156 protein-coding genes and 6 pseudogenes (2 of these 162 only partly in view) are annotated in these 230,686 nt (G+C 72.1%); 100 read left to right on the plus strand and 62 right to left on the minus strand.

The features are described 5' to 3' along the window. The 7 genes from ACGFZQ_RS13155 to ACGFZQ_RS13185 all read left to right on the plus strand — a co-directional run. A protein-coding gene (locus ACGFZQ_RS13155) for a WXG100 family type VII secretion target (RefSeq protein ID WP_393840426.1) crosses the window boundary here: on the plus strand, positions 1-1,169 show its final stretch. The gene continues 1,510 nt to the left of window position 1, outside the view; 1,169 of the gene's 2,679 nt are visible here — the last part of the coding sequence; the start codon falls outside the window, past its left edge; the stop codon is at positions 1,167-1,169. 14 nt (positions 1,170-1,183) lie between these two features. Continuing rightward, positions 1,184-1,714 carry a WXG100 family type VII secretion target gene (locus ACGFZQ_RS13160; RefSeq protein ID WP_393840427.1) on the plus strand — a complete coding sequence of 177 codons (531 nt, stop codon included), beginning with the start codon at positions 1,184-1,186 and terminating at the stop codon, positions 1,712-1,714. A 13-nt stretch (positions 1,715-1,727) separates the two neighbouring features. Then, positions 1,728-39,137: a lonely Cys domain-containing protein gene (locus ACGFZQ_RS13165; RefSeq protein ID WP_393840428.1), complete on the plus strand. Its 37,410-nt coding sequence runs from the start codon at positions 1,728-1,730 to the stop codon at positions 39,135-39,137. Positions 39,138-39,495: 358 nt separating this feature from the next. Continuing rightward, complete coding sequence (locus ACGFZQ_RS13170; protein ID WP_393840429.1) at positions 39,496-40,782, plus strand: hypothetical protein; 1,287 nt, start codon at positions 39,496-39,498, stop codon at positions 40,780-40,782. 169 nt (positions 40,783-40,951) lie between these two features. Then, the gene (locus ACGFZQ_RS13175; protein WP_393840430.1) at positions 40,952-41,350 is read left to right on the plus strand and encodes a YbaB/EbfC family nucleoid-associated protein; all 399 of its coding nucleotides are present in this window, start codon (positions 40,952-40,954) and stop codon (positions 41,348-41,350) included. Positions 41,351-41,390: 40 nt separating this feature from the next. Continuing rightward, on the plus strand, positions 41,391-45,404 hold the full coding sequence (gene eccCb / locus ACGFZQ_RS13180; protein WP_393840431.1) for a type VII secretion protein EccCb: 4,014 nt from the start codon (positions 41,391-41,393) through the stop codon (positions 45,402-45,404). 97 nt (positions 45,405-45,501) lie between these two features. Next, a complete protein-coding gene (locus ACGFZQ_RS13185) occupies positions 45,502-48,234 on the plus strand; it encodes an ATP-binding protein (RefSeq protein WP_393840432.1) in 2,733 nt (910 codons plus the stop codon). Positions 48,235-48,262: 28 nt separating this feature from the next. On the opposite strand, the gene ACGFZQ_RS13190 is transcribed toward ACGFZQ_RS13185, so the two are convergent. Further along, positions 48,263-48,907: a sigma-70 family RNA polymerase sigma factor gene (locus tag ACGFZQ_RS13190; RefSeq protein WP_393840433.1), complete on the minus strand. Its 645-nt coding sequence runs from the start codon at positions 48,905-48,907 to the stop codon at positions 48,263-48,265. 204 nt (positions 48,908-49,111) lie between these two features. On the opposite strand from ACGFZQ_RS13190, the gene ACGFZQ_RS13195 reads away from it, so the two are divergent. Further along, on the plus strand, positions 49,112-52,075 hold the full coding sequence (locus ACGFZQ_RS13195; protein WP_393840434.1) for an ATP-binding protein: 2,964 nt from the start codon (positions 49,112-49,114) through the stop codon (positions 52,073-52,075). A gap of 52 nt (positions 52,076-52,127) precedes the next feature. Here ACGFZQ_RS13195 and ACGFZQ_RS13200 read toward each other — a convergent pair whose 3' ends face one another. Continuing rightward, positions 52,128-53,210, minus strand: a complete 1,083-nt coding sequence (locus tag ACGFZQ_RS13200; RefSeq protein WP_393840435.1) for a hypothetical protein — start codon at positions 53,208-53,210, stop codon at positions 52,128-52,130. A 428-nt stretch (positions 53,211-53,638) separates the two neighbouring features. Between ACGFZQ_RS13200 and ACGFZQ_RS13205 the strand changes: the two genes are divergently transcribed. After that, entirely contained in the window at positions 53,639-54,925 is a 1,287-nt protein-coding gene (locus ACGFZQ_RS13205; RefSeq protein WP_393840436.1) for a cytochrome P450, read from the plus strand. Between the two features lie 141 nt (positions 54,926-55,066). On the opposite strand, the gene ACGFZQ_RS13210 is transcribed toward ACGFZQ_RS13205, so the two are convergent. Beyond that, positions 55,067-56,053 carry a methyltransferase gene (locus ACGFZQ_RS13210; protein ID WP_393840437.1) on the minus strand — a complete coding sequence of 329 codons (987 nt, stop codon included), beginning with the start codon at positions 56,051-56,053 and terminating at the stop codon, positions 55,067-55,069. 372 nt (positions 56,054-56,425) lie between these two features. Between ACGFZQ_RS13210 and ACGFZQ_RS13215 the strand changes: the two genes are divergently transcribed. From ACGFZQ_RS13215 to ACGFZQ_RS13250, 8 genes are all read left to right on the plus strand, one after another. Continuing rightward, positions 56,426-56,641 carry a hypothetical protein gene (locus ACGFZQ_RS13215; protein ID WP_393840438.1) on the plus strand — a complete coding sequence of 72 codons (216 nt, stop codon included), beginning with the start codon at positions 56,426-56,428 and terminating at the stop codon, positions 56,639-56,641. Then, positions 56,626-56,937 (plus strand): hypothetical protein, encoded by a 312-nt coding sequence (locus tag ACGFZQ_RS13220; protein WP_393840439.1) that lies wholly within the window; start codon positions 56,626-56,628, stop codon positions 56,935-56,937. The genes ACGFZQ_RS13215 and ACGFZQ_RS13220 overlap by 16 nt, the downstream gene beginning before the upstream one ends. Before the next feature lie 103 nt (positions 56,938-57,040). Next, the gene (locus ACGFZQ_RS13225) at positions 57,041-58,219 is read left to right on the plus strand and encodes an acyl-CoA dehydrogenase family protein (protein WP_351737901.1); all 1,179 of its coding nucleotides are present in this window, start codon (positions 57,041-57,043) and stop codon (positions 58,217-58,219) included. Between the two features lie 9 nt (positions 58,220-58,228). Continuing rightward, positions 58,229-59,074, plus strand: coding sequence for an oxygenase MpaB family protein (locus ACGFZQ_RS13230; RefSeq protein ID WP_393840440.1), 846 nt, complete (start codon positions 58,229-58,231; stop codon positions 59,072-59,074). Between the two features lie 117 nt (positions 59,075-59,191). Further along, positions 59,192-61,420, plus strand: a complete 2,229-nt coding sequence (locus ACGFZQ_RS13235; RefSeq protein WP_393840441.1) for a tetratricopeptide repeat protein — start codon at positions 59,192-59,194, stop codon at positions 61,418-61,420. A gap of 157 nt (positions 61,421-61,577) precedes the next feature. Beyond that, a complete protein-coding gene (locus tag ACGFZQ_RS13240; protein ID WP_393840442.1) occupies positions 61,578-63,143 on the plus strand; it encodes a phytoene desaturase family protein in 1,566 nt (521 codons plus the stop codon). Positions 63,144-63,253: 110 nt separating this feature from the next. Next, entirely contained in the window at positions 63,254-64,363 is a 1,110-nt protein-coding gene (locus ACGFZQ_RS13245; protein ID WP_351737890.1) for a nitronate monooxygenase family protein, read from the plus strand. Further along, positions 64,360-65,913, plus strand: coding sequence for an acyl-CoA synthetase (locus ACGFZQ_RS13250; RefSeq protein WP_393840443.1), 1,554 nt, complete (start codon positions 64,360-64,362; stop codon positions 65,911-65,913). Before ACGFZQ_RS13245 ends, ACGFZQ_RS13250 begins: the two co-directional genes overlap by 4 nt. A gap of 17 nt (positions 65,914-65,930) precedes the next feature. On the opposite strand, the gene ACGFZQ_RS13255 is transcribed toward ACGFZQ_RS13250, so the two are convergent. The 4 genes and pseudogenes from ACGFZQ_RS13255 to ACGFZQ_RS13270 all read right to left on the minus strand — a co-directional run. After that, a complete protein-coding gene (locus tag ACGFZQ_RS13255) occupies positions 65,931-68,840 on the minus strand; it encodes an ATP-binding protein (protein ID WP_393840444.1) in 2,910 nt (969 codons plus the stop codon). A gap of 187 nt (positions 68,841-69,027) precedes the next feature. Continuing rightward, a complete protein-coding gene (locus ACGFZQ_RS13260; protein WP_393840445.1) occupies positions 69,028-70,044 on the minus strand; it encodes a (-)-alpha-amorphene synthase in 1,017 nt (338 codons plus the stop codon). Then, positions 70,019-71,497: a cytochrome P450 gene (locus ACGFZQ_RS13265; protein ID WP_393840446.1), complete on the minus strand. Its 1,479-nt coding sequence runs from the start codon at positions 71,495-71,497 to the stop codon at positions 70,019-70,021. The genes ACGFZQ_RS13260 and ACGFZQ_RS13265 overlap by 26 nt, the downstream gene beginning before the upstream one ends. A gap of 297 nt (positions 71,498-71,794) precedes the next feature. Continuing rightward, a pseudogene (locus tag ACGFZQ_RS13270) lies at positions 71,795-72,412 on the minus strand (penicillin acylase family protein); the annotation flags it as partial. Between the two features lie 108 nt (positions 72,413-72,520). On the opposite strand from ACGFZQ_RS13270, the gene ACGFZQ_RS13275 reads away from it, so the two are divergent. The 5 genes and pseudogenes from ACGFZQ_RS13275 to ACGFZQ_RS13295 all read left to right on the plus strand — a co-directional run bounded on the left by ACGFZQ_RS13275 (position 72,521) and on the right by ACGFZQ_RS13295 (position 76,374). Continuing rightward, positions 72,521-74,023: an acyl-CoA synthetase gene (locus ACGFZQ_RS13275; protein WP_393840447.1), complete on the plus strand. Its 1,503-nt coding sequence runs from the start codon at positions 72,521-72,523 to the stop codon at positions 74,021-74,023. Between the two features lie 142 nt (positions 74,024-74,165). Further along, positions 74,166-74,489, plus strand: a pseudogene (locus ACGFZQ_RS13280) (fibronectin type III domain-containing protein); the annotation flags it as partial. After that, complete coding sequence (locus ACGFZQ_RS13285; protein WP_393840448.1) at positions 74,440-75,180, plus strand: metallophosphoesterase family protein; 741 nt, start codon at positions 74,440-74,442, stop codon at positions 75,178-75,180. The pseudogene ACGFZQ_RS13280 and the gene ACGFZQ_RS13285, both read left to right, overlap by 50 nt. After that, positions 75,129-75,626, plus strand: a complete 498-nt coding sequence (locus ACGFZQ_RS13290; RefSeq protein WP_393840449.1) for a hypothetical protein — start codon at positions 75,129-75,131, stop codon at positions 75,624-75,626. Before ACGFZQ_RS13285 ends, ACGFZQ_RS13290 begins: the two co-directional genes overlap by 52 nt. 28 nt (positions 75,627-75,654) lie before the next feature. Further along, positions 75,655-76,374 carry a class I SAM-dependent methyltransferase gene (locus ACGFZQ_RS13295; protein WP_393840450.1) on the plus strand — a complete coding sequence of 240 codons (720 nt, stop codon included), beginning with the start codon at positions 75,655-75,657 and terminating at the stop codon, positions 76,372-76,374. Positions 76,375-76,424: 50 nt separating this feature from the next. Here the strand turns inward: ACGFZQ_RS13295 and ACGFZQ_RS13300 are convergent, their stop codons facing one another. Together ACGFZQ_RS13300 and ACGFZQ_RS13305 are read right to left on the minus strand one after the other, a co-directional pair. After that, complete coding sequence (locus ACGFZQ_RS13300; RefSeq protein WP_393840451.1) at positions 76,425-78,020, minus strand: sulfatase; 1,596 nt, start codon at positions 78,018-78,020, stop codon at positions 76,425-76,427. A gap of 238 nt (positions 78,021-78,258) precedes the next feature. Continuing rightward, positions 78,259-79,869: an acyl-CoA synthetase gene (locus tag ACGFZQ_RS13305; protein ID WP_351737780.1), complete on the minus strand. Its 1,611-nt coding sequence runs from the start codon at positions 79,867-79,869 to the stop codon at positions 78,259-78,261. Between the two features lie 186 nt (positions 79,870-80,055). Between ACGFZQ_RS13305 and ACGFZQ_RS13310 the strand changes: the two genes are divergently transcribed. From ACGFZQ_RS13310 to ACGFZQ_RS13345, 8 genes are all read left to right on the plus strand, one after another. After that, positions 80,056-80,856: a crotonase/enoyl-CoA hydratase family protein gene (locus tag ACGFZQ_RS13310; protein ID WP_393840452.1), complete on the plus strand. Its 801-nt coding sequence runs from the start codon at positions 80,056-80,058 to the stop codon at positions 80,854-80,856. A gap of 129 nt (positions 80,857-80,985) precedes the next feature. After that, positions 80,986-81,927, plus strand: a complete 942-nt coding sequence (locus tag ACGFZQ_RS13315; protein WP_393840453.1) for a Zn-ribbon domain-containing OB-fold protein — start codon at positions 80,986-80,988, stop codon at positions 81,925-81,927. Further along, complete coding sequence (locus ACGFZQ_RS13320; protein WP_393840454.1) at positions 81,924-83,012, plus strand: thiolase domain-containing protein; 1,089 nt, start codon at positions 81,924-81,926, stop codon at positions 83,010-83,012. The genes ACGFZQ_RS13315 and ACGFZQ_RS13320 overlap by 4 nt, the downstream gene beginning before the upstream one ends. Beyond that, positions 83,009-84,175, plus strand: coding sequence for a thiolase domain-containing protein (locus tag ACGFZQ_RS13325; protein WP_393840455.1), 1,167 nt, complete (start codon positions 83,009-83,011; stop codon positions 84,173-84,175). The genes ACGFZQ_RS13320 and ACGFZQ_RS13325 overlap by 4 nt, the downstream gene beginning before the upstream one ends. Positions 84,176-84,258: 83 nt before the next feature. Then, positions 84,259-84,501 carry a DUF397 domain-containing protein gene (locus tag ACGFZQ_RS13330; RefSeq protein WP_351707479.1) on the plus strand — a complete coding sequence of 81 codons (243 nt, stop codon included), beginning with the start codon at positions 84,259-84,261 and terminating at the stop codon, positions 84,499-84,501. A gap of 149 nt (positions 84,502-84,650) precedes the next feature. Beyond that, a complete protein-coding gene (locus ACGFZQ_RS13335) occupies positions 84,651-85,553 on the plus strand; it encodes a universal stress protein (RefSeq protein ID WP_393840456.1) in 903 nt (300 codons plus the stop codon). A gap of 138 nt (positions 85,554-85,691) precedes the next feature. After that, a complete protein-coding gene (locus tag ACGFZQ_RS13340) occupies positions 85,692-88,355 on the plus strand; it encodes an ATP-binding protein (protein ID WP_393840457.1) in 2,664 nt (887 codons plus the stop codon). 163 nt (positions 88,356-88,518) lie between these two features. Beyond that, positions 88,519-89,016, plus strand: a complete 498-nt coding sequence (locus ACGFZQ_RS13345) for a hypothetical protein (RefSeq protein WP_351737765.1) — start codon at positions 88,519-88,521, stop codon at positions 89,014-89,016. Between the two features lie 6 nt (positions 89,017-89,022). On the opposite strand, the gene ACGFZQ_RS13350 is transcribed toward ACGFZQ_RS13345, so the two are convergent. After that, the gene (locus ACGFZQ_RS13350) at positions 89,023-91,011 is read right to left on the minus strand and encodes an N-acetylmuramoyl-L-alanine amidase (RefSeq protein WP_393840458.1); all 1,989 of its coding nucleotides are present in this window, start codon (positions 91,009-91,011) and stop codon (positions 89,023-89,025) included. Positions 91,012-91,267: 256 nt separating this feature from the next. Then, positions 91,268-92,407, minus strand: a complete 1,140-nt coding sequence (locus ACGFZQ_RS13355) for an aminoglycoside phosphotransferase family protein (RefSeq protein ID WP_351737761.1) — start codon at positions 92,405-92,407, stop codon at positions 91,268-91,270. A gap of 266 nt (positions 92,408-92,673) precedes the next feature. Here ACGFZQ_RS13355 and ACGFZQ_RS13360 point away from each other — a divergent pair, with 266 nt between their 5' ends. Beyond that, complete coding sequence (locus tag ACGFZQ_RS13360) at positions 92,674-94,173, plus strand: hypothetical protein (protein ID WP_393840459.1); 1,500 nt, start codon at positions 92,674-92,676, stop codon at positions 94,171-94,173. Positions 94,174-94,225: 52 nt separating this feature from the next. Here ACGFZQ_RS13360 and ACGFZQ_RS13365 read toward each other — a convergent pair whose 3' ends face one another. Next, positions 94,226-95,656: a PP2C family protein-serine/threonine phosphatase gene (locus ACGFZQ_RS13365; RefSeq protein WP_393840460.1), complete on the minus strand. Its 1,431-nt coding sequence runs from the start codon at positions 95,654-95,656 to the stop codon at positions 94,226-94,228. 348 nt (positions 95,657-96,004) lie between these two features. Here ACGFZQ_RS13365 and ACGFZQ_RS13370 point away from each other — a divergent pair, with 348 nt between their 5' ends. After that, a complete protein-coding gene (locus ACGFZQ_RS13370) occupies positions 96,005-96,418 on the plus strand; it encodes an SsgA family sporulation/cell division regulator (RefSeq protein WP_393840461.1) in 414 nt (137 codons plus the stop codon). A 139-nt stretch (positions 96,419-96,557) separates the two neighbouring features. Next, the gene (locus tag ACGFZQ_RS13375; protein ID WP_393840462.1) at positions 96,558-97,976 is read left to right on the plus strand and encodes an alkaline phosphatase family protein; all 1,419 of its coding nucleotides are present in this window, start codon (positions 96,558-96,560) and stop codon (positions 97,974-97,976) included. Positions 97,977-97,989: 13 nt separating this feature from the next. On the opposite strand, the gene ACGFZQ_RS13380 is transcribed toward ACGFZQ_RS13375, so the two are convergent. Together ACGFZQ_RS13380 and ACGFZQ_RS13385 are read right to left on the minus strand one after the other, a co-directional pair. Then, on the minus strand, positions 97,990-99,003 hold the full coding sequence (locus ACGFZQ_RS13380; protein WP_393840463.1) for a Gfo/Idh/MocA family protein: 1,014 nt from the start codon (positions 99,001-99,003) through the stop codon (positions 97,990-97,992). A gap of 67 nt (positions 99,004-99,070) precedes the next feature. Beyond that, positions 99,071-100,165 carry a chemotaxis protein gene (locus tag ACGFZQ_RS13385; protein WP_393840464.1) on the minus strand — a complete coding sequence of 365 codons (1,095 nt, stop codon included), beginning with the start codon at positions 100,163-100,165 and terminating at the stop codon, positions 99,071-99,073. 102 nt (positions 100,166-100,267) lie between these two features. On the opposite strand from ACGFZQ_RS13385, the gene ACGFZQ_RS13390 reads away from it, so the two are divergent. From ACGFZQ_RS13390 to asnB, 3 genes are all read left to right on the plus strand, one after another. Further along, positions 100,268-100,618, plus strand: coding sequence for a hypothetical protein (locus ACGFZQ_RS13390; RefSeq protein WP_393840465.1), 351 nt, complete (start codon positions 100,268-100,270; stop codon positions 100,616-100,618). Positions 100,619-100,707: 89 nt separating this feature from the next. Continuing rightward, positions 100,708-101,511: an alpha/beta fold hydrolase gene (locus tag ACGFZQ_RS13395; RefSeq protein ID WP_393840466.1), complete on the plus strand. Its 804-nt coding sequence runs from the start codon at positions 100,708-100,710 to the stop codon at positions 101,509-101,511. 331 nt (positions 101,512-101,842) lie between these two features. Next, on the plus strand, positions 101,843-103,681 hold the full coding sequence (gene asnB, locus ACGFZQ_RS13400; RefSeq protein ID WP_393840467.1) for an asparagine synthase (glutamine-hydrolyzing): 1,839 nt from the start codon (positions 101,843-101,845) through the stop codon (positions 103,679-103,681). A gap of 3 nt (positions 103,682-103,684) precedes the next feature. Here asnB and ACGFZQ_RS13405 read toward each other — a convergent pair whose 3' ends face one another. Next, a complete protein-coding gene (locus ACGFZQ_RS13405) occupies positions 103,685-105,298 on the minus strand; it encodes an alpha/beta hydrolase (RefSeq protein WP_393840468.1) in 1,614 nt (537 codons plus the stop codon). A gap of 279 nt (positions 105,299-105,577) precedes the next feature. On the opposite strand from ACGFZQ_RS13405, the gene ACGFZQ_RS13410 reads away from it, so the two are divergent. Both ACGFZQ_RS13410 and ACGFZQ_RS13415 read left to right on the plus strand, forming a co-directional pair. Beyond that, positions 105,578-106,255 carry a chaplin gene (locus tag ACGFZQ_RS13410; protein ID WP_393840469.1) on the plus strand — a complete coding sequence of 226 codons (678 nt, stop codon included), beginning with the start codon at positions 105,578-105,580 and terminating at the stop codon, positions 106,253-106,255. Between the two features lie 283 nt (positions 106,256-106,538). Further along, complete coding sequence (locus ACGFZQ_RS13415) at positions 106,539-107,393, plus strand: GNAT family N-acetyltransferase (RefSeq protein WP_393840470.1); 855 nt, start codon at positions 106,539-106,541, stop codon at positions 107,391-107,393. Here the strand turns inward: ACGFZQ_RS13415 and ACGFZQ_RS13420 are convergent. Then, positions 107,345-108,604, minus strand: a complete 1,260-nt coding sequence (locus ACGFZQ_RS13420) for an MFS transporter (RefSeq protein WP_393840471.1) — start codon at positions 108,602-108,604, stop codon at positions 107,345-107,347. The genes ACGFZQ_RS13415 and ACGFZQ_RS13420 overlap by 49 nt on opposite strands. 59 nt (positions 108,605-108,663) lie before the next feature. On the opposite strand from ACGFZQ_RS13420, the gene ACGFZQ_RS13425 reads away from it, so the two are divergent. Continuing rightward, on the plus strand, positions 108,664-109,038 hold the full coding sequence (locus ACGFZQ_RS13425; protein ID WP_393840472.1) for a MerR family transcriptional regulator: 375 nt from the start codon (positions 108,664-108,666) through the stop codon (positions 109,036-109,038). 40 nt (positions 109,039-109,078) lie between these two features. After that, positions 109,079-109,855, plus strand: coding sequence for a GNAT family N-acetyltransferase (locus ACGFZQ_RS13430; protein ID WP_393840473.1), 777 nt, complete (start codon positions 109,079-109,081; stop codon positions 109,853-109,855). Between the two features lie 15 nt (positions 109,856-109,870). Here the strand turns inward: ACGFZQ_RS13430 and ACGFZQ_RS13435 are convergent, their stop codons facing one another. Next, the gene (locus ACGFZQ_RS13435; RefSeq protein ID WP_360486309.1) at positions 109,871-110,134 is read right to left on the minus strand and encodes a GlsB/YeaQ/YmgE family stress response membrane protein; all 264 of its coding nucleotides are present in this window, start codon (positions 110,132-110,134) and stop codon (positions 109,871-109,873) included. 217 nt (positions 110,135-110,351) lie between these two features. Here ACGFZQ_RS13435 and ACGFZQ_RS13440 point away from each other — a divergent pair, with 217 nt between their 5' ends. After that, the gene (locus ACGFZQ_RS13440; protein ID WP_393840474.1) at positions 110,352-111,776 is read left to right on the plus strand and encodes a hydrolase; all 1,425 of its coding nucleotides are present in this window, start codon (positions 110,352-110,354) and stop codon (positions 111,774-111,776) included. Here the strand turns inward: ACGFZQ_RS13440 and ACGFZQ_RS13445 are convergent. Together ACGFZQ_RS13445 and ACGFZQ_RS13450 are read right to left on the minus strand one after the other, a co-directional pair. After that, entirely contained in the window at positions 111,763-114,510 is a 2,748-nt protein-coding gene (locus tag ACGFZQ_RS13445; RefSeq protein WP_393840475.1) for an exo-beta-D-glucosaminidase, read from the minus strand. The two genes, ACGFZQ_RS13440 and ACGFZQ_RS13445, sit on opposite strands and share 14 nt — an antisense overlap. Before the next feature lie 112 nt (positions 114,511-114,622). Beyond that, the gene (locus tag ACGFZQ_RS13450; RefSeq protein ID WP_393840476.1) at positions 114,623-115,810 is read right to left on the minus strand and encodes an ROK family protein; all 1,188 of its coding nucleotides are present in this window, start codon (positions 115,808-115,810) and stop codon (positions 114,623-114,625) included. Between the two features lie 139 nt (positions 115,811-115,949). On the opposite strand from ACGFZQ_RS13450, the gene ACGFZQ_RS13455 reads away from it, so the two are divergent. The 3 genes from ACGFZQ_RS13455 to ACGFZQ_RS13465 all read left to right on the plus strand — a co-directional run bounded on the left by ACGFZQ_RS13455 (position 115,950) and on the right by ACGFZQ_RS13465 (position 118,851). Further along, positions 115,950-117,428, plus strand: a complete 1,479-nt coding sequence (locus tag ACGFZQ_RS13455; RefSeq protein WP_393840477.1) for an APC family permease — start codon at positions 115,950-115,952, stop codon at positions 117,426-117,428. Between the two features lie 60 nt (positions 117,429-117,488). Beyond that, positions 117,489-118,001, plus strand: coding sequence for a GNAT family N-acetyltransferase (locus ACGFZQ_RS13460; RefSeq protein WP_393840478.1), 513 nt, complete (start codon positions 117,489-117,491; stop codon positions 117,999-118,001). An 82-nt stretch (positions 118,002-118,083) separates the two neighbouring features. Beyond that, positions 118,084-118,851: an ArsR/SmtB family transcription factor gene (locus tag ACGFZQ_RS13465; RefSeq protein ID WP_393840479.1), complete on the plus strand. Its 768-nt coding sequence runs from the start codon at positions 118,084-118,086 to the stop codon at positions 118,849-118,851. Positions 118,852-118,924: 73 nt separating this feature from the next. Here the strand turns inward: ACGFZQ_RS13465 and ACGFZQ_RS13470 are convergent, their stop codons facing one another. Beyond that, a complete protein-coding gene (locus ACGFZQ_RS13470; protein ID WP_351737715.1) occupies positions 118,925-119,365 on the minus strand; it encodes an SPW repeat protein in 441 nt (146 codons plus the stop codon). A 213-nt stretch (positions 119,366-119,578) separates the two neighbouring features. Then, on the minus strand, positions 119,579-120,169 hold the full coding sequence (locus tag ACGFZQ_RS13475; protein WP_393840480.1) for an RNA polymerase sigma factor: 591 nt from the start codon (positions 120,167-120,169) through the stop codon (positions 119,579-119,581). A gap of 174 nt (positions 120,170-120,343) precedes the next feature. Between ACGFZQ_RS13475 and ACGFZQ_RS13480 the strand changes: the two genes are divergently transcribed. Next, positions 120,344-121,381: a MerR family transcriptional regulator gene (locus tag ACGFZQ_RS13480; protein WP_393840481.1), complete on the plus strand. Its 1,038-nt coding sequence runs from the start codon at positions 120,344-120,346 to the stop codon at positions 121,379-121,381. 62 nt (positions 121,382-121,443) lie between these two features. On the opposite strand, the pseudogene ACGFZQ_RS13485 reads toward ACGFZQ_RS13480, so the two are convergent. After that, positions 121,444-121,974 (minus strand): annotated as a pseudogene (locus ACGFZQ_RS13485) (deoxyribodipyrimidine photo-lyase); the annotation flags it as partial. A 74-nt stretch (positions 121,975-122,048) separates the two neighbouring features. Continuing rightward, positions 122,049-123,578, minus strand: coding sequence for an SDR family oxidoreductase (locus ACGFZQ_RS13490; RefSeq protein WP_393840482.1), 1,530 nt, complete (start codon positions 123,576-123,578; stop codon positions 122,049-122,051). Between the two features lie 227 nt (positions 123,579-123,805). On the opposite strand from ACGFZQ_RS13490, the gene ACGFZQ_RS13495 reads away from it, so the two are divergent. The 5 genes and pseudogenes from ACGFZQ_RS13495 to ACGFZQ_RS13515 all read left to right on the plus strand — a co-directional run bounded on the left by ACGFZQ_RS13495 (position 123,806) and on the right by ACGFZQ_RS13515 (position 127,363). Then, on the plus strand, positions 123,806-123,973 hold the full coding sequence (locus ACGFZQ_RS13495) for a hypothetical protein (protein WP_351737705.1): 168 nt from the start codon (positions 123,806-123,808) through the stop codon (positions 123,971-123,973). 251 nt (positions 123,974-124,224) lie between these two features. Continuing rightward, a pseudogene (locus ACGFZQ_RS13500) lies at positions 124,225-124,425 on the plus strand (hypothetical protein); the annotation flags it as partial. A gap of 229 nt (positions 124,426-124,654) precedes the next feature. Beyond that, positions 124,655-125,017: a bifunctional 3-phenylpropionate/cinnamic acid dioxygenase ferredoxin subunit gene (locus ACGFZQ_RS13505; RefSeq protein WP_382530847.1), complete on the plus strand. Its 363-nt coding sequence runs from the start codon at positions 124,655-124,657 to the stop codon at positions 125,015-125,017. Beyond that, entirely contained in the window at positions 125,014-126,177 is a 1,164-nt protein-coding gene (locus ACGFZQ_RS13510) for an NAD(P)/FAD-dependent oxidoreductase (protein WP_393840483.1), read from the plus strand. Before ACGFZQ_RS13505 ends, ACGFZQ_RS13510 begins: the two co-directional genes overlap by 4 nt. 52 nt (positions 126,178-126,229) lie before the next feature. Beyond that, positions 126,230-127,363, plus strand: a complete 1,134-nt coding sequence (locus tag ACGFZQ_RS13515) for an aromatic ring-hydroxylating dioxygenase subunit alpha (protein WP_393840484.1) — start codon at positions 126,230-126,232, stop codon at positions 127,361-127,363. A gap of 80 nt (positions 127,364-127,443) precedes the next feature. On the opposite strand, the gene ACGFZQ_RS13520 is transcribed toward ACGFZQ_RS13515, so the two are convergent. Next, positions 127,444-128,241 carry an IclR family transcriptional regulator gene (locus ACGFZQ_RS13520; protein WP_393840485.1) on the minus strand — a complete coding sequence of 266 codons (798 nt, stop codon included), beginning with the start codon at positions 128,239-128,241 and terminating at the stop codon, positions 127,444-127,446. A gap of 150 nt (positions 128,242-128,391) precedes the next feature. Here ACGFZQ_RS13520 and betA point away from each other — a divergent pair, with 150 nt between their 5' ends. The 10 genes from betA to ACGFZQ_RS13570 all read left to right on the plus strand — a co-directional run bounded on the left by betA (position 128,392) and on the right by ACGFZQ_RS13570 (position 145,069). Further along, positions 128,392-130,071 carry a choline dehydrogenase gene (gene betA / locus ACGFZQ_RS13525; RefSeq protein WP_393840486.1) on the plus strand — a complete coding sequence of 560 codons (1,680 nt, stop codon included), beginning with the start codon at positions 128,392-128,394 and terminating at the stop codon, positions 130,069-130,071. Between the two features lie 109 nt (positions 130,072-130,180). After that, on the plus strand, positions 130,181-131,650 hold the full coding sequence (locus ACGFZQ_RS13530) for an aldehyde dehydrogenase family protein (protein WP_393840487.1): 1,470 nt from the start codon (positions 130,181-130,183) through the stop codon (positions 131,648-131,650). Between the two features lie 19 nt (positions 131,651-131,669). Further along, a complete protein-coding gene (locus ACGFZQ_RS13535; protein ID WP_393840488.1) occupies positions 131,670-132,887 on the plus strand; it encodes a glycine betaine/L-proline ABC transporter ATP-binding protein in 1,218 nt (405 codons plus the stop codon). Then, positions 132,887-134,860, plus strand: a complete 1,974-nt coding sequence (locus ACGFZQ_RS13540) for an ABC transporter permease (protein WP_393840489.1) — start codon at positions 132,887-132,889, stop codon at positions 134,858-134,860. Before ACGFZQ_RS13535 ends, ACGFZQ_RS13540 begins: the two co-directional genes overlap by 1 nt. Before the next feature lie 14 nt (positions 134,861-134,874). Continuing rightward, the gene (locus ACGFZQ_RS13545; RefSeq protein WP_351737687.1) at positions 134,875-135,840 is read left to right on the plus strand and encodes an ABC transporter substrate-binding protein; all 966 of its coding nucleotides are present in this window, start codon (positions 134,875-134,877) and stop codon (positions 135,838-135,840) included. 222 nt (positions 135,841-136,062) lie between these two features. Then, a complete protein-coding gene (locus ACGFZQ_RS13550; RefSeq protein WP_393840490.1) occupies positions 136,063-138,501 on the plus strand; it encodes an FAD-dependent oxidoreductase in 2,439 nt (812 codons plus the stop codon). Positions 138,502-138,647: 146 nt separating this feature from the next. After that, the gene (gene glyA, locus ACGFZQ_RS13555; protein ID WP_393840491.1) at positions 138,648-139,940 is read left to right on the plus strand and encodes a serine hydroxymethyltransferase; all 1,293 of its coding nucleotides are present in this window, start codon (positions 138,648-138,650) and stop codon (positions 139,938-139,940) included. A 32-nt stretch (positions 139,941-139,972) separates the two neighbouring features. Continuing rightward, positions 139,973-141,202, plus strand: coding sequence for a sarcosine oxidase subunit beta family protein (locus tag ACGFZQ_RS13560; protein WP_393840492.1), 1,230 nt, complete (start codon positions 139,973-139,975; stop codon positions 141,200-141,202). An 11-nt stretch (positions 141,203-141,213) separates the two neighbouring features. Next, positions 141,214-144,474 (plus strand): sarcosine oxidase subunit delta family protein, encoded by a 3,261-nt coding sequence (locus ACGFZQ_RS13565; RefSeq protein WP_393840493.1) that lies wholly within the window; start codon positions 141,214-141,216, stop codon positions 144,472-144,474. Continuing rightward, positions 144,467-145,069, plus strand: a complete 603-nt coding sequence (locus ACGFZQ_RS13570; protein WP_393840494.1) for a sarcosine oxidase subunit gamma — start codon at positions 144,467-144,469, stop codon at positions 145,067-145,069. Before ACGFZQ_RS13565 ends, ACGFZQ_RS13570 begins: the two co-directional genes overlap by 8 nt. A gap of 22 nt (positions 145,070-145,091) precedes the next feature. Here ACGFZQ_RS13570 and ACGFZQ_RS13575 read toward each other — a convergent pair whose 3' ends face one another. After that, on the minus strand, positions 145,092-146,132 hold the full coding sequence (locus tag ACGFZQ_RS13575) for an acyl-CoA dehydrogenase family protein (protein WP_351737675.1): 1,041 nt from the start codon (positions 146,130-146,132) through the stop codon (positions 145,092-145,094). 99 nt (positions 146,133-146,231) lie between these two features. On the opposite strand from ACGFZQ_RS13575, the gene ACGFZQ_RS13580 reads away from it, so the two are divergent. The 5 genes and pseudogenes from ACGFZQ_RS13580 (at position 146,232) to ACGFZQ_RS13600 (ending at position 151,159) form a co-directional block, all read left to right on the plus strand. After that, entirely contained in the window at positions 146,232-146,582 is a 351-nt protein-coding gene (locus ACGFZQ_RS13580; protein WP_393840495.1) for a YciI family protein, read from the plus strand. Next, positions 146,582-147,775, plus strand: coding sequence for an RNA polymerase sigma factor (locus tag ACGFZQ_RS13585; RefSeq protein ID WP_393840496.1), 1,194 nt, complete (start codon positions 146,582-146,584; stop codon positions 147,773-147,775). Before ACGFZQ_RS13580 ends, ACGFZQ_RS13585 begins: the two co-directional genes overlap by 1 nt. A 126-nt stretch (positions 147,776-147,901) precedes the next feature. Further along, positions 147,902-149,251, plus strand: a pseudogene (locus ACGFZQ_RS13590) (aldehyde dehydrogenase family protein); the annotation flags it as partial. A gap of 256 nt (positions 149,252-149,507) precedes the next feature. Then, a complete protein-coding gene (locus ACGFZQ_RS13595) occupies positions 149,508-150,218 on the plus strand; it encodes a chitinase (protein ID WP_393840497.1) in 711 nt (236 codons plus the stop codon). 35 nt (positions 150,219-150,253) lie between these two features. Further along, entirely contained in the window at positions 150,254-151,159 is a 906-nt protein-coding gene (locus ACGFZQ_RS13600) for an oxidoreductase (protein WP_393840498.1), read from the plus strand. A 9-nt stretch (positions 151,160-151,168) separates the two neighbouring features. Here the strand turns inward: ACGFZQ_RS13600 and ACGFZQ_RS13605 are convergent, their stop codons facing one another. Then, positions 151,169-151,627 carry a pyridoxamine 5'-phosphate oxidase family protein gene (locus tag ACGFZQ_RS13605; RefSeq protein ID WP_351737663.1) on the minus strand — a complete coding sequence of 153 codons (459 nt, stop codon included), beginning with the start codon at positions 151,625-151,627 and terminating at the stop codon, positions 151,169-151,171. A gap of 203 nt (positions 151,628-151,830) precedes the next feature. Here ACGFZQ_RS13605 and ACGFZQ_RS13610 point away from each other — a divergent pair, with 203 nt between their 5' ends. The 4 genes from ACGFZQ_RS13610 (at position 151,831) to ACGFZQ_RS13625 (ending at position 154,821) form a co-directional block, all read left to right on the plus strand. Continuing rightward, entirely contained in the window at positions 151,831-152,214 is a 384-nt protein-coding gene (locus tag ACGFZQ_RS13610; RefSeq protein ID WP_351707640.1) for a BlaI/MecI/CopY family transcriptional regulator, read from the plus strand. After that, entirely contained in the window at positions 152,211-153,140 is a 930-nt protein-coding gene (locus ACGFZQ_RS13615; RefSeq protein ID WP_393840499.1) for a M56 family metallopeptidase, read from the plus strand. The genes ACGFZQ_RS13610 and ACGFZQ_RS13615 overlap by 4 nt, the downstream gene beginning before the upstream one ends. A 179-nt stretch (positions 153,141-153,319) precedes the next feature. Then, positions 153,320-153,712, plus strand: coding sequence for a VOC family protein (locus ACGFZQ_RS13620; RefSeq protein ID WP_382537309.1), 393 nt, complete (start codon positions 153,320-153,322; stop codon positions 153,710-153,712). 38 nt (positions 153,713-153,750) lie between these two features. Continuing rightward, the gene (locus ACGFZQ_RS13625) at positions 153,751-154,821 is read left to right on the plus strand and encodes an adenosine deaminase (protein ID WP_393840500.1); all 1,071 of its coding nucleotides are present in this window, start codon (positions 153,751-153,753) and stop codon (positions 154,819-154,821) included. Here ACGFZQ_RS13625 and ACGFZQ_RS13630 read toward each other — a convergent pair. From ACGFZQ_RS13630 to ACGFZQ_RS13640, 3 genes are all read right to left on the minus strand, one after another. Next, positions 154,803-155,318: a DinB family protein gene (locus ACGFZQ_RS13630; protein WP_351737653.1), complete on the minus strand. Its 516-nt coding sequence runs from the start codon at positions 155,316-155,318 to the stop codon at positions 154,803-154,805. The genes ACGFZQ_RS13625 and ACGFZQ_RS13630 overlap by 19 nt on opposite strands. A gap of 27 nt (positions 155,319-155,345) precedes the next feature. Next, complete coding sequence (locus tag ACGFZQ_RS13635; protein ID WP_393840501.1) at positions 155,346-156,848, minus strand: carotenoid oxygenase family protein; 1,503 nt, start codon at positions 156,846-156,848, stop codon at positions 155,346-155,348. A gap of 61 nt (positions 156,849-156,909) precedes the next feature. After that, positions 156,910-157,824 (minus strand): LysR substrate-binding domain-containing protein, encoded by a 915-nt coding sequence (locus tag ACGFZQ_RS13640; protein WP_351737649.1) that lies wholly within the window; start codon positions 157,822-157,824, stop codon positions 156,910-156,912. Positions 157,825-157,932: 108 nt separating this feature from the next. On the opposite strand from ACGFZQ_RS13640, the gene mgrA reads away from it, so the two are divergent. After that, positions 157,933-158,925 (plus strand): L-glyceraldehyde 3-phosphate reductase, encoded by a 993-nt coding sequence (mgrA, locus tag ACGFZQ_RS13645; protein ID WP_393840502.1) that lies wholly within the window; start codon positions 157,933-157,935, stop codon positions 158,923-158,925. A 168-nt stretch (positions 158,926-159,093) separates the two neighbouring features. Here mgrA and ACGFZQ_RS13650 read toward each other — a convergent pair whose 3' ends face one another. Continuing rightward, on the minus strand, positions 159,094-159,477 hold the full coding sequence (locus tag ACGFZQ_RS13650; protein WP_393840503.1) for a nuclear transport factor 2 family protein: 384 nt from the start codon (positions 159,475-159,477) through the stop codon (positions 159,094-159,096). A 310-nt stretch (positions 159,478-159,787) separates the two neighbouring features. Here ACGFZQ_RS13650 and ACGFZQ_RS13655 point away from each other — a divergent pair, with 310 nt between their 5' ends. From ACGFZQ_RS13655 to ACGFZQ_RS13665, 3 genes are all read left to right on the plus strand, one after another. Beyond that, a complete protein-coding gene (locus tag ACGFZQ_RS13655) occupies positions 159,788-160,198 on the plus strand; it encodes a hypothetical protein (protein WP_351707670.1) in 411 nt (136 codons plus the stop codon). An 83-nt stretch (positions 160,199-160,281) separates the two neighbouring features. Further along, on the plus strand, positions 160,282-162,621 hold the full coding sequence (locus tag ACGFZQ_RS13660; RefSeq protein WP_393840504.1) for an FHA domain-containing protein: 2,340 nt from the start codon (positions 160,282-160,284) through the stop codon (positions 162,619-162,621). 8 nt (positions 162,622-162,629) lie between these two features. Continuing rightward, positions 162,630-163,268, plus strand: a complete 639-nt coding sequence (locus ACGFZQ_RS13665; protein WP_393840505.1) for a hypothetical protein — start codon at positions 162,630-162,632, stop codon at positions 163,266-163,268. A gap of 3 nt (positions 163,269-163,271) precedes the next feature. On the opposite strand, the gene ACGFZQ_RS13670 is transcribed toward ACGFZQ_RS13665, so the two are convergent. Further along, complete coding sequence (locus ACGFZQ_RS13670) at positions 163,272-164,561, minus strand: streptophobe family protein (RefSeq protein WP_393840775.1); 1,290 nt, start codon at positions 164,559-164,561, stop codon at positions 163,272-163,274. A 181-nt stretch (positions 164,562-164,742) separates the two neighbouring features. On the opposite strand from ACGFZQ_RS13670, the pseudogene ACGFZQ_RS13675 reads away from it, so the two are divergent. Then, positions 164,743-166,032: pseudogene (locus ACGFZQ_RS13675) on the plus strand (DUF6777 domain-containing protein); the annotation flags it as partial. A 493-nt stretch (positions 166,033-166,525) separates the two neighbouring features. Next, positions 166,526-166,978 carry an ATP-binding protein gene (locus tag ACGFZQ_RS13680; protein WP_393840506.1) on the plus strand — a complete coding sequence of 151 codons (453 nt, stop codon included), beginning with the start codon at positions 166,526-166,528 and terminating at the stop codon, positions 166,976-166,978. A gap of 129 nt (positions 166,979-167,107) precedes the next feature. Here ACGFZQ_RS13680 and ACGFZQ_RS13685 read toward each other — a convergent pair whose 3' ends face one another. Together ACGFZQ_RS13685 and ACGFZQ_RS13690 are read right to left on the minus strand one after the other, a co-directional pair. After that, positions 167,108-167,995, minus strand: coding sequence for an RNA polymerase sigma factor SigF (locus tag ACGFZQ_RS13685; RefSeq protein ID WP_393840507.1), 888 nt, complete (start codon positions 167,993-167,995; stop codon positions 167,108-167,110). Positions 167,996-168,199: 204 nt separating this feature from the next. After that, the gene (locus tag ACGFZQ_RS13690; protein WP_393840508.1) at positions 168,200-169,012 is read right to left on the minus strand and encodes a class I SAM-dependent methyltransferase; all 813 of its coding nucleotides are present in this window, start codon (positions 169,010-169,012) and stop codon (positions 168,200-168,202) included. A gap of 56 nt (positions 169,013-169,068) precedes the next feature. Here ACGFZQ_RS13690 and ACGFZQ_RS13695 point away from each other — a divergent pair, with 56 nt between their 5' ends. Further along, positions 169,069-169,428 (plus strand): helix-turn-helix domain-containing protein, encoded by a 360-nt coding sequence (locus ACGFZQ_RS13695; RefSeq protein WP_393840509.1) that lies wholly within the window; start codon positions 169,069-169,071, stop codon positions 169,426-169,428. 7 nt (positions 169,429-169,435) lie between these two features. Here the strand turns inward: ACGFZQ_RS13695 and ACGFZQ_RS13700 are convergent, their stop codons facing one another. Next, positions 169,436-170,641 carry an epoxide hydrolase family protein gene (locus ACGFZQ_RS13700; protein WP_393840510.1) on the minus strand — a complete coding sequence of 402 codons (1,206 nt, stop codon included), beginning with the start codon at positions 170,639-170,641 and terminating at the stop codon, positions 169,436-169,438. Between the two features lie 181 nt (positions 170,642-170,822). On the opposite strand from ACGFZQ_RS13700, the gene ACGFZQ_RS13705 reads away from it, so the two are divergent. After that, positions 170,823-171,305 (plus strand): VOC family protein, encoded by a 483-nt coding sequence (locus ACGFZQ_RS13705; RefSeq protein WP_393840511.1) that lies wholly within the window; start codon positions 170,823-170,825, stop codon positions 171,303-171,305. A 57-nt stretch (positions 171,306-171,362) separates the two neighbouring features. Here ACGFZQ_RS13705 and ACGFZQ_RS13710 read toward each other — a convergent pair whose 3' ends face one another. From ACGFZQ_RS13710 to ACGFZQ_RS13725, 4 genes are all read right to left on the minus strand, one after another. After that, positions 171,363-172,247: a geranyl diphosphate 2-C-methyltransferase gene (locus tag ACGFZQ_RS13710; RefSeq protein ID WP_393840512.1), complete on the minus strand. Its 885-nt coding sequence runs from the start codon at positions 172,245-172,247 to the stop codon at positions 171,363-171,365. A gap of 48 nt (positions 172,248-172,295) precedes the next feature. Then, positions 172,296-173,348, minus strand: a complete 1,053-nt coding sequence (locus ACGFZQ_RS13715) for a family 2 encapsulin nanocompartment cargo protein terpene cyclase (protein WP_393840513.1) — start codon at positions 173,346-173,348, stop codon at positions 172,296-172,298. A gap of 19 nt (positions 173,349-173,367) precedes the next feature. Continuing rightward, complete coding sequence (locus ACGFZQ_RS13720) at positions 173,368-174,810, minus strand: family 2B encapsulin nanocompartment shell protein (protein WP_393840514.1); 1,443 nt, start codon at positions 174,808-174,810, stop codon at positions 173,368-173,370. Positions 174,811-175,038: 228 nt separating this feature from the next. Continuing rightward, a complete protein-coding gene (locus ACGFZQ_RS13725; RefSeq protein ID WP_393840776.1) occupies positions 175,039-176,046 on the minus strand; it encodes a zinc-binding alcohol dehydrogenase family protein in 1,008 nt (335 codons plus the stop codon). A 150-nt stretch (positions 176,047-176,196) separates the two neighbouring features. Between ACGFZQ_RS13725 and ACGFZQ_RS13730 the strand changes: the two genes are divergently transcribed. Both ACGFZQ_RS13730 and ACGFZQ_RS13735 read left to right on the plus strand, forming a co-directional pair. Then, a complete protein-coding gene (locus ACGFZQ_RS13730) occupies positions 176,197-176,991 on the plus strand; it encodes a VOC family protein (RefSeq protein ID WP_393840515.1) in 795 nt (264 codons plus the stop codon). A gap of 47 nt (positions 176,992-177,038) precedes the next feature. Then, positions 177,039-177,740: a ribonuclease H gene (locus tag ACGFZQ_RS13735; protein ID WP_393840516.1), complete on the plus strand. Its 702-nt coding sequence runs from the start codon at positions 177,039-177,041 to the stop codon at positions 177,738-177,740. Positions 177,741-177,810: 70 nt separating this feature from the next. Here ACGFZQ_RS13735 and ACGFZQ_RS13740 read toward each other — a convergent pair whose 3' ends face one another. Both ACGFZQ_RS13740 and ACGFZQ_RS13745 read right to left on the minus strand, forming a co-directional pair. Continuing rightward, entirely contained in the window at positions 177,811-178,632 is an 822-nt protein-coding gene (locus tag ACGFZQ_RS13740; protein WP_393840517.1) for a tyrosinase family protein, read from the minus strand. A 35-nt stretch (positions 178,633-178,667) separates the two neighbouring features. Beyond that, the gene (locus ACGFZQ_RS13745; protein ID WP_393840518.1) at positions 178,668-179,117 is read right to left on the minus strand and encodes a tyrosinase cofactor; all 450 of its coding nucleotides are present in this window, start codon (positions 179,115-179,117) and stop codon (positions 178,668-178,670) included. Positions 179,118-179,459: 342 nt separating this feature from the next. Here ACGFZQ_RS13745 and ACGFZQ_RS13750 point away from each other — a divergent pair, with 342 nt between their 5' ends. The 3 genes from ACGFZQ_RS13750 to ACGFZQ_RS13760 all read left to right on the plus strand — a co-directional run bounded on the left by ACGFZQ_RS13750 (position 179,460) and on the right by ACGFZQ_RS13760 (position 182,837). Further along, positions 179,460-180,653: an FAD-dependent monooxygenase gene (locus ACGFZQ_RS13750; protein ID WP_393840519.1), complete on the plus strand. Its 1,194-nt coding sequence runs from the start codon at positions 179,460-179,462 to the stop codon at positions 180,651-180,653. 97 nt (positions 180,654-180,750) lie between these two features. Next, entirely contained in the window at positions 180,751-182,241 is a 1,491-nt protein-coding gene (locus ACGFZQ_RS13755) for an MFS transporter (RefSeq protein ID WP_393840520.1), read from the plus strand. Further along, positions 182,238-182,837, plus strand: coding sequence for a TetR family transcriptional regulator (locus tag ACGFZQ_RS13760; RefSeq protein WP_393840521.1), 600 nt, complete (start codon positions 182,238-182,240; stop codon positions 182,835-182,837). The genes ACGFZQ_RS13755 and ACGFZQ_RS13760 overlap by 4 nt, the downstream gene beginning before the upstream one ends. On the opposite strand, the gene ACGFZQ_RS13765 is transcribed toward ACGFZQ_RS13760, so the two are convergent. Then, positions 182,834-183,730 carry a LysR substrate-binding domain-containing protein gene (locus tag ACGFZQ_RS13765; protein WP_393840522.1) on the minus strand — a complete coding sequence of 299 codons (897 nt, stop codon included), beginning with the start codon at positions 183,728-183,730 and terminating at the stop codon, positions 182,834-182,836. The genes ACGFZQ_RS13760 and ACGFZQ_RS13765 overlap by 4 nt on opposite strands. 135 nt (positions 183,731-183,865) lie before the next feature. On the opposite strand from ACGFZQ_RS13765, the gene ACGFZQ_RS13770 reads away from it, so the two are divergent. Continuing rightward, the gene (locus ACGFZQ_RS13770) at positions 183,866-184,753 is read left to right on the plus strand and encodes an SDR family oxidoreductase (protein WP_393840523.1); all 888 of its coding nucleotides are present in this window, start codon (positions 183,866-183,868) and stop codon (positions 184,751-184,753) included. Between the two features lie 100 nt (positions 184,754-184,853). On the opposite strand, the gene ACGFZQ_RS13775 is transcribed toward ACGFZQ_RS13770, so the two are convergent. Next, positions 184,854-186,560, minus strand: a complete 1,707-nt coding sequence (locus ACGFZQ_RS13775; RefSeq protein WP_393840524.1) for a cholesterol oxidase substrate-binding domain-containing protein — start codon at positions 186,558-186,560, stop codon at positions 184,854-184,856. Between the two features lie 138 nt (positions 186,561-186,698). On the opposite strand from ACGFZQ_RS13775, the gene ACGFZQ_RS13780 reads away from it, so the two are divergent. After that, positions 186,699-187,682 (plus strand): aldo/keto reductase, encoded by a 984-nt coding sequence (locus ACGFZQ_RS13780; RefSeq protein ID WP_393840525.1) that lies wholly within the window; start codon positions 186,699-186,701, stop codon positions 187,680-187,682. A gap of 84 nt (positions 187,683-187,766) precedes the next feature. Beyond that, on the plus strand, positions 187,767-188,252 hold the full coding sequence (locus ACGFZQ_RS13785; protein WP_393840526.1) for a DUF6328 family protein: 486 nt from the start codon (positions 187,767-187,769) through the stop codon (positions 188,250-188,252). Here the strand turns inward: ACGFZQ_RS13785 and ACGFZQ_RS13790 are convergent. From ACGFZQ_RS13790 to ACGFZQ_RS13830, 9 genes are all read right to left on the minus strand, one after another. After that, entirely contained in the window at positions 188,237-188,905 is a 669-nt protein-coding gene (locus ACGFZQ_RS13790) for a DUF2238 domain-containing protein (RefSeq protein WP_393840527.1), read from the minus strand. The two genes, ACGFZQ_RS13785 and ACGFZQ_RS13790, sit on opposite strands and share 16 nt — an antisense overlap. A gap of 89 nt (positions 188,906-188,994) precedes the next feature. Next, on the minus strand, positions 188,995-189,420 hold the full coding sequence (locus tag ACGFZQ_RS13795) for an SsgA family sporulation/cell division regulator (RefSeq protein WP_393840528.1): 426 nt from the start codon (positions 189,418-189,420) through the stop codon (positions 188,995-188,997). A gap of 63 nt (positions 189,421-189,483) precedes the next feature. Continuing rightward, the gene (locus ACGFZQ_RS13800; RefSeq protein WP_393840529.1) at positions 189,484-190,569 is read right to left on the minus strand and encodes a hypothetical protein; all 1,086 of its coding nucleotides are present in this window, start codon (positions 190,567-190,569) and stop codon (positions 189,484-189,486) included. 106 nt (positions 190,570-190,675) lie between these two features. After that, the gene (locus ACGFZQ_RS13805; protein ID WP_393840530.1) at positions 190,676-192,310 is read right to left on the minus strand and encodes a serine/threonine protein kinase; all 1,635 of its coding nucleotides are present in this window, start codon (positions 192,308-192,310) and stop codon (positions 190,676-190,678) included. A 254-nt stretch (positions 192,311-192,564) separates the two neighbouring features. After that, a complete protein-coding gene (locus tag ACGFZQ_RS13810) occupies positions 192,565-193,566 on the minus strand; it encodes a polyprenyl synthetase family protein (RefSeq protein ID WP_393840531.1) in 1,002 nt (333 codons plus the stop codon). Further along, positions 193,563-194,603 carry a tetratricopeptide repeat protein gene (locus tag ACGFZQ_RS13815; protein ID WP_393840777.1) on the minus strand — a complete coding sequence of 347 codons (1,041 nt, stop codon included), beginning with the start codon at positions 194,601-194,603 and terminating at the stop codon, positions 193,563-193,565. Before ACGFZQ_RS13815 ends, ACGFZQ_RS13810 begins: the two co-directional genes overlap by 4 nt. Positions 194,604-194,791: 188 nt before the next feature. Further along, complete coding sequence (locus ACGFZQ_RS13820; RefSeq protein WP_351737586.1) at positions 194,792-195,469, minus strand: AIM24 family protein; 678 nt, start codon at positions 195,467-195,469, stop codon at positions 194,792-194,794. Between the two features lie 56 nt (positions 195,470-195,525). After that, the gene (locus ACGFZQ_RS13825) at positions 195,526-196,869 is read right to left on the minus strand and encodes a CAP domain-containing protein (protein ID WP_393840532.1); all 1,344 of its coding nucleotides are present in this window, start codon (positions 196,867-196,869) and stop codon (positions 195,526-195,528) included. A gap of 412 nt (positions 196,870-197,281) precedes the next feature. Beyond that, complete coding sequence (locus ACGFZQ_RS13830; RefSeq protein WP_393840533.1) at positions 197,282-198,508, minus strand: serine hydrolase domain-containing protein; 1,227 nt, start codon at positions 198,506-198,508, stop codon at positions 197,282-197,284. A gap of 312 nt (positions 198,509-198,820) precedes the next feature. On the opposite strand from ACGFZQ_RS13830, the gene ACGFZQ_RS13835 reads away from it, so the two are divergent. The 5 genes from ACGFZQ_RS13835 (at position 198,821) to ACGFZQ_RS13855 (ending at position 207,518) form a co-directional block, all read left to right on the plus strand. After that, complete coding sequence (locus ACGFZQ_RS13835; protein ID WP_393840534.1) at positions 198,821-200,602, plus strand: M4 family metallopeptidase; 1,782 nt, start codon at positions 198,821-198,823, stop codon at positions 200,600-200,602. A 216-nt stretch (positions 200,603-200,818) separates the two neighbouring features. Next, positions 200,819-202,009 (plus strand): ROK family protein, encoded by a 1,191-nt coding sequence (locus ACGFZQ_RS13840; protein ID WP_393840535.1) that lies wholly within the window; start codon positions 200,819-200,821, stop codon positions 202,007-202,009. A gap of 31 nt (positions 202,010-202,040) precedes the next feature. Continuing rightward, positions 202,041-203,837, plus strand: coding sequence for an alpha-galactosidase D (locus tag ACGFZQ_RS13845; RefSeq protein WP_393840536.1), 1,797 nt, complete (start codon positions 202,041-202,043; stop codon positions 203,835-203,837). Between the two features lie 109 nt (positions 203,838-203,946). Next, positions 203,947-206,292 (plus strand): glycoside hydrolase N-terminal domain-containing protein, encoded by a 2,346-nt coding sequence (locus ACGFZQ_RS13850; protein ID WP_393840537.1) that lies wholly within the window; start codon positions 203,947-203,949, stop codon positions 206,290-206,292. Continuing rightward, positions 206,289-207,518, plus strand: a complete 1,230-nt coding sequence (locus ACGFZQ_RS13855) for an SGNH/GDSL hydrolase family protein (RefSeq protein ID WP_393840778.1) — start codon at positions 206,289-206,291, stop codon at positions 207,516-207,518. Before ACGFZQ_RS13850 ends, ACGFZQ_RS13855 begins: the two co-directional genes overlap by 4 nt. Before the next feature lie 16 nt (positions 207,519-207,534). On the opposite strand, the gene ACGFZQ_RS13860 is transcribed toward ACGFZQ_RS13855, so the two are convergent. From ACGFZQ_RS13860 to ACGFZQ_RS13875, 4 genes are all read right to left on the minus strand, one after another. Continuing rightward, a complete protein-coding gene (locus tag ACGFZQ_RS13860) occupies positions 207,535-210,411 on the minus strand; it encodes an AAA family ATPase (RefSeq protein ID WP_393840538.1) in 2,877 nt (958 codons plus the stop codon). 166 nt (positions 210,412-210,577) lie between these two features. Next, the gene (locus ACGFZQ_RS13865) at positions 210,578-210,931 is read right to left on the minus strand and encodes a UBP-type zinc finger domain-containing protein (protein WP_351737568.1); all 354 of its coding nucleotides are present in this window, start codon (positions 210,929-210,931) and stop codon (positions 210,578-210,580) included. Then, complete coding sequence (locus ACGFZQ_RS13870) at positions 210,928-212,406, minus strand: ATP-binding protein (RefSeq protein ID WP_393840539.1); 1,479 nt, start codon at positions 212,404-212,406, stop codon at positions 210,928-210,930. Before ACGFZQ_RS13870 ends, ACGFZQ_RS13865 begins: the two co-directional genes overlap by 4 nt. Continuing rightward, positions 212,403-214,079 (minus strand): FAD-dependent oxidoreductase, encoded by a 1,677-nt coding sequence (locus tag ACGFZQ_RS13875; protein WP_393840540.1) that lies wholly within the window; start codon positions 214,077-214,079, stop codon positions 212,403-212,405. The genes ACGFZQ_RS13870 and ACGFZQ_RS13875 overlap by 4 nt, the downstream gene beginning before the upstream one ends. A gap of 184 nt (positions 214,080-214,263) precedes the next feature. Between ACGFZQ_RS13875 and ACGFZQ_RS13880 the strand changes: the two genes are divergently transcribed. Next, positions 214,264-215,133: a universal stress protein gene (locus ACGFZQ_RS13880; RefSeq protein WP_393840541.1), complete on the plus strand. Its 870-nt coding sequence runs from the start codon at positions 214,264-214,266 to the stop codon at positions 215,131-215,133. Between the two features lies 1 nt (position 215,134). On the opposite strand, the gene ACGFZQ_RS13885 is transcribed toward ACGFZQ_RS13880, so the two are convergent. From ACGFZQ_RS13885 to ACGFZQ_RS13895, 3 genes are all read right to left on the minus strand, one after another. Beyond that, positions 215,135-216,370: a DUF4032 domain-containing protein gene (locus ACGFZQ_RS13885; protein ID WP_393840542.1), complete on the minus strand. Its 1,236-nt coding sequence runs from the start codon at positions 216,368-216,370 to the stop codon at positions 215,135-215,137. Positions 216,371-216,614: 244 nt separating this feature from the next. After that, a complete protein-coding gene (locus ACGFZQ_RS13890; RefSeq protein WP_351737558.1) occupies positions 216,615-217,364 on the minus strand; it encodes an MBL fold metallo-hydrolase in 750 nt (249 codons plus the stop codon). 87 nt (positions 217,365-217,451) lie between these two features. Continuing rightward, positions 217,452-218,078, minus strand: coding sequence for an alpha-ketoglutarate-dependent dioxygenase AlkB (locus tag ACGFZQ_RS13895; RefSeq protein ID WP_393840543.1), 627 nt, complete (start codon positions 218,076-218,078; stop codon positions 217,452-217,454). A 118-nt stretch (positions 218,079-218,196) separates the two neighbouring features. Here ACGFZQ_RS13895 and ACGFZQ_RS13900 point away from each other — a divergent pair, with 118 nt between their 5' ends. Together ACGFZQ_RS13900 and ACGFZQ_RS13905 are read left to right on the plus strand one after the other, a co-directional pair. Beyond that, positions 218,197-218,832 carry a TetR/AcrR family transcriptional regulator gene (locus ACGFZQ_RS13900; RefSeq protein WP_393840544.1) on the plus strand — a complete coding sequence of 212 codons (636 nt, stop codon included), beginning with the start codon at positions 218,197-218,199 and terminating at the stop codon, positions 218,830-218,832. Between the two features lie 30 nt (positions 218,833-218,862). Continuing rightward, positions 218,863-220,536: an FAD-binding dehydrogenase gene (locus tag ACGFZQ_RS13905; RefSeq protein ID WP_393840545.1), complete on the plus strand. Its 1,674-nt coding sequence runs from the start codon at positions 218,863-218,865 to the stop codon at positions 220,534-220,536. On the opposite strand, the gene ACGFZQ_RS13910 is transcribed toward ACGFZQ_RS13905, so the two are convergent. Continuing rightward, the gene (locus tag ACGFZQ_RS13910; protein ID WP_393840546.1) at positions 220,533-220,880 is read right to left on the minus strand and encodes a DUF488 domain-containing protein; all 348 of its coding nucleotides are present in this window, start codon (positions 220,878-220,880) and stop codon (positions 220,533-220,535) included. The two genes, ACGFZQ_RS13905 and ACGFZQ_RS13910, sit on opposite strands and share 4 nt — an antisense overlap. Before the next feature lie 167 nt (positions 220,881-221,047). Between ACGFZQ_RS13910 and ACGFZQ_RS13915 the strand changes: the two genes are divergently transcribed. From ACGFZQ_RS13915 to ACGFZQ_RS13930, 4 genes are all read left to right on the plus strand, one after another. After that, positions 221,048-222,451, plus strand: coding sequence for a M1 family metallopeptidase (locus ACGFZQ_RS13915; protein WP_393840547.1), 1,404 nt, complete (start codon positions 221,048-221,050; stop codon positions 222,449-222,451). A gap of 132 nt (positions 222,452-222,583) precedes the next feature. After that, a complete protein-coding gene (locus ACGFZQ_RS13920; RefSeq protein WP_393840548.1) occupies positions 222,584-223,324 on the plus strand; it encodes a hypothetical protein in 741 nt (246 codons plus the stop codon). A gap of 41 nt (positions 223,325-223,365) precedes the next feature. Then, positions 223,366-224,064: a response regulator transcription factor gene (locus ACGFZQ_RS13925; protein ID WP_351737544.1), complete on the plus strand. Its 699-nt coding sequence runs from the start codon at positions 223,366-223,368 to the stop codon at positions 224,062-224,064. After that, positions 224,061-225,929, plus strand: a complete 1,869-nt coding sequence (locus ACGFZQ_RS13930) for a sensor histidine kinase (RefSeq protein WP_393840549.1) — start codon at positions 224,061-224,063, stop codon at positions 225,927-225,929. Before ACGFZQ_RS13925 ends, ACGFZQ_RS13930 begins: the two co-directional genes overlap by 4 nt. Here ACGFZQ_RS13930 and ACGFZQ_RS13935 read toward each other — a convergent pair. Further along, positions 225,922-226,176: a WhiB family transcriptional regulator gene (locus tag ACGFZQ_RS13935; RefSeq protein WP_351737540.1), complete on the minus strand. Its 255-nt coding sequence runs from the start codon at positions 226,174-226,176 to the stop codon at positions 225,922-225,924. The two genes, ACGFZQ_RS13930 and ACGFZQ_RS13935, sit on opposite strands and share 8 nt — an antisense overlap. A 110-nt stretch (positions 226,177-226,286) precedes the next feature. Continuing rightward, on the minus strand, positions 226,287-227,501 hold the full coding sequence (locus ACGFZQ_RS13940) for a saccharopine dehydrogenase family protein (RefSeq protein WP_393840550.1): 1,215 nt from the start codon (positions 227,499-227,501) through the stop codon (positions 226,287-226,289). Positions 227,502-227,635: 134 nt separating this feature from the next. Between ACGFZQ_RS13940 and ACGFZQ_RS13945 the strand changes: the two genes are divergently transcribed. After that, positions 227,636-228,328: a helix-turn-helix domain-containing protein gene (locus ACGFZQ_RS13945; protein ID WP_351737536.1), complete on the plus strand. Its 693-nt coding sequence runs from the start codon at positions 227,636-227,638 to the stop codon at positions 228,326-228,328. Between the two features lie 92 nt (positions 228,329-228,420). Here ACGFZQ_RS13945 and ACGFZQ_RS13950 read toward each other — a convergent pair whose 3' ends face one another. Continuing rightward, positions 228,421-229,305, minus strand: coding sequence for a LysR family transcriptional regulator ArgP (locus tag ACGFZQ_RS13950; RefSeq protein ID WP_393840551.1), 885 nt, complete (start codon positions 229,303-229,305; stop codon positions 228,421-228,423). Positions 229,306-229,390: 85 nt separating this feature from the next. Between ACGFZQ_RS13950 and ACGFZQ_RS13955 the strand changes: the two genes are divergently transcribed. Then, positions 229,391-230,008 (plus strand): LysE/ArgO family amino acid transporter, encoded by a 618-nt coding sequence (locus ACGFZQ_RS13955; RefSeq protein ID WP_393840552.1) that lies wholly within the window; start codon positions 229,391-229,393, stop codon positions 230,006-230,008. A gap of 128 nt (positions 230,009-230,136) precedes the next feature. Next, positions 230,137-230,686 carry the start of an MFS transporter gene (locus ACGFZQ_RS13960; RefSeq protein ID WP_393840553.1) on the plus strand. The gene runs 761 nt beyond the window's last position, so only the first 550 of its 1,311 coding nucleotides appear in the window; its start codon is at positions 230,137-230,139; the stop codon falls past the right edge of the window.

Raw genomic sequence — 230,686 nt, forward strand, 5'->3', positions numbered from 1 at the left:
ACGGATCGTTCGTGGCGAACGGCGACGCGTCGGGCGGGGACGGCACGACGACGGTCGCGGACGACGGTACGACCACGGTCGTGGACGATGCCGCCGCCGACGACGGCACGACGACGTCCGACGGGACCGAGGAGACCACCTCGGGCGAGTCCGAGGAGTCGACGTCGGAGGACACTTCGTCCCTGACCTCGCGGACCGTCGGCGGGCACACGCTGCTCGGGACCGCCACCCAGGACGGCGGGTGGATCTCCCAGGACGGCACCGTCTATGTCTCCCCCACGGGTGAGGCCGAGTACGGGCTGACCGCGCCCGACGGTACGTTCGTGCCGAACGGCCAGGTGCGGACCGTCAACGGCCAGCAGGTGTACGGAAGCGTGCTGAGCGACGGAACGTGGGTCTCGCAGGACGGAACCGTCGAGATCCAGCCCGACGGCACGGTCCTCAACGGACAGACCACGGCGGACGGGCAGTTCCTCACCTCGCAGACCGTCGACGGCCAGACGCTGATGGGGACCGCCACCCAGGACGGCGGCTGGATCTCCCAGGACGGGACTGTCTATGTCTCCGCCGACGGCGAGGTCGAGCACGGCATCAGCAGCCCGGACGGCAGTTTCCTGAAGGACGGGGTGACCAAGACCCTGCCCGACGGCACGGTGCTCTACGGCTATATGTCCGGCGGTGATTTCTACTCCTCCGACGGGACGACCGTCGTCCTGGCGGACGGCACCGTACTCACCGGCACTCTCGACACCCAGACCGGCCTCTTCACCGGCTCCGACGGTTCCACCTACATGGTCACCGACAACGGAATCGAAGGCGCCACCCAGCAGAGCGACGGCTCCTATCTGCTCGCCGACGGCTCGACGGTGATGACTCCCGCAGCCTGGGCGGTCGACATCGCCCAGTTGGGAGAGGCCATCACCCTGGTCCGGAACCGGGCCGATGTGATCGAGGACAACATCAACACCATCCAGGATCAGTACCGCGTCATCGAAGACGCCTGGAAAGGCCCCGCCGGCACCACGTTCAGCGATGTCTCCACCGAGGTCAACAAAACCATGAGAGACCTCCAGGACCTCCTCACCGACATGATCGAACGCATGATGACCAGCAAGGCGAACTACATCTCCGCCGAGACCGCCAACATCGCCAATTCGCAGGGCTCCTGAGGAGGCATCAGGCCATGTCAGCCATTCCCCGTGACTACAACGCCGTCACGCTCTCGGTGGATCCGAACAGTCTCAACGCGGCTTGCGAGCAAGTGAACTCGGCGGCCCAGAACATCAGTTACGCACTCACCGACATCATGGATTCCCTCGGCGAACTGCGGCTCTCGTGGACCGGCGACGCCGCGGACATCGCCGACGACTTCAACGCCCGCTGGACGGCGGTGACACAGCAGTTCTACGGCACGCAGGAGGCCGAGGACCGTAACAACGCCACCGACGGGGCGTACTACGAAAGCGTCCCGGCGGCCCAGGGCATCATCAACGTCCTGACCGGAGGCATCGCCAAGGCCGCGCAGAACTACGCCAACTGCGAGGGCGCCGTAAAGGCGATGTTCCAGCAGTTCCACACCCAGATCCTGCAGGCCAACAGTCCGGAATGGCAGGCCGCGCACCCCTCGGGCCCGCCCTCCGACACGGTGGACCAGCCGAGCGGCACGCCGAACGAGAACTACCACACCACCGCGGTCAACGAAACCGGATTCTGAGGTAGCCCCGACCATGTCCGACGACACGCTCAGCATCAACAAGACCTGGGACCCGAACCCGGTCTACGAACTCGGTAACGCCCTCATCGACTTCGGTGACTTCCTGGACGAGCAGGCCGCCAGGATGACCAGCGCCGAGTTCGATCTGAACAACGGGGCGTGGCGGGGCGATGCCGAGAGGTACATGACCCAGGCCTTCTCCGACCAGCGCGAAACGGTGATGAACATCATCGAGGAGTTCTGGGACACCGGCGAGATGATCAACTATTACGCCATGCTCCGCACCGAGCAGGAGGAAACGCTCGCGAAGCAGGCACTGGCGGAACTGATCGCCGGTATCGTCGGTGTCTTTCTGGGCGCGCTTGTTTTCGCGGCGCCGGAACTCCTCGGACTGCTGGGCGCCGTGGTCGGCCTGCTGGGCAGGGTCTCCGAAATGGTCGCGACAGCCGTCACCGCGCTGAGCAACATGGCCTCGAACGTCGGCAAGTTCGTCGGGTCCGCCGTCACCGCCGTCACGGAGACCCTGCCCGACTGGGCGGTGACGATGGCCAGCGTCACCGGGAACGTCGCCCGGTTCGGCATCGAGTTCATGGCTATCAACGCGGCCGCGGTGGCGTCGGGCAACGCCGCCGCCGGTCTGCCGACGACCGCCCAGCAGCTCATTCCCGTCCCCACCTCCCTGGAACAGATCCCCGGTTTCATCTCGAACCTGGTGCTGTGGGGCGGGGTCGGCATGGCCGTGGCCTCTGTCACCAAGGGCCTGGCCAAAGTGGCCAAGGAGAAACTGGACGGACTCAAGGTCGATGTCAACGTCGGCGATGTGAACGTCGGCACCGCGAACGTGGGCTCCTCGGTGGGCGACACCGCGACGGGCACCGGCACCGGCAGTGGTACGGGACTGACCCTGCCGTCGTCGGTCACCTCCGTCTCCTCCATCAGCGGGACGATCGCCGACTCCTCCAAGGGCCTCACCAAGTCCGACCTGACGCTGTCCTCGGACGTCTCGGTCAACTCCACCGTCACCCGGACACTCACGGGTACCACCGTGCGCACATCGACGGACACGGCACCGACGCCGACCAAGGTGACGACGACCGGCGCGGGCGACGGTCCGGTTGCCGGCGGCGGGGCGGCCGTACCGAACAAGGTGACCCCGGTGGACGCCGGCACCTCGCCCGGAAGCTCCTCGGCGGTGAGGACCACCACCGACGGCGCCACCCAGTCCGTACAGACCGCGCCGAAGACCTCGACGGCCGGCGGGAGTACGAGCGGGATCACGAGCGGCGTGGCGGACGGCTCCACCAGCCAGAGCGTCCTGCACGACGTCGGCTCCGGCCTGAGCGGCGTGGCCAAGACGGCGCAGGCCGCCCATCGGACCGTGGACGCCTCCACGGTCGGACACTCGACCGGCGGTCAGGAGTCGGTGGGCGCCTCCGGCGCCGAGCGTGCGGTGCGGACGAACCTGGAGGCCCAGCCGGCCACCGGCGCCCCGCACGAGGCCGCTCCCCAGACGCCGAGCTCGACGACGGGTGCCGTCGGCGGCAGGGCGCAGGACACGGGCGGCAACGCGGTACCCGGCGCGGCGAAGGCGGTCGACACCGGGGTGCGGCAGGCGCAGAACGCGCTGCGATCCGTCGGCGACAACCACGCCGCCACGCCGAACACGGGCGCACGCACCGCGGGGGCCGAGGAGACGGTGTCTCCGGTGCGGTTGGTTGCGTCGTCGAAGCCGGAGGTCGTCCACCCGGCGGGTTCGGTGCGCGAGGCGTCGGTCGGGCAGATCGAGGGCGGCGGTCGTACGGGCACGTCGAACGCGTCTGCGCGTAACAGCGCGCTGGACGCGTCGGCGCGTACCGCGGGGGCCGAGGAGACGGTGTCTCCGGTGCGGTCGGTTGCGTCGTCGAAGCCGGAGGTCGTCCACCCGGCGGGTTCGGTGCGCGAGGCATCGGTCGGGCAGATCGAGGGCGGCGGTCGTACGGGCACGTCGGAGACGGCGGGCAGCGCTGCGGCGAAGAAGCCCGGCGCCCGGGCCAACCTCGGGGACACGGCCGTACGTTCGGGGGCGGACCAGGGGCAGCGGGCCTCCGGCGGCACCGACGGGACACGCGCGGTCCCGAACGCGGGACGCGAGCCGCTGAAGTCGGCCGCCGGTCTGGGCGGTCGGCAGGTGCGGCCTGCCGGCCCGGCGGCGGCCCTGGCCGAGGGCGCGCGGCCGGCGAGCGGCACCAGGGCGGACGCCAGGTCCGCGGCGGGCGACGGCGGCGACGCGGCCGCGCTCGCGGGGCCGGCGAGGGACAAGACCACACCCGTGGAGGCGACCGAGGGGATCTCGCAGGCCGGCGGCACGCCGCACGGGGCATCGGCGCGGGCCGCGTCCGAGGCCGACGGGACCGGGCAGACCCGCACGGGTGCGCCGGGCGAGACGTCACGCGCCCAGCGGGGTGCGGACGAAGCGCGGTCGACCACGAGGTCCGAGGAAGCCGGATCCGGGCGGACGGCGTCGGACCGGACGTCCACCGGCACGAACATCACCCAGGCGGAACGGCAGCGGGTCGCGGACAACAAGGAGGCCGCCAAGCGCCAGCGGGCCGAGAACCGGCAGAACGCCGCGGTCCGCAAGGAGGTCGACGAGAAGATCGCCGACGCGCAGCGCGCCGAGGCGAACGCCAGGGCCGAGGAGTCCAGGGCCGAGATCGGCGAGGCGAGCCGTGCCGAGGCGGCCTCCAAGTCCGCCGACGACACGTCCAGGTCCGCCGCGGCGAAGTCGACGGACGCGACCGACCTCGCGGCTAAGTCCGAGGAGACGAAGTCCTCGTCGGCCGAAAGCGGCAAGGTCGACAGCAAATCCGGCAGGACCGACAGCAAAGCCGGCGCCAAGACCGGCGAGGCTGACGGCAAGGTCGGCGGCAAGGCCGACGAGAAGCTGTCCGGAGCGGACGAGGCCGCCAAGGACCTCGTCGCCAAGCAGACCGCGCTGTACGAGGCCGTGCGCCAGGAAGCGCACGCGGAAGGCGTCGCGCGGGTAGAGGAGATCCGGGCCAAGGTCACGCTGGATCGGGTCGACCGCCTGCTGGGCGAGGGATCGGCGCGGACCTCCGAGGAGGCCGCCGGAACCCCGTGGAAGAGCACGCTCGCGGACGACACTGACGGAATCGGCCTGGAGACGGCCCGGCTGACCCCGGAGACCGTGTCGTACCACATGGCCGCGTACGCGGAGCGGAAGCTGCCGATGGACGGGCCGAGCCGCTGGGGCGAGGTGTCAGGCTGGGGCAAGTGGGCCGCGCGGGAGTACCGCGACTCCGGCTCCGCCGGTGTGCAGCGCGTGATGGACGCACTGCAGTCGCGTATCACCACCCTGCGGGAGCAGGCGTCGGGGCGGTCCGTCGACGCGAAGGCCGAAGGCCGGCCCGAGGCAGTGGAACCGGCGCGGGCCGTGGAGCAGGCCGAGCAGGCCCGGCTGGAGGCCGAGGCGGCGCAGGCCCGGGCAGAGCGGCTTATGACGGAGCTCGGCCCGCAGGTGGAGGCGGCACAGAGCCGTCACAACACCGACACCGCCGCGGTCAAGCAGGCGGAGACCCGGCTGTCCACGGCCAAGAAGAACGACGCGGCGACGCGGCGGACGCTGCGGTCGGTCGGCACGAAGCTGACGAAACTGGAGGCCGCGCAGCAGCGTGGCAAGGACGTCGACCCCGCCGCGCTCGAAGAGGCACGCGCGAATCTGACCGCGGCGCAGACCGCCCGGGGCGACGCGCTGGCCGAACTCGCGTCGGCACGCGCGGATCTGGAGGTGCTGGAGCTGCGCAAGCAGGACAACGCCGCCCAGCTCGGGACGCTGAAGACAGCCGTTGCCGAGGCCATGGACACCGCGCTGACCACCACCGCGAAGGCCGACGCCGCGCGGAGCCTGGCGGACCGGGTGACCGGCAAGCAGGCCGAGGCGGAACGGGCCCAGGTCCGGGCGGACCTGGAGACCGCGCAGACGCGTCTGGCAGACGCCGAGTCCGCCGTACCGGCAAGGAAGACGGAAGTACGGGAGGCGCGCGCGGACCTGGCGGCGGTACAGCAGCGCGCGGACGCCGAGCCGGGGGCCGTGGAGGCCGCGCAGGCGCGGGTGACGGCGGCCGAACGCGCTCTGTACGACGACGTGGCGAAGGAGGCGGCGGCCCGAGCGGATCTGTCGGCGGCGCGTCTGGCGGAGACCCGGGCGAACAAGGACGCCGTGCTCCAGGAGATGCGGGGCACCGGGGGCGCGGAAGCGCGCGAGTCGGCGCTCAAGCAGGTGTTCGACGCGGAGGACGCGCTGGTCGAACATCAGCTGCGGTCCGCGGTGGAGCGGGTGCTGGCGGCGGGGCGCAACGCCGATGAGGGGCAGACGCGTACGGCGGGGCAGGGTCAGGAAGCAGCCCGGAGCTCCGCCAGGAGCGAGACCGGCGAGCGACCCGATACGGAGGCTCCGGCGGCCCGGTCGGGGGTGGAACTGGTGGCGGACCGGCAGCGTCGGGCCGACGCCGTGGCGCCGGCCGCCGCGCGCGTGGGGGCCGTCGAGGCCCGGGACGCGGTGGAGGCCGCGCAGACGCGCGTGTCGAATGCAGAGTCCGCGCTGTCGGCGACCGAGCGGGCCGAGCAGACGGCGCGTGCGGACCTGACGGCGACGCAGGGCAAGGCCGATGCCGCGGCGCTGGAGGCGGCCCGGACGCGGGTCGCCAAGGAGCAGGAAGGCGTGGCGTCCGCACGGCAGAAGCTGGCCGGAGAGCAGGCGGAACTGTCGGCGGCGCAGCGGCGGCAGTCGGACGCCGAGGCGCTGGAAGCCGTGCAGACGCGGGTTTCCGAGGCCCGGGACGCTCTGGACGCCAGGCGGGGGGAGCGGGACGCGGCACAGGCCGAGCTGGCCGCCGTACAGCAGCGCGAGGGCGCCGAACCTGCGGCCGTCGAGGCCGCGCAGGCACGGGTCGCGGCGACCGAGTCCGCGGTGCGTACGGCGGAACAGAAGCTGGAGGCGGAGCAGCGGCAGGCCGATGCCGCGGCTCTGGAAACGGCACAGTCGCGGGCCGCCGAGGCCGGGGACGCCGTGACGGCGGCGCAGGCACGGGTGTCGGAGACCGAGTCCGCGGTGTCGGCGGCGGTCGCGGAGGTGAAGGCTGCGGAGGCGGACACGAAGGCGGCGCGGGAGGGCAAGGCCGATGCCGCGGCGCTGGCGGCGACGGAGGCACGGATCGGCGCGGACGTGCGGGCGGCACAGACACGCGTGGCGGAGGTCGAGGCCGCGCTGTCGGCGGCGGAGCGGGAGTTGGCGGAGGCCCCCGAGGCGGGAAGCGCCCGGGAGCAGGCCACCGTGGCGTCTCTGCGGGAGTCGCTGGAGGGGGCTCGGCAGGACCTGGCGAAGGCAGAGGAGCGTCAGGTCGGCGACGTGGCCCGGGAGATGGCGGAACAGCGGCTCTCCGAGAAGTGGGACGCCCTGGAGAGCGCACAGCAGCCGTGGCGCGCGGCGCAGGCGGCGCTGGACGCGGCGCTGGGGCGCCAGGCAGACGCCCGGGCGCTGGAGGCAGGGCAGACACGGGTCGGCAAGGCGCAGGACACGCTGGACACCGCGCGGCAGCGTGCGGACGCCGAGACCGGGGGGCGGGCGCCGGAGGGCGAGTCCGCTGTCCTGGCGGCGGAACGGGAGGTGCGGGAAGCCCGGGCCGATCTGGCCGCGGTGCAGCTGCGTCAGACGATCACCGCGGAGCTCAGGGCGGTGGAGACGAAGGCCGCCAAGTCCCAGGACACGCTGGAGTCCGCGCGGGCGCAGGAGCGGGCGGCGCGGACCGACCTGGCCGAGCTGGTACAGCGTCACGCGGATGCCGAGAAACTGGAGGCCCTGCAGGACGCGAACAAGCAGCCCGCCACCCTCAAGGACGCTCCGCAGACGGCGAAGAAGGCGCAGCCGGCCAAGGCTGAGGGCCCCGTGGAGGCCGCGCAGACGGGCGTTTCGAAGTCCGAGTCCGCGCTGTCGGAGGCCGAGCGGCAGGAGCAGGCGGCGCAGGCCGATCTGGCAGCGGCCCAGCGGAGTGCGGACACCGATCCGGCCGCGGTCGAAGCGGCGCAGGCCCGGCTCGCCTCGGCGCGGGACGCCGTACAGACCGAACGGACGGAACTGGCGAACGCGCAGACCCGTCTCACGGCGCTACAGCAGCGTCAGGCCGAACGCGCGGCCGCCGAGGCGCGACTCGCCGAGACCCGGGACGCCCTGGGCGACGCACGGCTGAACAGGGACGCGGACCGGGCCGACCTGACGGCCGCGCAGGTGCGAGAAGCGGAAGCCGCGGCCCTGGACTCCGCGCGTTCCCAGGCCGCCGAGGCCCGGGACGCCCTGGAGACCACGCAGAAGCGGGCCTCGGAGACCGAGTCCGCGGCGCTCTCGGCGGAGCGGGAGCTGGCCGGGAAGCGGGCGGACCTGGAGTCCGCGCAGAAGCAGGCGTCGGAGACCGAGTCCGCGGCGGCCTCCGCGGAGCGGGACCTGGCGGGGGCACAGGCGGTACTGGAGCTGGAGACGGCGCGGCAGAACGAGAGCGCCGAGTCGGCGACACCGGAGGCCGCGGAAGCCGCGCAGGCTCGGCTCGCCGAGAAGCGGGAGGCGGTGGAGACTGCCCAGACCCGGGCCACCGAGACGCGGGAGGCGGCGGAGGCGGCGCAGAGCCGGGTCTCCGAGATCCGTGACTCCCTGGAGTCCACGCGGACGGAGGCCGCCGAGCTGCGGGGGACCGCGGAGTCCGCGCGGGCCGCTCGGGACGCGGCACAGCGACGCCAGGCCGACACCGCGGAGGTCGAGGCGGCACAGACCCGCGTCTTCGAGTCCTACGAGTCGCGACGGGCCTCCCGGCAGGAAGTGGCGGGGGCGAGGGCGGACCTCGTGGCGACATGGCGGAGCGAGAGCGCCGAGTCGGTCGCGGGGCGTGGCCAGAAGACCGAGTCGGCGGCCATGAAGGCCGCGCGGTCGCGGCTGTCCGAGTCCGAGTCCGTGGAGTCGGCGTCGGCGCGGGAGTTGACGGCGGCGCGGGCCGATGTGGCGGCCGTGCGGCAGCGCCAGGCCGATGCCGCCGAGCTGGCGGCTGCCCTGACCCAGGCCGCCGAGACCCGGGACGGTGTGGGCACGCGCGGGAAACGGGACGGGGCACAGGCGGAACCGACGGCCCGTCGGAGCGAGGCCGCCGACCCGGCGGTACAGGCCGCACAGGCCCGCGTGGCGGCGACGGAGCGTGCGCAGCGCGAGGCCGTCGAGCACGAGGCGGCGGTACGCGCGGAATGGGAGGCGGCGCATCTCAGCCAGGCGGATCCCGAAGCGCTTGGGACCGCCCAGACGCGGGTCGCGAAGGCCCAGGATGCGCTGGCCGCCAGGGGCCGGGAGGTGCGGGAAGCGCTGGCGGAACTCACCTCGATGCTCCGGGACAGGACCGGCTCCGCGGCGGACGGCGAGCGCCGCGCGGACGCGCTCGACCGGGCCTACCAGGCCCAGGACGCCCAGGTGGCCGCACGGCATGAGGCACGGGCCGCGCGGTGGGACCTGCCGGTGGAGCGGGCCGATCTGGAGACGGCACAGGGGCGCCGGTCCGACACCGCGGAACTCGACGCGGCTCAGACCCGGACCGCCGAGTCCTACCAGGAAGGGCGCGCGGCACGGGAGGACCTGGCGGCCACGCTCGCCGACCTGGAGACCACGCGTCGGAGCGAGGGCGGCGACCGGACCGCGCCGGGGGCCGCCGAGGCGCGGCCAGCGGCCGGCCGCGCCCTGTACGAGGCCGAGGCCAAGGACGCGGCCTCGCGGGCGGACCTGGAGGCGATCACCCACCGCGCGGCGGATGCCGCGGACCGGAAGGCCGCGCAGACGCGGCTCACCGAGACCGAGAGCGCGCTGAGGACGGAACAGCAGAAGCTGGCGCAGGCCCAGGCCGAATTCCGGTCGGTCATGCAACGCCCCGGGTCGGATGTGTCGCTGCGCGAGGCCGCGCTCGACAAGGTCCACAAGGCCGAGGACGCCGTACACGTCGCACAGCTGGAGCGGCGGTTCGCGCAGGGCGACCTGACCGCGCGGTCGCTGCCCCCGGACAACCCCGCGGCGCGGGAGGCACAGGTCACGCGGATCCTCGCGGACGCGGCCGGCAAGCGCGCGGACCGGCCACGTACCCAGGAGCAGGGCGACGCGCTGGTCCAGCACCTGATGAACGACCGGTCCGAGACGACGGGCGGACGGTCCGGCGCGGCGGACCCCGTGCGTCTGACGGAACAGGCGGTGCAGGCGCGGCTGGAGGCCAGGACCGCACGGCAGGAGGCGGAGTCGGCCGCCGTACACCGCGACCAGGTGGTCGCGGAGGCACGGCCGAAGCTGGACGCACTGCTGGATCAGACGGTGCAGGCGGCCGAGACGCGGGTCAACGAGGCCCGGACGGCCGTGCGCGAGGCGCCGGAGAACACCGCGGCGGCCCGGCAGAAGCTGCAGTCCGCGCTGCGGACCCAGAACAAGAACCGGCCGGAACAGACGGCGCCGACGCAGGGAGAGGCGCGGGCCTCCGACGCGCTCGCCGCCGACCGGGCCGCACTGCAGAGGCTGGACGAGGCCTGGGCGGGTCTGTCGACGGCGCAGGAGCGCGCGGGCGTCGACCCGGCGGCCGTCGACGCGGCACGCACCCAGGTGCTGGAGGCCGAGCAGTCCCTACGGAGCAGGCTCCACGAGGAGCAGCTGTCCCAGGCGGAACTGCGGGCGGCGGAACAGCGTGCGGACGCCGACCCGGCCGCCGTCCAGTCGGCACGGGAGTGGCTGTCGGAGGCCCGGGACGCGGTGGCCTCCGAGCAGGCGCGGCTGGCGGGGGCGCGGGCGGACCTCCGGGCGGCGCAGAAGGCCGACGACCCGGGGATCCAGGCCGCACAGGCCAAGGTGGCGGAGGCCAAGGCGGCGACGGAGGACACGGGGCGCGCTCTGGCCGACGTGTCGCGGTCGGACGTGCAGACGGTGACGCACCGTCAGGAGACCGTGGAGCGCAAGCAGTCCGACGACGCCGCGGTGGCCGAGGCGCGGGCCCAGTTCGTCGAGGCCCGGCGGGCCGAGACCCTCGGGGAGCCGGCGCGGCAGACACGGCTGGAGACGGCGAAGGCGGAGCTGAAGGCGGCCCAGGAACGCGGGGACGTCCACGCCGCCGAGATCAGCGAGCTGCGGACCCGGCTGGCCGAGGCGGAGCAGGGTGCCGGGGACACCGCGGGCCGGGCCGAGGTGGCCCAGATCCGGGCCGACCACCTCACCGAGCGCGCGGATGTGGCCAGCGGCAGGCGGCCGGAGCCGATCCGGGACGGCGTGGCGAAGCAGGAGCCCTGGCAGAAGGTGCTGACAGGCAGCAAGGGCGAGCTGCCGCAGTCCCATATGCCGACGGAGCGCATCGGCTCCCTGATGGCCGACTACGCGCTGCGCACCCTGCCCACCAAGGACGGACTCCTCGGGCAGGCCAAGGCGTGGGGCGACTGGGCCGTGCGCGAGCACCAGGAGAGCGGCCCGGGCGGGGTGCAGCGGGTGCTGGACGCGCTGCGGACGCACATCTCCGACGTGCGGCAGGCGCAGGGGGAGGCGAACTTCCGGAAGGGGGCGGAGAGCCAGCAGGAAGCCGTGTTCCGGCAGGCGTCCAGGGCCGGAATGTCCGAGGAGGCCGCGCGGGCGTGGGCGAGCGAACTTCGCCAGGCGTGGGAATCGGGCAACGAGAAGGCGATGACGGAGACGCTGGCCGACTACCAGGCCGCGTTGGCGGGCGTCCTCCAGGGCAAGGGCGTACGAGCCGCCGCCGTCGAGGATCCGCTGACGGGAACGGTGACGCCGATCGGCGACGGGCGCGCGTCCGTCACGCGCGACGACGCGGACGGTGCCCGGATCGAGAAGTCCGGGGCCACGGAGCCCGGCGGGAGCGCCGACGCGACCTCCGCCGACCGGCACGGGGACGGTACGGACGCCGCGAAGTCCGACGCGAACCCGTCGGCGCAGGCCGCGGTGCTGGAGCGGCCCGAGGTGCGGTTGCCGCAGTCGCCGTACGCGGCGGCCCTCTCCGATTTCCTGAAGACGCTGGACGAGAAGGCACCCGTAGCCGAGACCGCCCGCACGGAGCACGACACCGCGAGCGCCGCACAGACGGCACGCACGGATACGACCGAGAACCGGGGGAGTGCCGGTGAGTCCGGGCGCACCGGGGCCGGGACGGACGGCGCGCGGACGGGCGAGACCGGGCGCGCCACGGGTGCGAAGACCAGGACGGCGTCCGGGGAGACCGGGACGGCGTCGGCGGAGGCCGGGTCCGCAACGTCGGCGGAGGCCAGGACCTCGGCGTCCGCCGAGGGCAAGACCTCCGCGTCCGCGGAAACCAAGTCTTCCGCGTCGGCAGAGACCAAGACCCCCTCCCCGGCCGCCACGAAGGCCGAACAGGCGCGCGTGGCGGAGGCGGTCGCCCGTTACAAGGCGGACCTCCAGGAGACGGCGCGCCAGGCGCAGTCGGATGTACAGGCCGCCGAGCAGGCGAGGTCGGACACCGGGCGGAACCGCCAGGAGGCGGAGGCCGATCGGGCGGCGGCCCAGTGGCGCCTGGAGACCGAGGTCGAGACGAACAGGGCGGCCGACGCGGCGGCCAAGGCCGCGGAGCCGACCACAGCCCGGCCGACGGCCAAGCAGCCCAAGGCGGCGGCCGAGAACACCCCCGCCGTCCCCGGGGAGCAGTCCGCCCCTACGGCGGAGACGCAGATCCACGAAACCGCGACGCCGTCCGAGACCGTACACAACGAGTCGGTGCTCACCTCCGCCGAGCCCTCCGGACTCGCGGACTGGACGGGCGACACGCGGCAGACCCGGGACGAGATCTACCAGTTGGTCTCGGCCTGGAACCGGCAACGCGTCGAGGAGTCCGCCTCGGCCGCGAAGGCCTCCGCCGACGCGCTGCGCGAGGCCCAGGCCGGGACGAAGGGCGGCACGGCCCCGCGGGCCGTGCAGCGCCAGGCCGCCGCCGACGAGGCCGCCGCACAGGCCGCCCGCGCCGAAGCGGCCCGCTGGGACGAACAGTGGCAGCACGCGGCCCAGGAGCAGGCGCTCGGGCATCCGGCGTCGGAGACCCCCCGGGCCGCCACCACCCGCGAGGACGGCACCGCCGTACCGTCGGCCGACGGTACGGGCGGCGGAACCGGCGCCCGTACCGCGAAGGTCGCCCTGAACGGCGGCGGCCTCACCGGGGCGCGGTTCGTAGGCCGGCACGAGCTGCCCACCCGCGACCACGCCTCCCCGCTGCTGCCGACGAGCGACCGCGCGGTCATCGTGGGCGGCCAGTACCGGGTCGGCGACAACCGCATGTACCTGGCCGGACGCTGGCGGACGGCGGCGGAGGTCGCGCAGTACGTCGAGCGCCGGACGGCATGGGAACCGGGCACCCGGCTGCCCGTCGTCATCCTGGCGGGCCAGGCCGGGCGCGCAGAGGCCGGTCTCCCGTCCTTCGGCGCTCAGGTCGCCGACGAGCTGAACACCCTGGTGCTCGCGCCGGTGGGACTGCCGGTCCAGACCGGCCCCGCGGAGATCGTCGCCGGAACCCCCGTCCCGCACGACGCGGGCGGTGTGGACCTGCGCGTCGACATCGGCGAGGGCTTCGCCCTGAACGTGCCGGGACAGGGCCGCGGCGTTCCGGTCGGCCACGATCTGGGTACGGCCCTGGGCTTCGTGGGCGCCACCCTGGAACCCGGCACCGCACCCCCGTCCGAGCCGGTGATCTGGACCTTCGGCCCCGAGGCCCCGTCCGGCATCGCCCGCCACACCGCACCGCCCACCACGATCGAGCCCCCCGCCACCCCGCAGCCGCAGCCGCAGCCGCAGCCGCAGCCGCAGCCGCAGTCGCAGTCGCAGCCGCAGTCGCAGTCGCAGTCGCCGTCGCCGTCGCCGTCGCAACCGGAGCCCCAGCCGGACGCCGGCGAACTGTCGGCCTCCTACCTCTCCCTGCTCAAGGCCTCCGTGAACAGGGAGCTGGAGCGGCTGAAGTGGAACAAGGGGCCCGCGACCGCCGAGGAGGTGGCGAAGGCGTACGCCGCGCTGCAGTCGTACTGGAAGAAGGACACGAAGTCGACTGTGGACGTGACCGCCCGCGCGGTCATCGCCCTGAGGAAGGCCGAGGAAGAAGCCGCCCGCACACAGCTGAAGCTCGGCATCGCACCCGGCGGAGCCCCTCGCGTGGGTGCCGCCGGTCCCACGAACCGGGGACAGGGGCAGGGCCAGGCCCAGGAACCGGGGCAGGCCCAGGGGCAGCTCCCGGAGATCGTCGTCACCCCGTCCCCCGACGCCCCGTCCGCCCCGGTCCAGCGGCCCGGGTTCCCCGGGGCGCGGATCGACGAGGAGCTGGAGCTGCACCGGCCGGCCCGGCTGGACCGGGCCCTGCTGCCGCCGCCCGTCCACCAGGGCCCCAACCGGTTCGAGGACGGCAGCAGGATGCCGGACTACCTCAACCTGCTGACGCTCCTGGCCGAGGACGACCCGGATGTGCTCACCGACCCCGACCGGCTGGCGGTGCTCGACGACGCCGCCGTCTTCGGGCAGAGCGCGGTGGTGCTGCGCGGTGCCGACCAGGTCATGGCGGAGATCGAGCGGCTGCTGGGACAGGACCCGGCGACCCGGCCGCAGGACCCGCGGCCGCGCGGAAGGCGTCCGCGCCGCAACGGGATCGCGGCCCTGCTCGACCGGGTGGGGCGGGCCCTGGAGGGCGAGCCCCGGACCTTCGCCGCCGACGGGCGTGACTTCGTGTACCGCACCGTCGAGGGACGGATCCGCACGCTGCAGATCAGGGTGCGCAACTACGGCGAGTGGGAGCGGTTCGGCGACGGTGAGGGCAAGCTCACCAAGGTCGACAACATGCGGCGCAGCCAGGCCACCACCGGGGCCAGCAAGACGGTCGCCACCACCCGTCAGATCGCTCCGGGTGTGCCGCTCGGCCCGCCGAGCGCCATGTTCGTCGGGTTCGGCCGGGTCGCCGCACGGTTCGGATACACCACCGCTTTCGACTACCTGATGAGCGATCAGGTGCTGAGCCAGGCCGAGAACCGCTCGACCGGCCCCTCTCATCTGCATCTCGACGACGTGTACTACGAGTTGACCGTCAGGGACGGGGCGCTGCGGCCCGTTCGCCGGGGCGTCCTCGGCACCCCCTGGCGGCGCAGGCCCGCGGAAGCGGCCCGTCCGGACCACGCCGTCGGCTTCGCCGTGCGCGACGGTCTGTCGCTGCGGCTGCCGGACAGTCTCACGGACGGGTCGGAGCCGGGCCGGACCCCGAGGACGATGAACCTCAGCGCGGAGTCGGACTACCGGCTGGTGTTCACCGAGGACTTCGGACCGATCCGGGAGATCCGGGACTGGGCGGTGGACCGGATCGGCACCCGGGAGGGCACCTCCGCCTACGACGAACTCGACGTGCTCTTCTCCTCCGACAGCTTCCGGGAGATGGCCGCGCGGCTGTCCCGCTCCCGGGTGGCCAGTGCGCCGCTGTTCGACGACGACAACAAGCACACTCCGCTGGGCGCGTTCGTGATCGAGCGGGTGATCCCGGGGCGGGCCCTCCTCGTCTCGGAGGAGGACGTCCAGGAACTGCGGGACAGCGGTCAGCTGACCGTGCGCAACGAGCGCCGGGTGACCAAGGCGTTCCAGCAGGACCTCACCGTCGTGGCGGGTCCGACCTTCAACCTGCCGAGTCTCTTCGGCCTGGTCGACAGCCTCCGCATGCGGATCCAGTTCGGCCCCGTCGCCCGCTACGGGCACATGTCGGGACGTTCGCAGGTGACGGGCGGTGTCGGCGGGGTCAAGGCGGTGGGCCGGGCGAAGGGCGCGACCACCGACCTGTATCTGGTCGAGAAGACCGTCTACGTGCGCAAGACCGGGGACCCGGCGGCGACGCCGTTCGTCACCTGGAGCCTGGACCGGATGACGCAGACCGAGGCGCGCCGGCTGGCCGGCTGGGACGACGGCACCACCCTGCGCCGGCAGAGCGGCGCGGTGCCGTTCGCCCCGGCGTATCTCACCCAGGACCACCCGCCCACCCTCGGCATGAGCCGGGTGGAGAGCTTCACCTTCGCCGACGGCCGGTACACCGAGCGGCCCACGGGGATCACCCCGGCGGTGCAGGGCCCCGAGGGCGTCGAACTCGGCGAGGCGGCCGGCGGACCCGGGCGCACCGTGCTGGACATCCTGATCGACCAGGTCCTGGAGGCGGTCCACCGGAAGTTCCCCGATCTGGTCGCCCCGTACGTCGACCTCGGTGACCCGTCCGAGTGGCGGAACCACGCGCACTACCAGATGGTGCTGTCCAACACCCTGACCGTCATCAACGCGCTGTCGCACCACAGCACGGCCGGGAACCTGCAGGCGCTGTCCAGCACCGGCATCCGGGTCGAACTGGTGGAGCCGGGCCGGTTCACCCGTGGCTACCGGTACATCTGGCTCGACGCCGAACTGACCGACCGCCGATACGAGGGCACCCAGAACGACCTCAAGATGCGCTACAGCACCCCCGGATCCACCTCCCTCAGCGGCCAGCAGAACATGTCGGTGAGCTCCGGAGCCGGGTTCGAACTGCAGGTGTCGGTGCGGGACAGCCACGTCGACAACATCGGCTCCGCAAAGCACGGCGGCACCGGCCAGGTGGGCTACCAGGCGGACGGCCGGACCCAGCACGGGATCGGCTACGGCCCGGGCGCGGCGTTCGAGCCGATGGCGGTCAGCACCAGGCCGTCCCATCTGTTCAGCTACGGCATCACGTTCTCGGCGAGCACGGGCGGCTACTGGCGTCTGCGCAGCCTGTTCCGGGGCATCGCCTCGCTCGGCATCCTGGGCACCCGGCTCTTCGTCTTCACGCAGAGCAAGACCGAGGTCGTCGGCGACACCGCGCCCGACCCCGCCGTGGCGGCCCGGGTGCTGATCAGCGTGCCCTCGGAGCACATGCCGAGCCGGGACCCGCACGCGCCGGGCGCCGACAACCCGTACGCGCTCCCGGACGACGTCCGGATCACCCAGGAGCCCATGGACTCCGCCGAGGCCAAGGCGCTGACGGAGGGCGCGCTCTCGGCGATCGACGACCACCGGCCGGGGCCGCTCTCCGAACACCCCTACCAGACCGTGTCCGTCGTGGCGCTGGGCGGCGAGCCCGGCATCGTGGACCGGGTTCTGAAGCAGGCGTCCCGGGGGGCGTGGCACCTCACCACGCTGGGCTCGCCCGCGCATGACGCGGCGGTGCGCCCGCAGCGGCCGCAGTACCTGACGGCGGACTTCGACCAGAGTTCCGGCCCGCTGGGCTCGCGCACCACCGGGCTCTTCGGCAAGGGGCCCTACCTGGACGACATGGGGACCGTGGTCCACCGGGTGCGGGTGAGCGTGCTGCGGGCGCTGGCCCGGCCGGCCCCGCTGGAGACCGAGCTGACGGTCACCGGCAGCACCCAGGCGTCGGGGTCGCGGGGCAAGTCGTTCACCCAGTCCTTCGGTGGCACCTTCGTCTACAACCACTCCCACCCGGTCGGTCCGGAAATCACCGGCGGCTACGGAGTGACGGTGCGTCCCTGGTGGACCTCCCGGGGGGAGTCGGTCCAGATCGCCCGGACCATCGTCTCGGACATCAACCGGGTCGACGCGGGGTACCAGGTGCTGGTCGCCGGTGACGCGGAACACGAGGTCGCGGCCGAAATACGGGTGTTCGGGCTGCTGTCGCCGCTGCGCCGGCTGCTGCCGGGCGGGGTGCGCGGCTGGGGCGGGGAGCGCCTGCGGGTCCGCGGTGGCTGGCTCGGGCATCTTCCCGAGCGCAGTGCCCATCTGCTGCGCGTCCTCACGGACGCGGCGGACGCCGAGGGCGCGGTGCCGACGTACGCGATCCATGTGTGGACGCAGCCGGAGTGGTTCACGAACAGCCCGTTCGCCACCTATCCGGTGAACTCCCTCGACACCAGCCGGGTACTGGACGAATTCAACCAGAAGGTCCGAGACCTGGGGATGGACGACGAGAGCCGGGAGGCCATCCGGCAGCTCGTCTCGTCCCGGGTGGTCCGCGCGCTGCGTCGCGAGATGGTGGGCATCGGTACCTCGGCACCGGCCAGGATCGGCGTCCTCGGCTGGAAGCGGTACCGGATCGGCACCCGGACCGTGCGGGTGCGGGCCGCGCTGGTGCCGGGCACCCCGGAGTTCGAGGGCCTGTGGCCGTCCATGGAGCTGGAGGACCACCGCTGGGCGGTCGAGACCGTCACCGAGGGCTTCAGCGTGGCGAAGGGCCGGGACATCGGTGGGCAGGTCACCGAGGGTGTGCACACCAGCGACCCGGTGCTGACGGCGGCCGGTCCGACGTACATCGAGACGGGCGCCAACCGGCAGGCGACATCCGCCACCCGGTCGGCCACCCGTACGAAGCTGTGGTCGGTGTACACCAGTGAGCCGCACGCCGAGTTCACCACCGGGTACCGGCTCCAGCTCGGCCTGGAGATCGAGGGCGACACGGGGGAGGACACCCTCAGGAGCAAGCGGAAGGCGAAGAAGGCACAAGAGGTCTTCACCGAGGGCGCCGTCGGCGCACTGCGGGAACTGGTGCCGGCCAGCCTGATGCTGCCGGACACCGGGGCGGACGACGATCCGGACGCCGACGACGACCCGCTGTCCCCGCCGCACCTGGACCTCGGGCAGTCGCGCGTGAACGTGCTGACGGGAGCCCGGATCCCCACCACACCCGCACAGATCGAGGCCTGGCGCGCCACCCCGCACCCCGACGGCACGACGAGGCCGTTCACCATGCCGGCCGACGGATTCCAGGTCCGCACGGTGATCGAGGCGCACCGGGTGCAGGCGGCCAACACCATCGCGCTGGCGAAGGCGTACGACAACGCGCTCGCCGGCGCCTCGGGTGCCCTGACCGACGACGCGCTGGACCTGGCGCTGGGCAAGGCGACGTCCAGCGGTCTGACGGTACCGGGCACCGGCTCCGCGCAGGCACTGGAGGACGGCACCGGAAACAGCGCGCTGTCCGCGTTCTACCACCAGAGCGCGAGCGCCGAGGGCTATCCGGTGGCGGGGCTGACCGAGGACCTGTTCGCGGACCGGTCCGACGGGTCGCTGACCATCTACTCGCGGCCCGCCTTCGCCCATGCGGAGCTGCTGACGGTCGCCGACGGCATCCGCATGGAGGCGCCCGACCGGTACGCCGAGAACAGGAACGTGACCCCCTCCCAGGGTGGTACCCAGGACTCGGCGGTCGGCTTCTTCCCGGCGATCAGGTCCGACGCCGTCGGTGTGGCCGGCCCCGGGGCGAGCGGCACGGGCTTCGACACCAGTGAGACCGACGGCGAGATCACCGCCGACGACCTGGTGAGGCAGGACCTGGTCAAGCCGAAGACGGGCCGCGCGATGGCGTTCGCGATCCCGGTCGTCTGGCTGAGCGTCGCCGAAGTGGCCCGGCACTTCAAGGACAGCTCGATCGGCGTGTGGACCCGTGACCACATGAGCGGCACCTTCGGCGCGGTCAAGCCCGGCCGGCAGGCGGTCGAGTCCGCGACCTATGTGGTCGCCTGGGTCCGCGAGGACGTCGCCCGTGACCTCGGGCTGATCACCGACGCCAACTTCCCCTCGCAGGTCGCCGAGGCCTGGGACCGGGTACGGGACGCGGGCAAGGCGTGGGCCGACGCCGACCAGAAGTACTGGAGCCTGCGCCGCGGCCTCGCCGACCTCCAGGAGGCGCTCGACGCGGCCGACCCGGCCGCCGCCCGCCGCGCCGCCGACCAGGCCCACGCCGCCGCGGGGCGGGAGTACGCCGCCGCCCAGGCCGACCTGGACGCCGCGATCACAGCCGCGGACGCCCGCCGCGACCGCCCAGTCGATCCGCCGCCGGCCGCCTACCTGGACGCGCTTCGGCAGGCCCGGACCGCCCTGGACACCACCCGGGCGGCGGTGGCCGCCGCCCGCGACGCGCTGGCAGCCGAGCGGGAGGCGCAGAGCTCGTCGCAGGCCGAGCACGAGGGCTGGGCGGAGGTCGAACGCGAGCAGCTCGACGCCCTCGACCGGCAGCTCACCCAGGCCCTGGAGGCCCAGCACCGGGTGGAGGAGCGGCTCGCCGAACTCCAGCAGATCGAACAGCGGGCCCGGCAGATCGAACGGCAGGCCCGCCAGGACGAATGGGACCGGACCGTGGGGGCGGCCAGGGACACGGCCGACGAGCGACGGACCGCGGCGGATCAGCCGGTGCTGGTCGCCGACGAGAACGTACGCATCGCGGTCGCCGCCCGGGACGCGGCACAGGCCGCCCTCGACACCCGCGTCCGGGAGGTGCGCGCCCAGCAGACCGCCGCCGAGGCCGCGGCCGGCGTCCTCCACCAAACCCGGGCCGAGACCGACCGGCTGACCCGCTGGCACCGGCTGCAGGACGATGATCCGCAGGCCGCGGTCCGCACCCGGGCCGGAGTGCCCGAGCCGGTACTCACACCCGCCGCCCCCACGGCCGTACGACCCCAGGCGGCGCCGCGTCCCCGCTACGCCGACGCCATCGCCTCCGACGGCTCGGCCGCGCTGATCGAGCCCGGGGCCGGCACGATCCACCGGCTGGTGGACGTGCCCAACGACGGCAGGTCCTTCTTCCACGCGCTCACCGCGGGTCTGGAACTGCCCGGTGACGCGGACACCCTGCGCCGCGAGTTCGCCGGCCAGGTGGCCGGCCTGCCGGACGACTCACCGCTGCTCGCCTACGTCACCCCGGACACGAAGGACACCTTCACCGCCGCCGAGCTGGACACCGCCGGGATCGACCTCGGGGACGACACCCCGCAGCGGCGGGAGTTCGACGCCCTGGGCGTGCTCCCGTACTCGGCCGGACCGCGGCCCACCCCCGACCAGCGCCATCGCCCGCTCACCGCCGCCCAGCGCCGCGCCGTCGCCGTGGCACAGCTGCGCCGCCCGGCCGACGCGGACGGCGAGACCGGCTGGGACCACAGCGCCGCCGACCTGCTCGCGCCGCTCGCCGCCCAGCGGTTCGGCGTCGTGGTCCGGGTCGTCGGAGCGGACGGCACCTTCCAGGACTACGGCCCCGACCCCGACGCCCCGGCCGACCCGGCCGCCGAACGGGTGGTGCTCCACCTCGCGGACCGGCACTTCCGTGCCGTGGACCGGAGGCCGACGCAGGGCACGCCCGGGAAGGTGGCCGCACCTCCGGCACCCCCGGCACCCGTCCCCGCGGGCGCCCTGCCCGCGCACACCGCCCGCCCCTGGACCTGGGAGGGCCTGGACGGCACGGTCCACGCGGGCGGTCCCAGGTTCGACGCGGGAACCCACCCGGCCCGGCTGACCGACCCCGACGGCTATGTCCTGGACCTGCTGGAGCCCCCCGGGGACGGCAACCGCTTCTACCCGGCCGTGGCGACCGCGCTGGCGGCCGCCCGGGAGCAGGCCCCCGGCACGGTCACCGTGACCACCCCGGGACCGGCCCTGCCGCTGCCCGCCACCGCCCGGCTCGCCCCCCGGGCGACGTTCCGGCAGCCGGAGCTGACGGCGGCCGGGGTGGCGCTCACCCCGGCGCAGGCCCGTGAGTTCCGACAGCGCGGCGGCCGGCTCCCCGCCTCCCTGACGCTCACCCGCGCCCAGGAAGAGGCCCTGATCCGGACCCAGTTGAGCGAGGCCCGGCGCTGGGACCGGGCGACCGCACTGCTGGCCGTCGAGCTGACCGCGCGCGCCAACGGGATCCATCTGACGCTCGTCCACGAGGACGGCACCGTCGACACCTTCGGCACCGCGACCACCCGTGGCGCGAACACGGTGACGGTGTACGAACGCGGCGACGAGTACCTCGCCGCCGTGCCGGTCGCCCCCTTCAACCCCGCCCCGCCCCTCAACCACCGGGCGGGCGGCCTCCGGCCGCCCCAGCGGGGCCGGCCGCTCGCCCAGCCCCCGGCCGCGGGACCTGCGGGCCTCCAGCCGGCCCGCCCGGCCGCGCCTCCGGCCGCCGCGCAGGGGGCTGCCTCCGGTGCCCCTGCTGCCGCAGCCCGGCCTCCGGCCGGGGCGCAGCGGCCTGGCGGTGCCGTTCCTGGTGCCGCTGCTCCTGGTGCCGCTGCTCGTGGCGCCGGAGCGCAGCGTCCTGTTCCCTCCCGGCGCGCGGCCGTGCCGGCTGACGCCGAGCAGCAGGCGCAGGACGTGCAGGAGGCGATGGAAGAGCGTGCGGAGGCCTCCGCGGATCTGCGCCAGGCGGGTGCCCTGCTCAGGGCGGCGGAAGCGGCCTGGCGTTCCGGTACCGGCTCGGCCAACGCCCCCGACCCACGGGTGGCGGCCCGCCAACGCGAGGACGCCGCCGCGGCGCGGTTCCAGGCGGTCGAAGACCGCCTGCGCGAACTCGGCGTCGACGTCGGGCAGATCATCGCGGAAAACGCGTCGAGGCCGCGTCCCATCCATGGCCCGCGCGGCGGTGCCCCGCTGCTCCCTTCCCGCGACGAGGAGGCGGAGGAAGCGGAGACCACGTCGTACTCCGAGTACTCCGACGAGGAAGGCGACTTGGAGGCCTCCCTCCTGAACGCCGCCGGTATGGCGGCCTACCGGGCGCGGGGACTGGACGGCACCCCGGCAGGCCGGACGTCGGGCGACCCGGCCACCGGCTGGTGGGACGAGACGTCGATCTTCGACGAAGAGGACGCGGCAGCCTCCTCGGTGTACTCGGAGCAGCCGGAGCCGGCACAGGAGCCGGACGACGACTCGGAGACGTCGTCGGTCTACTCGGAACACCCGGAGGAGGAACCACAGGAGGAGTCCGTCCAGGAGGAGGACCCCTTCGCGGATCGGCGCCCGCAGCCCGAACTGGTCCACGACTACGAGGTGACCGGCGCCCGGGCCGCGACGGATTCGCTGTTCAGCTATGTCGGGGAGCCCGGCTCGGTTCGCTACGAGGAGGGTCCCGCAGGCTTCCCGGGCATCGAGACCGTCGGCCTGGAACTCAAGTCCGTGTCCGCGGTGGACAGGCCGCCGTTGTGGGTCTCGGCGGACCGCACGATCGCCTTCGGCACGGAGCCCCGGCCCCAGATGTTCTTCGCGACCCAGCGGGTGGTGGACCGGGCGAACACGGAGCTCACGGCCGGCGGCGCCAAGGTCAGGCTGAAGGCCGACCCGGAGCTGTCGGTGGTGCTCGACCGGGCGGATGGCGGAACCGTCGTGCTGCACCAGGTGACGGCCGCGTTCCTCACCGGCAACGGACGGGCGAAGGAGGACGGGGCGCATCTGCTGGCTCAGCTGATCGCGGGAGGAGAAAGCCGGGCGTCGCACGCGGTGTTCCGGGATCCGGACAGCGGCAGGGCCCTTACGGCGGAGATCAGCGCGAACAACGTCGGGTACCAGGGTTCGGCGCAGCTGGCACAGGCGCTGGCCGAAGTGGCCCACTATCCGCTGAACCTGGACCAGGTGGGGCCGCAGTGGGCGGTGGACCAGATGGCCGAAGGGTCCCGGCTGGACCAGGCCCGGGGCGAGACGTTGCCCACGCCGGGCCGGGAGTACGGGTCGGCCCAGATGCTGGACGGGCAGAACCGCTGGTTGCCGGACACACTGTCGCAGGCGGCGGCCCAGGCCGGGCTGAACGAGCATGCCTGGGCCGAGCGGATCCTTGAGGCATACGTCGTGCAGACCATCCAGTCCGAGACCGTTGCGGGGCAGCGGAGCGAGCCCGGCAGGCAGGTCAACTTCGCCAAGCCGGACGAGGCGGAGACCGCGGACCGGATGGGCAACGTGGTCGCCACGGTGCTGCTGGTCAGCGAGGACGGCCGCAACCAGGTGGCCCTGACGAACCACACCCGCAGGACCGCGCTGACCCGGCTGCGGGACGCGGCCCGCCTCCGCAACCTGGCGCTGACGACGGAACAGCTCGACGCCCTTGAGTCGCATCTGAGGGGCCGGTCGGCCGGGCCGGAGGGTCCGGAGCAGGAGCGGCGGCTCGCCGATCTGCTGGATGTGATCCGGCTGGTACGGGACGTGAACCGGTTGGAGCTGGAGTTCGCGCAGCTGCGGGAGTTCGGCGCCGACCCGACGAGTGCCGAGTTCGGGGAGGCCAGGAACGCCGCGCACGACGCCGTCCTGGCGCTGCGGACGAAGCTGAGCGCGCTGGAGGACGGTATCGCCAGCCAGGACGGCTGGTACTTCACGATGTACGGCAGGCGCCCCGGGGAGAGCGCGCACGACGTCCACAGCGGGCTGCTGTCCGCGCAGGTCTCCGGGGTCGCCAACCCGCTGACCTATGTGGTCACGCATGGTCACAAGCTGCCGAATCCATACACCGTCACCCCGACGGCGCCACAGCAGACGGTGGCCACGAACATCCGGAACCTGGCGAGGACCCTGGCCAAGGTCGGGGTGTGGAACGCGCGGGAGAACATCCCCATGCCGGGGGTGACGCTGACCCTGAACGTCATCGAGCCGCCGGCACAGCGGTCCTCGAGGAACCCCCTGGCCAACCGGGCCAGGTCCGCCACCGCCAAGCAGACCAGGCAGCAGGCCGGGCAGCGGGCCGCCGAGATCCGGGCGGAGCTGGAGCGGGAGCTGGCCCGGGCGCTGACGGAGCAGCAGCTCCCCGACACCCCGAACCCGCTGACCGCGGAGGCGTTCCTGATCCAGGCCGTCACCCGGAGCCGGCCCCAGGCCGCGGGCGAGCAGTCCAGGGAATGGGAGGTGGTGGTCGAGTCCACCGACCCGCGCGCCTTCCGCACCTCCCTGCTGCCGCCCACCCGGCTCAGCGCCCTGCAGCGGCCCGAACGCCGGCCGCGCAGGGTCGCCACTGCCGAAAGCCCCGGCGAGGGCATGTCCCAGGACGCGTCCAGGACGCCGCTCTGGCGCTCCGGCAGCATCGCGGGCCCGGACGCCTCCGTCCCCGCCACGGGCGACGAGACGACCGCGGGACCGCGCCCGGCCACCCCGCGGCCGCAGTCCCCGTCCGCGCCGGCCTTTTCGCCGTCGTCGGCGGCGGAAGCGGAGGCCTTCGTACGGCAGGTGTTCGGCCCCGACGCGGCCGAACGGCCGGACCACGACGCACTGCTCGACGCCGTCGGTGTCGTGGAACGGCTGGGCGACCGGCCGGTGTCCGACGCCGTGGACGTGGTGGCGCGGCGGGTGCTGTATCTGCGCGCGGACGCCGAAGTGACGCCGGAGCAACGGCAGTCGCTGCTCTCGCTGGCCGCCGAGGCGACCGCCGAGGGACAGACGGCGAGCCTGACGGCGCTCGGTGTCTTCTACCTGGTGCGTCACCAGAACACGCTGCGCCCCGAGACGCTGCTGCGCGCACCGGACGGCTCGGTGCAGGGTCGCAACTGGACCGGCAGGGCCGGCCTGTCCGCCCTGGACCTGGACACCGTCCGGGTGGTGGAGGCGGACGGTTCGGAGGTGGCCGGTTCGGAGCAGGACGCCGGGTGGCGTGGCACGAACCCGTACGTCCTGCTGGGCGCGGGCGACTCCTCGTATCTGGATCTGCCCGCCCGGGACGCCGGCACCCTTGAGGTGCCCTGGTCGGATGTGGCCGAGCTGGTCCGCCAGGACAGGGCGGCGGAGCCGGGCAGGTCGGCCCGGCCGCTGGTGCTGGGGGTGCCGTTCGCGGGCGAGGGCGTGCCCGAGGGACCGCGGGCCGTCGCGGACGCCGTAGGCGCGGCCGCCTGGGCGGCGGACGCCCAGGTGACCCTGGTCCGGACCGGTGACGGCAGGATGGGACTCGCATTGGTCCGTCCCGAGGACGCGAGGGAGCGGCTCGGGAACTGGATCCCGAACCCGCCCGGCCTCGGCCGTACCGGCCCGGAAGGCGTGATCCGCACCCTGGACGGCCGGGAGATCCCGGACGGCATGGTGTACTCCGTCACCGAGGTGAGCCTCGACGGACAGCGCACCACGGGCCGTACGACCGTACCGCCGGAGCAGGCGGGCGGCGCGGCCGAGGAGACCGGCCGGGCGCTGTCCGAGGCCCGGGGATTCGTCTACGCCCGCCGGACGGGCCCCGGCGAGGACGACTGGGAGGAGAGCGGCCTCCACGAGCTGCCGTGGCCGGCGGACGCCCACTACATCGGCTTCCACGGGATACGGCCGGCCGACGGCCTGGAGGGCCACGCCGAGTTCCAGCTCATGGACGGCACGACCGTCCGCGTGGACGCGCGGGAGACCGGGGCGTACTTCGGCCGCCGCGGCAGCGTGCGGACACTTCCGGCCCAGCGGCCGGTGGTCGTCAACGCCTGCTACATCGCCGCCGAGCCGCTCGGTGACCGGCTGGCCGTGCCGCGTGCCGGGCAGATCATGGCGAACGCGATGGGCCGCGCACTGTGGTCCGCCGACGAGCGGACCCGCTTCGGCACCGGCGGCGGCCGCCCGCCGCGCTTCCTGCTGTACGCCGAGGACGTCCACAACCCGAGTACCTCCTGGACGCACTTCCGTCCGGAGCCCGGTACGGCGGAACTGGCCGCGCTGGGCCGCCGCCTCGGTGTCACGGGCGCGGCCGGGGACGACGAACTCGCGACCCGCGTGCTCCGTTGGGTGCGGGCCCTGCGCGAGGTGTACGGGGCCGCTGTCGGCGATGACGAGAACACCTATCCGGACCGGCTGCGCGGGCTCGCCGCGCTCGACGAGATGCGCGCCGCCGACGGCGTCACGGGGCCGCTCACCTGGAGTGAGCTGACCGCTCTCGTCGGCGACCACCGCGCCGGACGCGGCTCGTCGGACCGGGCGTTCGCCGACCGGCTCGCCGAACTGCTGACGACGGCCCGCACGCATGCCGCGATCGGCACCGGCACCGGGCTCGCCTCGCTCACCGGCACGACCGCGGCCGCCGCCACGACGACACGCACGGAGGAGACCGCCGGGGAACGCGCGGCGAGTCTGGAACAGCGCGCGCTGGCGTCCGGCATGGACCCGGCGGAGGCCCGGTCCTGGCGGCAGACGTTCGCCCAGGTTCTGACCACCGGCGACCAGGGCGCCGTCCTCCAGGCCAACCTGGAGTTCGGGGCGGCCCTGGAGGCCCTGGACAGCACCGGGCCCGGTGCCGCCGCCCCCGAACAGCCGGTCCCGGCCGCCGCCTCGGCGTTCCTGGTGCCGCTGCCGGACACGGTGGAAGTCGTGGTGACCGACCCCGCGCTGGAGGAGCGGTACCGGCTCGACCCGCTGGTCCTGGCGTTCGGCGAGGGCGAGACCGCACTCGACACCGATACCAGGCGGGTGCTCTTCGACTACGCGACCAAGCTGGCCCAGGACGCTCGCGCCCACCACGGCGAGCGGCACACGGCCGGGCACGGCCCGATCGAGATCCTGGTCCTGGTCGGCTCGGAGACCGCGGCGGACCTGGCCGTCGCGGAGCAGCGGGTCGCGGAGGTCCACGAGATTCTCAGCTCCGTCACCGCCGTGGAACTCGGCAGCGTCTTCTGGGGCCTGGAAGCGGTGTCCGTGGCGGAGGCCCTGGACATCACCCCCGTGCTGTTCCGGCCGGACGGCTCGGCCGTGGTGCCGGCCCAGGCCGCCCCGGCCGACCCCGCCGCCGGTCGCCGTCGGTCCGCGGAGCCCGCGACGGCCCGGCCGTCGCGGGTGCGCCGGGTCTCCTCGGGGCGGGGACTGGAGAGCGAGGTCCCCGCGGAGGTCGTCACCCGGACGCTGGGGGCCGTGCGCGTCCCGAACGTGTCCCCGCTGACGGTGGAGCGGATCTACGGGATAGCGGAGGAGAACCAGGAGAAGTTCCAGGAGGTCGCCGACAAGCGCGGGCTGATCATCGATGTCCGCGGCACCAACCCGGCCTCGGTGCGCCATCTGCGCGAGGGCGCGCTGCCGAAGCCGACGGAGATCAAGGCCAAGACGATCGACGAACGGGACGTCCCGCTGGGCGCGCGGCGTGAACACATCGGTCTGGTCGGCTTCTTCTCCCCGGTACTGCCGGACCGCGACTCCGCGCCCGAGTACCAGGACGACGCCTACTGGTCCGCGATCAAGCAGCGCCATGCCCAGCGCGCGGAGGAGTTCGCCCAACTGGCAACCGGCATGCGGGAGCTGACCGACTCGGGCCGGTTCCAGGTGGTGGGCGAACGCGTCCAGCAACGGGACGAGGACGGTAGCTGGCGGAACATCACCGGCGACCACGACCTGTACGACGTCCAGGAGCCCGACGGCAGCCGGCCGGATCCGCGACGCCACCGGATCGCGGTCACCGTGATGATGGGCAACAGGATGGCCGTACAGCACCCGGACCACATGCACTGGGTGCCGGCCGACGCCTTCGAAGAGGTGATCTTCGCCGCGGTCGTCAAGGGACATGCGCGGCAGCACGGCGGCCAGCCCGTGGTCCGCTTCGTGCCCGGTCTGAAGCGGCCCGTCCTCGTCTACCCGGACGAGATCTCCCAGTCGGACTACGGCACGCTGTTCGGCAACCCGCGCCGCACCACCGGGATCCCCAGGAGCGACTCCTGGATCGGCATGGCGAACGAGGAGGAACAGCCGCCCGGGACACGTACGCCGAGCACGGCGCAGCCGGTCCTGACGATGCTGGCCGGCGCCGGTGAGAAGGTTCGCTGGCTCGGCGACACCGAACCGCAGGCACAGGAGTCGGCCCGCGCGGCGGTCACCGGTGACGGCGCGCTCGCGGACGACGGCTCGCTCACCCTGGCGCTGCGGCCCGGCGCGGATGGGGCTGCGGTCGACCAGGACGGGTGGCCGCTGCTCCCGGAAGAGGTCGCGAAGGAACTCGTCCTGCTCTACGCGGACGGGGCCTGGGACCCCAGGACCCCGGCCGCCCCGCTGCGCTGGCTGGCGTTCGGCGGGACCGGCTCGGTCAGTCCCTTCTTCGTCGCCCAGGTGATGCGTCACCTGTGGGACAGCGGACTGTTCGGCGCGCAGGCGGTCTACGGCGATCCCACCGCCGAGCGCTGGACGAAGCTGAGCCATCCGGGAGATGACGCCCTGCTCCCCGTCGTCGAACGCCTCGGCGTCTACCGGCCGACCGGGCAGCAGCAGCCCGCGGCCGACGCGTCCGAGGACCAGGACCCGGCGCACGCCGGATCCGGCGCCGCTGAGGCCCTTGATGTCGTGGAACTCTCGGAGGTCGCGCGCGGGGTACGCGCGACGGCGCAGGAGGAGGGCGGGGCGGCGCTGGAGTGCGTGCCGCTGCTGATCTCCTTCCGTGACGCGCTGTACCCCGGCGGTGTGCGCCCGGCCGGGACCGTGGACGACTCGGTGCTCGGGCCGCGCCCGGCCCAGGCCGAGACCGAGGCGACGCTGGCGCTGGGCCCCGGATGGCAGCCGCTGGGCGCATGGGACGAGGCACTGACGGCGGTCCGGAACCAGGGACCGGGCTCGACCGCCCTGATCCTGGCCCGGCGTCCGGGTGATCGGCCGGGGCACGCCTGGGCGGCCTACCAGCCGCGCCCGGCGGCCGGCGAGGAGGAGGCCGAGCCGGTCTGGGTGGAGCTCCAGGCGGCCGACGAGGAGTGGCTGTTGACGACGCCGGGGATGGCCACGAGCGATGCGCGGATGGTGGTGATCGACGCCTCGGGCCGTGTCGTGGGCGAGCCGCTGCCGCGGTTCAACCAGTCCTCGTCCACCGGGCACAGCATCGTGGACATGACGGTGGACAGGCCCGCGTACCGAGCGCTGGGCCTGGAGATCGAGGACCCGCACATCCTCATGCCGGCAGCCGGGCTGCCCCGGATCGAGAAGGACACGGTGCTGGCCACTGGGCCCGGCATCAGCGTGGTCCTGAGCGCCCAGGCCTTTCACGAGGGAGCCGACGGCGGTTGGTACCCCGGGGCCGGGCGGCCGACCGCTGATGCGCCGAAGCCCCATGTGAGGGTCCTCAACATCGCGGAGTTCCTGGTCCTCCCGATGAAGCAGCATCCGGAAGAGCAACACCAGAGCGTGAGCACCGGCCTGGCGTCGCTGCGGGCGGGCCGGCGGGCGCTGCGTGCGACCGACGCGACGGGGACATCGCAGAACTTCGGGGACTTGCTGGATGTGCTGGAGGGCTGGCAGGTCACCGACGCGGGCCGTGCGTTCACGGTCTTTCCCGTCGCCGCGGGAGCGGACTATCCGCCCTATGCCCAGTTCACGCTGGGGGTTCCGACCATTGGCCTGAGGACGGCCCAGGACACGGCGTTGCGAAGGCTCGCCTTCCGGCCCATCGAGCCGTTCGCTTCCGCAGGTCGGCGTTTCGGGCGGGAGCTCACCGCCCAGTTCGTCCGGGACACGACGGGAGCGGATGTGACGATGAGTCATGTTCCGTTCCTGTCGGTGATTCCGGACATCGACGAGGTGTGGGGATACGGCTGGCTCGTCTTCGACCATGTCGGCGCCAATCCACTGCAAGGCACCTTTACGCAGGACATACTGGTCAAGAACCTGCCGGTGGCCACGTCCAGGACGATGTTCGCCGGTACGGAGGAGCTGCCGGGCATCCTGGATGGTCTCCGGCCGCGGACGCGCGCGTTCCTCGACGCCCGGTTCGACGCCATCCGGCACACCTTCGACAACGTCATGAGGGCATTGCTGGACTTCTATCAGCGAGCTGACGGTCAAGAGGTGAAGGACACCAGGGGGCGCCTGGACGCGGACCACCTGACACTCGCGTTGCGCGGGCTGCCGCCAGAGGACCACCCGTGGTACACGGAAGCCAGTGAATGGCTCGAAGGGCTCGACGAGGACGCACCCCAACGCCGGCTTCCGCTCGATGCACTGGTCGCGGAGTACATCCACGTCAGGACCACCGGCATGACGGGCTACCCGCAGCTGGACACCGATCAGGGGAGGCTCGCGGTCGCCCTGGTGCTCCTGGAACTGCGGCACCTGGGATTCTCCGGCCGGCGCATGAGCGAGGAGGAGATCGAGCGGGCCATTGCGGAACTGGAGGGAGTGGGACTGGCCGCCTACCAGCGGTCCGTGCAGTTCGCCGAGCCGCTCTCCGCCGCCCATCTGCGGGGGGCCGTCCGGCAGATCGTGAACCACCCGGTGGTGCGTGCCTTCGGGCCCTTCTTGACACTGGCCACCCGTCGGCTGCCGACGTCCGACGGCAGCGCCCGGGCGCCGCTGACCGAGTTCGACGCCCAGGCCGTCGCCGAGACACTGGGCAAGTTCACGCTCGGAACGCCGCTCAGCACGGCGTCGTACGAGCGGCTGCGGATGCTGGTGCGAGCCGTGTCGGCCGCCGTGCGAGTGCAACCTCCGCACCCCGGTGCGCTCGGCGACCAGGAGCGTGTGCAGGCGCTCCTTGTCGTCCAGGAGACCGTGTCCGTCCTTCCCCTGCTGGCCCCCGGTGCAGGACCGGGCGCGGCCCGGCAGCCGTCGGGGACGTCCGGGCTGGTCCTCTATTCCGGAAACCCGACGACGATGCCCGCGACCGGTTCCCCCGCCATGCCGGTCGACGAGGACGCCATGTCGATCGACGGAGCGGACGGCGACGGAGCGGACGACGAGAGCGAGGATCTCTACCGCGAACAGCTCGCGGTCGCGTTCGGCGCGGACGCGGAGTCGTCCCGGTCCGACTACCAGGACCTCTCCGCTGTCGTACAGCGGCTGAACGTGCTGCGCGCGACGGATCAGGACTCCGGCCGGGGCGTGTTCGACCTGACGGCGGTCGCGCGGCGAGTGCTGGGGCTGGCGGCCGACGTGGTGGTCGACCGGGCCGGGTTCGAGGCGCTGTTCGCCGTGGCTCAGGATCCGGCGGCCGCGCAGGCAGCCAGCCTGGACACGCTGGCCGCGATCCACCTCAGGAACCAGGGTGTCTTCGATGCACGGTTCGCCCTCACGTCCACGGACGGCACGGGGGCGTACGGATGGAACTGGGGCCCGGAGACGGTGTCGGACCTGGATCCGGCCCGCGTCGGTGTCCAGGTCCTGAACGCGGACGGCTCCAGGCAGAAGCCCCACGTCGGCACCGCACCGTGGCCGTCCGCCGTCGGGGGCCGGCGGCCGTACGTCGTCATCGCCCCCGGCGGGCAGGACCATGTAGTGGTGCGGGGCCGCGACGATGTGGCGCGTACCGTTTCCGCCGCGGTCTTCGTCGAACTGCTGGCGCTTGACCAGGTGCTGGCCGGCACACCGAAGGACGTCCCGATCGTGCTGGTCGTCGACCGTGCGGCTGACGGCTATGTGGTCATGCCGCGCCACATGGCACACCGTCACCGGCGGGACGTCTACGCCCCCAGCGGAGTCCCGGTCGTGATCGCGCCGGACGCCGCCGCGGGGGAGACCCGGCACACCATCGCCATCGCCCAGATCCGGGACGCCCACCTCGGCGGCTGGATCCTCAGCTGTCTGCGCGCCGGGGACCGCCCCGCGGAGAGCGTGTCGGACCAGGACCGCCGGGTCACCACCAACCCCATCGTGGACAACCGGGGTCGGTCCATGGGGCGCATGGTGCTCTCCTCCGAGGACGTCACTCTGTCGCGGGAGTGGCACCACGGCAGGCTCGGCCAGATCACGACATACATGCCCTGGAACCCTGCCACGGGAGAGTACGGGCCGGTGCGGCCCATGCCGGTCCCGGGTCCGCTGGACGCGGCGTACCACTACGCGGGGCACGGACTGCCGGGCCATGTGCTGATACCGCTGGAGAACGGAGGCATCGAGTACAAGTCCGGTGAGGAGCACGCGGCGTGGCTCTCGCGCCGGCAGAGCTGGCAGGACCTGCGAGAGCACCGCCCGGACGCCTGGCTCAACGACGTGGTCTGCTTCGCCGCGGCGCCCGGCGAACTCCTCGTCCAGCCGCGGCACTGGGGAGCCCCCCTTCCGTTCGTCGCCGATGTGCTGCGGCCGGCGGTACGCCCGGTGGGCCAGAAGGACGCCAACCGGCTCGGAGCGAAGGTCCGGGGCTATCAACGGTCCATGGCCATCTCGCACTTCGTCCGGGGTGGCGTGACGGAACTGTCCTACGTCGCCCTGACCGACATCCACGGCCGGGGCGCGGAGCCCGAGGCGTGGGTGATCCACGAGCCCGAGCCGTTCGGGGACGAGCTGGACACGGTGGCGCGGACCGCCCGGCTGCACGACGGAGACGGCCCGGCCTCGGCGGAGGTGCGCGAGACGGCCCGCCGACTGGTGTACGCGCTGCGGCAGACCTTCGGCCATGACATCGGGCACGCGCATGACTACGACGAACTCCTGCAGGGCATCGGCGCGCTGGAGCGGATGCGGCAGGCCGACCCCCTGCTGGTGCCCTTCGGTCCCTTCCACATGGAACTGTTCGAGCGCGTGGCCCGCGCGGAGCGGAAACGGCTCGACGACGACTCGATGTCCGACGGGTCCGACGCCGGTTCGGACCCCGACGAGGTGACCGACGATCACGCTGTGCTGGACGCGGACGACTACCGGAATGCGTTGGAGTGGGCCGCCGAAGAAGCGAACGATCCGGACGGTGTGCCCTGGCTCACCCGCCACCCCAAGCTCGGCGGCCTCGGGTCGACAGCCGAGAAACTGCGTGACGACCACGGCCAGGACGGATTCGTGTCGTACACGGCCACGGTCCTGCGCCTGCCCCAGCCCGCCCCGGCGGTCGGCGAGGACCAGCGCTCCGACGTGTTCTGGGCGACCGTCAAGGCCGCCGAGTGGGAGGACGGGGTCGTCGACCTCGACGCCGCTGCCCGGCGGGTACTGCACCTGCCGGACGGCCACCATCCCACCGGGAACGACCTGGACTCCCTGCGGACGCTGGCCGTCCAGGCCGCCGCTGCCGGTCGCGACATCCGCGACCTCACCCAGCTGGCGGCCTTCCACCTGGAGACGCTGGGCGCCTATGGCCCGCAGACGTTCATCGCCAACGCCGACGGCTCCCGGGGTATGGGCCGCAACTACGCGGGCGGGCCTGGCCTGTACCTGGATGCCGATGCGGTCCGGGGGCACGCCGTCCTGCCGGGCGGCGGAAACCTCCAGGACACCGGCGTGTACGACCCGCCCTGGAAGCAGCCCGGCGCCAAGCCACCGCTCGTCCTGAACATCCTCGGCTCCTGGCAGCCCGGACATGTCACCGGGTACTTCGGCGACGGCATCCGGCGGACGGTGCACCACGCCGAGGTCGCGGCCCTGGTGTCGCACGATCCCCTGTTCGTCAAAGAGGATCTGGGCAGGGACGTCGTACTCGTCGTCCCCGGCCCGGCGGCGGCGCCCGACCTGCGGGCCGCGGTGACCGGAGCGACCGGCCGTAAGAGCTGGGCCTTCGGCGGTCTCCTCACTTATGTGGTCCACACGCAGGGGACCAGTGTGCTCGGCACAGTGCGGCCCGAACTGCCCGGCCAGGCACCGCAGACACCGCCCGAGGGGCTGTGGCGGTCCACCCTCCCCAGGGACGTGCTGCCGTCACTGGCCGGTGGCTCCGCACCGCAGGGCCTGGCGACCGGCACGTACTACTCACCGGGTTCCGGGCCGGAGATGCCGGTGGACGACACCGTCCTCCCCGCCCCGACCCACGCGGAGGCCGAGCAGGCACCGGAAGCGACGCCCGGTTCCGCGGCGCCGGACCGGTCGAGGGCGACCGATCCGGCGCCGGCCGAGGAGCCGCTCGACCCCACCGCCGGCGAAGCACCGCCCAACCTCAGCGCAGTGCACGGACGGTACGAGCCCGGGTCGTCCTCAGCCGTCATCGACGGCGAGGCGCGGGACGCCGCGGGGACGGCACAGTGGATCCGCGAGAACACCGAGTGGGAGCCCGGCGAGCCGGCCGCGCTCCTGCTGCCCGGCGCCGGGGCACCGGGGAAGACCGGGGCGGCGCCGTTCGCCGACCAGGTCGCGGCACACCTGGAGGCACCGGTCCTCGCGACGGCCGGCGAGTTGGACGACGTCCTGGCATGGACGGTCTTCGCACCCGCCGCTGTCGAGCTGTCCACCGCCCAAGAAGCGGTCGGCGCCGGTGTGTTGCCCGCCGTGGGCGATCAGGTGTCCGGGGCAGAGGAGCACCGCCCCGGCACCGTGGCCGGGCCGCACGGCGGCGTCGCTCTCCCCGTTCCCACGATCCGTGTCACCCCGCCGTCACCCGTCCTGGGCGCGCAGCCGGAGCCGGTGCGGCAGCCGAAGAAGGACAAGCAGTCCAAGTACGCGGCCGCCTTCGAGGCGCCCTGGTATCTGGAACGGCGGGCGCTCGGTCAGGCGGCCGTGGCCGCCGTGAAGCCGTGGGAGGACGACGGCGGGCGCGAGCTCGCCGCCCGGCAGGTCGCCGACGCGGTACGGGCGGAGGGTGACAGCCCGGAGCTGGGACGGGGCATCGAACGTGCCGTACGGGAGCTCCTGCTGAACCCGTCCGAGCACGACTGGGAGCGGTTGCTGCGCAATGGCCGCACGCTGGTGGTGGACGGGCGGCTGGTCTGGCTGCGGCCGGTGCCGGCCGGGGTCGTACCGGGCACGCAACCGCTGAAGGGCGAAGTGCGGGTCTACGGGGACGCGTTCGCGTCCACCACGACCGGTGGGCAGACGGAGCACGAGGTCACCCGGGGTCTGGACGCCATGATGCTCTCCGTCCTGACGCTGGGCGCCCAGGCCGCGTCGGCGGTGCTGCCGGGCCTGCCCAGGTTCGAGGCGAAGACCGCCAACTCCTGGGCCGAGTCCTGGAAGCGGACCCTCACCGCGGGCCGCAAGCTGCTGGTGAAGAAGTACACCCGCTTCGACAGCGGGGTGAAGGTGCTGGTCTTCGTCGACGGCGTGGAGCGCCCGCACCACGCGGTGGCCCCCGACCGCCTCGCCCTCGACCTCCCGAAGCAGCTGTCCGCCGAGGGCGGCCCCCGCCCGGACGCCGAGGCACCCCTCGTCGGCGGCGGCGGGAATCGTACCCGGCGGTCGTCCGCGGCCCGCGAGGTGCTGAACGCGATCGACCTGATCCCGGTCGTCGCCTCACTGCAACGACGGCTGCTCGCCGCCGGACTGCCCGCCACCGCCGTCGAGGCGATCATGAAGGAGGTACTCGAAGTACTGAACGAGCAGTCGGCGCGCAACCGCGGCCGCGCGCTCGGCAGCAACGGCGTCGTCTCCAAGAAGGTGCAGGTCCCGCTGCGGCGCAACTCCGCCGGGCTGACGCAGTGGTTCGAGGGCCACTTCGTCATCAGCGCCTCGATCGACCGGGTCCAGTACCTCGGCGACACCAAGTCGAAGACCCGTGAGGACACCGGCACCGCCACCTCCGCCGGGCAGAGCCGGCAGGCGGTCAGCAAGGCGGCGACCGGCTTCGGTGCCGACGTGGTGGGTCTGCACCACCCGGCCTCCGCCCACCCCGGCGGGGAGGCCGCGGGCACCGCGCACGCCCAGGGCCAGGGCGGCCGGGTCACCGGTGCCGCGCCGGGGCTGGGCGTCACCTTCGGCTATGAGCGCGAGACCGGGCACGGCCTGACCGAGCAGACGGGCGGACGCACCCGGCTGGAGCTCAAGGGCCAGGTGAGCCGCTATCTGGCGAGCCAGCGGATCACGGTGGAGATCCGCTGGCCGGGACACACCGTCGAACCGGTGCGCGAGGTCGTCGACAGCGAGGTCGCCGTGCCGCGCGAGGACGCCCCGGGCTTCGAACAGCGGCTGCTGGGCCGGGTGCACACCCCGGCGCTGCGCCAGACCCTTCGGCCCGAGGACGGACCGGTGGCGGCCCGGCCGTATGTGCGGGCACTGCTGCGGGAGGCCGCGCTCACGCTGCCGGAATCCGCGTACCGCCGTCCCGCCCACCTCGACGACCCGCTGCCCGCGCCGCATCCACGGGAGCCACTGGCCCTGGCCACGCGGCGCGGACTGGGCTTCGGCAAGCAGGTGTCGCTGCCCGGCGCGGAACTCGTCCACGACCAACTGCGCGCCAAACTCGTGGAGTTGCACACCGCCGCCACGCGCGGAAAGAAGACCGACTGGTCGAAGACCGACCTCGACCTGTCCGTCTGGTACGGCCGGCCCGCGCTGGAGAGCGACCTGACCCAGGCCATGTACGGCGTGGAGCACACCGTGCGGGTCGGCGGGCGTGAGTACCAGCTCTTCGCCCAGGCACACCTGCGTGAACGGGCCAGTGACACGCCCGCGAGTTACCCGATGAAGGTCGACTCACGGGCCCAGGAGTCCGCGCAGGTGGCAGGTCACCGCGGCGGACGCTGGACGGCGAAGGTGGGCGCGGGGGCCGGAGCCCGGTTCGACATCGAGGACTGGATGCGCCTCCAGCTCGGCCACTTCGGCGCCGACGTCGGCTACGAACAGGGCGACGGCCATGAGTTCGACGGCACGGTCAAGTCGTTCCGGCGTGCCGTCACCAAGGGCGAGGTGGACGAGCACCTCTACGACGTCGTCTACGAACTCGCGGTACGCCCTGTCGCCGGCGGCCGTACGCACCGCTGGTGGATCGACCGGCCCGCCCCCAAGGACTCGGACGCCTGGTGGATCAGGCAGCCGAGCGACACCGCCGCGAGGATCGCGGTCCCGCACGAGTTCGTGCCCGCACAGCCCCTTGACCCGGAGACCGTCGAACTGGCCGGACGGTCCGAGGAGTTGCTCTTCTGGCCGGACGACGAACACGTCGACTTCGCGCACGGCGGCACTTCCGGCGTCTTCCCCGCCTTCTTCGCCCTGCCCGAACTGGCCCGGATGGCCGCGGGGATGTACGCCCGGGCCAACGACCTGCCCGAGAGCCGGCTCGACGACCGGTTCAACTGGCCCGGCGAGATCAAGGAGCTGGCCTCGCCGTCCGAACTCGCCTCGCACTTCGCCGCCGAGACCGGCACGTCCGGCCGGCCGGTCGCGCTGCCCGACGGAAAGGACGGCTGGAAGCAGGTCGTACGGCTGCGGGTGCGCGGCTACCGGCCGCGGCACCAGTCGCCCGTCGACAGCGCCGAGCTGGCGCAGTACATGCAGGGGGACAGCGGTCTGAAGCGGAGCAAGGAACACGGCTGGCGCGGTGGTCCCGAGGGCTCGCTGGGACCGCAGTTCCACGTCGGGCACGGCTTCGCCAGCAGGGGAGCCCAGCCCGCGCCGGAGGCCGGGGCGGAACACGCCAAGGGCGACAAGCCGTTCGTGACCGCGGGCTTCCACCTCCATGGCAGCGCCCGTCCGGAGCGCAAACGGCGTAAGGGCCTCCAGCGGTCGCAGATGGACATCGCCCAGGCCGTGTACAGCGGTGCCTCGCACGGTTTCCGGATGGATCCCGTCTTCGAGGTCACCCTGATCCGCTGGAAGGGCGACAAGACCAGCAGCAGCACCCGCTATCTGCGGGTCCGGGACGCCCTGGACACCCAGGTCCCCGAGCGGCTGGTCGCCGATCTCGGTCTGGCCGAACTGGCGGGCCTCGCGCCGCAGGCAGCCCCGGGCGGCGGCGCGGAACACCACGTTCACCCGGCGCTGCTGCCCGGCACCGGCTACGCGGAGCGGATGCACGCCGACGACGTCCTGGACCGGATCAAGACCCGGCTGCGGGCCCGCGGAATCCTGCGCACCGGAGACGACCAGGACGCCGAGCGGCCGAATCTGCTGCTGCGCGAACTGGTGTCGTCGTACTCCGGCGAGGCCCTGCGCAACCAGTACCGGCTGCTGATCGGCGGCAGCGGCGTGGTCCGCTGGCTCCCGCTGCCGCGCGCCTTCGGCGCCACCCAGTACCTGTGGGTCAGGGTCACCGCCCAGCCCGGCCAGGCCGTCTCCGACCGGCCCCGGCCGGATGTGAAGCTGACCGTGCGCTCCCAGACGCAGGACGAGGAGAGTTCGGCAGTCACCCGGGGCTCTCGCTACGGCGGCGGGGTCGAGGGCCATGCCGTCGGCGGCGACCAGCACGGTGGCGGCGGCCTGGAAGGCCGCGTCGGCTACCAGGGCGGCGGACACCGCACGACCGACAAGGCCGAGCGGTATCTCGACATCTACCGGGCCGCCCCCGAGGACGCCTCGCACGAGTTCGAGTACCCGCTGACCTTCACCCTGGAGATGGGCGTCAGCACCGAACCGCCCGAGATCCTCGACGTTCCGCTGCGCGGAGTGAAGGCGGCGGTGCTGGGCGCGGGGCGGGCCGTCCGGCAGGGCAGGAAGGCGGCCGAGCTGTGGCACTTGCGCCGCCCCTTCGTCTGGACCCATGACGAGAAGACGACCGGCGACGTACGCGTCGTGGTCCCCGCCGGCCTGGTCTGGGACGGTCCCGCCCCCGACCTCGCCCCGGTCCACGGCACCGCGCCGCCTGGCACCCGGCACCGCAGGCCTCGCAGGTCCATGCCGCCAGGGAGCAGAGCCCGTACGACATCCTCGCCCAGGCACTGCACCCATGGGCGCTTCCCGGAGCCGCCGCGGTGGCCCGCTGGGCGGCGACCGCGGGGTCTCCCTTCCGGCCGCCGAAGGACCTCTCGGCGCCGGGCGCCTGGCAGGTGCCCGGCCTCGACTTCAGCCACCCCACCGGAATGCGGTACCAGCACTTCACCGGCGCCGACATGCTGCTGTCCAACATCGGTGACCTGCTGGACCACGCCTATGAGGTGCCGGTGGGCGGCGACCGGGTGATCAGCCGCGGCCCCGGCGCGGGACCGCTGCCGGTCGGTGACCGTACCGTGCTGGTCGGCATGACCTTCCGCAAGGCCGAGGCGATCGGGCCGAAGGACGGGGCCCGCTTCAAGGCGCGCCACTACACGCAGGACGACGAGGAGGCCAAGGAGGAGGTCAAGCGTGGCGGCGGCCTGGTGTGGAGCCTCGGGCCCCAGGCCGGCGGCACCGACGGCGAGGACGTGGCGTTCCTGGCACTCATGCCGTACGAGCATGAGGTCGACGACTCCGTCGAGGAGTCGGGGCGGCTGGACGAGACCGAGGTGAACAACCGGACCGGCACCAGGGCACCCGCCGCTACCGGCAGTACCGCTTCGACGTGGAGTTCCAGTTCCAGGGCCCGCGCGGTGTCCTGCGGGTGCTCGCGCCCGGCGGTCTGTACGGCATGCTCCCGCTGGAGAAGGAGCCGGACGCAGGCGGCCGGTACGCGGTGGCGGACGGCTTGGAGGCCCTGCTGCCCGACGTGTTCGGCGAGCCGGCTCCGGCCACCTCACGGCCGGACGGGCCGGGGGCGGAGCCGACGCCCACGCCCGCCTCGGCCACGGACGCCGGGCGGGCACCCGAGCCGACCCGGGACGCGCCCGCCGCGCCGTCGCAGGAGAGCGGCACGGCAGACCCCAGGTCGGCCGGTGAGCCGGTGATCCACACCGTCCCCGGCGCGGTGGACGAAGTCAGGGCGTCGGTGGACGTCCCGGCCGTGGACCTTGTCGAGGGTCCGATGCCGAATGCCGCTGTGGCGGCGCACGCGGCCGACATCATTCCGCCGCCGCTGCTCTCCCCGGGACGGCACTTCTTCGTCGCGGACGACGGTCGTCCCGCAGCGGTCCTCGCCGAAGGCCTGGTGCCCGCCGGCACCGGCCTGGACCTCGTCGCCTACGCCCAGATGGGGGACCGGGACAGCGCCGGCCACGGCTTCGTGGTCGCCGGTACCTCGCGTGAGGCGGCGGCGCAGCGGCTGGGCGCGGGCCATGTCTGGGAGGTCGACGCACCCGCCGGGATCGACGTCGCCGGAACGCTCGGCGCGTTCGGGATCTCCTACCCGGCGGCCGGAGCACCCGAGGTCGCCTTCGCGGGTGGCATCGCGTCCCGCTACCTCAAGGGCGCCTGGACGATCGTCCCCGGCACGGGCGACGAGGAGAACACCCTCGGCGAGTGGCTGCCCAACCCGCACTACCGGCCCTACGACGACGGATCGGACGTGACGCACGCACCCGCGCTCCCCGCCGGGCCCACACTCCGGCTGCCGATCGAGCCGGTGCTCGACAAGCGGGTGTTCAGGGTGGAGGACGCGGTGTCGGCGGCCGAGCTACGGGATCTGCACGAGTCGCTCGCCGCAGGTGACACGGCGACGGGTGAACAGGCCGCGCCCGCGCTGGGGGCCAGGCTGACCGAGCACATCAGGGTGGAGCTGGCGCGGCAGGCACTGGCGGTCGGTCATGTCGATCTGCATCTGACCATGCAGGACGGCGCCAGTTCCCTGGCGGGCATGGCGCTGGCCCGAGTCGTCGCCAACACCTTGAACCGCCGCGCCATGCTCACCATCGGCACCCTGCACCAGCCGTTCGACATCTGCCCGTCGACCCGTGGCGGTGGCACGGAGACGTGACACGGAGATGCGGGGCCCGGCGAAACGGGAGAGACCCGTTCGGGCCTCGCATCCGTATCTCTCATTGGAGCAACCGTGCCCGAAGCCCGAGCAGCCGGAACAACACCGCTCGGCGCGGTCGCCGCGGTTGGCACGAACCCATTCGGAACCCTCAGAGGAAGACGGCCGGATGCCCGAGTATGAGCAGATCAACTTCTCCGAGCTCGCGAAGCACGCCCGGCGGATGCAGGGCACGGTGGCCGACGCACAGCTCGACCTGCGGAACATCGAGGCCACGGGCCACAGCGCCGACGGCATGGTCACCGCGACCCTCTCGGCCGAGAGCCGGGTCGTGGACCTGCGCATCGACCCGTCGGTGATCGACCCCGACAACCCGGAGCGGCTGGTCCGGCTCCTCGTCGAGGCCATCGACAGCGCCCACGACACCGTCACCGAACAGCGCACCGAGGTCATGTCGGGCATCACGGGCGGCCTGCAGGACATTCTGGCCGGGCTGAACGGCGAGCAGAACGACAAGAAGAGGCCCGCCGTCGCACCGCGCTTCCCTGAGCGCCGTTCCCGGCGGTGACCGCGCCCGTGCAGCAGACCGTGAGTGTCGAGGAGCTCTGATGTCCCGGATCATCTTCCACCGGCCCGCCAGGGTGGTGCCGCCCACGCTGCCCACCGACCCGGTGGTGCTCTCCGCGCCGCCGCAGCCGGTCGGCAAGGACAGCAACGCCAGCTGGCTGATGCTGCTGATGCCGCTGCTGTCCAGCATCAGCATGGCCGCCTATCTGATGTCCGGCGGCCGGCGGATGCTGGTCCTGCTCGGCATCGCGTTCGTCGTGCTGTCCATCGGCGTCACCGTCGGCGTACGGATGCAGATGCGCGGGCAGGCCCGCAAACAGAAGCTGCGGGCCCGCGACCGCTACCTGGACCATCTCGTCGAGGTGCGGCGGGCCGCCCGCCAGGTGGCGGAGAGCCAGCGCACCCTCGCGGCCTGGCAGTTCCCCTCGCCGCGCCGGCTGTGGGCGATCGCGTCCCAGCGCCGCCGCGTGTGGGAACGCCGGGTCACCGACCCCGACTTCCTGAAGGTGTCCGTAGGCGCGGGCAACGCGCCGCTGTCGACGCCCATCCGGATGTCCACCCGCAACGACCCGACAGTGGAGTACGACCCGCGCGCCAAGACGGCGGCCGACCGGCTGGTCGACTCGATGTCCGTGGTCGGCGACCAGCCCGCCGTGCTGGACCTCGCGAAGGCCGGTGTGGTCAGTGTGCTCGGGCCGCCCAAGGTGGCCCGCGAGGCGGTGCGCGCCCTGCTCTGCCAGATCGCCGTACTGCACGCGCCGGACGACGTGGGCATCGCCATCGCGACCGGCGGCGAGGACTGGAACTGGGCCAAGTGGCTGCCGCACACCCATGAACCCGACACCGGCGGGGAAGCCGGCGTGGTGCCCCTGGTCGCCGAGGACTTCGAGGGCATCGCCGACCATCTCCAGCAGACCCTGGAGGCGGCCGCCCAGCAGCCGTCCCGCCGCTTGTCCCTGACCGACCGGGACGGCCCGGACACCCGGCGCCGCCTGGTCGTCGTCCTCGACCGCTACCTGCCCCGGGCGGCCTGGGCCCGTTCGCCGCTCGCCGCCGAACTCCTCGCCGCGGCCGGCCCGCAGAGCGCCCTCACGGTCATCTGCCTGGTGGACCAGGAGAGCGACGAGCCGACCCGCGCCGACATCCGGGTGCGCCTCGACGCACAGGGCATCGTCACCGTGGAGGGCCGCCGCGCCGACACCCGCTCACAGGTCGACATGGCCGTCGCGGCCCGCGCCGAGCTGCCGCTGTGCGAGGCCGTCGCCCGGGCGCTGGCGCCGCTGCGGCTGTCCGCGGAGGGCGAGGAGATCCTCGCCCAGACCATGTCGCTGCCCAGCATGCTCGGCATCGCCGACCTGGAGAGCTTCAACCCCGAGTCGCTGTGGGTCCAGGCGGAGGACGAGGAGGTGCTGCGCATGCCGATCGGTTTCGACAGCGGCGGTCAGCAACTCGTCCTGGACCTGAAGGAGTCCGCGCAGGGCGGCATGGGCCCGCACGGCCTGATCGTCGGCGCCACCGGCTCCGGCAAGAGCGAGCTGCTGCGCACCCTGGTCACCGGTCTGACCATGACCCACTCACCGGAACTCCTCAGCCTGGTCCTGGTCGACTTCAAGGGCGGCGCGACCTTCGCCGGTGTCACCGACCTGCCGCACGTGGCGGGCCTGATCACCAACCTGGTGGACGAGGTCGCCCTGGTCGACCGGGTCAAGGACGCCCTCGTCGGCGAACAGCAGCGGCGGCAGAAGATGCTTCGCGACGCCGGCAACATCGACAACGTGCGCGAGTACCAGCTGCGCCGCGCCGCCGGAGCCACCGGGCCGGACGGCCGCCCGCTGGAGCCCCTGCCGTATCTGCTGGTCATCGTGGATGAGTTCGGCGAACTGCTGGCCACCCGGCCCGACTTCATCGACCTCTTCGTGCAGATCGGCCGGGTCGGCCGTTCCCTGGGCATCCATCTGCTGCTCGCCACCCAGCGCCTGGAGGAGGGGCGGCTGCGCGGCCTGGAGGCCAACCTCTCCTACCGGATCTGCCTGCGCACCTTCTCGGCGGCGGAGTCCCGGGTCGTCATCGGCACCCCGGACGCCTACCGGCTGCCGCCCATCCCCGGCTCCGCCTACCTCAAGGTCGCCGAGACGGTCCTGGAGCGCTTCCGGGTCGCGCATGTCTCCGGGGTCCACCTGTCGGAGGAACAGCGCGCCCTCGCCGCAGGACCGCCGCCCACCGCTCCCGTGCACTTCGCGCTGCGGCTGCCGCCCGATCCCGACGCGGAGCCGGAGGAGGAGCGCGAGCGGGCGCGCCCCATGCTGGAGGGGCCGAGCGAGATGCAGGTGATCGTCGAACGGCTCGGTACGGCGGGCCAGTTGGCCCATCAGGTGTGGCTGCCCCCGCTGCCCGCCGCGCTGGCCCTGGACGACCTCACCGGACCGGTCGTGGTCCATCCGGAGCGCGGTATGTCCGCCGACTGGTGGCAGAACAAAGGCGCACTGCGCACCCCGGTCGGCGTCCTGGACGTACCGCTCCAGCAGCTCCAGCAGCCGCTCGTACCGGACTTCGCCAAGGCCGGGCACCTCGCGGTGGTCGGTGCCCCGCAGAGCGGCAAGAGCACCTTCCTGCGCACCCTGATGCTCTCCACGATGCTCACCCACACGCCCGCCGAGGCGCAGTTCCTCTGCCTGGACTTCGGCGGTGGCTCGCTCCAGCCCTTCGAACGGGCGCCGCACGTCGGCGGGGTGGCCGGCCGGCACGACCCGGCCCGCGCCCGGCGCGCGCTGGCCGAGGTGCGCCAGCTGATCGCCGAACGGGAGCGGCTCTTCCGCCACCTCGGCATCGACTCCGCCGACGAGTTCCGGCGGATGCGCAACACCGACCGGCTGCCCAAGGGCATGCGCTCCGCCGACGTCTTCCTGGTGATCGACAACTGGGGTGCGGTACGCGGCGAGATGGAGGGCATCGACGCGGCCGTCCTGGACATCGCGGGCCGCGGCCTCGGCGTCGCCGTCCATCTGGTGCTGACCGCGGGCCGCTGGGCCGACATCCGGACGGCGCTGCGCGACGCCATCTCGGCACGCCTCGAACTGCGCCTGAACGACCCGGGAGACTCGGAGATCAACCGCCGCGCGGCCCGCGCCTTCGGGCTCTCCGCCCCCGGCCGCGGCATGGCGCCGCCCGGCATCCAGTTCCAGGTCGCGCTGCCCCGGCTCGACGGCAAGGACACCGCCGACGGCCTCGCCGAGGCGCAGGAGGAGGCGATCGGCAAGCTCGCGGCCTCCTGGTCGGGAGCCGTGGCACCGCCGATCCGGATGCTGCCCGAGCGGCTCACCGCCGCCGAACTGGCGAGGCGGATCCCGCAGGAGAACACGGCCCCGGGCGTGCCGATCGGCATCGCCGAGAGCGACCTCGCCCCGGTACACCTCGACCTCACCGACGCCGACCCGCACTTCCTGGTCTTCGGTGACGCCGGCTCCGGCAAGTCCAGCTTCCTGCGCGGCTGGATGAAGGGGCTCGCAGGGCGCCGCACGGCGTTCGAGACCCGGTTCATCGTCGTCGACTACCGGCGCGCCCTGATGGGGGCGGTGGACGAGGAGTACGTCGGGGCCTACATCGGTGATGCCAACGCGGCTCAGGTCTACGTCGAACAGGTCGTCGCCAAGCTCACCGAGCGGCTGCCCCCGCGGGACGTGACCATGGAGCAGCTGCGACGGCGCGACTGGTGGACCGGACCGGAATTCTATGTGGTGGTCGACGACTACGACCTGGTCTCCAACGGCCGTACGTCGCCGCTCACTCCGCTCATGGACTTCCTGCCGCAGGCGCGGGAGATCGGCCTGCACCTGGTGGTTGCCCGCCGGGTCGCCGGCAGCGCCCGTGGTGCGATGTCCGAGCAACTGCTCACGCGGGTGAAGGAGTTGGGCACCGCCGGCCTGGTGCTGTCCGGGGATCCGCGCGAGGGCGTGGTGCTCGGCAGCGAGCGCGCGGCCCAACGCCCGCCCGGTCGTGGCGTCCTCATCGGCCGACAGGCACCCCCGACCCTGATCCAGCTGGCCCTGGAGGCGTGAGAAGACCGGCGAGACGGAGTCCGTGCGCAGGAAGCGGAACGGTAAACGTTCACGTGCGCGGAACCTCCGTCTCGTCGTTGATCGCTACGCTGCCCCCATGGCGGTGCAATCGACGGCGTCCTTCGTCGGCAGGGACGCCGAACTCGCCCTCATGGAAGGGTTGTTGGCCGACGCCGGCGCGGGGCGCGGGCGGGCTCTGCTGATCGAGGGCGAGCCCGGGATCGGCAAGTCCGCGCTCCTGTCGGCCGGCCTCGCCGCCGCCGAGCCGCAGGGCTTGCGGGTGCTGCGCGGACAGTGCGAGGAAGTGACACAGCGGTTCCCGCTCCGGGCGCCCGCGCAGGCGCTCGGAGTGGACGGGCTGGCCGCCTGGCACCAGCGGCCGTCCGCCGAAGACCCGCTGACGACGGCGATCGGGCAACTCGCCGGTCTGGTGGACCGGTTGTGCGCCTCCGGCCCGTTGGTACTGGCGATCGAGGACCTGCATTGGGCGGACGAGACGAGCCTGCTGCTGTGGGAGCGTCTGAGCCGGGCGGCAACCCGCTTGCCCCTGCTGCTGGTGGCGACCCGCCGCCCGGTACCGGTCCGGCCGGAACTCGACCGGCTGCGCCACGAACTGATCGACTCCGGCGGGACGGTCGTCGTACTCGACGGCATCGCGGAGCCCGAGGTGGTGAAGCTGGCGACCGAGCGGCTGGGCAGCGCTCCGGGGCCGCGGCTCTCCCGGCTGCTGGCGTCGACGGCCGGCAACCCCTTGTACATAGGGGAGTTGCTCCGGTCGCAGACGGACAAGGCGGAACGGGTCGCCGACGTCCCACAGGAGACCGTGGGGTGGCTCGCCCGGGTGATCGCGGACCGGCTGGACTTCCTCTCGGCACCCACCCGCGACACGCTGCGCACGGCGGCCGTCCTGGGCCCGGACTTCTCGGTCGCCGAGCTCGCGACGGTGGCGGGGGAATCGCCTGCCGCCCTGGCCGGTGCGGTCGACGAGGCCCTGGCCGCAGGCGTGGTGGAAGCCGACGGCGCAGGACTGCGCTTCCGGCACGGGCTGATACGACGGTCCCTCCACGAGACGATGCCCACCGCCCTACGTGCCGCCCTGTACCAGCACGCCGCGCAGGCGCTGATCGCCGCCGGCGCTCCGGTGCAGCGCGTCGCCGCCCTGGTGGTGCCGGTGCTGGCGGAGGCCGAGGGCTGGGAGGCGGGCTGGATCGCCGAGAACGCGGCCGCCCTGGCGGCGCGTGTCCCCGAGAGCGCGGCGGGGCTGCTGGAGCACGCCCTGGCCCGGCTCGACGGTGCCGATCCGCGCCGCGCCGACGTCGAGGACCGGCTCCTTGCCGTGGCCTTCCGGCTGGGCCTGGACGAGCAGGCGGAGCGGATGGCCCGTGACATCGTCGTCATCGGTACCGACCGGGCCGGGCGGGCCGCGTGGTTCCTCGGCTCGACCCTGTTACGCGCCGGCCGGCGGGAGGAGGCCGTCACGGTCCTGGCCGACGCCGCCGAGCACGCCGTACCGCTGTGGCGGGCCCGCGGCGCGGCGCTGCGGTCGACGGCCCTGGTCGGTCGCGCCGGCAGCGACGAGGCGCGGCAGGCCGCCGAGCGGGCCCGCACGGAGGGGCAGCGGCTCGCCGACCCCCTCACCACGGCCCAGGCCCTGTACACGCGCTCGGTCCTGCGCACCCTCACCCACGACTTCGACGGCGCCCTCGCCACCACGGACGAGATCCTCGCCCTCGCCGACGGGAACGAGGAACTCGTCGACCTGCGGCTCGCGGTGCTGGGCGACCGTTCGGCCGTACTCATGGCGCTCGATCGCTTCACCGAGGCCGAGGCGACGGCGCGCGAGGCCCGCACGTCGGCCGAGCGGTCGGCGAGGCCCCGAGCGGTCGGCGCGCTGCGCACCCGGATCGCCGAACTGCACTATGCGACGGGCCGGTGGGACGACGCCCTCGCGGAACTCGAACCGGTCCCGGGCGTCCCGGACTCGGTACGGCTGCCCGGCGCCGGGCAGGCGTTGCGGGCCCTGATCGCCGGGCAGCGCGACGACTGGGGGGAGGCCTCCCGGCAACTGGCGGCCCTCTGCGACCGCCGGGTCCTGGACGAGCGGGCGGTCGACTCCGCGGGCATCCTGCGGGCATGGGCGCTGGAGGCCGAGCACGCCGCTCGCCCGGAGCGGGTCGTCGAGCTGCTCATGCCGTACCTGGCCCCGGACGGCGGGGAACGGCTGATCGATGCGAACGCTCTCCTGCCCGTCCTGGTCCGGGCCGCGCAGGAGTGCGGCGACCTGGCCTCGCTACGGGCCGTCGCCCGGGTGTGCGCGGCGTCGGCGAAAAGCGGGCAAGGGGTGGAACTGGGCTGGTGCGCCGGGATGCTGGCGGGCGAACCGGCGCCGGTGCTGGCCGCCGCGTCGTACTACCGTGCCTCCGGACGGCGGGCGGCACTGGGCAACACCCTGGAGGACGCGGCCGTCGTACAGGCGGCCGGAGGTGATCTCACGGCGGCCCGTGCCACGCTCGCCGAGGCGCTGGACGTGTACGTGGCGCTGGGCGCGGAGTGGGACGCGCGGCGGGCCACCGCCCGTCTGCGGCCCTACGGTGTCCGCCCGGGGGTGCGGGGCGCTCGGCAGCGGCCGAAGAACGGCTGGCAGGCGCTGACCGGCACCGAGCGGCGGGTCGCCGAACTCGTCGGTCAGGGGCTGACGAACCCCGAGATCGCCGGGCGACTGCTGCTGTCCCGCCGGACGGTGGAGACCCATGTCTCCCACATCCTCACCAAGCTCCGGATCCGCTCCCGCCGCGAGGTCGCCCTGCATGTCCGGCCTGAGGAGACGTGAGCGCGCCCCCGGCGCCTGGTGCCTGGGCTCAGAACCGGGCGTGAGCCGGAGCCGGGCGCTGACCCGGATGACAGCGGACCGGGGCCGACGAGGTGTGTCCGCGTGCCGCCGTACGCGCCCGCGGGGCCGCCCCGTTGCGGTCGCCGAGCGCCTCACGCAGGGCCCGCAGGGCGTTGTGGGTGCGCGACTTCACGGTGCCCTCCGGGACGTTGAGCGCCTCGGCCGCGTGCCGGACCGGCCGGTGCAGGAAGTAGACCTGGGTCAGCACCGCGAGATGGGTCGCGGAGAGCCCGGCCAGCGCGGTGCGCAGCACCTGGCGGTCGAGGACCTGCTCCAGCGGCTCCGCTGCCACCGGTATCGACTCCAGCGGGTCGTCCTCCACCTCGGTGGGACGCGCCGAGCGGGCGCGCAGCATGTCGATCGCCAGCCGTCGCGACACCGTCAGCAACCACGGACGTACCGCCCGCGGATCGTCGGGGAGGATGTCCAGGTTCCGCCACGCCCGGAGCATGGTCTCCTGGACGAGGTCCTCCGCCGCCGCCCGGTCCCCCTGGGTCCAGCCGAGCAGACTGCGCATCAGGGAGTTCTTGTTGACGTCGTAGATCATCCGCATCTTCTGTTCCGCGGACTGCGGTGCGCACGTGCCTGCCTCGGGTGCGAGTGCCGTCGTCATGAGCTGCCCCATCGTTTGCCGACCGATGGGACGAGCCTGCGCCCGTGGGGATACGGAGACATCCGTGAGCCTCACTGAGATCCCGGAGGTACGGGAGAGCGCCGTCTCAGTGAGCGGGGGTGGCCGCTTGGCCGAAAACCCAGTTTCCCCACGCGTAACCCGAAAGGGAGTGTCACCTCATGGAGAGGTTCTAGAGTCATGACCATGCTCGGACAACAACTGCATCCGGTGATCGGGCGGGACACGGAACGAGCCCTTCTGGAACGGCTGGTCACCGACGTCGCCGCGGGCCGCGGCGGAAGCCTGCTCATCGAAGGGGAACCGGGCATCGGCAAGTCGACCTTGCTTGCGCACGCCCTGGCCAAAGCCGATGCCGCTGGCTGCGAGGTGCTGACCGGGCAGTGCGACGAGCTGGGCCGGCGGTTACCGCTCTCGGTCATGACGCGGCTCCTGGAGGTCGAGGCCGGTTCGGCCGATCCCCGCCGTGCTGAGGCCGCGCTCTCCCTGGAGCAGCCGCAGGAGGCGCCGGGCTGGACGATGCGCCTGCTCGCCGGTGACCCGGTGGTGGCCGCGACGGAGCAACTGCTCGTACTGGTCGACCGGTTGTGTGCCTCCGGCCCGCTGGTGCTGGCCGTGGAGGACCTGCAGTGGGCGGACGACGCCAGCCTGCTGATGTGGCGTCGGTTGTGCCGGGCGTCGGTCCAGCTGCCGCTGCTGGTCGTCGGCACCTGCCGGCCGGCGCCGGGCCGGCCGGAGCTGGAGGCGCTGCGCCGCGATCTGCGGTCCCGTGGCGGGCAGTCGGTCTCGCTTGACCAGTTGCCCGAAGCCCAGGTGGCGGAGCTCGCCGGAGCGCTGGCGCGGGGGGTTCCCGGACCGATGCTCACCGAACGGCTGCGGTCCGCGGCGGGCAACCCGCTCTACGTACGCGAACTCCTGGACGCCCTGGCACGCGTCGGCGCGCTGGACTCGGCGGACGGACGCGTGGAGCTGACGGCGACCGGCCGGGACGTGCGGGAACTCAACGCGCTGACGGACGTGATCGCGGACCGGCTGGCCTCGCTCTCGGCCGACGCCCAGGAGGCACTGCGCGCCGCGTCGCTGCTCGGGCCGGAGTTCTCGGTGACGGATCTGGCGGCGGCGGTGGGCAGCGGGGCGGGCTCCCTCCTGAGGGTGGTGGAGGAGGCGCTCGGCGCAGGGGTCCTGGAGTCCGCGGGGTCCCGGCTGCGCTTCCGGCACGGCCTGCTGAAGGAGGTGCTGTACGAAGCCATGCCGACCCCGTTGCGTACGGCGTTCCTCAGGCGCGCTGCGCAGGAGCTGATGGCCTCCGGGGCGCCGGTGGAGCGGGTGGCCGAGCTGATCCTGCCGGTGCTGGGCACGGCCGAGGACTGGGAGTGGGAATGGCTCGCCGGCAACGCCGAGCGGCTCGTCGTCCGGGCCCCCGTCGTCGCCGCGGAACTGCTCGAACACGCCCTGCGGCAGGCGCGCGCGGACGATCCGAGGCTCCCCCTGCTCACCGCGCAACTGGCCGCGCTCTACTTCCGGATGGGCCCCCTGGACCGTGCGGAGGAGCTGGCCAGAACCGTGCTGCGGCAGGCGGCCGACTACGAGTTGATCGGCCGGGTCAGATGGCTGCTCAGCACCATCGGGATGCGGACCGGCCGTTACGGGGAGGTGGTCGAGAACTGGCGCGCCGCCACCGCCGACCCACGGCTCGGGCCCGTGTGGCGCGCCCGGCTGCTGGCCCTGGTGGCACTGGCCCGGCATCTCCTGGGCCAGATCGGCCGGGCCCGGCCGGCGATGGCCGAGGCGCTGGAGGAGGGCAGGAAGCTGGGCGATCCGACCGCCGTCGGATACGCCCTGCTCGCCGCTTCCGTCATTCGCAGCCGGCACGGTGACCAGGCCGGCGCGCTGGCCGTCAACGGCCAGGCGCTGGCGGAGATCGGCAACGATCCGGAACTCGTCGACCTGCGGCTCATCCTGCTGGGCCACCGGGTCATCGAACTGGACGGTGTCGACCGCCTCCAGGAGGCGGAGGAGGCGCTGGTCCAGGCTCGTACGCTCGCGGAACGGGTCGGAGCGACGCGGCTGTCGATGACCCTCGTCCAGAGCGCCGAGAGGTACTACGAGCACGGTCGCTGGGACGACGCGCTGGCGGTACTGGACGAGGTCACCGACCTCCCGCCGCTCTGGCGACTGTCCCGGCAGGGCCTGTTGGCGCTGATCGGCGCCCGCCGCGGTCAGTGGCGGGAGGCGGCCGGTCATCTCGACGCCCCGGGCGGCAGAAAGGTTCCGTCGGGGGGACCCGTGGCCGCCGCCTACCTGCTGATGGCGCGCAGTCTCGTCGCCGAGCACGCGAGCCGGCTCCCCGAGGCCGTGGCTGTACTCGCGGAGCTGCTGACCGATACGTACGCGCACGATGTCGGGAACCACCCGGAATGGCTGCCCGCCCTGGTCCGTCTGGCGCTGGCCGCCGACGACCGGCAGACCGCGAGCGCCGCGGCGCTCGCCGCCCGGCAGGAGGCCGACCGTCAGCCGAAACCGCGGGCACTGGCCGCCGCCGACTGGTGCTCCGGACTGCTCGATCAGGACCCGGCCCGGCTGCGCGTCGCCATCGACTACCACCGCACCGCCGACCGGTCGCCGGATCTGGGCAACGCCCTGGAGGACCTCGCGGCGGTCCAGGCCGAGTCCGGAGACCTCGACGCGGCCCGCGCCTCGTTCGACGAGGCCCTCGCGGTCTGGGCCGAGCTGGGTGCGGACTGGGACGTACGCCGTGCCGCCGCCCGCCTGCGTCCCTTGGGCCTGCGCTCCGGCAGCCGTGGAGCCCACCCGCGTCCGTCCTCCGGCTGGGAGGCGCTGACCGCGACCGAACGGCACGTCGCCGGCCTGGTCGCCCAGGGCCTGTCCAACCCTGACATCGCCGCCCGCCTGCTGCTCTCGCGCCGCACCGTGGAGACCCATGTCTCCCACATCCTCACCAAGCTCCAGGTCCGCTCCCGGCGCGAGGTCGGCGCCGTTGCGGGATCCGGATCCGGGACGCCAGACCAGCGCGGTTCGTCGACCGCCACAGCGGCGACTGCGGATACGAGCCGTCCCCGGTCCTCCTCCGGCGGCGGAACCCACCGGCCCGGTTCGGGAACACCACCCCGTGCGGCAGAGCGCGAGTGACTTGCGAGGGTGGCGGCCAGGCCGTCGCAGAACACGCGGCCGGGGCTCCGCCTCAGCCGCGGACATCGAGGAACCTGAGGGCCCGTTCGGTGAACGGGGTGACCAACTCCGGCGCCAGGCGTCCCACGGAGTAGTGGGCGTACGGGGTGTCGGTGAACGACGGGGGAGTGCCAGGGGCTTGTCCGTCGGTGCCGAATGTGCCCACGGGGTGGTCGGCCCAGGCGACGTTGACGTGCACCGGGTGCGGGCCGGGGATGATGTGCGGCACCTGGCCGACGTACCCGGACTGGATGCAGGGCCGCATGTTCATCGCGTTGGCCTCGCCGTACACCAGCGCGTCGGCGCCGTGCCTGCCGAGGAAGAGGGCATTCGCCAGCAGCATGAGGATTCTGGCCGCGCCCAGCCGAATGGACGGACCCGCGTACCGCCCGTCGAGCATGGTGTACGTCCCCTCCCAGCCCCAGGGCCACTCGGCGATCATGAAATAGCAGAGCTGGGCCCCGTTCGGTGCCCGCAGGGCGAAGAGGTAGTGGCCGTGGGTCGAGTAGCCGGTCCCCCGGAGCATCAGGTCGGCGGTCGGCGCGTCGTAGTAGAAGAGGTGGGAGATCAGCCGTGTGAAGGTCCGGGCGTCGACGCGCTCGGAACCCCAGTCACCGCGGGGGTCGTTGCAGACGACACGCAGGCCGGCGTGGGCGGCCTTGTCCAGCAGCGTCTCCGTCTCGGCCCGGAACCGTCCGGTGAAAGCCCGCTGGTAGCCGTCCAGCCGGTGCATTCGCCGGAGAGTCTCGTCCTGCGTCGCCTGGTCCGGCACGCGTTCGGATCTGTTGCGTGACACCCACAGGTACGCCGGCCCGCTCCCGGCGGCCGGGGCGGTTATGGTGGTGACCTCGACGGGCGTGGTGAAGCCCAGCCGCCGGCCGATCTCCGCGGCCGGGAGCGGATCCGCCACGAGGCCCCGGACGGACCACCGGCTTCCTTTGCTGTTCCGCATGTGGGCGTCGAGGAACCGGCACCTTTCGAGGTAGTCGTCACTGTTGGTCCGCGTGTTGAAGAATATTCGGCTTCGCCCGATCCCGTCTGTCGGTCTGAAGGTGAACTCCTCATCCACGGCCGCGCTTTCGATGGTTTCCGTCATAGTGCGTGTTCTTCCTCTCTGAGGTGCTCAGGAGGCGTGCGGGCCGGATGGGGTCTCGGCGCGGGTGCCGCCCGAAGCCGAAGGAGAGCCGAACCGGCGCCACTCGCCGGTTCGTCGACTGATCGGCGAACGGCCGTGGTTCGCGTAGGACGAAATGTAGGAACCCGGCCCCGGGTCTGACAGGTCCCCGTTCGGGGATCTGTGCCCGTCCTCGCGGTGCGGCCTACGGTGTCGTTGCACTCGATGCGCCGAGGGCGCGCTCGTCCAGCCCGACCGTCGTCCTGCGCGGGCCCGAACTCGTCCGGGGCGACCGGTTCCCCGTGCTCCGGCGACGCGACATCCGGAGCGGACGGCACGACGCGCACGCCCACCTGTCCCAAGTCCGCAGCGCGTGCCCACAGAGCGGCCACACCCACAGGAGGTACCGCGTGACCAGCACCCACAACGAGGCCGTGACTCTCGACGGCGACGGCGGCGCACGTCTGTACGAGCAGGCCGACGAACTCCGTGCCGCCGGGCCCGCTGTCCGTGTGCGCATGCCCGAGGACGTCGTCGCGTGGTCGGTCACCCGCGGGGACATCGCCAAGCAGCTCCTCGTCCACCCGCACGTCTCCAAGGACGCGCGCAAGTCGTGGCCCGGACACCGGCCCGGCGCCATACCGTGGCTGTATCCGTGGGTCGACGTGATCAGCATGTTCACGTCCGACGGCGACGACCACACCCGGCTGAGGCAGCTGACCGGCAGGGCGTTCACGGCGCGCAGGATCGAAGCGATGCGGCCCGCGGTGGAGGGCATCGTCACCGATCTCCTGGACGCCCTGGAGGACCGTGACGCCGACGAACGCGTCGACCTGCGCGCCGAGTTCGCGCACGGCGTGCCCAGCCGGGTCATCTGCGACCTGTTCGGTGTCCCCGCGGACCAGCGGCCCGAGATGCTCCGCGTCATCGGCGCCGTGTTCGCCACCGACGTCACGCCCGAGCAGTCCGAGGCCGTGGGCAAGGACCTCTACCGCGTGATGCAGACCCTCATCGAGACCAAGCGCCGCACGCCCGCCGACGACATGACGAGCCTGCTTCTGACCGCCCACGAGGAAGACGGCGACCGGCTCAGCGAGACGGAGCTCATCTCCACCCTCATCGCGGTGATCGGCGGCGGCAGCGAGACCACCGTCGCCCTGATCGACGCCGCTGTACGCGAACTCCTCACCCACCCCGACCAACTCGCCGCCGTCCTCGCCGAGCCGGCCCGCTGGACCGACGTGATCGACGAAACGCTGCGTCTGCACCCGCCGATCATGCACCTGCCGTTGCGGTTCGCCACCGAGGACATCAACCTCGGTGAAGGCGTCACCGTGCAGGCCGGAGACGCCATCCTCATAGGCTTCGGCGCCCCCGGCCGCGACCCGGACGTCCACGACGACCCGGCCGCCTTCCACATCGACCGCGCCGACAAGCAGCACCTCGCCTTCGGCCACGGCATCCACTACTGCCTCGGCGCCCCGCTCGCCAGGCTCGAAGCCGAAGTCGCCCTGCCGGCCCTGTTCGACCGCTTCCCTCGCCTCACCCTCTCCATCGCCCCCGCCGAACTGGAGCCCCAGCACTCCTTCATGGGCAACGACGTCGTCGAACTGCCCGTCGTTCTGGGCGCCGCGCACCGGCCGGACGGGGCGGGCACCTCGGTGGCCGCCCGGCGGCTCATCGATGGCGGTCGGTGATCGGCGGACCCGCACCTTCCCCCGTCCGACGAGCCGCTCCACGACGCGCCCTGCCTCCGCCCCGGTCTGCGGCACCTCCGCCCGGAGCGGGGCGGCCGCTTCGACCGCCGCCGAGGCAGGGCCCCGTCACCGGCCGGTCGGTCAGACCGCCTTCGCTTCGGCGATGCGCATGGACCCCGAGGCCTCCGTCACACCGGTCAAGCGGAAACCGGCGCCTTCGAGGAGTACGGACAGCTCGCCCACCGTGCGTTCGTGGCCGCGGGTGAGAGCGAGCATGATCACGTCCATCGAGAGCGCCGTGGGGTCCGGCCGCTCGTCGGGCAGGACGTTCTCGATGACGAGCAGTGTGGCACCGGTGGCGGCGGCGTCCCGTACCGTGGCGAGGATGCGCGCCACCCGCTCGTCGTCCCAGTTGTGCAGGATGTGCATCAGGATGTAGGCGTCGGCGGCGGGCACGGCGCTGAAGAAGTCCCCGGCCCGCGGCGTCAGCCGTGGCTGGTCGGGGAAGGACAGCGGGTCGATGACACTCGGCTGGTCGAACAGGACGCCCTTGGCGGCGGGCACGCTGTCCAGGACGGCGCGCAGCAGGTGCCCCCGGCCGCCGCCGATGTCGGCGATCGTGGCGAACGGCGTGAAGTCGTAGGCCTCGACGATCGCCGGGATGTCGGCGGCGGCCTTCGAGGTCATGGCCCGGTTGAAGGTCTCGGCTTCCTCGGAGTGGCCCTGCAGATAGGCCCACAGTCCGCCGGGGTCGAGCACGTCGATGCCCGGTTCCCCGGTGGTGACGGTGTGCGGAAGCTGGGCGAGGCTGTGCCAGTGGAGCGGCAGTCCCATGAGACGGGCGAGGGGACGCGCGCTCATCGGGTGATCGCCACGCAGCAGACGGGAGGCGGGGGTGTGCGCGTATCCGCCGTGCCGCTGCTCGAAGACGTCGTGCGCGGCCAGCAGGCGCAGGACGCGGTGCAGCGCGTCGGGGTCGGTGCCGCACGCCGCCGCGAGTTCACCGACGGGTACGGGGTCGTCGTCGATGTGGTCGGCGATGCCCAGGTCGGCGACGGCCTGGAGGCAGCGTGCGGTGTAGGCGCTGTAGATGTGCGCGTGGATGATCTCGTGGGGTTGCGGTGTCATGACCGGCGGGGCTCCAACTCGGCGGGTCGGCACGTGCGATCGACGTCGGAAACGTAGGAGCGCGTGCTCTGCGGCCGACAGGTCCACGTTCGGGGATCTGTCAGCGTCCCTGTGGTACGGCCGTACGGTGACGACCGGCATCACCCCAGGGCCCGTGACCTTCCCAGGCCCAGGTCTCGGACGGAGAGACGGCCCGATGAGAGCCCACCGCAACCGGTTCGACCGCGGCACGGTGGTGACCGTGCGTGCCGTCGAACCTTCCCGGTACGACGCGCGGCCGGCCGGCACCCGGGACGCCCGCACCCACACCTGGCTGTGGGTCATCGTCCTGCAGTACTCGCTCGTCTTCATGGCCTGCTCCTGGGATACAGCGTGCTCGGCCCCGTGGTCGCCAGGACGAGCCTGGGCGGTCCGGCGGCCTGGGGCGAGATCCTGGTCGCCGAGTCGCTCGGACTGGTCGTCGGGGGCTGCGCCGCGACCCGCTTCACCCCCAGGCGGTCCATGCGGTTCGTCGCGCTCTGCGGAGCCGCGGTCGCCGCCCCCACCCTCGCCATGGCGCTGCTGCCGCTCTGGTGCCGCTCTGGCTGATCTGCGCGTTCTCGTTCACGACGGGAGTGCTGGTGGAACTGATGATGGTCCAGTGGAACGTGGTCATGGCCCGGACCTTCCCCGCGGACCGGCTCGCCCGGGTCGGCTCGTACGACATGCTCGGCTCGGTGGTCGCGACACCCTTCGGGGCGCTGCTAGCGGGCCCGCTCGCGGCCACCATCGGCATCCGCCCGGCCCAGTTCGCCGCGGTGTTCCCGGCCGTCTCGGTGTCGGTCCTCGCCCTGGCACCGAAGGAGGTCCGCACGGACGTGGGCTGGGCCGCGGGCCACTGCTGACCGGAACGGACCGGGTCCCGCACCCGCGCCGCCATTCCCAATTTCTGGAACACGTTCTACGGTGTGCGCCGTCAGGACCGCCCGTGGGGAGCCTGGAGGCGCCGTGCACCTCGACCACACGCCCGAGCAGCAGCGGCTGCGCACCGAACTGCGCGCCTACTTCGCCGGCCTGGTGCCGGACAACGCCTACGCCCGCTACGCCGATCCGGCCGCGCAGAAACGCTTCTACCGGGAGACGGTCCGCCGGCTGGGCACGGACGGCTGGCTCGGCGTCGGCTGGCCCAAGGAGTACGGCGGCCGTGGCCTGACCGCCATGGAACAGTTCATCTTCTTCGACGAGGCCGCCCAGGCGGGCGTACCGCTCCCGCTGATGGCGCTGAACACGGTCGGCCCGACGATCATGCGGTACGGCACCGACGAGCAGAAGTCCTACTTCCTGCCCCGCATCCTCTCCGGCGAGATCGACTTCGCCATCGGCTACAGCGAGCCCGACGCCGGCACCGACCTGGCCGCCCTGAAGACCCGGGCCGTACGCGACGGCGACGAGTACGTGGTCGACGGCCAGAAGATCTGGACCACCAACGGCGACACCGCCGACTGGGTCTGGCTGGCCACCCGCACCGACCCCGCGGCCCCGCCGCACAAGGGCATCACCATGCTCCTGGTGCCGACCTCCGACCCCGGCTACTCCTGCACCGTGATCAACACCCTCGCCTCGCACGACACCACCGCCAGCTACTACGAGAACATCCGCGTCCCCGTCTCCCGCCGGGTCGGCGAGGAGAACCAGGGCTGGCGGCTGATCACCAACCAGCTCAACCACGAGCGGGTCACCCTCGCCGCCCACGGCACCATGGCGATCCGCGCCCTGCACGACGTCCAGCGCTGGGCCATGGAGACCAAACTCGCCGACGGCCGCCGCGTCGTCGACCTGCCCTGGGTGCGCCGCAACCTCGCCCGCACCCACACCCGCCTCGACGCCATGAAGCTGCTGAACTGGCAGATGGTGACCGCCGTCCAGGAGGGCACCCTCACCCCGCAGGACGCCTCCGCCGTCAAGGTCTACGGCTCCGAGGCCCGCCGCGACGCCTACGCCTGGCTGATGGAGATCGCCGGTGCGGCGGGCCCGCTGAAGGAGGGCTCGGCCGGCGCGGTCCTCCACGGCGACCTGGAACGCGGCTACCGCTCGGCGGTCATCTTCACCTTCGGCGGCGGCAACAACGAGATCCAGCGGGAGATCATCTCGTGGATCGGACTGGGGATGCCCCGGGTCCGGCGTTAGTCTGCGGTCATGGAGGGCGATCCCGGACTGTTCACCCCGGACTCCGTGACCTGGCAGGTGCACGGCGACCCGATGATGTGGGTCGCCGGCATCCGCGCGCTCTACCTCCAGGCCCTGCACCCGCGCGCGGTGCGCGGCGTGATGGAGAACTCCGACTTCCGGCGCGACGCCTGGGGCCGGCTGATGCGGACCGCGAACTTCGTCGGCACCACGACCTACGGCACGACGGAGGCCGCCGAACGGGCCGGGGCCCGGGTACGGAAGATCCACCGCATGCTGGGCGCGACCGACCCGGACACCGGTGAGCGGTACGGCGTGGACGACCCCGAGCTGCTGCTGTGGGTGCACTGCGCCGAGATCGACTCGTACCTGCACGTCCTGCGCCGCTCCGGCTTCCCCCTCACCGACGCCCAGGCCGACCGCTATCTCGCCGAGCACCGGGTCAGCGCCCGCCTGGTGGGCCTCGACCCCGCAGCCGTACCGGGGGACCGGGCGGACCTGGCCGCCTACTTCCGGAAGGTACGGCCGCTGCTCGCCGCCGGAGCGGACGCACGCGCTGTGGACGACTTCCTGCTCCGCCCTCCGACGCACCCGCTCCTGATACCGGCGCGCGAGGTGCTGTGGCGGCGCGTGGCCCACCTGGCGTACGCCTCTCTGCCGCCGTACGCCCACGAGCTGTACGGCAGACCGGCCCCCGAACCCGCCGTCGTGACCCGGCGACTGCGTGCCACCGGCACCCTGCTGCGCTGTGTTCCCGCACGTCTGCGCTGGCAACTCCCGCCCAAACACATCCTGCGCGCCATGGCGAGGCTCGGCCCCGGCGCGCGCCCGGCACCGTACAAAGTCGGGCATTAGGTCGCCATACTGGACGACCAGGGGGTGTGTCACGGGACGGGCCGGTTCGGCGCGGCCGCACCTTGACGGCATCCCCCTGGGGGGCGGGGCTGCAGCGACGGGGGGCGACGGCGCGCGATGGGTGACACCAGGCTGGTCCAGGGCCGGTACCGGCTGCTCGACCTGATCGGGCGGGGCGGGATGGGCGAGGTGTGGCGGGCCCGCGACGAGTCCCTCGGCCGGCAGGTCGCCGTGAAGTGCCTCAAACCGCTGGGCCCGCACCACGACCAGGCGTTCACCCGCGTCCTGCGCGAACGGTTCCGCCGTGAGGCGAGAGTGGCCGCCGCCCTGTCCCACCGCGGGGTGACCGTCGTCCACGACTTCGGCGAGGACGACGGCATCCTCTACCTCGTGATGGAGCTGCTGGACGGCCGCAACCTCAGCCAGCTCATGGAGGACAACAAGCACCATCCGCTGCCCGTCGGCGACGTCGTCGACATCGCCGAGCAGGTCGCCGCCGCCCTCGCCTACACCCACCGGCAGGGCATCGTGCACCGGGACCTGAAACCCGCCAACATCATGCGGCTCACCGACGGCACGGCCAAGCTCTGCGACTTCGGCATCGCCCGCCTCGGCCACGACATCGGCCTCACCTCCCGGCTGACCGGCACCGGCATCGCCATGGGCACGCCGCACTACATGTCACCGGAACAGATCGGCGGCACCGAGGTCGACCAGCGCAGCGACCTGTACTCCCTGGGCTGCGTGCTGTACGAGATCGCCACCGGGGCACCGCCGTTCGACCTCGACGACGCCTGGGCGATCCTCATCGGCCACCGCGACACCCCACCCGCTCCGCCCCGCGACCACCGCGCCGAACTGCCGGGCTGGTTCGAGAAGGTCGTCCTGGACCTGCTGGCCAAGCGGCCCGAGCAGCGCCCCTACGACGCCATGGAGCTGGGCCGCCGGATCACCTCCGGGCGTACGACGCCCACGTACGTCCCCACCGTCATCACCGCGCAGCCCCAAATCCGGCCCCCGGATCCGCCGTTCCGCGAGCCCCGGCTGCCGTCCTGGACCCGCTCCATGACCACCGGCCACAAGGCGATCGGCGCCGGCCTGCGCACCACCCCGCCCGACCCCGCGGCCGGGCTCAGCGGGGAGTGGATCGCCCGCCCCGCCAACGGCACCCCCGAACCCCTTCCCGTGGCCCCCGCCCCCGAGACCGTCGCCGCGCTCGCCGGCCGGCACAACGCCGGGCTCAGCCTCGGCCGGCTCGGGCGCTGGACCGAGGCCGGCGAGGTGCACCGCGCGGTCGCCGCCGAGCGCGCCCGCCTCCTCGGCCCCGACCACCCGGACACCCTCGCCAGCCGCTACGAGATCGCCTTCACCCTGAGCCGTACCGGCCGCGCCGCCGACGCCCTGCGCGAGTACACCGAGGTCGCCCGCGCCCGAGAGCGCCTGCTCGGCGCCGACCACCCCGACACGCTCGCCGTCCGTCAGGAAACGGCCTATGTCCTCGGCCAGTTGGGCCGCCACTTCGAAGCCCACCAGGCGTACACGGCCGTACTGGCCGCCCGGCAGCGTCTGATGGGCCCGGATCATCCCGACACCCTGCGCTGCCGGCACAACCTCGCCTTCAACCTCAGCAGGCTGGGCCGGCTGGAGGACTCGTACCGCATGGCCCACGACGTGGCCGTCGCCCGCACCCGCGTCCTCGGCCCGCAGCACCCCGACACCCTGGTCACCCGCTACGAAGTCGCCTACGCACTAGGCCAGTTGGGCCGGTGGGAAGAGGCCCTGGCGACCTACCGCGAGGTCGCCGAGGCACGCTCCCGCGCCCTCGGCCCCGACCACCCCGACACCCTCGCCGCCCGCTACGAGGTGGGCATCAGCCTCGGCCGCCTCGGCCGCAGCGCCGACGCGCTCACCCTCTACCGCGCCCTGATCGACGACCGCGCCCGCGTCCAGGGCCCCGCCCACCCCGAGACGCTGCGCGCCCGCCACGGCCTCGGCGTCAACCTCGGCCGCCTCGCCCGCTGGGAGGAGGCCCTCGCGGAATCCCGGGACGTGTGCGCCATCCGCGAACGGGTCCTCGGCCCCGACCACCCCGACACCCTGGTCAGCCGCCGCGAGGTCGCGGTCGGCCTGGGCTGGCTGGGCCGCTGGGCAGACGCACTGACGGAGTACCGGCGGGTGGCGACCGCCCGGGAGCGCGTCCTGGGGCCGGACCACCCGGACACCCTGGCCAGCCGCAACGACGAGGCGCACTGCCTCGAACAACTGGGCCGAGGAGCCGAGGCCGTGGAGCTGTACCGGCGTGTGGCAGTTCTACGGCAACAGCACGCGTCGGGCGGACGGCCGTGAAACGAGCGTCTCGTCACGGGCACGGGGCTGTGTCGACGTGCGGCTCCGCCGTGCGGGCGCGCCCGGCCGCACAACCGGCACTGTCCGAACGGCCCTCCCCGCGGAGCGAACCGGCACGCCTCTTACCCACCTAGATCATCATGTGTTACGAAGAACCATGCCCCCTGCCACCGAACCATCCAGGACCTACGACGCCATCATCGTCGGCGGCGGCCACAACGGCCTGGTCGCGGCGGCCTATCTGGCCCGGGCCGGGCGCACCGTACTGGTGCTGGAACGGCTGGGCCGCACCGGTGGCGCCGCCGTCTCGACCCGCCCCTTCACCGGCGTCGATGCGCGGCTGTCGCGCTACTCCTACCTGGTCAGCCTGCTGCCGAGGAAGATCGTCCGCGACCTGGGCCTGAACTTCCGCGTCCGCGGCCGCACCATCTCGTCGTACACGCCCGTGGAGCGCGCCGGCCGGCCCACCGGACTGCTGGTCGGCGGCGGCGAACGGCGCATCCGCGAGGCGTTCGAACGGCTGACCGGGGGCAAGGAGGAGTACCAGGCCTGGCAGCGGTTCTACGCCATGACCGGCCGGGTCGCCGAGCGCGTCTTCCCGACGCTCACCGGGCCGCTGCCCTCGCGCGAGGAGCTGCGCCGCCGGATCGACGACGAGGAGGCCTGGCGGGTCCTGTTCGAGGAGCCCATCGGGGTCGCCATCGAGGCGAACTTCACGGACGACCTGGTGCGCGGAGTCGTCCTCACGGACGCTCTGATCGGCACGTTCGCCGACGCCCATGACACCTCGCTGCGGCAGAACCGCTGCTTCCTCTACCACGTCATCGGCGGCGGTACGGGCGCCTGGGACGTACCGGTCGGCGGCATGGGCGCCCTCACCGACGCACTGGCCGCCGCCGCACGCTCGGCAGGCGCGGTGCTCGCCACCGGGCACGAGGCGGTACGGATCGAGACGGACGGCCGGTCCGCCGAGGTCGCCTACCGCACCGCCGACGGCGAGGGCGTCGTCGCCGCCCGGCACGTCCTGGTCAACGCCGCCCCGCAGGAACTCGCCGCCCTCACCGGCGACCCGGCCCCGGAGCCCGCCGAGGGCGCCCAGCTCAAGGTGAACATGCTGCTGAAGCGCCTGCCCCGGCTGCGGGACACCGCCGTCGACCCGCGCGAGGCGTTCTCCGGCACCTTCCACATCGCCGAGGGCTACGAGCAACTGGCCACCGCCCACGCCCAGGCGGCGGCCGGCCGGCTCCCCGCCGCCCCGCCCTCGGAGATCTACTGCCACTCCCTGACCGACCCCACGATCCTCGGCCGTGACCTGGTCGAACGCGGCTACCAGACGCTCACCCTCTTCGGTCTGCACACCCCTGCCCGGCTTTTCGCCGGCGACAACGACGCCGTACGCGCGGAACTCCTCAAGTCCACCGTCGCCCAGCTCGACGCCCATCTCGCCGAGCCCCTCGTCGACTGTCTCGCCCTCGACGCGGACGGCCGCCCCTGCATCGAGGCGAAGACCCCCCTGGACCTCGAACGCGACCTCCGCCTCCCCGGCGGCAACATCTTCCACCGCGACCTGTCCTGGCCCTACGCCCAGGACGGCACCGGCCGCTGGGGCGTGGAGACCCGGCACGCCAACGTCCTGCTGTGCGGGGCGGGCGCGGTACGCGGGGGAGGGGTGAGCGGGGTGCCCGGGCACAACGCGGCGATGGCGGTGCTGGAGGGGGAGTGACAGCCGGCCCGCCCGTGCCGGTGGCCGCCGGAGAATCCGACCGAGCAGAAATCTGACGGAGCATCAGAAAACCTCTTCCGTCGGCCGGTCGACTGCGGCATCCTGCGCCCATGCAGACGGAGCTGAGCAAGACCCTGGGAGTCGAGCACGCCGTCTTCGGCTTCACGCCGTTCCCCGCCGTCGCCGCGGCCATCAGCCGGGCCGGTGGGTTCGGGGTGCTCGGCGCGGTCCGCTACACCGCCCCCGACGACCTCAAACGCGACCTCGACTGGATCGAGGCGCATGTGGACGGGAAGCCGTACGGGCTCGACGTCGTGATGCCCGCCAAGAAGGTGGAAAACGTCAGCGAGGCCGACGTCGAGGCGATGATCCCGGACGGGCACCGGCAGTTCGTGCGGGACACCCTCGCCAAGTACGGGGTGCCCGAGCTGGCCGAGGGCGAGGCGTCCGGGTGGCGGATCACCGGCTGGATGGAGCAGGTCGCCCGCACCCAGCTCGACGTCGCCTTCGACTACCCGATCCGGTTGCTCGCCAACGCCCTCGGCTCGCCGCCCGCCGACGTCATCGACCGCGCCCACGACCAGGACGTCCTGGTGGCCGCGCTCGCGGGCAGCGCCCGGCACGCCGTCAAGCACCGGGACGCGGGCATCGACATCGTCGTGGCGCAGGGCTACGAGGCCGGCGGCCACACCGGCGAGATCGCCACCATGGTGCTCACCCCCGAGGTCGTCGACGCCGTCGCCCCGCTGCCCGTGCTGGCCGCGGGGGGCATCGGCAGCGGCCGGCAGGTGGCGGCCGCACTCAGTCTCGGCGCCCAGGGTGTGTGGCTGGGCTCCATATGGCTGACCGCCACAGAGGCCGATCTCTCCTCGCCCGCCGTGACGCGCAAGCTGCTCGCCGCCGGCTCCGGCGACACCGTCCGCTCCCGCGCCCTGACCGGGAAACCGGCACGTCAGCTGCGCACCGAGTGGACCGACGCCTGGGACGACCCGAGCGGCCCCGGCACCCTCCCCATGCCGTTGCAGGGCCTGCTCGTCGCCGAGGCCGTCACCCGCATCCAGAAGTACGAGGTCGACCCCCTGCTCGGTACCCCCGTCGGCCAGATCGTCGGCCGCATGACCAGCGAACGCAGCGTCCAGGCCGTCTTCGACGACCTCACCCGCGGCTTCGAGCAGGCCGTCGACCGCATCAACCGCATCGCCGGAAGGAGCGCCAAGTGACCAGCACGCCCCCCGCCGGTTTCTGGGCCCAGGCCACCAGCGAACCCGACCGCACGGTGCTCGTCGCACCCGACGGCGAGGAATGGACCGCGGGCCGCCTGCACGCCGCCGCCAACAGACTCGTCCACGGACTGCGCGCCGCCGGCCTGGAACGCGGCGACGCCTTCGCGGTCGTGCTGCCCAACGGACCCGAGTTCTTCACCGCGTACCTGGCCGCCACCCAAGCCGGCCTCTATCTCGTCCCCGTCAACCACCACTTCGTCGGCCCGGAGATCGCCTGGATCGTCTCCGACTCCGGCGCCAAGGTGCTGCTCGCCCACGAACGCTTCGCCGGCCCCGCCCGGCACGCCGCCGACGAGGCCGGCCTCCCGGCCACCCACCGGTACGCCGTCGGCGAGATCGAGGGCTTCCGCCCGTACGCCGAACTCCTCGACGGACAGCCCGAGTCGGCACCCGCGGACCGCGAGCTCGGCTGGGTCATGAACTACACCTCGGGCACCACCGGCCGCCCCCGCGGCATCCGCCGCCCGCTGCCCGGCAGGCTCCCCGAGGCCGCCTACCTCGGCGGCTTCCTCGGCATCTTCGGCATCCAGCCCTTCGGTGACGACGTCCACCTGGTCTGCTCGCCGCTCTACCACACGGCCGTACTGCAGTTCGCGGGCGCGTCACTCCACATAGGCCACCGCCTGGTCCTGATGGACAAGTGGACCCCCGAGGAGATGCTCCGCCTGATCGACACCCACCACTGCAGCCACACCCATATGGTCCCCACCCAGTTCCACCGCCTGCTCGCCCTCCCCGAGCAGGTGCGCGCACGCTACGACGTCACCTCCATGCGGCACGCCATCCACGGCGCCGCCCCCTGCCCGGACCACGTCAAACGGGCGATGCTCGACTGGTGGGGGCCCAGCGTCGAGGAGTACTACGCGGCCAGCGAGGGCGGCGGCGCCTTCGCGACCGCCGAGGACTGGTTGAAGAAGCCCGGTACGGTCGGCAAGGCCTGGCCGATCAGCGAACTCGCGGTCTTCGACGACGACGGCAACCGCCTGCCGCCCGGTGAACTCGGCACCGTCTACATGAAGATGAACACCGGCGGCTTCTCCTACCACAAGGACGAGGCCAAGACGGAGAAGAACCGCATCGGCGACTTCTTCACCGTCGGCGACCTCGGCTACCTCGACGAGGACGGCTATCTCTTCCTCCGCGACCGCAAGATCGACATGATCATCTCCGGCGGGGTCAACATCTACCCCGCCGAGATCGAGTCCGCGCTCCTCTCCCACCCCGCCGTCGCCGACGCCGCCGCCTTCGGCATCCCGCACGACGACTGGGGCGAGGTGGTCAAGGCCGTCGTCGAGCCCGCTCCGGGACACGAACCGGGACCGGAACTCGCCGCCGCCCTGCTCGCCCACTGCGCGGAACAGCTCGCCGGGTACAAGCGGCCCAAGTCCGTCGACTTCATCGCCGAGATGCCCCGCGACCCCAACGGCAAGCTGTACAAGCGGCGGCTGCGCGACCCGTACTGGGAGGGCCGCACCCGCCCGGTGTGAGCACCCTCCCGACGGCCTCAGTGGTGCCGGCGCGAACGGTCCTCCAGGAACCCGGCGAGGCCGGCGGCGTCGGTGCCGATCTTGCGGTAGACACGGGACAGCAGCTGCCGTACGCCCTGCTCGGTGAGGCGCAGCTCCTTGGCGACCACGGCCACCGGGTGTCCCTTGACGGTCAGTTCGGCGGTCCGGAGTTCCTGGGCGGTCAGCGTGTCCGCCTGCACATAGCGCAGCGGCAGCGGGCGCATCCCGGCCGCCGACAGCTCCCCCCTGGCCCGCGCGGCGAGCGCCTCGGCCCCGCAGTGGACGGCTCCTTCCAGCCCCTGGTACAGCCGGTCGGCGGCCTCCTGGAGCCGCCCGTTGCGGGACAGCGCGGCACCGTGGCCGACCTGGGCACGGGCGAGTTCGTAGGCGGCGGGCGACTGTTCCAGGTGGTCGACGGCCTCCGCGTACAGATCGACGGCCGCGGGCCCGCCGGTCACCTCGGCGAGGGTGTGCAGGGCCTGGCCGATGGTGGAGGCGGCCCCGAACTCCCGGGCGCGCCGCACGGCGTCCCGGGCGTGCCCGATCGCGTCCTGGGGAGCGGTGGGGGCGAGCGCGGAGGCGAGCCGGAGCTGCCACGGGCACCAGGCCGGATTGCGCCAGCCCCGAGCGTCCAGCCAGTCCCCGACCGAGGACAGCAGCCGAACCGCTTCGGCGTGCCGCCCCTCCGCCAGGAGCAGTTCCGCGTACACGGTGCGGGGGTCGGGGTAGATGACGGCGTTGACAGGTGCCTCACCGAAGTTGTGCTCGTCGGCGAATACGCGCGCTTCGGCGATACGCCCGCGGGCCAGCAGGGTCTTGATGAGAATGCTCACGCCGAACCACTGGGCGGCCACCACGCCGTCCACCTTGTCGGCGATGCGCAGACCCTCCCGTACAAGGTCCTCGGCTTCGGCCAGGAAGCCACGGCGGTAGCGGATGTAGCCGGCGATGGTCTGGCCGAAGGCCAGGTGGGAGCCGTGCCAGCCCTTGGCCACGCATTCGGCGATCCCTTTGGCGAACAATTCCTCGGCCCGTTGCGGCCGGTCGCCGTACATGAACACCAGGGCGACGGAGAGGGGTACCTCGAACCCCCGGTTCTCGTCGGTCCAGCTCATACCGCCGCACAGGGCCTTCTCGGCATACGAGAGGGACGTCTGCCTCGGTTCGCCGCGCATGGCCGCGTCCCAGGCCCGCAGTCCCAGGATGTACCGTTCCTCCAGGCTGCGACCGGGCAACTGCTCGGCCAGACGTGCCAGGGTCCGGGAGCGGGCGGGCGAGTTACCGTCGTCGGGACGCACCATGCTCCAGACGAACTGATCGGCCTGCATACGCAGTCGGATGCGCGGATTCCTGGCCTGCCGTGCCTCTTCGGCGGCCACGGTCACCGCCTCGGCCAGCTGATCGGTGTGGGCCATGGCCGTCGTCAGCCGATAGACGATGGAGGCACGCAGATCGGGATCGACGTGGGGTTGCGCCAGAGCTTGGCGCAGATGCCGCACCGTGGCCGTGGGCTCGATCAGGAACGTGGCACACGCGAGTTCGTGAAGTACCGCGGCACGGTCCTCCGGCAGGGGTGGCTCCTGCAGCGCGCGGGTCAGCAGACGCCGGGCCGCCTCGGTGGCCCCGGAGCGAAGGTATTCGCGAGCGGCCTCGCGCAGACAGGCGACCGTCTCGGGACGGTCGTCGCAGGGGACTTCCAGGAGATGCCGGGCGGCTTTGGTGGGGCCGTATCCCGCGGCCAGGACGGCCTGCGCGGCGGTGTTGTGCAGACCGGTCCGGAAGCCCGTGCGGATGGACCGGTAGATCGTCGTGGTGATCAGGGGGTGCACGAACCTGAGTTCGCCTTCGGGGCCGTGACCGTCGGCCAGGATCCGGGCCGCGCGCAACTTCTCGGTCGCCTCGACGACGGCCTCGTCGCCGAGCACCGCGATGGTCGCGGCGAGCTGAGGTGAGAAGGGCGACCCCAGCACGGCCGCGGTGTGCGCGAAGCGGACGGTTGCCGTGCCGAGCTGCTCCAGCCGCTCGATCAGCCCAGGGCCCTTGATCGCCGCGGCCAGCTCACGCATCGCGGGCAGGTCGCTCTCGGTGCCGCTCAGTTTCCGCTCGGCGAGTCCGATGGCGAGTTCCACCGCTTCGAAGGGGCTCCCGCCGGTGGCCGACCAGCATTCCTTGCAGAACTGGTCCTCGGCCGCCTCCCCGATCTCGTTCCTGACGATCTTCGCGACGCCCTCGGGGCTGAGCAGCGCCAGGTTGTGGGGGCGGTCCCCGTGATCTCCCACGAGCGTGCGCAGTTCGCTCGCCTCGGAGGGCAGCTCGTCGGGCCGGTAGGCCACCACGATCAGCAGGGGGAGGTCGTCGACCCGTGGTGCGAAGGAGGCGAGCCAGCTCAGTGACTCGAGGTCCGTCCAGTGCAGGTCGTCCAGGAGCAGGACGATCGGAGCCTTCTTCACCGCGAGGCGCGTCATGACCCAGTCGAGGCCTTCGCGTACGCCCGTCGGGTCCGGCGCGGGGGCGGGTCCTTTCGCTTCGAGACCGAGCACGGCGGCGACGGTGTCGTACCAGCTTCCCAGGAAGGTGTGGAGTTCGGCCTCGTCCATCCTCGCCAGTGAGGGCTGCATCAACTGGCGCACCACGCGGAACGCCGAACCCTGTTCCGTCTCGCCGCCCTGGCCCGACAGTACGGTGAATCCGTGTTCCGCGGCCCGGGCGCGAGCTTCGGTGATGAGTGCGGTCTTGCCCAATCCGGCCGACCCGGTGAAGGCGAGCCGTCCCTTGCGCCCTGCTCGTGGCCTGCCGTCCGTGGTGCGGCGCAGCTCCCGGAATGCGGCGTCGAGGGCCTGAAGTTCCCGTCGGCGCTCGATCAACGTCGGTTGGTCCGTGATCGATTGCCGCGGCTCCGTTGCCATGTGCCGTACCGCTTTCTGTCGTTCGGCCTGCGGGACAGCCGAGCGTACGCCTCGTCGAGGTGCGGTAGGCCGGATTGAGCACTATAGGGTGAATCATGAACTGTGGAGGGGAGAATGCCCGGCCAGTGGGTACGGGAGGCTGGATGGACATCTCCGATTGCGCTGTCACCAGAGCGTGCCGGTGACTCTAGGGCACGGCGGGTACCGAGGCCACATCCGAGTACCGCGGCACGGTACGGGACCAGTGGTAACACCCGCGGATCCAGCCGATCATGCCCTCCACGTAGCCCATACCGGCGGCGCTCAACTCCGGTTCGACGGCCTGGTGGAGTTCCAGGAACTCTTCGACCGTGCCGTTGATCTGCTGAACTGCCAGGAAGACGGCGGTCTGCAGAGAGCATCGGTGTTCGCGCTGGCGCGCCAGGGCCAAGTTGATCATTTCGCCCGCACGCTGCTCCTTCACAGCGGAGAACAGGTCGGCCGTCCACACGGCCGCGTCTGCCGACAGCCGGCTGAGTCGCGCCACAACGGGGTGGTGAAGTTCGGCAAGGGGCACTTCGAGCGGCTGGGCGGCCTCGTACAGCGGGTAGAACGGCTCGACTCCCGCGGTCAGTGACCGTATGGAGGTGCAATCCGCGGAACGCAGGAGGAAGGGGTTGTCCTGGGCCACCGCTTCGTACAGCAGCCCGTGCACGTATTCGCGGCTCTTCCAGGCCCACCGCGCGGCCTGTGCCGGTGTGCATCGTTCCCGGACCTGTCGGTGGAGATCGGCCAGAGCCGCTCCGAGGGGAGTGCTGGGCGGTTGGTCGTCCCGCAGGATCGCGACGCTCTCGCACAGCATGGGCAGCAGCCTGCCCGGAGAGCACCGACCGACGTCCTCCGCCAGGTCGTCGAAAACGAACTGGTAGGCGATCTGATTGGCCACGATCTGGAGGAGATCGCAATCCACCGCCGGGCTGGTGTAGGACGCGAGCGCGGCCGGCCGGGTGCGTGCGATCATCGCCGCCACACCCGGTTCGCCGGTCAGACCCCACCTGCTCAGCCAGGCGTCGACGCCGGCGGCGGCCTCGGCTTCATGGGGGTTGCGCTGGAAGGGAAAGGGCATGTGGAGGTGGGTGTCGATCAGGTCGCGGAGGTTGGCGACCGGGGTTTCGTCCAGGACACCGACCGTGATGTCCTCATGTGTTGCCGACAACGTGATCACCTGCCGTTCGGGAGTCCGAGGCGCGAGGGGTGGCTACGGCTCGGGATGCGGGGGAGTCGGCGCGGGGCGTCGCGCCGGACGGCATGCGGGAACGGGCTTCGCAGGCCATGACCAGGGAGCGCGGGCCCAGCGTGATCGCGGGGCGGGGTGTCTGTTCGGCGGCGCCGGGCAGATGGCGCAGGCGCCGGCGGCCGGCGATGGTCGCGAGCGCCAGGGTGACCTCGACCATGGCGAACTCGTCGCCGAGGCACTTGCGGTTGCCCGCGGAGAACGGCATCGTCGCGCGGCGCTGTGCGGTGGTGGGCCGCCCCGGCAGCCAGCGGTCGGGGTCGAAACGCTCGGGGTCGGGGAACCACGACGGATCGTGGTGCAGGAGGTAGGGGCTGTAGAGCACGGTGGCTCCCGCCGGCAGCCGGCACCCGGCGAGTTCCGTCGCCCGGGTGGTGACGCGGGTGAAGAGCCAGCCGGGCGAGGAGTGGCGCAGCGTCTCGGAGACGACGCACCGGGTCTGGACCAGGCGCGGCAGATCGTCGGGGCCGGGCCGGCGGCCGTCGGGGAGGACGGCGTCGAGCTCGGCGTGCAGACGGCGCTCCGCCTCGGGGTTGCGGGCCAGCAGGCTGAAGGCCGCGGCCAGCGCCAGTGCCGAGGTCTCGGCACCGGTGAGCAGCAGCGTGATCAGGTGGTCGTGGATCTCCTGGTCGGTGATCGCCGCAGTCCCGTCGGTGCCGCGCGCGGCCGCCAGCAGTGCGCCGAGCACGTCGTCGCGGTCGGCACCGAGCCGGCGCCTGGCGATCGCCGTGTCGATGATCGCGTGCAGGCGGGAGAGGGCGCGCCGATAGCGGCGGTTGGCGGGGGTCGGGACGCGGAAGAGGAGGTCGACCGGGACGACCGTGCGCAGGAACAGGCCGCGGACGACGTCCGCGAGACAGTCCCGCACCTCGGCGGTCGTCGTGTCGTCCAGCGAGTCGGAGAGCAGGACCCGGCTGATCACGCGGGTCGTGAGGGTCATCATCGCCTCGGTGACGGGCACGGTCCCGCCCGCCTGCCAGGCCTCGCACACCGACTCGGCCTCCTCGGTGACGAGGTCCGTGTAGGCGGCGACGTGGGAGGGGCGGAAGGCGGGTTGCAGCAGCCTGCGTTTGTCGCGGTGGGCCGGCTGGCGGCAGGTGACGAGGCCGTCGCCCATCAGACTGCCGAGCCGGTCGTAGAGCGGGCCCCCCTTGTCGAAGGTGTGCGGATCCATGAGGACCTCGTGGGTCAGCTCCGGGTGGCACACCATCCAGGCACGCTGGGGGCCCAACCGTATCTCGACCAGATCCCCGTGTGCGGGCAAAGAATTCAGAAACGCGAGCGGCCGACGGTAGAAGGCGATACCGTGGCCGATGAGAGGGAATATGCCGGGAGCAGTACCTGTCGTCCATGTTCGTTTTTGTTCAGGCACAGCGCGGTTCATGGAAACCTCCTGCCCGGTGCTACACGTGAAATGAGTGAACCTGTCTCGGGTTGAACGTCCGAGACGAGTCCTGCCCAGGTTTCACGTTCCTCGGTTTCCCGAAACCTTTCTCCAAAGGGGCGCACGGGAGCACGTTGAAGCAGAATCCCCCTGGTCTGGACGACTGTTGATGCGATACGCGGCAACCGGGATTTCCCCGTATCACTCCCGTGCGGTCCCGCCCCATGAGGAACGGGACGCACTCGCTCAGCTTTCGTGCACTCGGACGGATTCCAGCGCCGGGTACGAAAGGATGTCCTTCCCCCCGGTGATCTCGTCCACGGCGCCGCCCTGGCCGCCCAGCACGGAGAGCGCGTAGTAGCGGGTGGCCACGTCCAGCGTGGTGACCGGCCGCACCCAGGCGGCGCCCGTGCAGGCCGGGTCGGTGATCCGGTGCTTCGCGAGCCAGGTGTTGTATCCGGTGGCGAACCCCCGTATCAGGTCCTCCACCTGCCGGCTCGGGCCCAGCGGCGCCGGTTCGGCGAGCAGCTTCGCCACCGTGCCGGACTGCCGTACGCCCCGGAAGTAGAGGTCGCTGGAGAGGTTGTCCCCGGCCGACGAGAGCGAGAGGTCGGTGGCGGCGGCGGGACCGAAGAAGCGCGAGCGGTCGCCGCGTACGGTCGTGAAGCCGTCGGCGAGGGTGCAGACCTGGTCGGCCGCCTGCGCCCAGCCGGTGCCGAAGCCCAGGTCGGCGTAGTCCTCGGCGAGGATGTGCGGGATGCCGTACTCGGTGTAGCGGATGACGGCGGACAGACCGCCGTGCGAGGGACGGTCCTGACGGGCGGGCCGCTCGGCCGCGGCGGCCGGTAACGCGGCCGATGCGGTGAGCAGGGCGACGGCTGCGACGAGCAGCCGTCTCGTGCGGGTGGTGCGCATCTGAGTCTCCCAACGTCGTTGCGGGACAAAGCGGTTGGGCGCCTTCGGGTGCGGGTGCGGTTCCGTGGTGCTTGACCTCTCCCGGCGACGGGCCGAGGATCATGAGTCATGACGCAGGGACAGGGCAGCACGGTTGACGGGGTGCTGCGGCGCAGCGCCCGGCGCACCCCCGCGCGGGTGGCGCTGGAGTACGGCGAGCGCCGGTGGACGTACGGGGAACTCGACGACGCGGTCTCCCGGGCGGCGAGCGTCCTGCTCGACCAGGGCCTCGCCCGCGGCGACCGGGTCGGCACCTACGGGCACAACTCGGACGCCTACCTGATCGCGTTCCTCGCCTGCGCCCGGGCCGGCCTGGTGCACGTGCCGGTCAACCAGAACCTGACCGGCGACGACCTCGCCTACATCGTCGGCCAGTCGGGCAGCTCGCTGGTGCTCGCCGACCCGGGTCTCGCCGGCCGGCTCCCGGACGGGGCGAGGGCGTTGCCGCTGCGGGACGCCGACGGCTCGCTCCTCGCCCGGCTCGCGGACGCGCCGCCGTACGACGGTCCCGAACCGCGTACCGAGGACCTGGTGCAGTTGCTGTACACCTCGGGGACCACCGCCCTGCCCAAGGGCGCGATGATGACCCACCGGGCGCTGGTGCACGAGTACCTGAGCGCGATCGCCGCCCTCGACCTGAGCGCCGGGGACCGGCCCGCGCACGCGCTGCCGCTCTACCACTCCGCCCAGATGCACGTGTTCCTGCTGCCCTACCTGGCGGTCGGCGCCACCAACATCGTCCTGGACGGCCCGGACGGCGACACCCTCTTCGACCTGATCGAGGCCGGGCGCGTGGACAGCCTCTTCGCGCCGCCCACCGTGTGGATCGGGCTGTCCAACCGGCCCGACTTCGCAGCGCGCGACCTGGGCGGACTGCGCAAGGCCTACTACGGGGCGTCGATCATGCCGGTGCCCGTCCTGGAACGGCTGCGCGAACGGCTGCCGAAACTGGCCCTGTTCAACTGCTTCGGGCAGAGCGAGATCGGGCCGCTGGCCGCCGTACTGGCGCCCGAGGAACACAAGGGGCGGCTGGACTCCTGCGGCCGTACGGTGCTGTTCGTGGAGGCGAGGGTGGTCGACGAGGACGGCGAGGACGTGCCCGACGGCACGCCCGGTGAGATCGTCTACCGTTCACCGCAGTTGTGCGAGGGGTACTGGGAGAAGCCCGAGGAGACCCAGGAGGCCTTCCGGGACGGCTGGTTCCACTCCGGCGATCTCGCGGTGCGCGACGCCCACGGCTACTTCACCATCGTCGACCGGGTGAAGGACGTCATCAACTCCGGTGGCGTACTGGTCGCTTCCCGCCAGGTCGAGGACGCGCTCTACACCCATGAGGCCGTCGCCGAGGCCGCCGTGATCGGCCTGCCCGACGAGCGGTGGATCGAGGCCGTCACCGCGATCGTCGTGGCGCGCGGCGAGGTCGGCGAGGCCGAGCTGATCGCCCATGTGAAGGAGAAGATCCCCGCCTTCAAGGCGCCCAAGCGGGTGCTGTTCGTGGACGCGCTGCCCCGCAACGCCAGCGGGAAGATCCTGAAGCGGGAGCTGCGGGAGCGGTTCGGTGAGGTCTCGTGAGGACCCAAGACGTCTGGTTCCATACCTTGCGCGGCTTCCGGCACCACGTCCGCCGTTCACCGGTTGCGTGCACATAGCAGACATGCGCTGCTGCCTCCCCGTCCCCCTCGGCGCACTCGCGGGCATCCCCGGCCCCTGCGAGATGCTGCGCTCCGGTTTCCTGCTCGCACCCGCCCTGCTCAGGTCCGCCACCGCCCCCGCGCCCCGGCACCCCCGCTCCCTCGCCGCCGTCCACCTGGAACTGGTCACCCTCACCGAGGACCGCGCCGTCATCACCTGGCACACCGCGCTGCCCGGCACCGACGACGGCACCCGCCGTATGCTGCCCGCCGTCACGGAGGGCGAGGTCGTCTACGGCACCCATCCGGCCCGCCTCAACCGCACCGCGGGCGAGGACCGGCCCACCGCCCACCACCATGTCGAGCTCACCGGCCTGGAGCCGGGCCAGACGTACTACTACCAGGCCCGCTCCCGGGGCGTGGCCGCCACACCCACCGCGCTGCACCTGGTGCGCGGCAACGCGGCCGGCACCTCCCGGCACGGCCTCGGCTCGCCCGGCGGCCCCTACTCCTTCACCACCCCCCCAGCCCCCGCCCGGCCGCCACCTGCTCTCCCTCGCCCTCTGCAACGACCTGCACATCGGCGAGACCGTCGCCGGTCTGGTGGGCGGCGTGCGCTTCCTGCGCGGCGTGGCACAGCGGGCCGGGCGCACCGCCTACCCGGAGCTGATGACCCGCGCCGTGGTGGACGAGGCCCGCAGCCGCGGGGCCGAGCTGCTGCTGGCCGCCGGTGACATCTCCGCAGGCGGCGGACCACGCGACCTGGCGGAGGCCAGAGGGATCCTGGACGGCTTCGGCACCCATCGGCGGGACTACTTCGTGGTCCGCGGCAACCACGACCGCAGCGCCGAGGAGGGCGACACCTTCCGCCGCGCGTTCGGTACGCCGGACGGTCCCGGCTACTTCGAGCACGACGTGGGCGGGCTGCGGATCATCGGGCTCGACACCTACGACAAGCGCGGCAACGGCGGTGACGCGGGCGGCCTCGGCGCCGAGCAGCTGTCCTGGTTCGCCGCCGGTTGCGGGCCCATCGGGAACAGCCCACCGTGGTCTTCGGACACCATCCGCTCACCGTCCGGGACGCCCTCTTCCCGGTGAGCCCCGGGCAGCGCCTCGGCCGCCGCCAGGCCCGCGCGATCCTGCGGGCCTATGCCGCCGCCCCGGGCGTGTTCCTCCACCACGCCGGCCACACCCACCGCAACAAGCGCACGCGGGTGCCCCTCGCCCCCCAGGTGACCCTGCAGGAGGTCGGCGCCGCCAAGGAGTACCCCAGCGGGTTCTTCCTGCTGCGGATCCACTCCGGCGGCTACGCCCTCAACTTCTTCCGGGCCCGCCGCACCGAGGCCCTGGAGTGGAACGAGCGCAGCCGACGGCAGGCCGGGGGACTGTGGCCGTACCACGCGCTCGGCCGTACGGTCGCCGACCGCAACAGCGTGGCCGTCTACGACCTGTCCGGGATCGGCCGCCCGGCACAGCCGTCCGCGCCGCCCCGTTCGCCCCAAGGGATGACGGCTGTCCCGACCCCCCGCCTGGATGCGGCCTGAGGCACGGGTGCCTCCGTAGCGTGGGCGCATGGCGACCCTGTGGGAACTCATGCACGACTGCATCCCTGACGACCACGCCCGCCAGGTCACCTCCCGCTACTACCTCGACGAGGCCATGAGCTCGTCGCGGGCACCGGACCGGGTGGTCGACCTCGGATGCGGGCGCGGCACCTCGGCCGGGCTCTTCCGCCGGCACGCCCCGGACGTGCGGTGGGTGGGGCTCGACATCAGCGACTCCCCGGAAGCCGCGCAGCGCTCGCCCGGCGGCGACCCGGTGGTGTACTTCGACGGCGTCAACATGCCGTTCCGCTCCGACGCGCTGCCGCTGATCTACTCGCACCAGGTCTTCGAGCACGTCGCCCGGCCCAGAGAACTGCTCGCCGAGGTGGGCCGGGTGCTGCGTCCGGGCGGACTGTTCATCGGCAGCACCTCCCAGTTCGAGCCCTACCACTCCTTCAGCCTGTGGAACTACACGCCGTACGGGTTCCGGGTGCTGGTGGAGGAGGCCGGGCTGGCTCTGGAGGAGATCCGGCCCTCGCTCGACGGCGTGACCCTGATCATGCGCACCTACCACTCCTCGCGGAAGAAGGAGTACGGCCGGTTCTGGCAGACGGAGTCGCCGCTCAACACGGAGATCGACACCTGGGCACGCAAGAGCGGACGGCACACGGCCCTGGTGAACCTGCGCAAGCTCACGTTCTGCGGCCAGTTCGCGTTCCGGGTGACCAAGCCGGGCGCGAGCGCCTGACACCGCCGCCCGCACGCGTGGGGCCCGTTTCCCGGACTCCTGGGCCGGGATCAGTTCCGTGGTCCGAACGCCTTGAGGAAGCGGTCGCGGAACTGGTTCATCGCCCAGACCGGGGCGTCCCCGGCCGGCTTCAGACCGGGTGTCCAGCCCCAGTCGGCCACCCGGTCCAGGACCTTCGGGTCATGGGCGACGATCGTGATCGGGACGTCCCGGCGCGGGCTGCCCGCGACGACCTCCGGGCGGGGCTGGTGGTCGCCGAGGAACACCAGGACCGTGTTCGCGTCGGCGTAGCGCCGCATGAACCCGATCAGACCGCGCAGCGAGTACTCCACGGAGACCCGGTACTCGGTGCGCACGCTCTCCGTGTCCTTCCAGACCTCCGCCGGAACCTTGCCCGCCCGCTGGATCGGCCCGAAGACCGAGCCGTCACCCAGGTCCTTCCAGTCGACCATGCGGGGCAGGGGCGCCCAGGGCTGGTGGCTGGAGGCGAGGACGATCTCCGCCATCATCGGGCGCCGGTTCTTCCTGCCGAACTCCAGGCGCTCGAAGGCCTCCAGCGTGAACTGGTCGGGGACCGGGCTCCAGCTGAAGTACGGGCCGTGGTAGCCCAGCTGGGTGGAGTCGTAGGAGCGGTCGAGGCCGAAGAACCCGGACTCCGGCCAGGCGCGGCGGACGCCCGGGACGACGCCGACCGTGCGCCACGCACCGGTCTTGCGGAAGTACTTGTTGAGGGTCATCCGGTCGCCCGAGACGAGGTGGCGGTAGCGCTGCTGGTTGTTGATCCACAGCCCGGACAGCAGCGTGGCGTGGCACATCCAGCTGCCCGCCCCGAGCACCGGCGACCGCAGCCAGCCGCTGCGCGCGTCGAAACCGGCCGCCTTCAGGGATGCGGTGCCCTCCGTGAGGACCGCGCCGACCTGCCGGGCCATCGCCGGGTCCTCGATCGCCGTGCGGCCGTAACTCTCGACGAACGTCAATAGCACGTCCTTGCCGCGCAGGCCGGTGAGCAACCGGTCCGGTGGCGTCCTGGCGAAGGCGTCGACGGCGGCCTCCGCCTCGAAGACCCGCGCGTCGGCGAGCCCGGCGCGGACGGCCCGCACCCGCTCGTCCACCAGCTGCGCGGCCGGCGTCGAGGCGACGGGGGCACCGCCCACCTGGAGGCCGAAAGTCGCACAGGTGACCCAGGCGACGGCCAGGACCAGAGTGGTACGGCCCGCGGGAAGCCGACTGCGTGCCATCCGGTCGGCGAGCCGCACCGTGGCGAGGACGGTCAGGGCCGGCACGGCCACGACGAGCAGCAGCGCTCCGGCGATCGCGAACACCTCACTGGTCCGGCCGAACGACTCGCCCACATAGTCCGCCGCGTCGTCCAGCAGGATCCAGTCGAGCACCAGGTCGAAGGGGCGTTGCAGCACCGAGTAGAAGCCCATGTCCAGGCACTTCACGAGCGTCATCACCCCGAGCAGTACGCCCGCCACCACCGCCGTGGCCCGCCGTGCCCACCCGGGCAGCACCACCAGTACGGCCGCGAGCACGATCCCCTCGACCGGGATCCGCAGGAACGCCGGCGGCGTGAGGAGGTCGAGCCGGTTCGGCAGCGCCAGCGCGCCCAGCAGCAGAGCGGCGGCCAGGACCGTCGTCCCCACCGTGACCCCCCGGGCGAGAGGCCGGTGGCTCCGCCGCCGGCCGTCGTCACCGCCGGGCCCGGCCTGGGCGGACGGGGCCTTCGACGGGGCTTCGGTGTCCGGCGACTGAGGAGGCGTTGGGTGCGACACCGGAGGTCCTTCCGAGCGGTCGTCGTAACACTGTGCGCATGATCCACATCGAATCGTGCGCACAGAGTACGGCCCCCGGGCCGCCCCGCCGCGGTGGCACACGCGCGTCCTACCGGTCGGCGGCCACCGCCACCTCCCGTGCCCACCGGTAGTCCGCCTTGCCGCTCGGCGACCGCTGGATGGACTCGGCGATCACCAGCTGACGGGGGATCTTGTATCCGGCCAGCTGAGTACGGCAGTGGGCCTGGATGTCCGTGAGAGAGGGCCGGCCGGCGCCCTCGCGCAGCTGCACCACGGCCGCCACATGGTTGCCCCACCTGGCGTCCGGCACCCCGGCCACCAGCGCGTCGTACACGTCCGGATGGGACTTCAGCGCCTGCTCGACCTCCTCCGGGTACACCTTCTCGCCCCCGGTGTTGATGCACTGCGAGCCCCGGCCGAGCACCGTGACGACCCCGTCCTCGTCGACCGTGCCCATGTCGCCGAGGAGCACCCAGCGCCGGCCGTCCTTCGCGAAGAAGGTCTCGGCCGTTTTCCGCGGGTCGTTGTAGTAGCCGAGCGGGACATGGCCGCTCTGCGCGACCCGGCCGATCTCGCCCACCGCGACCGGCTCGTGGGTGGCCGGATCGACCACCTGTGTACGGGAGTTCACGCGGACGCGGAACCGGCTGCCGGCCCCGGAGTCGTTGGTCGCGGTGCCGTTGAAGCCGGACTCGGAGGACCCGAAGTTGTTCAGCAGCATGCAGTTCGGGACGAGTTCGCTGAACTGCCGGCGCACTGTCTCGGAGAGGATCGCGCCGGAGGAGGAGACACTGAACATGGAGGAGCAGTCGGTGCCCTTCATCGGTCCCTTCAGGGCGTCGATCAGCGGGCGCAGCATCGCGTCGCCGACCAGCGACATGCTGGTGACCTTCTCCTTCTCGACGGTCCGCAGTACCTCCTCGGGCACGAACCGGCGGTGGATCACCACCCTTTGCCCGAAGTTGAAGCCGATGAAAGTCGTGAGCGTCGACGTGCCGTGCATCAGCGGGGGAGTGGGGAAGAAGGTGATCCCCGTGCCGCCCGCCGCGACCCGCTCCGCCAGCTCCTCCGGCCGTTTCACCGGCTCACCGGTCGGCGCGCCACCGCCCAGCCCCGCGAAGAACAGATCCTCCTGACGCCACATCACACCCTTGGGCATCCCGGTGGTGCCGCCGGTGTAGATGATGAACTGGTCGTCCGCCGAGCGCGCCGGGAAGCCCCGCTCGGGCGACCCCGCCGCCTCGGCCTCCGCGAAGGACAGGGCCTTCGGGCCCGACTCGGCCTCGCCCACCCGCACCAGGTGGCGCAGCTTCGGGGCCCGGGGCAGCGCCGCCGCCACCCGGTCGTCGAACTCCGCGTCGAAGACCAGCGCGACCAGGTCGGCGTCCTGGTAGAGGTAGGCCAACTCGTCTTCGACATAGCGGTAGTTGACATTGACCGGCACGACCCGCGCCTTCAGGCAGCCGAGTACCGTCTGGAGGTACTCGACCCCGTTGTAGAGGTGCAGCCCGAGATGCTCGCCCGGGCGGATCCCGCTGTCGGCCAGATGGTGGCCGATGCGGTTGGCGGCCGCGTCCAGCTCCGCGTAGGTCAGCCGGCGTTCCGCACCCGTGCCGGGGTGGTCGAGGTAGACGAGCGCCTCGCGGTCCGCGGCCACGTCGACGACCGACTCGAACAGATCGGCAAGGTTGTACTCCACCGCTCCTCCTGACCCCGGCAACCATGGCGAAGAAAGGCGCACTTGTCGGTTCGCCGGTCATCAGAGCAAAGGGCGCGGCAAGTGGGAAGGGTTCGCGCTAAGAAATCTGACTGTCTGTCAGAAAACCCTTGAAGTGCCTCCCGCCCTACTGCAACCTGTTCTCGTTCCGGCAGAGGGGAGAGGTCCATGGGTGGGACAGAACACCTCACCGTACGGCGCGAGGGCGCCACACTGGTGCTCACGCTCAACAGGCCCGAGGCCAAGAACGCGCTCTCGATCTCCATGCTCGTCGGCCTCTACGACGGCTGGATCGAGGCCGACAAGGACGACGAGGTCCGCTCGATCGTGCTCACCGGAGCAGGCGGTGCCTTCTGCGCCGGGATGGACCTCAAGGCACTGGCCGGACAGGGCATGGCGGGCGAGCACCTCCGCGACCGGCTGAAAGCAGACCCGGACCTGCACTGGAAGGCGATGCTGCGCCACCATCGCCCGCGCAAACCGGTGATCGCCGCCGTCGAGGGCTACTGCGTCGCGGGCGGCACCGAGATCCTTCAGGGCACCGACATCAGGGTCGCGGGCGAGTCCGCGACCTTCGGGCTCTTCGAGGTGAAACGCGGGCTCTTCCCGATCGGCGGCTCCACGGTCCGGCTGCAACGCCAGATCCCGCGCACCCACGCCCTGGAGATGCTGCTCACCGGACGGCCGTACAGCGCCCAGGAGGCCGCCGCGGTCGGACTCGTCGGCCATGTCGTGCCGGACGGCACCGCGCTCGACAAGGCCCTGGAGATCGCCGAACAGATCAACGCGTGCGGGCCGCTCGCGGTCGAGGCGGTCAAGGCGTCGGTGTACGAGACCGCGGAGATGACGGAGACCGACGGGCTCGCGTCGGAGCTGAAGCGTGGGTGGCCGATCTTCGACACGGCCGATGCGAAGGAAGGTGCTCGCGCCTTCGCGGAGAAGCGACCGGCCGTCTACAAGCGCGAGTGATACCCGGGGTGCGTCGGACGCCGCGGGCCGTGTGTGGCTGGTCGCGCCCGCGCGGCGGAGCCGCAGATGCGCGCGCCCCGCGCCCCTTCGGGGGCGCGACACACCGACCTTCTCAAGGAGGCAGCCCCCATGCCCGAAGTCCTCAAAGCCCCCCTCGTCGTCGAGTTCCCCTTCACCCGCTCCCTCGGCCCGGTCCAGAGCGCCTTCCTCACCGGACTGCGCGAACGCGTCGTCCTCGGCGTGCGGACCGGCGACGGCCGCACCCTCGTCCCGCCCGTCGAGTACGACCCCGTCACCGCCGAGGAGATCCGCGACCTGGTCGAGGTCGCCCCCACCGGCACCGTCACCACCTGGGCCTGGAACCACGAACCCCGCCGCGGCCAGCCCCTCGGCACCCCCTTCGCCTGGGTCCTGGTCCGCCTCGACGGCGCCGACACCGCCCTGCTGCACGCCCTCGACGCCCCCGGCCCCGAGGCCGTCCGCACCGGCATGCGCGTCCGCGTCCGCTGGGCCGCGGAACGGTCGGGCGCCATCACCGACATCGCCTGCTTCGAACCGTACGACGGCGAAGCGGCCGAACCGACCGGCCACAGCGGCGAGTTCGACGACGCCGTGCACGGCATCGTCGCCCACGCCCGCCTCGACTACACCTACTCGCCCGGCCGCGCCCAGTCCGCCTACATCGACGCCCTGTCCACCCGGCGGACCTACGGCGAGCGCTGCCCCTCCTGCCGGAAGGTGTACGTCCCGCCGAGGGGCGCCTGCCCCACCTGCGGGGTGGCCACGGAGGAACAGGTCGAAGTGGGTCCCGGGGGGACGGTCACCACCTTCTGCATCGTCAACATCAAGGCGAAGAACCTCGACATCGAGGTGCCGTACGTCTACGGGCACATCGCCCTCGACGGCGCCGGCCTCGCCCTGCACGGCCGGATCGGGGGCATCCCCTACGACCAGGTGCGGATGGGCCTCAGGGTCGAGCCGGTGTGGACCGAGGGGGCCCGCTACCCCGACCACTACCGGCCGACCGGCGAACCCGACGCGGACTACGAGACATACAAGGAGCTGCTGTGACCGCACCGACGCGGGACATCGCGGTCGTCGCCTTCGCGCAGACCGACCACCGGCGCACCAGCGAGGAGCTCTCCGAGGTGGAGATGCTCATGCCGGTGCTGCACGACGTCCTCGAACAGACCGGGCTGCGCACCGCCGACATCGGCTTCACCTGCTCCGGCTCCAGCGACTACCTGGCCGGCCGTGCCTTCTCCTTCACCCTCGCCCTCGACGGCGTCGGTGCCTGGCCGCCGATCTCCGAGTCGCACGTCGAGATGGACGGCGCCTGGGCGCTGTACGAGGCGTGGACCAAGCTGCTCACCGGGGACGCCGACACCGCCCTCGTCTACTCGTACGGCAAGTCCTCACCCGGCTCCGTCCGGGACGTGCTCACCCGCCAGCTCGACCCCTACTACGTGGCCCCCCTCTGGCCGGACTCCGTCGCCCTCGCCGCGCTCCAGGCGCAGGCCCTCATCGACGCGGGCCACACCGACGAGCCCGCGCTGGCTGCGGTCGGCGCCCGCAGCCGGGCCGACGCCGGCACCAACTCCCACGCCCAGCTCCGGGGTTCGGTACCGCAGGGCGACTACCAGGTACGGCCGCTGCGCACCGGCGACTGCCCGCCCATCGGCGACGGGGCCGCCGCGGTGATCCTCGCGGCGGGGGCGCGGGCCCGCGAGCTGTGCTCCCGGCCCGCCTGGATCCGGGGCATCGACCACCGCATCGAGGCGCACGGCCTCGGCGTCCGCGACCTGACCGACGCACCGTCCGCCCGGCTCGCCGCCGAACGGGCCGGCGCCTTCGAACGGCCCGTCGACACCGCCGAACTGCACGCGCCGTTCAGCTCGCAGGAGGTCGTGCTCCGCAGGGCGCTGCGGCTCGGCGACGACGTACGGGTGAACCCGTCCGGCGGGGCCCTCGCCGCCAACCCGATCATGGCCGCCGGGCTGATCCGCATCGGCGAGGCCGCCGCCCGCATCCACCGCGGCGACTCCGACCGTGCCCTCGCCCACGCCACCTCCGGGCCCTGCCTGCAGCAGAACCTGGTCGCCGTACTCGAAGGGGATCCGTTGGAGAGCCCCTCTCAGGAAGGGGATCCGCGATGAGCAAGGAGCCCGTGGCCGTCGTAGGGATCGGCCAGACCAAGCATGTGGCGGCCCGGCGGGACGTGTCGATCGCCGGGCTGGTCCGGGAGGCCGCGCGACGCGCCCTCGACGACGCCGAGCTGGGCTGGGCCGACATCGACGCCGTCGTCATCGGCAAGGCGCCCGACTTCTTCGAGGGCGTGATGATGCCCGAGCTCTACCTGGCGGACGCGCTGGGGGCGGTCGGCAAACCCATGTTGCGGGTCCACACGGCGGGGTCCGTCGGCGGCTCCACGGCGCTCGTCGCCGCCAACCTCGTCGCCGCCCGCGTCCACCCCACGGTGCTCACGCTCGCCTTCGAAAAGCAGTCCGAGTCCAACGCCATGTGGGGACTGTCCCTGCCGATCCCCTTCCAGCAGCCGCTGCTGGCGGGCGCGGGCGGTTTCTTCGCCCCCCATGTGCGGGCCTACATGCGGCGCAGCGGCGCCCCCGACACCGTCGGCTCGCTGGTCGCCTACAAGGACCGCCGCAACGCGCTCAGGAACCCCTACGCCCACCTCCACGAGCACGACATCACCCTGGAGAAGGTCCAGGCGTCCCCCATGCTGTGGGACCCGATCCGCTACTCGGAGACCTGCCCCTCCTCCGACGGCGCCTGCGCCATGGTCCTCACCGACCGGGCCGGAGCTGCGCGCTCCCCGAAGCCGCCCGCCTGGATGCTGGGCGGCGCCATGCGCAGCGAACCCACCCTGTTCGCCGGCAAGGACGCCGTCTCGCCGCAGGCCGGCAAGGACTGCGCGGCCGACGTCTACCGGCAGGCCGGGATCGCCGACCCGCGCCGGGACATCGACGCCGTCGAGATGTACGTACCGTTCTCGTGGTACGAGCCCATGTGGCTGGAGAACCTCGGCTTCGCCGCGGAGGGCGAAGGCTGGAAACTCACCGAATCGGGCGTCACCGAACTCGACGGGGACCTCCCCGTCAACATGTCGGGCGGAGTGCTCTCCACCAACCCGATCGGCGCCTCCGGCATGATCCGCTTCGCCGAGGCCGCCCTCCAGGTCCGCGGCCAAGCCGGAGAACACCAGGTGGACGGCGCCCGCAAGGTGCTCGGGCACGCCTACGGCGGCGGCTCCCAGTTCTTCTCGATGTGGCTGGTCGGCGCCGCGGCACCCGACTCGTGAAAGGACCCCGTCACGTGGCCTGTTGAGTGCCGGAACCGAAAGCTAGGCTGGCCGCGGACGACGAATTCGGGAGGAGCACGGACGTGGCCGAGAGCACCATCCAGCAGCAGTCGGTACTGGGCTGGGACAAGCCGGAGCTGGACCTCAGCGAGGCCGAGTGGCAGTCCAGCAGCCGTGGCCGGGGGGATGTCCAGATCGCCTTTGTCGAGGGATTCATCGCGATGCGCAACAGCGGCCGCCCGGAGAGCCCTTCCCTCATCTTCACCCCCGCCGAATGGGGCGCCTTCGTGTCGGGGGCCCGGGAGGGCGAGTTCGACCTGACCTGAGCGCTCCCCCGGGCTCTGCGGCAGAGAGGTGAACCGGGGGGTGTTCCGCAAGGATTTCCGGACACGTGACCAGCAGCGCCTTTCCGGGGCCGCCGCCTGAGACAGGCTGGCCCCGGACACGGAAGGTCGTATTCCGGAGGTGAGCAACGATGAGCACTGCGCCGGTCATCGCCGCGGTGGACGGGTCGGACGACAGCCTGCGCGCCCTGGACTGGGCCCTCGACGCGGCCCGGCGACGGGACGCGCCGCTGCGGGTGGTGCACGTGCGCCAGTACGCCGCCTGGGGACAGCCGGACGTCATGGTCGCCGGAGAGCCCGACACGGCCGGCGACCCCGTCCTCGACGAGGTCGGCGACCGGCTGGCCGCCGACGCCGGGGGACCGGCCGTGGAGTACGTCGCCATGGAGGGCGCCCCGTCGGCGCTGCTGCCCGAACTGGGCTCCGACGCCCAGCTGTTGGTGCTCGGCTCCCGGGGCCGCGGCGGCTTCGCCAGCCTGATCCTGGGGTCCAACGGCATGGCCGCCGCCCGTGACGCCCGGTGCCCGGTGGTCGTCGTACCCAGGCCGGGGCGCGAGGTCCCCGACGAGTTCCCCGCCCGGTCCGGGCCCCGGGTCGTCGTCGGCGTGGACGTGGACAGCCCCGACGACGCCACCCTCGCGTTCGCCTTCGCGGAGGCCGCCCGGCGCGGCGCCCGGCTCCAGGTGATCGCCGCCTACCCGTGGCCGGTCCAGTTCTGGGCCACGGCCGGAGCGCTCGCCCCGCCGACCGTCGACCAGGACGAGGTCGAACAGGAGACCCGCACCCTGGCCGAGGGCTTTCTCGCCCCGCACCTAAAGGAGCACCCGAACGTGCCCGCCGAGGCCCTCGCGCTGCCCGGAGACGCGGCCGGCGCCCTGGTCGCCGCCTCCAAGGACGCCGAACTGGTCGTCGTCGGACGGCATCGACGGCGCCTGCTCGCCCCGGCCCGCATGATCGGCTCGGTCACCCAGGCCGTCCTGCTGCACGCGGCGAGCCCGATCGCGGTGATCCCGCCGCCGTCCGAAGAGTCCTGAAGTGTCCTGTCAAGCCCCTTGGGTCAGTAACCGTCAGTAGGGAGCGGATCACACTCATCGGGCGTACGCTGAGCTGCCTGCAAGCCACGGTGCGCGCCCGCTCCCCGCGCTCGCGCATCACCGTGGCAGGGGGTGGTCATGGGACAGCGGGTCCTTCGGAACCGACGGACGCTCTACGAACGTGAGAGTGAACTCGCCGTCGTCGACGAGGCGTTGGCCGAACTCACCGGTCTCAACGCGATCGGCGCGGCACCGGCCGACCGGCAGCTCGGCGCACTGCTCGCCTTCGCCGGCCGCGCCGGGATCGGCAAGACCACGCTCCTGGCCGAGGTCCGCCGCCGCGCCGCCGCGCAGGGCTGCACCGTGCTCTCCGCCCGTGGCGGCGACCAGGAACAGCGCGTCGCCTTCCATGTCGCCCGCCAGCTCCTGCAACCCCTCCTCGCCGGCGCACCGGAGGCCGAACTCCGCGCCTCACTGGGCAGTTGGTACGACATCGTCGGCCCCGCCCTGGGTCTGTGCGCCCCCACCGAGGGCGCCCCGCCCGACCAGCAGGGCCTGCGCGACGGCCTCGACTGGGTGCTCACCCACCTCGTGGTGCGCCAGGCGCCGATGGTCCTCGTCCTTGACGACGCGCACTGGGCCGACCCCGAATCCCTGGGCTGGCTGGCCGCGTTCGCACCCCGCGCCGAGCAACTCCCGCTGCTCGTCGTCGTCGCCTACCGGCCCGACGAACTCCCGGACCACGCCGAGTCGTTGCGCGGACTGCCCAGCCGGGCCGGCGGCCGCCCGCACGACCTGGAACCGCTCAGCGCCGACGCCGTCGCCGGCCTGGTCCGCGAGAGCCTCGGCGCGCACGCCGACGACGCCTTCTGCCACGAGTGCTGGGCCGTCACCGCCGGCAACCCCTTCGAGACCGTCGAACTGACCGCCAAGGTCTCCGACCGGGGCCTCGACCCCACCGAGGCCGGCGCACCCCTGCTGCGCGACCTCGCCGCCGCCGTCAAGGGCAGCGGCCTGATCGCCCGGCTGGAACGCCTCGGCCCCTCCACCCTCCGGTTCGCCTGGGCCTGCGCCGTCCTCGGCACCGAGATCCATCCCGCGCTCGCCGCCGCCGTCGCCGGCCTCGGCCAGGAGGAGGCCGCCGACGCCGCCGACGCCCTGCGCGGCGTCCGTGTCCTCACCGGCGCCGAGACCCTGGAGTTCGTCCACCCGCTGATCGCCACCGCCGTCTACCGGGCCATCCCGCCCGGCGTCCGGGTCGCCCTGCACGGCCAGGCCGCCTGGTGCGTCACCGACGACGGCCAGGGCGCCGCCACCGCCGCCCGCCACCTCCTGGAAACCCACCCCGAGGGCGACCCCTGGGTCGTCCAGCGGCTGCGTGCCGCCGCCGGCGAGACCCTGCGGGCCGGCGCCCCCGACGCCGCCTGCCGCTACCTCGCCCGGGCCCTGCGCGAGCCGCCGCCCGCCAAGGACCGCGCCGCCGTCCTCTACGAACTCGGCAGCGCCTCCCTGCTCACCGAACCCGCCACCACCGTCAACCACCTGCGCGCGGCCCTCGCGGAACCCATCGCCGAGCCCGGGCTGCGCCAGAACATCGTCTACCGCCTCTCCCAGGTGCTCGCCCACAGCGACCGGCTCGCCGAGGCCTCCGAGATCCTCGCCCGGGAGATCCGGGTGACCGGCGACGCCCGGGTCCGGCTGCGGATGCTCTCCGAACAGTTCATGTGGGACGCCTTCCGCGCCGACGAACCCGACCACCCCTCCCGCTCCCGCCGGCTGGCCCGGCTCGCCGACCGGCTCCAGGGCCGCGACCTCACCGAGCGGTACATCATCGGCCTGCGCACCTGGGACGCGGTCCAGCGCGGCGAACCCGCCCAGGTCGCGCTTCGCCACGCCGAGCGCGCCCTCGCCGGCGGCCTCGGCTGGGCCGAGTCGGACCGCGGTTTCGAGGTGCCCGTCCTGGTCGCCCTCGCCTTCATGTACGCGGACCGGCCCGACCGCACCGAGGAACTCTTCGCCACCGGCACCGCCGACTTCGAACGCCAGGGCTGGCGCGGTGCGCACCTCTCCTTCGCCTACACCCTCCACGGTTATGTCCGCTACCGGCGCGGCCGCCTCGCCGAGGCCGAGGACCTGGTCCGTTCCGGGCTGCGCCTCGCCGAACGGGTCGGCCCCGGCACCCCCGCCCACTGGTACGCGGTCGGCACGCTCGTGCAGACCCTGCTCGCCCGCGGCCGTACCGACGAGGCCACCCGGATCGCGGAGGACCACTCCTTCCACGAGCCCTTCCCGGCGGCCGTGGTCTTCCCCGACGCCCAGACGGTGTACGGCGAGCTGCTCCTCGCCCGCGGCCTCACCCAGGACGCGGCGGCCGAGCTGGCGGCCGCGGGCCGCCGCCTCGAACCACGCGGTATCCGCAACCCCGCGTGGTGCCCCTGGCAGCTCCATCTGGCCCGCGCCGAGAGCCACGACACACCCGACCGCGCCCTTGCCACGGCCCTGGAAGCGGTCGGCCGCGCCCGCCAGTTCGGCGCCCCCTCGGCGATCGGCCAGGCCCTGCGCACCGCGGCGGAGGTCACGACGGGCCCCGCCCGCCTGACCTACCTGAAGGAGGCGGTGACCCACCTGGAACGCTCTCCGGCAGCCTACGAACTGGCTTGCGCGCTGGTAGCCCTGGGCACGGAACTCCAGGACGCCGACTACCTTCGCAGGGGCCTGGAGACGGCGGAGGGGTGCGGGGCGGACGGCCTGGCGGACGAGGCACGAGCCAAGCTGGTGGCGACGGAGGCGGCGGCTCTGTAGCAGACGCCGGGCCGGCATGCCAAGGGGCGCGGGGCTGTATCTGATATGCGGCTCCGCCGCGCGGGCGCGAACAGCCACAACGGCGCCGCCCCCACCGCACCACCGCCACCTGCCCCGGCGCCTTCGGCCCAGCCCGGCGCCGCCGACCCGTACCATGGACCGCATGTCGTTCCTCCGTCGCCGCAGCGCCACTCCCGCCGGCCCCGACTTCGACGTACTGGCCATGGACCCGGGCGACTGGCCCGGCAACCTCGGCGCCGGGCTGCTGCCCGCCCCCGACGGCACCTGCCAGGGCGTCTTCCTGCGCTACGACCTCTTCGGCGGCCGCGGCCCCGCGATGATCATCGGCAACCTCCCCGAGGGCTCCCCGGCCCGCGAGGTCGCGGAGAACGAGGTCCCCTTCGAGGTCGGCCAGCTCCTGCTCGCGCTGGAGAACGACGAGGACGTCACCGTCGTCGGCACCGAGGACATGCCGGTCCTCCAAGGCGACAACCTGCTGATCGTCCGCCGCCTCAAGCTCTCCGAGAGCCGGATCTCCTGCGTCCAGTTCGACCGCAGCGACGGCGTCCTCGTGACCATCGCCGCCTGGGACCGCCCGATCACGGACGACCTGTACGCCCTGCTGAAACCACTCCCGGCGGAGCTGTTCCAGCAGGGCTGACGACGGTTACCGCCGCCCCCACCGGCCGGCGGGCGCCACCGTCACGTCGGCCGCGCGGACGAACTCGACCCGGTGGCCGTACTGGATCTCGTAGTACAGGTCCTTGCCGACCACGACCCGGTGCGATGCGGTGTCGAAGGTGACCGCGTAGTAGTACTCGCCCGGCACCGCGTCACCGACCACGTACTCCTGGCCCGCGGGGACGGTGTACGGCAGCGCCGACACCGCCTGCGCGGGCACCCCGGAGGGGTACGCGGCCGCCTCCGGATAGGCACGGCCGTACACCGGGATGCTGGTCAGCCCCGCCTTCGGCGTCACCACCAGCCCTGTCGCGGTCACCGCCGTCGGCGCCTTCGCCGGGTTCCTGAACCAGGCCTTCTGCCCCAGGTACCAGATCGCGGTCCAGTCACCCCAGGTGTCCGCCACCGCGTACTGCTGGCCGGTGGAGACCCGCGAGGAGAGATCGTTGACGTCGGTCGTGGGCGTCCTGCCGAGGCCGATGTCCTTGATCAGGGCCGAGCTCTCGTCATGGTCGGAGTACAGCCGTACCTCGCCGGAACCGTGCGCGGCGCACGGCTGGCCGCTGGTGACGCAGCCGGTGTACGTCGGCTGGTTCGTGGCGTAGTCCGGCAGGATCGTCACCAGACCGCCCTTCTTGCCCGCCGTGCGCTTGAAGGGGTGCTCCAGCAGCTCGAAGTAGTGCCGCCAGTCCCAGTACGGGCCGGGGTCGGTGTGCATCCCGGGGATGGTGGAGGTGGTCGGCCCCGGCACGTTCTCGTGGCCGAGGATGTGCTGCCGGTCCAGCGGGATGCCGTACTCGGTGGTCAGGTACTTCACCAGCCGGGCCGACGACCGGTACATCGCCTCCGTGTACCAGGCGTCCGGCGCGGCGAGGAAACCCTCGTGCTCGATACCGATCGACTTGGCGTTGATGTACCAGTTGCCCGCGTGCCAGGCCACGTCCTTCGCCTTGACATGCTGGGCGATCAGACCGTCGGTGGAGCGGATGGTGTAGTTCCAGGACACATAGGTCGGGTCCTGGACCAGGTTGATGGTCCCGTCCCAGGCGCCCTCCGTGTCATGGATGACGATGTACCTGATGCTCTGCGAGTCCGGCCGGTCGCCGACGTCGTGGTTGCCGTAGTCGTTGTCCCCGAACTCCTCGTAGGGCGCCGGGATCCATTCGCACGACACCGTTGTCGGGCATTCCGTGTCGTCCGCCGCCACCGTGCGCAGCCCGGTCAGCTTCAGCTGCGCGGTGTCGGCCTTCAGATCCGGCTGGGCGGCGAGGGCGACGCGCTCTCCCTCGTCCGTGGTGCGTTCCTGGCCCGTGTGGAGGACGTCGAACACGTCGTTCGCGTACGCCGCCGCGGTCGCCGAGTCGCCGGCGCCGGAGAAGCGGGCGACCGCGCCGTACCAGTCGGCCGGGTCGGCGCTGAGCGGCTGGTGCAGGGACCGCTGGGCGGCCGCGAGCAGGGCGGCGCCGCCGGCCACGTTCGACGCCGGATCGGTGCGCAGCTCGCCCGCCGGGATGCCGGTCAGCCGGGCGGCCCGGAGGAGGGTCTTGAGACGGGCCGGGAGCGCGGAGTCCGCCGGCACCTTGGCGCTGGGGTGCAGGGCCGGACGGGCACTGTCGCCGCGGGCGTCCTCGGTGCCGTTGGCGAAGTGCTCGGTGCTGGTGGCCAGCGCGGTGCGCGCGTCGGTGAGGTGCATCGGGCCGTAGCCGCCCGTCACACTCGGCGCGCCGTCATGGGTGTCCCAGCGGGACTGGAGATAGGAGACGGCCAGCAGAACGCTCTGCGGCACGTGGTACTCGGTCGCGGCGGACGCGAACGCACGCTGGAGCAGTCCGGCGGACGACGCGGTCCCGCCGGGGGGCGGAGCGGCACCCAGCAACGGCAACAGCAGTGCCGCGGAGCCGACGGCGGCGGCCGCCGCCCTCCGCATGTGTCTGCCGCCGCGCGTGGGCGCTGGCTCGGTGACGGATCCTCGCAATGCGGCCTCCTGGGGCGATCGAGCGCGACGGGGCGTGCGGGGGCTGAGCGTGGCTCAGTGGTACCGGCTTGCCGACGATCCGTCAATCATGCCCAGTAGGGGAGAATTCCCATGTCATACGATGATCGTGGGAGTTTCGTGGTGGAGGTTCCCCGGCCTGCGCGGCGTCAGTGGCGTACACCAGTGAGCGGTACGGCCACCCGAGAAATCCGCGGTGCACGGTTGCCCTGAACGCACCGCGGATTTCCCGTCCCCGTCAGCGAGTGCCGACCGCCGCGCGCACAGCCCGGCGGGCCAGCTGGCAGTCGTCGTGCAGCCGCCGGAGCAGCAGCCGCTGTTCCTCGCCGGTCGGCGCGGCACCCGGGTGGGCCATACCCTGTGCCGCCGGGGTCGCGTCGTGCATCGAACGCTGCACGGCGGTCTCGTAGGTCCGGATCTCCCGGGTGAGGACCAGCATCAGGTTCACCAGGAAGGCGTCCCGGGACGCGGGCCCCGCCGACTGGGCGATCTGGCTGATCTGACGACGCGCCACCGGGGCGTCCGCGAGAACCGACCAGAGCGTCGCCAGGTCGTACCCCGGCAGATACCAGCCCGCGTGCTCCCAGTCCACCAGCACTGGACCGGCCGGTGAGAGCAGGATGTTCGAGAGCAGGGCGTCTCCGTGGCAGAACTGGCCCATCCCTTGCCGGCCCGCCGCGACCGCGATGCCGTGCAGCAGCTTCTGCAGGTCACCCATGTCCCGGTCGGTGAGCAGACCCAGCTCGTGGTACCGGGAGATTCGGGCCGCGTAGTCCACCGGAGCGTCGAAGGTGCCCGCCGGGGGCCGCCAGGCGTTCAGCCGGCAGATCGCGCCCAGGGCGGCCCGGATGTCCGCCCGGGGCGGAGCCTCCGCCGGGTGGCGCTGTACCGCCGCCACCCGGCCGGGCATCCGCTCGATCACCAGCGTGCAGTTGTCCGGATCCGCCGCGATCAGCCTCGGCACCCGGATCGGCGGCCGGTGCCGGACGAACGAGCGGTATGCCGCTATTTCGTGGCGGATCCGCTCCGCCCAGGCGGGGGAGTGGTCCAGTAGACACTTGGCTACGGCCGTGCTGCGCCCCGTCGTCCCGACGAGGATCACGGACCGCCCGGAGCGCCGCAGCACCTGCACCGGAGCGAACTCCGGGCAGATCCGGTGCACCGACGCGATCGCGGTGCGCAGCTGTGCGCCCTGGGGGCCGGACAAGTCGAGTCTCCCGCTGAGCGGTTGGGTGCCCGGAGCCGCGGGGCGCCGTGGCCGGCCCACGACCGGTACGGCGGCCCCGGTACGTGCGGGGTCGAGATAGGGTCCGCTGCCCGCCGGGCGGGGGCGCAGCGTCCGGGGCGGGGCGGACACGGAGGACGATGCTGCGTACATGGGCGATACAGATCCCTTCGTGTACCTGCGGTGCCTGCCTGAGAAGTCCTGCGAGAGGTCCTCGGCGCCCACCCGGCCCGGCCGCCCGGACACACCCTGGGGAGTGTGCCCGTCGAGTGGCGACCGGGTCGGGGTGGCGCGTTCCTACCTGACACCCATTGCCCAGTGGCACACCATCTGGCGCACCCTGGCGAACCGTGGCGAATAGTCGCCCGGCAATCGTCACCGGGCTACTGTCAACTCAGCCGAGAACCTGGGGGCTTGACGTGAGCGGACAATCCAACACCCGCCTCTCGGACCTGTTCGGCCTGGCCGGCTGGTCCAAGGGTGAACTCGCGAGGCTGGTCAACCGGCAGGCGGCGGCCATGGGCCACCCCCAGCTGGCGACCGACACCTCCCGGGTGCGGCGGTGGATCGACACGGGAGAGATCCCGCGCGATCCGGTGCCGCGGGTGCTGGCGGCCCTGTTCACCGAGCGTCTCGGTCGTGTCGTGACCATCGAGGACCTCGGTCTGGTACGGCACGGGCGTACGGGAAAACGGCCGGACGACGGGAACGTGGAACATCCCGACGGCATGCCGTGGGCGCCCGAACGAACCGCCGCGGTCCTCACCGAATTCACGGGAATGGACCTCATGCTCAACCGACGCGGCTTGGTGGGCGCGGGTGCCGCGCTCACCGCGGGATCCGTACTCAGCAGCGCCATGTACGAGTGGCTGCACACCGACCCCACCCTGAAGGCCGACGCCCCCGTCCTCGACGACCCTCTGCACGCCGACCCCGCTGGGTTCGACCGCTACGAGGCCGCCCCCATCGGGTCCGAGGAGATCGAGGAACTGGAGCGCTCCGTCGAGGTGTTCCGCGCCTGGGACGCGGCCCGCGGCGGCGGGCTGCAGCGCAAGGCCGTGGTGGGACAGCTCAACGAAGTGGGCGGCATGCTCGCCTACCGTCACCCCGACCATCTGCAGCGGCGCCTGTGGGGCGTCGCCGCGAACCTCGCCGTCCTCGCGGGCTGGATGTCACATGACATCGGCCTGGAGCCCACGGCCCAGAAGTACTTCGTCATCGCCGCCCACGCGGCCCGTGAGGGCGGTGACCGGCCGCGTGCCGGGGAGGCGCTCTCCAGGGCGGCTCGCCAGATGGTGCACATCGGCCGGCCCGACGAGGCACTCGACCTGATGAAACTCGCCCAGTCCGGCTCGGGACACGAGGTGCTGCCGCGCACCCAGGCGATGTTCCACACCGTCGAGGCGTGGGCGCAGGCGTCGATGGGCAAGGGCCAGGCGATGCGCCGAACCCTCGGTCAGGCGGAGAGCCTCTTCGTCTCGGACCTCAGCGACGTGCCGCCGCCGAGCTGGATGCAGATGTTCAACGAGGCGGATCTGTACGGCATGCAGGCCCTGGCCTACCGCACGCTGGCCGACCATGACCCGAGCGCGGCCGTGCACGCCCGGCACTATGCGGAGAAGGCCCTGACGCTCAGGGCCGACGGCAAGCAGGAGCGGTCGAAGATCTTCGACTTCCTCTCCATGGCCTCCGCCTGCTTCATCGCGGACGACCCCGAACAGGCGGGCCACTACGCGCGGTTGGCCCTGATGTCGATGGGATCCAACTCCTCTCACCGCACCTGGGACCGGCTGCGCCAGATGTACCGGCTCACCGCCGAATACGCCGGCTACCCGAAGATCCAGGAACTGCGGGAGGAGATCAAGCTCGCCCTGCCCAAGGCCAGGAACAGGGGGACGAACAACAGCGCACAGGCGTAGGGGCCTGTGCGCATCCATGCGCACTGGTTGATCCGGGTGGCGGCAGCCGCCCCTATTCACTCACCTTGGCGATGAGTACGCAGGCCTCGTCCTCGCGCTCGGTCTCGCCGAACTCCTCGATCACGGCCCTGACACAGTCCTGGGCGGTGCGTGCCGCCCCGAACCGCGGGGACAGCCCGAGGAGCCGGTCCAGGGAGTCCGCCGCGCTGTGCCCGGGCAACAGCCCGTCGGTGTGCAGCAGGAGCAGGTCGCCGGGTTCCAGGGCCACTTCGGCCTGCCCGTAACCGGCTCCCGAGGTGGCGCCGAGCAGGACGCCGTCCGGCGCGCTCAGCACGCACCCCGTCCCGTCGCGGAACAGCAGCGGGGCGGGGTGTCCTGCCTGCGCCCAGGTCAGGGTGCGGGTCGTGGGGCGGTAGCGGCAGCAGACGGCGCTGCCCAGCGCGGGTTGCACGGTGGCGTCGAGCAACTGGTTGAGCAGGGACATGAGCTGCCCCGGCTGGGCACCGGCCATCGCCATCCCGCGTACGGCGCCCAGCAGCATCGTCATGCCCGAGGCGACGGCGACACCGTGTCCGGTGAGGTCGCCGACGCTGAGCAGGGTGTCGCCGTCGGGCAGCTCCAGCGCGTCGTACCAGTCGCCGCCGAGCAGGGCGCTGGCCCCGGACGGCAGGTAGTGGGCGGCGGCGTCGAGGGTGCCCGGGCCGCGGTGTGGCAGCCGCAGCGCGCCGCGCCCCGGCGGCAGCGCGGCTTCCTGCAGTTCGGCCGCGAGCCGCTGCTCGGTCTGGTCCCGCCGGCGCTGGTGCCGCATCGAGTCGCGGGTCTCGCGCACCGTGCGCTGGCTGCGCCGCAGTTCGCTGACGTCCCGCAGCACGGCCCACATCGAGGCGGTACTGCCGTCGCCGCCGAGCACGGGCTCGCCCATCATGTGCACGGTCCGCACGTTCCCGTCGGGCCGCAGGACGCGGAACTCGCCGTCGATCGGCTTGGCGTCGACCAGGCAGTCGGTGACCATCGCGGTCAGCCCGGGCCGGTCCTCGTCCAGGACCAGGGCGGGCAGTTCGTCGAGGGTGAGCGCGGGCGCGGCCGGGTCGCGGCCGAGGATCTGGTAGAGCTCGCCGGACCAACTGGCCTCGTCCGTCAGGAGGTTCCACTCCGCGCTGCCGACCCGGCTGAGCAGCGAACCGTGCGGGATGCCGGCCGGTGCCGGGGGACGCACCGGCCCGGCGTCCGGGCCGGGCGGCAGCGCCGCGGGGCCGTCCCGCAGCTGCGCCAGGTGCTCGTCCAGATCGTTGAGCTGATGCAGTGCCAGGTCGTACAGCGCGCGCTGCCAGCGGTCCCGGGGGTCCGAACCGTCGCTCCGGGTGTCCCGTCGTACGGCGTCCACATCGCCCTTGAGCCGCCGCGTCTGCGATATCAACGCCTCGACCGAGCCGCGCCCGGGCGGCTGGGCGGCGGGGCGGTCCGCGGAGACATGGGACGGCATGACGCACTCCGATGCGGGGACGGTACGGCCAGGACGGGCGGGGGACCGGTTACGACTGTTGCACAGCCTGCGACGCCCCGTAAGGGATTTGGCAACACACGATACGGTGGTGCTTCTGACATATGCCAGAGTCTTCAGGGGCTGGTGGACCGCCCTGAAAGACGTACGCGGTCGTGTGGGGCAAGTCGTAGGCGGTCTACGCGACTTGACCTATTTTCAAGGGTGTTCGTGTCGCGCTCGGGCGACTGTTCGACGCGCCTGTGTTCGCAGTGTCGCGGTCTCGGCCAACCGCGGCAACTCTGTCCGGATTTCGCGTCATGCGAGGGGCACCTGTGGAGTCCTACAGGCATGGACATCACTTTCGAGCAAGCTGCCCGCGCCCGGCTGATCACCGCCGAGGACCAGGAGGTCCCGGTGCCCGCCACGCTCCGGTACACCTCCGGTGATCCGCTGGCCGTGTTCGTCGACTTCCCCGCCGAGGTCACCCTCGGCGGGGAGGAAGTCACCTGGACCTTCGCGCGCTCGCTGCTTGACCAGGGTCTCGATGTCCCCGCCGGGCGCGGGGACGTGCACATCTGGCCCTGCGGCCGGGGTCGTACGGCCGTGGAGTTCCATTCGCCGCACGGGCTCGCCCTGCTGCAGTTCGACACCCAGGCGCTCGTCCGTTTCCTGCAGCGCACCCACGAGTTGGTGGCGCCGGGGGAGGAGGACGTCGAGGCGGTCGTGGAGCGGGGGCTGAGCACGCTGTTCGGGGGAGTGTGAGAGGGATCCGGCGCTACCGACGCGTACTTTGACTTCTGTTCACTCCGCCTCACCGCTCCGGTCCGGACCCTGATGAACGCCCCGTGCACCCTTGCGCGCGGTAGGCCACAGGGGCACACCCGTGACGAGGACGGGGCGAATGACACCGATCAGCCGAAGAGGCTTCGTGGGACTGGGCGCTTCCGTGGCGGCGGGCATGGCAGTGAGCACCGCCGGCCCACGGACGGCGGCCGCGGCCCAGAGCACGGCGACCGGCACGATCTCGGACGTGAAGCACGTGGTCATCCTGATGCAGGAGAACCGCAGCTTCGACCACTACTTCGGGCGCCTCAAGGGCGTCCGCGGCTTCGCGGACCGCAGCGGTATCATCCTGAGCGGCGGCTATCCGGTCTTCAACCAGCCCAACGGCTCGGGCCGCCAGTATCCCTGGAAGCTCAGCGCCACCCCCGACGCCGGCGGCCAGGACGGCGAGACCCTAGCCCAGTGCAACGGCGACCTGCCGCACTCCTGGTCCTCCCAGCACTCCGCCTGGAACAAGGGCCGTCTGGACAACTGGGTCGCGGGAGTCGGCAACGTGCGGTCCCTCGGCTACCTGGACCGCTCCGACATCCCCTTCCCCTACGCGCTCGCCGACAACTACACGATCTGCGACGCCTACTTCTGCTCCACCCTCAGCGCCACCGGCCCCAACCGCACCTACCTGTGGAGCGGCAAGGTCGACCCCGCCGGCTACGACGGCGGCGGCGAGTCCGGCCTGACCTGGCAGAACTACGCCGAGGCCCTGCAGAACGCCGGAGTGACCTGGAAGGTCTACCAGAACGCCCAGGACAACTACGGGGACAACGGCTGCGCCTACTTCAAGAACTTCGCCGGCGCCAAGGCGGGCAATCCGCTGTACGACCGGGGCATGGCCTCGGTCCCCAGGGTGACGGGCTCCACCCCCGACGACATCGCCGCGGCCATCAGGGCCGACGCCGTCGCGGGCACCCTCCCGCAGGTCTCCTGGGCGGTCGCCAACCAGGCCTTCTCCGAGCACCCCTACCAGGGCACTCCGGCCACCCGGGCGGCGCACTTCTCCCTGCACCCGAACGCCTACCGGGACACCACGCCCTGGCAGTACACGGTGGCCGCGGGCGGGACCGCCTCCGACTACTTCGAAATCGGCACGGGGTACGGCGCCGGCAAGTACGACCTGAGCATGGTCGGCCCCAACCGCTTCCTGCGCCGCTTCCAGGGCGACGCCACCAAAGCCGGCAAGTCGGCCGAGGTGAGCACCCGTTACACCGTGGAGCCCGGCACCGGCAAGCTCGCCGTCTGGTTCAGGATGACCAACTCGGGCTCGGCTTCGGTGAAGTTCACCATCACCTCGAACAACTACCGCACCGACGGCCCCTGGACCTATCAGGTCGCGGCCGGTGCCTCGGCCGAGGACTACTTCAACGCCGTCGCCTACCAGGGCGGTTGGTACGACTTCACGGTCACGGTGGACTCCGACGCGACCTGGTCGCGTCGGTTCACCGGTCACCTGGAGACGGGCTCCGCGAGCGTCAGCGGCTGACCAATCAGGCGTATCAGTCGTACAGGTCCGGACGCGGGGCGAGTTCGACGGTCGTACGGCCACCGGACTCCAGCGCCCGGACCCCGGCCTCGGCGACGACGGAGGACGCGTAGCCGTCCCAGACGCTCGGTCCGGTGACCCGGCCCTGCCGGGTGGCGTCCACCCAGGACTGCACCTCGCGGTCGTAGGCGTCGGCGAACCGCACCAGATAGTCCTGCGGCACCTCCTCGCGGGCCGCGCCCGCCGAGGTGACCAGCATGGTGTGGTCCTCGCCGATCCGGGCGCTGCCCCGCTCGCAGACCGCCTCGCAGCGCACCTGGTAGCCGAATCCGCAGTTGACGAAGACCTCGACGTCGACGAGGGCGCCGCCGTCGGTCTCGAAGAGCACCAGCTGCGGGTCGAGCAGCCCCTGCGGGGCGCCGGAGGACGGCTTCGGCCGCAGCACGGTCACCGCGGTCAGCTCCTGGCCGAGCAGCCAGCGGGCCGCGTCGATCTCGTGCGAGACCGAGCTGTTGATCAGCATGGCGCTGGTGAAGCCGGGCGGCGAGGACACGTTGCGGTGGGTGCAGTGCAGCATCAGCGGCCGGCCCAGGCCGCCGCCGTCCAGCAGGGACTTCAGCCGCTGATACTCGGCGTCGTAACGGCGCATGAACCCGATCTGGGCCAGCCTGCGGCCGAGCCCGGCTTCGGCCTCCACGACCCGGAGCGCACCTGTGGAGTCCGGCACCATGGGCTTCTCGCACAGCACCGGCAGCCCGCGGCTGAAGGCCGCGAGCAGCGGCTCCTCGTGCGCCGGGCCGGGCGAGGCGATCAGCACTGCCTCGACACCGGGCGCGTCCAGGGCGGCCAGCGGATCCGCGTGGACGGTGACCCCGTCGAGGCCGGCCACCGCCTGCTTGGCGCGGTCCAGGTCGGGGTCGGCCACCGCCGCCACCCTCGCACCGCTCACTACTTGATCGAGCCGTCGTATGTGGTCGGCGCCCATGTGTCCGGCACCCAGTACCGCGACGCCCAGCAGCTCAGCCACGCCCACACTCCCTCTCAGCCGATGATCACGCTGCAGAGCCTAGACGTCGGCCGAGTGAGCGGGTTCGTCAGTACCGCAGCACCCCGGCGATGCCGTTCTCGTCGCCCAGCGTGCCGTCCGGGACGAAGCGGACGTCGGCGCCGGTCTCCAGGCACTGCTCGACGATCTCGTCCACGATGTCGTCGCGGGCGTCGAGGTCGCCGCTCGCGGCCGGGACGAGGTGGTCGCCGTCGTCACGGACGGTCGTGCGGTAGTTCTCCTCGACGGCGAGGAGCCGGACTCGGCCCTCACGGGCGCTCTGCCAGACCTCGTCGACACCGGCCGCGAACGTCCTGTGACCGCGTGCCGATTCCAGTTCCCGGGTCACCGACGCGGTGTTGCGGCGGGAGTCCGCGTCCAGCAGCGGCTGAATCACCTGCCACACGGCCTCAGGGCCCGCGTGCGTGAGTCCGCCGTGCTGCACCGGGATGGTGAACCTGGCGACGTTGCCGAACTCCTCCCACAGGGACAGCGCGGCCTGCTCACCGGTGACGTACAGGCGCCGCGGCTGCTCACGCAGCAGTGCGGCCATCATGGTGTCCGCGTCCCGCAGGAAGCGTTTGGTGTCCTCGTCGCGGAAGGTGCTGGGCATGTCGCCGATGCGCTGGAGCCGCTCGGCGTCGAAGTTCTCCTGGCTGCGGGTCATCGGGAAGCCTCCGGCCTGGCTCTCGGTGACCCGGTCGATCCCGCCGTTCCACAGTGTGATGCGGTCGGCCGAGATCGACAGTACCCAGAACGGCCGCTCGGAGGCCTGGGCCGAGACCAGGTTGCGGGTGAGGAAGGTGTCCGAGAGCACCACGCGCTCGGGCACGCTGCGGGCCAGCGACCACACCTGGTGCTCACCCGGCGCGGCGAAGATCACCAGGCCGTCCTCGGCATGCGCGAGATCGACCTCGGCGAGGGCCCGGTCGAGCTGGTCGAAGAGGTCGCTACGGCGCTCCCGGGTGACCGATGGATCGGTTTCCAGCTGCTTCTTCGCCTCGGCCACGACATTGCGCAGCCGGACGGGATCCTGGGCGTTGTCTGGCTCGCGGCGGTGCGTCGGCGTCAGCACGGAGACGGCGGGGTAGGGGCGCGGGCGGCGCAGCTCGGCGAGGGTCGAAGGACTGAGTGCGTGCTCCATACCAGCACCATAGAGCCGATTCGCCATTGCGGCATTTGGGGTAATCAACCCAACGGGAGTCACGCAGCGGGATTCGTCCGGTGAGTGGTGGAGGTGAGCGCGATGGCCCGGCTGACCGTCGACGGTGACGAGGTCGTCGTCCGTCTGGGAGGGCGTGAGCGGCTGCTCGCCCACCGCCGCGGGCTCAGGGTGCCGCTCGCGCAGGTGCGCGGGGCCACGGTGGAGCCCGACTGGTGGCGGGTGCTGCGCGGCGAACCGCACCCCGGCCACTTCCTGCCCGACCGGTTCTGCGTCGGCGCCTGGAGGTATCCGGGCGGCCGGGACTTCGTCGCCGTCCACGAACACGGTCCGGTCGTCCTGGTCGACCTGGCCCCGTCCGCGCCCTTCGCCCGGCTCGCGGTGTCCGCGGACGACGCCGAGGCGGTGGTGGCGGCCATCAGAGGCACGCTGTAACCGTGTTGAGGCCGGCTGCCCGATGACGGTGGGCGGGGCGGCCGGTTACCGTACCCGGCAGTAACCGGATCGCGCCCCAGGAGGCCCCCATGCCGCAGCTCGAAGTCGACGGAGCGGCGCTGACGTACGACGACGAGGGCCCCCGGGACGGCGCCGCCGCGCCCCTGGTGTTCATCCACGGCTGGACCGCCGACCGGCACCGCTGGGACCACCAGATGGCGCACTTCGCCGAGGACCGCCGGGTGATCCGTCTCGACCTGCGCGGTCACGGCGAGAGCACCGGGGCCGGTGTGAAGACGATCGCCGAGCTCTCCCAGGACGTCGTCGCCCTTCTCGACCATCTCGAGGTGGATCGTTTCGTCCCCGTCGGTCATTCCATGGGCGGCATGATCTCCCAGACCCTCGCGCTCACCCATCCCGAGCGGGTCGAGCGGATGGTGCTGGTCAACTCCATCGGCAAGATGACGTACAGCCGCGGCCGCGGCCTGCTGATGGCGGCCTCCACCCTCGTGCCGTTCAAGCTGTTCGTCGCCGCCAACATCCAGCGCGCCTTCGCTCCGGGATACCCCCGTGAGGAGATACGCGGGTACGTCCGCGCCTCCGCGGGCACCCCGCGCGAGGTCGTCATGACGCTGTACGGGGCCATGCGGGCCTTCGACGTCCTCGACCGGGCGGGGGAGATCGCCGCGCCCACCCTGATGGTGCACGGCTACCACGACGTCCAGCTGCCGGTCGGGCAGATGCTGCGGATGGCCAAGGCCTACCCGGACGCCGAGGTCCGGATCATCGACGCCGGCCATGAGCTTCCCGTGGAGCGGCCGGCCGAGCTGACGGCGGCGCTGGACCGGTTCCTGACGGTGGTGCCGGTGCGCGTGGAGCGCGCGGACGCGTAGCGCGAGGACGCGACAGCGAGAGCGGCAGGTGACCGGCGCCCGGTGAAAACCGCGGCGCCGGTTCCGTTTGGGGAAGTTTTTGCGGTTGGCCTGTTCCGGGCGGGCGGGGCCCGGTGCGGGGCGGGTTCGCGGGCCTCGTGCGGGCAAAGCGCGGCCGAAAGAGTGAGGCGGGGCGGCCGTCCGTGTTACGGCCAGGTTGACCGGCGCGGGTCCCGGGCGCACGCTCGTTATATAGGTGCTGAATACAAGTGGTTCGCTCGGGCAATCGCCTTTCGTCGTGGAACCGCAGGTGGCGGGTGTTGTCCGGGGGACCGGCAGCAGGAGGTAACGCATGTGTGGCATCACCGGCTGGGTCTCCTTCGACCGTGACCTCACCACCGAGACGCGCGCATTGGATGCAATGACGGAGACCATGGCCTGCCGCGGTCCCGACGACCGGGGTACCTGGAGCGAGGGCCCCGCGGCCCTGGGACACCGCCGGCTCGCGATCATCGACCTGCCCGGCGGTCACCAGCCCATGACCGTCCGCACCCCGGACGGCACCGTCGCGATGGTCTACTCCGGCGAGGCCTACAACTTCACCGAGCTGCGCCGCGAACTCGCCGACCGCGGCCACGAGTTCACCACCGACTCCGACACCGAGGTCGTACTCCGCGGCTATGTGGAGTGGGGCGACACCGTCGCCGAGCGGCTGAACGGCATGTACGCCTTCGCCGTCTGGGACGGCCGCCACGACAAGCTCGTGATGATCCGCGACCGTATGGGCATCAAGCCGTTCTACCTGTACCCGACCCCGGACGGCGTCCTGTTCGGCTCCGAGCCGAAGGCGATCCTGGCGAACCCGCTGGTGCGCCCCCGGGTCGGTCTGGACGGGCTGCGCGAGCTGTTCACCATGGTCAAGACCCCCGGGCACGCCGTGTGGGAGGGCATGCGCGAGGTCGAACCCGGCACCGTCGTCACCGTCGACCGCCACGGACTGCGCACCCGGACCTACTGGCGGCTGGAGACCCGCCCGCACGCCGACGACCGCGACACCACCGTGGCCACCGTCCGCGAGCTCCTCGACGACATCGTGCGCCGCCAGCTGGTCGCCGACGTGCCCCGCTGCACCCTGCTCTCCGGCGGCCTCGACTCCTCCGCCATGACCGCCCTGGCCGCCCAACAGCTCGCCGTGCAGGGCGAGAAGGTCCGCAGCTTCGCCGTCGACTTCGTCGGCCAGACCGACAACTTCGTCGCCGACGAACTGCGGGGCACCCCCGACACGCCCTTCGTGCACGACGTGGCCCGGCTCGCCCGCACCGACCACCAGGACATCGTCCTGGACGTGAACAGCCTCGCCGACCCCGCTGTCCGCGAGCGGGTGATCCGGGCCCGTGACCTGCCGGCCGGGTTCGGGGACATGGACGCCTCGCTCCTGCTGCTCTTCCGGGCCGTCCGCGACCAGTCCACCGTCGCGCTGTCGGGGGAGTCCGCCGACGAGGTGTTCGGCGGCTACCTGCAGTTCTTCGACGAGGACGCCCGCAACGCCGACACCTTCCCCTGGCTGTACCTGGCCGGCCGGCACTTCGGCGACGACACCGACGTACTGCGCAGCGACCTCACCAAGTCCCTCGACCTGGAGTCTTACATCGCCGACGGCTACCACTCCGCCGTCACCGGCGTCCAACGCCTCGACGGGGAGAGCGACTTCGAGTTCCGGATGCGCCGGATGAGCTATCTGCACCTCACTCGCTTCGTCCGCATGCTGCTCGACCGCAAGGACCGGATGAGCATGGCCGTCGGCCTGGAAGTCCGGGTGCCGTTCTGCGACCACCGGCTGGTCGAGTACCTCTACAACGCGCCCTGGGCCCTGAAGTCCTTCGACGGCCGCGAGAAGACCCTGCTCCGGGAGGCCACCCGGGACGTCCTCCCGCAGTCCGTGTACGACCGGGTCAAGAGCCCCTACCCGTCCACCCAGGACCCGGAGTACGGCCGGGCCCTCCAGGACCAGGTCAAGGACCTGCTGACCCGGCCCGACCACCGGGTCTTCGACCTCGTCGACCGCGAGAAGGTGGACCGTGCGGCCCACCGGACCGGGCTGAGCAGCCAGGTCGCCCGGCGCGGCCTGGAGCGCACCCTCGACCTGGCGCACTGGCTCGACCTCTACAGCCCCGAGCTGACCCTGTCCTGAGCCTCAGCCCGACGAGCCGGTGCCGGCGCCGCGGACGTCGGCGTCGGCCGGGCAGGAGCTGCCGTCGGCCGGCATCGTGCCGTACAGCAGGAAGTCGTCGACCTTGCCGTGTACGCACTTGGAGGACGTGTACCCGGTGTGGCCGTCGCCCCGGTTGTCCAGCACCACGGCCGACGGCCCGAGCCGCTTCGCCGTCTCGAGCGCCCAGCGGTACGGCGTCGCCGGGTCGCCGCGCGTGCCCACCAGCAGAATCGGGGCGGACGGCACGTCCTTCACCTTGTCGCGGATGAAGTCGGTGCCGCGCGGCCGGCCGTAGCAGAGCAGCACCTGGGTCAGCCGGAACCTGCCGAAGATCGGGGACGCCTGCTGGTACTCCCTGCCGAGCCGGTCGACGTCCTGGGTGAGCCGCTTGGCGCTCGGCCGGTCGGGGTCGTCGGCGCAGTTGACGGCCATCAGGGCGGCCGACAGGTTGTCCACGGGGATGTCGGCCCTGTCCACCAGCCCGCTGCCGCGGCGCTGCCCGACGGGGAGGGCGTAGCCGCCGGACGCCATGTTCTGCACTCCCCGGGTGTCACCGTCCTCGATCAGGGAGCCCAGCGCCCGCTCCAGCAGCGGCCACAGCTCCCTGCCGTACAGCCCCTGCCCGATGGCGCCCACCAGGTCCTGACCGGAGTAGGGGCCACCGAAGTCGGACGGCACCGGGTTCTCGTCCAGCGAGCGCACCAACTCCGCGACCGCCTCGCCCGCCTTGCGCCGATCCTGTCCGAACGGACACCCCAGGTCGGTGACGCACCAGTCCAGGAAGTCGTCCAGCGCCGTCTGCTGGCCCTGGGCGCCCGCCACCCCCTGCTCGGCCAGCGACTCGGTCAGCGTGTCCACACCGTCCAGGGCCATGCGGCCCACCTTGTGCGGGAACTGCGCCGCGTACACCGCGCCGAGCTTGGTGCCGTAGGAGAAGCCCAGGTAGTTCAGCTTCTTGTCGCCGAGTGCCTGGCGGATGACGTCCAGGTCCCGGGAGGCGTTCACGGTGCCTATGTGGGACAGCACGGGCCCGGAGTGCTCGGTGCACCGGACCGTGAGCTGCTTGAGGATCTTCATCAGGGCCTGCGGATGGGCGACGTCGGGGACCTTGTCGGTGCTCGTGTCGTCCGAGGGCTCGTCGAGGCCGTCGCCGCAGCTGACGGGGGAGGAGCGGCCGACCCCGCGCGGATCGAAGCCGACCACGTCATAGCCGTTGGTCAGGCTCATGAAGTCCTTGCCGGCCTGCCCGAGCCCGCTGACCCCCGAGCCGCCGGGGCCGCCGAAGTTCAGCAGCACCGAGCCGAGTGACTTCCCGGTCGCCCGGTACCGGGACAGCGCCAGGTCGATGGTGCCCTCGGCCGGCTTCGCGTAGTCGAGCGGCACGGTCACCTTGGCGCACTGCATGTCCTTGGGCAGCTCCACGTCCTTGCACGCCGTCCAGTGGGCCTTCTGCCGGTAGAAGCGACTCAGGTCCGGCTCCTTGCCGCTCGACGCCGCCGCGGCCGCGGGCAGCCCCGCGCCGAGCAGGGCCAGCGCGACGGCTCCGGCGCCGGCGCAACGACGCACGGCGGGCCGGTTACGGGGCATGGCCGGCATCGAGGGCCTCCAGGGACGCTCCGTGGCGGACCGGAAACAGGGCTTTCGATCACCATAAGCGGGTCCCGCTGGGCACGCCTCCCGGCGAGCGGGACGGGACGGGGTGCCGTACCCTGCCGCGATCACCGGCTTCCGGCCTCATACACGGTTTTGCCCCGGGTTCGATATCGATGTCACTCGATGGGGTGAAATGCGGATAAGCCATAACTCGCATGGCGTGGCCACGGTTTAACCGGTGCGGGCGAGCGCCCGCAACAATGTCTGGAAGGCAGGGAACCTATGAAACGGGTTACCCGAAACGGTGTGATCGCCGTCGCCGCCGCCTCCGGTGCGATGGCCGTGGCGGCCCCGTCCTGGGCCGACTCGGGCGCGGACGGCGTCGCTGCCGGTTCGCCCGGAGTGATCTCCGGCAACGGCATTCAGCTGCCGGTGCACATCCCGGTGAGTGTGTGCGGGAACACCGTCAACGTGGTGGGGCTCCTGAACCCGGCGGCCGGCAACACCTGCGTGAACGAGGGCGGCGGCGCCGGTGACGGCAAGTCCGGCGGCTCGGCCACCACCGGCGGCGCGCACGCGCAGGGCACCGAGGAGGACTCGCCCGGAGTGATCTCCGGCAACGGCATCCAGTTGCCGGTCGACCTCCCGGTGAACGTGAGCGGCAACAGCGTGAACGTGGTCGGGGCACTCAATCCGGCCACCGGCAACACCTCGGTGAACACCTCCGGCCACCCGAGCACGCCGGAGACTCCGCCCTCGCCCCCGGAGCCGCCCGCCCCGACCCCGGTCAAGACCCACCCCGGCCCCAAGACGGTCGACCCCGCCCCACCGCCGACCGCGACGACCACGCTGGCCCACACCGGGACGGACCTCACGGGTGCCGCCGCCGCGGGCAGCGCGGCGCTGCTGCTCGCCGGGACCGTCCTGCACCGGCGCTTCCGCCCGGGCCATATGCGCTGACGGCCCGGCGCGCCGCCGAGGCTGCGCGTCGAGAAACGTCCCTGCAGGCCCCACCGGACCCCGACCGGTGGGGCCTGCGCCGTGCGCTCGTCCCAGCGGGTCGTTTCGGTCAACAAGCCCGCCGAAGACGCCTGTTGCGCATGCCGACGGCTTGATCCCGGCGTGGTGCGGCGCCCGGTGATCAGGAAGGATGCTGCGGACGCGGCACCGCCCGCCGCGCTTTCCGACCGCACCGTCCGGGCGGCCCGGGCCGCCCAGACCAGCCGCTGAATGGAGCGCATCGATGACCTCTCCGGCCCCCCAGGACCTCGTCGTCACCCAGGCCACACCCGACGACTGGCCGGTGGTCCGCGGCTGGGCCGTGGACGAGGGCTGGAATCCCGGACTGTCGGACATCCCCGCCTTCTTCGCCCAGGACCCCGAAGGGTTCTTCATCGGCCGGGTCGACGGTGTACCCGTGTCGGCCGTCTCCGTCGTCAACCACGGCGCCGACTACGCCTTCCTGGGCTGGTACCTGGTCCGCCCCGACCTGCGCGGCCGCGGCCACGGCCTCGCCACCTGGAAGACCGCACTGGCGCACGCCGGCACCCGTACGGTCGGCCTCGACGGCGTGGTCGCCCAGCAGGACAACTACCGCCAGTCCGGGTTCGAACTGGCCTACCGCACCGCCCGTTTCGTCGGTTCCGCCCCGGCCGCCGGGATCCCCGCGGGCGTCCGACCGGCACGCGCCGCGGACCTGCCGGCCGTCACGGCGTACGACAACGCCTGCGGTCCGGCCGACCGGCCGCGGTTCGTGGCCGCCTGGCTGACCGGCGCCGGCCACCGGGCCTTCGTCCGCCACGACGGCGACCGCCTCACCGGCTACGGCGTGATCCGCCCCGGCCACGACTGCCTGCGTATCGGCCCCCTGTTCGCCGACACCGCCGAGGACGCCCGCGCCCTGTTCACCGCCCTCGTGGCCGAGGCGGCCGGCCGCCAGGTCGCCGTCGACGTGCCCGAGACCAGCACGGCGGGCGTCGCCCTCGCCGAGGAGGCCGGATTCACCCCCTCGTTCGAGACCGCCCGCATGTACACGGGCCCGGTCCGCGACTACGCCCTGGAGCGGGTCTTCGGCGTGACGACGCTCGAACTCGGCTGACCGGACGGGCGGTCGCGTCCCGCGCCGGGCCGGCTGCCCGGAAACGCGTGCCGCCGGCCCAGCGCGACGACCACGAGCGCGGCCGACACCAGCGGCAGCGCGGTCCAGGGCAGCGCGGCCGCGCCCAGCCGGTCCAGGGCGAGGCCGTCGGCCAGCGAACCGGCGGCGACGCCCGTGTTGTAGACGGTGGTCTGCAGCGAGGTCGCCACCTCGGCGTCGGCGGGCCCCGAGGCGTTCACCAGCGCGGTCTGGATCAGGGTCGGTGCCCCGCCGAAGGCCATGCCCCACAGGGCGACGGAGCCGACCAGCACCGCGGGCGTGCCGGCGTACCGGCCGAGGACCAGCAGCACGGCGGCGAACAGCGCCAGCGCGGTGAGCAGCGTGGCCCGCGGACGCCGGTCGACCAGGACGCCCGTGACCCAGATCCCGGCGACCGTGGCCGCGCCGAACACCGCCAGCAGCAGGCCCGTACGGCCGCCGCCGAACCCGGCGTGCCGGGCGAACGGCGCGAGGTAGGTGTACATCACCTGGTGTCCGAGCAGCAGGAAGAGGGTCACGGACAGCACCGGGCGGATACCCGGCCGTGCCGCGGCCTTCAGGAACGGCACCCGTGCGTGCGGCGGTTCACCGGGGAAGGCGGGCACCCGCCATCGCACCCAGCCCACCAGCGCCACGGCGCACCCGGCCAGGGCGGCGAAGGCGGCACGCCAGCCCACCGCACCGGCCAGCGCCGTACCGGCGGGCACGCCCAGCGCCAGCGCCAGGGTGATCCCGGCGAGGACGATCGCGATCGCCCGGCCGCGCAGCCCGGCCGGCACCATGCGGGCCGCGTACCCGGCGAGCATCGCCCACAGCGTCCCGCCCATCGCCCCGGCCGGCAGCCGGGCCGCGAAGCTGAGCGAGTAGGACGACGACAGCGCCACCAGGGCGTCGCTCACCGCCAGACCGATCAGCGCACCGTTCAGCACCGGCCGCCTCGGCAGCCCGCGCAGGGCGGCGGTGAGCGGGATCGCGGCCAGGAAGGAGGCCGCCGCGTAGCCGGTGACCAGGAAACCGACCCGGGACTCGGACACCCCGAGAGCCGGGGCCATCGAGGGCAGCAGGCCGGCCGGGAGGAGTTCGGTCAGCACGGCGATGAAAGCGGTCGCGGACAGGGCGAGCAGCCCGGACCAGGGCAGCGCAGCGCCCTTGACCTGGGAAGAGGTGGTCATGCGACCATGGTCGAACCCTGACATCGGTGTGAAGGCAAGCGGGCGCCGTGGAGGCCGCGATGAGGATCGGTGAACTCTCCCGCCGCACCGGCGTGCCCACCCGGCTGCTGCGCTACTACGTGGAACAGGACCTGCTCCACCCCGACCGCGCCGACAACGGCTACCGGTCCTACGGCGAGGCCGCCGTCCAGGACGTCCAGCAGATCCGCGGCCTGCTCGACTCCGGGCTGACCACGGAGATGATCCGCGCGATCCTGCCGTATCTCTCCGGGCCCGAGCAGATCCATCCGCCGCGCGAGTGCGTGACCCCGGAGACGGCCGCGCTGCTCAGCGGACACGTCGAGCGCATCCAGGCCCGCATCGACTGCCTGGCCCGCAACCGGGACCGGCTCGCCGCGTACCTGGCGGTCGTGCGGCCGAGCGGGAGCGGGTAATCGCGTTGCCCCGGTGGCGCGCGGATGGTGGAGTGCTCGGATGGATCATCAAGCGGTGCTCGCCCTGTACGACCGTGACATGCGCGAGGGCGCCCGGCCCGACGGTCCCGGCGCGCGTATCGAGCGCGCCGGCGCCGTGGTGCGCCAGGTGGCGGACAGCGAGGGATGGAACGGCGTCGTCTGGTCGGCCCTGAACGAGACGACCGCGGAGCGTGCGATCGCCGAGCAGATCGACCGCTTCCGCGGGCTGGTCCGCGACTTCGAGTGGAAGCTCTACGGCCATGACCTCCCGTCGGACCTCGGGGCGAGGCTCATCGAGGCCGGATTCCGGCCCGAGCCGGAGGAGGCGCTGATGATCGCCGAGGTCGCCGGGCTGACTGTCGACGCCGAACTTCCGGACGGCGTACGGGTGGTGCCCGCCCTGGACGCGGTGGGCGTCGATCTCGTGGTGGACGTCCATGAGAAGGCGTTCGGCACGGACGGCTCGTCGCTGCGGCACCGGTTGCTGACGCGGCTCGCCCAGCAGCCCGACACCCTGGTCGCGGTCGTCGCGCTGGCCGGGGACGAGCCGGTGAGCGCCGCCCGTATGGAGCTGGTGCCGGGGACGCGGTTCGCCGGGTTGTGGGGCGGCGGCACGGTGGAAGGGTGGCGGGGACGCGGTGTCTATCGCGCCCTCGTAGCCCATCGGGCCCGTGCCGCCGCGGCTCACGGCTACCGGTATCTGCAGGTGGACGCGTCTCCTATGAGTCGGCCGATCCTCCAGCGGCTGGGTTTCCACGCGCTGAGTACGACCACGCCGTACCTCTACGCGATGTGATCGGCGCGTTTCGGGCTACCGGCGTGCCCTGGTCCGGTCGAGTGCGGCCACTCCCAGTGCCGCCAGCGCGATCTGGATGAACCACTCGATCCAGTCCGGCCCCTTCGTGTCCGCCACGCCGAAGCCGGCCGCGATCGCCGAGCCCAGCAGCGCCGCCACGATGCCGACGACGATGGTCAGCAGAATGCCGATGTGCTGGCGGCCGGGAACGACCAGGCGCCCCAGCACACCGATGATGATACCGATGATGATGGCACTGATGATGCCCGAGATCTCCATGTCCGCCCCTCTTCGTCTGAACTCCGCTGAAGTCCAATCTGCCCGCTCAATTCGCGGGCAGTCCCCTCCGGTTGTTACAGCGGTTTTCTGTTCATCGATCCGACATGCCATGTACCTTTCAATGAGTCGACGCGTGTAGAAATCTCAACCAGGTTCTACGCGCGAAGAGTTGGCGCCCCCACCGCCTCAACCCCACCCCCTCATGGAGGTTCGCCGGATGTTTGGATCCAGCAGATCCCGCCACAGAATCACCACCGCTCTGGCCGGGTTCGCCCTGCTCACCACGGGAGCCGCCCTCCAGGTCGGCACCGCGGCCGCCCCCGCTCACGCGGCCACCACCTACCGCGTCCTGTTCGACGACGGCCACGCCGAGGAGGCGGGCAACGCGGACTGGATCATCTCCACCAGCAAGCCCGACCCGCTCTCCCAGGACTCGTCCCCCTCCTCGGAGACGGACTGGACCGGCGCGCTCTCGTCATGGGGCGTCGCCCTGCAGAAGACCGGCAGCTACAGCCTCAAGACCGCCACCAGCGCCCTGACGTACGGTGGTTCGTCGACGACCGACCTGTCGAACTTCGACGCGCTGGTGCTGCCCGAGCCGAACACGCTGTTCACGACCGCCGAGAAGACGGCCATCATGAACTTCGTGAAGAACGGCGGCGGCCTGTTCATGGTCTCCGACCACACCGGCGCCGACCGCAACAACGACGGCTACGACGCGGTCGAGATCTTCAACGACCTGATGACGAACAACAGCGTCGACTCGACCGACCCGTTCGGCTTCTCCGTCGACACCCTCGACGTCAGCTCCGGCTACCCGGCCGCCATCAGCGACAGCACCGATCCCGTGCTGCACGGTTCCTTCGGCACGGTCACCAAGAGCCTGATCGCCGACGGTACGACGGCGACGTTGAAGCCGTCGGACAACTCCGCCGTCAAGGGCCTCCTCTACCGCAGCGGCTACTCCGGCAACACCGGTGCCTTCTTCGCCACCAGCACCTTCGGCAGCGGACGCGTCGCCTTCTGGGGCGACACCTCGCCCGTCGACGACGGCACCGGACAGTCCGGCAACACGCTGTACGACGGCTGGAACGACAGCGGCGCCACCAACGCGGCCCTCGCCCTGAACGCCACCGCCTGGCTCGCCGGGGGCGGCAGCAGTGGCGGAGGCGGTGGCGGTGGCGGCACTTGCACCGCCGCCCAGCTCCTCGGCAACCCCGGCTTCGAGTCCGGCAACACCACCTGGACCGCCAGCAGCGGGGTCATCACCACCTCCAGCAGCGAGGCGGCCCGCACCGGCTCGTACAAGGCCTGGCTCGACGGCTACGGATCGGCCCACACCGACACGCTGTCCCAGTCGGTGACCATCCCGTCCGGCTGCTCCGCGACCCTCAGCTTCTATCTGCACGTGGACACCGCGGAGACCACCACCAGCACCGCCTACGACAAGCTGACGGTGACCGCCGGATCCACCACCCTGGCCACGTACTCCAACCTCAACGCGGCCTCCGGGTACGTGCTGAAGAGCTTCGACGTCTCCTCCCTGGCCGGCACCACGGCCACCATCACGTTCACCGGCGTCGAGGGTTCGACCCTCCAGACGTCCTTCGTCATCGACGACACCGCGCTCAACGTGAGCTGAGCCGGGCGGACGGTTCCGGCGCGGCTGCCGGAACCGTCCGCTCCGCCGCGTTCCAGCCGGAGACCCGCACCCGGGGCTCCGAGCCGTGCAGATCGGCGGTCCGGTAGGTGGCCGTGAGGGTCGCCGACTCGCCCGGCCACAGGCTCACCTCGTTGTCCGACCACTGGACCGGCAGCACCGGTCTGCCGTTCGCGTCGACGAGATGGACGTCCGTCAGCAGGGCCGGGGTCTTGTCCGTACCGGCGTTGCGGACCGTCACCGTGGTGGTCGACATGCCGTCCGCGGTCGTGGTCGACGCCGTGGCCGTGACCGGCACCTGGGCCATCGACGTCAGCCCCTTCAGGTCCGCGTAGCCGGTCGTCGGCGTGTAGTACCAGTCCGTGCCGGCCCAGTCGAGGGTGTCCGCCTTGGTGGAGAGCCAGTAGACGTTGCGGCTCACCTCCCGGCCGGCCGCGTCGCTCAGGACCAGCCGTGCCAGGTACGTGGAGGACAGTCCGCTCACCGACGCCGGCAGGGTGAACGCGGTGGTGTGCGCGCCGTCGCCCTCGACCGAGAGGCCGTTGACCGTCTTGTCGTACCTCTGCGTGCCGTCCGGGTCGAAGAGCGTCGCCCGAGCGGTGAGCCCGGACGCCTCCGTGTGCCGGTTGTTCACCACGGCCACCGAGCGGTCGTCGTACGAGTACTGGACGTGCAGCGGTTCGTTGGCCTTCTTCGCGCCGAAGTAGGCGCCGCCCTGGTCGAGATAACGGTCCATCAGCTGCCAGTGCAGCGACGTCCAGCCGCTGTTGAACATCCAGTAGACGACCCCGGTGGACGGCTTGGAGGCGTCGGTCTGGTTGCGCCCGTACGCCTCGTACTGGGCGCGGACGTTCTCGTACTGGGCGAGCTGCGCCTTGCGGACGTAGTCGGTGAGGCTCTTCGGGGCGCCGTAGCGGCCGGTGAGGGCGGCGTCGTAGATCTTCAGGGTGCCGAAGGTCGCGGACGGCGAGCGGTGGTACTGCTTGGCGTCGGGGTTCTTCCAGAGGGTGTCGAGTTCGGCCGGGGTCATCATCCGGCGCAGGGTGTCGAGGGTGGGGATGTCCGGGCCGGCGCTGGTCTCCGAGTTGAAGCCGGTGGCGCCGCCCTCGCGCTTGGCGTACCAGTAGCCCGGTGGGACCCAGTCGTAGGGGCCGGTCATCTTCATGCCCGAACTGCCCAGCTGGGGAGCCGACTTGTCCGAGGCGGCGGGAACCACCGGGACTCCCCAGTCGGCGGCGTCCAGGGCGTCCAGATAGCTCTTCTCGATCTTCGCGTCGGGCGCGGCGTCGCTGCCGATCAGGAAGGAGATCACGCTCGGGTGGTCACGCAGCCGGGCGGCCTCGGCGGCCATCGAGGCCTGGGCGACCTGGTAGTCGGCGGCGGTCCACTTCTCGCCGCTCTCGCCGCTGTTGGTCTGCCCCTCCCACTTGTCGCAGCACTCCCAGCCGGGCAGGGTGAGGACGCCGAGGCGGTCGGCGAGGTCGAAGAACTCGTCGGGCTCGATGTGGCCTTCCAGCCGGATGGCGTTGAGGCCCAGGTCCACGGCGTACCTGAGGCGGTCCTCGGCATAGGTGCGGTCCCAGCGCAGGAACTCGTCCGGTGACCAGCCGCCGCCCTTGATCAGCAGCCGGCGGCCGTTGATCGAGTACTGGCGGGCGCCGTCGGAGTTCAGCGGGGCCCGGACGTCCCGGATGCCGAAGGTCTCGTGGGCGGTGTCCGAAGCCGTGCCGCCGACTGACGCCGTGAGGTCGAGGTCGTGGAGCGGCTGGCCGCCCATCCCCGCGGGCCACCACACCTTCGGGGAAGTCAGATGCAGCCCCGGGGTGTCGGCGGGGGTGAAGGTGACGGTCCTGGTCTGGTGGGCCGCGAGCTCGACCGACCTGCTGAGGGTCACCCCGGCGACGGTGCCGGAGACCTCGGTGGTGACCGGGGTGTCCGAGTCGTTGCGGGCCTGTGCCTTCACCGTCAGGTCGGCCGTCGCGAGGGACGGCACCGCGAGCTTCGTCACCACGTGCGCGTCGCGCAGCGCGACCGGGCCGCCGCGCCGGACCAGGACGTCACGGACGATGCCCATGTTCTGGTCGGGCGGGGGCTGGAGCCAGTCGAGCCAGCCCATGGTGAGGTTCTTGTTCGGGTTGTTGGGCTGGATGCGGAAGGCGACCGTGTTCGTGCCGGCCGTCACCAGGGAGGTGACGTCCAGTTCATGGTGGGTGTAGGCGCCGGTGACGTCGGAGGTCGTCGCGACCCGGTGGCCGTTGACGTACACGTCGGCCACCGAGATCACCCCGCTGAAGTCCAGGTAGGTGCGCTGCGAAGGGTCCGCCACGGTGAAGTCGCTGCGGTACCACCAGGGCACCTGGAAGGGCGACTTGGGGATCTTCTGCAGGTTGGTGGAGACGAACGGGTCGTCGTACAGGCCGTCGGCGAGGAGCGCGGCCAGCACCGTGGAGCGGGGGCCCGCCGGGTACCAGCCCTTGGCCGGATAGCCGGGGGAGGAGACCGCCGCCGCCGAGTCGCTCACGTCGGCCGTCGACCGGATGGCGTAGCCGGACAGCGCGGTCCCCGACCCGGCGGTGGACGGCACACGGGTGATCCGGGCGGGCCCGTGGGCCGGGTCGTGGGCCCCGGCCCAGGCACTGGTGTTGAGTGAACCGAGCAGGCCCAGGGCCACGGCGGCCGTGGCGAGGCGGTGTCCGGGGGCGCGGCGAGGGAACACGGTGGTCTCCAGGCTCGTAAAGTTAGGAAACTTTACTAACTCGCCTCAAGCTAGGGATCCGAGAGGGCGGTGTCAATCACCGTGGCGCCCGGGCGAGGTCGCCGCGCCGGATTCAGGCCGTGCCCGACCTGCGCTCGAAGACCAGGTCACGGGCGGTGTCGAGGGCCGTGGCCACCGCGCCGAGCAGCACCGCGTCCTCGCCGAGCCGGCTGGGCGCGAGCTTCGGGCGCAGCGGGGTGAGCGTGCGCAGATGCTCCCGTACCGGGCGCAGCAGCAGGTCGACACTGTGGCCGACCCCGCCGCCCAGCACCACCAGGTCGGGGTCGAGTACGGCGGCGGCCGCCGCCACCGTGTGAGCGATCCGCTCGCCCTCAAGGCGTACCGCCTCGACGGCGGCGGGGTCGCCCTGCCGGGCCGCGTCGAACACGGACTTCGCGGTGAGCTGGCCGGTCATCCCGAACCGGCGGGCCGCCTCGACCACGGCCACCCCCGACACCGCGTCCTCCAGCCGCTCCGGCTTGCGCTGCCGTCCGGGCCAGGGCAGGAAGCCGATCTCCCCGGCGAGCCCGTGCGCCCCCGTGAACAGCCGCCCCTCGCTGACGACCCCCATCCCCAGACCGGTGCCGATCATGATGTAGGCGAACAGCCGGCTGCCCGCCCCGACGCCGTAGGTGTACTCGCCGAGCGCCGCGAGATTGGCGTCGTTGTGCACCTCCAGCGGGACGCCCAGTTCCTCGTGCATCCGGTCGAACAGCCCGGCGCGCCCCCAGCCCGGCAGATGCATCGCGTACCGCACCCGCCGCTGCCGCTCGTCGTACACACCGGGCGTGCCCACCACCCCGTGCACCACCTCGGCCGGATCGACCCCGGAGTTGGCGACGACCTGCCGTGCGGTGCTCACCAGCAGGTCGGCCATCGCGTCCGAACCGCGGGCCCGGTTGCGCACGTCGGAGCGGGCGACCAGGGTGCCGTCCAGGTCGGCGACCGCCACCCGCAGCCAGCCGCGGCCCACGTCGACGCCGAGTGCGTACCCGGCCGCCGGGTCGGGCGCGTACAGCACGGCGGTGCGGCCGCGCTCCGGGGCGTGGGTACCGACCTCGTGGACCAGGCCCGCCGACTCCAGTGCCGCGAGCGCGCTGGACACCGTCGGCTTCGACAGGCCGGTCTCGCGGGCGAGTTGGGCGCGGGAGGCGGAACCGAGCCGGCGCAGCCGGTCCAGCAGCAGCCGCTCGTTGGTGCTGCGCAGTCGCTGCCGGCTCCAGGGCTGTTCCTGCTGCTCTACGACGTCGCTGGCGGCCATCACACCATTCTCACCGATTCCTGACGCATACTTGACGCGTCTAGTAAGGCTCCTTAACTTTATCGGCCATCCCGCCGAATCGGCCGCCGCCTGTCGTCGCGTCCCGCCCCTTCCCTCAGTGCCTCGTTTAGGAGCCCCCATGCCCGGTAGTCCCGGTAGCCCCGGTAGTCCCCTCGGTCCTGGCAGCCCGCCGTCCGAAGGCGGTTTCGTCCGGCGCGTCGGCCTGTTCCAGGCCACCGCCATCAACATGAGCCAGATGTGCGGCATCGGCCCGTTCGTGACCATCCCGCTGATGGTGTCCGCGTTCGGCGGCCCGCAGGCGGTGATCGGCTTCGTCGCGGGCGCCCTGCTCGCGCTCTGCGACGGTCTCGTCTGGGCCGAACTCGGCGCCGCGATGCCCGGCTCCGGCGGCAGTTACGTCTATCTGCGCCAGGCCTTCCAGTACCGCACCGGACGCCTGATGCCGTTCCTGTTCGTCTGGACGGCGATGCTCTTCATCCCGCTGATCATGTCCACGGGTGTGGTCGGCTTCGTGCAGTACCTGGGTTATCTCGCCCCCGGCCTCGGCCAGACCTCCGGCGACCTGATCGGGCTCGGCATCATCGCCCTGGTGGTGCTCCTGCTCTGGCGGGGCATCGAGCACATCGCCCGGATCACCGCCGTGATGTGGACGGTGATGATCGCCTCGGTGCTGCTGGTGATCGTCGCCGCGGCGAGCGACTTCAGCCCGCACATGGCGTTCACGTACCCGGCGAACGCCTTCGACCTGACCGGCGACCACTTCTGGCTGGGCTTCGCGGCGGGCCTGACCATCGGCATCTACGACTACCTCGGCTACAACACCACCGCCTACATGGGCGCCGAGATCAAGGACCCCGGCCGCACCCTGCCACGCTCCATCCTCTACTCCATCGCCGGCATCATGGCGATCTACCTGCTGCTGCAGATCGGCACGCTCGGCGTCATCGACTGGCACCGCATGACGAACCCGGACGACATCGCCTCGACCTCGGTCGCCTCCGCGGTCCTGGAGAAGACCTGGGGCAAGGGCGCCGCCGACACGGTGACCGTGCTGATCCTGGTCACGGCCTTCGCCTCGGTCTTCACCGGCCTGCTCGGCGGCTCCCGGGTGCCCTACGACGCGGCCCGCGACCGCGTCTTCTTCCGCCCCTACGAGAAGCTCCACCCCAGGCACCGCTTCCCGATGCTGGGGCTCGCGACCATGGGCGTGATCACCGCGATCGGCTTCCTGATCGGCCGCCACACCGACCTGGCCACGCTGATCCAGCTGCTCACCACCGTGATGGTGATCGTGCAGGCGCTGGCCCAGATCGTGGCGCTCACGGTGCTGCGCCGCCGCAGGCCGACGCTGAAACGGCCGTACCGCATGTGGCTCTACCCCGTGCCGAGCATCATCGCCTTCGCCGGCTGGTGCGTGATCTACGGCTACGCCGACAGGAACTCCCCGGGCCGTCACCCCATCGAGTGGTCGCTGGCCTGGCTCGCTCTCGGCTGTGTGGCGTTCCTGGTCTGGGCGCGCCTGGAGAAGGTGTGGCCGTTCGGGCCCAAGGAGATCAGTGAGGAGTACGTGACCCCCGAGAGCCCGGTCGCGGTGTAGTCTGCGAACACACTTCAGCCTCACCGACGGGACCAACTCCCGTCGGGTGAGGCTTTTTTCATGTCCGACATCACAGAAACCGACGTCGTCGTCCGCCCGGCCTCCGTCGTGGACCGCCCTGTCGTCGAACGGTTGTGGCTGATGTTCCGCCACGACCTGTCCGAGTTCCGCCAGCTCCTGCCAAGGCCCGACGGGACGTTCCCCACCGAACGCGTCGAGGACGCCTTCTCCTCGCCCGGCTGGGCGCCCTACCTGTTCGTACAGGGCGGGCGTCCGGTCGGCTTCGCGTTCGTCCGGGGCCTGGGCGCGCCCGTGCGGGTGCTCAACAGCTTCTTCGTGGTCCGCGGCGCCCGCCGGACGGGCCTCGGGTTGCGTACCGTCCGTGAGGTCCTGACCCGGCATCCGGGCAACTGGGAGATCGCGTTCCAGTACGAGAACCCGGGCGCCGTCGCCTTCTGGCGGCGGGTCGCGGCCGAGCTCGCGGGCGACGCCTGGACGGAGGAGACCCGTCCGGTGCCGGGCAGGCCGGAGCTGCCGCCGGACGTGTGGATCTCGTTCGGCGTGGGGGACTGAGTGCGCGGCACGCGCAGCCGGGATTGACATGCAGGTATCTGCCTGCATAACGTTGAGTGTGCGATCAGAGGGTGACGGTGGGATGGACCAGGTCTTCAAGGCGCTGGCCGACGACACGCGCAGGCGGTTGCTGGACCGGCTGCACGAGCAGAACGGGCAGACGCTGGGTGAGCTGTGCGAGCACATCGCGATGACCCGGCAGTCGGTGACCCAGCATCTGGCCGTCCTGGAGGCCGCGAACCTGATCAGCACGGTGCGGCGGGGGCGGGAGAAGCTGCACTACCTCAACCCCGTGCCGCTCCACGAGATCCAGGAGCGGTGGATCGACAAGTTCGAGCGCCCGCGGCTGCGCGCGCTCGGCGACCTGAAGCGACGAGCCGAGGAAGCCATGAGCGACAAGCCCAGCTATGTCTACGTCACCTACATCGCCAGCACTCCCGAGAAGGTCTGGGACGCCCTCACGGACGCCGACCTGACCGCCGTCTACTGGGGGCACGCCAACGTCTCCGACTGGCGGCCCGGCTCCCGCTGGGAGCATGTGCGCACCGACGGCTCCGGCATCGCCGACGTGGTCGGCACCGTCGTCGAGAGCGAGCGCCCGACCCGGCTGGTCACCAGCTGGGCCGCGCCGGAGCATGAGGGGGAGCCGGACCGGCACTCCCGGCTCACCTTCGACATCCAGCCGCACGCCGACATCGTCCGGCTCACCGTCACCCACGAGGACCTGGACGGCGAGGACGAACTGCGCGCCATCTCGGCCGGCTGGCCGGCCGTGCTGTCCAACCTGAAGTCCCTCATCGAGACCGGCAGCCCGCTCCCGCAGGAGCCCTGGCTGGTGCCCGGCCTCTGAACACGCGGCGGGGCCGGTCCGCCGTCACCGGACCGGTCCCGCGTCCTCCCTTCCAAGGGGGAGCTCGGTGTGGCTACGGCATGGGCGTCCGCCTGGCCGCCGAAGCGGCACACACCAGCCCGAGGCAGAGTGCCAGCGCGCCGATGATCACGTTGTTGATGATGACGCCCGTGTCCGGGCTGCGGCCGACCACCCAGGGCGCGATGATCATCCAGATACCCAGGGCGCACATGGCCCAGCTGAGGCCGTACATGCGCTCCGGAGCCCGGGTGAACCCCAGCGCCAGCAGGCCTATGGCTATGCCCATGATCAGGTTGTGGGTCATCAGCGCCGGCTGGCTCGCCGTGTAGTGAAGGATCCACGGGGAGGCCGCGCAGTACAGACCGAGCAGGAACACCGGTCCGTCCACGAGGGCCACATCACGACCGCCGAGCATGCGGTCGTAGCGCTCCCGCATCTCGCCTACATCGGGGTGGCTCGATATGTCGCTTCTGCCGTGCGAGACGTTGGCCATGAGTCGTCTCCTTTGACTGTGCAGGCCTGACCGCGTCTGGTGCGTGCGTTATACGCCGCTATCCGACATTCTGCCCTTATTTCTCCTTTATGTGTAGGTCGGGGTACGGGTGTCTCTCCCGGCTCGGGGATGCGGTGCGGGCCGGGACCTGCCGTGCGGATCCGCAGCGTTTCTGCATCGAAAAGCCATGCGGACGGCGAACCGGTGAACGGCTCAGTCGCCCACCTCCTGCGGGAGACAGCCGCGCAGCCGGCGCAGGCCACGACGGGCGTGACTCTTGACCGTGCCCAGCGGCCAGCCGGTGCGTTCCGCGATCTGGGCGTGGGTGAGGTCCTCGTAGAAGGCCAGCCGGAGCACCCGCTGCTGAGGGGCGGGCAGCTTGGCCAGCTCGTGCAGGACGACGACCCGGTCGAGGGCCGCGTCGGGCTGCCGGGCCGTCGGATCGGCCAGGGCGAGCGACGAGCCGGCCGACGCGATCACGGCGAGCCGGCGGGTCCGGGCGGTCAGCGCGTCGGCGATCTTCCGTCTGGTGATCCCCGTGATCCAGCCGCCGATCGAGCCGCGCTCCGGACAGAAACCCCGGCGCCCGCGCCACACCCCGAGGAACACCTGCTGGGTCACGTCCTCCGCCTCCCTGGCGTCGCCCAGGGAGCGCCAGGCCAGCGTGTGCACCAAGGCCGACCAGCGGTGATAGGCCGCCTCCAGGCAGTCCTCGTCACCCGCCACGAGCCCGCGCGCGAGCTCCTCGTCGGTGCGGGCCTCCGCCGTCGGCGCCGACGCGACGGCACTGTCCTGCGGGCTCACGACGGCGGCTCCTCCGGTCGCGCGGCGACCCTCAGGGGGACTCGTGGCCCGGCCGGGCGGCTGCCGGAAGGGCGGCCTCGGGACGGCCGCCGACGCGAGCCCTGGCCCAGCCATCGTCCGGGGCCGGAATCCGGTCCTCAACTCGCATCGTTTCTGCGTCGTATAGTCGCTGCCATGAGCCAGCCATCCGCGCACCGGGACTCCCCGCAGGGCGAGGCGCAGGACCGGCCGGGACGGTCCGCGGCGGCAGGCGTGCCCCTCACGACCGGTGCACTGGCCCGTCGGCTGGGGGTGTCGCCCACCACGCTCCGCTCCTGGGACCGCCGCTACGGCATCGGGCCCGTGGTCCGCGCCGACGGACGGCACCGCCGCTGGGCCCCGCAGGATGTGGCCGTGCTCGAGGAGATGTGCCGGCTGACCTCGTCGGGGGTACCGCCCGCCGAGGCGGCCCGTGCCGCCCGCGAGACCGCTGAGGCATCGCCGGGGACGGCCGGGACGACGGCGCGACCGCCGGACCGTGGCTCTTCGCACGCGGCCGGCACACTGTCGCTCGCCGACGTGCGCCAGGAGTGCCGGGGGCTGGCCCGTGCGGCCGTACGGCTGGACGCCCCGGCCGTCGAGGAACTGCTGACCGCCGCCGTGGAGCAGTACGGCCTCACCGTCGCCTGGCAGGAGGTGATGGTGCCGACCCTGCACGCCGTGGGACGCAAGTGGCTCTCGTCCGGCGACCGTTACGTCGAGGTCGAGCACCTGCTGTCCTGGCATGTCTCCACCGCCCTGCGCCGTCGCACCCCGCCGCCCGACCGGCAGGGCGCCGGACCCGTCGTCCTGGCCTGCGTACCCGGCGAGCAGCACACCCTCCCGATCGAGGCGCTCAACGCCGGACTGGGCGAACTGCGCCTGCCCACCCGCATGTTCGGCGCCGCCGTGCCGGCGGAGGCGCTCGCGGCGGCGGTGCGGCGGCTGGGCCCGTCGGCCGTGGTGCTGTGGGCGCAGGCACGCTCCACGGCCAGCCTGCCGCTGGCCCGGCATGTCGCCGACACCCAGTGGGGAGTGAAGGGGGCGCGCCGCCGTCCCATGGTCGTGCTGGGCGGACCCGGCTGGTCCGGTCCGGCCGCGGCGCGTGGGATGTTCCGGCCGCCGAGCCTGCAGCACGCCCTCGACATCCTCTCCGCCGCGTACCGGGAAGGACCCTCCGGCGACGTGTCCTGACGATCACTCCGGAGGGGGGCCGGGCAGCACCCGCTCGACGTCCGTACCTGCGACGGCGCCGTCACGGCCGACGGCACCGCCCTCGGCTGCGGGGCCCGCGCGAGCACGTCGCGTGGCCGCACGCCGGACCACTGGCGGAAGTACGGGGTGAAGACGGCGAAGTGGTCCGAGGAAGCAGGGGTGAGGTCGCCGGGCGGCACCACGGTGGTCACGGCGTCGTGCACGTGCAGCCGCCGCCCCTCCGCCTCCAGCGCCCGGCGCAGCCGCCGTTCCCGCAGCTGGGCGTAGGCGCTGACGTCACCGGCCAGATGGACTTCGTCGGCGTCCGTCTCGGCGGCCACCTTGCACACCTCCTCGACGACGTCGCCGGAGCGCACCACCAGCCGCCCGCCCCGCTCGCGCAGACCGCCGTCGAGATCCCGCAGGCAGTCGGCGAGGAACGCCAGCCGGTTGGGCACGGCGAACCCGGCGTCCATGACGCCCGTGTCGAGTACGAACAGCGGGACCACCTCGCGGGCCTCGTTCCCGGCCCGCAGCGGCGGATGGTCGTGCAGGCGCAGGTCGGCGGTGAACAGGACGACCGAGACGTTCATGGCGCTTCTCCGGGGTCGAATGGCGGGCGGCCGGTGAGGTACTTCCGGTCCGGCGGGCACCGCGGATGCGGCCGTCACCCGCCGGGTGCGGACTCCCTCGCGAGGGTGGCCGGGACGCGGGCCGCGGCGAGCGCGATGTTGCGGGCCATGCCGCCGAACACGACGGCGTGGAAGGGGGAGACACCCCACCAGTAGGCGTGGCCGAGCAGCCCGTGCGGATGGAACATGGCCCGCTGGCGGTAGCGGGTACGGCCGGCGGGGTCCGTGTCGGCGTACATCTCCAGCCAGGCGAGACCCGGCAGCCGCATCTCGGCCCGCAGCCGCAGCAGACGCCCGGGCTCGATCTCCTCCACCCGCCAGAAGTCCAGCGAGTCGCCGGCCCGCAGCCGCGCCGCGTCCCGCCGCCCCCGGCGCAGCCCCACCCCGCCCACCAGCCGGTCCAGGCCGCCCCGTACCGCCCAGGCCAGCGGGAAGGAGTACCACCCGTTGTCGCCGCCGATCCCCTCGATCACCCGCCACAGGGCCTCCCGCGAGGCGTCCACGGTCAGCTCCCGCCGGTCCGTGTACAGGCTGCCGCCCGCCCAGTCGGGGTCGGTGGGCAGCGGGTCGCTGGGCGCGCCCGGCACCGTCGCCGACGACCAGCGGGTGGTCACCTGCGCGTCCTGGATGCGCCGGAGGGCCAGCCGTACCGCCTCGTCGAAGCCGAACGGATGCCCGGGTGGGTCGGGCACGTACCGCGCGATGTCGTGCTCGTGGCAGACGACCTCGTGGCGCAGCGACTCGGTCAGCGGCCGGGCGATCGACGCGGGGACCGGGGTGACCAGCCCGACCCAGTGACTGGACAGGCCGGGGGTCAGCACCGGCACCGGGAAGATGACCCGGCGGGGCAGTCCGGCGATCGCCGCGTACCGCAACATCATGTCGCGGTAGGTCAGGACGTCCGGTCCGCCGATGTCGAAGGCACGGCTGACGTCGGCCGGCATCCGGGCACTGCCGACGAGATACCGCAGCACGTCGCGGACCGCCACGGGCTGGATGCGGGTGCGCACCCAGCTGGGGGTGATCATGACCGGCAGACGTTCCGTGAGATAGCGCAGCATCTCGAAGGAGGCGGAGCCCGAACCGATGACGACGGCGGCACGGAGGACGGTCGTGGGCACGCCGGAGTCCAGCAGGATCCGGCCCACCTCGGCCCGTGACCGCAGATGCGGCGACAGCTCGGATTCCGCCACGCCCGCCGGCGTCAGACCGCCGAGGTAGACGACGCGCCGCACCCCCGCGGCACGGGCCGACTCGCCGAAGATCCGCGCCGCCCTGCGGTCGGTCGCCTCGAAGTCGGCGCCGGTGCCCAGGGCGTGTACCAGGTAGTAGGCGACATCGACGCCCCGCATGGCCTCGGCGACGCCGGCGGCGTCCAGGACATCGCCCCGCACCACCTCCGCCCGCCCGGCCCAGGGGTGGTCGCGCAGCTTGCCCGGGGAGCGCGCCGGACAGCGCACCCGGTGGCCCTCGGCGAGCAGCTCCGGCACCAGCCTGCCGCCGATGTATCCGGTCGCCCCGGTCACCAGGCAACACGGGCCGGGGGCGTGGTCGTCAGCGTTCATCAGCTCTGCGTCCTCCGCGTCGGCCCCCCTGGAGACCACTTCCACGTGTGCCGTCGTTTCGATTCGGCGGATTCCATGGTCTGCCCGCCGGCGACAACGGTCGACCGGGAGCGGCGGACGGCGGCCCCGTCGGCTCCTTGGGCATGTCCGCGCCCATCGCGGGCAGGCGAACCGCAGGACAGGAGCCGTGTCCGGCCGAAGGAAGGACGCTGGAGGTGTCTGCCGCCATGAGCGCGAAGGTGTTGGAACGTTTCCCCGCCGGAGCTCCGCGGGGATCGTGGCCGGCGGAGGAGTACGCGGCGAAGCGCCGCGCCGAGGGCGAGCCCGCGACGGTCGTGATGGACCTGCGGACGGACGCCTTCCTGGTCGTGGTCCCCGGCCCGGACGACGACTGACCCCCTCACCCGGCCGGGAGCCGTCGGTCCGGGAAACGGCTGTTCCGGCCCTCCGGTGGTACCGGCCGGTGTTGTCGACGCACACCGCCGTGCGGGTCACGAGCACCTCGGCCGGCGGACGTCTTCGGACCCGCACCGGCGGGGCCGCGGGAGCGCATGCGGACGGAGGTGTCTCCGACCGCTGTTTCGGGTTCCGCGATGCGGTGCCGCACCGGCTGCGGGGTGACGGCCGCCGCGGTCCTCGTCCCGACCTGACCGGGGCGGCGAGGGCCGTCGCCGTGGACGTCGGCGACCGCAGGCCGGCCACGGCGCACAGGCTCGGCGTCACCCACACCGTCAACTCCCGGGAGACCGACACCCTCGTCACCGGGACCGTCGCCCTGGACGAGGCCGCGAAGGCCTTCGAAATGACGCGCCACGGTGACGTCCTGCGCTCGGTGGTGGTCCTGTGACGGGCAGGGAGCGGATCGACCGCGGTTTCTGACCGCCCGCGTCCTCGCATTCGAAGGGACGCCCGTTTCTCCTGTTCACCCTTGCCTTCGAGGGCACTTCGGCATGCCGGAGAGCCGCCGCCGCGGCCTGCGCAGACCGGCGAGTGAACTCCTTGACAACGCTTCGGAGGCGCCCCCAGACTGACGTTGCGCTCATCGCAATCCGTTTCGCTATACGCACCGAGGTGTCATGATGATTCCCGCGTGCCGTCTCGCGGATCTGCCGCGAGGCGAGGCCCACCGGCTCGATATCGACCCGCCCGTCTCGGTGTTCCACACCGAGGACGGCGAGCTCTTCGCCATCGACGACACGTGCACCCACCAGGACGCCTCGCTCGCCGACGGCTGGCTGGAGGGCCGCGAGGTCGAATGCCCCCTGCACGCCTCCAAGTTCGACCTGCGGACCGGCGCCGTGGACGCACCCCCGGCCAAACGCCCGGTCCGCACCCACGAGGTCGTCGTCGAGGACGGCACCGTCTACGTCCGGCTGTCCGCCGACGCGCCCAACCTGCCGCCGTGCGTCGCCGCCCGGCTCGCCGGAGGCGCGGCGTGAGGACGGTGGCCGTGGTGGGCGCCTCGCTGGCCGGGCTGTCGGCCGCGCGCTCGCTGCGGCAGCGGGGGTACGACGGCCGGCTGGTCGTCATCGGCGACGAACCCCATCGCCCGTACGACAGGCCGCCGTTGTCCAAGGAGTTCCTGGCCGGCACCCTCGGCGAGGCGGACCTGGCGCTGGAGCGGGACGACGAGGAACTCCGTGCGGAGTGGCTGCTCGGGGCGCGCGCCACCGGGCTGGACCGCGCCGGGCGGGCGATCCGGCTCGCCGACGGCCGGGAGGTCCGCGCCGACGGCGTGGTGGTCGCGACCGGCGCCGCCGCCCGCACCCTGCCCGGCACCGAAGGTCTCGCCGGGGTCCACGTGCTGCGCACCCTCGACGACGCCCGCGCCCTGCGGGACGACCTGGCCCGGGGCGGCCGCCTCGTGGTGATCGGCGGCGGGTTCGTCGGCGCCGAGGTCGCCTCCACGGCGTACGCCCTCGGGCTCGACGTGACCGTGGTCGAGGCGGCACCGACCCCGCTGGCCGGACCGCTCGGCCCGGCCATGGGCGCCGTCGTCTCCGCCCTCCACGCCGACCACGGGGTACGGCTGTTGTGCGGGGTCGGGGTCAAGGGGCTGAGCGGCGAGCGCCAGGTGGCGGCGGTTCTCCTGGAGGACGGCCGCAGTGTGCCCGCCGACATCGTCGTCGTCGGCGTGGGGGCGCGCCCCTGCGTCGAGTGGCTTCAGGGCTCCGGCGTCGCGCTCGACAACGGGGTGAAGTGCGGTGCCGACGGGCGTACCAGCGTGGCCGGGGTGGTCGCCGTCGGCGACTGCGCCAACTGGTACGACCCGGGCGCCGGCGGTCATCGCAGGGTCGAGCACTGGACCGGCGCGCTGGAACGGCCGGCCGCCGCCGTCGCCGCGCTCCTCGCCTACGGGGCGACGGAACCGGGCGTCCCCAGGCCCCCGTACTTCTGGTCCGACCAGTACGGCGTGAAGATCCAGTTCGTCGGACACGCCGCCGGGGCCGACGAGGTGACGGTCGAGGAGGGCTCGACCGACGAGCGCAGCTTCCTCGCCGTCTACCGGCGGGCGGGCCGGCCGGTCGCCGTGCTCGGGATGAACCAGCCGCGGCTCTTCACCCGCATGCGCAAGCAGTTCGGCACCACCGTGTCCTGACCCGGCGCCCCCGCCGTCCCATCGATCCACGACGTTCTCCGAGGAGTGCACCGTGACCTCGACCAGCCTGCCGGACAGCCTGATCGCCACCCTCCCCGGTTCCGCCTACACGGATCCCGGCATCTTCACCCAGGAACAGGAACGCGTCTTCGAGACGATGTGGTTCTGCGTCGCCCGCGCGGCGGACCTGCCGAAGCCCGGCGCGTTCCGCACGGTGGACGTCGGCCGCGAGAGCATCCTCGTCACCCGGGCCCGGGACGGGTCGGTCCGTGCCTACTTCAACGTCTGCCGGCACCGCGGGGCCAGGCTGTGCACCGAGGAGACGGGCGAGGTCAGGCGCGCCTTCCAGTGTCCGTACCACGCCTGGACCTACGACCTGGACGGCAAGCTGGTCGCGGCCCCCAACCTCACCAAGATGCCCGACGTCGGCCGTACCGAGTACGGCCTGGTGGGCGTGGCCGTGCGGGAATGGCTGGGCTATGTGTGGGTGTGCCTGGCGGAGGACCCGCCCTCCTTCGAGGAGGACGTGCTGGGGGCCGTCGTCGAGCGGCTGGGCGACACCGCGTCGATCGAGCACTACGACATCGAGCACCTGTCGGTGGGCCGGCGGATCGTCTACGACGTGCGGGCGAACTGGAAGCTCATCGTCGAGAACTTCATGGAGTGCTACCACTGCGCCACCATCCACCCCGAACTCACCGAGGTGCTGCCCGAGTTCGCCGACGGCTACGCGGCGCAGTACTACGTGGGCCACGGCGCCGAGTTCGGCGCGGACGTCCAGGGCTTCACCGTCGACGGTTCCGAGGGGCTCGACCGCATCCCCGGAGTCGCCGCGGACCAGGACCGGCGGTACTACGCGATCACCGTGAAACCGCAGGTGTTCATCAACCTCGTGCCCGATCATGTGATCTTCCACCGGATGTACCCGGTGGCCGTGGACCGGACGGTCGTCGAGTGCGACTGGCTCTACCTTCCGCACGTCGTGGAGAGCGGCAAGGACGTCAGCCGGTCCGTGGAGCTCTTCGACCGGGTCAACCGCCAGGACTTCGACGCCTGCGAGCGCACCCAGCCCGGGATGAGCTCACGGCTGTACACCAAGGGCGGTGTGCTGGTGCCCAGCGAGCACCACATCGGCGCCTTCCACGACTGGGTCCACGAGCGGCTCGGTACCCGGCGGCCGGAGTGACAGGACCGACATGAGAAGGGAGCGCCCGTGGCCCGCGCGGAACGCGGACGCGGGCCGTACGGCGGTCGTCCCCGGGGCGCTCAGCCCAGGTACCCCATCCGGTGGCTGATCTCGGCGGCGCCCTTGACCAGCACCGGAGCCAGCTCGTGCATACGCTCCTCGGTGAACCGGTAGGACGGTCCGGAGGCGCTGATCGACGCGATGACCTTCCCCTCCCGGTCCCGGATCGGCGCGGCCATGGCGTGCAGCCCGATCTCCAGCTCCTCCAGCGTCCAGGCGTAACCGCGCTCCCGGGCCTCGGCGAGGTCCTTCTCCAGCTTCGCCTTCGTGGAGATGGTGTGCGGGGTGAGCTTCTTCAGGCCCCCGTCCGAGATCAGCGCGGCCCGTTCCTTCGCCGGCCGATGGGCCAGCATGACCTTGCCGCTGGAGGTGGCGTGCAAAGGGGTCAGCTGGCCGACCCAGTTGTGCGCGGTGACGGCGGCCGTACCGCGTACCTGGTAGAGGTTGATCGCGTAGTGCTCCTGCAGCACCGCGATGTTGACCGTCTCGCCGATCTCCTCGGCCAGCCGCTCGCAGACCTGACGGCCCTGCTGGGTGACGTCGATACGCCCGGTGACGGCGCCCGCCAGACGTACGATGCCGAACCCGAGCGCGTACTTGCCCCGTTCACCCGCCTGCTCCACCAGACCGCGTGCCTCCAGGGCGCCGAGCAGGCGGAACGCGGTCGACTTGTGCACCTCGATCTCGGCGGCCACCTCGCTCACGCCCGCCTCGCCGCGCTGGGCGAGGATCTCCAGGACGCTGATGGCACGGTCGACGGACTGCACGCCGCCGGAGGATGAGCCGTTCGTTTCTGTGTCCGGACTGTAGTTGCTCATAACGAAACTATACGCGGAGTAAACAACAGCGCCCAAGAAACGTGATGTGAACAAAGATCTTACAAGTTGCGTTGTTCGCAACCTGGTGCGCATTGCGATACCCGTACTAGCATGCCGCGCACATCGACGGCGCGAGCGGGACGAGGCGGTATGGCTCCCTTGCAAGACGTGCAGTACGACTTCGTCATCGTCGGCGGCGGATCGGCCGGCAGTGCTCTGGCGAACCGGCTCTCGGCCGACCCGGGCAACCGGGTGCTGGTGCTGGAGGCGGGCCGCCCGGACTACCCGTGGGACGTGTTCATCCATATGCCCGCCGCGTTGACCTACCCCATCGGAAGCCGTTTCTACGACTGGAAGTACGAGTCCGAGCCGGAGCCCCACATGGGCGGCCGCCGTGTCTACCACGCCCGCGGCAAGGTGCTGGGCGGCTCCAGCAGCATCAACGGGATGATCTTCCAGCGCGGCAACCCCATGGACTACGAGCGCTGGGCCGCCGATCCCGGCATGAAGACCTGGGACTACGCCCACTGCCTGCCGTACTTCCGCCGGATGGAGAACTGTCTGGCCGCCGACCCCGACGACGAGTTCCGCGGCCATGACGGACCGCTCGTGCTGGAACGCGGCCCGGCGGCGGGCCCGCTCTTCTCCGCCTTCCTCCAGGCCACCGAGGAGGCGGGCTACGCGCCCACCGACGACGTGAACGGCTACCGGCAGGAGGGCTTCGCCAGGTTCGACCGCAACGTGCACCGCGGTCGGCGGCTGTCCGCGTCCAAGGCGTACCTCAAACCCGCCAGGAAGCGCCCCAACCTCACCGTGCAGACCCGCGCCCTCGTCACCCGCGTCCTCTTCGAGGGGAAGAAGGCCGTCGGGGTCGAGTACCAGCGGGGCAGGGGCGCCCTCCGGCAGGTCCGGGCCGCCGAGGTCATCCTGTGCGGCGGCGCGATCAACTCCCCGCAGCTGCTCCAGCTTTCCGGCATCGGCAACGCCGGGGAACTGCGTGCCCTCGGTGTCGACGTCGTCCACGATCTGCCGGGCGTCGGCGAGAACCTCCAGGACCACCTGGAGGTGTACATCCAGTACGCCTGCAAGCAGCCCGTCTCCGTCCAGCCGTACCTGGCGAAGTGGCGGGCCCCCTTCATCGGCCTGCAGTGGCTGTTCCGCAAGGGGCCGGCCGCGACCAACCACTTCGAGGCCGGCGGCTTCTGCCGCAGCAACGAGGACGTGGACTACCCCAACCTGATGTTCCACTTCCTGCCCGTCGCGGTCCGCTACGACGGCTCCGTGCCCGCCGGCGGCCACGGCTACCAGGTCCATGTCGGGCCCATGTACTCCGACGCCCTCGGCTCGGTGAAGATCCGGAGCAGGGACCCGCGCGAACACCCGGCGCTGCGTTTCAACTACCTCTCCACCGAGCAGGACCGCCGGGAGTGGGTCGAAGCGGTCCGGGTGGCCCGCGAGTTGCTCAACCAGCCCGCGCTCGCCCCCTACAACGACGGGGAGATCTCGCCCGGCCCGTCCGTGGCGACGGACGAGGAGATCCTCGCCTGGGTCGCCAAGGACGGCGAGACCGCCCTGCATCCGTCCTGCACCTGCAAGATGGGGACGGACGCGATGTCCGTCGTCGACCCGCTGACCCTGCGGGTGCACGGAGTGGACGGACTGCGCGTGGTGGACGCCTCGGTGATGCCGTACGTCACCAACGGCAACATCTACGCCCCGGTGATGATGATCGCGGAGAAGGCGGCCGACATCGTCCTCGGCAAGGAACCGCTGCCGGCGTCGGATGCCGTCTACTACCGGCACCGCGACGCCCAGGAACAGGCCGGGTAGCGCACTCTGCCCGGACCTCTTGACGGCGGTCGGTCCGTTCGTCAGGGTGTTCCACCAAAAGCAATCCAATGCACAATGCGCAACGAATTCGGGCTCGAAGGGCGCGGCCGTGGCAGATCTGTACGTGGATGGTGAATGGCGCGCGGCGGTGGCCGGCGGGCGGCGCGAGATCCGCTGTCCGGCGGACGGCACCCTCGCCGCCACGGTCTCGGAGGCGACCCGCCCCGACACCGAGGCCGCGATCACCGCGGCCCGGCGCGCCTTCGACGACGGACCCTGGCCGCGCACCCCCGAGCGGGAGCGCGGCGCGCTGCTGCTGCGCACCGCCGGCATCATCGAGCGCGACGCCAAGGCGTTCGCCCGCGCCGAGTCCCTCGACACCGGCAAACGCCTGGTGGAGAGCGAGTACGACATCGCCGACGTCGTCTCCTGCTTCCGCTACTACGGCGGCATCGCAGGCACCAGCGCCGGACGCGTGGTCGACACCGGCCGCGACGACGCGCTCAGCCGGGTCACCTACGAACCCGTCGGCGTCTGCGGCCTGATCACCCCCTGGAACTACCCACTCCTGCAAGCCTCCTGGAAGGTCGCCCCGGCCCTCCTCGCGGGCAACACCGTCGTCCTCAAGCCCAGTGAACTCACCCCCTCCACCTCGATCCTGCTGATGAAGGCACTGGAGGAGGCGGGCCTCCCGGCCGGCGCCGCCAACCTGGTGCTGGGCGCCGGCCCCGAGGCGGGCGCGCCGCTCGCCGAGCACCCGGCAGTCGACCTGGTGTCCTTCACCGGCGGGCTGCACACCGGCCGGCGCCTCATGGCCACCGCCGCCGCCACGGTGAAGAAGGTCGCCCTCGAACTCGGCGGCAAGAACCCCAACGTGGTCTTCGCCGACGCGGACTTCGCCACCGCCGTCGACTTCGCGCTCACCGCCGTCTTCCTGCACTCCGGGCAGGTCTGCTCGGCCGGCGCCCGGCTGATCGTCGAGGACACGATCCACGACGCCTTCGTGGACGAGGTCGTGCGCCGCGCCCGACTCATCCGCCTGGGCGGCCCCTTCGACCCCGAGGCCGAGACCGGGGCGCTGATCTCCGCACAGCACCGCGAGAAGGTCGAGGCGTATGTCGCCGCGGGCCTCGCCGAGGGCGCGGTACTGCGCTGCGGCGGCGTACGCCCCGACGACCCCGCGCTGGCGAACGGCTTCTACTACCCGCCGACCGTTCTCGACGAGTGCCGGCAGGACATGCGGGTGGTGCACGAGGAGTCCTTCGGGCCCGTGCTCACCGTGGAGCGCTTCCAGGACGAGGACGACGCCGTCCGCATCGCCAACGACACGGAGTACGGCCTCGCCGGGGCCGTCTGGACGCAGGACGCGGGCAAGGCGCAGCGGGTCGCCCGCAGGCTGCGCCACGGCACCGTGTGGATCAACGACTACCACCCCTATGTGCCGCAAGCGGAATGGGGTGGCTTCGGGCACTCGGGCGTGGGCCGCGAGCTGGGACCGACCGGCCTGGACGAGTACCGAGAGCCCAAGCACGTCTGGCAGAACATCCAACCCCGGCCGCAGCACTGGTTCCGCGGCTGACGCCGAAAAGAGGCCGATCATGACCCCAGCCCAGACCGAGGTGTCGCAGCGGCGCGACACGTCCCAGGACCCCGAGGACCGCACCCCGGTCATCTCCGTGCGCCGGCTGTGGAAGGTGTTCGGGCCGAAGGCCGACCAGGTGCCGGGTTCCGAGGAGTTGTGCGGGCTGACCCGCCGCGAACTGATGGACCGTACCGGCTGCACCGCCGCCGTACGGGACCTGAACTTCGAGGTGTCGCCCGGCGAGGTCTTCGTCGTCATGGGCCTGTCCGGATCCGGCAAGTCCACCCTGGTGCGATGTCTGACCCGGCTGATCGAACCCACCGCCGGGGAGGTCGTGTTCGAGGGCGAGGACATCCGGGGCGCCGACGCCCGGCGGCTGCGGGAGCTGCGGCGCAGCAAGTTCTCCATGGTCTTCCAGCACTTCGGTCTGCTGCCGCACCGCAAGGTCGTCGAGAACGTGGCGTTCGGCCTGGAGATCCGGGGCATGGGCCGGGCCGAACGGACCAGGAAGGCCATGGAGGTCGTCGAACTGGTGGGCCTCGCCGGATACGAGAACTCCTACCCCGACCAGCTCTCCGGCGGTATGCAGCAGCGCGTCGGCCTCGCGCGCGCCCTCGCCGGCGACCCCGACGTCCTCTTCTTCGACGAGCCGTTCTCCGCGCTCGACCCGTTGATCCGCCGTGACATGCAGAGCGAGGTCGTCCGCCTGCACCACGAGGTCGGCAAGACCATGGTGTTCATCACCCACGACCTCTCCGAGGCGCTGAAGCTCGGCGACCGCATCCTGATCATGCGGGACGGCAGGATGGTCCAGTGCGGCACCGGTGACGAACTCGTCGGCGCCCCGGCGGACGACTACGTACGGGACTTCGTCAAGGACGTGCCGCGCGGCGACGTCCTCACCCTGCGCTGGATCATGCGGCCCGCCACACCCGAAGACGCCCTGGACGGGCCGGAGTTGGGCCCGGACGTCGTGGTCCGCGAGGCCACCCGGGCGGTGCTCGCGGCCGAGAGGCCGGTCAAGGTCGTCGAGCACGGCAAGCTGCTCGGCATCGTCGGCGACGAGGAGATCCTCACGGTCGTCGCCGGAGCCGCCGGAGCCGCCGGAGCCGCCGGAGCCGCCGGAGCCGCCGGAGCCGCCGGAGCCGCCGGAGCCGCCGGAGCCGCCGGAGCCGTCGGTGCCGGAGCAGCCGTCGCCGGAGCCGTCGTCCCGGGACAGGAAGGCGGCGCCTGATGGCCGCCGTCGCCGACGCGACCGTGCCCGTCGCCGCCCTGCGCCACAAGATCAGCCGCCCCATGGTGGTGGCCGCCGTCCTGGTCGTCTGGCTGGTGCTCTTCACCGTCCTGCGCGGTCGGCAGACGCTCACCCTGGCCGCCGCCGACCTCACCGGACTGCACCGCTGGCTGAACGACGTCAACGACAGCATCGGCGCCAACCGCAACTCCAACCCGATCTTCCTGTACTTCTTCAACGAGATCCGGCTGGTCATCGACAACCTGGTGACCTTCGTCCAGTCGCTGATCTCCCAGCCCACCGGGTCCCGCCCGGTCCCGCAGATCGGCTGGCTCGGCGTCGTCGGCCTCGCCGGCTACGTGTCCTGGGCCGTGGGCAACTGGCGGGTCGCGCTGCTGGCCGCGGCCGGCTTCACCTTCTTCGGGCTCCAGGGCCTGTGGCAGGAGAGCATGGACACCCTGGCGCTGACCCTGTCGGCGGTCCTGGTGGCCCTGCTCATCGGCATCCCGCTGGGGGTGTGGGCGGGGCTCTCCGACCGGTTCAACCGGATCATGACGCCCTTCCTGGACTTCATGCAGACGATGCCGACCTTCGTCTACCTCGCCCCGCTGACCCTGATCTTCCTCATCGGCGGAGCCTCCGCGGTGATCACCACGGTGATCTACGCGGCGCCGCCCGCCATCCGTATCACCGCGCACGCCATCCGCTCGGTCCCCGAAACCACCGTCGAGGCGGCCGACTCGCTCGGCGCGACACGGACGCAGCAACTGCTGAAGGTGCTGCTGCCGATGTCCCGGCGCACGGTGGTCATGGGCGTCAACCAGACCATCATGGCCGCCCTGGCCATGGTCACCATCGCCGCCCTGATCGACGCGCCAGGCCTCGGCAAGACCGTGGTCCAGGCCCTGCAGTCCCTCGACGTCGGCACCGCCTTCAACGCCGGACTCGCCATCGTCGTCATGGCCATCGTGCTCGACCGGGTCACCACCGCGGCGGCCGCCCGCACCGGAGTCCGCCGCGCCGGCGGCCCGTTCCTCAAGTGGCGCCGCCCGCTGCTTGCGGCCGGCGGTGTCGCGGCCGCCGTCCTGGTCTACCTCTCCCACACCTACGTCTGGGCGGCCGAGTTCCCCGGCGACGGTGCCGTCGGCACCCACATCGCGAGTGCCGCCGACACCGCGACCACCTGGCTCCAGGACCATCTCTCCGGCCTGACCAACGCGCTGCGGGACGCCCTCACCAACGGCCTGCTCAACCCGTTCCAGACGCTGCTCACCGACTCCCCGTGGTGGCTCGTCGGCGCCACCCTGGTCGCGCTCGGCACGGTCCTCGGCGGCTGGCGGGCCGGAGTGACGGCCGCCGTGTGCGTCGGACTGCTGGTCGGCACGGGCCTGTGGTCGGACAGCATGACCACGCTCGCCTCGACCGCCGTGGCCACCGTGCTGGTGATGCTGCTCGGCGCCGTCGTCGGCGTGTGGATGGGCCGCAGCGCGCCGGCGGACCGGCTGATCCGGCCTGCCCTGGACGCCGCCCAGGTCATGCCGCCCTTCGTCTATCTCGTGCCGTTCCTGGCGCTGTTCGGCGCCACCCGCTTCACGGCCATCGTCGCGGCCGTCGTCTACGCGGCACCCGTCGCGATCAAGATCATCGCGGACGGGGTACGGAACGTTCCCGAGTCCACCGTGGAGGCGGCCACCTCGGCCGGGTGCAACACCTGGCAGATCATCACCAAGGTCCAGCTGCCGATGGCACGCGGCGCCCTGACCCTCGCGACCAACCAGGGCCTGATCTACGTGCTGTCGATGGTTGTGGTGGGCGGCCTGGTAGGCGCGGGCGCCCTCGGCTACGACGTCGTGGCCGGTTTCTCGCAGGGCGAGTTGTACGGCAAGGGGCTGGCGGCGGGGCTCGCCATCGTCCTGCTCGGAGTCATGTTCGACCGGATCACTCAGGCTGCGGCGCGACGCACCCGGGCATAAGGAGCACCGACACCATGGCACAACACTGGCGCACAGGCGCGGCCGGCCTGGCCGTACTCGGCCTCACCCTCACGGCCTGCGGCGGGGCGAAGGTCGGCGAGAGCAGTTCCGCCGGCTCGAAGTCCGCGGACGGCAAGTGCGGCACCTTCAACCTGGCCGTCAACCCGTGGGTGGGCTACGAGGCGGACGCGGCGGTCGTCGCGTACGTCGCGGAACACGACCTCGGCTGCACGGTGCAGAAGAAGGACCTCAAGGAGGAGATCGCCTGGCAGGGCTTCGGCACCGGCGAGGTGGACGCCGTCCTGGAGAACTGGGGCCACGACGATCTGAAGAAGAAGTACATCACCGGGCAGAAGACGGCCGTCGAGGCCGGCTCGACCGGCAACAAGGGCGTCATCGGCTGGTACGTCCCGCCGTGGCTCGCCAAGGCGCACCCCGACATCACGAACTGGCAGAACCTCGACAAGTACGCCGCCCAGTTCAAGACGTCCGAGTCGGGCGGCAAGGGCCAACTGCTAGACGGCGACCCGTCGTACGTCACCAACGACGCGGCCCTGGTGACGAACCTGAAGCTGGACTTCAAGGTGGTGTACGCGGGCAGCGAGACCGCGCTCATCCAGGCCTTCAGAACGGCCGAGAAGAACAAGCAGTGGCTCATCGGCTACTTCTACGAACCGCAGTGGTTCCTCTCCGAGATACCGCTGGTCAAGGTCAACCTGCCGAAGTACACGACGGGTTGCGACGCCGACGCGGCGAAGGTCGCCTGCGACTACCCCGTCTACGACCTCGACAAGATCGTCAGCGCGAGCTTCGCCAAGTCGGGCAGCCCCGCCTACGACCTGGTGAAGAAGTTCAACTGGACCAACGACGACCAGAACACCGTGGCCAAGTACATCGCCGTGGACAAGATGTCGGACGACGCGGCGGCCAAGAAGTGGGTCGACGCCAACCGCGACAAGGTCGAGGCCTGGCTGAAGTAACGGGGGAAGTCAAAAGGCCGGTCCAGTACGCCCGCCGGGCGGTGCGCAGCTGTGCGCGCCGCCCGCCGGGCGTTGCCCTTTGCCCCGCCGCCTTTTCGGCCGTTTCCCGACGTCACCGGGCCTCTTGACACCCCTCCTCGACGACGGGCACATTGAGTTGCGCAGCCTGAATCACGTTGCGTACAAAGCAACTGCACCGGTCTCAAGTTCGGAGGTTGGGCGATGGCGGGACCCCGAGTGGTCATCATCGGAGCGGGCGTGGTGGGAGCCGCGCTCGCGGACGAGATCTCCGCACGCGGCTGGACCGAGGTGACCGTGGTCGACCAGGGCCCCCTCCCGGCCACCGGGGGCTCCTCCTCGCACGCCCCCGGCCTGGTCTTCCAGACCAACCCGTCGAAGACCATGACGGAACTGGCCCGCTACACCGTCGAGAAGTTCTGCTCCCTCGACGTCGACGGCAGGCCCTGCTTCCTCCAGGTCGGCGGCCTCGAAGTGGCCACCACCCCCGAGCGCCTCGCCGAACTCCACCGCCGCCACGGCTGGATCACCGCCTGGGGCGTCGAGGCACATCTGCTGAGCGCCGACGAGTGCGTGCGGCGCCACCCGCTGGTGAACCCGGACCGGGTCCTCGGCGGCCTGCTCGTCCCCACCGACGGCATCGCCAAGGCCGTGCTCGCCGTCGAGGCCCAGATCCGCCGGTCCACCGACCGCGGCGTCCGCTTCCTCGCCCGCCACGAGGTCCTCGACGTCCGCCAGAGCGAGGGCCGCGTCACCGGCGTCCTGACCGACCAGGGCGAACTGCCCGCCGACGTCGTCGTCTGCTGCGCCGGCATCTGGGGCCCGAAGATCGCCCGTATGGTCGGCATGAACCTGCCGCTCACCCCGCTCGCCCACCAACTCGCCTGGACCGGCCCGGTTCCCGCCCTCGCCGGCCAGACCGAGGAGGCCGTCCGGCCGATCCTGCGCCACCAGGACGCGGACCTCTACTACCGCGACCGCTTCGACGGCCTCGGCATCGGCTCCTACGGCCACCGCCCGATGCCCGTCTCCGCGGACGACATCCTCTCCGTCGACGAGGCCGAACAGATGCCCTCCGTCCTGAAGTTCACCGAGGAGGACTTCGAGGACGCCTGGACCGAGACCTGGTCGCTGCTTCCCGCGACCCGCGAGGCCAAGGTCGAGGAGGGCATCAACGGCCTGTTCTCCTTCACCACCGACGGCTACCCGCTGCTCGGCGAGTCCCCGGACGTCAAGGGCTTCTGGGTCGCCGAGGCCGTCTGGGTCACGCACTCCGCGGGCGTCGGCCGGGCCGTCGCCGAATGGCTGGTGGACGGCCACTGCTCGTCCTTCGACCTGCACGAGTGCGACATCAACCGCTTCGAACCGCACCAGCTCGCCCCCGAGTACGTCCTGGCCCGCGACTGCCAGAACTTCGCCGAGGTCTACGACATCCTCCACCCCCTCCAGCCGTCCGGGAAGCCGCGCCCGATTCGCACCAGCCCCTTCCACGCCCGCCAGCAGGAACACGGCGCGTTCTTCCTGGAGGCGAACGGCTGGGAGCGCCCGCAGTGGTATGAGGCCAACGCGGGCCTGGTCGACGGCCGTTCGATCCCCACCCCCAACGACTGGGCCGCCCGCTACTGGTCACCGATCGTCGGCGCCGAGGCCCAGGCCACCCGCGAGACCGTCGCGATGTACGACATGACCGCCCTCAAGCGCCTGGAGGTGAGCGGCCCCGGCGCCGCCGACTTCCTGGAGGGCCTGGTCACCGGAAAGGTCGCCAAGTCCGTGGGCTCGGTGACGTACACCCTGCTCCTCGACCACGACGGCGGCATCCGCAGCGACATCACCGTGGCCCGCCTCGCCCGCGACCTCTTCCAGGTCGGCGCCAACGGCAACCTGGACCTCGACTGGTTCACGCGTCACCTCCCGGCCGAGGGCACGGTCCAGGTCCGTGACATCACCCCCGGCACCTGCTGCATCGGCCTGTGGGGCCCGCTCGCCCGCGAGGTCCTCCAGCCCCTGACCGACGCGGACTTCTCCAGCGAGGGCCTCAAGTACTTCCGCGCCAAGCGCGCCTACATCGGCTCGGTGCCGGTCACCGCGATGCGGCTGTCGTACGTCGGCGAACTCGGCTGGGAGCTGTACACGACCGCTGACCAGGGCCAGAAGCTCTGGGACACCCTCTGGCAGGCGGCCGAGCCGCTCGGCGGGATCATCGCCGGGCGCGGTGCCTTCAACAGCCTCCGCCTGGAGAAGGGGTACCGCTCCTTCGGCACCGACATGACCTACGAGCACGACCCCTACGAGGCCGGCGTCGGCTTCGCCGTCAAGCTCGACAAGGGTGACTTCGTCGGCAAGGCCGCGCTGGAGCGGCGCCGGACGGAGGTGCGGCGCCGGCTGAGCTGCCTCACCATCGACGACCCGGGGGCCGTCGTCATGGGCAAGGAGCCGGTGTACGACGGTGAGCGGGCCGTCGGGTACGTGACCAGCGCGGCGTACGGCTACACGGTGGGCAAGGGGATCGCGTACGCGTGGCTGCCCGTGGAGTTGGCGGTGCCCGGGACGATCGTGCACATCGGCTACTTCGATCAGCGGGTGGAGGCTGTGGTGGCCGAGGAGCCGTTGTTCGACCCGGCCATGAGTCGGCTCCGTGGCTGAGGGTTCGGAGAGGAGTGCCGCGATGCGTCGTCGGTCGGCTGCGGGTGCTTCGTGGCTGGTCGCGCCCACGCGGCGGTAGCCACATATCAGTACAGCCCCGCGCCCCTTCGGGGCGCTGAGGTCATCGAAAGGATCGCGAACCCCGCATGAACGCGCTGAACACGCCCCTGGCCGAGCTCGACCCCGAAGTCCATGCCGCGCTCCGTGCCGAGCTGCATCGCCAGCAGTCCACCCTGGAGATGATCGCCTCCGAGAACTTCGCGCCCACCGCCGTGATGGAGGCGCAGGGTTCGGTCGCCACCAACAAGTACGCCGAGGGCTACCCCGGCCGCCGCTACTACGGCGGCTGCGAACACGTCGACGTCACCGAGCGGCTGGCCATCGAACGCGTCAAGTCGCTCTTCGGCGCGGGCTATGCCAACGTCCAGCCGCACTCCGGCGCCCAGGCCAACACCGCCGTCTTCTTCGCCCTGCTCAGGCCCGGCGACACCGTCCTCGGCCTCGACCTCGCGCACGGCGGCCACCTCACCCACGGCATGCGCCTCAACTACAGCGGCAAGATGCTCGACATCGTGCCGTACCACGTCTCCGAGACGGACAACCTCGTGGACCTGGACGAGGTGGCTCGGCTCGCCAAGGAACACCGCCCGAAGATGATCATCGCGGGCTGGTCGGCGTACCCGAGGCAGCTGGACTTCGCGGCCTTCCGGCGGATCGCCGACGAGGTCGGAGCCCTCCTCATGGTCGACATGGCGCACTTCGCCGGCCTGGTGGCGGCCGGACTGCACCCCAGCCCCGTCCCGCACGCCCACGTGGTGACCACGACCACGCACAAGACCCTCGGCGGACCGCGCGGCGGGGTCATCCTCACCGACGACCCCGACCTCGCCAAGAAGATCAACTCGGCGGTGTTCCCCGGCATGCAGGGCGGCCCGCTGGAGCATGTCATCGCCGCGAAGGCCGTCTCCTTCAAGGTCGCGGCAACACCCGAGTTCGCCGAACGCCAGGCCCGCACCCTGGCCGGCGCCCGCATCCTGGCCGAGCGCCTCACCCGCCCCGACGCCGCCGCGGCCGGAGTGCGGGTGCTGACCGGCGGCACGGACGTCCACCTCGTCCTCGTCGACCTCCGGAACTCACCCCTGGACGGCCGGCAGGCCGAGGACCTCCTCCATACGATCGGCATCACCGTCAACCGCAACGCCGTCCCCTGCGACCCGCGCCCGCCCATGGTCACCTCCGGCCTGCGCATCGGCACTCCCGCACTGGCCACCCGGGGCTTCACCGAGGCGGACTTCGCCGAGGTGGCCGACGTGATCGCCCTCGCCCTCCAGCCCGACCCGGACGTGTCCGCCCTGCGCGCCCGCACCGCGACCCTCGCGGCCGCGCACCCGCTCTACCCGCACCTCTCGCACGACGGAGACGACGGAGACGTCCGATGAGCCCCCGCACCCGCCCCCTACGCCCTGCGGGCGTGGGGGGACCCCCAGGCGCCGACCTCCCCGACCACCCGGACTTCCTCTGGCGCACCCCCGAGCCGAAGCGCTCGTACGACGTGATCGTGGTCGGCGGCGGCGGACACGGCCTCGCCACCGCCCACTACCTGGCCAAGAACCACGGCATCACCGACGTGGCGGTCCTGGAGAGGGGCTGGCTGGCGGGCGGCAACATGGCCCGCAATACCACGATCATCCGCTCCAACTACCTCTGGGACGAGAGCGCGGGCATCTACGAACACGCGCTGAAACTCTGGGAGGGCCTGGAGGAGGAGCTCGACTACCCGATCCTCTTCTCCCAGCGCGGCGTGCTGAACCTCGCCCACAGCCTCCAGGACGTCCGCGACAGCGTCCGCCGGGTCGAGGCCAACCGCCTCAACGGCGTGGACGCCGAGTGGCTCGACGCCGAGCAGGTCAAAGAGGTCTGCCCGATCGTCAACACCTCGCCCGATGTGCGGTACCCGGTCCTCGGCGGTACCTACCAGCCGCGCGCCGGCATCGCCAAACACGACTACGTGGCCTGGGGCTTCGCCCGCTCCGCGGACGCGGCCGGCATCGACATCATCCAGAACTGCGAGGTCACCGGAGTGGACGTGGTGGCCGGCCGGGTGGTGGGGGTCCAGACCACCCTCGGCCCGATCGCCGCCGGCAAGGTGGCCCTGTGCGCGGCCGGCCACACCTCCGTCCTCGCCGCCATGGCGGACATCGAACTCCCCCTCCAGAGCCACCCCTTGCAGGCCCTCGTCTCCGAACTCCTGGAGCCGGTGCACCCCACCGTCGTCATGTCCAACGCGGTCCATGTGTACGTCAGCCAGGCGCACAAGGGGGAGTTGGTGATGGGCGCGGGCATCGACGCGTACAACTCCTACACCCAGCGTGGCGCGTTCCACATCATCGAGGAACAGATGGCGGCGGCCCTCGAACTCTTCCCGGTCTTCGCCCGCGCCCACGTCCTGCGCACCTGGGGCGGCATCGTCGACGTCAGCCCCGACGCCTCACCCATCGTCGGCCTCACCCCGGTGGCCGGCCTCTACCTCAACTGCGGCTGGGGCACCGGCGGTTTCAAGGCCACCCCGGGTGTCGGCTGGGTCTACGCCCACACCATCGCCCACGACGCCCCCCACCCTCTCAACGCCCCCTTCTCGCTCGACCGTTTCACCACCGGCGCGCTCGTCGACGAGCACGGCGCGGCCGCGGTGGCCCACTAGGGAGCCCCACCATGCTGCTCATCCCCTGCCCGTGGTGCGGGCCCCGCGACGAGTCCGAGTTCCACTACGGCGGCCAGGCCCACGTGCCCTCCCCGGAGACCCCCGCGTCTCTGACCGACGAGGAGTGGGCCCGCTACCTCTTCTTCCGCGCCAACCCGAAGGGGCCGTTCGCGGAGCGCTGGAGCCACGCGGCAGGCTGCCGGAGGTGGTTCAACGCGGTCCGGAACACAGCGACGAACGAGATCCTCACGGTGTACCGCCCGGGCGAGCCGCGTCCCTTGACTTCTCAGCAGCGTCCGGCACTACCAGCCCGTCCGGCGTTTGAGGACGAGGCCCTTCAGGCCGACGGGGGGTCCGGGGGCACAGCCCCCGGCGGGGTCGAAGGGGCGGCGCCCCTGGAGGACGGGAAGGGTAGGGGCGGCGGGGGCGACACCCCCCTCGCCGGCACCACCGCGGCCCACCCCTACCGCACCCCCACCGGCGGCCGAATCGACCGCTCCACCCCCCTCACCTTCACCTTCGACGGCACCCAGTACCAGGGCTACCAAGGCGACACCCTCGCCTCCGCCCTCCTCGCCAACGGCGTCTCCCAGTCCGCCACCAGCATCAGACTCGGCCGCCACCGAGGCATCTTCACCGCGGGCCCCGAAGAACCCAACGCGGTCGTCCAGATCGAGGCCCCCTTCCCCGAACCCATGCTCCCCGCCACCACCGTCGAGCTCCACGACGGCCTGGTGGCCACCGGCCTCCCCGGCCAGGGACGCCTCGCCACCGCCCCCGACCCCGCCCGCTACGACGCCGTACACGCCCACTGCGACCTGCTGGTCGTCGGCGCCGGCCCGGCCGGCCTCGCGGCGGCAGCGGCCGCAGCCACCAGCGGCGCCCGCGTCATCCTCGCCGACGACCAGCCCGAACCCGGCGGCAGCCTGCTCGGCACCGGCGAGCACCCCGCCTGGGTGGCCGCGACACACGCCCGCCTCGAAGCCGCCCCCGAGGTCCGCGTCCTGCGCCGCACCACCGTCTTCGGCCACTACGACGACAACCACCTCCTCGCCGTCGAACGCCGCACCGCCCACCTCGGCGCCGACGCCCCCGCACACGTCTCCCGCGAACGCGTCTGGCGGATCCGCGCCCGGCACGTCGTCCTCGCCACCGGCGCCCACGAGCGGTCCCTCGCGTTCGGCGACAACGACCGCCCCGGCGTGATGCTGGCCGCCTCGGCCCGCACGTACCTCCACCGGTACGCCGTCCTGCCCGGCCACCGCGCGGTCGTGTTCACCACCAACGACAGCGCGTACGCCGCCGCACTCGACCTGGCGGCGGCCGGCGTGGACATCGCGGCGATCGCCGACACCCGGCCCGAGCCGGGGGAGTGGGCCGAACGCGCCCGCCGCGCCGGTATTGAGGTACTGGCCGGACACGCGGTCACCGGCACGGCGGGCGGCGCCCGGCTCACCGCCGTGACGGTCGCCCCGTACCAGGGAACAGGCGAGCAGCAGCAGTTCGCCGCCGACCTGCTGCTCGTCTCCGGCGGCTGGAACCCCGTCGCGCACCTGTTCAGCCAGGCGGGCGGCAGGCTCCGCCACGACGAGACGCTCGGCACGTTCGTCCCCGATGGCTGCCGTCAGGCGGTGGTGGCCGTGGGCGCCGCGAACGGGGCGTTCGACCTCGCCACGGCCCTCGCCCAGGGCGCGGCGGCCGGCGCCCGGGCGGTCGAGGCCGAGGGCTACACCGCAGAGCCCCCCGCCCTCCCCGCTGTCGCCGCCCAGCCGTACACCCCGCCCATGCAGGTCTTCACGATCCCCACCGCCACCGGCGCCCCGCGCTTCGTCGACCTCCAGCGCGACGTCACCGTGGCCGACCTGATCCGGGCGACCGGCGCGGGCCTTCGCTCGGTGGAGCACACCAAGCGCTACACCACGGCCGGTACCGCCAACGACCAGGGCAAGACCGGCGGGGTGCTGGCGAGCGGGGTCGTCGCCGAACTCCTCGGCGTGGACGTCTCGGCGCTCGGACTGCCCACCTTCCGGCCGCCGTACACCCCCGTCTCCTTCGCCGCCCTCGCCGGTCGCGACCGGGGCGCGCTGCACGACCCCGTCCGCACGACCGCCCTGCACGGCTGGCACGTCGAGCACGGCGCGCTGTTCGAGAACGTCGGCCAGTGGAAGCGGCCCTGGTACTACCCGCGGGACGGCGAGGACAGGGAGACGGCCGTGCTGCGCGAGTGCCGGGCCGCCCGCGAGGGCGTGGCCTTCATGGACGCCTCCACACTCGGCAAGATCGATGTGCAGGGCCCGGACGCCGCGCTCTTCCTGGACCGGCTCTACACGAACATGATCAGCACGCTGAAGGTCGGCATGATCCGCTACGGCGTGATGTGCCGCCTGGACGGAATGGTCTTCGACGACGGCACGGTCATCCGGCTCGCCCCGGACCGGTTCCTGGTCACCACGACGACCGGCAACGCGGCGGCCGTCCTGGACTGGATGGAGGAGTGGCTGCAGACCGAGTGGCCCGACCTGCGGGTGCACTGCACCTCGGTCACCGAACACTGGGCCACCGTCGCCCTGGTCGGCCCGATGTCCCGAGCGGTCCTCGGCTCACTCGCACCCCGACTGGCCGTGTCCAACGAAGACTTCCCGTTCATGGCGTGGCGGGAGACCACCGTCGCCGGCCTCGACGCCCGGGTGTGCCGGATCAGCTTCTCCGGCGAACTCGCCTACGAGATCAACGTGTCGCCGTGGCGGGCCCGCGCGCTCTGGGAGGCGCTGGACGCGGCGGGGGCGCCCTACGGCATCACCCCGTACGGCACCGAGACCATGCACGTACTCCGTGCGGAGAAGGGCTATCCGATCGTCGGCCAGGACACCGACGGCACGGTCACCCCGCAGGACCTCGGCATGGGCTGGGCGGTCTCCAGGAAGAAGCCCGACTTCATCGGCAAGCGTTCCCACGCCCGCGCCGACACCGCCCGCCCCGACCGCAAACACCTCGTAGCCCTGCTCACGGACGATCCCGGCGCCCTCCTCCCGGAAGGCACCCACCTGGTCGCCGAGAGCGAACTGCCCGCCCCGCCCGTCCCGATGCTCGGCCATGTCACCTCCAGCTACCGCAGCGCGGCGCTCGGCCGGACCTTCGCGCTGGCCCTGGTCAAGGGCGGCCGGGACCGCATCGGAGAACGCCTCTACGCACCCGTCGGCGCCCGGCTGCTGCCGGTGACCGTCGCCGGTCCCGTCCTCTACGACCCCGAGGGAGCCCGCCGCGATGGCTGACACCGCACCGACCACAGCGCTGCGCAGCCCCCTGGCCGACGCCGCACAGCGCCTGGCCGCCGTGACGCGCTCCTCCCGGGGCGCGCTCCGCCTCGCCGAACTCCCGTTCCTGGCACAGGTGAACGTCCGCCTCGACGCCAAGAGCCCGGCGGCGGACGCCGTAGGACTGGCCCTCGGTCTCCAACTGCCCCTGGAACCCGACACCGTGGTGCACGCGGGAGAGGTGACCGCGGTGTGGCTCGGCCCCGACGAATGGCTGGTGGTGGGCCGGCCGGGCACCGAGCGGGACCTGGAGAGCCGGATCCGTACGGCCGCCGGAGACGAACCGCTCGCCGCCACCGACGTCTCCGCCCAGCGCACCACCCTGCTGGTCGGCGGCCCGCGCGCCCGCGACCTGCTCGCCCACGGCTGCGCCCTGGACCTGCACCCCCGTGCCTTCGGTCCCGGCCGCTGCGCCCAGACCACGCTGGCGCGCACCCAGGTGGTCCTGGTCGCCCGGGACGAGACCAGGGCCGGTTTCTGGGTACTGGTGCGTTCGTCCTTCGCCGGCTATCTGGTGGACTGGGTGCTGGACGCGGCCGTGGAATACGCCTGAGCGGCCCGGGAGCCGAGCCGTCTCAGCGGGGCCGCTCCGCGAGCCGCTCCAGATGGGCCGTGCGCGATTCGGCGGTCTGGCCCTGGACCAGCAGGAACAGGGCCTCCCGGGCCAGGCGCTGGGCGCGGCCGGTGACGGACATCGCCCGGCCGCCGCCCGTCACCACGGCCGCCGTGGTCGCCGTACGCATCAGCGTGAACGCCTCGGCCCGCAGCGCCAGCCGCTCCTCCGCGTGCTCCTGCGGCACCGGATGGTCCGCGAGCGCATAGGCCCGGCGGCGGAGATCGTCGGTACGGGCCCGCAGCGGAGCCGCGTACTCCTCGTCCACCAGGGCCAGGGCCGCCGCCGTGATCCCGAAGACGGCCGGGTTGGCGTTGCGGGACTTCGGGCGGTCCGTCGCCGCCCAGTCCTCGTACGGCGTCCGGAGCGCGACCGCGTCCTCCGGTACCCGCAGGCCGTCCAGGTCCAGGGACACCGTCCGGGACGCGGTGAGCGCGGCCAGCCGCATCGGTTCCGACGGCCGCAGGCCCGGCTGCTCCCGGGCCTCGACGAAGGCGAACAGGGCCTCGTCGTCCTCGGTCACCCCGGCCAGCAGCATCACGTCGTTCAGGCCCCACCCGGTGTACCAGGGGACCGTGCCGTGGAAACGCCAGCCGTCCCCCTCCCGCCGGACCCGCACCGGGACACGCGGGTACGACCGCAGATGCGCGTACGCCACCCCGGACAGCAGCCCACCTCGTGCCAGCTGTCCCAACAGGCGCTCACGGACCGGCAGTTCGGCCTTGGCCAGGGTCAGTACCGGCGTGTGGTGCTGGGTCTGCACGAACCAGGTCGAACAGCATGCCCCGGCCAGGATCTCCGCCGTCTCCCGCACCACGGCCGCGGGCGCCGCCGAGCCGCCGTACGCCACCGGCGCGTTCAGGCCGAGCAGGCCCGAGCGCCTGATCGCCTCGATGTGGCTCACCGGCACCCCCTCCTGGTCGACGCGCTCCGCGGCGGGGGAGAGGAGACCGTCGGCGAGTTCCCGGGCGCGGATCACGAGCGGATGTGCGGAGATGGTCATGGAGAAGATTCTTTCGGCTGTCCGGGGCGGGGTGTCGATCCGGGGGCCTGCCGTTCGTGTAGAAGGCGAGCACACCCCACGACGACCGAGGAGAACGTCATGAAGCACTACCTGCTCAGCGTGGTCCAGCCGGCCGACGGCACCCCGCCGCCGCCCGACGAGATGGCCACGATCATGCGCGATGTCGAGGTTTTCAACGACGAGTTGCGCGCGGCCGGCGCCTGGGTCTTCGCCGGCGGCCTGCACGGCCCGGAGACGGCCACGCTGCTGCGCCCGAAGGACGGCGACGTGCTGGTCACCGACGGGCCCTATGCCGAGGGCAAGGAGTACCTCGGCGGGATCAGCCTGATCCGGGCGGAGGACCTGGACGCCGCCCTGGAGTGGGGACGCAAGGCCGCCCTGGCCACTCGGCTGCCGATCGAGGTGCGGCCCTTCGTGGACCAGTTCTGATGGCGGACGCCGCCGACGTCGAGGCGGCCTTCCGTACCGAGTACGGGCGCGCGGTCTCGGTTCTCGTCCGCTTCCTCGGCGACATCGACCTCGCCGAGGAAGCGGTCCAGGACGCCTTCGCCACGGCGCTGGACCGATGGCCGGAGAGCGGGGTGCCGCCGAGCCCGGCCGGGTGGATCATCACCACGGCCCGAAACCGCGCGATCGACCGACTGCGCCGCGAGTCCTCCCGGGACGCCCGGCAGGCCGAGGCCGCCCGGCTGTACGCGTCCGGCCCACCGGCCGAGGAGGGCCCCGTGCGTGACGAACGGCTCCGGCTGATCTTCACCTGCTGCCACCCCGCGCTCGCCCCGCAGGCCAGGGTCGCCCTGACCCTGCGCCTGCTCGGCGGGCTCAGCACCGCCCAGATCGCCCGCGCCTTCCTGGTGCCCGAGGCCACTCTCGCCCAGCGCCTGGTGCGCGCCAAGGCCAAGATCCGCGACGCGGGCATCCCCTACCGGGTGCCGAAGGACGCCGACCTGCCCGACCGGCTCGGCGGTGTGCTGGCCGTCGTCTACCTGATCTTCAACGAGGGGTACGGCGGTGATCCCGGGCTGTGCGCGGAGGCCGTACGTCTGGGGCGACTGCTGTACGGGCTGATGCCGGACGAGCCCGAGGTCGCCGGGCTGCTCGCGCTGATGCTGCTGGTCGACGGCCGGCGGCCCGCCCGGCGGGCGGCGGACGGCGAGCTGGTGGCGCTGCCCGGCCAGGACCGCGCGCTGTGGGACCGGGAGCTGATCGGGGAGGGGCAGGAACTCGTACGGCGGTGCCTGCGCCGCGACCGGCCGGGGCCGTACCAGATCCAGGCCGCGATCAACGCCGTGCACAGTGACGCACCGACCGCCGAGGCCACCGACTGGGGGCAGATCCTGCGGCTGTACGACCAGCTCATGGCCGTCGACCGGTCTCCGGTCGTGGCGCTGAACCGGGCGGTGGCGGTGGCCGAGGTCGAGGGGCCGGACCAGGCCCTCGCCCTGGTCGACGCGCTCGACCTCGACCGCTATCACGTCCTGCACGCCGTCCGGGCCGACCTGCTGCGCCGGCTCGGCCGTGACGACGAGGCGGTACGGGAGTACGACACCGCCATCGGGCTCGCCGACGGGCTGCCCGAACAGGCGTGCCTTCGGCGGCGGAGGGCCGAGCTCGTGGCCTGAGGAGCGGGTCCACGGCAGGGTGATCCGGGCGCGGCGGAGAGTGGTTCCGTGGTGGCGGAATTTACTTCGGCCTCTGAAAGGTTGCACTATACATCCGAGTGATCGACATCCAGCCGGGCCGTCAGGCCCGTACGCACCACCAGCGAGGCATCCGTGAACCAGTCCACCCCCGAGCAGCCCGCCGACGTCGTCGCCCGGCTGCGCGCCACCTTCCGCACCGGCCGCACCAAGCCCGTCGAGTGGCGCACCGGCCAGCTGCGCCGGCTGCGCGCCATGCTGACGGAGCGCGGCGACGAGCTGGCCGCCGCCCTCCACGCGGACCTGGGCAAGAGCGCCGGCGAGGCCTACCGCACGGAGATCGACTTCACCGTCCGGGAGATCGACCACAGCCTCGACCACCTGGCGGAGTGGCTGCGCCCCGAGTCCGCCCCGGTCCCGGCGCACCTGGGCGGCGACGCGACCGCCTGGACGCAGTACGACCCGCTCGGTGTCGTCCTCGTCATCGCCCCGTGGAACTACCCCGCCCAGCTGCTGCTCGCCCCGCTGGCCGGCGCCCTCGCCGCGGGCAACGCGGTCGTCGCCAAGCCCAGCGAGCTGGCCCCGGCGACCTCGGCCGCACTGGCCCGGCTGCTGCCGGCCTACCTCGACACCGATGCCGTCGCCGTCGTGGAGGGCGGTGTCCCGGAGACCACGGCCCTGCTCGCCGAACGCTTCGACCACATCTTCTACACCGGCAACGGCACGGTCGGCCGGATCGTCATGCGCGCCGCCGCCGAGCACCTCACCCCCGTCGCCCTCGAACTCGGCGGCAAGTCTCCGGCGTTCGTCGACCGGGACGTCGACCTCGCGGTGGTCGCGGACCGGCTGGCGCGCGGCAAGTTCCTCAACGCGGGGCAGACCTGTGTCGCCCCCGACTACGTCCTGACCGACCCGGAGACGGCCGCCGCCCTGGAAACCGCGCTGGTCAAGGCCGTCCAGGCGTTGTACGGCACGGAGCCCAAGGAGTCCGGCGAGTACGGCCGGATCGTCAACGAGCGGCACTTCGACCGGCTCAGCGGACTGCTCGGCTCCGGCCGGGTGGCCGTGGGCGGTGACACCGACCGCGCCGCCAAGTACATCGCGCCCACCGTGCTCGCCGACGTCGACCCCGAGTCCCCGGTGATGCGGGAGGAGATCTTCGGCCCGATCCTGCCCATCGTGACCGTCCCGGACCTGGACGGCGCGATCGGCTTCATCAACGACCGCGACAAGCCCCTCGCGCTCTACGTCTTCAGCGAGTCCGGCGACACCCGGGACCGGATCGCCGCCGAGACCTCCTCCGGCGGGCTCGGCCTCGGCCTGCCGGTCGCCCATCTCACCGTGTCCGACCTGCCGTTCGGCGGGGTGGGGGAGAGCGGCATGGGCAGTTACCACGGCCGCTACTCCATCGAGACGTTCAGCCACCGCAAGGCGGTCCTCGCGAAGCCCCTTCTCTGATCCGTCAACTCTCTCCGGGCCCGGCGGCGTTGTGCAGCTGCCGGGCCCGACCGCTGCCCTGCCGCGCGACGCGGAGAGCCCGACATGCCGGTTTCCGGGCGCAATTGCGGAAACCACTTGTCGAAGATCGACTGTCGAATGACTGGTCTACACCCTTGACTGGTACAGACCAAAGCAGTTGAGTGTGCCTCACACCCCCCACCGCGGCCGCTCCCCCTCTGTGGGGCGCGGCCGTGCTCCGCAAAGGAGTTGATCCGTGTCGAGGCGCCGTATCGCCGCACTCCTGACCTCGCTCGCCATAGGCGGCTCCGCCCTGGTACTCCAGGCGGCCCCCACAGCCTCCGCCGCCGGCTTCGTCGTCAGTGAGGCGCAGTTCAACCAGATGTTCCCGAACCGGAATTCCTTCTACAGCTACAGTGGCCTCACCGCCGCGCTCAGCGCCTACCCGGGCTTCGCCAACACCGGCTCCGACACCGTCAAGAAGCAGGAGGCCGCCGCCTTCCTCGCCAACGTCAGCCACGAGACCGGCGGACTGGTCTACATCGTCGAGCAGAACACCGCCAACTACCCGACGTACTGCGACTGGAGCCAGTCCTACGGCTGCCCCGCCGGACAGGCCGCCTACTACGGGCGCGGCCCCATCCAGCTCAGCTGGAACTTCAACTACAAGGCCGCCGGCGACGCGCTCGGCATCGACCTCCTGAACAACCCCTGGCAGGTCCAGAACAACTCCGCCGTCGCCTGGAAGACGGGGCTGTGGTACTGGAACACCCAGACCGGGCCCGGCACCATGACCGGCCACAACGCCATGGTCAACCAGGCCGGCTTCGGCCAGACCATCCGCAGCATCAACGGCTCCCTGGAGTGCGACGGCAAGAACCCGGCGCAGGTGCAGAGCCGGGTCAGCGCCTACCAGAAGTTCACACAGATTCTCGGTGTCGCGGCGGGCAACAACCTCTACTGCTGACCCGCGCGTCGGGAGCCGTGTGCCAGACTCCGTCGATGACCTCCGAAACGATCACCGCGGACACCTCCGGCACCTGGAAACTCGGCGACCTGCCCGTCCACCGTCTCGGCTTCGGCGCGATGCGGCTGACGGGCAACGTCGCCTTCCACCGCGGCACACCGAGCGACCGCACCCGCTCGGTCGCCGTACTGCGCAAGGCGGTGGAACTCGGTGTGAACCACATCGACACGGCCGCCTTCTACTTCTCCGCCCTGCGCTCCGCCAACGAACTCATCAACACCGCGCTCGCCCCCTACCCCGACGACCTGGTCATCGTCACCAAGGTCGGCCCCTACCGGGACTACTCGGGCGAGTGGGCCACCTCCGCCCGCCCCGACCAGCTGCGCGGGCACGTCGAGGAGAACCTGCGCCAGCTCGGCCGCGACCACCTCGACGTCGTCAACCTCCGCCGGATGGGCCAGGACTCGATCGCCGAGCACTTCGGCGCCCTCGCCGAACTCCGCGAGGCAGGCCTGGTCCGGCACCTCGGCGTCTCCGAGATCGAACCGCGGCACCTGGACGAGGCGCTGGCCATCGCCCCCGTGGTGTGCGTGCAGAACCGCTACGGACTCGGCAGGCCGGACCCGGCCGGCGACGCGCTGGTCCGTATCTGCGGCGAACGCGGCATCGCCTTCGTGCCGTACTTCGCCGTCGGCGGCGAGGCCGCGCTGCGCGGCACCGCCGAGACCCACGACGACGAACTCCTCGCCGTCGCCCGCGCCCACGACGCCAGCCCCGCCCAGGTCCGCCTGGCCTGGACCCTGCACCAGGGTCCGCACGTCCTCGCCATCCCCGGCACCGGCAACCCGGACCACCTGGCCGAGAACGTGGCGGCGGGCGCCCTGCGGTTCACCGACGAGGAACTGACCCGGCTGAACGCCCTGCACACCAGGGCCGGCTGACGGTCCGGCTCAGACCGCCCACACCCCGTCCCGCATCAGATGCCGGCCGCGCAGCTCGTGCTCCTCGTGCCAGGCCTCGACCGCGCGGAGCCGGATCCGGAACCAGGCGTACGACGGGCTGTCCCCGCGCGGGTCCCAGCCCGTCTTCGCCCGCAGCGCCTCGGCCGCCGGCCCCGGTACGTCGGCCGAGGAGAAGACGGTCACCTCCCCGTCCAGCAGGACGACATCCCGGGTGTCGCCGAACGCGAGCCCGGCCCGGCCGCCGTCCCGCAGGTTGCGGCCGGTCGGGCTGGTGATCCGGGTGGACAGCCACACCGCCTCCCCGTGCCAGACGAACCAGAGCGGGACGAGACACGGCAGCCCGGTGCCGTCCGCCGTGGCCACCCAGATGTCCGTCTCCCGCTCCAGCCGGGACAGTACGTCGCGCTTGCGCTGCCCGGGGGAGCGGGCGGGGTCGGTGATCTTCATGGCCGCGAAACTACCGGCCGGGTGCGCGGCGCACCTCGGGCCTGCGCCCTAGGTCTCCGGTACCGCTCACTGCGGGAGGTTTCCTCCGCCTCCGGCGGGGCTCCTCTCATAATGGGTGCACGGGCGGTGGCCGCCGCCCGTCTGACTACACTGCCGTAGACGGTCCCTGGGACCGCCGACGAAGTAGGGGTGAGGAACCTTCCATGGCCGACGCGAAGGACGAACGCCGGCCCGCCGGTGAGCTGGAGGCGAGCGTCATGGCGGCCCTCTGGGCCGCCGGTGTGCCCCGGACCCCCGGGCAGGTGCAGCGCAGTCTCGGCGCGGACCTGGCCCGCACCACCGTGACGACGATCCTGACCCGGCTGCACGACAAGGGCGTGGTCGACCGGCACCGTCAGGGCCGCGGCTTCGCCTACTTCCCCGTCCAGGACGCGCAGGGCCTGACCGCGAAGCGGATGCACAGCGAACTCGACCGCGACAGCGACCGGGAGACCGTGCTCGCCCGCTTCGTCGCCCAGCTCAGCCCCGACGACGAGCGTGTCCTGCGGAGTCTGCTCGACGCCGGCGAACAGCCCGGGGCGTCATGACCGCGCTGCTGATCCTGCCGCTGCTGGTGCCGTTCGTGCTGCCGGCGCTCTCCCGGCGGGCCCTGGACCGGCTGGCGCCCACCGCCGCGCTCTGGGTGATCACCGCCTCGGCCGTCGCCCTCGCGGGCTGCACCCTGGCCGCGCTCGGCGCGTTCGTCCTCACGGGTCTGTTCGAGCTGCCGTTCTTCGCGGCGCTCGGTGAGCTGGTCCGGCCGCTGCACGCGGTCTCCGACCGCTACGTCCTGCCGCTCGCGGCCCTCTCGGCCGGCGCTCTCGCCGTCTGCGCCTGGACCGGCACGCGGTCCGTGCTCCGGCAGACGCGCGCCTTCCGCGCGGCCCGCACGGAGGCCGGGCGGGGGCCCGCCGCGGGTGACCTGTGCGTGGTCGACTCGCCGAGTCCGGACGCGTACGCGCTGCCCGGCCGGCCGCACCGGATCGTCGTCACCACGGGGATGCTGCGCAGCCTCGACGGGGCCGAACGGGAGGCGCTGTTCGCGCACGAACGGGCGCACAACAGCGGCGGCCACCACTTCTTCCTCGCCGCCGCGGAGCTGGCGGCGCACTGCCATCCGGGGTTGCGGCGGGTCCGGGACGTCGTACGGCTGGCCGTCGAGCGGGTCGCCGACGAGGCCGCGGCGAGCGCGGTGGGGGACCGGCGGCTGACGGCCCGCGCGATCGCCCGGGCCGCGCTGGCGGGGCAGGGCGCGGGCGCCGAGCGGCCGGCGTTCGTGTCGGGGGCGACGTCGGGGCCGGTGCCGCGGCGGGTCGAGGCGTTGCTGGCGGCGCCGCGGGGGCGGCGCCGGGCCGGTTCCGGGTTCGCGGTGCTGCTCGCGGCGTGCGCCGCGCTGTCGTGTGTCGCCTCCGCGACCGGGGTGATCGACTTCCATCATCAGGTGGAGGTCGCGCAGGGGGAAGCGGAGCGGTAACGGCTGCGCCGTGCGGGCCGTACGTGGCTGGTCGCGCCCCACGCGGCGGTAGCCGCATATCGATACAGCCCCGCGCCCCTTACGGGGCGCTCCGGTCGCGGTCCCTCGCAAGCAGCGACTGGCGTTCGTGACGTTTTACGTATAACCTCTCCCGCTAACCGCTCCACCGAAAGGCCCCCATGCGACGCGTCGCCCTGGTCACCCTTGTCGTCGGCGACTACGACGAGGCGATCCGCTTCTACACCGAGGCTCTCGGGTTCCGGCTGGTCGAGGACGCGCCGCGGCCGGACGGCTCCCGCTGGGTCGTCGTGGAGCCCGGGACCGCGGGGCACGGCACCGGGCTGGTGCTCGCCCGCGCCAAGGACGACCGGCAGCGCGCCCGTGTCGGCGACCAGACCGGCGGGCGCGTCGGGTTCTTTCTGCACACCGACGACTTCGCCCGCGACCACGCCCGGATGACCGCCGCCGGCGTGACCTTCCTGGAGGAGCCGCGGCACGAGCCGTACGGCAGTGTCGCCGTCTTCCAGGACCTGTACGGCAACCGCTGGGACCTGCTCCAGCCCACCGACTGACCCACCGCCCCGAATCACCCGCCGAGGAAAACCCCGCCATGACTGCTACGCGCGTAGACGCCGATGTGATCCGCCGCCTCCCCAAGGCCGTCCTGCACGACCACCTCGACGGCGGCCTGCGCCCCGCCACCCTCGTCGAGCTCGCGGCCGAGGTCGGTCACACCCTGCCCACCACCGACCCGGAAGAGCTGGCCGCCTGGTACGTCGAGGCCGCCAACTCCGGGGACCTGGTGCGGTACATAGCCACCTTCGAGCACACCCTCGCCGTCCTGCAGACCAAGGAGGGGCTGCGGCGCGTCGCCGAGGAGTACGTCCTCGACCTCGCCGCCGACGGTGTGGTGTACGGCGAGGTGCGCTACGCCCCGGAGCTGAACGTCAAGGGCGGCCTCACCCTGGGCGAGGTCGTGGAGAGCGTGCAGGAGGGGCTCGCCGCCGGCATGGCGAAGGCCGCTGCCGCCGGCGCGCCGGTCCGCGTCGGCACCCTGCTCTGCGGGATGCGGATGTTCGACCGGGTCGGCGAGGCCGCAGAGCTGGCCGTCGCCTACCGGGACGCCGGGGTCGTCGGCTTCGACATCGCCGGCGCCGAGGACGGCTTCCCGCCCGCCGACCACCTCGCCGCCTTCGAGCACCTGCGCCGCGAGAGCGTGCCCTTCACCATCCACGCCGGTGAGGCGCACGGCCTGCCCAGCATCCACCAGGCGGTCCAGGTGTGCGGCGCCCAGCGCATCGGGCACGGCGTGCGGATCACCGAGGACATCGCCGGCGACAAGCTCGGCCGGCTCGCGAGCTGGGTGCGCGACCGCCGGATCGCCCTGGAGATGTGCCCCACCTCCAACCTCCAGACCGGCTGCGCCACCTCGATCGCCGAGCACCCGATCACCGCGCTGAAGGAGCTGGGCTTCCGGGTCACCCTCAACACCGACAACCGTCTGGTGTCCGGTACGACGATGACCCGGGAGATGTCCCTACTGGTCGAGGAGGCCGGCTGGACGGCCGAGGACCTGCGCACGGTCACGGTGAACGCCCTGAAGAGCGCCTTCATCCCGTTCGACGAGCGCCGGGCCCTCATCGAGGACGTCGTCCTGCCGGGTTACGCCTCCGTGCTCTGAAGCAGCCCCCGCAGATAGGCGGCCTGTCCGACGTGCTGAAGATCGTCGGACAGGACGCTCACCAGCCGTACGCCCAGCGTGACCGGCGGATCGAAGCGGGTGTCCACGATCCGTTCGAGATCCTTGGCGGGGAGCTCACGCAGCACCCCCAGGGTCTGCTCGTGCACCGCGTCGTAGTAGCCGGTCAGCAGGTCGCCGGAGTCCACCGTGACCTTGGCGACCTTCGCGGGGGTGTGGCCGTACCCGTGGTCACGGGGCGGCAGGTCGAGGCCGAAACGCTTCTCCCAGCCCTGGGCCAGCCACACCTGGTCGAGGTCGAAGGCGTCGGCCACATGGTCGTCCTGGATCCGGGTGAGGTGCCAGACCAGCCAGGTGATGGAGTTGGCGCCGGCGGCCGGGGGCCTGTTGAGCAGGCCGGGGTCGAGGCCGTCGAGGGCGGCGTGGACTTCTTCCTGGATGCGGCCGAAGCCGTCGATGAGGATGTCCCTTGCATGCATGCGACCACGATCGCTCATCACGGCTCGTCATGCGTCCGGAATCCAGCTTCCGTGAAATCCCAGCGGTACCCGGCCCGGCAGATGGACCCGGGCCAGCGGCTCGCCGGTGAAGTCCTGCGCGGCGAGGATCAGCAGGTCGGCGGCGCCGCGGTCGGGGTTGTGGACGTAGGCGAGCGTGAAACCGTCGTCCTCCTGGGCCGCGCGTTCGCCCGGCACGAACACCGCCTCGCCCGCCGCCGCTCCCCTCGGCAGCCGGTGCACCTGGGCCGTGCCGCGCGCGAGGTCGTGCTTGAGGAGGGCGTTGGAGAAGGCGCGGTCCGGCGGGTTGCCGTCCCCGGCCAGGTAGGCCACTGACATCTCGGCGGCCGCCGCCGAGTAGCCGTAGCGGTGCCGGCGGGAGACCAGCTCCTCGTTGACGCGCGGGAACTCCTGCGGCCGGTCGTCCAGGGTCCGCGTGCGGACCCGGCCGTGGCGCAGATCGACCGTCCAGCGTTCGAGCTTCGCGGTGCCCACCGCGTGCGGTCCGTCCGTGAACTTCCCGGCCACGTCGAACGGCGCCGGATACGTCGTCAGGTCGATCACCACGGACTCGCCCTCGTCGTACGCGTTGAGGGTGTGCGAGTAGAACACCGGGTCGACACCGAACCAGCGGACCGCGCCCCCGGACCGGGACATCACCCCCACCCGGGCCGGGTGTTCCCGGTTCCAGACGTACGGCACCAGGGCGCCGGCCTCGGCGGCCGCCGGGTCGAAGGTGACCGGGATGTCGAAGACCACCACATGCTTCTCGGTGAGCGCGAAGTCGTGCATCATCGGCGCGTCCCGCACCGGGATCCGGGTGGTGCGCGCGACCCGGCCGGTGGGGTCGACGACCAGATGCCGGACGTGGTCCCAGGTCGGGTAGTAGGTGATCGCGTGCAACTCGCCCGCGACCGCGTCGTACTTGGTGTGCGCGGTGAACGCGCCCTCCAGCGTGCCCCGGAAGTCGTAGGCGCCCACCGTGTTGAGCTCGCCGTCCAGCTCGTACGGCAGCGGGCCGCTCTCCTGGAGTGCGAGGATCCGCCCCCGATAGGGGATCACATGCGTGTTGCAGGCGAAGTCGTCCGGCGGGACCGGGCCGGGGTAGGACTCGCCGAGCTTCGCCACCACCTGGGAGGAGCGCACCCAGCGGTTGCGGTACCACTCGGCGCGTCCGTCGCGCAGCCGTACACCGTGCACCATGCCGTCGCCGAGCATCCAGTGATGGGCGCGCGGGTCCTCCAGGCCGAGGACGTTCGGGCCGTTGCGCAGAAAGCGGCCGTTGAGCTCGCGCGGGATGCGGCCGGTGACCGGCAGGTCGAAGGCCGTGAGTTCCTCGGTGACCGGGGCGAACGCGCCCTGGAGGAACGGGTACTGCTGATCAGCCGATTCCGTCGGTTCCGTCGCCGGGCGTGCCGCCGCCGTCGCGGCCCCTGCCGGGCCGGCCAGCGCGGTGGCCGCCGCGAGGCCCGCCGCGCCGCGCAGCACCGTACGCCGTGTGTGTTCCGCCATGTCCCCTGCTCCCCGTCGTCGTTGTGGACGCTCATGAGTCTGCGCCGACGGGAGGCCGAGGTCAGGAGGGGTGGGTCCCCTCCAGGGGTGTTGTCAGGCCCCCTGTTTCGAGGAGGGTGATCAGTGCCCGGGCCGCCGGGCTGGTGGCCGTCTCGGGCGGCAGCAGGGCGACCGTCTCGTAGGCGGCCTCGTCCGTGTCCTTGAGGGCGAGCGCGGTGAGCGAGGGCCGCTTGTGCCGGAAGTGCCGGGGTACGACGGCGATGCCGAGGTTCTCGTCGACCAGGTCGAGCAGGCTGTGCACGTCGTTGACCTCCAGCGCGACCGTGCGCCGTACGCCCGCCGCGGCGAAGGCCGAGTCGGTCGTGCGGCGCGGGCCCCAGTCCGGGTGGAAGTCGACGAACACCTCCCCGTCGAGGTCCGCCGGGACCACCGCCGCACCGGCCGTGGCCAGCCGGTGGCTGGGATGGCACAGCACGGTCATCGGCTCGCCGGTCAGGGCCACCGAGCGCAGCTGGTCGGTGTCGTCCTGGGTGCGGTAGGCGAAGGCCAGGTCCAGCCGGCCCGCCGCCACCTCCTCGGCGAGCGCGCCCGAGCCGGCCTGCCGCAGGCGGATCTCCACGTCCGGGTGCCGGCGCCGGAACGCGGCGAGCAGCCCCGCCACGTGCACTCCGGCGATGCACTGCTCGGTGCCCAGCGCCAGCGTCCCGCGCAGCACGCCCTGCACCGCGGCCACCGCCTCGTGTGCCGACCGCACCTGCGCCAGGATGCGCTCCGCCTCGGTGAGCAGCGCACGGCCGGCCTCGGTGAGCGTCACCCGGCGGGTGGTGCGCACGAACAGGGGCGCCCGCAGTTCCCGCTCCAGGGCCCGGATCGAGGCGGACAGGCCCGACTGGGACACCAGCAGCCGTTCCGCGGCCCGGGTGAAGTGCTGGTCCTCGGCGACGGCGACGAAGTGCTGAAGGTGGCGCAGTTCCATGACTGAGAAGCCTAGCCGCACAATTCCATCGGATTCTTCTGTTGGACCACTGCCCGCGGCTCGGGAAAGGTGGCACGGGTAGACCGTGCCAACCCCTCTGGAGTCGCGTTGTACACCGCTCACCCCGACCGCTACGCCGACATGCCGTACCGCCGCAGCGGCCGCAGCGGTCTGAAGCTTCCCGCGCTGTCGCTCGGCCTGTGGCACAACTTCGGGCCCGACCGGCCCGTGACGACCCAGCGCGCCATCCTGCGCCGCGCCTTCGACCTCGGCGTCACCCACTTCGACCTGGCCAACAACTACGGTCCGCCGCCCGGCGCCGCTGAGTCCGCGTTCGGTGAGGCGCTGAAGGCGGACCTCGCCTCCTACCGTGACGAGCTGGTCATCTCCACCAAGGCCGGCTACCTGATGTGGCCCGGCCCGTACGGGGAGTGGGGCTCGCGCAAGTACCTGCTGTCGTCGCTGGACCAGTCCCTGACCCGGATGGGCCTGGACTACGTCGACATCTTCTACTCGCACCGCCCGGACCCGGAGACTCCCCTGGAGGAGACGATGGGTGCCCTGCACTCCGCGGTCCAGCAGGGCAAGGCGCTCTACGTCGGCGTCTCCAACTACTCGGCTGAGCAGACCCGCGAGGCGGCCCGGATCCTCGGCGAGCTGGGCACCCCGCTCCTCATCCACCAGCCGCGCTACTCGATGCTGGACCGCCGCCCGGAGACCGAGGGCGTCCTGGACGCGCTCGACGAGCTCCAGGTCGGCTCCATCGTCTTCTCCCCGCTGGAGCAGGGCCTGCTCACCGGCCGCTACCTGGACGGCATCCCGGAGGGCTCCCGGGCCGCGAGCGACAGCCCGTTCCTGAACTCGGACGCGGTCACCGAGGACCTGGTCGGCAGGCTGCGCGCCCTCGACGAGGTCGCCAAGGGCCGCGGCCAGACCCTCGCCCAGCTCGCCCTGTCCTGGGTGCTGCGCGGCGGCCGGGTGACCTCCGCTCTGATCGGCGCGAGCAGCCCGCAGCAGGTCGAGGACTGCGTCGGCGCCATCGGCAACCTGGACTTCGACGCCGAGGAACTGGCCCGGATCGACGCGATCGTCAACCAGTGACCGGCGTCGCCGTCAACCGGTGACGCGCTCGGTGAGGGGACGCGCACCGCGTCCCCTCACCCCTGCAGAGCCCCTCACTTGGCGGACCCGGGCCACACCACACGGGTCCAGCCGTGCCTGTCCGGGCTCCTGCCCGGAACGGCGGTGAAACTCGTCGTGGACGCCGGCTCAGGCCCCGGTGGGCACCCGGTCCAGGAAACCCAGTACCTGCCGGATCCGGCCGTCCTCGCTGAGCGTGACCACGTCGAAACCGGCCACCGGTGCGGTGCTGTCGGACTCGTTCACCAGCTCCCAGCCGAAGCGCGCGGTGTCGTGGTGGCCGTCGACGGCCCCGAGCGGACGGAACACGAAACCCGGGAACTGCTCGTGCGCCGCCGCGATCACGGCCGTGATCTGGGCGTGCCCGGAGACCGCGGCGAGCGGGTCGGTGTAGGTGCCCTCCGGGGCCCAGGCCTCGGCGACCGCCTTGCCCAGCGCCTCGGGCTCGGTCGCGTTCCAGGCCTCGAAGTAGCGGGCGGCGGCGGTCTGGTAACGGTCGGTGTTCACGGACATGGCGAATCAGCCTCCATCGAGGGTGTCACTGCTGGTCAGGGGGTGGATCGCGGCTTGCGGCGATCCGTTGACACCACCATGCCCGGATCCGCGTGACGGGTCGATTACCCCTCGGGTAATGAAGGCAGGGCCGTACAGCTGCCGCATTCCGGCCAATTCGCAGGGCGAATATGCCAAGAGACTGGCCGGAAAGGTGTGGTGACAGTGTTTCGAAAGTGAACATACTCGAATGTCAGGAGCACTTCACCGCACAGGAGCCGCACGGAAAACCGGCCGCGACGGCACACCGGCGAGCTACGGGGGAGTGATCGTGCACGACGAATTCCTGTGCCATGTCACGGCATACGGCATCTGCGGCGGGCAGCGCATCGGCGTTCCCCTCGGCACCTACCGTGCGCCGACGCTGGCACTGGCGCTGTGGTGGTTACGGGACCGGGCCTCCTGGATCGCGGATCGGCTGGATCCCTTACCCGAGAACCCCAGGTATCCGCAGGGGGCTCTCGTCCCGGTGGGGGCGACCGTCTCCGACGTGCCGGGTCTGCTCCGCGTCTGGTGTGCCGACGTGGTCCGGCAGGAACTCGTCGCCGACGAACTGGCCGGCGGACGGCTGGTGCGGATCGCCGTCCAGGACGACACCACCGAGTACGAACTGCTCGCCGAGTCCGTCGACGCCCTCCGTATGCAGCGCACCGTCCCCGCCCTCGTCGTCCCCGTGGCCTGACACGAGACAGCCACCGACCGGGCTGCCGTGGTCGGGCGACCATAGTCAGGCGTATAAGCTGACAAATCTGTAGAATTCTCGCCATGGCGGAGCGGCCGGTCACCTCGACGGCGCCCGAACTCGTCCTGGAGACCGACACGGGATCCACGGTGATGAGCCCGGGCCGCGACTACCACGTCGGGCGCGACCCGTACAGCGACATCGTTATCGACGACTCCCGGGTCTCCTGGCACCACGCTGTGCTGCGACCCGAGGACGGCCACTGGACCCTCCAGGACGAGCAGAGCACCAACGGCACCTACGCCGACGGCCGCCGCATCCGGGAATGGGAAGTGGGCCCCGGTACGGTCATCCGCTTCGGCAGCCCCGCCGACGGGCCGAGCGCCGTCCTCGTCGGCCGTCCGCCGCCCGCCACGGACCGCCCCTCCTCCGTCTCGATGCCGAGCCGCACCGGCACCTTCCGGCAGCCGTCCTCGGTACGACGGTTGCACGCCCGCACCATCCGCATCGGCCGCGCCACCGACAACGACGTCGTCGTCGACGACCTGGTCGTCTCCCGTCACCACGCCGAACTGCGTCCCCATCCCGACGGCAGCTACGAGATCGTCGACCTCGACAGCCACAACGGCACCTACCTCAACGGCCGCACCGTCATCCGCGCCCCGCTCGGCCCCCGGGACGTCGTCGGCATCGGCCACTCGGCGTTCTGCCTGGTCGACGGCCAGCTGCAGGAGTACGTCGACACCGGCGAGATCTCCCTCGACGTCCAGGAACTCACCGTCGCCGTCGACCGCGGCCGCAGGATCCTGCTGGACCACGTCTCCTTCCCGGTCGGCGAGAAGTGCCTGCTCGCCGTGGTCGGGCCGAGCGGCGCCGGCAAGTCCACCCTGCTCGGCGCCCTCACCGGTCAGCGCCCCGCCGAACACGGCACCGTCCTCTACGACGGCCGCGACCTCTACCGCGACTACGCCGAGCTGCGCCAGCGCATCGGCCTGGTCCCGCAGGACGACATCCTGCACGTCCAGCTGACCGTGCGCAGCGCCCTCACCTACGCCGCCGAACTGCGCTTCCCCGAGGACACCGCGAAGGCCGAGCGGCGGGAGCGGGTCGAGGAGGTCATCCGGGAACTCGGCCTCGAACAGCGCGCCGAGCAGCCCGTGCACAGCCTCTCCGGCGGGCAGCGCAAGCGGGTCAGCGTCGCTCTGGAGCTGCTGACGAAGCCCTCCCTGCTCTTCCTCGACGAGCCGACCTCCGGACTCGACCCGGGCATGGACCGCTCGGTGATGAACATGCTGCGCGGCCTCGCCGACGACGGCCGTACCGTCATCGTCGTCACCCACAGCGTGCTCAGCCTCGACGTCTGCGACCGCCTCCTGGTCCTTGCACCGGGCGGCCGGACCGCCTACTTCGGCCCGCCCGGCGACGCCCTCGGCTTCTTCGGCTTCGACGAGTGGCCCGAGGCCTTCGAGGCGTTCGAGCGGGACGCCGGCCGGGACTGGGCGGGGGAGTTCCGCGCGTCGTCGTACCACCGGAAGTACATCGTGAAATCCAGCGCGCAGCCCGTCGTGCCGCGCACCGGCCCGGTCGCCGCGCCCCCGCCGCCGCGCCCGCGCAGCTGGAATGCCCAGTTCTCGACCCTGGTACGCCGCTACACCGCCGCCCTCCTCGCCGACCGGACCTTCCTCGCCATCATGATCGGGCTGCCGTTCGTCATGGGCGCGATGGCCCGGGCCGTCGCCGGCAACAAGCTCACCTTCGACACCGCGACCAACGCGCTGCTCACCCTGTGCGTGGGCGGGGTGCTGACCGGCGCGGCCAACGCCGTGCGCGAGCTGGTCAAGGAACGCGTCATCTACCAGCGCGAAAGGGCCGTCGGCCTGCCCAGATCGGCGTACGTGATGTCGAAGGTCGTCGTCCTAGGCACCATCACCGTGCTCCAGGCGATCGTGCTCACCCAGGTGGGCCTGGCCGGCGTAGACCTCAACGCGCCCGGCGGCGAAGGGGTGCTGATGCCACCCCTGCTGGAGATCACCGTCGCCGTGGCCGTGCTCTCGTTCACCGCGATGATGCTCGGCTTGCTGATCTCCGCCCTGGTCCGCAAGGAGGAGGTGACGATGCCGCTGCTGGTGCTGCTCACCGTCGTCCAGGTCGTCTTCTGCGGAACCCTGCTGAAGCTGGACGGCGTGCCCGGTCTCGAACAGCTCGCCTGGCTGGTGCCCTCGCGATGGGCGCTCGGTGCCATGGCCGGCACCGTCGAACTGCACCGGATCGTGCCGGGCAGGCTCACCGCCGACCCGTTCTTCCGGCACTCGGCGGGCGTCTGGCTGCGCAACATCGTCATGCTGGTGGTGCTGTCCGCCGTCTTCGGCTGTCTCCTCTCCCGGCTGCTGCGCCGGCACGAACCCGCCGTGATGCGGAAGTAGGCGACACGATGACCACGAGCCCAGGGTTCCGGCCCACCCACGTCGTCCCGGCCGACGGCATGCCCGCCTGGGAGGCCCCCGACCCCGCCCGGCCGACCGTGCCCCTGGACCCGCTGCTTCCGGTGCAGCTCGTGGAGCGGCGCGGCGACTGGGCCCACATCAGCTGCGCCAACGGCTGGGCCGCCTGGGTCGACGGCCGCTACCTCGTCGCCGTACCCCGCGACCCGCCCCTGACCGGCGTTCCGTCCGCCGACGCCGCCGACGCCGCCGACCCGCGCCCACTGCTGGCCCGCGCCGCGCAGGCCCTCGCCGACTACCGGGACGCCGTCGAGGACCTGGCCGGCGGCGGCCTCGACGGCGAGTCCTTCCGGGGCCGTACCCACGGGCTGCGCATCGGGCTGGTGGTCGACGGGGAGTCCATGTGGCTGTACGACCCGGCCGAGGGGTGCTGGCTCTACGGCGACGGGCGGCGGCTGTCGACCTACCTCACCGACCGGAAGGTCACCGACCGGGACGTCACTGACAGGGACTTCACCGATCGACATCTCACCGACCGGCACCTGAGTGACCGGGCTGAGCCGGGCGGCGATGGTCCCGGTCACTACCCGACCCGGGTGGTCACCCCGGACGGTGAGCGCGAGCGGTAGGCCTCAGGGCCTCTCGGCCGCCACCTCGCCCCGCCGGCGCACCGGGCCGGCCAGCAGGGCGCCCAGGCACCCGGCGACCAGACCCCACAGTGCGCCCAGACCCACCGCCGACCACAGCTGCGGCCTCAGCAGCAGCTCGCCGGAGAGATCGCCGCCCAGGTCGCCGATGCCGAGCAGGGAGAGGCCGTAGTGGGCGGAGATCCGGCCGGTCAGGCAGAGCGTCAGCATCGTCAGCGCGAGCGCGATCGCCAGATGCAGGGCGTGCCGCCAGGCGCGGACCCGGGCCGGTGAGCGCACCGCCATCAGGAACGCGGCGGCGAGCAGCAGCACCGCGGCCATCCACACCAGCCACCACCACCGGCTGTCGTGGGCGGTGATCGTACGGAGGTTCAGGGTCGAGACGTCCGGAGTGCGCAGCACCTCGGCCAGGACGTGCGGCACCGGCAGCCCGAACGGGCCGTCGACCCGGCCCTTCCAGGTGGCGCCCAGACCGAGCGTGAGCGCCAGCCACGCCAGGTTGGGCAGCCCGAGCAGAATCACCGCGAGGGTCTCCTTGGCGTGCCCGCGCGTCACCAGCGCGACCACCGCGACCACCAGGGCCAGACCGACGTACGCCAGCACGAACACCACCATGGCGAACGCGGCCGGGCGCACCGACGCCTGGAAGCGCAGCAGCCGCCCCGGCAGCGGCGCCCCGCGCGACACCAGCAGCGCCAGCAGCAGGATCCCGGCCAGCCACAGCAGCCCGAACACGACACTGAGCGGTACGTCCGTCGTGAAGCCCACCTTCGGCGACGCGTCCAGCAGATCGGTGAGGCCACTGAGCGTGCCGCTGCCCACGTCCACGGCGAAGGTGTGCAGGGCACCGAGTGCGAGCCCGATCAGCGCGAGCAGCCACAGCACCGCGATCCGGGCCGCCCAGCCGGCCAGCTCCCGGACGCCGGCCACCGCCCGGTGCCGCAGCGGCCGCAGGAAGCCCCCGGCGACGACCAGCGCCCCGACCAGCGTGACCGACAGCGGTACGACGGTCAGCCCGGCGTTCGTCCGGGCCAGGTCGCCCGCGTCGCCCGACAACTCCACGGTGCCGCCGACGGCCGTCACCACGGTCGCGAGCAGCACCGGGAGAAAGGCCCCGCTCGGCAGGTCCGACGCGCCCGCCGCCCACAGCCCCACCGCCGCCGGCACCGCCATGCCGACCAGCGCGGCCACCACCACGGCCAGGGCCTGCGGCCAGCCCTGCCGGGCGACGGTCCGGCCGGTGGCCGTGCCGGTCACCGGCCGCGCCGAGGCCATTCTCGGGCTCACGCTGTCACGCTAAGCAACGCCGAGGTACTCCGCGCGCCGGGCGGGCCGTACGCGTCGGCTTGCGGACGGTACGGGACCGGCGCACATTGGGCTCGTTGTGCATCAAATGAGGCATTTTTCGCAAAAGCCGTTTACTGCGAATGCCGTCCACCGCAACGGGGAGATGAGCGTGAGCGTCGAACCGCCGTCATCCGGCCGCCCCACAGGACCTCCCTCCGGCCCGCTGTCCGGGCCCTCCGGCCCGCCTCCCGGCCCGCCCTCGCAGCCGCCCGGCGGCGGAGGCGGCGGCAGCCAGGGCGGACAGCCGCACCAGCCGTGGTGGAGGTCCGCGCCCCGGATCGCGATGCTCACCACCGCCGTCGTGGTCGCCGCGGTCCTGGCCGTGGTCCTCACCCGTCCGGACGGCGGTTCCGGGAAGGGCGGCGAGGTCTTCCTCCAGGCCGCCAACGGCTCCGGGCAGGACCCCTTCACCGAGTCCAGTGCGACGAAGAGCTCCGTCGCGCCGGCATCCTCCGCAGCGGTGGGACCGGCGACCTCGGCGACCTCGGCCGCCTCTGCCGGGGCGGCCGTGCCGTCGGTGCCGACGGTGCCGGCCGTGCCGGCGAACGAGGTGCGCGGGGTGGACGGCGGAGCACCCGGCCTCTACAGCGGCACGAAGGACAGCGGCAGCTGCGACGTCGAGAAACAGATCGGGTACTTCCATGCCTCGCCGTCGCGCAACAAGGCGTTCGCCGCGCAGGTCGGCGTGCGCCCCTCCGGCGTCCCCGCCTACCTGCGCTCCCTCACCCCCGTACAGCTGCGCGCGGACACCCGGGTCAGCGCCCACGGCTACCGCGACGGCGGCTCGACCTCATACCAGTCCGTCCTCCAGACGGGCACCGCCGTCCTGGTCGACGGGCACGGGGTGCCCCGGGTGCGCTGCGCCTGCGGCAACCCGCTGACCCCGCCGGTCGCGCAGAAGCACACCCCGAGGACCACGGGCGCCGACTGGTCCGGGTACCGGCCCTCGAACGTGGTCGTCGTCGCACCCGCCGTGCGGATCGTCAACGTCTTCGTCCTCTTCGACCACCGGCACGACGACTGGTTCGGCCGCCACCGGGGTGACCACACCGGGCACGACGACCGCCCGGCGAAGCCCCCGGCCAATCCGAACCCCATGAACCCGCCGCTCCACCACGGCTGCCCGCCCGCCCCCGGCAGGACCGGGAGCCCCGGTGCCACGCCGTGCCCGCCGACCTCAACCGGCCCGTCGGGGCCGTCCAGCCCCGGCACCGCCTCGAAGTCCCCGTCGTCGCGACCGCCGTCCTCGAAGCCGCCCTCGTCCGAGTCGCCGTCCTCGAAGCCGCCCTCGTCCGAGTCGCCGTCCTCGAAGCCGCCGTCCTCGAAGCCGCCGTCCTCCGAGTCGCCCTCGTCGGAGCCGCCGAAGTCCGGATCGCCGACGTCTGAATCCCCAAAGACCGAGTCCCCGAAGACCGAATCGCCGAAGACCGAGTCCCCGAAGACCGAATCGCCCAGGACGGAGTCGCCCAAGACGGAGTCCCCGAAGTCCGAAGCGCCCAAGTCCGAGGCGCCGAAGTCCGAGTCCCCGAAGACTGAATCTCCCAGGACGGAGTCGCCCAAGACCGAGTCCCCGAAGTCCGAAGCGCCGGCGCCGGAATCGCCCAGGTCAGCGGCCCCGCCCTCCGCGCAGCCGCCCTCCCCGCCCGCCCCGGCGTCGCCCGGTTCCGAGTCCGCGGTGTCCTCCGCCGCCCCGGTGTCCCCGCAGGTCCCGCCCAGCTCGGCTCCCCTCGTGCCCCCGGAGCCCGAGAGCCCCGGCTCCCCGGCGGTGTGACCAGCGCGACGCCTTTTGTGCGCGGTAGGCGAACACCTCGGGGACTGCCGGACGCCACTCGGGGTACGAGCATGGTTGCAACAGCGGCCCGGGCCGCGATAGGCCTCATGGAGAGACACGCATGATCGAACACCTGGGCGGGGCAGTGATACCGACTGGCTTCGACGTACCCGTGGAGCCGCTGCGGCGGGCAGCGCACTACACCGGTGAACCGGGCTGCATCGCCGAGGCGCGGGACTTCGCGGCCCGCTTCCTGGAGCAGCTGAGGACCGAGTGGTGTGCCACGATCGCCCCCCGGGCCGACGGTGAGCTGCTCCTGGTGGTGAGCGAGCTGATCACCAACGCGGACCGGCACAGCAACGGCCCGTACATCCTCGAACTGGAGGGTACGGACAGCGCGGTCCTGGTCTCCGTGTACGACAGCAGTGCCGCCCTGCCCCGGCGCTTTCCCAGAGATCCCGAGCGGGTCGGCCGGCACGGCCTGGAGATCGTGCACGCCCTGGCCGCCGAGGTCACCGCCGAGCGGGTGCCGGTCGGCAAGCGGGTCCGCGCGCTGGTACCCCTCTCGCACTGAGATCTCGCACTGAACACGCTCTGAACCCGCACCTAACACGGATGCCGGACATCGGGTCACCCGGACCCGGGATCACCACGGGCGCCGCCCCACGCGCCGGTGTGGGGGCAGCGCCCGTGAGTCCCGCCGTCAGGCGCAGCCGAGCTCGCCCAGCATCCCCTGACGCAGGCGCGCGATGATCCGCTTGATGAGGCGGGAGACATGCATCTGGGAGCAGCCGAGCCGCTCGCCGATCTCCGCCTGGGTGGCCTCCTCCACGAACCGCAGATGGATGATCTCCCGGTCCCGTTCGCTCAGCTCGGCCATGAGCGGAGCCAGCGACTGGAAGTCCTCGACGAGCCGCAGCCCGTCCTCCTCGACGCCGATGAAGTCCGCGAGCACGGACTCGCCGTCCTCGGGGCCGTCCCCGGTGAGCGCGGCGTCCAGGGAGGAGGAGTTGTAGCCGTTGGAGGCCAGCTGACCCTCGACCACCTCGTCCTCGGACAGGTTCATCAGCGTGGCGAGTTCGGCGACCGTCGGTTCCCGGTCGAGGCGGCTGGAGAGTTCCTCGCGTGCCTTGGCCAGCTCGACCCGCAGCTCCTGGAGCCGGCGCGGAACGTGCACGGCCCAGGTGGTGTCCCGGAAGAACCGCTTGATCTCGCCCACGATGTACGGCAGCGCGAAGGAGGTGAACTCGACCTCGCGCGACAGCTCGAACCGGTCGATGGCCTTGATCAGGCCGATCATCCCGGTCTGGACGATGTCCTCCATGTCGTCGCCGCGGTTGCGGAACCGTCCGGCCGCGAACCGCACCAGCGACATGTTCATCTCGATGAGCGTGTTGCGGGCGTACTGGAACTCCGGTGTGCCCTCCTCCAGTTCACCGAGCCGGTGGAAGAACTGCCGGGACAGCGCCCGTGCGTCACGTGGGGCGACCGTCTTCGGGTCCTCGATTCCGGGCAGTTCCCTCTCCGTCATGCACTCCTCGGCGGACTGCGCGGTGTTCACTGCTTCCGACCGGATCCCGGCGGTATTCATTACCTCTCCCCACGAACGTCACGGTTCGGCTCGGCCGCTTCGGCCTCTGTCGTGCCGGCCCCTGCCCAGTTGATCACCCTGGCCCGGGTACCCGGTATCGGACATCCCATGCGTGCTTGACGGACGGGTACCCGGGGTGACGCGCCGCATGCGCACCGTTCACGGGGTGGCGGAAAACAGCCGCTGACGGTTGGTGGAAGGGGATCACACTCCGACGCGTACGGCCGTGATCAGCTCGTGCCAGTACCGCTTGGTGACCGTACCGCCGTACCGCGAGTCGATGAGTTCCCGGATCCCGGCCAGCAACCCGTTGCGGGCGGCTTCGGGCAGGGCGCGGTGGTTGGAGTAGGTGAGGAGTACGTCCAGGTAGGTGTCGGTCGTGTACGCGATCTCCTGGGCGTGACCGTGCACGGCGACATCCGTGAAGCAGGGGGAGCCGCTGAACTCGGCCGTGTCGGGGGTGATCTCCGACTCGGGGGTCAGCCGCAGCCCGGGCGGCGTGGCCGGGTCCCACCGCTCGTAGCACTCCTGGACGTCTGCGAAGAAGTCCTCCGTGCCGCCCGCCACATGGTGGGTGACGACGACGGCGAGCAGTCCGCCGGGGCGCAGCGCCCGGGCCGCCCTGGGCACCCGCACCGCCGGGTCGATCCAGTGGAACGCGGTCGCGCACACCACCGCGTCGAACGGCTCCGGCGGCAGCTCCCACCGCTCGAAGTCCGCGGTCACGACATCCACCGCGGGAAACGCGGCCAGTTGCCGGCGGGCCACGGCGGCCAGGGACGGGCCCAGCTCCACGGCCGTGATCGCACAGCCGGACCGGGCGAGATCGACGGTGAGCTGGCCGGTGCCCGGAGCGATCTCCAGCACGCGGGCGCCCGGCCCGGCGCCCGTGACCCGGCTCAGCTCCTCGATCAGCGATGGGGGATAGCGGGGCCGTGCGCGCTGGTACCGCTCCGCGTCCTGGTCGAAGGTGTCCCGCAGCTCCGGCCCTGTTCCCATGAACTCCAGCGCTTCCATGCAGGGGAGCATGCCGATCCCCTTCCGTGGCGTGCCACTGCTTTTAGGCTGTGGGGGTGAGCACCCAATCGCCGAACAACGCCCGTGTCATCCCCCTGCGCCCGCAGAAGCCGGCCCCGAAGCCCAGGGAGCCCCTCTGGCGCGACCTGGTCGGAGACGTCCTGCGGCGGGAGCGGCTGGACCAGGAGCGCACCCTCAAGGACGTCGCCGAGGCGGCCCGGATCTCCATGCCGTATCTCTCGGAGATCGAGCGCGGCCGCAAGGAGGCCTCCTCGGAGGTCCTCGCGGCCGCCGCGCACGCCCTCGGCCTCGACCTCGGTGGCCTGCTGTCCCTGGTCCAGTCCGAGTTCGCCCGTAAGGCCGCCGTCGGCCGACCCGTGTCCGGGCCCTACAACGGGCTGTGCCTGGTCGCCTGACAGCCGCTCAGCGCTCGCCCTGTTCCCGCAGCTGCCGGAAGAACGCCCGGACGTCGCCCACCAGCAGGTCCGGCTCCTCCATCGCCGCGAAGTGCCCACCCCGGTCGAACTCCGTCCAGCGCACGATGTTCTCCGTGCGGTCCGCCTTGTGCCGCAGCGGACGCTGGGGTTCGGCCGGGAACAGGGCGACGGCGGTCGGTGCCTTCGAGGGCTGGGAGGGCGCGGCGGCGCGGGCGCCGGTGGCATGCGCCCGTTCGTAGTAGATGCGGGCGGACGAGGCGGCCGTACCGGTCAGCCAGTACAGCATCACGTTCGTCAGCAGCCGGTCCCGGTCCACCGCCTCCTCCGGCAGCTCCTCGGAGTCCGTCCACTCCCGGAACTTCTCGACGATCCAGGCGAGTTGCCCGACCGGTGAGTCCGTGAGCGCGTAGCCGGGGGTGTGCGGGCGGGTGCTCTGCAGGATCGCGTACCCCGTGCTCTCCCGGGACCAGGCGGCCCAGCGGCGCCACGAGTCAAGGGTGTTCGCCTGCTCCTCGGGGGCGAGCGCGGCCAGCTCCTCGGCGGTGGGCTCGGTGGCCTGCTGGGCGCCCGGCAGCAGATTGAGGTGAACGCCGATCACCTGTTCGGGATGGGCGCGGCCCAGCTCACGGGAGATCACCGCGCCCCAGTCACCGCCCTGTGCACCGAACCGCTGGTAGCCCAGCCGCGCCATCAGCTCGGCCCAGGCGTCCGCGACCCGTCCCGCCTCCCAGCCGGGCTCCGCGGTCGGACCGGAGAAACCGAAACCCGGGACGCTCGGCACCACCACATGGAAGGCGTCGGCCGGGTCCCCGCCGTGCGCGGCCGGGTCCGCGAGCGGGCCGACCACGTCCAGGAACTCCACGATCGAGCCCGGCCAGCCGTGGGTGACGACCAGCGGGGTGGCGTCCGGCTCGGGGGAGCGGATGTGGGCGAAGTGCACGTTCGTGCCGTCGATCGTGGTGGTGAACTGCGGCCAGGCGTTGAGTTCCGCTTCGGCAGCCCGCCAGTCGTACCCGTGCCGCCAGTAGTCCGCGAGGTCCCGCAGATACGGCGTCGGGACGCCGTACGCCCAGCCTGCGCCCGGCATCTCGGCCGGCCAGCGGGTGCGGTCGAGGCGGGCGTGGAGGTCGTCGAGGTCGGCCTGGGGGATGGAGATACGGAAGGGAGTGATGTCCGGCGACGAAGTGGTCATGTCGGTGATGCTAGGCGCGGTTGTCGGTCGGCTGCGGCTCTGTGGGGGCTGGTCGCGCCCACGTGGCGGAGCCGCATATGCGGCACAGCCCCGCGCCCCCAAAGGGGGCGCGCTTGGCGATTAGTTTCTCGATGAGCGGGGGTCGGTACAGATGACCCGTTCCACGCTCCAGGAGGTGCCCATGACCACCGACGGATTCACCACGTGTCTCTGGTTCGACGGCCAGGCCGAAGAGGCCGCCCACCACTACGTGTCCATCTTCAAGAACTCCAGCATCGGGAAGGTCGGCCGCTACAACGAGGCGGGGCCGGGGGAGGCGGGCTCCGTGCTGGCCGTCGACTTCACGGCCAACGGGCAGAAGTTCGTGGCCATCAACGGCGGCCCGCAGTTCAAGTTCACCGAGGCGATCTCCTTCCAGATCTACTGCGACGGCCAGGAGGAGGTCGACTACTACTGGGCCAAGCTCACCGAGAACGGCGGCGAACCCGGCCCGTGCGGCTGGCTCAAGGACAGGTACGGCGTGTCCTGGCAGGTCATCCCGGAGGGGCTGATCGAGATGATCGGCGACGCCGACCCGGAGCGGGCGGCCCGCACCACCCGGGCGATGTACACGATGCGCAAGCTGGACATCGCCGCGCTGAAGAAGGCGTACGCGGGCGAGTGACCCGCATGGCGACGCGGGGCGGTGTCCGGACAGCGCCCCGCGCATGCGCCTCGCCGGTCAGACCCGGTCGGCCACGATCAGCAGATACTGGAAGCTGCCGTTCTTGTACGCGGTGAGGAAGGCGTCCTCGATCCCCGTCACCAGGTGCTCGGCCTGCTTGCGCAGTTCCCAGTACGGGATGGCCGTCTCGGTGAGGTCCTCCACATGGACCGGGACCAGCCGGTTGTTCGCCATCGCCCGGAAGTACTCCGACCTCGGGTGGATGTCGCAGATGTAGTGGGCGTTGATCAGGGACACCTCGCGCGAGGCCTGCCCGTAGGCGTTGTTGTAGCAGCCGGTGATCGTGACATAGCGTCCGCCGCGGCGCAGCAGCCGGGCGTGCTCGGCGAAGAGCAGCTCCAGCTCGACGTACATCGTGGACTCGTTGTTCCAGGAGGCCGCGTACGCGCCCGTCTCGAAGCCGGTGTCCAGCATGTTCCGGTGGTGGTAGCGGACCTTGTCACCGACCTCCCGCTTGCGGGCCATGTCGTTGGCGAAGCCGGCCTGCTTGGCCGAGATGGTGACCCCGTCGGCGTGGCAGCCGTAGCGCAGGTTCGCCACGATGCTGCCACCGCCCCGGCCGCAGCCGGCGTCGAAGACCCGGTCGGCGGGGGTGAGCGCGCCGAGATGCCCGGCGAGCAGCTCGGCCTGGGCGTGCTCCAGGCGGTGCAGCTCGCTGGTGACGCGCTCCTTGCGCAGCTCGGGGTCGGTCTCGTCGAGCACCGACCAGTCGGCCTCACCGATGCCGTAGTGGTGGTGGTAAAGATCGTCGATCTTTCCGAGTTCGAGGTTGACCGGGTTCTCCTCGGCGTTCCAGTACTCCGCGACGCTGTTCTGGTACCTGGACTGGGTCGGCACCGGGGCTGACGTGGTGGTCTTCCGAGCGACAGGGGCGGTGGTCAACAGTTGCTCCTCGAAGTGTTTCTGACGGTGTCTCGGATGGGCTGAGTGCTACCAGTAGTCGGGCAGGTGGTAGCGGTTGGTGTTGGTGGAGTGCCACTCGTGGTTGCCCGAGACCCAGGCGGCCAGGCCGTCCGCGTAGCGCGCGACCAGTGGCGAGGTGGCGGCCAGGGCGGCCGACTCCTCCTCGAAGGCCGCCATGATCCGGTTGTGGATGTCGACGGACTTCAGATAGGCCGCCTTCAACCCGCACCGGTCGTTGGCCGCCACCACCTGGGGCAGGTTGAGATGGTCCGGGTCGCTCGCCAGCTCCTTGGTGAAGGAGTACAGGTCGTTGACGATCGTGGTCGCGTTGCAGGCCAGGGCGGTGATCCGCTGGATCTCCGGGCGGGCGTAGAGCGGCTCGGGCAGTTCGTAGCCGTCCACCGCGTCGACGATCGACAGACACGGCCGGAAGTTGTTGAACTGCCGCATCACCAGGTACTCCCAGACCCGCGGCAGGTACCCGGTCTCCATCCACGCGGCCTCGCCCAGGTACCCGAGGTGCAGCCGGGCGATGTCGTGCACGAACCGGTCGGTCTGGCTCGGGGTGGCGAACCCGGCGAAGTCCGCGAGGGCGAAGTGGTACGAACGCAGCGGACCGTCGGCCCGGATGCCCTCGCGCCACTCCTCCTCCAGCTCCGGGATGCCGTGGTAGGGGTCGAGCGCCGACTGGGCGATGATCAGCGGGCCGCCGAGCCCGCGCCGGGATCCGCCGCGCCCCTCGTCCTCCTCGCAGTAGCAGGAGTCCACGATGTTCTCGGCGAGCAGCAGCTTGCCGGCGACGGTGAGCCGGTCCAGGTCGAGACCGCCCGGATGCTGGAGTACGACGGCCCGGCCGAACTGGAAGCCCGAGAAGTCCCCCTTCCAGGCATCGGGGAACAGGTCGAGCTCCCGGGCCCAGGTCTCCAGGCGGCGGTCGAGCTCGGCGGCCCTGGCGGGGTCGGCGGGCACGGCCGGCCGGTAGTGCAGTCCGGGGACCGCCCCGGCGCGCCTGTCCGGGCGCAGGCTCCGCGCGATGTTCGGCGGCCCGGGCAGGACGTAGGAGGTGGTGGGTGTGGTCATGGCTGTGTGCTCCAGGCCGTCAGTCGGCGGTGCGGCCGAGCTGGACGTTCTCCAGGATCCCGGCCGCGTCGGGGACCAGGATGGCCAGCGAGTAGTAGGCGGTGACCAGGTAGTTGACGATGGCCTGCTCGTTGACGCCCATGAAGCGGATGTTCAGGCCGGGCTGGAACTCCTCCGGGATCCCGGTCTGGTAGAGGCCGACGACCCCCTGGTCGGCCTCGCCGGTGCGCAGCGCGATGATGCTGCTGGTGTGGTCGTCGCTGATCGGGATCTTGCTGCACGGATAGATCGGGACCCCGCGCCAGGCCGGGATCTCGTGCCCGTCGATGTTCGCGCTGGGGGGCACCAGTCCGCGCCGGTTGCACTGCCGGAAGAACGCCGCGATCGCCTTGGGGTGCGCCAGGATCACCTTGGTCTTGCGGCGCATGGAGATCAGCTCGTCCATGTCGTCCGGGGTCGGCGGGCCGGTGAAGGAGCTGATCCGCTGCCCGTAGTCGATGTTGTGCAGCAGCCCGAACTCACGGTTGTTGACCAGCTCCCACTCCTGGCGCTCACGGATCTCCTCGACCGTGAGGCGCAGCTGCTGCTGGGTCTGGTCCATCGGGTTGTTGTAGAGGTCGGCGACCCTGGAGTGCACCCGCAGCACGGTCTGGGTGAGCGACAACTCGTACTCGCGCGGCGCGAGTTCGTAGTCCACGAAGCCGCCCGGCAGGGTCGGCTCACCCCGGTGGCCGGCCTGTACCGGCACCTCGGCCTCGCCCTTGCGGTTCATCGGCAGCCGCTGCCGGTCGACGTACGCCTGGAGATGCGCGCCCAGCGACGGCACCCGGTCCATGACCTCCTCGACGACGGCCCAGGGCAGCGCCAGCACCACGCCGGCCGTCTCCGCCCGGACCGAGGTGAGCCACAGCGGGTCGGTCTGGCCGACCGCCTCGTCGCCCATCTGGTCGCCGTCGGTGACGACCCCGACGACCTCCTCCTCGCCGTACTTGCCGGCCGCGAACCGGATGAACCGGCCGTGCACGACCAGGTAGGTCTCGGTGACCGGCTGCCCGGCCTCGAACAGCACCTGCCCGGCGCGCACTTCGCGGGCCTGGAACCGCTCGGCGATCTGGGTCAGCGCGTCCAGGTCGTCGTAACCCCGCAGGATGGGCAGTTCGGTGAGGGTCCCCGGGATGACCCGGATGTCGTCCCCACCGTTCTGTTCGAAGCTGACCCGGCCGCGTCCGGTGCGCAGTTGGAGGCGCCGGTTGACCCGGTAGGCGCCGCCCTTGACGTCCACCCAGGGCAGTGTCTTCAGCAGCCACCGTGAGGTGATGGCCTGCATCTGCGGTTCGGACTTGGTGGTCGTGGCGAGCTGACGCGCCGCCCGGGTGCTCAGACTGGTGAGCTGCCCGTCGGTGGTCGGATCCGGCTCGGGCTCGTCGACGGCGGAACCGATGACGCTGTCCGGTGTGGACACATTCCCTCCAGCAGAGAAGCGAACAGGGGTGACCCGGAGGGTCGGTGGTGTACGAGGTGGCGATGCGCGAGGACCAGCCAAACAGCCGTGGTGATCTACGGGTACGGCGTGAAAGGGGCGGTTGCGCGCCTTAGTTGCGCAAACCTGGTGTTCGGGGTGGAAAAGGTTGCGTTTCCCGAGCGCGCGCCGGTGGCCCGCTCCGGTGCCCGGGTCCGCCGCGGGTTGGACTCAGGAAAGGTCGTTGACCAGCACCGCGGCCCCGTCGAAGCGCCCGGCCTTCAGGTCCCGCAGGGCCCGGGGAGCCTCGGACAGCGGGTAGGCGTGGGTGGTCGCGTGGACATGGTGCCGTTCGGCCAGGGCCAGGAACTCCCGCCCGTCGGCACGGGTGTTGGAGGTGACGCTGCGCAGCTCACGCTCGTAGAACAGCTCCCGCTCGTAGTTCAGCGTCGGTACGTCGCTCAGGTGGATGCCCGCGACCGCGAGCACCCCGCCCCGGTCCAGGGCGCGCAGCGCCACCGGCACCAGATCGCCGACCGGGGCGAACAGGACGGCGCCGTCCAGTGGCTCGGGCGGTGCCTCGGAGGCGTCCCGGGCCGAGGCCGCGCCCAGCTCCAGGGCCAGCCGCCGGGCCTCGGCACCCCGGGTCAGCACATGCACGGTCGCGCCCTCGGCGAGCGCCACCTGCGCGCACAGATGGGCGCTGCCTCCGAAGCCGTACAGGCCGAGCCGGCCGCCCGGCGGGAGCGCTGCCCGGCGCAGCGCGCGGTAGCCGATGATCCCGGCGCACAGCAGCGGTGCGAGCGCCACGTCGTCGAGGGCGCCGGGCAGCCGGTAGGCGAAGTCCGCCGGCACGGTGGTGTACTCGGCGTAGCCGCCGTCCACGTCCCAGCCGGTGTACTCCGAGTGCGGGCACAGGTTCTCGGCGCCCCGCCGGCAGTAGGCGCACGTCCCGTCCGTGCGCCGCAGCCAGGCCACCCCCACCCGGTCGCCCACCGCGAAGTCCGCCACCTGGGCGCCCAGGCCCGCGACCACGCCCACCACCTCGTGCCCCGGCGTCACCCCGGGCCGGTGCACCGGCAGGTCGCCCTCCGTGACATGCAGATCGGTCCGGCACACCCCGCAGGCGCGCACCCGGACCAGCAGCTCGTCGGCTCGGGGTACCGGCACCGGACGTTCGACGAGACGGAGCGGGTCCCCCTCGACCGGTCCGGGCCGAGCCACCGACCACGCCCGCATCGCGTCCGTCATGTCGTGCCCCATCCGCCGAAGGCCGCCGGCTCACCCTCCCCAGTGTCCGACGGAGTCCGGCCTTCGGCGCGCGGGCGGACAGCCGGATGACTAGCGTGAGGAAGCGGGAGAATCCGCTCGATCGGAAGGGCCGCGGCCATGGCGGTACAACCTGAAGGAACCCCCTGTTGGGCCGACGCGATGTTCAGCGACCTGGAGGGCGCCAAGAACTTCTACGGCGAGGTCCTCGGCTGGAGGTTCGGCGAGTCGACGTCGGAGTACGGCAACTACACCCAGGCCTACGCGAACGGCAAGGCCGTCGCCGCCGTCGTACCGCCCATGCCCGGCCAGCAGGGGCAGTCGCAGTGGTGTCTGTACTTCGCCTCGCCGGACGCGGCGGCCACCGCCGAGCGGATCCGGGAGAACGGCGGTGAGGTGCTGATGGAGCCGATGCAGGTCGGCGACTTCGGCACGATGTGCCTGGCCCGGGAGCCCAGCGGCGCGGTGTTCGGCATCTGGCAGGGCGGCCTCCACGCGGGCTTCGAGGCCACGGCCGTGCCCGGCGCCTACTGCTGGGCGGAGGTCTTCACCCGCGAGCCCGAGAAGGCCGACCCCTTCTTCACCTCCCTCTTCTCCTACACGGCCAGGCAGGTCGAGGACGACAACGTCGACTTCCGGATGTTCGACGTGGACGGGAACACGGTTCTCGGCCGGATGGGGATGACCGACGAGTTCCCGCCCGAGGTGCCCTCGTACATCAACGTCTACTTCACCGTCGAGGACTGCGACGAGGCCGTCGCGAAGGCCACCAAGCAGGGTGCGGTGCTGCGCTTCGGTCCGATGAGCAGCCCCTTCGGCAGGTTCGCGGCGCTCACCGACCCGCAGGGTGCCAACTTCTCGGTGATCGACATCACCACCACCGAGGGCGAGCAGCCCTCGGTCAAGGACGTCTGACCAGGACGGACACCGGGCCAGCGCCGGGCTCCCCGCCCGGCCGTGGCATGATCGGGCCCATGCGTGAACGAGTGGTGGCCGCGTGCGACGGCGCTTCCAAGGGAAACCCGGGACCGGCCGGCTGGGCCTGGGTGATGTCCGACGACGCGGCGACGCCGGCCCGCTGGGAGGCCGGCCCGCTCGGCAAGGCCACCAACAACGTGGCCGAACTGACGGCACTGGAGCGGCTGTTGACGGCCGTCGACCCGGACGTGCCCCTTGAGGTGCGGATGGACTCGCAGTACGCGATGAAGGCGGTCACCACCTGGCTGCCCGGCTGGAAGCGCAACGGCTGGAAGACCTCGGCGGGCAAGCCGGTCGCCAACCAGGACCTGGTCGTCCGCATCGACGAACTCCTCGACGGCCGCACGGTCGACTTCCGGCACGTCCCCGCCCACCAGGTCGACGGCGACCCGCTGAACGACTTCGCCGACCGCGCGGCCAGCCAGGCGGCGACGGTCCAGGAGGCCGCGGGCAGCGCCCTCGGCTCCCCGGTACCGCCGCCGTCGCCGACCTCCGCCGCATCCGGCGGCGCCCCGCGCCGCAAGGCGGCACCCCGCAAGAGCACCGCCGGCGGCGCCTCCGTGCGCACCATCAAGGCCAAGTTCCCCGGCCGCTGCCTGTGCGGCCGCTCCTACGCGGCCGGCGAGCCGATCGCTAAGAACGGGCAGGGCTGGGGCCACCCGGAGTGCCGGACGGCGGAGGCCTGATCGGCCGTCGTCGGCCGTTGTCAGACGTCTTCGGCTGTCTTCGGCTGTCTTCGGCTGTCTTCAGCCGTCTTCAGCCGTCGAACGTGTAGAACCGCGTGTGGTCGAGCAGGTCCGCCGGCCGCACGTCGTTCCACGGCTTCATCGTCTCGTCGAGGTCGACGACGTCAGGCGTCCCGCCGCCCGGCACATAGGCCGCCTGCGGGTGCCGGCGCTGCCACTCGGCCCACAGCTTGTCGATGAAGGCGTGGTGCAGCCAGAACGCCGGGTCGTTGGGGGAGACCCCGGTGGCCATCTGCCCGCCGACCCAGACATGGACGCGGTTGTGCAGATTGACCCCGCGCCAGCCCTCCAGATGGTTCCGGAAGCCGTCCGAGGCGCTGTTCCAGGGCGCCATGTCGTACGTCGGGATGGCCAGCACCGAGTCGACCTCGGCCCGGGTCGGCAGCTCGCGCACGCCGGTCCCGAGCGACCTGCGCAGATAAGTACGGCCGTCCACACGGACGTTGAGCGGCCAGTTCCCGCTCGACGCGGCGAACGGACCGTCCGTCACCCGCCCGTCGGAGCTGCGCCCGGTACCGCCGAGGAAGTCCGGCGCCCACAGCGCGGCTCGGACGGTGCGGTCGGCGCTCCAGTCCCAGTAGGGGAGTGCCACCGAGGAGTCCACCGACTGGAGCGCCTGCTCGAAGTCGAGCAGGAATCTGCGGTGCCAGGGCAGGAACGACGGCGAACGATGGCCGGTGCGCTCCGAGTCGTCGGTGTCGGACATGATGAATGCGTTGTGCGTGCGCACGAAGTCGTCGTAACGCCCGCTGCGCTTCAGCTCGATGACGGCGGCGACGAACCGCCGCTTCTCGTCGGCGGACAGACTGGCCTGGTTCTTGCGTATGGTCATGTGTTTCGAGGCTCCGGAAGTCCTGGCGGGGGCGGTCAGTTGGCGGGGAACGGCAGCAGTGCGGCGCCCTGCAGCTCGTCGACGGCCGCGCGGGCGGCCGCGCGCGGGGTGCGCACCGGGTCGTAGTGGCTGACCACGCTGATCCAGCTGCCGTCCGCGTTCCGCATGACGTGCAGCTCCGCCCCGTCCACGAACACCGCGTAACCGGTGCGGTGTCCGTGGTGATGACCGCCCATACCGCCCATGCCCTTCATACCCTTCATGCCCTTCATGCCCTTCATGCCTTTCATCCCGCCCACGTCGTCCATGCCGGACGGGCGGCCCTGTATCCGGCGGCCCTTGTAGACCTCGTCGAAGGGTTCGAGGGATCCCTCCTGCGGGTGAGCGGCGGCCGGGGTGCCGGGGGCGACCAGGGTCTGGGCGCCGGCCGCGGCCGCGAGGGCGGCCGCCGCGGTGAGCGCGCGACGGCGGGTGAGTTCGGGCATACGGATGCTCCTGTGCTGGGTGCGGGTGATGACTCCGTATGCCTATCCGCCGGTTTCCGGGCGGGAGAAATCGCCCGGATCGGGTTGGCTGCGATCAGGACAATTGACTACATGTCATACAAGATTGAACGAAGATGATCTTGCCGTGGCGAGGGGTCCGCCGGTACCGGAACGGGGAATTCCTTGCCCGGGCGAGGTTGTTTTCGTCGATCTTTCGCGTGGGTCCGCCGTCCGGGTGCCGTGGCTCACGCCGTCAATCTGGCGCGATTCGAAAACCCCGGCCGGGCTCGCCTCCGCTGCTACCCTGCGGTTCCAGTTGACCACGTTCGGTGAAATCCAGGGGTGCGTGTGAAGGTCGTCTGCGTCGGAGGCGGGCCCGCCGGCCTGTATCTAGCGATCCTGCTCAAGCGGCAGAACCCGTCCCACGACATCACCGTCCATGAACGCAACCCCGAGGGCTCGACCTACGGCTGGGGCGTCACCTACTGGCGTGCCCTGATGGACCGGCTGCACGTGTACGACCCCGAGTCGGCCCGCGCCGTCGAGGAGAGCTCCGTGCGCTGGCACCAGGGCGTCGCCCATGTCCGCGACCAGGTCACCCGGCAGCCCGGCGACCCGGGCCACGGCATCGGCCGCCACCGCCTCCTGGAGATCCTCGCCGCACGCGCCCGGTCCCTGGGTGTACGGCTGGAGTTCGAGAGCGAGATCACGCCCGACGACCTCCCCGAGGCCGACCTGGTCGTCGCCGCCGACGGCATCCACAGCGCCCTGCGCACCCGGCATGCCTACGACTTCGGCGCCGAGGCCACCGAGGGCCGCAACCACTACGTCTGGCTCGGCACCACCAAGGCCTTCGACTCCTTCACCTTCGCCTTCGCCGAGACCGAGCACGGCTGGGTCTGGTGCTACGGCTACCCCTACGACGACGGGCACAGCACCTGCGTCATCGAGTGCGCTCCCGAGACCCTCACCGGCCTCGGCCTCGACACGCTGAACGAGGCCGACCAACTGGCCCTGCTGGAGAAGCTGTTCGCCGGCATCCTCGACGGCCGGCCGCTGGTCACCGGTTCCTCGGCGGCCGCCTGGCCCACCTTCCGCACGCTCACCAACCACACCTGGCACCACGGCAACCTCGTCCTGCTCGGCGACGCCGCCCACACCACCCACTACTCCATCGGCGCCGGCACCACCCTCGCCCTGGAGGACGCGATGTGCCTCGCCGACGCCCTGCGCGAGCACGGCGCCGGACCCCGGGCCCTGGCCGCCTACGAGCGGCAGCGCAAGGCCGAACTGGTCTCCGCCCAGAGCGCCGCCCGCCTCAGTGCCCAGTGGTACGAGAGCCTGCCCCGCTACATCGACCTCCCCCCGCACCGCATGTTCGCCCTGCTCGGCCAGCGCCACTCGCCGCTGCTGCCGTACGTTCCGCCGCAGCTCTACTACGGCATCGACAAGGCGGCCGGGCGACTGGAGGCGCTGCGCCGGCTCAAGCGGTGGCTCGGGCCACGGGCGGCGCGCGCCCTGCACTCCCGGTCGTAGGCGCTAGTTGACGACGGCACGAGTTGGTGAAAGGTCATTCACTCGATAGGGTGAATTCGTATTCACCTCTTTGTCTGTGCCGTCCGCAGGAGCGCCGATGGATCACCCCGCCCCGACAGCCGGCCCCTCGGGCTCGCCCGCCGCACCGCCTCTGCGGGACCGGCTGACCATCCCGGTACTGGCCTTCGGCGGGATCCTGATGGCCGTCATGCAGACGGTGGTCGTCCCCCTGCTCCCGGACCTGCCGAAGCTCACCCACTCCTCGGCCGGCACCGTCTCCTGGATGGTCACCGCGACCCTGCTCGCCGGGGCCGTCCTCACCCCGGTGCTCGGCCGGGCCGGTGACATGTACGGCAAGCGCCGGGTGCTCACCGGGGCACTCGCCCTGATGACCGTGGGCTCCGTGATGTGCGCCCTGTCGTCCGACATCACCGTGCTCATCGTCGCCCGCGCCCTGCAGGGTGCCGCCGCCTCCGTCGTACCGCTGTCGATCAGCATCCTGCGTGACGAACTGCCGCCCGAGCGGCGGGGATCGGCGGTGGCGCTGATGAGCTCCACCGTCGGCATCGGCGCCGCGCTGGGCCTGCCGCTGGCCGCGCTGGTGGTGCAGTACTACGACTGGCACACCATGTTCTGGCTGACCAGCCTGCTCGGGGCGCTGGGCGTGGCGGCCGTGTGGTGGGCGGTCCGGGAGTCACCGGTGCGCGAGCCGGGCAGGTTCGACGTGCTCGGCGCGCTCGGGCTGGCCGTCGGGCTGACCTGTCTGCTGCTCGCCGTCTCGCAGGGCGGCCAGTGGGGCTGGGGCAGCCCGCGCGTCCTCGGACTCTTCGCCGCCACCGTTCTCGTCCTGGCCCTGTGGTGGTGGCAGCAGCTGCGGACCGAGCAGCCGCTGGTCGACCTGCAGCTGGTGTCCCGGCCCCGGGTCGGCCTGTCCCATGTCGCCGCCCTGCTCACCGGGTTCGCCTTCTACGCCAACTCCCTGGTCACCGCCCAGCTGGTGCAGGCGCCGAAGGCCACCGGATACGGCCTGGGCCTGTCCATCGTGGCCACCGGCCTCTGCCTGCTCCCCGGTGGCGTCACCATGCTGCTGTTCTCGCCGCTCTCCGCCCGGATCTCGGCCTCCCGCGGCCCGCGCATCACCCTCGCCCTCGGCGCCGGGGTCATCGCCTGCGGATACGTGGTGCGCATCGCCGACAGCCGCGACCTCTGGATGATCATCCTGGGCGCCACCGTCGTCGCCACCGGCACCACCCTCGCCTACTCGGCGCTGCCCACGCTGATCCTGCGGGCCGTCCCGGCGAGCCAGACCGCCTCCGCCAACGGCGTCAACGTCCTCATGCGCACCATCGGCCAGGCCACCTCCAGCGCCGCCGTGGCCGCCGTCCTCACCCATCACACCAGCCTCGTCGGCGGCGCTCAGCTGCCCACGCTGCACGGCTATCTGCTGGCGTTCGCGATGGCCGGCGTCATCGCACTCGCCGCCGGCGCCGCCGCGCTGTCCATACCCGGCGACAAGGCCACGGACGACGCCCCGCGCGCCCGGGCCCGCACCCAGGGCGCCCGGGACGACGCACTGGAGGGAGCATGAGTGCCGTGAGCACCCGACCCGACACCGACACCGGCACCACCCCCGCTCCCGCCCGCCGGGACGCGGAGGCCACCAAGGCCGCCATCCTCAAGGCCGCCCGCCACCTCCTCGCCCGGCACGCGCACGCCGACATCACCCTCAAGGACGTCGCCGAGCGCGCCGGGGTCAGCGCGCCGCTGATCCTCAAGTACTTCGGCAACAAGGACGGCCTGTTCGCCCGCGTGATGTCCTTCGACACCGACGCGGCCGCCCTGCTCGACGCACCCCTGGACGACCTGGGCCGGCACATGGTCCGGCACGTCCTGGAGGGCCAGCGCGACCGGGGCGCCGACCCGCTGCTGCGGATCGTCTTCGCCCCCCTGCACGGCGACCACGGAGACGTGCTGCGCGCCAACTTCCGTGCCCAGGTGGTGGACCGCGTCGCCGCCCGGCTCACCGGCCCCGACGCCGGACTGCGCGCCGAACTGGCCGTCGCCCAGCTCATCGGCCTGGGCGTGATGTACGGCATCGCCCGCGGCCCACGGCTGCGCGACTCCGCGATCGACGACCTCGCCGACCGCTACGGCTCCGCCGTCCAGGCCCAGTTGACGCCCTAACCGGGCGCCGGAGCCGTCAGGAGCGCCTCGGCCGACCTGCGGAAGGCGGCCAGCAGCCGGTGGTCGTCCCCGGCGCGGGTCGCCAGGACCACGTGGCTCGGTTCGACGCCGTGCAGCGGGACGGTGGTCAGGTCGGGTCGGAGGGTCGCACCGGGCACCCAGGGCGCGATCGCCACGGCCTGCCCGGCGGCGACGTGCTCGAACTTGTCCTCCACCGCGCCGATCAGCGGACCGCCGGGCGCCGGGCTGCCGTCCGGCCGGGGATCGACGCGCCAGAACGCGTTCCAGAGCGGATCGTTCCCCCGGGGCAGCGGCTCGTCGGCGATGTCGTCGAGCGTGACCGACTCCTTCCCGGCCAGCCGGTGGTCCAGGGGGACCACCAGGACGCGCGGCTCGTCGTAGAGGACCGTCACCCGCAACCGGTCGGTGCGCAGCGGCAGCCGGGTCACGGCCGCGTCCACGCGCCCCGCCAGCAGGGCCTCGCGCGACTCGTTCCAGTCGAGATGCAGGGTCCGCACGTCGGCGTCCGGGAAGCGGTGGCGCAGATCACGCACGGCCGGGGTGACGAAGATCCCGTTGATGTACCCGACGGTGATCCGGCTGGGCTCGGCGGCGGCCCGGGTGACGGCCGCGGCCTCACTCGCGGCCCGCAGCAACGCCCCGGCCCGCGGCAGGAACACCTCGCCGGCCTCGGTGAGTCGGGCGCCCTGCGGAGTGCGGTCGAAGAGCCGCGCACCCAGCACCTGCTCCAGCCGCTGGATCTGCCGGCTCAGCGCGGGCTGGGTGATGTGCAGGGCGCCGGCGGCCCGCCCGAAGTGCCGCTGCTCGGCCACGACGGTGAAGTACCGGACGAGCCGCAGATCGAGGTCAGGGGCGGAAGCCGGATCAGCCATGCCCTCAGGATAGTGCCGGCTACCTGCGTCGATGCCTGAAAGGCATGGCGCATTGCGAAACAGGCTTTGGACGCCCGCCGCCCGCCGGCCGAACGATGGCAGCACCACCCCCTCTCCCTCGAAGGAGCACCCACCATGCGGGTATTCGTTACCGGCGGCAGCGGCTTCATCGGCTCCGCGGTCGTCCCCGAACTCCTCGGCGCCGGGCACCAGGTCCTCGCCCTCGCCCGCTCGGACCAGTCCGCCGCGGCCTTGAAGGCGGCGGGTGCGGAAGTGCACCGCGGCGGCCTCGACGACGCCGAGGACCTGGCACGCGCGGCGGCCGGGACCGACGGCGTGCTGCACCTGGCCTTCAACCACGAGGACTTCCCGGACATGACGCGAGCCGTGGAGACCGACCTGCGCGTGATCGAGGCGATCGGCGCCGCTCTGGAGGGCTCGGACCGGCCCTTCGTCGTCACCTCGGGCACCCTGATGCTCGCCGCCGTCGACGGTGTGGCGACGGAGCAGGACATCCCGGCACCGAGCATCCACCGCGGCGCCTGCGACGTGGCCGCACTCGCACTGGCCGAGCGCGGCGTACGCAGCTCGGTGGTCCGCCTGGCCCCCACGGTGCACGGCCGCGGCGACCGGGGCTTCGTACCGCAGCTGATCGACATCGCCCGCCGGACGGGCGTCGCCGCCTACGTCGGCGAGGGCACCAACCGCTGGCCGGCCGTACACCGCCTGGACGCGGCCCACCTCTACCGCCTGGCCCTGGAGTCGGCCCCGGCGGGCACGGCCCTGCACGGAGCGGCCGACCAGGGAGTCCCCTTCAAGGACATCGCCGCGGCGATCGCCAAGGGCCTCGACCTCCCGCTGAAGAGCATCCCGCCGACGGAGGCGGAGGCCCACTTCGGCTGGCTGGGCATGGTGGCGACGATCGACAACGCGACATCGAGCGAGAGGACCCGGGAGCTTCTGGGCTGGAAGCCGGAACAGGTGGGCCTGCTCGCGGATTTGGAGGAGGGCCACTACTTCTAGGCTCCGGCACTGGCAACGCGCCCCCTTGGGGGCGCGGGGCTGTATTCGACATGCGGCTACCGCCGGGTGGGCGCGACCAGCCCCCACCGCCCCGCGGGCATCAATGGCGCACAAGCACCCCGTCCAAGAACCCGTTGCTGAACACCCGGTGTGGGTCAAGGCGATCCAATGTCTCCACCGCTGTATCCCACACCGCACTCCCGAACGAAGCCGGAACAGTCGTACCGAGCACCTCCTCGTCACTCCACACATCGGACTCGGTGTACGCCCACCCCTTGGACCACTCCACCCGGGTCCCCTCGTACCGCTCGAACAGAAACCCCTCCAACTCCCGCAAGAACGCCTCCGCATGAGGCGTCCCCGGCAGCGTCAGCACATCCAGCCACACCGCCGTGTCCGCCCCGTCCCTCGGCCGCAGGGCGGAGAGCAACGGGACCTGCGCACCGGCCAGTTCCGCATCCGCGGGTTCGTCCAGCCCCGTCACCCGGATCTCCACCGACCCGTTGACGGGGAACCGCCCCAACGCGGCGTACGCGGCCAGCCGTTCCCGGTAGAACGACGTGAACTCGTGCACGACGCGCTGCACTTCGGCCCGCCGGGTCAGCACCGCGTACCCGTTCGCGTTGATCCGCAGCGTCGTCGGCCGCAGATACAGCAGCGTGTTCTTCGACGCCCCCCAGATGTCCGAGGACAGCGTCGCCACCAGCCCGAGCGCCGCCACACCCAGCTGCGCGTTGCCCAGCACCGGCGCCAGATACCACGCCGCGTCGGACACCATCCGCCCCACGAGGTCGGCGACCACCGTCGGCACGACGTCGGAGAAGGGGTAGTTGTACGGCGAGGTGACATGCCGCGAGGCGAGCGGTCTGGCCGGGGCGACGCTCCACTCCTTGAGCCACGGGTACTCGGTGAACGCGAACCAGATCGCCTCGACCCGCCCGGATCGCGTCAGGAAACGGTCGAGGGTCCGCCCGCCGGAACCGGCCGCGGCGAACAGTTCGCCGGCCGGGATGTCGGTCCGGCTCACGCACCGCAGGTTGCTGTTGGTCCCCACCCGCAGCACGACCTCGGTCACGAACGCCCGGCCCAGATGCGTGAGCAGGGCCGCGCAGTCCGCCTCGGTGCGCCGGAACGTCCGCAGGACATACGCTCCCGCGTCCCCGTCCCACACCACCGCCGTCAGCGACAGCACCAGATTGCTCAGCGAACCGTAGGTGTGCCCGGGCAGCGGCTGCTCGCCGTCGGCCGGAACGGCGGTGCCGTGCGCGTCGATCGCCAGCGCCCCGCCGAGCGTCAGATCGCCCGGCGCGGGCGTGGCCGTGAGTCCGAGACCGTGGCCCTCCAGGAAGGTGAGCAGTGCCTCCATGGTGACGCCGGTCCCGGCCCGCACCTGAGACCCGGAGTCCAGGGACAGCCCCGTGAGGTGCGTCCGGGTGTCGACGAGCAGCACCTTGTCGTCGGCGCCCGTCCCCTCCGTGACGGTCAGCGGCGACCAGCCGTGCGAGGAGCCACGCGCGCGTACCCGCCAGCCGCTGCGCCAGGCCCAGTCGACGACCGTGCGCACCTGGTCGGCGTCGGCCGGGGCGCAGGCCCACAGCCCGTCCGCGGTGATCTCGCCGACCCAGTTGCGGTACGCCGAGCGGTACAGCGCGACATCCGCCGGGAAGCCGGGCAGCTCGGCCGCGGCCACGGCCGGATCCGCCGCCAGCAGCACCGGTACGGCGGCCAGCGCGGCGGCGGACCGCAGGAAGCCCCGACGGCTCCAGCCGTCCGGGGCAGGGAAGTTGTTCGCTGAACGATCGGTCACGCCGACACGCTAGGGCCGGGTTGACGCCCTCCCGATTTCTGTCGAACACAATCACCCGTGTGAGTGAAGGATTCACAGGTGGGCGGGGGCGAGGAGGTCCCTGACACCGTTGTCGGTGGCGGATGACAGACTGGCGCCATGGACGAACGCGTAATCGGCAGGTCGCAGCAGCGGGCATCGGTCGTCGGCCTCGGCACATGGCAGCTCGGTGCCGACTGGGGCGACGTGGACGACAAGGAGGCGCTGGCTGTTCTGGAGGCTGCGGCCGAGTCGGGGGTGACCTTCTTCGACACCGCCGACGTGTACGGCGACGGGCGCAGCGAAGGGACCATCGCCGCCTTCCTGAGCGGCCGGCCGGACCTGCATGTGCTGGTGGCCACCAAGATGGGCCGCCGGGTCGACCAGATCCCGGAGAACTACGTCCTGGACAACTTCCGCGCGTGGAACGACCGGTCCCGCCGCAACCTCGGCGTGGACCGCCTGGACCTGGTGCAGCTGCACTGCCCGCCGACCCCGGTCTACTCCTCCGGCGAGGTGTTCGACGCCCTGGACACCCTGGTCGAGGAGGAGCGCATCGCGGCCTACGGCGTCAGCGTCGAGACCTGCGCGGAGGCGCTCACCGCGATCGGCCGCCCGGGCGTGGCCAGCGTGCAGATCATCCTCAACCCGTTCCGCATGAAGCCGCTGCGCGAGGTCCTCCCGGCCGCCCGGGAGGCCGGCGTCGGCATCATCGCGCGGGTGCCGCTCGCCTCCGGTCTGCTGTCCGGCAAGTACACCAAGGACACCGTCTTCGCGGCCGACGACCACCGCACCTACAACCGGCACGGAGAGGCCTTCGACCAGGGCGAGACCTTCTCCGGCGTCGACTACACGACGGGCGTCGAGGCCGCCGCCGAGTTCGCCGCACTCGCCCCCGAGGGCTACACGCCGGCCCAGCTCGCCCTGCGCTGGATCATCGACCAGCCGGGCGTCACCACGGTGATCCCGGGCGCCCGCAACGCCGAGCAGGCCCGCGCCAACGCGGCCGCCGCCAAGCTCCCGGAACTGCCCGCGGAGACGGTCACCGCCATCCGCGACCTCTACGACCGCCGGATCAAGGACCAGGTCGAGAACCGCTGGTAGCACCCGCCGGGCCGGGACCGCCACCACGGTGCCGCTCCCGGCTCGGGCCGTTTGAACGACGGGCCCGGCGGTTACACGCACTCCATGACCGACCAGGAGCGGCGGCACGGGCGCGACGAGAGCGAGGAGGAGCGCGCCGACCGGATGTGGGGCGAACTCATCCAGGAGGTGCGCGTCGCCCAGACCGGTGTGCAGATCCTCTTCGGCTTCCTGCTCACCGTGGTCTTCCAGCAGAAGTACGACGAGCTGTCCGACGTGGACCAGACGATCTACATCGTGACCGTCGTCCTGGGCGCCGCGGCCACGGGTGCCCTCATCGGGCCGGTCTCCCTGCACCGGCTCGTCGCCGGCCACAAGGTGAAGCCGCAGGCGGTGCGGCTGGCCTCCGGGCTGACCCAGATCGGCCTGTTCCTGCTGCTGGCCACCATGGCCTTCGCGCTGGTGCTGATCCTCCGGGTGGCCACCGGCGGCAGCAAGGTGACCTGGGTGGTCGCGGCCGTCGTCGTCTGGTACCTGGTGTGCTGGTACGGCCTGCCGCTGTGGTCGCGGCGCCGTCACACCACCCGCTGAGCCGCCTCCAGCGCCCGCAGCTGCCGGTCGTGCACCCGGCTGAGCAGCAGCACCGACACCGTCACCCCGATCAGCGCGCAGAACATGTCCCACTGGGTGTCCCAGACATCGCCCTGAGTGGCGAGGAAGGCGTCCGCGCCGTGCCCGCCGATCTCGGCCGCCAGCCACTCCAGCAGCTCGAAGGAGGCGCTGAAGGCGAGGCAGGCGCACACCGTCAGCGGGGCCAGCCAGCGGCTGCCGCGCAGCGGTGAGGTGCGGCTGAGCAGTTCACGGACCAGGATCGCCGGTACGAAACCCTGCATGAGGTGGCCGAAGCGGTCGTACGGGTTGCGGTCCAGGCCGAAGCTGTCGCGCACCCAGTCGCCCACCGGCACCTCGGCGTAGGTGTAGTGGCCGCCGACGACGAGCACCAGCGCGTGCGCGGTGAGGAGCCCGGCCAGCAGCCCCGTCAGCGGGAAGCGCCGCCAGGTCAGCACCACCAGCGGCAGGCCGACCAGCACCCACACCGTCTCCAGGAACCAGGTCGTACGGTCCCGGGCGCCCCACGCCGACACGGCCATGCCGGCCACCACCACTGCGGCGAGCAGGGCGGGCGGAACCCGGCGCGGCACACGGTGCGGAACGGGGCGCGGGGCGGGGTGCACTGCGGTCATGGCGGACTCCTCGTCGTGGGAGCCCCATCGTGGCCGCGGCGGCCGGGCCCGGACATGAGTACGGCTACTCAGCCGGGCGGCGCGGTCACTCAGCCGGTGGCGAGGATCTCCGCCAGCAGGTCGTCCACCGGGATCTCTTCCCGTCCGGGCGGGACGGCCATGTAGGTGTCGCTCAGGAACGAGGCCAGCGCGGGGGCCCAGGCGAACACCACCGCGTGATGGCGTTCGCCGCCGGGCAGGGGATCGCCGAGGAAGTCCATGCGCACTTCCCTCCAGCGCCCCTGCCGTACCGGACGCAGCCGTACGTCGCCGACCCCGACCGGCTCCCTCAGCCCCTCGTTGAGCATCTCCCGGTCCAGCCGCCATCTGGCGAGCACCCGGCCGTCCAGGGTGAACACCGCGGTGACGGCGAACGGGTCTTCGGCGTCGTACGACAGATGGGCGAGGACGGGGCAGCGGGCGGTCCCGTCCGCGCGGAGCTGTACCACCAGGGTCCTGTGCACGATGGGGTTCACGCGAGAGCCCTCCGAGAACGATCGGCTTGGTGTCCTCTAGTACCCCTCTCACATGAAAAACGCTCAATCGTGAGCGGAATCCAGTGCGGAATCTGGTGCGAGTTCCACCGCGGAACCGCTGGATCCGCCCTTCGTACCGCGCAGTGCGGTCAGGCAGGAGCCGATGGCCTGCTGGAGTTCCTCCAGGCGCTGGACCATGTCGTCCTCGTAGAAGTCCTGGGCGTCGTCGAAGGTCAGCTCCTCGAACGCCTTGGTCGCCTTCTGCAGGCTGCTGTAGAACCTGGTGCGCTTCTCCTGGACGCGGAGTTCGGGGTCCGCCTCGACCGTCTCGACGACCAGGTTCTTCATGGTGTCGTAGGCCTCGGTCGCCCACTCGCCGGTGTCCTCGTCCTCGTCCAGCTCGTCGAGGAGCGAGAGATGGCGCTCGGCCTCCTGCCGCAGTTCGACGGGTGCGTCGACCGTCTGCCCGGCAGGTGTCTTGAACTGACCGGACTCGGCGATCTGGCGGACGTATCCGATGCGGTCCGCCGAGCGGCTCTCGGTGGCGACGGCCTTCTTCAGGTCGGCGGTGCGGACCACGTCACGGGCCAGTACCGTCTGCAGGTCCGGGTCCTCCTTGATGCGGTCGAGGAGCGCCGAGCGGGCCGCGCGGGCGGTGGAGGGGTCGGCGAGGATCGCGGCCCGCAGCGCGGTGGGGTTCTCGGCCACTTCGAGGGCCTTGGTGGGCCGGATGCCCTCGGCCTCGGCGGCCTCGGAGATGGCGGTGCCGCGCTCGGAGGTGGCGCTGTTGCGGGAGACGTAGTAGTCCAGCCAGAGGTCGGAGTCCGGGAGCTCGACCTCCTGGCCCGGGGCGAGCGCCTCGAAGTGCGGGACGACACCGTCGTCGGCGGCCCTGTCCCACGCCTTGTAGTAGCGCATCACCCGCTCCGGGGAGCAGCCGGCCAGCTCGGCGAACTCCCTCGCCGACACCTTCGGCGTCTCGTCCGCGCCCTGCCCTCCGGGCCGCACGCTGCGGGCCACCATCAGCCCGAACGTCCAGCCTCCGGTGCGCACATAGGCGCCGAACTCCCGGGCGTCCCGCGCCACGAGGTCGGACAGGGGAGCCGGGGACGCGCTGGACGTCTCGGACGGGTCGATCGCTAGGGTCACGGAGGACGCTCCTGAAGGCTGCCGAACTGCGTACGTACCGACGGGCAGCCTATATCGACCCATTGGCCAGGGTTTGCCGCACGGTCGAAGACCGGCCGGGCGCGGCTCAGCCGGCGGACGCCCGGAACGTGGCCAGGAACGTCTTCAGCGCCAGCGTGTTCGTGGCATCGTCCCAGGCGGCGGCCGGGGCCGTGACGCGCAGTGAGAAGCTGCGGCCGCCGCCCAGCAGGAAACCGCGGCCGAAGGTGCGCGCCCGGTCGGCGCCGGTGCCGGACAGCCACTCCATGTCCGCCGCCTTGTACCCCTGGTAGGTGGTCGCCTTGATCTCGCCGATCCGCCGGTAACCGTCCAGCTGTTCCAGCTGGGGCTCCACGTCGTCCCGCCAGACGGCGACCGGGTCCGGGCCGGCCTGGGTGCTGTAGGTGACGGCGAGGGTGCGCAGGTCGTCGCCGCCCGGGCCGAAGGTGATCCGGTAGGCGACGTCGTCGACCCGCGAGGTGTCGAGACGCTTCCAGCCCGTCGGGAGTGCCACGGAGAAGCCCTCCGGGGCCGTGTAGCGGTGGAACCCGGCCGGGAGTGCACCGGCCGTGGCCGACGGGGAGGGCGACGGCGATGTCTTCGAGGGAGAGGGGGTGGGAGAGGGAGAAGAGGCGGAAGAAGAAGGGGAGGGCGAGGGGGTCGGCCCGTTGCCGTCCGTGCGGTTGCCCGGCTCGGTGGCCGTGGCGGAGGCGCTCGGCGCCGAGCCGGCCAGGGAACCGACGCCCGGGAGTCCCTGGGTGGCGGCGAGCACCGCGACCGAGACGGTCACCACGGCCAGCGCGGTCCCCCCGATCATGGTGGTCCTGCTCCACCCCGAGGCCCGTGCCGCCACGTAGGCGCCGCGCAGCCGGGGCACCGGGGCGGGCTGCCCGATCGCGTCGGGGTCCTCGTCCAGGACACGTGTCAGCGCCTGCCGGACCACCGGCCTGCTCAGCCGTTCCCGGGAGTTCTTGCGGAGCAGCCCCTGCACGACCTGGGTCAGCGGACCGGCCCGCAGCGGGGTGCGCAGCGGCAGCCGGTCCACGCCCTTCAGCGTGGCGTCGGCGCGGCCGCGATCCCGGAACGGCGGCCGGCCCTCGACCATCGTGTAGAGGATCGCGCCGAGCGCCCACAGGTCGGCGGCCGGGCCGATGCGCTCGTCCCTGGCCTGCTCCGGCGAGGCGTACGACGGTGCGGTGACCCGGGGGGCCAGGGTCGCGCCCGCCAGGCCGAACCCGGTGATCACGACCGGGCCCTTGTCACGGACGAAGATCTGGCCGGGGCTGAGCTCGCCGTGCGTGTAGCCCTCGCCGTGCGCGCCGTCCAGCACGTCGAGCACCTCGAGGCCGATCCGGGCGGCCTGCACGAAGTCGAACGTGGTCCGCTGGACGAGGAGTTCGCTGAGCGGCGTGCCGTCGATCAGCTCCGTGACCGTCCACAGCGTGCCCGCCTCCTCGAAGGCGTCGATCACCATGGCGACCCGGCCGGGCCGCAGCGCGCCCATGACCTCGGAGGTGCGCAGGATCCGGGAGGTGGTCCGGCGTACCACGTCGTCGGTGAGGGCGTCGGGCAGCACGATCTGGGTCACCAGACGGGGACGCTCGGCCTGCACGTCCTCCGCGTACCAGCTGATGCGATTCGGCTCGCGGTCGGCGACCTCAATGAGCCGGTACCTTCCGGCGACCAACTGTTGTGCGGAGACATGCGCCTTGACCATCGTCATCCCTCGCTGAAACCCCTGCCTCTTCTTGACCAGAGGTACGCGGGAGGCGCCCCGGTGTGTTCAAAGAATCTGCAACTCCGTGCCCCTTCTTGCCTTTTATTCAAACGGCGTCACCTACCTGGGACTTGAGGAAAACAGCGAATGACCGGGCCCCGACCTGCGGGTAACCGACGGTAAAAGACCGGCTGCGGTCCGCTGGCCGGCCCACTCCGAAGCGCCCGGTACGCGGGGCGGACGGGGCCGGCCGAACCGTCTCAGAGGTCCCGGCGCACCAGGAAGTCCAGCAGGCCGCGCAGCTCCGCCGACGCGAGCGGCAGCCCGGCGAGCAGCGCCTCGGCCCGGGCGGTGTGCCGGCGGGCCTCGGCGAGCGCGGCCGCGCGTCCGCCCGCCTCCTCGATCAACGCGGCCGCCTCCCCGGCGTGCCCTGGCGTGTCGAGCAGCTGGGCGAGCCGGGGTCCGGCGGGGGAGCCGAGCGCGGCCAGGACCGGATACGTCTTCTTCCGCTCCCGCAGATCGCCGTGCACGGGCTTGCCGGTGACGGCCGGGTCGCCCCAGAGCCCCAGCACGTCGTCGACCAGCTGGAACGCCACGCCGAGATGGCGTCCGGCCAGGTCCAGCGAGCCCACCGTGGCCGCGGGCGCGCCGCCGAGCGCGGCCCCCAGCGCGACGGCACACCCCAGCAGCGCGCCCGTCTTCCGCTCGGCCATCACCCGGTACTCCCGCGCCGACACGCCGGTCCAGGGCCGCCCCGCGAACAGCAGATCGTCCGCCTGCCCGTGCACCAGGTCCGCCAGCGCGGCCGACAGCAGCCGCAGGGCACCGGGTCCGCCGGGAGCGGCGGTCAGGGTCTCGACCGCGAGCGCGAAGAGGGCGTCGCCCGCGAGGACGGCCGGTCCGGTGCCGTACGCCTGCCAGACGGCCGGGCGGCGGCGCCGGGTGGCATCGCCGTCCATGATGTCGTCGTGCAGCAGCGAGAAGGCGTGCACCAGCTCGACCGCGACCGCCGCCGGAACCCCGCGCTCCGCGGGCGCGCCGGCCGCCTCCGCGCCGAGCACCGCCAGCGCCTGCCGGACGCCCTTGCCGCCCGGGGCGTCCGCGGGGGAGCCGCCCACCTCGCACCAGCCGAACGCGTACCCGGCCATCTCGCCGACCCAGGGGTGCAGCCGCCCCACCGCCGCCACCAGCGCGGGCCGCACCAGTTCCCGGCACCGGACGAGGGCGTGCGGGGGAGCGGTGACGGGTGCGAGCGCGGTCATCGGACGGCCTCCGCCCCGACGCCGAACTCCGCCTGGGCCCGGGTCACCATCTCCCGGGCGTGCCGCAGACCGGCCCGCTGCAGCACGTCCGCGAGGTCGGCGAGTTCGGCCGCCGTCTCGGCACGGTCACGGCCCAGCCGGGCCAGCGACTTGGCCAGCCCCAGCCGGGCCAGCGCCTCGCCGCGCGGCTCGCTCATCACGCGGAACTCGGTGAGCGCCAGCTCGTACAGTGCCCGCGCCTCGGCGTAACGCCCGGCCCGGTAGAGGACGTTGCCGCGCATCTTGTGGTTGTAGGCCAGCGCGCTGGACAGGTTCATCGCCCGGCACGCCGTCTCCGCCTCGGACAGCAGCGCGAGCGCCCGCCCGGTGTCGCCGTCCCGCACCGACACGATGTCCGCGAGCCCGCGCAACGCCCAGGCGTGTCCGCGCCGGTCCTCCGCTCGCGCCGCTATCCCGGCCGCCTCCTCGAAGAGGGCGTACGCCCGGTCGTACGACCCGGTGTTGCGATGCATCTGCGCGATGCCCTCCAGCGCCCACACCGTGTGCCGGGCCTCGCCGCGCCGCCGCGCCTCGGCGAGCAGTTGCTCGTGCAGCCGCCCCACGGCCGTGTAGTCGCCCTGGATACGGCCGGTCTCGGCGAGCCCGGCCAGCGAGTAGCCGCGCACGACGACGTCCCCGCCCCGCTCGCCGAGGTCGGCCGCCAGCCCCAGCAGCCGCCGGGCCAGCGGGAACGCCCCGCGCTGCCGGGCCAGGGTGCCGCCGCTCCACAGCGCCCACGCCATCGCCGCCGGGTCCCCGGCCGCCCGGGCGGCACGGTAACTCGCCTTCCAGGCCCGGTCGGCCTCCTCCACCTGTCCCAGGCGCCGATGCGCCTCGGCGACGGCCAGCCCGCAGCGGGCCTCCTCGTCACGGCGGCCGGACCGCTCGGCCTCACGCAGCCGCTCGATGCCCTCGGCCAGCACGTCGACCAGCGACGAGTTCACGGACAGGGAGGTCAACGCGCCCTGGTACTCCGGGGCGAAGGCCTTGCCGTACATGGGTGACATGGGTGCCTCTCTACGCGGGGTGCGTATACACACCGTCTATACATCGCATGTATACACGATGCGTATAGTGTGCCCGAAATGCGCCCTGGCCGCGGGGGCCAGGGCTTCGCTGTTGTGAATCAAGACGTCGGCACGGCCGTCGGGGTTGCCTGCGTGGCGCGGATCACCGCGCGACGGTGTCAGTGCTGCTGAGCCTTCTGCGGCGTCACCTCGCTCGGGCGCACCACGACGAACCCCTCACCCTGGAGCATCAGCTGAACCGCTTCCCCCGAACCGCCGCGCAGCATCGACCCGATGGACTGCGAGCGGTGCAGCGAGGTCTGCAACTGCGTGGTCCAGCCCACCACCGCGTCCGTGTCGACGTACACCGGCGCCTGCGGCGAGACCGGGATGACCAGCGGGTTGCCGTCGCAGATCAGCCCCAGCCGGCCCTGTCCGGTGAACACGCTGTTGAACAGACCGCCGCCGGCTATGCCGGACCCCTTCACGGTCTTGATCTCGTACGACAGCGAGGCGTCGAAACACAGGACGTTGCGGCCGTTGACCGTGAACTGGTCGCCCGGCTCGACCTCGACGATGAAACAGTTCTGTGCCTCGTGCGCGAACCAGGCCTCGCCCTGGCCCTGCACGGACATCAGGGGCAGCCCCTCGCCGGTGACCGCGCGCTTGAGCATCCCGCCCACGCCCTGGCCCTTGCGCTCGAACTTCAGGCTGCCGCGGTGCGCGATCATCGCGCCCTGGCGTGCGAACATCTCGCCGTTCACGGCGTACCTGACGCACTTCGCGTTCTCGATCGTCATGCCCGGCGCGACGGCCGGCTCCACCATGTGCTGACTGGAAAAGAGATCACCCTTCATGCCGGGCATGGTGTCCCGGACGGACCCGTTCCGCCAAGATCGCGGACCGTATCGGTTCAGGCACCGAACAGCTGGGTCCAGTACGTGCCCGCCCGGCCGCCGCCCGCGAAGCCGATGCCGATGTGGGTGAAGTCCGGTTTGAGGATGTTCGCCCGGTGGCCGGGGCTGTTCATCCAGCCGTCCACCACCTCGGCGGCCGAGCGCTGGCCGCAGGCGATGTTCTCGCCGATGGTGCGCATCCGGGAGCCCGCGTTGGCGGCCCGGTCCCAGGGCTGGGTCCCCTCGGGCGAGGTGTGCGAGTAGAAGTCCCGGGTCGCCATGTCCGTGCTGTACGCCTGTGCCGCCGTGGCCAGGTGCGGATCCACCGCGAGCGGCCGAAGCCCGGCCCGGGCGCGCTCCCTGTTGGTGAGGTCGACGACCTCGGCGCGGGTGCGGGTCAGTTCGGCCGGGGTGAGGGGCCTGGCCCACAGCGCGGTCCAGTAGGTGTCCCCGTCCCGCGGGCCGTCCACGTGGGCCAGGCCGGCGTGGGTGAAGGCCGGGTCGAGCAGGGTGCGCCGGGCGCCCTCGGTGCGCAGGCAGTAGTCGACGAACTCGGCCGGGGTGCGCGGGCCCGAGACGAGATGCTCGCCGACCGTGACGTACGCGAATCCGGTGCGGTCGATCCGCTGGTGGAGCGAGACGCCGTCGAGGCTCTCGGTGGCCAGCCGGCCGGCGTCGGCCATCGCGGTGGCGTGGGCGAGGGCGGCGGAGGTGAGCCGGGCGTCCGGGGCCACCGGTGGCCGGCCGGCCCGGGCGCGGGCGGAGTTGACCAGGCCCAGCAGACCGTCCGGGTCCGGGAGCGCGGCCGCCGAGGGCCGGGGCGGTGCGGCCGCGGTGCGCTGGGCGGGGATCGTGGGCCGCACCGCCGGGGCCGGCTGCCGGTCCTCGACGACATCGACCCCGAAGTCCCGGGCCAGCCCCGCCAGTCCGTCGGCGTATCCCTGTCCGACGGCGCGCAGCTTCCAGCCGGAGCCCCGGCGGTATATCTCGGCGAGCAGCAGGAGGGTCTCCGTCTGCGGGCGCGGCGGGGCGAACCGGGCCACCGTCCGGCCGACGCGGTCGGTGACATGCAGCGCGGAGGCGGGCAGCCGGCCGAGCGGGGTGCCCGGCTCGGCGGCGGTGACGGTGAGGGTGACGCGCTCGGCGCCGGTCCGCAGCCGGGCCGGCTCGACGGTCAGTGTGTCGCCGCGCAGCCGGACGCCGGGCGCGTCCGGCTGGTTGTAGAAGACGAAGTCGGTGTCGCCGCCGACCTTGCCGCTCTCGTCGGTGATCAGCGCGGAGACGTCGAAGGGACCGGGCACCCGCAGCGTCAGCGCGCCGTCCGGAAGGGGCAGATTGCCCCCGGGGACCAGCTCGCTCATCGCGCCGCCTCCGCGAGGTCAGGGGCCGAACATCGCGCCCGGTGGGGAAGTCGCCGGTAGAACGTCCGGCCCGGGCACGAGGTTCCCTCGACGAGGTGCGGCGGTGCGCCCGCGGCTCTCGCGGCTACCGCACCCGCGGCTGATGCCTCCGCGGCGGAGGCGGGCGCCACCGCTCCCGCGGTGAGCGAGGCGCCATCCCTCCCGCGGTGAGCGAGGTGCCATCCCTCCCGCGGTGAGCGAGGCGCCATCCCTCCCGCGGTGAGCGAGGCGCCATCCCTCCCGCGGTGAGCGAGGCGCCACCCCTCCCGCGGTGAGCGAGGTGCCGCCGCTCCCGCGGTGAGTAAGGGGCCGCCGCTACTGCTCCCAAGGTGAGCGAGGCGGTGCCCCTCCCGCGGAGATTGAGGTGCCGCCGCTACTGCTCCCGGGGTGCGGCCGGTGCGATGTCCTCCCGTTCGAGTGGTGTCCCGGCGCTCCGCGTCGCCGCGCGCTTGCCGCAGAACGCCGGCTCCAACGTGCCCGCCAGCGTGTTGAGCACGGCCGAGCTGTTGGAGGCGTTGGCCAGCGCGGTGAGGCTGCGCTTGCCGTCCTTCGTGGTGAACGCGTACGTGTAGTAGCCCTGCACGGCGCCCGTGTGGCCGTACACCGAGATCCCGCACGAGAGATCGCGGCGGCGCAGCCCCAGGCCGTAGGAGGTCGTGGCGTTGACCCGGGTGAAGCGCTCCATCTCCGCGAGGCGTGCGGCGGACGTCAGCTTGCCCCGGACCAGCGCCGAGTAGAAGGTGTCGAGGTCCTGGGCGGTGGAGACGATGGCGCCCGCGCTCTGCGCCCAGGACACCGTCTGGTCCGTCGCGTCGATCGGCTTGGCGCCCGCCTCGTCCGCGGTGAGGTAGCCGTTGGCGTGCTGCCCGGGGATCTTCGTGTCGGGGTGGACGTAGAAGGTGTCGCGCAGCTTCAGCGGCTTGAAGACGCGGTTCTCGTACTCGGTCCGCACGCTGTGCCCGGTGAGCTTCTCGATCAGCATCCCGGCGACCACGAAGTTGGTGTTGGAGTAGGAGTAGGCGGCCCCCGGCGCGTTGGTGCGCGGCTTCTTGAGGGAGAGGTTCACCAACTGGCGGTAGGTGAAGACCTTGTTCCGCACCGCCTCGAAGCCCGACACGCTGCTGGCGAACATGTCGTTGGTGTAGTCGTACAGACCGCTGCGGTGGCTGAGCACGTGCCGCACGGTGATGCGGTCGTCGGGCAGCAGCCCCGGAAGATAGCGGTTGACCGGTGCGTCCAGGGCGAGCTTGCCCTCGTCCACCAGTTGCAGCAGGACGACCGCCGAGAACGTCTTGGTGACACTGCCCACGCGGAACCGGTCGCCCGTGGTGATGGCACGCCTGGTGGTCCGGTCGGCGACGCCCCGCGTGGTCTTGTAGACCGCCGCACCGTCGTCGATCCGGGCCATCGCGCCGGGTGCGCCCGTCGCCACCACCGAGTTCAGCACCGCGGCCATGCCCGCGGTGTCCGGCGCCGGCAGGGCGGCGGCCGGCCGGGGCTCCGCTCCCGCCTTCATCGGCGCCGCCTGGGCCGGTACCGCGAGCAGTGACAACGCCACCGCTCCGAGCACCGCGCTTCTGCTCACCTTTGCCGAGACCATCCGAACCCTGCTCCTCTCTGTCTGTTTCCGATGCGAGATGGGTCACATGCGCTTCAGGGAACCCTCTCGCATCCCGTCACATCTCCACAGTCGACGCACAGTTGGTCACTCCGTGATCACCATGCGGTGCGGATTTGCAAAGTATTGCCACGAAAAGCAAGAAAAGCGACGAACCGCGCTTTACATGGACATGACTCGTCCGGAAGGGTTGCGGCCGGGGCCCGACCAGCCCCTTGGCGCCTCAACAGCGCCGTGCCGCAGGGCGGTCGGTGCTGGATCCCGGCCGTCTTCGAACGTAAGGAACCCTGATCAGTGCGTAGCGCGCACATACGCAGCGTGGCGGTCGCCGTCGCCGTGACGACGGCCGCCACGGGCCTGACCGGTACGGCCTTCGCCGGTCCCACCGCGGGGGTGCAACAGCGGGCCGCGGCAGCCGCCACGACGGCCGCACAGGTGGTGACCGCGGCCCGGACCGCGGCCTTCGCCCACGCCTCGGCGACCGGTGTCGGCGCGGGCGACGAGCTCCAGGCACAGGACGTGATGATCGACCCGGAGGGGGCGCGCCATGTCCGCTTCGTCCGCACCCACCAGGGCATGCCGGTGCTCGGCGGCGATCTCGTCGTCCATCTTTCCCGTCGGTTGGCCTACACCGGCGTCACCCGGGCGGCCGACCACACCGTCCGGCCCGGCTTCACCGAGGCGAAGCTGACGGCCCGCCAGGCCGAGGAGAAGGCCGCCTCGGCCGCCGACGGCGACGCCGGCGCCGCCGCACTCGTGGTGGACGCCCGTGGCGCCGCCTCGGCCCTCGCCTACCAGGTGGCGGTCGACGCCCCGGACGGCGCCCGTACGGTCGTCGTCGACGCCCTCACGGGCAAGGTCCGCAGCAACATGCCGGACAACGACGAGTTCCTCTCGCCCAAGGTGCTGGACACCCTCCGCAAGCGCGGCGAGACCCTCGACCCGGCCACGGGCATCGCCGCGCACACCGACGCCTTCGCCGGCGCGTCCGTCTCCGCCGCCGCCCGCTACCCGGCGACCGCGCACGGCTTCGGCAAGTCGCTCTTCGTCGGCAAGGTCCCGCTCACCACCACGCAGACCGCCCGCAAGAGCTTCCTGCTCAAGGACCCCACCCGCTACGGCACCGAGACCCGGGACGCCAAGGGCAGGGAGACCGAGAGCTTCGCCCAGGGCACCAAGTTCACCAGCACCACCGACAGTTGGGGCAACGGCGCCACCAGCAGCCGGGGCAGCGCCGCGGCCGACGCCCAGTACGGCATCACCAAGACCCTGGACTTCTACAAGAAGACCTTCGGCCGCAAGGGCATCGCGAACAACTCCAAGCCCGCCCGAGCCATGGTCCACTGGGGCAAGAAGGTCGGCAACGCCTTCTGGGACTCGGACTGCGGCTGCATGCTGTACGGCGACGGCGACGGGCAGGAGATCAAGAAGCCGCTGGTCGTCCTCGACGTCACCGGTCACGAGCTGACCCACGGCGTGGTGGACGCGACCGCCAAGCTCGAACCGACGTACGTCGACAACGACGGCAACCAGTTCGGCGAACCCGGCGCGTTGAACGAGTCGCTGGCCGATGTCTTCGGCTCGAACGTGGAGTTCTCCGCCAACAACCCGAAGAACCCGCCGAACTACCTGCTCGGCGAGAAACTGGGGCTGCAGCAGAAGTTCCTGCGCCGTCTCGACCACCCCTCGCTCGACCGCCTCGAAGGCACGGTCGACTACTGGTCGCCCGAGGTGGCGGACGCCGAGGTGCACGCCGGCTCCGGCGTCTCCTCGCACGCCTACTACCTGCTCGCCGAGGGCAGCGGCCGCAAGAAGATCGGCGCCACCACCTACGACTCGCCGACCTACGACGGGTCCACGGTCACCGGCATCGGCCGCGCCAAGGCCACGGCGATCTTCTACCGGGCCCTGACCCGGTACATGGTCTCCTCGACCGACTTCCACGGCGCGCGGGTCGCGACGCTGAAGGCGGCCAAGGACCTCTACGGCGCGAGCGGCGTCGAGTACCGCACGGTCGACCAGGCCTGGGCCGCGGTCAACGTCACCGAGGCCAACAAGCCGGCCGCCCGCCACTGACGGGCACGCCACACCGCTGATCCGGGTGCCCTGTCGGGGGGCCGGGCACCCGGATCACTCCCACCGGTGGAACCGGATCGAAGCCACCGGTGGAACGCGCGTCAACGCCCCCACGTCACCCGCTATTTGAAGGCCACGGCAGCCTCACAGTCAACCTTCAGGTGATTCCTGTTTCTTTTATTGACAGCGGAAAATAAGCCACCTAAGTTCCCGGCCATGCGCTCCACCTCCCGTGCCGAGACGTTCCCGGCCCACACGCCGGCCGTCTCGCAGATCTTCACCACGGTCCTGTCCCACGGCCCCCTCACCCGGCTGGAGGCGGCCCGCCGGGCCGGCCTGTCGGCGGCGGCCGTGACCAAGGCCGTCCGGCCGCTGCTCGCGGCCGGATATCTGGCGGAGGACGCCGACGGAGAGGCCCGGCCGGCCCTCGGGCGCCCCGCCAACCTGGTGCGGGTCGACGGCGGACGCGCGCTGTTCATCGGGGTCAAGGTGACCGGCGACGAGGTCATCGCCGTCCTCACCGACCTGTGCTGCCGGATCCGCCTGGCCCGTCGGCTGCCGGTCAGGGACCGTGCCGCCAAGGCCGTCCTGACCTCCATCGCCGACCTGACCCACGAACTGCGCACCGAGGCCGAGGACTTCGGCGTTCCCGTCCTCGGTCTCGGCATCGCGGTCTCCGGCGACGTGGACCGCGCCGAAGGGGTCGTGCGCTACTCGCCCTTCCTCGACTGGCGGGACGTGGCCCTCGCCGAACTCGCCGCCATGACCACGGGGTTGCCGGTCGTCGTCGACAACGACGTACGCGCCCTGGCCGTCGCCGAGCAGTGGTTCGGCGCCGGGGTCGGGCTCTCCGACTTCGCCGTGGTCACCGTCGGCGCCGGTATCGGCTGCGCACTGGTGATCCACGGCCGGCTGGTCGCGGGCGCGCACGGGGTGGCGGGGGAGATCGGCCATGTGGCCATCGACCCGGCCGGGCCCGTGTGCCACTGCGGCAACCGCGGCTGCGTGGAGGCGATCGCCGGGGACGCCGCGATCGTCACCCGCATGCGCGAGGTGACGGGCCGGCAAGTGGCCGACTCCGCCAAGGCGGTGGCCCTGGCCCACGAAGGCGTGCCCGGAGCGCGGGAGGTGTACGCCCGCGCCGGCGAGGCCATCGGCCGCGGCATCGCCACCGTGGCCAACCTCTTCGGCCCCGAGCGCGTGATCATCTCCGGCGAGGGACTCGCCGCCTACGACCTCTTCGCCGAGCAGATCCTCGACTCGTTCACCGCGGCCGCCTTCGGCTCCGCCGCGCAGTGCGACGTACAGACCCGTCCACTCCCGTTCGAGGAGTGGGCGCGCGGGGCCGCGGCCGCCGCGATCCAGTCCTTCATCACCTCGTCTCCCACCCCAATGGGCAAGGGCTGAGCCGCCCAAGACCCCGACCCCAGGAGGGCCCATGCGGTCACCTTCGTACTCCGTCCTGCCCGCACGCGGGCTCAGAACCGTTCTGGTGCTGGCACTCACCGCGGCCTTCGCGGCCGCCGTGCCGGCCGCCCAGGCCCAGACGCCCGCCCCGATCGCCGCCAAGCCCTACATGGGCTGGTCGAGTTGGAGCATGCAGTCGTCCAAGTACCCCGGCCTGAACGACCAGGGCGACTACAGCTATCTCACCGAGGCGAACGTCCTCAAGCAGACCGACGCCATGGCGAGCAAGCTGAAGAAGTACGGCTACGAATACGTCAACATCGACGCCGGCTGGTGGATGGACTGGAACTGGAAGTCCGGCTACGACCAGTACGGCCGCCAGAAGGCCGACTCCGCCCGCTTCCCCAGCGGCATGAAGGCCGTCGCCGACCACATCCACGCCAAGGGCCTCAAGGCCGGCATCTACCTCCCGGCCGGCCTGGAGAAGGGCGCCTACGGCGACGGCAAGACGCCGATCTGGAACGCCGACGGCTGCACCACCGCCGACATCGTCTACGACGACCTGCGCACCACCAACGGCTGGGACAGCGCGTACAAGATCGACTTCGACAAGCCGTGCGCGCAGAAGTACATCGACTCCCAGGCCCAGATGATCGCCGGCTGGGGCTATGACTTCCTCAAGCTCGACGGCGTGGGCCCCGGCTCCGGCAAGAGCGGCGACCAGTACAACAACATCGCCGACGTGGCCGCCTGGAACAAGGCGATCACCGCCACCGGCCGCCCGATCCACCTGGAAGCCTCCTGGTCGCTGGACTTCGGTCACGCCGCCGACTGGAAGAAGTACACCAACGGCTGGCGCATCGACACCGACGTCGAGTGCTACTGCAACACCCTGGTCAGCTGGGAGAACTCGGTCGACGACCGCTGGGACGACACCCCGGCCTGGACCGACAAGGCGGGCCCCGGAGGCTGGAACGACCTCGACTCCCTCGACGTCGGCAACGGCGCGATGGACGGCCTCACCAAGGCCGAACGGCAGAGCTACGCCACGCTCTGGGCCGTCGCCAAGTCGCCCCTGTTCACCGGCGACGACATCACCAAGCTCGACGACTACGGCGTCTCCCTGCTGACCAACCGCGAGGTCATCGCCGTCGACCAGAGCGACAACCCGCCGGCCCGGCCCATCACCCCGTCCGACCCGCAGCAGGTCTGGGCGGCGAAGAACGCCGACGGCACGTACACGGTGGCGCTGTTCAACCTCGCGGACTCGCCCGCTTCGGTCACCGCCGACTGGACGGCCCTCGGCTTCAGCGGCAAGGCCTCGGTGCGGGATCTGTGGAACCGCGAGAACCTCGGTTCGTACACGAGCAAGATCACCGAGGCGCTGCCGGCGCACGGCTCGCGGCTGTTCACCGTGACGCCGAAGGGCAGTGCGCTTGCCTCCACCGGCTATGAGGCCGAGGCGAGCGGCAACACGCTGAGCGGCAACGCCTCCGTCGCCGGGTGCGACGCCTGCTCCGGTGCGAAGAAGGTCGGAAACCTGTACGTCGGCGGCAAGCTGACCTTCAACAACGTCGTCGTCGACAAGGCCGGCACGTACCTGGTGAAGGTCGCGTATGTCAGCGGTGACTCTCGGTCGGCCACGATCTCGGCCAACTCCGGGGGCGGCACCAGCCACAAGTTCCCGTCGACCGGGGACTGGGGGACCGTGGCGACGGTGAGTGTGCCGGTGACCCTGAAGGCCGGTGCGAACACGATCAACTTCGACAGCGGGTCGGGGTACGCGCCGGACGTCGACCGGATCGACGTTCCCAAGTCTCCCCGGTAGCCGACTCGGTACGCGCGTCGTCGGGAACTGCCGGCCGGTGGGGGCCGGTCGCGCAGTTCCCCGCGCCCCTGAAGGGGCGCCCCCCTCACGGACGTTGGATTGGAACCCCATGGACAACCACCCCAGCAGACGCGGCTTTCTGGCCCTCGCCGCCGCCACCGGGGCCCTCGCCTCGCTCCCCTCCTTCACCGCTTCCGCCGCCCCGCTGCGGTCCTCCGAGCCGCTCGCCTCCGCCCGTCACCAGCTCTGGTGGCAGGCGCCCGCCGACGACGGGTCGATGATCACGCAGGGGCTGCCCGTCGGCAACGGCCGGCTCGGTGCCCTCGCGAGCAACGACTCCGGGCGTGAGCTCCTCCTGATCACCGACGCCACCCTGTGGACCGGCGGTCTCAACGACACCCTCGACTCCGACGGCCAGTTCCCCTACGGCCGCGCCGACTTCGGTTCGCTCACCCTGCTGGCCCGGCTCGTCGTCGAGATACCCGACCACGACCTGGGCGCCGTCTCCGACTACCGCCGCACCCTCGACCTCGACAACGGCGTGGTCTCGGCGTCCTACGTCCGCTCCGGGGTGACCTACCGGCGGCAGATCTTCGCCAGCCGCCCCGACGACGTGATCGTGGTGCACTTCAGCCAGGACGGCGGCGGGCGCTACACCGGCACCCTCACCTTCGAGGGCACCCACGGCGAGACCGGCGGCACGGCCGAGTCGTTCGCCGGGTCCTTCGCCAACGGGCTGAAGTACGGGGCCGCCGTGAACGCGTACGGCAGCGGTGGCAGCGTGCGGGTGAGCGGCTCGCACATCACCTTCACCAACTGCCGGGACCTGACGGTCGTACTCAGCGGTGGTACGAACTACGCGCCGGACGCCGCCGCCGGCTACCGCGACCCGTCCCTCGACCCGCGGGCGCTCGCCCGCACCAAGGTCAAGACCGCCGCCCGGCACTCGGCGGACTCGCTGCTGCGTACCCACGCCGCCGACCACCGGGCGCTGTTCGGGCAGTTCGACCTGTCGCTCGGCACCTCGACGGCCGACCAGCGCGAACTCGACACCTGGGCGCGCATCCAGGCCCGTGCCGACACCGGCGACCCCGACCCGGAACTGGAAGCCGCCTACGCCCAGTTCGGCCGCTATCTGATGATCGCCGGATCCCGTGACAGTCTGCCGATGGGCCTCCAGGGCATCTGGCTGGACGGCAACGACCCGGACTGGATGGGCGACTACCACACCGACATCAACATCCAGATGAACTACTGGATGTCCGACCGGCTGGGCCTGTCCCAGTGCTTCGACGCCTACACCGACTACTGCGTCGACCAGCTCCCGGCCTGGACGGACCTCACCCAGCGGCTCTTCCAGGACTCCCGCAACCGCTACCGCAACTCCAGCGGCAAGGTGGCCGGCTGGACCGTCGCCATCTCCACCAACCCCTTCGGCGGAGGCGGCTGGTGGTGGCACCCGGCGGGCAACGCCTGGCTCTGCCAGAGCCTGTGGGAGCACTACGAGTTCACCCAGTCCCGCGCCCACCTGGAGAAGATCTACCCTCTTCTCAAGGGCGCCTGCGAGTTCTGGGAGGCGCGGCTGCTCACCACCACCCTGGACGACGGGAGGGAAGTGCTGATCGCGGACAGCGACTGGTCGCCGGAGCAGGGACCGCTGGACGCCAAGGGCATCACCTACGCCCAGGAACAGGTGTGGATGCTGTTCGGCAACTTCCGGACTGCGGCCGCCGAGCTGAAGAGGGATGCTGGATACGCGGGCACCATCGGCAAGCTCCGCGACCGCCTCTACCTGCCGGTGGTGAGCCCCAAGACCGGCTGGCTGGAGGAGTGGATGTCCCCGGACAACCTCGGTGAGACAACTCACCGCCACCTCTCGCCGCTGATCAACCTCTTCCCCGGCGACCGGATCCGCCCCGACGGCTCCACCCCCGACGACATCGTGAAGGGCGCCACCGCCCTGCTCACCGCACGCGGCATGGACAGCTTCGGCTGGGCCAACGCCTGGCGCTCGCTGTGCTGGTCGCGGCTGAAGGACGCCGACAAGGCCTACCAGCTCGTCGTCAGGAACCTGCGCCCCTCCGACAACGGCAGCAACGGCACCTCACCCAACCTCTTCGACATCTACCAGGTCGAGGAAGGCCGGGGCATCTTCCAGATCGAGGCCAACTTCGGTACCCCGGCGGCGATCCTGGAGATGCTGCTGTACTCCCGCCCCGGCCACCTGGAACTCCTGCCCGCCCTGCCCGCCGCCTGGGCCGCCTCCGGCAAGGTCACCGGGGCGGGCGCGCGCGGCGGCTTCGTCGTCGACCTGAGCTGGCGCGACGGCAAGCCGACGGAGGCCCGCATCCGCAGCGTCGGGGGCCGTACGACGACGGTGGCCTACGGCGGCAAGACACGGACGGTCACGCTGAAGCCCGGCGCGTCCGTCACGCTGAAGGACCTCGCGTGGTGACCGGCCGGTTCGCGCGACTCCTCGGCCTCGCCTCCGTATTACTGGCGACGGTCGCCTGCCAGACCGGGCCCGCCCAGGCGGCACCTGTGTGGGAGCCTCCCGTGCAGACCGCCACCGCCCGGCACGACGTCGTCACCTGGGGGGCGAGCGCCGACCAGATGGGCCAGGGCACCGCCGACCGCGGCTATCGGCTGGTCGTACACACCAGCGCCGCCGGCGGCGATCTGCGGGTCCGGCTCTCCAACGCCTTCGGCGACCGGCCCCTGACCCTGGACAGCGTCTACGCGGGACTCCAGAGCCAGGGCGCCGCCCTCAAGGCGGGCAGCAACAAGCGGCTGACCTTCGACGGCGCCCGCACGGTCACCGTGCCCGCGGGTGCCACCGCGTGGAGCGACCCGCTGCCCGGCAGCCTGCCCGCCGGCAGCAACCTGGTCGTCAGCCTGCACAGCCCGGACGCGGCCGGCCCCGCCACCGGCCACTGGATGGCGATGCAGACCTCCTACGCCACCCAGGGCGACCACACCGCCGAGGAGAGCGCCGCCAACTGGACGGAGACCACCGGCTCCTGGTGGTACCTGGACTCGGTCTCCGTACGGCCGTCGAACCCGGCCACCGGCGCCGTGGTCGCGCTCGGCGACTCCATCACCGACGGCTGGGCGTCCACCACCGACCTCAACCGCCGCTGGCCGGACTATCTCGCCCGCCGGCTCCAGAAGGCGGACACCGAGGTCAAGGGCGTCGCCGACGAGGGGATCTCCGGCAACCAGGTCCTCGCCGACGGCGCCGGGCAGGCGGCCCTGCACCGGCTGGACCGCGACGTCCTCAGCCAGCCGGGCGTCCGTACCGTTTTCCTTTTCGAGGGGGTCAACGACATCAAGGCCCACACCGGGGTCACCGCGGCCGACCTGATCGCCGGATACCAGGAGGTCGTCCGGCGGGCGCACGCGGCCGGCAAGTGCGTGGTCGCCTCGACCGTCGGGCCGTTCGAGGGCTGGTCGGAGTGGGACCCGGCGGGCGAGGCCGTACGGCAGGAGGTCAACCAGTACATCCGCACCAGCGGGGAGTTCGACGGGACCGCCGACTTCGACCGGATCCTGCGCAGCCCCTACGACCAGGCGCGGATGCTGCCGTTCCTCGACGGCGGCGACCACATCCACCCCAACGACAAGGGAATGGCGGCCATGGCCGACTCCGTCGACCTGGCGAGCCTCGACTGCAACCGCTGAACCATCCCCCGTCTGATCACCCCCGGGCCGTCGGCTCGGGGGTGATCAGGCTTTCCCGGTAGGCGATCGCCACCGCCTCCGTACGGCTCGCCGCACCCAGCTTGGCGAGGATGTTGGAGACATGGACGCTCGCCGTCTTACCGGTGATGAACAGCTCCTCGCCGATCTGCCGGTTGCTGCGGCCGAGCGCCAGCAGCCGCAGCACCTCCTGCTCCCGGGCGGTCAGCGGGGAGACCCGGACCTCCGCGGTCCGGCCCGGCAGCGTGTCCAGCCGCTCCAGCCGGTCCAGCAGCGGTGCGGCACGCAGCGCCACGGCCGTCTCCCGCGCCGCCCGCGCCTGCTCCTCCGCCTCCGCACGCCGGCCGTCGGCCGACAGGGCCTCGGCGTACCGGAGCCGAACGCGAGCCAGCTCGTAGACATCGCCGTGCGCGAACGCGGCCACCGTCTTCTCCCAGGCCGCCGCGTCCGGCCCGGACACCGCACGGGTCCACTCGGCCTCCGCGCGCGCCAGCCAGGCCTGCCCTTCCGGCCCCTGCCGCGCGGCCGAGACCCGGGCCGACTCCACCAGCTCCCCGGCGAGGTCCGTCCAGCGGCCCTCGTCCCCGGTGCCGCGCGCTTCGGTCGCCCGGTCCGCGACCGCCGCCAGTGCCAGCGCGGCCAGCCGGACCGTCACGTACGGCGCCCGCCCCGACTCGTCGGTCAGGGCCGTGACCGAGTCCCGCATCCACGCCACCGCCTCCGCCGCGTCGCCTCGCAGCGCCGCCGCGTCGGTGAGCACGATGCCCCCGACGAGCCGGCCCATCCAGTCGAAGGGCTCCCCGAGCAGGGCCCGCCCCCGCTCCACGGCATCCGGCTCGCCGCGGGCCAGCGCCACATACAGGGCGGGCCCCCGGGTAAAGCCGGGCGCCGGGCCGGCGTCGGCCGAGCGCACGCACTCGTCCCAGTGCCCCAGCGTGTACAGCACCAGCAGCCGCAGGTACCGCATCTCCGAGGCGTACGGCGAGGACAGCAGCCCCGAGCGCCGGGCCCGGTCGAGTCCCTCGGTGATCCACGGCAGGCACTCCTGGAACTCGCCCGCCTCGAAGCACCCGATGGCCAGGGCGAACAGCGCCCGTATCTCCACCGGCGCGTCCCCCGCCGAGCGGGCCAGCTCCCGTGCCTCCCGGAGCCGTGCACGCCCCTCCCGGCCACGGCGGCCGCCGCCTTCGAGGCGGGCCAGGGAGATCAGCAGGTCGGCCCGGGCCGCGGTGGCGCCGATCCGCTCGGCGACCTCCAGGGCCTGCCGGGCCACCCGCAGCGCGGTGTCGTCGTCACCGACCTGGCGGGCCGCCATCACATGGGTGGCCGCCGCCCACACCCAGGTCCGCGAGGGCGGATCGGCCGGGATCAGCGCGAGCGCCTCGCTGCTGTAGACGAACGCGGCGGCGAGGTTGTCGACGGTCATCAGGTTCCCGGCGAGCGTGTAGCGCACCCGGGCGGCGAGTTCGGGATCCGCGTCCTGTCCGGTGCCGGCCAGCGCGGCCCGGGTCAGGGACACCGCCCGGTGCGCGTCACCGGCGTGCGCGGCCGCCGCCGAGGCCCGCAGCGTCAACGTCACCCGGTCGAGCCCCTCACCCTCGGGCCGCGCCTCGCAGGGCACCGCAGGCCACAGGTCCAGGGCCGTCTCCAGCTGCCGCAGCTCTTCCGCCGGGGCACCCACCCGCCGAGCGTGGTCGGCCGCTTCCAGGGAGGCGGCCAACGCCTCCGGCAGATCGTGGCTCTCCCGGTAGTGGTGGGCCCGTTCGGCCGCCGTCGCCGCGCCGCCCCCGCCCGCGGCGAGCAGCCTCGCGAACGTGCCGTGCAGCCGCGAGCGCTGCCCCGGCAGCAGATCGGCGTAGACCGCCTCCCGTGCGAGGGCGTGCCGGAAGGCGTACGTGTCCCCGTCCCCCGGGACCAGCAGCTGCCGTCCGACGGCCTCCCGCAGCGCCGACTCCAGCTCCTCCTCCGGCAGCCCGACCGCGTCCCGCAGCAGATCGTGCCCCACCCGGCGCCCGGCGACCGCGGCCGTACGCAGCACCCGCTGGGCCGTCTCCGGCAACTGCTCGACCCGGATGAGCAGCAGATCGGCGAGCCCGGTCGGCATCCCCTCCGCGTCGGCGGCGGCCACCAGCTCCTCCGTGTAGAAGGCGTTGCCCTCGGCCCGCTCGACGATGTCCCGCACGGCCGCGTCCGACAGCGGCCGCTCCGTCAGGGCCCGCACCAGCCGCGTCACCTCGGCATCGGCGAGCGGCCGCAGCTCAAGACGCTCCACGGCGGGCAGCCGCACCAGCTCGGCGAGGAGCGGCCGCAGTGGATGCCGGCGGTGCAGGTCGTCCGCGCGATAGGAGGCGAGCACGGTGAGCCCACGGGCGAGCCCGGCCCGGCTGAGCAGAAACCGCAGCAGATCCCGGGAGGACTGGTCGGCCCAGTGCAGGTCCTCCAGGATCAGGAGGAGCGGCGCGGTCGCGGCGAGATCCGCGAACAGCCCGGCGACCCCCTCGAAGAGCCGCAGCCGGGCGTCCGCGTCCCGGGCGGAGTCCGACCCGGCGCCGAGCAGCCGGCCCACCACGGGATGCGCGGAGACGACCGCGGAGAACCGGGAGTCGGCGGCCAGCACCCCGAGGAGCTCCGTGAAGGGCAGATACGGCAGCCCCACATCACCGAGATCGACACAGTGGCCGGTGACGACGGTGGCCCCGGCGGCAGCCGCGCGGCCGGCCACCTCGTCCAGCAGCCGTGTCTTCCCGACCCCGGCATCCCCGGCGACGACCACGGCCTGCCCACTGCCGTGCCGGGCCCGGTCAAGCGCCGTGGCAAGGCGGGCCAGTTCACCATCGCGCCCGATCAGCGGAGTGGAAAAGGATCTCTGCGACACGCCCCCATCCTCACACGCAGTGCCGACAGTTCCTTTTTGAGAGGGGCGACGGAGACACCCAAGGGGCGCGGGGCCGTACCGACATGCGGCTCCGCCGCGTGGGCGCGACCAGCCACAATCCACCCGCACCCGCCAAACACACAGGACCCTCCGCCCCCTTGGGCGCTCAACCCCGCAGAACCTGCGCCCAGTTCTCCGGCACCCGCTCCGCAGGACCCGGCACCGACTGGTCCGAGGGATGGCTCACCGGTGGCGCCAACTCCGGCCCCGCCTCGAACAACTCCTCCGTCTCGAAGTTCCAGAACCATCCCTCGCCCGGTTCGTAACTACGGATGATCGGATGCCCCGTGTCACGGAAGTGCGCCGTCGCGTGCTTCGCGGGCGAGTCGTCGCAGCACCCGATGTTCCCGCACTGCGTACACCGCCGCAGATGGAACCACCAGCCCCCCGCCTTGTCGCACTCCGTGCACCCGGCACCGCTCGGCGGGACGTTCGGGTCGATCGCGGTGTCGTCACTCATGCCGTCTCCTCGGATATGTCGGGCGCCGCTGTCTCGGGCGCTTCGGCGGTCAGCGGAAGCAGTACCTGGAACCGGGTGTCCCCGGGCACCGACTCCACCCGCATGGTGCCGTGATGCTTGTTGACGACGATCCGCCACGAGATGTCCAGACCGAGACCCGTGCCCTGCCCCACGGGCTTCGTCGTGAAGAAGGGGTCGAAGATCCGGTCCTTGATCTCCGGCGCGATCCCGGTCCCGGTGTCCCGGAACTCGACCAGCAGTTGCTCGTGGTCGAGGGCGGTCCGCACGGTCAGCGTGCCCTGTCCGACGCCGACGCCGTCCTTCATCGCGCAGACGGCGTTGTCGACGAGGTTGGTCCACACCTGGTTGAGCTCGGCGGGGTAGGCGGGGACCGGCGGGACCGTACGGTCGTACTCCTTGACCACCTGGATGTCCTGCCCGATCTTGGCGGACAGCATCAGCAGGGTGCTGTCGAGGAGTTCGTGGACGTCCACGACCCGGTAGGGCGCCCGGTCCAGCTGGCTGTACTGCTTGGCCGCGTCGACGAGGTGCGAGATCCGGGTGGTGGAGTCGTCGATCTCGTTCATCAACAGCTCGGTCTCGATGGTGTAGTTGAGCCAGCCGACCGCGTTCGGCAGGATCTCCTCGTCCACCGCCGCCGAGACCTGCTCCAGCCAGTCGATGTCCAGCCCGGCCTGCACGAAGGTCGGCGCCAGCTGCCAGCCGTAGTCGATGCCGTGGTCGTCGAGCCAGTCGGAGAGCGCGTCCTCGCGGTCGGTGGCCTCCAGCGGACTCATCGCCGGGGCCTTGGCGACCCGTTCGGCGGTGCGCTCCTGGATCTCGATCAGGCCGGCCAACTGCTCCCGCGAGAACGGCCCTTCGGCGATCACCGCGAGCTTGTGCCGCATCTTCGCGATCCGCTCGCGCAGCGTGGACGTGGCCCGGACGGCCGCCGCGGCCGGGTTGTTGAGCTCGTGGGTGAGCCCGGCGGACAACGAGCCGAGCGCCAGCAGCCGTTCGCGCTGTCCGATCGCCGCCTGGGTGTTCTTCGAACCGAAGAACAGGCCCTCCAGAAGATGCACGGCCATCGGGAACCACTCGCGCATGATGTCCGAGAACGTGTCCGCGGGCAGCACGAAGAACCGCGTCGGCTCTGTCACCCGCATCGAGTTGATGTACCCCTGCCGCACCCGGTCCCCGAGGTACGCCTGCATGGCACCCGCGTACACCCCGGTCTGCGAGGTCCGGGTGACCTCGACGTCGTCCCCGCCGACCTGCCGGGAGAGCACCACGGTGCCCTCGAGCATCACGTAGAAGCAGGTGGCGGGCTCACCCTCGGTGTAGACCGGACCGGGCTCGAACCGCTCGACCCGGCCCGCGGCGCACAGCCGCGCCAGCTGCTCCGGCTCCAGCTTCTCGAAGAGGAAGAGCGCGCCGATCTCCTGCGGGTTGCACGGGCACAGCTGCCCGCTCATGACTGCTCCAGATAACGGTGGACGAGCATCACGGCCATGGCTCCTTCTCCTACGGCGGACGCGACACGCTTGGCGGACTCGGCACGCGCGTCGCCCGCCACGAACACTCCGGGCACGCTGGTCTCCAGGTGGTACGGCGGCCGGTCCAGCTCCCAGGCCGTCGGCGGCCGTCCGTCGACCGTCAGATCGGGGCCGGCCAGGATGAACCCGCGGCCGTCGCGCAGCACGGTGTCGCCGAGCCAGTCGGTCAGCGGGGCCGCGCCGATGAACACGAACATCCACTGCGCCTCGACCGACTCGGTCTCGCCGCTCGTCGAGTGACGGAGCGTCAGCCGCTCCAGCCGGTCGGTCCCGTGCGCGGAGTCGACCACCGTGTGGCTGCGTACCGAGATGTTCGGGGCCTCGTTGATCTGCTGGATCAGGTAGTACGACATCGAGGCCGACAGGTCGGCACCGCGCACCAGCAGCGTCACGGACTTGGCGAACCGGGACAGGTACATGGCCGCCTGGCCCGCCGAGTTGGCGCCGCCGACGATGTACACGTCGTGGCCCTGGCAGGAGGTGGCCTCGGTCAGCGCGGAGCCGTAGAACACCCCGCAGCCGGTCAGGTCGAGGCAGCCCGCGGCATCCAGCTGCCGGTACTGCACACCCGTCGCCAGGATCACACTGTGCGCCGCGATCGCCGAGCCGTCCGCGAACCGCACCACCCGCGCGGCCCCGCTGACCTCCAGTGCCGTGACCTCGCGGGCGGTCAGCACCTCCGCGCCGAACTTGGCGGCCTGCCGCCGGGCCCGGTCGGTGAGCTGAGCCCCCGACACCCCGTCGGGGAAGCCGAGGTAGTTCTCGATCCGGGAGCTCTGCCCGGCCTGCCCGCCGGTCGCCGCGCGTTCCACGAGCACGGTCCGCAGCCCCTCCGACGCCCCGTACACCGCCGCGCCGAGCCCGGCCGGGCCGCCGCCGATGACCACCAGGTCGTAGAAGTCCGCCGTGGGCGTGGTCGCGAGCCCCACCCGGGCGGCCAGTTCGGGCGCCTCCGGCTCGACCAGGGGCGTGCCGTCCGGCGTGATCACCAGCGGCAGCCGCTGCCCGTCGACCCCGGCGGCCGCCAACAGCCGCCGGCCCTCGGGTTCCTCGACCGAGTACCAGCGGTAGGGCACCTGGTTGCGGGCGAGGAACTCCCGCACGTCCGAGGACCTGGCCGACCAGCGGTGCCCGACGACCTTGGTGGCCGGCACCGGCTTGTACGCGCTGCACCGCCACGAATCCAGCAGGTCGTCGAGGACCGGGTACAGCTTCTCCTCGGGCGGATCCCAGGGCTTGAGCAGATAGTGGTCCAGATCGACCACGTTGATCGCGTCGATCGCCGCGTTGGTGTCCGCGTACGCGGTCAGCAGCACGCGCCGGGCGCCCGGGTACACGTCCAGGGCCTGTTCCAGGAACTCGATGCCGTTCATCTGCGGCATCCGGTAGTCGGCCAGGATCACCGCCACCAGGTCGCCGCGCAGCTTCAGCTCCCGCAGCGCGTCCAGCGCCGACTCCCCGGACTCCGCGCGTACGATCCGGTACGACGCGCCGTAGCGGCGGCGCAGGTCCCGGGCGACGGCACGGGAGACTCCCGGGTCGTCGTCCACGGTCATGATGACGGTCCGTGCTGCGTCGGCAGCCTGTGCCATACGTCTCCCACCCCGAGCCGTTGGTTCCTCGGTACGGCGGGCCCTCCGGGAGGAGCGCGGCCACCGCACCCGCCCATCGTATGTTCGATCGCCCGCCTGCGCTCTTGTACGCCGGTGCACAGCGGGCACCCGTCCGTGCGGAAGACTGATCGCGTATACGCGGAACCGACGAGGAGGCCGGTGCATGACACGCCCGATCACGGCAGGGATCGACGGTACGGAGGAGAGCCTCGCGGCTCTGGACTGGGCGGCCCGGGAGGCGGTGCGGCGCGGTCTGCCGCTGCGGGTGGTGCACGCGTGGCGGTACGAGGAGCAGGAGGCGTTCGGCGGCGACCGGGAGACCCAGTACGGGTGGGTGTCGGACGGGGTGACCGAGTCGGTGCGTACCGTCACCGGTCGGCATCCGGAGCTCGCGGTGAGCGTCGACGTCGTGGCGGGTGACCCGGTCGAGGTGCTGGTCGAGGCGGCCGCCGGGGCCGAGCTGCTGGCGCTGGGCTCGCGCGGGCACGGGCCGGTCGTCGGGTTCCTGCTCGGCTCCGTCGGGCAGCAGGTGATCGCCGAGGCCGCCCGGCCCGTGGTGCTGGTGCGCGCCGGGGACCGGCCCACGGCCGAGGCCGCCGGGCGGGAGGTCGTCGTGGGTCAGCAGGGCGGGCCGGAGGACAGCGCGGCCGTGCTGGAGTTCGCGTTCGAGACGGCGGCGGCCCGTGGCGCGACGGTCCGGGTGGTGCGGGCCTGGACCTTGCCGCCGGTCTTCGCCTACAGCCCGGGCTCGCTGAAGCTGCTGGACGAGACCGGGGGCCTGGAGCCCTTCGAGAAGAAGGCCCTGTCCGAGGCGGTGCGGCCGCTGCGGGAGCGGTTCCCGGACGTGCCGGTCGCCGAGCACGTGGAGATGGGCAGCGCCGGCCAGGTGCTGCTCTCGGTGGCCGGCCGGGCCCAGCTGATGGTCGTCGGGCGGCGCGCCCACCGGACGGCGGTCGGCGCCCGCATCGGCTCGGTCGCGCACGGGGTGCTGCACCACGCCGACTGCCCGGTGGCCGTGGTGCCGCACGACTGAGTCATTCGGGAGCGACCGGCTCCAGGGTCTCCCGTGCCTTGGGCAGCACGTTGTCGATGTAGTCGTCGACCGCCACCTCCAGGCCTATGTCGTGCTGCGCCCGCTCGGACAGGTACCAGCGGTGTTCGAGCAGCTCGTGGTAGATCTCGGCCGGATCCATGGAGCCGCGCAGCTCCAGCGGCACGGCCCGCACGGTGGGGCGGAAGACGTCCCGCACCCACCGGTGGGCCAGCACCTCGGGCCGGGCGGCGAGAGGGTCGCCGGGGGCGTAGTCGTCCTGGGTCGCCATCCAGCTCTCCAGGTCGTTCAGCAGCCGCCGGGCCTGGTTCTCCTCGGCGTCCAGACCGGTCAGCCGGAGCAGCTGGCGCTGGTGGTGCCCGGCGTCGACGACCTTCGGCACGAAGGTGACGGCGTCGCCGTTGGAGGAGTGCTCGATCTGCATCTCGGCCACGTCGAAGCCCAGCTCGTTGAGCCGTCGGATCCGGCGCTCGATGTAGTGGTACTTGCCCGCCGGATACACCGAGGTGCGGGTCAGCTCCTCCCACAGCTCGCCGTAGCGGGTGCAGATCTCGAACCCGAACTCGATCGGGTCCAGCGAGGGGTGCAGCGCCCCCGACGCCTCCAGGTCGAGCAGCTCGCCGCTGATGTTGACCCGGGCCAGATCGAGGTCGTACTCCCGCTGCCCGTTGCTGAGCTGCGGATGCAGGTCGCCGGTCTCGGCGTCCACCAGATACGCGGCGTACGCGCCCGCGTCCCGGCGGAACAGGGTGTTCGACAGCGAGCAGTCGCCCCAGGCGAACCCGGCCAGGTGCAGTCGTACGAGCAGGACGGCGAGGGCGTCCATGAGGCGGTGCATGGTCGCCGGGCGCATGGTCGTCTCGAACATCGAGCGGTACGGCATCGAGCCGCCCAGATGCCGGGTGACCAGCACCGACTCCAGCGGTTCGCCCACCTCGTCGGTACGGCCGGTGATCACCGCGAGCGGGTCGACCGCGGGGATGGCGAGCCGGTCCAGGTCGCGCAGCAGCTCGTACTCGCGCAGCGCCGGGCGCTCCGCCAGCTCCTTGACCGCGATGACCTCGCTGCCGGCCCGGGCGTAGCGCACCACGTGCCGGGAGATGCCGCGGGGGAGCGGCACGAGGTATTCCTCGGGCCACTCCTCCAGCGGGACGTCCCAGGGGAGTTCGAGCAGGAGAGCGGGGTGCTCCGGATTGGTGGCGCTGATCTGCAATGCCATGGCCCGACCCTAGGCCCTGTCGTCAAATTCCCGTCTGCCCCGCGACGCCATGCACGCTCCCCCACTGCCTTAAGGGCGTGGGAGGTGCCCCCACTCGCCGCACCGGGCCCTGACCCAAGTACGTCCAGTACGAGGCTCAGGGCCCGGCACTCCCCCAGCCTCCGGCCGGGGGGACCCCCAGAGCACGCACCTGACGCCGCGGGGCCCGCCCTCCGGGCGGACGACGGGAATTTGACGACAGGGCCTAGAGGGCCCGTTCGCGGGCCTGCCGGGCGGCCGCCTTGACGGATCCCCGGTGCACGGGGCCGTGCCCGGGCAGCAGCACGTCGGCGTCGAGCGCCTCGATGATGCCGAGCGAGTCCACCGCCCGGGAACGCTCGTGGTGGAACATGTCGGGCAGCAGCTGCGGGCCGCTGACGCGCGAGGTGCGGTGGCCGCTGACCAGGGCGTCGCCGGAGATCACGATCCCGGCCTCGGGCAGGTGGTAGACGGTGTGCCCGTCGGTGTGGCCGGGCGTGTGCACGGGGACGGGCCGGCCCGGCAGGTCGAGCGGGCCGTCGGCGACCGGGAACTCCTCGGGCGTACTGACCGGGTGCTGCTCGGTGCCGCCGACCCGCAGGACGTGCACCAGCCACGGCACCACACCCGGCCGCCAGGCGTTCTTCAGCACCGCCCCCACCGAGACCTGCTGGAGGAACTCCCGCCGTGCGTGCGGTACTTCGGCCTCGTGCAGATAGACCGGGGTGCCGTGGGTGTCGCGCAGATACTCGGCCGAGCCGAGGTGGTCGTTGTGCGCGTGGGTGATCAGGACGGCCGCGACGGCCTCCGGTGAGCTGCCCACCTCCGCGAGGGAGCCGAGCAGCCCCGGCCGGTCCCCGGGGTAGCCGGTGTCCACCAGTGTGACGGCGTCACCGTCCTTGAGAATCACCCAGTTGGTGTGCTGCCCATGCGCCAGGTAGATGCCCCTGCCGACTTCGTGTACCTCTGCGCGCATGATCTCTCCGACGTTCCCGCAGCTTGCCGACCGAACCGGAACACAGCCAACCAGATGGTGCGGGACACCTGTCAACGGGGATCCGGGTCACCGCACCCCGTGCGGCCGGAACTGGACGCTGATACGCGGACCGGCGGCCCGTGCCGTCTTCGGTACGCAGTGCTCCCAGGTCCGCTGGCAGGAGCCGCCCATCACGATCAGGTCGCCGTGGCCCAGCGGGCGCCGGACCGAGGGGCCGCCGCGCAGCGGGCGCAGCAGCAGGTCCCGGGGCGCGCCCACGGAGAGGATCGCGACCATGGTGTCCTCCCGCGCGCCCCGGCCGATCCGGTCGCCGTGCCAGGCGACGCTGTCCCGGCCGTCCCGGTAATAACAGAGCCCCGCCGTGGTGAACGGCTCGCGCAGCTCGCCGGCGTAGTGCCTGGTGAGTGCCTCGCGGGCCTCGACGAGCACGGGGTGCGGGAGCGGGTCGCCCGCCCCGTAGAAGGCGAGCAGCCGCGGTACGTCCACGACGCTGTCGTACATCGTGCGGCGCTCGGCGTGCCAGGGGACGTCCGCCGCCAGCTGTTCGAACAGGGCGTCGGCACCGCTCAGCCAGCCGGGCAGCACGTCGATCCAGGCGCCGGACCCCAGCTCGGTCCGGCCGACGCCGTCGAGGGAGCCGAGCCGCAGCTCGTCGGTCTGGTCGAACAGGGAGCCCTGGAGGTGCGTGGCCATGGAGTCAGCGTACCCCTTAATCGAAAATACGTTCCATTCGATCACGGCGACCTCGCGCCGACGTCTTTCGATACATTCATGTATCGGATACGTTCGTGTATGGAACGGAGGTCGGGACATGGAAGTCGGCGCGACGAAGCGGGTCACCCGGCGCCGGGTGCGGACCCGGGCGCGGCTGGTCGACGCCGCGTTCACCGTGTTCGCGGCCAAGGGTTTCGGGCGCGTCTCCATCGAGGAGGTCTGTGAGGCCGCCGGGTTCAGCCGGGGCGCCTTCTACTCCAACTTCGCCACCCTCGACGAGCTGTTCTTCGCCCTCTACCGGGACCGCGCCGACCTCATCGCCCGGCAGGTCGCCGACGCCCTCGCCCTGGACCGCCCCGACCTGGACGTGCCGGCCTCCGTGGACCGGGTCACCGACGTGCTGCTCCTGGACGTGGACTGGCTGCTGGTGAAGACCGACTTCCTGGTGCACGCCGCCCGGGACCCGGCCGTCGCCGAGGCGCTCCTCGACCACCGCGCCCGGCTGCGGCAGGCCATCGCCGACCGGCTCTTCCGGGCCCGCGGCCACGCTCCGATCCCCGCCGTCCTCGGCGGCGTGGACGGCGCCGCCCACGCGGTGGTCGCCGCGTACGACGGCGTGACCACCCAGCTGCTGCTGGACAAGGACATGGACCGGGCCCGCGCCTGGCTCAAGCAACTGCTCACCGCGCTGCTGACCGACGGCAGCACTCCTTCGGACAAGACCTTCGGATAAGACCTTCGGACAAGAGAGGCAACGGTCGCCATGGACGCGGACGTCATCGTCGTCGGAGCGGGCCTCGCCGGCCTGGTCGCGGCGCACGAACTCACCAGCAAGGGCCGCCGGGTCGCCCTGGTCGACCAGGAGAACGCCGCCAACCTCGGCGGCCAGGCGTTCTGGTCCTTCGGCGGGCTCTTCCTCGTCGACTCGCCCGAGCAGCGCCGCCTCGGCATCAAGGACTCCCTCGACCTGGCCTGGAACGACTGGCAGGGCAGCGCCCAGTTCGACCGGAAGGACGACGAGGACTCCTGGGCGGTGCGCTGGGCGCGGGCCTATGTCGAGTTCGCGGCCGGCGAGAAGCGGCCCTGGCTGCAGAGTCACGGCATCAGCCTGCTGCCGACCGTCGGCTGGGCCGAGCGCGGCGACCTGCGCGCGACCGGGCACGGCAACTCCGTGCCCCGCTTCCACATCGCCTGGGGCACCGGAACCGGCGTCGTCGAACCCTTCGTCCGGTACGCCAAGCAGGCCTCCCGCGACGGACTGCTCACCTTCCACCATCGCCACCAGGTCGACGAACTCGTCATCGAGGACGGCGCGGCACGCGGCGTGCGCGGCACGGTCCTCGCCCCCGACGACTCGCCGCGCGGTGTCGCCTCCAACCGTGACCGCATCGGCGACTTCGAACTCACCGCCCAGGCCGTCGTCGTCACCACCGGAGGCATCGGAGCCAACCACGACATCGTCCGCCGCTACTGGCCCGAGCGCCTCGGCACACCCCCCGCCGAGATGGTCACCGGCGTCCCCGCCTACGTGGACGGCCGCATGCTCGACATCAGCGCGGAAGCGGGCGTACGCCTGGTCAACCGCGACCGCATGTGGCACTACACCGAGGGCATCCAGAACTGGAACTCCGTCTGGCCCGGCCACGGCATCCGCATCCTGCCCGGCCCGTCCTCGATCTGGCTGGACGCCCTCGGCCGTCGGCTGCCCGACCCCTGCCTGCCGGGCTACGACACCCTCAGCACCCTCAAGTACCTGCGCACCACCGAGGACATCGCCGGACACGACCACTCCTGGTTCGTCCTCACCCGGAAGATCATCGAGAAGGAGTTCGCGCTCTCCGGCTCCGAGCAGAACCCCGACATCACCGCCAAGGACCGCAAGGCCGTGCTGCGCGACCGGCTGCTCGGCAAGGGCGCCCCGGGACCGGTGCAGGCCTTCGTCGACAAGGGCGCCGACTTCGTGACCGCGAACTCCCTGGAACAGCTCGTCGAGAAGATGAACGGGCTCACCGGCAAGGCGCTCCTGGACCCGGCCGAGGTGCGCCGCCAGATCGTCGCCCGCGACCTGCAGATCAACAACTCCTACAGCAAGGACTCCCAGGTCCAGGGCATCCACAACGCCCGCCGCTACATCGGCGACCGCCTCGGCCGGGTCGCCACCCCGCACCGCATCCTCGACCCGGCCGCCGGGCCCCTGATCGGCGTCAAGCTGCACGTCCTCACCCGCAAGACCCTCGGTGGCATCCAGACCGACCTGGACTCGCGCGCTCTGGGCGCCGACGGGCAGCCGATCGACGGGCTCTACGCGGCCGGCGAGGTGGCCGGCTTCGGCGGCGGCGGTGTGCACGGCTACAACGCGCTGGAGGGCACGTTCCTCGGCGGCTGCCTGTTCTCGGGCCGGGCGGCGGGACGCGCGGCGGCCAAGCAGACCGCCTAGGCGGTGAGGAGCCGCGCCAGCACCGTGGCGTGGCTCTCGTCCGGGGACTTGGACGCGGTGAGCAGGGTCACCTGGCCCTTGCTCGCCGACTCCCGCAGGCCGTCGAGGAGTTCGACGGCCTCGGGAGCGTCCAGCTCCGCCTCGTAGCGGCGGGTGAACTCCTCGTACGAACCGCCGTCGTGGAACCACCGGCGCAGCTCGTTCGACGGCGTCAGCCCCTTGGGCCACTCGTCCACCCGCGCGTCCGCCTTCGACAGCCCGCGCGGCCACAGCCGGTCGACCAGGACCCGCACACCGTCATCCGGCTCGGGCGGTTCATAGATCCTGCGGACACGCACGCTCACGGTCGGGCACCTCTCGGCTCGGTGTGGGTGCGTTGAGCGTATGCGGCACGGCCGGACCACCGGCCGCCGACCCGGCACAGCTTGACCAGAATGAGGGGGAAACGCGGACGCCCGCCCGCCTAGTCTGTGGGCCATTGATCATCGGCCGCCCCCCTGAAGGAGCCCATGTGCAGGGTGCAAGCAGACGTACCGCAGTCCTCCGCCGCGAGGCCGTCCTCGCCACCGTCCCGGTCGCCGTGGCGGCCCTGCTCGCCGCCGCCGGACCGGCCTCGGCGAGCACGATCGGCGCCGCGGGCGCGGGCGACCCCTACTTCCCGCTCAGCGGCAACGGCGGCTACCACGTCGCCCACTACGATCTGACGCTCCGCTACGACACCGCCTCCCGCCACCTCGACGGCAAGGCCGTCCTCACCGCCCGCGCCACCCAGAAGCTCACCCGCTTCGACCTCGACCTCAACGGTCTGAAGGTCACCCGGGTGACGGTCGACGGCCGCACCGCCCGATTCAGCCGCACCGGTCAGGAACTCGTCGTCATGCCGTCGCACGCGCTCGCGAAGGGCCGTCAGTTCCGGGTCACCGTCACGTACAACGGCACCCCCAAGCAGGTCACCGACCCCGACGGTTCACCGGACGGCTGGATCCGCACCGACGACGGCGCGTTCGTCGCCGGCGAGCCGCAGGGCGCGATGACCTGGTTCCCGGCGAACAGCCACCCCAAGGACAAGGCGTCGTACGACTTCACCATCACCGTCCCCAAGGGACGCACCGCCGTCGCCAACGGCGTCCTCGTCGGGCAGCACACCGCCGACGGCCGCACCACCTTCCGCTGGCGGCAGAGCGAGCCGATGGCCGCGTACCTGGCCACCGCCACGGTCGGCAAGTTCAAGGTCGAGCACTACACCACCCGGGACGGGATCAAGGTGTACAACGCGGTCGACCCGCGCGAGGTGAGCGGCTCCGCGGCCGTGCTGAAGAAGCTGCCGTCGGTCCTGGACTGGGAGAGCAAGCTGTTCGGGCCGTACCCGTTCCGCGCGGCCGGCGCGATCGTCGACCACGCGCCGAACGTCGGATACGCCCTGGAGACACAGAGCCGGCCGATCTACGACTCCGCGCCCGACCTCAGCACGCTGGTGCACGAGAGCGCCCACCAGTGGTTCGGCGACTCCGTCTCCCTCACCGCCTGGAAGGACATCTGGCTCAACGAGGGCTTCGCGACGTACGCCGAGTGGCTCTACAGCGAGCAGCACGGGGGTGACAGCGCGCAGAAGTCCTTCGACGCGCTGTACGCCAAGCCGGCGAGCAACGAGTTGTGGGCGTATCCGCCCGGGGATCCGGGGAGTGGCGCGAACATCTTCGGGACGCCGGTGTACGCGCGGGGTGCGATGGCGTTGCACGAGCTGCGGAAGGCCGTGGGGGATCCGGTGTTCTTCCGGATTCTGCGGGCGTGGGCTTCGGAGCACCGGTACGGGCACGGGACCACCGCGGAGTTTGTGAAGCTCGCGGAAGGGCAGTCGGGGCAGGATCTCGGTTCGTTGTTCCAGACGTGGTTGTACCAGAAGGGCAAGCCGTAGCGGTTCGGGTGCGGGCCGGTGGAGGCTTGTCGCGCCCACGCGGCGGCAGCCGCAAATCGACACAGCCCCGCGCCCCTAAACAGGGCGCTGAAGCTGACGAGTTTCTTACAATTGTCGGCCAGAGTCGGTCTCATGATCCATCGCAGAACAGCTGTCGCCCTCCTCGCCTCCCCCCTCCTGCTCTCGGGGTGCGGGGGTGGCGCCGAGGCCGCGCCGAGCCGGTCGGACGACGACCGGCCGGCGCGGACGACGGCTGCCCCCACACCCGAGAGCAGCAGCCCGCAGCCCACCGGCATACCCGGGCTGGGGCCGCGGACCACGGCCGCGATACCCGAGCGGGCGGAGCAGGTCGTCGTCGCCAGAGGGCGGGGCAAGGACTCGTCCGTCTCCACCGTCGTCCTGTACGAGCGCGACGACAGTGTCTGGCAGCCCGGCGCCAGTTGGCCCGCGCACAACGGCCGGGACGGCTGGAGCGAGCGCCACATGGCCGGAGACCTGCGCTCGCCCGTCGGCGTGTACGGGCTCACCGACGCCGGAGGCCTGCTCGCGGACCCGGGGAGCAAGCTGCCCTACCACCAGTCGTACGGCTTCCACTCGCCCGGCACCGGCTTCGAGGGCGAGCCGCTGGAAGGCTCCTTCGACTATGTCGTCGCCATCAACTACAACCGGCAGCCGGGCACTTCGCCCCTGGACTGGACCCGCCCCATGGGCGCGAAGCGCGGCGGCGGCATCTGGCTGCATGTCGACCACGGCGGTCCGACACACGCCTGTGTCAGCGTCGCCAAGGCGCACATGAAGGAACTGCTGCGCGCCCTGGACCCCGCCCGGCATCCGGCCGTGGTCATGGGGTACGCCGACTGGCTCGCCCAGTAGGCCGCCGGAACACCGCTGAACACCACTTAGGATCCGAACCTGTGTGCGCACATGTGCTGGTCGCCGAGGACGACGAGATGCAGGCCGAGCTGATCCGGCGGTCCCTGCTGGCCGAGGGCCATACCGCGACCGTGGTCCACGACGGGGCCGCCGCGCTGGATGCGGCCCGGCGGCTTGGGCCCGATCTCGTCGTCCTCGACCTGATGCTCCCGGTGATCGACGGCTTCGGCGTCTGCCGGGTGCTGCGCGGCGGCGACCCGGAGATCCCGGTGCTGATGCTCACGGCCCGCTCCGATGAGGACGACGTGCTGCTCGGCCTGGAGCTGGGCGCCGACGACTACATGACCAAGCCGTACAGTCCCCGTGAGCTGATGGCCCGGATCCGGACGGTGCTGCGGCGCAGCGGGCGGACGGCCGCGGTGCGGGAGGAGCCTGCCGTGATCGCCGCCGGGATCAGTGTGGATCCGGTGCGGCACGAGGTGCGCTGCGACGGGGTGCCGGTGGAGGTGACCCCGGCCGAGTTCCAGATCCTGCTCGCCATGGCCGGGGAGCCCGACCGGGTGTTCACCCGGCGGCAGCTGCTCCAGTGCACCCGCGGCTTCGACCGCGCCTCCACCGAACGCGCCGTCGACGTCCATGTGATGAACCTGCGCCGGAAGATCGAGGCCGATCCCCGGCGGCCGGTGCGGCTGCTGACCGTGTTCGGCGTCGGCTACAAGCTGAGCGGCGGCCGTCCGTGAGGGCCCGGATACCGTGGCGCAAACGGCTTCTCGTCCGGCTGCTGTTCGCCTCGGTGCTGATCGCCGCGTGTTCGGTGGCCGCCACCGCCTGGCTCGCGGTGACCACCACCACCAGCGCGCTGGAGGAGGAGCAGGGCCAGGACCTCGCGGCCGACAACAAGATCCTCGCCCAGCTCAGCGGGTACGCGGCGGACCACCCCGACTGGACCGGGGTGCGGCGCACGGTGCGCGCGCTGGCCGCGCAGACCGGCCGCAGGGTCGCGCTGACCACCGCCGACCGCACCCTGATCGCCGACTCGGCGGCACCGGGGACCGCGCTGCCGCCCCGGCCGGCCGCCGCCATCGACCCGCTGCACACCGACACCTACACCCAGTCCGGCGCCCAGCTCAGCGGCATCGACCCGCGGGTGGTCGGCCCGTACCGGCTGACGGCGAAGGAGCGCGGGGAACTGGACATGGTGGCGGAGAAGGAGCGGTACTGCTACAACACCTACGGCATCCGCACCACCGTCGCCCACACCCCGGGCGGGCGGCCCTACCTCGTCGACGACGACGGCACGGACGCCTCGGGCTTCCGCTCGATCGGCTGCGGCGGCGGGGTGGACGACTCCCTCACGATGATGAAGAAGGGGGTCACCGGCACCACTCGCACCGAGGCGAAGGCCCTCGCCACGCTGACGAACCTGGTCCGGCCCTGTCTCCAGAGCAAGCAACTGGACCTCGAGGGACCGCTGTACCTCACCTACGACCGTACGGGACGCAACCCGGTCACCGGCGGCTTCCTCATCACCGCCAAGAAGGGCAGCATCGACCAGGCACAGACGGACCAGATCGCGAAGAACTGCATCACCAGCGCCCGCCGCACCCAACTCGAGCCGTATGCCGCCCCGGCCGCCGAACTCTTCCTCGGCCTGGGCGACCAGACCGTGCCCCGGTTCGACATGTCCCGGGCCAACAAGGCGAAGATCGTCGGCGCGGCCGGACTGGTCCTCGCCTTCACGGTCGCCGTCACCGCCGTGGTCGCCACCCGGCTCGTCCGGCCGCTGCGCGCGCTGACGGTCACCGTGCGCCAGCCGCCCGAACTGCATGCGCGGGCGCCGGTGCGGACCCGGGACGAGACCGGGCTGCTGGCCGAGGCGTTCAACGACCTCACCGAGCGCCGGGAACGGCTGGAGGAGCAGCGCAAGGCGATGGTCAGCGACATCGCCCACGAACTGCGCAGCCCGCTCACCAACATCCGGGGCTGGCTGGAGGTCACCCGGGACGGCGTGGTCGACCCCGACCCCGCTCTTCTGGCCTCGCTGCACGAGGAGGCGCTGCTCCTCCAGCGGATCATCGACGACCTCCAGGACCTGGCGGCCGCCGACGCCGGCACCCTGCGCATGCACCGCGAACCGGTCCGCGCCGCCGACATGGTCGACCAGGTCACCGCCGCCCACCGGGTGGCCGCCGACGCGGCCGGGGTCACGCTGCTGACCGACGTCGACGGCACGGCCTGGCTCGACGCCGACCCGGTGCGGATGCGGCAGGCGCTGGGCAACCTGGTCTCCAACGCGATCCGGCACACGCCCGCCGACGGAACGGTGACCCTGGCCGCCCGCCGGGACGGCGACGGAGTCGTGCTCACCGTCACCGACACCGGCAAGGGCATCGCCCCCGACGATCTGCCGCACGTCTTCGAGCGGTTCTGGCGCGCGGAGAAGTCCCGCAGCCGCCGCACCGGGGGCAGTGGGCTCGGTCTGCCGATCGTGCGCCACCTGGTCGCCGCCCATGACGGGACCGTCGAGGCCGCGAGCGAACCGGGCAAGGGAGCCGAGTTCACCCTGCGGCTGCCGGCCGCCGAGGCACCGGCCGACGTCAGCTGAACCGGCGCGCGGCCCGCTGCCGGCGCCGGGTCAGCAGCCGGCGCTCCGCCTCGGTCGTACCGCCCCAGATGCCGACGGTCTGCCCGGTGTCCAACGCCCAGCCCAGGCACTGTTCCTGGACGGGACAGCGCTCACAGACGGCCTTCGCGCGCCGCGTCTGGTGCAGCGAAGGCCCGGTGGTGCCGATCGGGAAGAAGAGGTCGGGGTCCTCCTCGCGGCACTCGGCGTGGTCTCGCCAGTCGTCCATCGAAGTCACCTGCGATCCAAGTCGATTCTGCCGTTTCATGTGCGTACTCGGCTTCGGGTCACCGGAGTGGGCGCGTCCGAAACGGCCAAGTCCCCTGGAATCGCGGGCGGTCACTGCTCGCGCAGACCCCAGGGCGAGCCGTACTCGGTCAGCAGGTCGAGGAACGGGCGGGCCGGGAACGCCTCCGGGCCGAGGACGCCCGAGCCCGACCACGCACCGGTGGCCAGGAGTTCGAGAGCGACGACCGGGTTGAGGGCCGTCTGCCACACCACGGCCTGACTACCGTACTCCGCCATGGACCACTCGTTGTCGACCACGTGGTAGAGATACACCTCACGCGGCCGCCCGTCCTTGACCCCGCGCACCCAGGTGCCCGCACAGGTCTTGCCGCGCATCCGGTCGCCCAGCGTCGCCGGGTCGGGCAGCGACGCGGCGACCACGTCCCGCGGCGAGACCGCGACCGGGCCGTCTGCGCCGGGCACGGTCACCGGGGTGGTCCTGTCCAGCCCCAGCAGGTGCAGCGTCTTGAGCGTCTCGATGAACTCGCGGCCGAGCCCGTACTTGAAGGTGACCCGGCGCGCGTCCACCCAGCGCGGCACCAGCAGCACCTCCTCGTGCTCCACGTTGACGCACTCGACCGGCCCGATGCCCTCGGGGAAGTCGAACACCTCGGGTTCGCTGAACGGGGCGGTGGTGAACCAGCCGCGTTCCTTCTCGTACACGACGGGCGGGTTGAGGCACTCCTCGATGGTGGTCCAGATGCTGAAGGAGGGCGCGAAGTCGTAGCCGTCCACCGTCAGATCCGCGCCGTCGCGGATGCCGATCTCCTCGATCTCGTCGAAGAGCTCGTCGGCCGCGTAGCGGGCGAACACGTCCGAGAGCCCCGGTTCCACGCCCATCCCGACGAGCGCGAGCGCGCCCGCCGTCGCCCACTCCCCGGCCAGCGCGAACTGCTCGTCGCCGAGCTTCACCCCGCACTCCTCGTACGGCCGCTCGGCGTGCGGCCGGGACAGCGACATCGCCATGTCGAGGTAACCGGAGCCGGCCTTGCGGGCGGCCCGGAACAGCGGCATCACAAAGCGCGGGTCGGTGGCGTTGAGCAGCACATCGCAGCGGTGCCGGGCCAGCAGCCCGGCCACGGCCGCCTCGTCGCCGGCGTCGATCCGCTCGGCGAGGAACCGGTCGTCGCCGACGGCGGCCACGGCCGCCTCGGCGCGGGCCGGGTCGTAGTCGGCGACCACCATCGCCTCGAAGAACGGGCGGCGGGCCGCGATCCGGGTGACGGCGGTGCCCACACCACCGGCTCCCACGAGCAGTACACGCATCTCGGAATCTCCTTCTCGAACAGTGTGCGAGGTCGAGTACGGGGGCGCCCGGCGGGAATCAAACGCCGGACCCTGTCGTAAGGTCAATGGCGTTGGCATAAGACATCGGCATAAGAACCTCAGGGGGGTGCCCGATGCCCAAACCGGTCGTACCGGAGGAGAAGCGCCGCCGGCGCCGGCCCACCCGCGGCGGCACGGTGCTGTCCGAGCGGCTGATCGTGGCGACCGCCCTGCGGCTGCTGCGCGAACACGGCAGCGCGGGCCTCACCGCCCGCCGCCTGGGTCTGGCCCTCGACTGCGACCCCAGCACGCTGTACCGCTACTTCCGGGGCATGGACGACCTGACCCTGGCGATCGGCGACGCGCTGGTCGGCCAGGCGCTGGCCGGCTGGGCGCCGACGGGGGAGTGGCGGACCGACCTGCGCACGATCGGTCTGCGCATCCACGCGGAGTACGTGGCCCATCCGCAGGCTGCCCTGCTGACGGCGAACCGGGTGACGGGGCGGGCGCAGGAGCTGGCAGCGGACGAGGCGATCCTGGACGTCCTGCGCACCGCGGGCTTCCCCCTGCCGGAGACCGTCCGCATCTACCACGCCTTCATCGACCAGACGCTGGCCTTCGCGGCCCTGGACGCGGCGTCCCTCGCCCTGCCGCAGGACTCCCAGCGAGCGGACGAGGCCAAGTGGAACTCGACGTACGCCCAGCTGCCGCCCACGACTCATCCCCGCATCGCGGAAGCGGCCCCCCTGCTGGCAAAACGGATGGTGACCAGCGCCTATCCGACGGCACTGGAGATGCTCCTGGCCAGTGCAGGACGGTCCTTGTAAGCGCCCCTGGCGGGGGCGCCCCGAAAGGGGCGCGGGGAACGGCGCGATCAGCCCCCACCAGCCCGCACTCGCACGACCACCGGCAGCCCCCCTTACGGCTGGCGCAACGCACCCCCCGCCGTTCTCACCACCGCCTCCGCCACCACCCCCAAAGCCGGCGAATCCAGCTTCCACTGCTGCCAGTACAACGGCACGTCCACCCACGACTCCATCCCCCCGAGCCGCACCAGCCGCCCCTCCCGCAACCGCGGCTCCGCCTGCACCTCCGGCACCATCCCCCACCCCAGCCCAGCCGTCACCGAGTCCACGAACCCCTCCGAGGTGGGCACGTAGTGCCGTAGCGGACCGGCCCCACCCCGCCCCAGCCGCCGTACGAACCCGTCCTGGAAGTCGTCCCTCCGGTCGAACACGATCACCGGCGCCTCGGCCAGCGCATCCGGCAGCGGCCCGGTGAGATGCGCCGCCGCGAACTCCGGCGCGGCCACCGGCAGGTACCGCATCCGCCCCAGCGTCCGAACCGAACACCCCGGTACCGCGTCCGCCGACGAGGTCACCGCCGCCATCACCAGCCCCTCCCGCAACAGAGCGGCCGTGTGGTCCTCGTCCTCCCGGCGCAGTTCGACGAAGACACGCGGGAGACCGGTCAGCGCCCGCAGGAACCACGTCGCCAGCGAGTCCGCGTTGACCGCGACCGACACCCGGGTCGGCTCCCCGGCACCGCTCATGCCCAGCTCGCCGCGCGCGTCGCGTTCCAGCCGGGCCAGCTGCCGGGCGAACCGCACCAGCACCTCGCCCGACTCCGTCGGCCGCACCGGCTTGGTGCGCTGGAGCAGGACCCGGCCGGTCCGCTGCTCCAGCGCCTTCACCCGCTGGCTGACCGCCGACGGCGTCACGTGCAGCGCCGCGGCCGCCGCGTCGAACGTGCCCTCGTCCACCACCGCCAGCAGCGTCCGCACCTGGTCGAGGGGAAGCTCCACGTTCCACTCCTATCTTCAGCTGTGCTAAGGATACGTAAAAATCTTTAGCTGTACGTCCAGAGATCGCTTCCCTACCGTCGAGAGCATGTCCAGCTCACTCGCCGCCGCTGCCGCAGGTTTCGGCAGCGGCCTCTCGCTCATCGTGGCCATCGGCGCCCAGAACGCCTTCGTCCTGCGCCAGGGCGTCCGCCGGGACGCGGTCCTCGCGGTCGTCGGCATCTGCGCCCTGTCCGACGCGGCCCTCATCTCGCTCGGCGTCGGCGGGGTGGGCGCACTGGTGGTGGCCTGGCCGGGCGCGGTGCGGGCAGTCGGTCGGGTCGGCGGCGCCTTCCTGCTCTGCTACGGCGTCCTGGCCGCCCGCCGGGTCCTGCGGCCCGGCACCGGCGGCCTGCGCACCGAGGGCGCGGCGGCCGGTTCACGGCGGCGGGCCGTGCTCACCTGCCTCGCCATGACCTGGCTGAACCCGCATGTCTACCTGGACACCGTGTTCCTGCTCGGCTCGCTCGCCGCCGACCGGGGCGACCTGCGCTGGACCTTCGGGCTCGGTGCCGCGCTGGCCAGCCTGTGCTGGTTCGCCGCGCTAGGCTTCGGCGCCCGGCTGCTCGGCCGGTACCTCGCCAAGCCGGCCGCCTGGCGGGTGCTGGACGGACTGGTGTCCCTGACCATGATCGGACTCGGCCTGATGCTCGTGGCGGGTTCCTGACGCCCCGGGGCCCCGGTACGGCCGCATCCTGAGACAACCGGTTCGGCCGGCACAGAAGTTGCTGGGATAGTGAACCCGCAATCGAAAGATGTAGCGAGCACCAAGAGGACCAGGACACCAGGAACTCCGTGGACACCAGCGAGAGCGGCACCCAGTCCGGCATACAGCCCCCCGAAGACACCACGGCGCCCCTGCCCCCGCCCCGGCGAGGCTGGCGCCGCTGGGCGATGGACACCCGCCCGCTGGCCGTCCCGGCCTACCGCCGGCTGTGGACCTCGACGATCGTCACCTCGGTCGGCAGCCAGCTCACCGCGGTGGCCGTGCCCAAGCAGATCTACGACATCACCGGGTCCTCGGCCTGGGTCGGCGCCGCGAGCCTCGCCGGACTGCTGCCGCTCGTCGTGTTCGCGCTGTGGGGCGGTGCGGTCGCCGACGCCATGGACCGCCGCAAGCTGCTGCTGATCACCAACTGCGGTATCGCCGTCACCTCGCTGCTGTTCTGGCTCCAGGCCGTCACCGGCCTGGAATCCGTGGCCGCGCTGATGGTCCTGCTCGCCATGCAGCAGGCGTTCTGGGGGCTGAACGCCCCCGCCCGTACCGCATCCATCGCCCGGCTCGTCCCCGAAGGGCAGCTGCCCGCGGCCAACGCCCTCGGGTCGACGGTCATGCAGACCGGGC

It is taken from the genome of Streptomyces sp. NPDC048254, from assembly GCF_043201895.1.
Taxonomy (GTDB): Bacteria; Actinomycetota; Actinomycetes; order Streptomycetales; family Streptomycetaceae; genus Streptomyces.

Bases quoted from the DNA above. Each gene is read 5' to 3' on its own strand.
- ACGFZQ_RS13265 (WP_393840446.1), bottom strand. From the start codon at position 71,497: ATGAACCGCGCTGTGCCTGAACAAAAACGAACATGGACGACAGGTACT.
- ACGFZQ_RS13285 (WP_393840448.1), top strand. From the start codon at position 74,440: ATGTCGAGCTCACCGGCCTGGAGCCGGGCCAGACGTACTACTACCAGG.
- ACGFZQ_RS13785 (WP_393840526.1), top strand. From the start codon at position 187,767: ATGACCGACCAGGAGCGGCGGCACGGGCGCGACGAGAGCGAGGAGGAG.
- ACGFZQ_RS13370 (WP_393840461.1), top strand. From the start codon at position 96,005: ATGGACATCACTTTCGAGCAAGCTGCCCGCGCCCGGCTGATCACCGCC.
- ACGFZQ_RS13410 (WP_393840469.1), top strand. From the start codon at position 105,578: ATGAAACGGGTTACCCGAAACGGTGTGATCGCCGTCGCCGCCGCCTCC.
- ACGFZQ_RS13900 (WP_393840544.1), top strand. From the start codon at position 218,197: ATGGAAGTCGGCGCGACGAAGCGGGTCACCCGGCGCCGGGTGCGGACC.
- ACGFZQ_RS13235 (WP_393840441.1), top strand. From the start codon at position 59,192: ATGGGTGACACCAGGCTGGTCCAGGGCCGGTACCGGCTGCTCGACCTG.
- ACGFZQ_RS13755 (WP_393840520.1), top strand. From the start codon at position 180,751: ATGGATCACCCCGCCCCGACAGCCGGCCCCTCGGGCTCGCCCGCCGCA.
- ACGFZQ_RS13565 (WP_393840493.1), top strand. From the start codon at position 141,214: ATGCTGCTCATCCCCTGCCCGTGGTGCGGGCCCCGCGACGAGTCCGAG.
- ACGFZQ_RS13480 (WP_393840481.1), top strand. From the start codon at position 120,344: ATGAGCCAGCCATCCGCGCACCGGGACTCCCCGCAGGGCGAGGCGCAG.
- ACGFZQ_RS13630 (WP_351737653.1), bottom strand. From the start codon at position 155,318: ATGCATGCAAGGGACATCCTCATCGACGGCTTCGGCCGCATCCAGGAA.
- ACGFZQ_RS13890 (WP_351737558.1), bottom strand. From the start codon at position 217,364: ATGCGCGCAGAGGTACACGAAGTCGGCAGGGGCATCTACCTGGCGCAT.
- ACGFZQ_RS13190 (WP_393840433.1), bottom strand. From the start codon at position 48,907: ATGACGACGGCACTCGCACCCGAGGCAGGCACGTGCGCACCGCAGTCC.
- ACGFZQ_RS13610 (WP_351707640.1), top strand. From the start codon at position 151,831: ATGGCCGACGCGAAGGACGAACGCCGGCCCGCCGGTGAGCTGGAGGCG.
- ACGFZQ_RS13760 (WP_393840521.1), top strand. From the start codon at position 182,238: ATGAGTGCCGTGAGCACCCGACCCGACACCGACACCGGCACCACCCCC.
- ACGFZQ_RS13670 (WP_393840775.1), bottom strand. From the start codon at position 164,561: ATGGCCTCGGCGCGGCCGGTGACCGGCACGGCCACCGGCCGGACCGTC.
- ACGFZQ_RS13520 (WP_393840485.1), bottom strand. From the start codon at position 128,241: ATGAGCAACTACAGTCCGGACACAGAAACGAACGGCTCATCCTCCGGC.
- ACGFZQ_RS13770 (WP_393840523.1), top strand. From the start codon at position 183,866: ATGCGGGTATTCGTTACCGGCGGCAGCGGCTTCATCGGCTCCGCGGTC.
- ACGFZQ_RS13245 (WP_351737890.1), top strand. From the start codon at position 63,254: ATGCAGACGGAGCTGAGCAAGACCCTGGGAGTCGAGCACGCCGTCTTC.
- ACGFZQ_RS13650 (WP_393840503.1), bottom strand. From the start codon at position 159,477: ATGTCCGTGAACACCGACCGTTACCAGACCGCCGCCGCCCGCTACTTC.
- ACGFZQ_RS13790 (WP_393840527.1), bottom strand. From the start codon at position 188,905: ATGACCGCAGTGCACCCCGCCCCGCGCCCCGTTCCGCACCGTGTGCCG.
- ACGFZQ_RS13295 (WP_393840450.1), top strand. From the start codon at position 75,655: ATGGCGACCCTGTGGGAACTCATGCACGACTGCATCCCTGACGACCAC.
- ACGFZQ_RS13685 (WP_393840507.1), bottom strand. From the start codon at position 167,995: ATGAATACCGCCGGGATCCGGTCGGAAGCAGTGAACACCGCGCAGTCC.
- ACGFZQ_RS13905 (WP_393840545.1), top strand. From the start codon at position 218,863: ATGGACGCGGACGTCATCGTCGTCGGAGCGGGCCTCGCCGGCCTGGTC.
- ACGFZQ_RS13815 (WP_393840777.1), bottom strand. From the start codon at position 194,603: ATGTACGGCAAGGCCTTCGCCCCGGAGTACCAGGGCGCGTTGACCTCC.
- ACGFZQ_RS13805 (WP_393840530.1), bottom strand. From the start codon at position 192,310: ATGACGATGGTCAAGGCGCATGTCTCCGCACAACAGTTGGTCGCCGGA.
- ACGFZQ_RS13325 (WP_393840455.1), top strand. From the start codon at position 83,009: ATGAGCAAGGAGCCCGTGGCCGTCGTAGGGATCGGCCAGACCAAGCAT.
- ACGFZQ_RS13845 (WP_393840536.1), top strand. From the start codon at position 202,041: ATGCGGTCACCTTCGTACTCCGTCCTGCCCGCACGCGGGCTCAGAACC.
- ACGFZQ_RS13870 (WP_393840539.1), bottom strand. From the start codon at position 212,406: ATGAGCGGGCAGCTGTGCCCGTGCAACCCGCAGGAGATCGGCGCGCTC.
- ACGFZQ_RS13840 (WP_393840535.1), top strand. From the start codon at position 200,819: ATGCGCTCCACCTCCCGTGCCGAGACGTTCCCGGCCCACACGCCGGCC.
- ACGFZQ_RS13615 (WP_393840499.1), top strand. From the start codon at position 152,211: ATGACCGCGCTGCTGATCCTGCCGCTGCTGGTGCCGTTCGTGCTGCCG.
- ACGFZQ_RS13690 (WP_393840508.1), bottom strand. From the start codon at position 169,012: ATGGAAGCGCTGGAGTTCATGGGAACAGGGCCGGAGCTGCGGGACACC.
- ACGFZQ_RS13365 (WP_393840460.1), bottom strand. From the start codon at position 95,656: ATGCCGTCCCATGTCTCCGCGGACCGCCCCGCCGCCCAGCCGCCCGGG.
- ACGFZQ_RS13335 (WP_393840456.1), top strand. From the start codon at position 84,651: ATGAGCACTGCGCCGGTCATCGCCGCGGTGGACGGGTCGGACGACAGC.
- ACGFZQ_RS13200 (WP_393840435.1), bottom strand. From the start codon at position 53,210: ATGACGGAAACCATCGAAAGCGCGGCCGTGGATGAGGAGTTCACCTTC.
- ACGFZQ_RS13240 (WP_393840442.1), top strand. From the start codon at position 61,578: ATGCCCCCTGCCACCGAACCATCCAGGACCTACGACGCCATCATCGTC.
- ACGFZQ_RS13185 (WP_393840432.1), top strand. From the start codon at position 45,502: ATGGCGGTGCAATCGACGGCGTCCTTCGTCGGCAGGGACGCCGAACTC.
- ACGFZQ_RS13700 (WP_393840510.1), bottom strand. From the start codon at position 170,641: ATGACCACTTCGTCGCCGGACATCACTCCCTTCCGTATCTCCATCCCC.
- ACGFZQ_RS13540 (WP_393840489.1), top strand. From the start codon at position 132,887: ATGGCCGCCGTCGCCGACGCGACCGTGCCCGTCGCCGCCCTGCGCCAC.
- ACGFZQ_RS13175 (WP_393840430.1), top strand. From the start codon at position 40,952: ATGCCCGAGTATGAGCAGATCAACTTCTCCGAGCTCGCGAAGCACGCC.
- ACGFZQ_RS13390 (WP_393840465.1), top strand. From the start codon at position 100,268: ATGGCCCGGCTGACCGTCGACGGTGACGAGGTCGTCGTCCGTCTGGGA.
- ACGFZQ_RS13275 (WP_393840447.1), top strand. From the start codon at position 72,521: ATGACGCAGGGACAGGGCAGCACGGTTGACGGGGTGCTGCGGCGCAGC.
- ACGFZQ_RS13625 (WP_393840500.1), top strand. From the start codon at position 153,751: ATGACTGCTACGCGCGTAGACGCCGATGTGATCCGCCGCCTCCCCAAG.
- glyA (WP_393840491.1), top strand. From the start codon at position 138,648: ATGAACGCGCTGAACACGCCCCTGGCCGAGCTCGACCCCGAAGTCCAT.
- ACGFZQ_RS13605 (WP_351737663.1), bottom strand. From the start codon at position 151,627: ATGAAGATCACCGACCCCGCCCGCTCCCCCGGGCAGCGCAAGCGCGAC.
- ACGFZQ_RS13160 (WP_393840427.1), top strand. From the start codon at position 1,184: ATGTCAGCCATTCCCCGTGACTACAACGCCGTCACGCTCTCGGTGGAT.
- ACGFZQ_RS13880 (WP_393840541.1), top strand. From the start codon at position 214,264: ATGACACGCCCGATCACGGCAGGGATCGACGGTACGGAGGAGAGCCTC.
- betA (WP_393840486.1), top strand. From the start codon at position 128,392: ATGGCTCCCTTGCAAGACGTGCAGTACGACTTCGTCATCGTCGGCGGC.
- ACGFZQ_RS13865 (WP_351737568.1), bottom strand. From the start codon at position 210,931: ATGAGTGACGACACCGCGATCGACCCGAACGTCCCGCCGAGCGGTGCC.
- ACGFZQ_RS13440 (WP_393840474.1), top strand. From the start codon at position 110,352: ATGTTTGGATCCAGCAGATCCCGCCACAGAATCACCACCGCTCTGGCC.
- ACGFZQ_RS13730 (WP_393840515.1), top strand. From the start codon at position 176,197: ATGGCGGTACAACCTGAAGGAACCCCCTGTTGGGCCGACGCGATGTTC.
- ACGFZQ_RS13620 (WP_382537309.1), top strand. From the start codon at position 153,320: ATGCGACGCGTCGCCCTGGTCACCCTTGTCGTCGGCGACTACGACGAG.
- ACGFZQ_RS13535 (WP_393840488.1), top strand. From the start codon at position 131,670: ATGACCCCAGCCCAGACCGAGGTGTCGCAGCGGCGCGACACGTCCCAG.
- ACGFZQ_RS13725 (WP_393840776.1), bottom strand. From the start codon at position 176,046: ATGCGGGCGTGGTCGGTGGCTCGGCCCGGACCGGTCGAGGGGGACCCG.
- ACGFZQ_RS13210 (WP_393840437.1), bottom strand. From the start codon at position 56,053: ATGACACCGCAACCCCACGAGATCATCCACGCGCACATCTACAGCGCC.
- ACGFZQ_RS13375 (WP_393840462.1), top strand. From the start codon at position 96,558: ATGACACCGATCAGCCGAAGAGGCTTCGTGGGACTGGGCGCTTCCGTG.
- ACGFZQ_RS13660 (WP_393840504.1), top strand. From the start codon at position 160,282: ATGGCGGAGCGGCCGGTCACCTCGACGGCGCCCGAACTCGTCCTGGAG.
- ACGFZQ_RS13885 (WP_393840542.1), bottom strand. From the start codon at position 216,370: ATGGCATTGCAGATCAGCGCCACCAATCCGGAGCACCCCGCTCTCCTG.
- ACGFZQ_RS13420 (WP_393840471.1), bottom strand. From the start codon at position 108,604: ATGACCACCTCTTCCCAGGTCAAGGGCGCTGCGCTGCCCTGGTCCGGG.
- ACGFZQ_RS13395 (WP_393840466.1), top strand. From the start codon at position 100,708: ATGCCGCAGCTCGAAGTCGACGGAGCGGCGCTGACGTACGACGACGAG.
- ACGFZQ_RS13635 (WP_393840501.1), bottom strand. From the start codon at position 156,848: ATGGCGGAACACACACGGCGTACGGTGCTGCGCGGCGCGGCGGGCCTC.
- ACGFZQ_RS13935 (WP_351737540.1), bottom strand. From the start codon at position 226,176: ATGGACGACTGGCGAGACCACGCCGAGTGCCGCGAGGAGGACCCCGAC.
- ACGFZQ_RS13830 (WP_393840533.1), bottom strand. From the start codon at position 198,508: ATGGTCTCGGCAAAGGTGAGCAGAAGCGCGGTGCTCGGAGCGGTGGCG.
- ACGFZQ_RS13195 (WP_393840434.1), top strand. From the start codon at position 49,112: ATGCTCGGACAACAACTGCATCCGGTGATCGGGCGGGACACGGAACGA.
- ACGFZQ_RS13450 (WP_393840476.1), bottom strand. From the start codon at position 115,810: ATGGCCGCCAGCGACGTCGTAGAGCAGCAGGAACAGCCCTGGAGCCGG.
- ACGFZQ_RS13940 (WP_393840550.1), bottom strand. From the start codon at position 227,501: ATGCGTGTACTGCTCGTGGGAGCCGGTGGTGTGGGCACCGCCGTCACC.
- ACGFZQ_RS13550 (WP_393840490.1), top strand. From the start codon at position 136,063: ATGGCGGGACCCCGAGTGGTCATCATCGGAGCGGGCGTGGTGGGAGCC.
- ACGFZQ_RS13680 (WP_393840506.1), top strand. From the start codon at position 166,526: ATGATCGAACACCTGGGCGGGGCAGTGATACCGACTGGCTTCGACGTA.
- ACGFZQ_RS13435 (WP_360486309.1), bottom strand. From the start codon at position 110,134: ATGGAGATCTCGGGCATCATCAGTGCCATCATCATCGGTATCATCATC.
- ACGFZQ_RS13810 (WP_393840531.1), bottom strand. From the start codon at position 193,566: ATGACCGCGCTCGCACCCGTCACCGCTCCCCCGCACGCCCTCGTCCGG.
- ACGFZQ_RS13430 (WP_393840473.1), top strand. From the start codon at position 109,079: ATGGATCATCAAGCGGTGCTCGCCCTGTACGACCGTGACATGCGCGAG.
- ACGFZQ_RS13465 (WP_393840479.1), top strand. From the start codon at position 118,084: ATGGACCAGGTCTTCAAGGCGCTGGCCGACGACACGCGCAGGCGGTTG.
- ACGFZQ_RS13715 (WP_393840513.1), bottom strand. From the start codon at position 173,348: ATGACCACACCCACCACCTCCTACGTCCTGCCCGGGCCGCCGAACATC.
- ACGFZQ_RS13640 (WP_351737649.1), bottom strand. From the start codon at position 157,824: ATGGAACTGCGCCACCTTCAGCACTTCGTCGCCGTCGCCGAGGACCAG.
- ACGFZQ_RS13850 (WP_393840537.1), top strand. From the start codon at position 203,947: ATGGACAACCACCCCAGCAGACGCGGCTTTCTGGCCCTCGCCGCCGCC.
- ACGFZQ_RS13735 (WP_393840516.1), top strand. From the start codon at position 177,039: ATGATCGGGCCCATGCGTGAACGAGTGGTGGCCGCGTGCGACGGCGCT.
- ACGFZQ_RS13920 (WP_393840548.1), top strand. From the start codon at position 222,584: ATGATCCATCGCAGAACAGCTGTCGCCCTCCTCGCCTCCCCCCTCCTG.
- ACGFZQ_RS13575 (WP_351737675.1), bottom strand. From the start codon at position 146,132: ATGACCATCTCCGCACATCCGCTCGTGATCCGCGCCCGGGAACTCGCC.
- ACGFZQ_RS13340 (WP_393840457.1), top strand. From the start codon at position 85,692: ATGGGACAGCGGGTCCTTCGGAACCGACGGACGCTCTACGAACGTGAG.
- ACGFZQ_RS13490 (WP_393840482.1), bottom strand. From the start codon at position 123,578: ATGAACGCTGACGACCACGCCCCCGGCCCGTGTTGCCTGGTGACCGGG.
- ACGFZQ_RS13570 (WP_393840494.1), top strand. From the start codon at position 144,467: ATGGCTGACACCGCACCGACCACAGCGCTGCGCAGCCCCCTGGCCGAC.
- ACGFZQ_RS13255 (WP_393840444.1), bottom strand. From the start codon at position 68,840: ATGGCAACGGAGCCGCGGCAATCGATCACGGACCAACCGACGTTGATC.
- ACGFZQ_RS13945 (WP_351737536.1), top strand. From the start codon at position 227,636: ATGCCCAAACCGGTCGTACCGGAGGAGAAGCGCCGCCGGCGCCGGCCC.
- ACGFZQ_RS13505 (WP_382530847.1), top strand. From the start codon at position 124,655: ATGATGATTCCCGCGTGCCGTCTCGCGGATCTGCCGCGAGGCGAGGCC.
- ACGFZQ_RS13165 (WP_393840428.1), top strand. From the start codon at position 1,728: ATGTCCGACGACACGCTCAGCATCAACAAGACCTGGGACCCGAACCCG.
- ACGFZQ_RS13455 (WP_393840477.1), top strand. From the start codon at position 115,950: ATGCCCGGTAGTCCCGGTAGCCCCGGTAGTCCCCTCGGTCCTGGCAGC.
- ACGFZQ_RS13780 (WP_393840525.1), top strand. From the start codon at position 186,699: ATGGACGAACGCGTAATCGGCAGGTCGCAGCAGCGGGCATCGGTCGTC.
- ACGFZQ_RS13460 (WP_393840478.1), top strand. From the start codon at position 117,489: ATGTCCGACATCACAGAAACCGACGTCGTCGTCCGCCCGGCCTCCGTC.
- ACGFZQ_RS13345 (WP_351737765.1), top strand. From the start codon at position 88,519: ATGTCGTTCCTCCGTCGCCGCAGCGCCACTCCCGCCGGCCCCGACTTC.
- ACGFZQ_RS13600 (WP_393840498.1), top strand. From the start codon at position 150,254: ATGACCTCCGAAACGATCACCGCGGACACCTCCGGCACCTGGAAACTC.
- ACGFZQ_RS13415 (WP_393840470.1), top strand. From the start codon at position 106,539: ATGACCTCTCCGGCCCCCCAGGACCTCGTCGTCACCCAGGCCACACCC.
- ACGFZQ_RS13355 (WP_351737761.1), bottom strand. From the start codon at position 92,407: ATGTACGCAGCATCGTCCTCCGTGTCCGCCCCGCCCCGGACGCTGCGC.
- ACGFZQ_RS13820 (WP_351737586.1), bottom strand. From the start codon at position 195,469: ATGAAGGGTGATCTCTTTTCCAGTCAGCACATGGTGGAGCCGGCCGTC.
- ACGFZQ_RS13875 (WP_393840540.1), bottom strand. From the start codon at position 214,079: ATGGCACAGGCTGCCGACGCAGCACGGACCGTCATCATGACCGTGGAC.
- ACGFZQ_RS13470 (WP_351737715.1), bottom strand. From the start codon at position 119,365: ATGGCCAACGTCTCGCACGGCAGAAGCGACATATCGAGCCACCCCGAT.
- ACGFZQ_RS13405 (WP_393840468.1), bottom strand. From the start codon at position 105,298: ATGCCGGCCATGCCCCGTAACCGGCCCGCCGTGCGTCGTTGCGCCGGC.
- ACGFZQ_RS13895 (WP_393840543.1), bottom strand. From the start codon at position 218,078: ATGGCCACGCACCTCCAGGGCTCCCTGTTCGACCAGACCGACGAGCTG.
- ACGFZQ_RS13955 (WP_393840552.1), top strand. From the start codon at position 229,391: ATGTCCAGCTCACTCGCCGCCGCTGCCGCAGGTTTCGGCAGCGGCCTC.
- ACGFZQ_RS13745 (WP_393840518.1), bottom strand. From the start codon at position 179,117: ATGCCCGAACTCACCCGCCGTCGCGCGCTCACCGCGGCGGCCGCCCTC.
- ACGFZQ_RS13310 (WP_393840452.1), top strand. From the start codon at position 80,056: ATGGGTGGGACAGAACACCTCACCGTACGGCGCGAGGGCGCCACACTG.
- ACGFZQ_RS13425 (WP_393840472.1), top strand. From the start codon at position 108,664: ATGAGGATCGGTGAACTCTCCCGCCGCACCGGCGTGCCCACCCGGCTG.
- ACGFZQ_RS13545 (WP_351737687.1), top strand. From the start codon at position 134,875: ATGGCACAACACTGGCGCACAGGCGCGGCCGGCCTGGCCGTACTCGGC.
- ACGFZQ_RS13495 (WP_351737705.1), top strand. From the start codon at position 123,806: ATGAGCGCGAAGGTGTTGGAACGTTTCCCCGCCGGAGCTCCGCGGGGA.
- ACGFZQ_RS13230 (WP_393840440.1), top strand. From the start codon at position 58,229: ATGGAGGGCGATCCCGGACTGTTCACCCCGGACTCCGTGACCTGGCAG.
- ACGFZQ_RS13825 (WP_393840532.1), bottom strand. From the start codon at position 196,869: ATGAGCGAGCTGGTCCCCGGGGGCAATCTGCCCCTTCCGGACGGCGCG.
- ACGFZQ_RS13580 (WP_393840495.1), top strand. From the start codon at position 146,232: ATGAAGCACTACCTGCTCAGCGTGGTCCAGCCGGCCGACGGCACCCCG.
- ACGFZQ_RS13740 (WP_393840517.1), bottom strand. From the start codon at position 178,632: ATGACCATACGCAAGAACCAGGCCAGTCTGTCCGCCGACGAGAAGCGG.
- eccCb (WP_393840431.1), top strand. From the start codon at position 41,391: ATGTCCCGGATCATCTTCCACCGGCCCGCCAGGGTGGTGCCGCCCACG.
- ACGFZQ_RS13705 (WP_393840511.1), top strand. From the start codon at position 170,823: ATGACCACCGACGGATTCACCACGTGTCTCTGGTTCGACGGCCAGGCC.
- ACGFZQ_RS13315 (WP_393840453.1), top strand. From the start codon at position 80,986: ATGCCCGAAGTCCTCAAAGCCCCCCTCGTCGTCGAGTTCCCCTTCACC.
- ACGFZQ_RS13665 (WP_393840505.1), top strand. From the start codon at position 162,630: ATGACCACGAGCCCAGGGTTCCGGCCCACCCACGTCGTCCCGGCCGAC.
- ACGFZQ_RS13585 (WP_393840496.1), top strand. From the start codon at position 146,582: ATGGCGGACGCCGCCGACGTCGAGGCGGCCTTCCGTACCGAGTACGGG.
- asnB (WP_393840467.1), top strand. From the start codon at position 101,843: ATGTGTGGCATCACCGGCTGGGTCTCCTTCGACCGTGACCTCACCACC.
- ACGFZQ_RS13765 (WP_393840522.1), bottom strand. From the start codon at position 183,730: ATGGCTGATCCGGCTTCCGCCCCTGACCTCGATCTGCGGCTCGTCCGG.
- ACGFZQ_RS13385 (WP_393840464.1), bottom strand. From the start codon at position 100,165: ATGGAGCACGCACTCAGTCCTTCGACCCTCGCCGAGCTGCGCCGCCCG.